At 73.3% G+C, this 224,500-nt stretch carries 194 protein-coding genes and 1 pseudogene (1 of these 195 cut by a window edge); 101 read left to right on the forward strand and 94 right to left on the reverse strand.

Annotation, left to right across the window (positions count from 1 at the left end):
• Positions 1-484 precede the first annotated feature (484 nt).
• On the forward strand, positions 485-973 hold the full coding sequence (locus ACFYVL_RS29780) for a hypothetical protein (RefSeq protein WP_389250230.1): 489 nt from the start codon (positions 485-487) through the stop codon (positions 971-973).
• A 22-nt stretch (positions 974-995) separates the two neighbouring features.
• Here ACFYVL_RS29780 and ACFYVL_RS29785 read toward each other — a convergent pair whose 3' ends face one another.
• On the reverse strand, positions 996-1,940 hold the full coding sequence (locus ACFYVL_RS29785; protein ID WP_389250232.1) for a TIGR01777 family oxidoreductase: 945 nt from the start codon (positions 1,938-1,940) through the stop codon (positions 996-998).
• Positions 1,941-2,053: 113 nt separating this feature from the next.
• Positions 2,054-3,277 (reverse strand): cytochrome P450, encoded by a 1,224-nt coding sequence (locus ACFYVL_RS29790; protein WP_389250234.1) that lies wholly within the window; start codon positions 3,275-3,277, stop codon positions 2,054-2,056.
• A gap of 216 nt (positions 3,278-3,493) precedes the next feature.
• On the opposite strand from ACFYVL_RS29790, the gene ACFYVL_RS29795 reads away from it, so the two are divergent.
• Both ACFYVL_RS29795 and ACFYVL_RS29800 read left to right on the forward strand, forming a co-directional pair.
• A complete protein-coding gene (locus ACFYVL_RS29795) occupies positions 3,494-5,554 on the forward strand; it encodes a phosphocholine-specific phospholipase C (protein ID WP_389250236.1) in 2,061 nt (686 codons plus the stop codon).
• 150 nt (positions 5,555-5,704) lie between these two features.
• Positions 5,705-6,844 (forward strand): epoxide hydrolase family protein, encoded by a 1,140-nt coding sequence (locus tag ACFYVL_RS29800; protein WP_389250238.1) that lies wholly within the window; start codon positions 5,705-5,707, stop codon positions 6,842-6,844.
• 73 nt (positions 6,845-6,917) lie between these two features.
• Here the strand turns inward: ACFYVL_RS29800 and ACFYVL_RS29805 are convergent, their stop codons facing one another.
• On the reverse strand, positions 6,918-7,694 hold the full coding sequence (locus ACFYVL_RS29805) for a GNAT family N-acetyltransferase (RefSeq protein WP_389250240.1): 777 nt from the start codon (positions 7,692-7,694) through the stop codon (positions 6,918-6,920).
• A gap of 162 nt (positions 7,695-7,856) precedes the next feature.
• On the opposite strand from ACFYVL_RS29805, the gene ACFYVL_RS29810 reads away from it, so the two are divergent.
• From ACFYVL_RS29810 to ACFYVL_RS29820, 3 genes are all read left to right on the forward strand, one after another.
• A complete protein-coding gene (locus tag ACFYVL_RS29810) occupies positions 7,857-9,479 on the forward strand; it encodes a metallophosphoesterase (protein WP_389250242.1) in 1,623 nt (540 codons plus the stop codon).
• 243 nt (positions 9,480-9,722) lie between these two features.
• A complete protein-coding gene (locus tag ACFYVL_RS29815) occupies positions 9,723-10,100 on the forward strand; it encodes a hypothetical protein (RefSeq protein ID WP_389250671.1) in 378 nt (125 codons plus the stop codon).
• 111 nt (positions 10,101-10,211) lie between these two features.
• Positions 10,212-11,150: a YihY/virulence factor BrkB family protein gene (locus ACFYVL_RS29820; protein WP_389250244.1), complete on the forward strand. Its 939-nt coding sequence runs from the start codon at positions 10,212-10,214 to the stop codon at positions 11,148-11,150.
• Positions 11,151-11,172: 22 nt separating this feature from the next.
• Here ACFYVL_RS29820 and ACFYVL_RS29825 read toward each other — a convergent pair whose 3' ends face one another.
• Positions 11,173-11,838 (reverse strand): alpha/beta hydrolase, encoded by a 666-nt coding sequence (locus ACFYVL_RS29825; protein WP_389250246.1) that lies wholly within the window; start codon positions 11,836-11,838, stop codon positions 11,173-11,175.
• 252 nt (positions 11,839-12,090) lie between these two features.
• On the opposite strand from ACFYVL_RS29825, the gene ACFYVL_RS29830 reads away from it, so the two are divergent.
• A complete protein-coding gene (locus ACFYVL_RS29830) occupies positions 12,091-13,002 on the forward strand; it encodes a helix-turn-helix domain-containing protein (RefSeq protein ID WP_389250248.1) in 912 nt (303 codons plus the stop codon).
• Between the two features lie 86 nt (positions 13,003-13,088).
• Entirely contained in the window at positions 13,089-13,934 is an 846-nt protein-coding gene (locus tag ACFYVL_RS29835) for a carbohydrate-binding protein (protein WP_389250250.1), read from the forward strand.
• 22 nt (positions 13,935-13,956) lie between these two features.
• On the opposite strand, the gene ACFYVL_RS29840 is transcribed toward ACFYVL_RS29835, so the two are convergent.
• Positions 13,957-15,531, reverse strand: a complete 1,575-nt coding sequence (locus tag ACFYVL_RS29840; protein ID WP_389250252.1) for a PTS ascorbate transporter subunit IIC — start codon at positions 15,529-15,531, stop codon at positions 13,957-13,959.
• Positions 15,532-15,565: 34 nt separating this feature from the next.
• Positions 15,566-16,351, reverse strand: a complete 786-nt coding sequence (locus ACFYVL_RS29845) for a PTS sugar transporter subunit IIA (protein ID WP_389250254.1) — start codon at positions 16,349-16,351, stop codon at positions 15,566-15,568.
• A gap of 123 nt (positions 16,352-16,474) precedes the next feature.
• Here ACFYVL_RS29845 and ACFYVL_RS29850 point away from each other — a divergent pair, with 123 nt between their 5' ends.
• Positions 16,475-17,548: a glutamate--cysteine ligase gene (locus ACFYVL_RS29850; RefSeq protein ID WP_389250256.1), complete on the forward strand. Its 1,074-nt coding sequence runs from the start codon at positions 16,475-16,477 to the stop codon at positions 17,546-17,548.
• 127 nt (positions 17,549-17,675) lie between these two features.
• Here the strand turns inward: ACFYVL_RS29850 and ACFYVL_RS29855 are convergent, their stop codons facing one another.
• A complete protein-coding gene (locus tag ACFYVL_RS29855; protein WP_389250258.1) occupies positions 17,676-17,843 on the reverse strand; it encodes a hypothetical protein in 168 nt (55 codons plus the stop codon).
• Between the two features lie 123 nt (positions 17,844-17,966).
• Between ACFYVL_RS29855 and ACFYVL_RS29860 the strand changes: the two genes are divergently transcribed.
• A complete protein-coding gene (locus ACFYVL_RS29860) occupies positions 17,967-19,280 on the forward strand; it encodes a glycosyltransferase 87 family protein (RefSeq protein WP_389250260.1) in 1,314 nt (437 codons plus the stop codon).
• Positions 19,281-19,463: 183 nt separating this feature from the next.
• Complete coding sequence (locus ACFYVL_RS29865) at positions 19,464-20,885, forward strand: PP2C family protein-serine/threonine phosphatase (protein ID WP_389250262.1); 1,422 nt, start codon at positions 19,464-19,466, stop codon at positions 20,883-20,885.
• A gap of 1 nt (position 20,886) precedes the next feature.
• On the opposite strand, the gene ACFYVL_RS29870 is transcribed toward ACFYVL_RS29865, so the two are convergent.
• Entirely contained in the window at positions 20,887-22,383 is a 1,497-nt protein-coding gene (locus ACFYVL_RS29870; RefSeq protein WP_389250264.1) for a hypothetical protein, read from the reverse strand.
• A 234-nt stretch (positions 22,384-22,617) separates the two neighbouring features.
• On the opposite strand from ACFYVL_RS29870, the gene ACFYVL_RS29875 reads away from it, so the two are divergent.
• From ACFYVL_RS29875 to ACFYVL_RS29885, 3 genes are all read left to right on the forward strand, one after another.
• The gene (locus ACFYVL_RS29875) at positions 22,618-23,742 is read left to right on the forward strand and encodes an aminoglycoside phosphotransferase family protein (RefSeq protein WP_389250266.1); all 1,125 of its coding nucleotides are present in this window, start codon (positions 22,618-22,620) and stop codon (positions 23,740-23,742) included.
• A gap of 319 nt (positions 23,743-24,061) precedes the next feature.
• Complete coding sequence (locus ACFYVL_RS29880; protein WP_389250268.1) at positions 24,062-24,325, forward strand: GlsB/YeaQ/YmgE family stress response membrane protein; 264 nt, start codon at positions 24,062-24,064, stop codon at positions 24,323-24,325.
• 293 nt (positions 24,326-24,618) lie between these two features.
• A complete protein-coding gene (locus tag ACFYVL_RS29885) occupies positions 24,619-26,553 on the forward strand; it encodes an N-acetylmuramoyl-L-alanine amidase (RefSeq protein WP_389250270.1) in 1,935 nt (644 codons plus the stop codon).
• Positions 26,554-26,608: 55 nt separating this feature from the next.
• Here the strand turns inward: ACFYVL_RS29885 and ACFYVL_RS29890 are convergent, their stop codons facing one another.
• The 5 genes from ACFYVL_RS29890 to ACFYVL_RS29910 form a co-directional block, all read right to left on the reverse strand.
• Entirely contained in the window at positions 26,609-27,106 is a 498-nt protein-coding gene (locus ACFYVL_RS29890; RefSeq protein WP_389250271.1) for a hypothetical protein, read from the reverse strand.
• A gap of 71 nt (positions 27,107-27,177) precedes the next feature.
• Positions 27,178-27,996 carry an alpha/beta fold hydrolase gene (locus ACFYVL_RS29895; protein WP_389250273.1) on the reverse strand — a complete coding sequence of 273 codons (819 nt, stop codon included), beginning with the start codon at positions 27,994-27,996 and terminating at the stop codon, positions 27,178-27,180.
• Positions 27,997-28,258: 262 nt separating this feature from the next.
• Entirely contained in the window at positions 28,259-31,150 is a 2,892-nt protein-coding gene (locus ACFYVL_RS29900) for an ATP-binding protein (RefSeq protein ID WP_389250275.1), read from the reverse strand.
• A gap of 137 nt (positions 31,151-31,287) precedes the next feature.
• Positions 31,288-31,800: a DUF664 domain-containing protein gene (locus ACFYVL_RS29905; protein WP_389250278.1), complete on the reverse strand. Its 513-nt coding sequence runs from the start codon at positions 31,798-31,800 to the stop codon at positions 31,288-31,290.
• Between the two features lie 52 nt (positions 31,801-31,852).
• Positions 31,853-32,089, reverse strand: a complete 237-nt coding sequence (locus ACFYVL_RS29910; protein ID WP_389250280.1) for a DUF397 domain-containing protein — start codon at positions 32,087-32,089, stop codon at positions 31,853-31,855.
• A gap of 176 nt (positions 32,090-32,265) precedes the next feature.
• Between ACFYVL_RS29910 and ACFYVL_RS29915 the strand changes: the two genes are divergently transcribed.
• Positions 32,266-32,823 carry a hypothetical protein gene (locus ACFYVL_RS29915; protein ID WP_389250673.1) on the forward strand — a complete coding sequence of 186 codons (558 nt, stop codon included), beginning with the start codon at positions 32,266-32,268 and terminating at the stop codon, positions 32,821-32,823.
• Between the two features lie 35 nt (positions 32,824-32,858).
• On the opposite strand, the gene ACFYVL_RS29920 is transcribed toward ACFYVL_RS29915, so the two are convergent.
• The 4 genes from ACFYVL_RS29920 to ACFYVL_RS29935 all read right to left on the reverse strand — a co-directional run bounded on the left by ACFYVL_RS29920 (position 32,859) and on the right by ACFYVL_RS29935 (position 37,028).
• Positions 32,859-34,064: a thiolase domain-containing protein gene (locus ACFYVL_RS29920; RefSeq protein ID WP_389250282.1), complete on the reverse strand. Its 1,206-nt coding sequence runs from the start codon at positions 34,062-34,064 to the stop codon at positions 32,859-32,861.
• A complete protein-coding gene (locus ACFYVL_RS29925) occupies positions 34,057-35,160 on the reverse strand; it encodes a thiolase domain-containing protein (protein ID WP_389250284.1) in 1,104 nt (367 codons plus the stop codon). Before ACFYVL_RS29925 ends, ACFYVL_RS29920 begins: the two co-directional genes overlap by 8 nt.
• A gap of 1 nt (position 35,161) precedes the next feature.
• Positions 35,162-36,136 carry a Zn-ribbon domain-containing OB-fold protein gene (locus ACFYVL_RS29930; RefSeq protein WP_389250286.1) on the reverse strand — a complete coding sequence of 325 codons (975 nt, stop codon included), beginning with the start codon at positions 36,134-36,136 and terminating at the stop codon, positions 35,162-35,164.
• 82 nt (positions 36,137-36,218) lie between these two features.
• Complete coding sequence (locus tag ACFYVL_RS29935; protein WP_389250288.1) at positions 36,219-37,028, reverse strand: crotonase/enoyl-CoA hydratase family protein; 810 nt, start codon at positions 37,026-37,028, stop codon at positions 36,219-36,221.
• Between the two features lie 199 nt (positions 37,029-37,227).
• On the opposite strand from ACFYVL_RS29935, the gene ACFYVL_RS29940 reads away from it, so the two are divergent.
• Positions 37,228-38,856, forward strand: a complete 1,629-nt coding sequence (locus ACFYVL_RS29940) for an acyl-CoA synthetase (protein ID WP_389250290.1) — start codon at positions 37,228-37,230, stop codon at positions 38,854-38,856.
• A 98-nt stretch (positions 38,857-38,954) separates the two neighbouring features.
• Here the strand turns inward: ACFYVL_RS29940 and ACFYVL_RS29945 are convergent, their stop codons facing one another.
• The gene (locus tag ACFYVL_RS29945; protein WP_389250292.1) at positions 38,955-39,383 is read right to left on the reverse strand and encodes an SRPBCC family protein; all 429 of its coding nucleotides are present in this window, start codon (positions 39,381-39,383) and stop codon (positions 38,955-38,957) included.
• Positions 39,384-39,515: 132 nt separating this feature from the next.
• On the opposite strand from ACFYVL_RS29945, the gene ACFYVL_RS29950 reads away from it, so the two are divergent.
• Together ACFYVL_RS29950 and ACFYVL_RS29955 are read left to right on the forward strand one after the other, a co-directional pair.
• Positions 39,516-41,045: an ATP-dependent DNA ligase gene (locus ACFYVL_RS29950; RefSeq protein WP_389250294.1), complete on the forward strand. Its 1,530-nt coding sequence runs from the start codon at positions 39,516-39,518 to the stop codon at positions 41,043-41,045.
• Between the two features lie 4 nt (positions 41,046-41,049).
• The gene (locus tag ACFYVL_RS29955) at positions 41,050-41,565 is read left to right on the forward strand and encodes a DUF4232 domain-containing protein (protein WP_389250296.1); all 516 of its coding nucleotides are present in this window, start codon (positions 41,050-41,052) and stop codon (positions 41,563-41,565) included.
• Between the two features lie 49 nt (positions 41,566-41,614).
• Here ACFYVL_RS29955 and ACFYVL_RS29960 read toward each other — a convergent pair whose 3' ends face one another.
• The 3 genes from ACFYVL_RS29960 to ACFYVL_RS29970 form a co-directional block, all read right to left on the reverse strand.
• The gene (locus ACFYVL_RS29960) at positions 41,615-41,989 is read right to left on the reverse strand and encodes a hypothetical protein (RefSeq protein ID WP_389250298.1); all 375 of its coding nucleotides are present in this window, start codon (positions 41,987-41,989) and stop codon (positions 41,615-41,617) included.
• 75 nt (positions 41,990-42,064) lie between these two features.
• Positions 42,065-43,366: an alpha/beta fold hydrolase gene (locus ACFYVL_RS29965; RefSeq protein ID WP_389250300.1), complete on the reverse strand. Its 1,302-nt coding sequence runs from the start codon at positions 43,364-43,366 to the stop codon at positions 42,065-42,067.
• Positions 43,367-43,416: 50 nt separating this feature from the next.
• On the reverse strand, positions 43,417-43,908 hold the full coding sequence (locus ACFYVL_RS29970) for a hypothetical protein (protein WP_389250302.1): 492 nt from the start codon (positions 43,906-43,908) through the stop codon (positions 43,417-43,419).
• Between the two features lie 247 nt (positions 43,909-44,155).
• Between ACFYVL_RS29970 and paaK the strand changes: the two genes are divergently transcribed.
• The gene (paaK, locus tag ACFYVL_RS29975; RefSeq protein WP_389250304.1) at positions 44,156-45,442 is read left to right on the forward strand and encodes a phenylacetate--CoA ligase PaaK; all 1,287 of its coding nucleotides are present in this window, start codon (positions 44,156-44,158) and stop codon (positions 45,440-45,442) included.
• Between the two features lie 3 nt (positions 45,443-45,445).
• Here the strand turns inward: paaK and ACFYVL_RS29980 are convergent, their stop codons facing one another.
• Complete coding sequence (locus tag ACFYVL_RS29980) at positions 45,446-47,083, reverse strand: fatty acyl-CoA synthetase (protein WP_389250306.1); 1,638 nt, start codon at positions 47,081-47,083, stop codon at positions 45,446-45,448.
• 163 nt (positions 47,084-47,246) lie between these two features.
• Here ACFYVL_RS29980 and ACFYVL_RS29985 point away from each other — a divergent pair, with 163 nt between their 5' ends.
• From ACFYVL_RS29985 to ACFYVL_RS29995, 3 genes are all read left to right on the forward strand, one after another.
• Positions 47,247-49,637, forward strand: coding sequence for a penicillin acylase family protein (locus ACFYVL_RS29985; RefSeq protein WP_389250308.1), 2,391 nt, complete (start codon positions 47,247-47,249; stop codon positions 49,635-49,637).
• 223 nt (positions 49,638-49,860) lie between these two features.
• Positions 49,861-52,170, forward strand: coding sequence for a germacradienol/geosmin synthase (locus ACFYVL_RS29990; RefSeq protein ID WP_389250310.1), 2,310 nt, complete (start codon positions 49,861-49,863; stop codon positions 52,168-52,170).
• A gap of 125 nt (positions 52,171-52,295) precedes the next feature.
• The gene (locus tag ACFYVL_RS29995; RefSeq protein WP_389250312.1) at positions 52,296-52,469 is read left to right on the forward strand and encodes a CsbD family protein; all 174 of its coding nucleotides are present in this window, start codon (positions 52,296-52,298) and stop codon (positions 52,467-52,469) included.
• A 150-nt stretch (positions 52,470-52,619) separates the two neighbouring features.
• Here the strand turns inward: ACFYVL_RS29995 and ACFYVL_RS30000 are convergent, their stop codons facing one another.
• Both ACFYVL_RS30000 and ACFYVL_RS30005 read right to left on the reverse strand, forming a co-directional pair.
• On the reverse strand, positions 52,620-54,188 hold the full coding sequence (locus ACFYVL_RS30000) for an acyl-CoA synthetase (protein ID WP_389250314.1): 1,569 nt from the start codon (positions 54,186-54,188) through the stop codon (positions 52,620-52,622).
• Positions 54,185-55,303 carry a nitronate monooxygenase gene (locus tag ACFYVL_RS30005; RefSeq protein ID WP_389250316.1) on the reverse strand — a complete coding sequence of 373 codons (1,119 nt, stop codon included), beginning with the start codon at positions 55,301-55,303 and terminating at the stop codon, positions 54,185-54,187. The genes ACFYVL_RS30000 and ACFYVL_RS30005 overlap by 4 nt, the downstream gene beginning before the upstream one ends.
• Before the next feature lie 151 nt (positions 55,304-55,454).
• On the opposite strand from ACFYVL_RS30005, the gene ACFYVL_RS30010 reads away from it, so the two are divergent.
• Complete coding sequence (locus ACFYVL_RS30010; protein WP_389250318.1) at positions 55,455-57,311, forward strand: serine hydrolase; 1,857 nt, start codon at positions 55,455-55,457, stop codon at positions 57,309-57,311.
• Between the two features lie 30 nt (positions 57,312-57,341).
• Here ACFYVL_RS30010 and ACFYVL_RS30015 read toward each other — a convergent pair whose 3' ends face one another.
• A complete protein-coding gene (locus ACFYVL_RS30015) occupies positions 57,342-57,734 on the reverse strand; it encodes a hypothetical protein (RefSeq protein ID WP_389250320.1) in 393 nt (130 codons plus the stop codon).
• Positions 57,735-57,820: 86 nt separating this feature from the next.
• Positions 57,821-59,413, reverse strand: coding sequence for a phytoene desaturase family protein (locus ACFYVL_RS30020; RefSeq protein ID WP_389250675.1), 1,593 nt, complete (start codon positions 59,411-59,413; stop codon positions 57,821-57,823).
• Between the two features lie 186 nt (positions 59,414-59,599).
• On the opposite strand from ACFYVL_RS30020, the gene ACFYVL_RS30025 reads away from it, so the two are divergent.
• On the forward strand, positions 59,600-60,901 hold the full coding sequence (locus tag ACFYVL_RS30025) for a CopD family protein (RefSeq protein ID WP_389250322.1): 1,302 nt from the start codon (positions 59,600-59,602) through the stop codon (positions 60,899-60,901).
• Between the two features lie 137 nt (positions 60,902-61,038).
• On the opposite strand, the gene ACFYVL_RS30030 is transcribed toward ACFYVL_RS30025, so the two are convergent.
• From ACFYVL_RS30030 to ACFYVL_RS30055, 6 genes are all read right to left on the reverse strand, one after another.
• Positions 61,039-63,321: a tetratricopeptide repeat protein gene (locus tag ACFYVL_RS30030; RefSeq protein ID WP_389250324.1), complete on the reverse strand. Its 2,283-nt coding sequence runs from the start codon at positions 63,319-63,321 to the stop codon at positions 61,039-61,041.
• The gene (locus ACFYVL_RS30035; RefSeq protein WP_389250326.1) at positions 63,303-64,211 is read right to left on the reverse strand and encodes an oxygenase MpaB family protein; all 909 of its coding nucleotides are present in this window, start codon (positions 64,209-64,211) and stop codon (positions 63,303-63,305) included. Before ACFYVL_RS30035 ends, ACFYVL_RS30030 begins: the two co-directional genes overlap by 19 nt.
• Positions 64,212-64,299: 88 nt before the next feature.
• Positions 64,300-65,760 (reverse strand): diacylglycerol kinase family protein, encoded by a 1,461-nt coding sequence (locus ACFYVL_RS30040; protein WP_389250327.1) that lies wholly within the window; start codon positions 65,758-65,760, stop codon positions 64,300-64,302.
• A gap of 129 nt (positions 65,761-65,889) precedes the next feature.
• Positions 65,890-67,068, reverse strand: a complete 1,179-nt coding sequence (locus tag ACFYVL_RS30045) for an acyl-CoA dehydrogenase family protein (protein ID WP_389250329.1) — start codon at positions 67,066-67,068, stop codon at positions 65,890-65,892.
• A 104-nt stretch (positions 67,069-67,172) separates the two neighbouring features.
• The gene (locus tag ACFYVL_RS30050) at positions 67,173-68,036 is read right to left on the reverse strand and encodes a DUF72 domain-containing protein (RefSeq protein WP_389250331.1); all 864 of its coding nucleotides are present in this window, start codon (positions 68,034-68,036) and stop codon (positions 67,173-67,175) included.
• 346 nt (positions 68,037-68,382) lie between these two features.
• Entirely contained in the window at positions 68,383-69,759 is a 1,377-nt protein-coding gene (locus ACFYVL_RS30055) for a MerR family transcriptional regulator (protein WP_389250333.1), read from the reverse strand.
• Positions 69,760-70,361: 602 nt separating this feature from the next.
• Between ACFYVL_RS30055 and ACFYVL_RS30060 the strand changes: the two genes are divergently transcribed.
• Complete coding sequence (locus ACFYVL_RS30060) at positions 70,362-70,781, forward strand: CBS domain-containing protein (protein ID WP_389250335.1); 420 nt, start codon at positions 70,362-70,364, stop codon at positions 70,779-70,781.
• Between the two features lie 104 nt (positions 70,782-70,885).
• On the opposite strand, the gene ACFYVL_RS30065 is transcribed toward ACFYVL_RS30060, so the two are convergent.
• The gene (locus tag ACFYVL_RS30065) at positions 70,886-71,077 is read right to left on the reverse strand and encodes a hypothetical protein (RefSeq protein ID WP_389250337.1); all 192 of its coding nucleotides are present in this window, start codon (positions 71,075-71,077) and stop codon (positions 70,886-70,888) included.
• A 130-nt stretch (positions 71,078-71,207) separates the two neighbouring features.
• On the opposite strand from ACFYVL_RS30065, the gene ACFYVL_RS30070 reads away from it, so the two are divergent.
• The 5 genes from ACFYVL_RS30070 to ACFYVL_RS30090 all read left to right on the forward strand — a co-directional run bounded on the left by ACFYVL_RS30070 (position 71,208) and on the right by ACFYVL_RS30090 (position 78,265).
• Positions 71,208-71,504 carry a hypothetical protein gene (locus tag ACFYVL_RS30070; RefSeq protein ID WP_389250339.1) on the forward strand — a complete coding sequence of 99 codons (297 nt, stop codon included), beginning with the start codon at positions 71,208-71,210 and terminating at the stop codon, positions 71,502-71,504.
• Positions 71,505-71,660: 156 nt separating this feature from the next.
• Positions 71,661-76,178: a helix-turn-helix domain-containing protein gene (locus tag ACFYVL_RS30075; protein ID WP_389250341.1), complete on the forward strand. Its 4,518-nt coding sequence runs from the start codon at positions 71,661-71,663 to the stop codon at positions 76,176-76,178.
• Positions 76,179-76,443: 265 nt separating this feature from the next.
• Positions 76,444-77,328, forward strand: a complete 885-nt coding sequence (locus ACFYVL_RS30080) for a C40 family peptidase (protein ID WP_389250343.1) — start codon at positions 76,444-76,446, stop codon at positions 77,326-77,328.
• Positions 77,329-77,592: 264 nt separating this feature from the next.
• On the forward strand, positions 77,593-77,955 hold the full coding sequence (locus ACFYVL_RS30085; RefSeq protein ID WP_389250345.1) for a hypothetical protein: 363 nt from the start codon (positions 77,593-77,595) through the stop codon (positions 77,953-77,955).
• Positions 77,956-78,052: 97 nt separating this feature from the next.
• Positions 78,053-78,265, forward strand: a complete 213-nt coding sequence (locus tag ACFYVL_RS30090; protein ID WP_389250347.1) for a hypothetical protein — start codon at positions 78,053-78,055, stop codon at positions 78,263-78,265.
• 159 nt (positions 78,266-78,424) lie between these two features.
• On the opposite strand, the gene ACFYVL_RS30095 is transcribed toward ACFYVL_RS30090, so the two are convergent.
• Positions 78,425-78,913, reverse strand: a complete 489-nt coding sequence (locus ACFYVL_RS30095) for a GNAT family N-acetyltransferase (RefSeq protein WP_389250349.1) — start codon at positions 78,911-78,913, stop codon at positions 78,425-78,427.
• A 136-nt stretch (positions 78,914-79,049) separates the two neighbouring features.
• Here ACFYVL_RS30095 and ACFYVL_RS30100 point away from each other — a divergent pair, with 136 nt between their 5' ends.
• The 3 genes from ACFYVL_RS30100 to ACFYVL_RS30110 all read left to right on the forward strand — a co-directional run bounded on the left by ACFYVL_RS30100 (position 79,050) and on the right by ACFYVL_RS30110 (position 82,328).
• Positions 79,050-80,609, forward strand: coding sequence for an MFS transporter (locus ACFYVL_RS30100; RefSeq protein ID WP_389250351.1), 1,560 nt, complete (start codon positions 79,050-79,052; stop codon positions 80,607-80,609).
• A 232-nt stretch (positions 80,610-80,841) separates the two neighbouring features.
• Positions 80,842-81,192: a hypothetical protein gene (locus tag ACFYVL_RS30105; protein ID WP_389250353.1), complete on the forward strand. Its 351-nt coding sequence runs from the start codon at positions 80,842-80,844 to the stop codon at positions 81,190-81,192.
• 2 nt (positions 81,193-81,194) lie between these two features.
• Complete coding sequence (locus tag ACFYVL_RS30110; RefSeq protein ID WP_389250355.1) at positions 81,195-82,328, forward strand: enoyl-CoA hydratase/isomerase family protein; 1,134 nt, start codon at positions 81,195-81,197, stop codon at positions 82,326-82,328.
• Here ACFYVL_RS30110 and ACFYVL_RS30115 read toward each other — a convergent pair.
• Positions 82,317-83,216 (reverse strand): annotated as a pseudogene (locus ACFYVL_RS30115) (LysR family transcriptional regulator); the annotation flags it as partial. The gene ACFYVL_RS30110 and the pseudogene ACFYVL_RS30115 overlap by 12 nt on opposite strands.
• Before the next feature lie 71 nt (positions 83,217-83,287).
• On the opposite strand from ACFYVL_RS30115, the gene ACFYVL_RS30120 reads away from it, so the two are divergent.
• Positions 83,288-83,971 carry a maleylpyruvate isomerase family mycothiol-dependent enzyme gene (locus tag ACFYVL_RS30120; protein WP_389250357.1) on the forward strand — a complete coding sequence of 228 codons (684 nt, stop codon included), beginning with the start codon at positions 83,288-83,290 and terminating at the stop codon, positions 83,969-83,971.
• 110 nt (positions 83,972-84,081) lie between these two features.
• Positions 84,082-84,507: a VOC family protein gene (locus tag ACFYVL_RS30125; protein ID WP_389250359.1), complete on the forward strand. Its 426-nt coding sequence runs from the start codon at positions 84,082-84,084 to the stop codon at positions 84,505-84,507.
• A gap of 86 nt (positions 84,508-84,593) precedes the next feature.
• Here the strand turns inward: ACFYVL_RS30125 and ACFYVL_RS30130 are convergent, their stop codons facing one another.
• Positions 84,594-85,196, reverse strand: a complete 603-nt coding sequence (locus tag ACFYVL_RS30130) for a hypothetical protein (RefSeq protein WP_389250361.1) — start codon at positions 85,194-85,196, stop codon at positions 84,594-84,596.
• A gap of 201 nt (positions 85,197-85,397) precedes the next feature.
• Here ACFYVL_RS30130 and ACFYVL_RS30135 point away from each other — a divergent pair, with 201 nt between their 5' ends.
• The 3 genes from ACFYVL_RS30135 to meaB all read left to right on the forward strand — a co-directional run bounded on the left by ACFYVL_RS30135 (position 85,398) and on the right by meaB (position 91,081).
• The gene (locus ACFYVL_RS30135) at positions 85,398-87,320 is read left to right on the forward strand and encodes a methylmalonyl-CoA mutase family protein (RefSeq protein WP_389250363.1); all 1,923 of its coding nucleotides are present in this window, start codon (positions 85,398-85,400) and stop codon (positions 87,318-87,320) included.
• Entirely contained in the window at positions 87,320-89,539 is a 2,220-nt protein-coding gene (gene scpA, locus ACFYVL_RS30140) for a methylmalonyl-CoA mutase (protein WP_389250365.1), read from the forward strand. Before ACFYVL_RS30135 ends, scpA begins: the two co-directional genes overlap by 1 nt.
• A gap of 558 nt (positions 89,540-90,097) precedes the next feature.
• Entirely contained in the window at positions 90,098-91,081 is a 984-nt protein-coding gene (meaB, locus tag ACFYVL_RS30145) for a methylmalonyl Co-A mutase-associated GTPase MeaB (protein ID WP_389250367.1), read from the forward strand.
• Between the two features lie 149 nt (positions 91,082-91,230).
• Here the strand turns inward: meaB and ACFYVL_RS30150 are convergent, their stop codons facing one another.
• Positions 91,231-91,785, reverse strand: a complete 555-nt coding sequence (locus ACFYVL_RS30150; RefSeq protein ID WP_389250369.1) for a hypothetical protein — start codon at positions 91,783-91,785, stop codon at positions 91,231-91,233.
• 105 nt (positions 91,786-91,890) lie between these two features.
• On the opposite strand from ACFYVL_RS30150, the gene ACFYVL_RS30155 reads away from it, so the two are divergent.
• From ACFYVL_RS30155 to ACFYVL_RS30170, 4 genes are all read left to right on the forward strand, one after another.
• A complete protein-coding gene (locus ACFYVL_RS30155; RefSeq protein ID WP_389250371.1) occupies positions 91,891-92,412 on the forward strand; it encodes a MarR family transcriptional regulator in 522 nt (173 codons plus the stop codon).
• A 71-nt stretch (positions 92,413-92,483) separates the two neighbouring features.
• Positions 92,484-93,476 (forward strand): dihydroxyacetone kinase subunit DhaK, encoded by a 993-nt coding sequence (gene dhaK, locus ACFYVL_RS30160; protein ID WP_389250373.1) that lies wholly within the window; start codon positions 92,484-92,486, stop codon positions 93,474-93,476.
• Positions 93,477-93,564: 88 nt separating this feature from the next.
• Positions 93,565-94,194, forward strand: a complete 630-nt coding sequence (dhaL, locus tag ACFYVL_RS30165; protein WP_389250677.1) for a dihydroxyacetone kinase subunit DhaL — start codon at positions 93,565-93,567, stop codon at positions 94,192-94,194.
• A complete protein-coding gene (locus ACFYVL_RS30170) occupies positions 94,191-94,688 on the forward strand; it encodes a PTS-dependent dihydroxyacetone kinase phosphotransferase subunit DhaM (RefSeq protein WP_389250375.1) in 498 nt (165 codons plus the stop codon). Before dhaL ends, ACFYVL_RS30170 begins: the two co-directional genes overlap by 4 nt.
• A gap of 133 nt (positions 94,689-94,821) precedes the next feature.
• Here ACFYVL_RS30170 and ACFYVL_RS30175 read toward each other — a convergent pair whose 3' ends face one another.
• Positions 94,822-95,343: an NUDIX domain-containing protein gene (locus ACFYVL_RS30175; protein ID WP_389250377.1), complete on the reverse strand. Its 522-nt coding sequence runs from the start codon at positions 95,341-95,343 to the stop codon at positions 94,822-94,824.
• Positions 95,344-95,352: 9 nt separating this feature from the next.
• Complete coding sequence (gene lnt, locus ACFYVL_RS30180; RefSeq protein WP_389250379.1) at positions 95,353-96,975, reverse strand: apolipoprotein N-acyltransferase; 1,623 nt, start codon at positions 96,973-96,975, stop codon at positions 95,353-95,355.
• A gap of 308 nt (positions 96,976-97,283) precedes the next feature.
• Here lnt and ACFYVL_RS30185 point away from each other — a divergent pair, with 308 nt between their 5' ends.
• Complete coding sequence (locus tag ACFYVL_RS30185; protein ID WP_389250678.1) at positions 97,284-98,342, forward strand: O-antigen ligase family protein; 1,059 nt, start codon at positions 97,284-97,286, stop codon at positions 98,340-98,342.
• A gap of 54 nt (positions 98,343-98,396) precedes the next feature.
• On the opposite strand, the gene ACFYVL_RS30190 is transcribed toward ACFYVL_RS30185, so the two are convergent.
• Both ACFYVL_RS30190 and ACFYVL_RS30195 read right to left on the reverse strand, forming a co-directional pair.
• A complete protein-coding gene (locus tag ACFYVL_RS30190) occupies positions 98,397-98,939 on the reverse strand; it encodes a hypothetical protein (protein WP_389250381.1) in 543 nt (180 codons plus the stop codon).
• Entirely contained in the window at positions 98,917-99,744 is an 828-nt protein-coding gene (locus tag ACFYVL_RS30195) for a glutamate racemase (protein WP_389250383.1), read from the reverse strand. Before ACFYVL_RS30195 ends, ACFYVL_RS30190 begins: the two co-directional genes overlap by 23 nt.
• A gap of 90 nt (positions 99,745-99,834) precedes the next feature.
• Here ACFYVL_RS30195 and ACFYVL_RS30200 point away from each other — a divergent pair, with 90 nt between their 5' ends.
• Entirely contained in the window at positions 99,835-101,013 is a 1,179-nt protein-coding gene (locus ACFYVL_RS30200; protein WP_389250385.1) for a glycosyltransferase, read from the forward strand.
• Positions 101,014-101,043: 30 nt separating this feature from the next.
• Here the strand turns inward: ACFYVL_RS30200 and ACFYVL_RS30205 are convergent, their stop codons facing one another.
• Positions 101,044-102,474: a TerD family protein gene (locus tag ACFYVL_RS30205; protein ID WP_389250680.1), complete on the reverse strand. Its 1,431-nt coding sequence runs from the start codon at positions 102,472-102,474 to the stop codon at positions 101,044-101,046.
• 179 nt (positions 102,475-102,653) lie between these two features.
• On the opposite strand from ACFYVL_RS30205, the gene ACFYVL_RS30210 reads away from it, so the two are divergent.
• From ACFYVL_RS30210 to ACFYVL_RS30225, 4 genes are all read left to right on the forward strand, one after another.
• A complete protein-coding gene (locus ACFYVL_RS30210; protein ID WP_389250387.1) occupies positions 102,654-103,214 on the forward strand; it encodes a DUF6643 family protein in 561 nt (186 codons plus the stop codon).
• A gap of 100 nt (positions 103,215-103,314) precedes the next feature.
• Positions 103,315-104,151, forward strand: coding sequence for an MOSC domain-containing protein (locus tag ACFYVL_RS30215; RefSeq protein WP_389250389.1), 837 nt, complete (start codon positions 103,315-103,317; stop codon positions 104,149-104,151).
• Positions 104,152-104,318: 167 nt separating this feature from the next.
• Entirely contained in the window at positions 104,319-104,975 is a 657-nt protein-coding gene (locus ACFYVL_RS30220; RefSeq protein ID WP_389250391.1) for a hypothetical protein, read from the forward strand.
• Positions 104,976-105,113: 138 nt separating this feature from the next.
• On the forward strand, positions 105,114-107,531 hold the full coding sequence (locus ACFYVL_RS30225) for a right-handed parallel beta-helix repeat-containing protein (RefSeq protein WP_389250393.1): 2,418 nt from the start codon (positions 105,114-105,116) through the stop codon (positions 107,529-107,531).
• Here the strand turns inward: ACFYVL_RS30225 and ACFYVL_RS30230 are convergent.
• Positions 107,501-109,873 carry a hypothetical protein gene (locus tag ACFYVL_RS30230; RefSeq protein WP_389250395.1) on the reverse strand — a complete coding sequence of 791 codons (2,373 nt, stop codon included), beginning with the start codon at positions 109,871-109,873 and terminating at the stop codon, positions 107,501-107,503. The genes ACFYVL_RS30225 and ACFYVL_RS30230 overlap by 31 nt on opposite strands.
• A gap of 343 nt (positions 109,874-110,216) precedes the next feature.
• Between ACFYVL_RS30230 and ACFYVL_RS30235 the strand changes: the two genes are divergently transcribed.
• Positions 110,217-111,056, forward strand: a complete 840-nt coding sequence (locus tag ACFYVL_RS30235) for a DeoR/GlpR family DNA-binding transcription regulator (protein WP_389250397.1) — start codon at positions 110,217-110,219, stop codon at positions 111,054-111,056.
• A 118-nt stretch (positions 111,057-111,174) separates the two neighbouring features.
• On the forward strand, positions 111,175-111,651 hold the full coding sequence (locus ACFYVL_RS30240; RefSeq protein ID WP_389250399.1) for an SRPBCC family protein: 477 nt from the start codon (positions 111,175-111,177) through the stop codon (positions 111,649-111,651).
• A 129-nt stretch (positions 111,652-111,780) separates the two neighbouring features.
• Here ACFYVL_RS30240 and ACFYVL_RS30245 read toward each other — a convergent pair whose 3' ends face one another.
• The gene (locus ACFYVL_RS30245) at positions 111,781-112,935 is read right to left on the reverse strand and encodes a PLP-dependent cysteine synthase family protein (RefSeq protein ID WP_389250401.1); all 1,155 of its coding nucleotides are present in this window, start codon (positions 112,933-112,935) and stop codon (positions 111,781-111,783) included.
• Between the two features lie 335 nt (positions 112,936-113,270).
• Here ACFYVL_RS30245 and ACFYVL_RS30250 point away from each other — a divergent pair, with 335 nt between their 5' ends.
• Together ACFYVL_RS30250 and ACFYVL_RS30255 are read left to right on the forward strand one after the other, a co-directional pair.
• Positions 113,271-113,555, forward strand: a complete 285-nt coding sequence (locus ACFYVL_RS30250; RefSeq protein WP_389250403.1) for a hypothetical protein — start codon at positions 113,271-113,273, stop codon at positions 113,553-113,555.
• 162 nt (positions 113,556-113,717) lie between these two features.
• Positions 113,718-114,200 (forward strand): ATP-binding protein, encoded by a 483-nt coding sequence (locus tag ACFYVL_RS30255; RefSeq protein ID WP_389250404.1) that lies wholly within the window; start codon positions 113,718-113,720, stop codon positions 114,198-114,200.
• A 25-nt stretch (positions 114,201-114,225) separates the two neighbouring features.
• Here the strand turns inward: ACFYVL_RS30255 and ACFYVL_RS30260 are convergent, their stop codons facing one another.
• The 3 genes from ACFYVL_RS30260 to ACFYVL_RS30270 form a co-directional block, all read right to left on the reverse strand.
• The gene (locus tag ACFYVL_RS30260; protein WP_389250406.1) at positions 114,226-114,555 is read right to left on the reverse strand and encodes an SHOCT domain-containing protein; all 330 of its coding nucleotides are present in this window, start codon (positions 114,553-114,555) and stop codon (positions 114,226-114,228) included.
• 183 nt (positions 114,556-114,738) lie between these two features.
• The gene (locus ACFYVL_RS30265; protein WP_389250408.1) at positions 114,739-115,359 is read right to left on the reverse strand and encodes a hypothetical protein; all 621 of its coding nucleotides are present in this window, start codon (positions 115,357-115,359) and stop codon (positions 114,739-114,741) included.
• A 43-nt stretch (positions 115,360-115,402) separates the two neighbouring features.
• Entirely contained in the window at positions 115,403-116,638 is a 1,236-nt protein-coding gene (locus tag ACFYVL_RS30270) for an ROK family protein (protein ID WP_389250410.1), read from the reverse strand.
• 67 nt (positions 116,639-116,705) lie between these two features.
• Between ACFYVL_RS30270 and ACFYVL_RS30275 the strand changes: the two genes are divergently transcribed.
• From ACFYVL_RS30275 to ACFYVL_RS30285, 3 genes are all read left to right on the forward strand, one after another.
• The gene (locus ACFYVL_RS30275) at positions 116,706-117,977 is read left to right on the forward strand and encodes an MFS transporter (protein ID WP_389250412.1); all 1,272 of its coding nucleotides are present in this window, start codon (positions 116,706-116,708) and stop codon (positions 117,975-117,977) included.
• 95 nt (positions 117,978-118,072) lie between these two features.
• Complete coding sequence (locus ACFYVL_RS30280) at positions 118,073-118,429, forward strand: SCO4225 family membrane protein (protein ID WP_389250414.1); 357 nt, start codon at positions 118,073-118,075, stop codon at positions 118,427-118,429.
• Complete coding sequence (locus ACFYVL_RS30285) at positions 118,426-119,211, forward strand: maleylpyruvate isomerase family mycothiol-dependent enzyme (RefSeq protein WP_389250416.1); 786 nt, start codon at positions 118,426-118,428, stop codon at positions 119,209-119,211. Before ACFYVL_RS30280 ends, ACFYVL_RS30285 begins: the two co-directional genes overlap by 4 nt.
• 119 nt (positions 119,212-119,330) lie before the next feature.
• On the opposite strand, the gene ACFYVL_RS30290 is transcribed toward ACFYVL_RS30285, so the two are convergent.
• Positions 119,331-119,768, reverse strand: a complete 438-nt coding sequence (locus ACFYVL_RS30290; protein ID WP_389250418.1) for a MarR family winged helix-turn-helix transcriptional regulator — start codon at positions 119,766-119,768, stop codon at positions 119,331-119,333.
• A gap of 88 nt (positions 119,769-119,856) precedes the next feature.
• On the opposite strand from ACFYVL_RS30290, the gene ACFYVL_RS30295 reads away from it, so the two are divergent.
• Together ACFYVL_RS30295 and ACFYVL_RS30300 are read left to right on the forward strand one after the other, a co-directional pair.
• Positions 119,857-121,392: an MFS transporter gene (locus ACFYVL_RS30295; protein ID WP_389250420.1), complete on the forward strand. Its 1,536-nt coding sequence runs from the start codon at positions 119,857-119,859 to the stop codon at positions 121,390-121,392.
• A gap of 107 nt (positions 121,393-121,499) precedes the next feature.
• Positions 121,500-121,769 carry a DUF6332 family protein gene (locus ACFYVL_RS30300; RefSeq protein WP_389250422.1) on the forward strand — a complete coding sequence of 90 codons (270 nt, stop codon included), beginning with the start codon at positions 121,500-121,502 and terminating at the stop codon, positions 121,767-121,769.
• A gap of 107 nt (positions 121,770-121,876) precedes the next feature.
• Here the strand turns inward: ACFYVL_RS30300 and ACFYVL_RS30305 are convergent, their stop codons facing one another.
• The 3 genes from ACFYVL_RS30305 to ACFYVL_RS30315 all read right to left on the reverse strand — a co-directional run bounded on the left by ACFYVL_RS30305 (position 121,877) and on the right by ACFYVL_RS30315 (position 125,175).
• Positions 121,877-122,542 carry a response regulator gene (locus ACFYVL_RS30305; protein WP_389250424.1) on the reverse strand — a complete coding sequence of 222 codons (666 nt, stop codon included), beginning with the start codon at positions 122,540-122,542 and terminating at the stop codon, positions 121,877-121,879.
• Entirely contained in the window at positions 122,539-123,861 is a 1,323-nt protein-coding gene (locus tag ACFYVL_RS30310; protein ID WP_389250427.1) for a sensor histidine kinase, read from the reverse strand. Before ACFYVL_RS30310 ends, ACFYVL_RS30305 begins: the two co-directional genes overlap by 4 nt.
• A gap of 615 nt (positions 123,862-124,476) precedes the next feature.
• Entirely contained in the window at positions 124,477-125,175 is a 699-nt protein-coding gene (locus ACFYVL_RS30315; protein ID WP_389250429.1) for a TetR/AcrR family transcriptional regulator, read from the reverse strand.
• Between the two features lie 280 nt (positions 125,176-125,455).
• Between ACFYVL_RS30315 and ACFYVL_RS30320 the strand changes: the two genes are divergently transcribed.
• Complete coding sequence (locus ACFYVL_RS30320) at positions 125,456-125,908, forward strand: nitroreductase family deazaflavin-dependent oxidoreductase (RefSeq protein WP_389250431.1); 453 nt, start codon at positions 125,456-125,458, stop codon at positions 125,906-125,908.
• Positions 125,909-126,074: 166 nt separating this feature from the next.
• On the opposite strand, the gene ACFYVL_RS30325 is transcribed toward ACFYVL_RS30320, so the two are convergent.
• Positions 126,075-127,319, reverse strand: a complete 1,245-nt coding sequence (locus ACFYVL_RS30325) for a geranylgeranyl reductase family protein (protein ID WP_389250433.1) — start codon at positions 127,317-127,319, stop codon at positions 126,075-126,077.
• Positions 127,320-127,520: 201 nt separating this feature from the next.
• On the opposite strand from ACFYVL_RS30325, the gene ACFYVL_RS30330 reads away from it, so the two are divergent.
• Together ACFYVL_RS30330 and ACFYVL_RS30335 are read left to right on the forward strand one after the other, a co-directional pair.
• Positions 127,521-128,888, forward strand: a complete 1,368-nt coding sequence (locus tag ACFYVL_RS30330) for a dipeptidase (RefSeq protein WP_389250435.1) — start codon at positions 127,521-127,523, stop codon at positions 128,886-128,888.
• A 108-nt stretch (positions 128,889-128,996) separates the two neighbouring features.
• Positions 128,997-129,695: an MBL fold metallo-hydrolase gene (locus tag ACFYVL_RS30335; RefSeq protein ID WP_389250437.1), complete on the forward strand. Its 699-nt coding sequence runs from the start codon at positions 128,997-128,999 to the stop codon at positions 129,693-129,695.
• 292 nt (positions 129,696-129,987) lie between these two features.
• On the opposite strand, the gene ACFYVL_RS30340 is transcribed toward ACFYVL_RS30335, so the two are convergent.
• Complete coding sequence (locus ACFYVL_RS30340; RefSeq protein ID WP_389250439.1) at positions 129,988-131,028, reverse strand: NUDIX domain-containing protein; 1,041 nt, start codon at positions 131,026-131,028, stop codon at positions 129,988-129,990.
• Between the two features lie 262 nt (positions 131,029-131,290).
• Here ACFYVL_RS30340 and ACFYVL_RS30345 point away from each other — a divergent pair, with 262 nt between their 5' ends.
• On the forward strand, positions 131,291-131,473 hold the full coding sequence (locus ACFYVL_RS30345) for a hypothetical protein (protein WP_389250441.1): 183 nt from the start codon (positions 131,291-131,293) through the stop codon (positions 131,471-131,473).
• A 65-nt stretch (positions 131,474-131,538) separates the two neighbouring features.
• Here ACFYVL_RS30345 and ACFYVL_RS30350 read toward each other — a convergent pair whose 3' ends face one another.
• The 5 genes from ACFYVL_RS30350 to ACFYVL_RS30370 all read right to left on the reverse strand — a co-directional run bounded on the left by ACFYVL_RS30350 (position 131,539) and on the right by ACFYVL_RS30370 (position 136,191).
• Positions 131,539-132,312 (reverse strand): SDR family NAD(P)-dependent oxidoreductase, encoded by a 774-nt coding sequence (locus ACFYVL_RS30350; RefSeq protein WP_389250443.1) that lies wholly within the window; start codon positions 132,310-132,312, stop codon positions 131,539-131,541.
• Positions 132,305-132,844, reverse strand: coding sequence for a cupin domain-containing protein (locus ACFYVL_RS30355; protein ID WP_389250445.1), 540 nt, complete (start codon positions 132,842-132,844; stop codon positions 132,305-132,307). Before ACFYVL_RS30355 ends, ACFYVL_RS30350 begins: the two co-directional genes overlap by 8 nt.
• A 54-nt stretch (positions 132,845-132,898) precedes the next feature.
• The gene (locus ACFYVL_RS30360; RefSeq protein ID WP_389250447.1) at positions 132,899-133,831 is read right to left on the reverse strand and encodes a carbohydrate ABC transporter permease; all 933 of its coding nucleotides are present in this window, start codon (positions 133,829-133,831) and stop codon (positions 132,899-132,901) included.
• Positions 133,828-134,745 carry a carbohydrate ABC transporter permease gene (locus tag ACFYVL_RS30365; protein ID WP_389250682.1) on the reverse strand — a complete coding sequence of 306 codons (918 nt, stop codon included), beginning with the start codon at positions 134,743-134,745 and terminating at the stop codon, positions 133,828-133,830. Before ACFYVL_RS30365 ends, ACFYVL_RS30360 begins: the two co-directional genes overlap by 4 nt.
• 153 nt (positions 134,746-134,898) lie before the next feature.
• Complete coding sequence (locus tag ACFYVL_RS30370; RefSeq protein WP_389250684.1) at positions 134,899-136,191, reverse strand: ABC transporter substrate-binding protein; 1,293 nt, start codon at positions 136,189-136,191, stop codon at positions 134,899-134,901.
• Positions 136,192-136,466: 275 nt separating this feature from the next.
• Between ACFYVL_RS30370 and ACFYVL_RS30375 the strand changes: the two genes are divergently transcribed.
• Positions 136,467-138,557: an NPCBM/NEW2 domain-containing protein gene (locus tag ACFYVL_RS30375; protein WP_389250449.1), complete on the forward strand. Its 2,091-nt coding sequence runs from the start codon at positions 136,467-136,469 to the stop codon at positions 138,555-138,557.
• 31 nt (positions 138,558-138,588) lie between these two features.
• On the opposite strand, the gene ACFYVL_RS30380 is transcribed toward ACFYVL_RS30375, so the two are convergent.
• The gene (locus ACFYVL_RS30380) at positions 138,589-139,563 is read right to left on the reverse strand and encodes an ROK family protein (protein ID WP_389250451.1); all 975 of its coding nucleotides are present in this window, start codon (positions 139,561-139,563) and stop codon (positions 138,589-138,591) included.
• Between the two features lie 383 nt (positions 139,564-139,946).
• Between ACFYVL_RS30380 and ACFYVL_RS30385 the strand changes: the two genes are divergently transcribed.
• Positions 139,947-140,933, forward strand: coding sequence for a LacI family DNA-binding transcriptional regulator (locus tag ACFYVL_RS30385; protein WP_389250686.1), 987 nt, complete (start codon positions 139,947-139,949; stop codon positions 140,931-140,933).
• Positions 140,934-141,018: 85 nt separating this feature from the next.
• Here the strand turns inward: ACFYVL_RS30385 and ACFYVL_RS30390 are convergent, their stop codons facing one another.
• From ACFYVL_RS30390 to ACFYVL_RS30415, 6 genes are all read right to left on the reverse strand, one after another.
• Complete coding sequence (locus ACFYVL_RS30390; RefSeq protein WP_389250689.1) at positions 141,019-142,911, reverse strand: serine/threonine-protein kinase; 1,893 nt, start codon at positions 142,909-142,911, stop codon at positions 141,019-141,021.
• Positions 142,912-142,987: 76 nt separating this feature from the next.
• Positions 142,988-144,286 carry a DUF6986 family protein gene (locus tag ACFYVL_RS30395; RefSeq protein WP_389250453.1) on the reverse strand — a complete coding sequence of 433 codons (1,299 nt, stop codon included), beginning with the start codon at positions 144,284-144,286 and terminating at the stop codon, positions 142,988-142,990.
• A 162-nt stretch (positions 144,287-144,448) separates the two neighbouring features.
• Positions 144,449-145,411, reverse strand: a complete 963-nt coding sequence (locus ACFYVL_RS30400) for an electron transfer flavoprotein subunit alpha/FixB family protein (protein ID WP_389250455.1) — start codon at positions 145,409-145,411, stop codon at positions 144,449-144,451.
• A gap of 58 nt (positions 145,412-145,469) precedes the next feature.
• Positions 145,470-146,255: an electron transfer flavoprotein subunit beta/FixA family protein gene (locus ACFYVL_RS30405; protein ID WP_389250457.1), complete on the reverse strand. Its 786-nt coding sequence runs from the start codon at positions 146,253-146,255 to the stop codon at positions 145,470-145,472.
• A 211-nt stretch (positions 146,256-146,466) separates the two neighbouring features.
• Positions 146,467-146,991, reverse strand: a complete 525-nt coding sequence (locus tag ACFYVL_RS30410; protein WP_389250459.1) for a flavin reductase family protein — start codon at positions 146,989-146,991, stop codon at positions 146,467-146,469.
• 315 nt (positions 146,992-147,306) lie between these two features.
• Positions 147,307-147,636, reverse strand: coding sequence for a TlpA family protein disulfide reductase (locus tag ACFYVL_RS30415; protein WP_389250461.1), 330 nt, complete (start codon positions 147,634-147,636; stop codon positions 147,307-147,309).
• Positions 147,637-147,905: 269 nt separating this feature from the next.
• Between ACFYVL_RS30415 and ACFYVL_RS30420 the strand changes: the two genes are divergently transcribed.
• Positions 147,906-148,628 (forward strand): lysophospholipid acyltransferase family protein, encoded by a 723-nt coding sequence (locus tag ACFYVL_RS30420; protein ID WP_389250463.1) that lies wholly within the window; start codon positions 147,906-147,908, stop codon positions 148,626-148,628.
• Positions 148,629-148,644: 16 nt separating this feature from the next.
• Here the strand turns inward: ACFYVL_RS30420 and ACFYVL_RS30425 are convergent, their stop codons facing one another.
• From ACFYVL_RS30425 to ACFYVL_RS30445, 5 genes are all read right to left on the reverse strand, one after another.
• Positions 148,645-149,238, reverse strand: coding sequence for a transglutaminase family protein (locus ACFYVL_RS30425; protein ID WP_389250465.1), 594 nt, complete (start codon positions 149,236-149,238; stop codon positions 148,645-148,647).
• Positions 149,239-149,322: 84 nt separating this feature from the next.
• Complete coding sequence (locus ACFYVL_RS30430) at positions 149,323-150,417, reverse strand: threonine aldolase family protein (protein WP_389250691.1); 1,095 nt, start codon at positions 150,415-150,417, stop codon at positions 149,323-149,325.
• A 38-nt stretch (positions 150,418-150,455) separates the two neighbouring features.
• Positions 150,456-151,217, reverse strand: coding sequence for an SDR family NAD(P)-dependent oxidoreductase (locus ACFYVL_RS30435; protein ID WP_389250467.1), 762 nt, complete (start codon positions 151,215-151,217; stop codon positions 150,456-150,458).
• 26 nt (positions 151,218-151,243) lie between these two features.
• Entirely contained in the window at positions 151,244-152,641 is a 1,398-nt protein-coding gene (locus ACFYVL_RS30440) for a DUF6421 family protein (protein ID WP_389250469.1), read from the reverse strand.
• Between the two features lie 383 nt (positions 152,642-153,024).
• Positions 153,025-154,146 carry an LLM class flavin-dependent oxidoreductase gene (locus ACFYVL_RS30445; RefSeq protein WP_389250471.1) on the reverse strand — a complete coding sequence of 374 codons (1,122 nt, stop codon included), beginning with the start codon at positions 154,144-154,146 and terminating at the stop codon, positions 153,025-153,027.
• A 52-nt stretch (positions 154,147-154,198) separates the two neighbouring features.
• Here ACFYVL_RS30445 and ACFYVL_RS30450 point away from each other — a divergent pair, with 52 nt between their 5' ends.
• Complete coding sequence (locus tag ACFYVL_RS30450; RefSeq protein ID WP_389250473.1) at positions 154,199-154,927, forward strand: PadR family transcriptional regulator; 729 nt, start codon at positions 154,199-154,201, stop codon at positions 154,925-154,927.
• 288 nt (positions 154,928-155,215) lie between these two features.
• Positions 155,216-155,899: a glycerophosphodiester phosphodiesterase gene (locus ACFYVL_RS30455; protein WP_389250474.1), complete on the forward strand. Its 684-nt coding sequence runs from the start codon at positions 155,216-155,218 to the stop codon at positions 155,897-155,899.
• A gap of 33 nt (positions 155,900-155,932) precedes the next feature.
• Here ACFYVL_RS30455 and ACFYVL_RS30460 read toward each other — a convergent pair whose 3' ends face one another.
• Positions 155,933-156,481 carry a GNAT family N-acetyltransferase gene (locus ACFYVL_RS30460; RefSeq protein WP_389250476.1) on the reverse strand — a complete coding sequence of 183 codons (549 nt, stop codon included), beginning with the start codon at positions 156,479-156,481 and terminating at the stop codon, positions 155,933-155,935.
• A gap of 210 nt (positions 156,482-156,691) precedes the next feature.
• On the opposite strand from ACFYVL_RS30460, the gene ACFYVL_RS30465 reads away from it, so the two are divergent.
• The 5 genes from ACFYVL_RS30465 (at position 156,692) to ACFYVL_RS30485 (ending at position 160,613) form a co-directional block, all read left to right on the forward strand.
• Positions 156,692-157,273 (forward strand): DUF5134 domain-containing protein, encoded by a 582-nt coding sequence (locus ACFYVL_RS30465; protein WP_389250478.1) that lies wholly within the window; start codon positions 156,692-156,694, stop codon positions 157,271-157,273.
• A gap of 155 nt (positions 157,274-157,428) precedes the next feature.
• Entirely contained in the window at positions 157,429-158,364 is a 936-nt protein-coding gene (locus ACFYVL_RS30470) for a M56 family metallopeptidase (RefSeq protein WP_389250480.1), read from the forward strand.
• Positions 158,365-158,397: 33 nt separating this feature from the next.
• Positions 158,398-159,063, forward strand: coding sequence for a phosphatase PAP2 family protein (locus tag ACFYVL_RS30475; protein WP_389250482.1), 666 nt, complete (start codon positions 158,398-158,400; stop codon positions 159,061-159,063).
• An 8-nt stretch (positions 159,064-159,071) separates the two neighbouring features.
• Positions 159,072-159,773 (forward strand): HAD family hydrolase, encoded by a 702-nt coding sequence (locus tag ACFYVL_RS30480; RefSeq protein ID WP_389250484.1) that lies wholly within the window; start codon positions 159,072-159,074, stop codon positions 159,771-159,773.
• Between the two features lie 198 nt (positions 159,774-159,971).
• Positions 159,972-160,613 carry a TetR/AcrR family transcriptional regulator gene (locus tag ACFYVL_RS30485; protein WP_389250486.1) on the forward strand — a complete coding sequence of 214 codons (642 nt, stop codon included), beginning with the start codon at positions 159,972-159,974 and terminating at the stop codon, positions 160,611-160,613.
• 51 nt (positions 160,614-160,664) lie between these two features.
• On the opposite strand, the gene ACFYVL_RS30490 is transcribed toward ACFYVL_RS30485, so the two are convergent.
• The gene (locus tag ACFYVL_RS30490) at positions 160,665-162,155 is read right to left on the reverse strand and encodes an LVIVD repeat-containing protein (RefSeq protein ID WP_389250488.1); all 1,491 of its coding nucleotides are present in this window, start codon (positions 162,153-162,155) and stop codon (positions 160,665-160,667) included.
• A gap of 176 nt (positions 162,156-162,331) precedes the next feature.
• On the opposite strand from ACFYVL_RS30490, the gene ACFYVL_RS30495 reads away from it, so the two are divergent.
• Together ACFYVL_RS30495 and ACFYVL_RS30500 are read left to right on the forward strand one after the other, a co-directional pair.
• Positions 162,332-163,024, forward strand: a complete 693-nt coding sequence (locus ACFYVL_RS30495) for a DUF305 domain-containing protein (protein ID WP_389250490.1) — start codon at positions 162,332-162,334, stop codon at positions 163,022-163,024.
• Between the two features lie 80 nt (positions 163,025-163,104).
• Complete coding sequence (locus tag ACFYVL_RS30500; protein ID WP_389250492.1) at positions 163,105-164,454, forward strand: FAD-dependent oxidoreductase; 1,350 nt, start codon at positions 163,105-163,107, stop codon at positions 164,452-164,454.
• Between the two features lie 40 nt (positions 164,455-164,494).
• Here ACFYVL_RS30500 and ACFYVL_RS30505 read toward each other — a convergent pair whose 3' ends face one another.
• Positions 164,495-164,839: an ArsR/SmtB family transcription factor gene (locus ACFYVL_RS30505; protein WP_389250495.1), complete on the reverse strand. Its 345-nt coding sequence runs from the start codon at positions 164,837-164,839 to the stop codon at positions 164,495-164,497.
• Between the two features lie 138 nt (positions 164,840-164,977).
• On the opposite strand from ACFYVL_RS30505, the gene ACFYVL_RS30510 reads away from it, so the two are divergent.
• Positions 164,978-166,060 carry an NADH:flavin oxidoreductase/NADH oxidase gene (locus ACFYVL_RS30510; RefSeq protein WP_389250498.1) on the forward strand — a complete coding sequence of 361 codons (1,083 nt, stop codon included), beginning with the start codon at positions 164,978-164,980 and terminating at the stop codon, positions 166,058-166,060.
• 96 nt (positions 166,061-166,156) lie between these two features.
• Here the strand turns inward: ACFYVL_RS30510 and ACFYVL_RS30515 are convergent, their stop codons facing one another.
• From ACFYVL_RS30515 to ACFYVL_RS30525, 3 genes are all read right to left on the reverse strand, one after another.
• Complete coding sequence (locus ACFYVL_RS30515; RefSeq protein ID WP_389250500.1) at positions 166,157-168,118, reverse strand: neutral/alkaline non-lysosomal ceramidase N-terminal domain-containing protein; 1,962 nt, start codon at positions 168,116-168,118, stop codon at positions 166,157-166,159.
• The gene (locus tag ACFYVL_RS30520) at positions 168,115-169,011 is read right to left on the reverse strand and encodes a bile acid:sodium symporter family protein (protein ID WP_389250503.1); all 897 of its coding nucleotides are present in this window, start codon (positions 169,009-169,011) and stop codon (positions 168,115-168,117) included. Before ACFYVL_RS30520 ends, ACFYVL_RS30515 begins: the two co-directional genes overlap by 4 nt.
• A gap of 123 nt (positions 169,012-169,134) precedes the next feature.
• Positions 169,135-169,899: a class II aldolase/adducin family protein gene (locus ACFYVL_RS30525; protein WP_389250693.1), complete on the reverse strand. Its 765-nt coding sequence runs from the start codon at positions 169,897-169,899 to the stop codon at positions 169,135-169,137.
• A gap of 300 nt (positions 169,900-170,199) precedes the next feature.
• Between ACFYVL_RS30525 and ACFYVL_RS30530 the strand changes: the two genes are divergently transcribed.
• The 4 genes from ACFYVL_RS30530 to ACFYVL_RS30545 all read left to right on the forward strand — a co-directional run bounded on the left by ACFYVL_RS30530 (position 170,200) and on the right by ACFYVL_RS30545 (position 174,096).
• Positions 170,200-171,288 carry a WD40/YVTN/BNR-like repeat-containing protein gene (locus ACFYVL_RS30530; RefSeq protein ID WP_389250505.1) on the forward strand — a complete coding sequence of 363 codons (1,089 nt, stop codon included), beginning with the start codon at positions 170,200-170,202 and terminating at the stop codon, positions 171,286-171,288.
• A gap of 90 nt (positions 171,289-171,378) precedes the next feature.
• On the forward strand, positions 171,379-172,056 hold the full coding sequence (locus ACFYVL_RS30535) for a uracil-DNA glycosylase (protein WP_389250507.1): 678 nt from the start codon (positions 171,379-171,381) through the stop codon (positions 172,054-172,056).
• Between the two features lie 3 nt (positions 172,057-172,059).
• Entirely contained in the window at positions 172,060-173,064 is a 1,005-nt protein-coding gene (locus tag ACFYVL_RS30540; RefSeq protein ID WP_389250510.1) for an N-acetylglucosamine kinase, read from the forward strand.
• Positions 173,065-173,169: 105 nt separating this feature from the next.
• Entirely contained in the window at positions 173,170-174,096 is a 927-nt protein-coding gene (locus ACFYVL_RS30545) for a sirohydrochlorin chelatase (protein ID WP_389250511.1), read from the forward strand.
• Between the two features lie 118 nt (positions 174,097-174,214).
• Here ACFYVL_RS30545 and ACFYVL_RS30550 read toward each other — a convergent pair whose 3' ends face one another.
• The 3 genes from ACFYVL_RS30550 to ACFYVL_RS30560 all read right to left on the reverse strand — a co-directional run bounded on the left by ACFYVL_RS30550 (position 174,215) and on the right by ACFYVL_RS30560 (position 178,558).
• On the reverse strand, positions 174,215-175,228 hold the full coding sequence (locus tag ACFYVL_RS30550) for a lactonase family protein (protein ID WP_389250695.1): 1,014 nt from the start codon (positions 175,226-175,228) through the stop codon (positions 174,215-174,217).
• A 195-nt stretch (positions 175,229-175,423) separates the two neighbouring features.
• Positions 175,424-176,851, reverse strand: a complete 1,428-nt coding sequence (locus ACFYVL_RS30555) for a nitric oxide synthase oxygenase (RefSeq protein WP_389250513.1) — start codon at positions 176,849-176,851, stop codon at positions 175,424-175,426.
• Positions 176,852-177,061: 210 nt separating this feature from the next.
• The gene (locus ACFYVL_RS30560) at positions 177,062-178,558 is read right to left on the reverse strand and encodes an FUSC family protein (RefSeq protein ID WP_389250515.1); all 1,497 of its coding nucleotides are present in this window, start codon (positions 178,556-178,558) and stop codon (positions 177,062-177,064) included.
• 288 nt (positions 178,559-178,846) lie between these two features.
• Between ACFYVL_RS30560 and ACFYVL_RS30565 the strand changes: the two genes are divergently transcribed.
• From ACFYVL_RS30565 to ACFYVL_RS30585, 5 genes are all read left to right on the forward strand, one after another.
• Entirely contained in the window at positions 178,847-179,320 is a 474-nt protein-coding gene (locus ACFYVL_RS30565) for an Lrp/AsnC family transcriptional regulator (protein WP_389250517.1), read from the forward strand.
• Positions 179,321-179,402: 82 nt separating this feature from the next.
• Positions 179,403-180,098 carry an HAD family hydrolase gene (locus ACFYVL_RS30570; RefSeq protein ID WP_389250519.1) on the forward strand — a complete coding sequence of 232 codons (696 nt, stop codon included), beginning with the start codon at positions 179,403-179,405 and terminating at the stop codon, positions 180,096-180,098.
• Between the two features lie 342 nt (positions 180,099-180,440).
• The gene (locus ACFYVL_RS30575; RefSeq protein WP_389250521.1) at positions 180,441-183,953 is read left to right on the forward strand and encodes a M28 family peptidase; all 3,513 of its coding nucleotides are present in this window, start codon (positions 180,441-180,443) and stop codon (positions 183,951-183,953) included.
• A 234-nt stretch (positions 183,954-184,187) separates the two neighbouring features.
• The gene (locus tag ACFYVL_RS30580) at positions 184,188-185,246 is read left to right on the forward strand and encodes a YncE family protein (RefSeq protein WP_389250523.1); all 1,059 of its coding nucleotides are present in this window, start codon (positions 184,188-184,190) and stop codon (positions 185,244-185,246) included.
• A 106-nt stretch (positions 185,247-185,352) separates the two neighbouring features.
• Positions 185,353-185,760, forward strand: coding sequence for a molybdopterin-binding protein (locus ACFYVL_RS30585; RefSeq protein ID WP_389250525.1), 408 nt, complete (start codon positions 185,353-185,355; stop codon positions 185,758-185,760).
• Between the two features lie 28 nt (positions 185,761-185,788).
• Here ACFYVL_RS30585 and ACFYVL_RS30590 read toward each other — a convergent pair whose 3' ends face one another.
• Positions 185,789-187,153: a PucR family transcriptional regulator gene (locus tag ACFYVL_RS30590; protein ID WP_389250527.1), complete on the reverse strand. Its 1,365-nt coding sequence runs from the start codon at positions 187,151-187,153 to the stop codon at positions 185,789-185,791.
• Between the two features lie 295 nt (positions 187,154-187,448).
• Here ACFYVL_RS30590 and ACFYVL_RS30595 point away from each other — a divergent pair, with 295 nt between their 5' ends.
• Complete coding sequence (locus ACFYVL_RS30595; protein ID WP_389250529.1) at positions 187,449-187,931, forward strand: molybdopterin-dependent oxidoreductase; 483 nt, start codon at positions 187,449-187,451, stop codon at positions 187,929-187,931.
• 24 nt (positions 187,932-187,955) lie between these two features.
• On the opposite strand, the gene ACFYVL_RS30600 is transcribed toward ACFYVL_RS30595, so the two are convergent.
• Together ACFYVL_RS30600 and ACFYVL_RS30605 are read right to left on the reverse strand one after the other, a co-directional pair.
• A complete protein-coding gene (locus ACFYVL_RS30600; RefSeq protein ID WP_389250531.1) occupies positions 187,956-188,438 on the reverse strand; it encodes a DedA family protein in 483 nt (160 codons plus the stop codon).
• A gap of 208 nt (positions 188,439-188,646) precedes the next feature.
• Positions 188,647-189,069 (reverse strand): secondary thiamine-phosphate synthase enzyme YjbQ, encoded by a 423-nt coding sequence (locus ACFYVL_RS30605; protein WP_389250533.1) that lies wholly within the window; start codon positions 189,067-189,069, stop codon positions 188,647-188,649.
• A 110-nt stretch (positions 189,070-189,179) separates the two neighbouring features.
• Here ACFYVL_RS30605 and ACFYVL_RS30610 point away from each other — a divergent pair, with 110 nt between their 5' ends.
• From ACFYVL_RS30610 to ACFYVL_RS30635, 6 genes are all read left to right on the forward strand, one after another.
• Positions 189,180-189,272, forward strand: coding sequence for a putative leader peptide (locus ACFYVL_RS30610; RefSeq protein ID WP_389250535.1), 93 nt, complete (start codon positions 189,180-189,182; stop codon positions 189,270-189,272).
• A gap of 253 nt (positions 189,273-189,525) precedes the next feature.
• The gene (locus ACFYVL_RS30615; protein ID WP_389250537.1) at positions 189,526-190,410 is read left to right on the forward strand and encodes an ABC transporter permease; all 885 of its coding nucleotides are present in this window, start codon (positions 189,526-189,528) and stop codon (positions 190,408-190,410) included.
• Positions 190,383-191,150, forward strand: coding sequence for an ABC transporter ATP-binding protein (locus ACFYVL_RS30620; protein WP_389250539.1), 768 nt, complete (start codon positions 190,383-190,385; stop codon positions 191,148-191,150). The genes ACFYVL_RS30615 and ACFYVL_RS30620 overlap by 28 nt, the downstream gene beginning before the upstream one ends.
• Positions 191,151-191,238: 88 nt before the next feature.
• The gene (locus ACFYVL_RS30625) at positions 191,239-192,276 is read left to right on the forward strand and encodes an ABC transporter substrate-binding protein (protein ID WP_389250541.1); all 1,038 of its coding nucleotides are present in this window, start codon (positions 191,239-191,241) and stop codon (positions 192,274-192,276) included.
• Positions 192,273-193,394 (forward strand): LLM class flavin-dependent oxidoreductase, encoded by a 1,122-nt coding sequence (locus tag ACFYVL_RS30630; RefSeq protein WP_389250543.1) that lies wholly within the window; start codon positions 192,273-192,275, stop codon positions 193,392-193,394. Before ACFYVL_RS30625 ends, ACFYVL_RS30630 begins: the two co-directional genes overlap by 4 nt.
• Positions 193,395-193,444: 50 nt before the next feature.
• Positions 193,445-194,653, forward strand: a complete 1,209-nt coding sequence (locus ACFYVL_RS30635) for an NAD(P)-binding domain-containing protein (protein WP_389250545.1) — start codon at positions 193,445-193,447, stop codon at positions 194,651-194,653.
• A 38-nt stretch (positions 194,654-194,691) separates the two neighbouring features.
• Here ACFYVL_RS30635 and mltG read toward each other — a convergent pair whose 3' ends face one another.
• Positions 194,692-195,465, reverse strand: coding sequence for an endolytic transglycosylase MltG (mltG, locus tag ACFYVL_RS30640; RefSeq protein ID WP_389250547.1), 774 nt, complete (start codon positions 195,463-195,465; stop codon positions 194,692-194,694).
• 409 nt (positions 195,466-195,874) lie between these two features.
• A complete protein-coding gene (locus tag ACFYVL_RS30645) occupies positions 195,875-197,686 on the reverse strand; it encodes an ABC transporter ATP-binding protein (protein ID WP_389250549.1) in 1,812 nt (603 codons plus the stop codon).
• 97 nt (positions 197,687-197,783) lie between these two features.
• On the opposite strand from ACFYVL_RS30645, the gene ACFYVL_RS30650 reads away from it, so the two are divergent.
• The 3 genes from ACFYVL_RS30650 to ACFYVL_RS30660 all read left to right on the forward strand — a co-directional run bounded on the left by ACFYVL_RS30650 (position 197,784) and on the right by ACFYVL_RS30660 (position 202,871).
• Positions 197,784-198,266 (forward strand): MarR family winged helix-turn-helix transcriptional regulator, encoded by a 483-nt coding sequence (locus tag ACFYVL_RS30650; RefSeq protein ID WP_389250551.1) that lies wholly within the window; start codon positions 197,784-197,786, stop codon positions 198,264-198,266.
• 46 nt (positions 198,267-198,312) lie between these two features.
• The gene (locus tag ACFYVL_RS30655) at positions 198,313-201,267 is read left to right on the forward strand and encodes an FAD-binding and (Fe-S)-binding domain-containing protein (protein ID WP_389250553.1); all 2,955 of its coding nucleotides are present in this window, start codon (positions 198,313-198,315) and stop codon (positions 201,265-201,267) included.
• Between the two features lie 140 nt (positions 201,268-201,407).
• Positions 201,408-202,871: a Gfo/Idh/MocA family protein gene (locus ACFYVL_RS30660; protein ID WP_389250555.1), complete on the forward strand. Its 1,464-nt coding sequence runs from the start codon at positions 201,408-201,410 to the stop codon at positions 202,869-202,871.
• 88 nt (positions 202,872-202,959) lie between these two features.
• Here the strand turns inward: ACFYVL_RS30660 and ACFYVL_RS30665 are convergent, their stop codons facing one another.
• The 3 genes from ACFYVL_RS30665 to ACFYVL_RS30675 form a co-directional block, all read right to left on the reverse strand.
• The gene (locus ACFYVL_RS30665) at positions 202,960-203,733 is read right to left on the reverse strand and encodes a L,D-transpeptidase family protein (protein ID WP_389250557.1); all 774 of its coding nucleotides are present in this window, start codon (positions 203,731-203,733) and stop codon (positions 202,960-202,962) included.
• A 16-nt stretch (positions 203,734-203,749) separates the two neighbouring features.
• Positions 203,750-204,274 (reverse strand): RICIN domain-containing protein, encoded by a 525-nt coding sequence (locus ACFYVL_RS30670; protein ID WP_389250559.1) that lies wholly within the window; start codon positions 204,272-204,274, stop codon positions 203,750-203,752.
• Positions 204,275-204,504: 230 nt separating this feature from the next.
• Positions 204,505-206,142, reverse strand: a complete 1,638-nt coding sequence (locus ACFYVL_RS30675; RefSeq protein WP_389250560.1) for a peptide-N4-asparagine amidase — start codon at positions 206,140-206,142, stop codon at positions 204,505-204,507.
• Between the two features lie 214 nt (positions 206,143-206,356).
• On the opposite strand from ACFYVL_RS30675, the gene ACFYVL_RS30680 reads away from it, so the two are divergent.
• Positions 206,357-208,195, forward strand: a complete 1,839-nt coding sequence (locus ACFYVL_RS30680; protein WP_389250562.1) for an ABC transporter transmembrane domain-containing protein — start codon at positions 206,357-206,359, stop codon at positions 208,193-208,195.
• Positions 208,192-210,006 carry an ABC transporter ATP-binding protein gene (locus tag ACFYVL_RS30685; protein WP_389250564.1) on the forward strand — a complete coding sequence of 605 codons (1,815 nt, stop codon included), beginning with the start codon at positions 208,192-208,194 and terminating at the stop codon, positions 210,004-210,006. The genes ACFYVL_RS30680 and ACFYVL_RS30685 overlap by 4 nt, the downstream gene beginning before the upstream one ends.
• Before the next feature lie 431 nt (positions 210,007-210,437).
• Here the strand turns inward: ACFYVL_RS30685 and pip are convergent, their stop codons facing one another.
• The 3 genes from pip to ACFYVL_RS30700 form a co-directional block, all read right to left on the reverse strand.
• On the reverse strand, positions 210,438-211,394 hold the full coding sequence (pip, locus tag ACFYVL_RS30690) for a prolyl aminopeptidase (RefSeq protein WP_389250566.1): 957 nt from the start codon (positions 211,392-211,394) through the stop codon (positions 210,438-210,440).
• Positions 211,395-211,531: 137 nt separating this feature from the next.
• Positions 211,532-213,094 (reverse strand): carboxylesterase/lipase family protein, encoded by a 1,563-nt coding sequence (locus tag ACFYVL_RS30695; RefSeq protein ID WP_389250568.1) that lies wholly within the window; start codon positions 213,092-213,094, stop codon positions 211,532-211,534.
• A gap of 115 nt (positions 213,095-213,209) precedes the next feature.
• Complete coding sequence (locus tag ACFYVL_RS30700) at positions 213,210-214,001, reverse strand: metal-dependent hydrolase (protein ID WP_389250570.1); 792 nt, start codon at positions 213,999-214,001, stop codon at positions 213,210-213,212.
• 216 nt (positions 214,002-214,217) lie between these two features.
• Between ACFYVL_RS30700 and ACFYVL_RS30705 the strand changes: the two genes are divergently transcribed.
• The 3 genes from ACFYVL_RS30705 to ACFYVL_RS30715 all read left to right on the forward strand — a co-directional run bounded on the left by ACFYVL_RS30705 (position 214,218) and on the right by ACFYVL_RS30715 (position 218,128).
• Positions 214,218-216,731 (forward strand): DEAD/DEAH box helicase, encoded by a 2,514-nt coding sequence (locus ACFYVL_RS30705; RefSeq protein ID WP_389250572.1) that lies wholly within the window; start codon positions 214,218-214,220, stop codon positions 216,729-216,731.
• A gap of 90 nt (positions 216,732-216,821) precedes the next feature.
• The gene (locus tag ACFYVL_RS30710; protein ID WP_389250574.1) at positions 216,822-217,694 is read left to right on the forward strand and encodes an acyl-CoA thioesterase; all 873 of its coding nucleotides are present in this window, start codon (positions 216,822-216,824) and stop codon (positions 217,692-217,694) included.
• 14 nt (positions 217,695-217,708) lie between these two features.
• Positions 217,709-218,128, forward strand: a complete 420-nt coding sequence (locus ACFYVL_RS30715; RefSeq protein WP_389250697.1) for a DUF2809 domain-containing protein — start codon at positions 217,709-217,711, stop codon at positions 218,126-218,128.
• Between the two features lie 104 nt (positions 218,129-218,232).
• On the opposite strand, the gene ACFYVL_RS30720 is transcribed toward ACFYVL_RS30715, so the two are convergent.
• Together ACFYVL_RS30720 and asnB are read right to left on the reverse strand one after the other, a co-directional pair.
• On the reverse strand, positions 218,233-218,754 hold the full coding sequence (locus ACFYVL_RS30720; RefSeq protein WP_389250576.1) for a MarR family winged helix-turn-helix transcriptional regulator: 522 nt from the start codon (positions 218,752-218,754) through the stop codon (positions 218,233-218,235).
• 29 nt (positions 218,755-218,783) lie between these two features.
• Positions 218,784-220,628: an asparagine synthase (glutamine-hydrolyzing) gene (gene asnB / locus ACFYVL_RS30725; RefSeq protein WP_389250578.1), complete on the reverse strand. Its 1,845-nt coding sequence runs from the start codon at positions 220,626-220,628 to the stop codon at positions 218,784-218,786.
• A 230-nt stretch (positions 220,629-220,858) separates the two neighbouring features.
• On the opposite strand from asnB, the gene ACFYVL_RS30730 reads away from it, so the two are divergent.
• The 3 genes from ACFYVL_RS30730 to ACFYVL_RS30740 all read left to right on the forward strand — a co-directional run bounded on the left by ACFYVL_RS30730 (position 220,859) and on the right by ACFYVL_RS30740 (position 222,882).
• Complete coding sequence (locus ACFYVL_RS30730; protein ID WP_389250580.1) at positions 220,859-221,311, forward strand: VOC family protein; 453 nt, start codon at positions 220,859-220,861, stop codon at positions 221,309-221,311.
• Between the two features lie 107 nt (positions 221,312-221,418).
• A complete protein-coding gene (locus ACFYVL_RS30735) occupies positions 221,419-221,622 on the forward strand; it encodes a hypothetical protein (protein WP_389250582.1) in 204 nt (67 codons plus the stop codon).
• A gap of 147 nt (positions 221,623-221,769) precedes the next feature.
• Positions 221,770-222,882, forward strand: a complete 1,113-nt coding sequence (locus ACFYVL_RS30740; protein ID WP_389250584.1) for a substrate-binding domain-containing protein — start codon at positions 221,770-221,772, stop codon at positions 222,880-222,882.
• Positions 222,883-222,945: 63 nt separating this feature from the next.
• Here ACFYVL_RS30740 and ACFYVL_RS30745 read toward each other — a convergent pair whose 3' ends face one another.
• Complete coding sequence (locus ACFYVL_RS30745; RefSeq protein ID WP_389250586.1) at positions 222,946-224,076, reverse strand: hypothetical protein; 1,131 nt, start codon at positions 224,074-224,076, stop codon at positions 222,946-222,948.
• Between the two features lie 39 nt (positions 224,077-224,115).
• On the reverse strand, positions 224,116-224,500 hold the 3' end of the coding sequence (locus ACFYVL_RS30750) for a hydroxyacid dehydrogenase (protein ID WP_389250588.1). Its footprint extends 596 nt past the window's final position; the window shows 385 of its 981 coding nt (coding positions 597-981); its start codon lies beyond the right edge, outside the window; the stop codon is at positions 224,116-224,118.

Raw genomic sequence — 224,500 nt, forward strand, 5'->3', positions numbered from 1 at the left:
GTCGCCTGCGGCGGGCGTGAAGTGGTCGGGCTTGGGGGTGGGTTGGGGGTTGGGGGTGGGGTCTGCGGGTGGCATGGGGCAAGTTTCCCTTGGGCGGGGGCGGGGCGGGGGGGGGCTGGTGGCGAGGGGGGGGTGCTGGTGGCGGGCTGGGCCGGAGGTGGGGGTGGGCCGGGGCCGGGCGGGGCCGTAGGGGTTCGGCTCCGCCGGGGGCCGCCCCCTTGCCCGCCCGTTCCGCCCCCGGGGGGCGGCCCCGCCGCCCAAGGGGGCGGGGGGTGAGGCGGGCGGCCCCGCCGCCCAAGGGGACGGGGCGGGGCGGGGGCGAGGAGCGGGGGTGGGTCGCGGGGCGGGGGCGCCGTGTGAGGGGGTTTGGGTGGGGTGGGGGGAGAGACTGGTGGGGTTGGTTGGGTTGGGTGGGGAGAGGGTGTTGGGGTTGTTGGTGACGGTTACGGGTGGGGCCGGGGCGGGGAAGAGCACGCTGGCCCAGGTGCTTGGCGAGGTGGGGCCCGCGGGGCCGGTGCCCGTTCTGCACGGGGACGACTACTACTTCCAGGATCGCGACCATGGGGTGTGGACCCCCGACGAGGCGGGGGTCCCGCGGTTGGACGTCGGGGATCCGCGGTCCGTGGACCTGGCGCGGCTCGGCCGGGACGCCGAGGCCGCGCTCGGGCGTGCGGGGGCGGTCGTCGTAGAGGGGCTCTTCGCCCGGCAGGTCGCCGTACCGGCTTCCGTCCCGCGCTTCGACGTGTTCGTCGACCTCGCCGCCGATCTGCGGCTGGCCCGGAAGATCCGCCGCAAGTGTCTGCGCGACGGCTTCCCCCTCGACGTACTGCTGCGGAACTACCTGCTGTACCGGCGCGACGCGCACGACAAGCACGTGGAGCCGGTGCGGCACGACTGCGATTTGGTCGTGTCGGGCGACGGCGACCCGCACGAGGTGGCCCGGCAGGTCTGGGCGGCAGCACTGGGGCGGTGATCCCGGCGGTGGGGGTGTGGGGTCAGCGTTCTGTGCGGGATCTGTGGACGAGGTCGGTGGCTGCCTCGCGCCAGTGCGGGTGTTCGAAGGCGAAGCCCTCGTCGAGGAGGCGGCCGGGGACGACCCGGCGGCTCTTGAGGAGGAGTTCGGTGTCCGTGCGCAGGACGAACGCGCCCACCGACGCCATCCACCTCGTCGCCGGCAGCCCCACCGGCATTCCCACCGCACCGCGCAGTTCCCGCATGAAGGCCCGGTGCGGCAGCGGCTGCGGGGCGGCCAGGTTGACCGGGCCCGCGATGTCGTCGCGGGAGATCAGGAACTCCACGGCGCGTACGACGTCCCGGTCGTGGATCCAGGAGAGGTACTGCGCGCCGCCCGCGACCGGTCCGCCCAGCCCCAGGCGGGTCATGCGCCGCAGCACGTCGAAGACGCCGCCGCGGTCGGGACTCATCACCATGGCGGCCCGCAGGGCGACCTTGCGGGTGTGCGGGGTGGTGGCGGCTTCCTGCGCGCGCTCCCAGTTCCTGGCGATGCGGACGCTGTACTCCCAGTAGTCCGGGACGTCGGGTTCGGTCCCGCCGATGATGCCGGTGGCCTCGTCGTGGGGTGCGTCGTAGCGGTGCGCGTAGATGGTGGCGGTGCTCATCTGGAGCCAGAGCGCGGGCGGTTTCGCGGCGGCGGCGACCGCCTCGCCGACGATCTCGGCGGAGTGCACGCGGGAGTCCATCATGGCCCGCAGGTTGGCGTCGGTGTAGCGGCAGCTGACACTGCGGCCCGCCAGGTTGATGACGACGTCGCTGCCGTCGACCGCATCCGTCCACGGGCCCGCCGTCCTCCCGTCCCACCGGATCTCGCCGGGGCGCGAGGGGTTGCGGGTGAGGACGACGACCTCGTGGCCGGCCTTGGTGAACGCGCGGTTCAGAATCGCGCCGACCTGCCCGGTCCCGCCGGGAATCACTATCCTCATCGCTCTCCCCCCTCCGAGGTGCCCCCTCGGATTCCTGGCCCGAGACTAAACCGCCGCTGGTCAGGGGCGGTGCGCCGGGGTGGGGGTCGCGCCCCGGCGCACCGCGCGGCGGGTCACCGTACGGGCGTGAAGACCACCGGTAGCGATCGGGGGCCCCGGGTGAAGACCCCGTGTTCCGTCACCGTCGCGCCCTCGGCCAGCCGTACGTCGGGCATCGCGTCCAGCAGTTGGTTCACCCCGATGCGTACCTCGGCCCTGGCGAGCAGCGCGCCGACGCAGAAGTGCCTGCCGAGGGCGAAGGCGAGGTGGTCGGCGGCGGCGGAGAAGGCGTGGGTGGTGGCGAGGTCGTCGCGGAAGAGGTTGAAGGTGTCCGGGTCGGCGTAACGCGCGCCGTCGCGGTTGGCGGAGCCGATCAGGCAGGTGACGGTGGCGCCCGCCGGTATGGTGCCGCCGCTGACCGTGACGTCGACGGCCGCCTGCCGCATGATCATGTGGACGGGCGGGGTGAGCCGCAGGGTCTCGGCGAAGGCCCGGTCGATGAGCGTCCGGTCCTCGCGGACCGCTGCCAGCTGCTCGGGGTGCGCCAGGAGGTTGGCGAAGAGGGCGGCGACGGCCTTGTCCGTCGTCTCGCCGCCGGCGGCGAGCAGCAGGCTGCAGAACGCCTTGATGTCCTCGTCGCTCATCCGCACGCCGTCGACCTCGGCCGCGCACAGGGTGGAGAGCAGGTCGTCGCCGGGGGCGTTCCGGCGTTCCCGGATGACCGGGATCATGTACTCGGCGAACTCGGTGCGGGTGCGCTCGCCGGCCGCCGCGACGTCCGGGTCGCCCGCCAGGTTGCCGAGGAAGGCGATGACGCTGGTGTACCAGCCGTGGAACCTGGCGTGGTCGGCCTTGTCGAGGCCGAGCATGTCGGCGATGACGTTGACCGGGAAGCGGGTCGCGAAGGCGTCGACGAGGTCGGCCTCGCCCTTGTCGCGGAAGGCGTCGATGAGCTCGCGGGCGTTGCGTTCGATGACCGGGACGAAGGTCTCCTCCAGTTCCCTGCCGCGGAAGGCGGGGGCCACCAGGGCCCGGCGCACGGCGTGCTCGCGTCCGCCGAGCTGGAGGATGGTCCGGCCGTGGACGGGTTCGATCTGCCAGTCGTAGTTCTCGGTGGTGAATTCGGACGCCTTGTCCTTGAAGACGCGCTCGACGTCCTCGTACCGGGAGACGATCCAGCTGCGGGTGGGCTCGTGGTGGACGAGGGGTGCGTGTGCGCGCATCAGCCGGTAGGCGGTGTACGGGTCGGCTGCGAACTCGGGCGAGAGGATGTCGGGGACCTGGGGCGACGTGGTCATGGTGACGCTCCTTCGGCTTCGTCGATGGGGTGGGGGGATCTCCCGGCGGTCCGAGGGTGGGGGAACTGTCGGTAAAGCCGGGGTTATTGATCATCCAACAGTCGGTACGAAGTGGGCCCGCCGCCCCCTCCGGGCTCTCCTGCCCCTTCCCTGCCAGGGCACTTCTTGGAACACTCCACGTGCTTCCGTCCCCCCACGACAAGGGTCCCCACACTCATGCCTGATCTCAATCGCCGTCGTTTCCTTCAGATATCGGGCGCGACGGCAGGTTTCGCCGCGCTGTCGGGCAGCATCGGCCGGGCGGCGGCGATTCCCGCCGACCGGCGCACCGGCAGCTTGCAGGACATCGACCACATCGTGGTGCTGATGCAGGAGAACCGGTCGTTCGACCACTATTTCGGCACGATGAAGGGTGTACGGGGCTTCGGCGACCCTCGTCCGGTGGTGCCCTACGGGCTGAAGTCGGTGTTCCACCAGCGGGACGGCGCCAAGGAGGTGCTGCCGTACCACCCGGACGCCGCCGACCTGGGCATGCAGTTCATCGCGGGTCTCAACCACGACTGGGCGGGCGGTCACCGGGCGGTCAACGAGGGGAAGTACGACCAGTGGATCCCCGCGAAGTCGGCGGGGACGATGGCGCACCTGACGCGTGGGGACATCCCGTTCCACTACGCGCTGGCCGACGCGTTCACCGTGTGCGACGCGTACCACTGCTCGCTCATCGGGGCCACCGATCCCAACCGCTACTACATGTTCAGCGGTCACACGGGCAACGACGGCAAGGGCGGCGGCCCGGTCCTCGGCAACGAGGAGGCGGGGTACGGCTGGACGACGTACCCGGAACGGCTGGAGAAGGCCGGGGTGTCGTGGAAGGTGTACCAGGACATCGGCGACGGTCTCGACGCGAACGGCAAGTGGGGGTGGATCGAGGACGCCTACCGGGGGAACTACGGCGACAACTCGCTGCTCTACTTCAACGCGTACCGCAACGCGAAGCCCGGCGATCCGCTGTACGAGAAGGCGCGCACCGGCACCAACGCCAAGAAGGGCGACGGGTTCTTCGACATCCTCACCGCCGATGTGAAGGCGGGGAAGCTGCCGCAGGTGTCCTGGATCGCCGCCCCCGAGGCGTTCAGCGAGCACCCCAACTGGCCGGCGAACTACGGCGCCTGGTACGTGTCCAAGGTGCTGGACGCGCTGACGTCGAACCCCGCGGTATGGGCGCGGACGGCGCTGTTCATCACGTACGACGAGAACGACGGCTACTTCGACCACGTCGTGCCGCCCCGTCCGCCGGCCTCCGCCGCGCAGGGGAAGTCCACCGTGGACTCCTCCCTGGACCACTTCGGCGGCAACGCCACGTACGGGGCCGGTGCGTACGGGCTCGGCCAGCGGGTGCCGATGCTGGTGGTCTCCCCGTGGAGCACGGGCGGTTACGTCTGCTCCGAGACCCTGGACCACACTTCGATCATCCGGTTCATGGAGGCCAGGTTCGGGGTGGCCGAGCCGAACATCTCGCCCTGGCGGCGGGCCGTCTGCGGTGATCTCACCTCCGCGTTCGACTTCTCGCTCGCGGTTCCGGGGCCGGCGAAGCTGCCGGACACCGGTGCGTACGCGCCGCCGGACAAGGAGCGGCACGACAGTTACGTTCCGAAGCCGCCCGCGGCGGGTGCGCTGCCCAAGCAGGAGCGCGGGTCCAGGCCGTCGCGTCCGCTGCGGTACGCCCCGTACGCGGACGGCGCGGCGACCCCGTCGACGGGGAGGTTCACGCTCACCCTCAGCGGCGGCAGGGCGGCGGGGGCGGGCTTCCACGTGACCTCGGCGAACCGCACCGACGGCCCGTGGACGTACACCGCCGAGGCGGGCAAGGAGGTTGCGGACACCTGGAACTCCGCCTATTCGAAGGGGAGTTACGACCTGTCGGTGTTCGGTCCGAACGGCTTCCTGTGTACGTTCCGCGGGACGGCGGCGACCGTCGGGCCCGAGGTGACGGTCCGGCACGACACCGGCAACGGAGGCCAGTTGGTGCTGACGGCGACGAACGCGGCGAGCGCCGCGTGCCGGCTCACGGTCGTCGACGCGTACGGCGGGCGGCCCGTCTCGTTCACCGTTCCGGCGGGCGGCAAGGTGGTGCGGCAGGTGGACGTCCGGGGCGGGAAGCACTGGTACGACCTGACGGTGACGTCCGCGACGGACGCGGCGTTCCTGCGCAGGTTCGCGGGGCACGTGGAGACCGGGAAGGCGGGGGTGAGCGACCCGGCGATCGTCACCGGCTGACCGGCCGGCTGCGGACGGGCGGGGCGGACCGAGCGCTCCCGCCCCGGGCCGGACTCCGCTCGCCCGACGGAGGGCGGCATATGGGACACGCCCTGTCCCACATGCCGCCTAACGTCCGGAGGGCCAGTCCGGAGCACCCCGAGGAGCAGCATGAACGCCACGCCCGCCGAGATCCGCCCCTTCCGCATCGACGTTCCGCAGGCCGACCTGGACGATCTCCGCGACCGCCTCGCCCGCACCCGCTGGGCTCCACAGCTGCCCGGCGAGGGCTGGGAGCGCGGTGTTCCGGTGGACTACCTCCAGGGCATGGCGGCGTACTGGAGGGACGGTTACGACTGGCGCGGCCACGAGGCGCGGCTGAACGGGTTCCCGCAGTTCATGACGGAGATCGACGGCCAGGACATCCACTTCCTGCACGTCCGCTCCGCCGAGCCGGACGCGCTGCCGCTGCTGCTGGCCCACGGCTGGCCGAACTCCTTCGTGGAGTTCACCGAGCTGATCGGGCCGCTCACCGACCCGGTGGCGCACGGGGGTTCGGCGGCGCAGGCCTTCCACGTGGTGATTCCCTCGGTGCCCGGTTTCGGGTTCTCCTCGGCGCCGGTCGGCACCGGGTGGAACGTCCGCCGGGTGGCCGGGCTCTTCGCCCGGCTGATGGAGCGTCTCGGGTACGAGCGGTACGGCACCCAGGGCGGTGACCTCGGTGCCTATCTCGCGCCGGCCGTGGCCGCCGTGGATCCCGGGCACGTGGTCGGTGTCTACGTGGAGGGCGGGCTCGGTTTCCCCAACCCGGAGGACCTGCCGTCGCTGACGCCGTCGGAGCGCGAGGCGTTCGCGGCGATGCAGCAGTGGATGGGCGGCGGGGTCGACCACCACGCGCTGCTGCGGGCGGCGCCGCAGACCTTCAGCCATGGGTGGAACGACTCCCCCGTGGGCCAGCTCGGCTGGCTGCTGCAGAAGTTCAAGGAGTTCTGCTACACCGCCGAGCGGCCCGACGAGGTGATCGACCGGGAGCTGCTGCTGACGAACGCGACGCTGTACTGGCTGACGCAGACCTCGGGCAGCTCGTCGTGGTTCATGTACGAGAGCAGCGAGTTCCGCTGGCCGGACGGGCAGACGGCGGTGCCGAGCGGGGTCTACGGCGGGTACTCGCCGCTGCGGAGCCTGGCCGAGCGGACCAACAGGATCGTGCACTGGCCCGAGGACAACCCGCAGGGCAGTCACTTCCTCGCGATGGGACTGCCCGGTGCGCTGGCGGCGGACGTGCGGACCTTCTTCGGCAAGCTCCGCTGAGCGGGGCCGGCCGGGCGGGGCCCGCCGGGCCACGGTCCGCCGTGCGCCGCCACCCCGTACGGCAACCGGCCTGCTAGGGCTGGTAGTTGTACGGGGTGGTGGTGCTGAGGCGGGCGAAGCCGAGGCGTTCCAGGATCGGCCGGCTGGTGTCCATGGCGTCCACCTGGAGGTAGGGGTAGCCGCGTTCGGCGGCGAGGCGGGCGCGGTGGGCGACCAGTGCGCGGTAGATGCCCTTGCCGCGCCATTCGGCGCTGGTGCCGCCGCCCCACAGGCCGGCGAACCGGGCGCCGGGCGGGAACTCGACGCGGGCTCCGCTGACCGGTTCGTCGCCCGCCATGGCCACGACCGCGCCGAGCCTGTCGGGGGCTTCCTCCAACTGGGCCAGGAGCCGGGCCCCGAGGCGCTTTCCGTCCTCGCCGAAGGCGCTCTCGTGGGCGCGTACCAGGAGGTCGATGCCCGCGGCGTCGGTGACGGGGAGCAGGCGGATGCCGTCGGGCAGTGCGGGTCCGGCCGGGAGTTCCGCGACCTCGGCGACCATGAGGGCTTCCGGTTCCTCGGGCACGAGGCCCGCGGCGCGGAGCCGTTCGCCGAGGTCGTGGGGCTCGTCGTGGGAGTAGAGCTTCCACTCGAAGGACAGTCCGCGGGCGCCGTAGTGGCGTATCTGCTCGGCGATCACCGCGTCCGCGTTCTCCTCGGTGAGCCCGGACCACAGGATGCCGTTCCAGTCGTCGGCGTCGCCGGTCTGCCGGACCACGCCTCCCGCGCGTTCCAGCTCCACTCCGGGGCGGTCCTTGGGTGCCTCGCGGCGCATGTCGGTGTCGAAGTACTCACGTACCAGTGCCAGATCCATCCGGTCACTGCACCATGCGGCCCGACCGTGCGCCACCGGGTTTTTCCCTGCACCGGGGTATTCATGCACGGGCCATGTATGCGTTGCCCAGTGCGCCCCGGCGGCTGGGTCCTGACGTCTAACGTCGCCGCTGTTCGACCGGACGACAGACTAGGGAAACCGATGAGATTCGCCCCGCTCGTGATCGCCGCCGCCTCCGCGGCGCTGCTGGCCCCCACCGCGGCCCCCGCGCCCGCCGCCCCCTCCCCCGCCGCCGCGGAGGCGCCGGCGCCGCCGTCCGTGAGCAGGCCCGGCGGCCGGTACGAGCGGAGCGTGTCGATCGCCCTGCGGGCGGAGCGCGGCGCGGTCGTGCGGTACACCCTGGACGGCACGACGCCCACCCGTACGAGCAGGCTGTACATACCCGGGCTGCCGCTGCGCCTCACCAAGGACACCAACGTCACGGCCGTGGCCTTCCGGGGGCGGCGGGCCAGCATCCCCGTCTCGTACGGCTATCTGGTCAAGAGCGGCGAGAAGCCGCTGGCCCGGCTGGTGGTGATGTCCGACGTGCACATCGGCAACCACAAGGACAACGACAAGAAGTACGAGAGCTTCTTCGACACCATCGGGTCGATCTTCCCCGAGCCGGACGCGATCCTGTCCAACGGCGACATGATCAACGACAACGGGGACGGCAAGGGTCCCGACCACCGCATCGTCTCGGAGATCTTCGGCGCGAACCTGAAGCGCAAGCGGATGACCGGGACCCAGGTGCTGATCTCCAACGGCAACCACGACGCCTCCCTGGCCGACATCCGCGCGAACTACCCGCGCGCCTGGTTCCCCGACTCCGGCGGCGGCTACTACGAGTCGCAGGTGAAGGGCCTGCACGTCTTCACGCTCAACACGGAGACGTACAACTCCGACGCGGGGCAGCAGGCCTGGCTGAAGCGGCGGCTCGCGGCGCTGACCGCGGCGGCCCCGAACACGCCCGTCCTGGTGCAGGGCCACCGGCCGGCCACCGACACGGTGATGGACGGCCAGCAGACCTCCAACCCCCGGCTCACCGCGGACCTGAGCGCCTTCCCGCAGGCGGTGTTCTTCTCCGGCCACTCGCACCTCAACCTCAACGACGACCGGTCGGTCCACCAGCGGGACTTCACCGCGGTGAACGACGGTTCCATGTCGTACGTGGAGATGGACCACGGCTACCAGGCGATCACCGAGAACGGTCTGGCGAACCGCTTCGAGTCGCCGACGGCGCAGGCCCTGTTCGTCGAGGTGTACCAGGACCGCACCGAGATCGCCCGGGTGAACATGGCCGCCGACAAGCACGACATCTACACCGGCGGGAAGTGGTCGGCCGCCTGGCAGCCGCCGTACGCGAGCGCCGGCACGCTCAGCGGCCGGACCTGGACCGTGCGGCTGAAGGGCCGGACCCCGCAGGAGATCAAGGACGGCTTCACGTACACGTCGGCCCACCGCAACAAGGTCGCGCCGGTCTTCACCGACCGCCGCCCGCTGTCGGCCGTGCGGGACGCGAAGGGCGCCCTCGCGCTGCGGATCGCGCAGGGCCGGGACGACCAGATGGTGCACCACTACCGCGTCGAGGTCGCGGACGCGGCGACCGGGGCCAAGGCGGTCTCCTCGAAGGTGCTCTCCGAGTACTACTTCGCGCCACGGCCCGATGTCCTGGACGTCCCGGTTCCTGACGCTCCCCGGGGCACCCGGTACGTGGCGAAGGTGACCGCCGTGGACGCCTACGGCAACGCGTCACCGGAAGTTTCGCTGAAGTTCCGCCGCTAGCAGGCGGGTTGGGCGGGGGCGGCCGGTCTTCCAGGGGCGGCCCCCGCTTTCGAACGCGGTGTACCCACAAGGTAGTTATGGTGGCTGATCCCTTGCGTTCCGCGGCCGCTCCGGCGGGCCGCCCGTGACGCGCCTCCGAGCGGCGCGCCCCGACGCATCCGACGTACCCGTAGACGAATCCGTAGGCGAAGGACCCCTGTGAAGACCTCTGTGCGGCTGCCCCGTTCCCCCTCCGGCTGGACCATGGCGGTCTTCGGACTGCTCGCCACGTCGCTCGGGGTGGTGGGGCTGGTGGCGCCGGACGCCCAGCTCGCACTGATGGGGCTGGCTCCCGCGCCGGGCACCGTACGGGCCGGGAACGACCAGACCCTGACGTTCCTGACCGCGTCCTCGATGGCGGCGGTGAACATGGGCGTGTACTACGTGCTGGCGTCGCTGGCCGACTGGAAGGCGTTCTTCCGCTGGACCGTGCCGTTCCGGCTGCTCACCTTCACCGTTTTCACACTCGCCGTCGTCACCGGCCGTGCTCCCGCCGGGTTCCTCGGGGTAGGCATATGGGAGGGGATCGGCGCGGTGGCCACCGCTGTCGCCCTGCGGGTGGAAGCGCGCCGGGAGCGCTGAGCGGGCCGGCGCCGATGCGGAACGCGGCGAACCACATGGGGAGAAGTACTGCAGCGGGGTGAGAAGGTGGGGCAAAGCGAATGCCCGACCGATTTCACGGAAGAACGCAGCATGCCGAGTGAGCCCACCGCACCGCCTGCCGACCGGGGCGGCCCTCCCCGCGCTCCCGGCGCCCTCCGGCGTTTCCGCACGGCGCTGCGCCGCACCCCCGTCTCGGTGTGGAACGACGACGTCTCCGACTGGGCGGCGGCGCTCACCTACTACGCCATCCTGGCCCTGGTGCCCGCCCTGCTGGTCACGGTCACGCTGATCGGGCTGGCGAACCCGGACGCCACCCAGTCCCTCATCCAGGACATCTCCTCGATCGCCCCCGCCGAGTCGGGGGCGGCCCTGCGGGAGACCCTGGAGCACGCGGTGCAGGGCACCTCGGCGCTGTGGATCCTGCTGGTGACCGGCACCGTCAGCTCCCTGTGGTCGGCATCCAGCTACCTGGCGGTGTTCCGGCGGGCGATGCACGCCATGCACCACGTCAAGGACTCCCGGCCCGCGCTGCGCAAGGCGCACATCAACGTGGTGACCGCGATCTGTCTGCTGCTCCTGCTGCTGACGAGCGCGGTGGCGCTGGTGCTCACCGGGCCGATGGCCCGGGGGCTCGCCGACTGGCTGGGCATGGGCTCGGTGGGCGAGGCGCTGTGGGCGGCGCTGAAGTGGCCGCTGCTGCTGTGCCTGGTGACCATGCTGATCATGATCCTGTTCCACACCGGGCCGGCCTCCGCACGAGGGGTGCGGCGGTCGATGCCCGGCGGGGCGCTGGCCGCTTTCCTGTGGCTGACCGCGTCTGCGGGCTTCGCCTTCTACGCCACGAACATCGCCAGCTACAGCAGGCTGTACGGCTCGCTGGCCGGGGTCGTCGTCTTCCTCGTCTGGGTGTGGTTCGCGAACCTGTCGCTGCTGACGGGGGCCCAGTTCAACGTGGAGCTGCGCAGGCTGGAGGGCCGCGGCCCGGCCCAGCGGCACCCCAGGGTGGCGCGACGGTCGCTGCCGGACTGAGGCGGCCCCCTCGGCGGGCGCCCTAGACCTGGATCTCCGTCCCCTGCGGCACGCTCAGGGCCGAGGCGACGGAGGGCGGCAGCGGGGCGAGGCCGAGCAGCCCGAGGGTGACGGACGTGGTCAGCGTGTGCCAGGTGCGGGCCCGGCGCAGCATGGCGTGGTCGCCGCCGTCGACGGTGACGACACAGGCGCGGGCCCCGGCCGTGCGGGCGCGGGCCGCCAGTTCGCGGGTGCGGCGCGGGCTGGTCGTACGGTCGCGGTCGCCGTGCAGGAGTACCAGGTCCCGGCCGTCGAGCTGGGCGACGGGCTCGCCGGGCGGGCACCAGGGGGCCAGTGCGACGACGGCGCGCACCTGGGGGTGTCCGGCGATCCGCAGGGCGGTGCGGCCTCCCATCGAGTGGCCGACCAGCACCACCGGTACGGGGCCGAGGTCGGCGGTCAGCCGCTCCAGGGCGGGCAGCGCGTCGTGGACCGGGTCGGCGCGCTCGCCGTTCCAGCCGCGGTGGCGGTAGGTGACGGTGCGCACCGCGAGGCGGTCGCGCCCGGCGGCCCGGGTGAGTGCGCGGCCGAAGGGGATCATGCGGCGGCCGGGCAGGTTCAGCGCCGTGGGCGCCTCCAGGCCGTGCTCGCGTCCGCCGTGCAGCAGCAGAACAGCGGCCTGGGGTGTGCTGGTGGGTCGGGGTGTCATCCTGCCTCCGGGTCCGTCGACTGCCGAGTCTGCCCTGTCCTGCCCATTGCCCGCGCGGAGGATTCGGAGCGGGTGGCCGGGCGGATGGGCGCGGAACCGATCCGGCTGCCGTCCCGTTCGCTGAGCGGACTGCCCCGTTCCCTGAGCCGCCCCGGCGTGGCATCGTGCATTGGTCCGGACCACTTTCCGCCCACCGCCGGGCGGGACGTCGGCCACCCCGCCGAGTGCGCGAAGTGAAGGAGTGCGGTCGCGATGGAGACCGTGGAGAGAGCCGTGCCGCTGCACCGGCTCCAGGTACCGGCCCCCCAGCAGTTCCCCTTCGCGATGGGGTCCTTCGACGCGGTCGGCCCGCTGTCGCGGGCCTCGTTCCCGCACCGGCACACCTTCTACGAGATCGTCTTCGTGACGAGCGGGCGCGGCGGCCACGTCATCGACCTCTCCCGCTGGGAGCTGCGTCCGCCGCACCTGTGCTTCGTGGTCCCCGGGCAGGTGCACTACTGGGAGAACGCCACCGAGCTGCACGGCCGGGTCATCCTCTTCACCGACGACTTCCTGATCGACCACCCCGGCGACCGCGAGCTGCTGCGGGGGCTCGGCGAGCGCCCGTGGTTCAGTCCGGTCGGCGACGACGCCACCGCCTTCGCGCGGCTGATCGCCGACATGGAGCGCGAGTACCGCGCGGGCCAGGCCGGTTTCGCCTCCGTGCTGCGGGCCTATCTGCACGTCCTGGTGGTACGGGCGTCCCGGCTCGCGGAGCCGGCGCCCCGGCCGGCCGATCCGGCGGGGCGCCCCGCGCTGGTCACCCAGGAGTTCGTCCGGCTGCTGGCGCTGCCGGGGCCCGAGGTCTGGTCGGTACGGTCCTGCGCGGCGGGCATCGGGGTGAGCGTGGGGTACCTCAACGAGGCGGTCAAGCAGACCACCGGCCGCACCCCGGGGCAGCTGGTGCGCCAGGTCCGGGTCCACGAGGCCAAGCGGCTGCTGGCCCGCACGGACCTGACGGTACGACAGGTGGCGGCCGGGGTCGGCTTCGCGGACGCCGCGTACTTCTGCCGGTTCTTCCGCCGGGAGACCGGGCTCAGTCCGGGGGCCTTCCGGCGCGGCAGCGGTGCAATGCACCACGACTACCGCGTCCCGTCCCTCGAACACGGGGAGCCGTCGGCCTAGGTTCTGGGGGAAGCGGGCGTACTCCCCAGCACGCCCGTCACCGCTCAACTCCCCAGTTCCTGAACCGACTTGGAGTCGTCCCCACCATGGACAAGTTCGACCCCACGGAACCCGTACCCACCTCCCCCACACGGTCCGGCCCGACCCGCAAGACCGTGCTGAGAGCCGCGGTCGCGGCGGGTGTCGCGATCCCGGCCGCCATGATCGGCGTCCCCGCGCTGGCCAGGACCTCACGCGACAGCGGCATGGCGCCCGCACTGACGCCCGAGTGCGACGACGGCGACGACCCGACGCCCGCGCAGACCGAGGGCCCGTACTTCAAGCCGAACTCGCCGCTGCGCACCTCGCTCCTCGACGGCAATCCGCCGGGAACCCGGCTGACGGTCACCGGGTACGTCTTCGGGCGGGCCTGCCGGCCGATCCCCAACGCGCTGCTGGACTTCTGGCAGGCGGACGTCAACGGCGCGTACGACAACACCGGCTTCCGCTTCCGCGGCCACCAGTTCACCAACGCGCAGGGCGCGTTCACCCTGACCACGATCGTGCCGGGCCTCTACCCGGGCCGCACCCGGCACATCCATGTGAAGGTGCAGGCGCCGAACCGGCCGGTGCTGACCACCCAGCTGTACTTCCCGAACGAGCCGCGCAACAACACCGACACCATCTTCGACGCGCGTCTGCTGATGACGATGCGCGACAACGGGCCTACCCGGGAGGGGAGTTACGACTTCGTCCTGAACGTCCCGCAGGACCCCGGGCCCACCGTCCCGCCGACCACCCCGCCGCCGTCCGGCACCTGGAAGGCGGGCACCACCTACAAGGCGGGCGACCGGGTGACGTACGGCGGGCTCTCCTACACCTGTCTGCAGGCGCACACCGCGGGCGCGGGCTGGGAACCGCCGAACGTGCCCGCGCTCTGGCGCGCGGTGTAGCGGGGCGGCGGCCTTCTCCCGCTCACTTCGCGTCGGGCCTCGGCGGCGGTGCCGGGGCTCCGGCGGGCGGGGCGATGCGGGCGTACGTGACGGACCCGGTGGACGCGGCGGCGTCCGCCGGGTCCGCGGTCGTCACCCGCGCGTGCACCCCGAGCGCGGCGTCCCGCTTGGCACCCGGGTCCCAGCCGGTCTCCACGACCCGCTTCTGCATCAGGATGGCGCCGCCCAGCACGACCGCGCCGACCAGCAGCATCAGGACGATCGCCCCGGTGCCGCCGACCTTGGCGACATTGCCGATGACGGAGCCGAACCAGCCGAAGTCGGCGTCGCCGAAGGTGGTGTTCTCCTCGCCGAAGGCGCCGAGCACCTTGAGCAGCAGGGCGGGCAGGAAGGTGATCAGCACGCCGTTGAGGAAGGCGCCGACGACGGCTCCGCGCCGGCCGCCGGTGGCGTTGCCGTAGACGCCCGCCGCGCCGCCGGTGAAGAAGTGCGGGACCAGTCCGGGCAGGACCAGGGCGAGCCCGAAGGCCGGGTTGAAGATCCAGGTGAGCAGGCCGAGGCTGATCAGGCCGCCGACGAAGCTGGAGATGAAGCCGATGAGCACGGCGTTCTGGGCGTACGGGAAGACGATCGGCGCGTCCAGCGAGGGTACGGCGCCGGGGACGAGCTTGCCCGCGATGCCCTGGAAGGCGGGGACCAGTTCGCCGAGGATGGTGCGGACGCCGAAGAGGATGACGGCGACGGCGATGCCGAACTGGAGGCCCTGCATCACGGACTTCATCAGGTAGTTGCCGACGTCGCTGGCGGCTGCCGCGTCGACGCCGAACGCCTTGAACGCGGTCTCCTGGCCGACCTTGGCGAGGAAGACGACGGACATGATGAGGTAGATGAGGACCATGGACAGGGCGGTGGCGACCATCGAGTCGCGCAGGAAGCGCAGCCCCTCGGGGAGGTTCATCTCCTCGGTGCTGCGGCTGCGCTTGCCGACGAGCTGACCGGCGGCGCCGGCCGTGATGTATCCGGCGGTGCCGAAGTGGCCGATGGCGACGCTGTTGTTGCCGGTGACGCGTTTGGTCCAGGGGTGGGCGAAGGCGGGCAGGGCGACCAGCAGGATGCCCAGGAGGATGCCGCCCACGACGACGACGGCCACCGAGCCCTGTCCAGCGGTGGCCAGCACCATGGTCAGCAGGGTGGCCATGAAGAGCATGTGGTGGCCGGTCAGGAAGACGTACCGCAGGGGGGTGAAGCGGGCCAGCAGGAGGCTGACCGCGAAACCGACGATCATCAGCCAGGCCACCCGGGCGCCGTACTGGGCCTGGGCGATGCCGACGATGGCCTCGTTGGTCGGGATGACCCCGTGCGCGCCGGTCGAGCCCTGGATCATCTCGCCGAGCGGGGCGAGCGAGCCGACGACCAGCGAGGCGCCGGCCCCGATCAGCAGGAAGCCCAGCGTCGCCTTGATGGCGCCGCCGACGACCTGGCCCGCGGACTTGCGCAGGGCGATCAGTCCGACGGCGGTGATGATGCCGATGAGGTAGGCGGGTTGGCTGAGGACCTCGTTGACGAGGAACTTCGCGAACGATACGAGCCAGTCCATGTGCGTGCGGCCTCCGTGCGGTGGGTCCGTGGTCTCAGACGTCGTAGGTGTCCCTGAGGACGCCGTCGACCTCCGCGGTGCTGGTGAAGTCCTCCACCACCTTCACCGGCACTCCCACGTCGCCCAGTGTCCTGGCGATCTCGCGGGAGGTGAGGATGGCGACCGCCTCGGACGCCTTGCCCTTGGCGGAGATGGTGTCGGTCGCCTCGACGTTCACGTACTTCGACCAGTTCCAGCGGTCCAGGACCTGTTCCAGGGTGTTCTTGAGGAAGAGGCTGGTGCCGACTCCGTTGCCGCAGACGGTGAGGATCTTGTGGACGGCGGGCCCGGCGGATGCCCCGGGTGCGGCCCGCCCGGGAGTACGCACCTCCTGCTGTCCGGCGAGTACGGCGTGCAGTGCCTCTGGCGTAGGTGCTTCGTGCAGGGCGCGCGAGGTTTCCGGGTCGCCGAGCAGCCGGGCCAGGGAGGCCATCGCGGCGGTGTGCTCGGCGGCGTCCCGCGCGGCGAGGGCCACCACCAGGTCCACCGGGTCGTTGGTCTCGTGCCCGAAGTCCACCGGCCGTGCGAGGCGCAGCCAGGACATTCCGGTTCTGAGCACGGCGGGCGACGGACGGGCATGTGCGAAGGCGAAACCGGGTGCGACGACGATGTACGGACCGTTCTCCTCCACGTTCCGGATCATCTCGGCGGTGTAGTCCGCGGTGGTGACCCCGGTCGCGACGAGGACCTCGCCCGCGTCCCGGACCGCTTCCTTCCAGTCCGCCACGAGGACGTCGAGTCGTACCGCTTCCGACGGAAGTAGATCACTCAGTGCCGACATGAAACCGATATTTGCACAGTCGTGAACATGCGGCGCGGCCAGAACACCTGGGTAGAGAAAGAGGGCACTCGCACCGCCACCGCCGAATTCGCCCCGTATCCATCTGTCGAGAAGGGCTACCGCATGCGAAGTGTGGGAGTGGAAGAGGAGCTTCTGCTGGTCGACGGCACCGGGCAGCCGCGGGCCGTTTCGGGGGTCGTCCTGGCCGCGCTGCCGGACGGCTCGACGCTGGAGAAGGAACTGCACCGGGAGCAGCTGGAGATAGCGACCCGCCCCCGGCACACCATCGAGGGGCTGGCCGCCGAGGTGCGCAGGTGGCGGGGCGAGGCGTCCGCCGGGGCGCGCCGGGCGGGCGCCGAACTGGCGGCCCTGGCGACCTCCCCGCTCCCGGTGGACCCCTCGATCAATTCGGGCGACCGCTACCGGAGGCTGGAGGAGGAGTTCGGACTGACCGCCCTGGAGCAGCTGACCTGCGGCTGCCATGTGCACGTCTCGGTGGAGTCCGACGAGGAGGGAGTGGCGGTGCTCGACCGGATACAGCCGTGGCTGCCGCCGCTGGTGGCGCTGAGCGCCAATTCCCCGTTCTGGCAGGGCAGGGACACCCGGTACAGCAGCTACCGGAGCCGGGTGTGGGGGCGGTGGCCCTCGACCGGGGCGACCGAGCACTTCGGCACCGCCCAGAACTACCACCGCCAGGTGCAGGGCATGCTCGCCACCGGCACGCTGCTCGACGAGGGGATGATCTACTTCGACGCCCGGCTGTCGCGCCACTACCCCACCGTCGAGGTGCGGGTGCCGGACGTGTGCCTGGAGGCGGACGACACGGTGCTGATCGCCGCGCTGGTCCGGGCCCTGGTCGAGACGGCGGCGCGCGAGTGGGCCGAGGGCGGGCCGCCGGACAACACCGGGGTGGGGCTGCTGCGCCTGGCCTCCTGGCGGGCGGCCCGCTCGGGGCTGTGCGGCGAGCTCGTCGACCCGCGCACCCTGACGCCCGCCCCCGCCGAAACCGTCGTACGGGCCCTGCTCAGCCATGTCTCGGAGGCCCTGCGCGACAGCGGCGACACCGACCTGGTCAAGCAGCACCTGGACGCGCTGCTGGCCCGAGGCAACGGCGCACACGTGCAGCGGGCCCTGCTGCGCCGGACGGGAGACCTGCGCGCGGTGGTCGAGGAGTGCGCGCGCAGGACGACGGCATGAGGGGCGCGGGGCGCGGAGCGGGCGGGGCGAGAACCGCGGCGGGGCCGCGGGGTCCTTCCCCGCGACGCCGGTCCGCGGGGTCCTGGTCCTCGCGCCGCCGGTTCGCCGGCTTCCCCGGCCCGCGGCGCTAGTCCGCGGGTTCCTCCACGGACGTGTCGTCGGGGCTCGCGTCCTCCAGCCCCGGCCCCTCCGCATCGCGCTCCCCGTCGTTCGCCGGGGAGTACTGCTGGTCGGGCAGATCGCGGGGGATCCCGGGAGGCTGCTCCTCGGGTCCGTCCTGGCGGCGGTCGGTCATCACGGTCTCCTTCGGTCGATCGGGAGGGCGGGTGAGCGCCAGGTACCCGACCCGTGGGGGGACATGCACCGGCCCGCCCGACCTGGCGTTATGCGCTCCTCGTCGGCCTCGTAGAGTTCAGGGATGCCCAGCCCCCACTCCCGTCCCGCCCCCACCGACGGCGCTCCGCGCCCCGCGAGCGGTCCGCTCGCCGAGGACGCCGTCGCCGGCCGCCGGTGGCCGGTCCTCGGCCGCCTCGCCCGTACCCCGTGGACCCTGGTGGTCGTCTGGGTGCTGACCCGGCTGTGGCTGGTGCCCGCCGCGCTCAAGCTGCCCCCGCTGGACGGCGACGGCACGCTCGACCCGTCGGTGGACCGGGTGTACCGGGGCTGGTTCGAGGTGCTGTCCTCGGGGACCTTCCCCGCGCACGACGTGAGCTGGCAGTACCCGCCGGGCGCGGCCCTGCCGATCCTCGCGCCGGGGCTGCTGCCGTCGCTGGACTACGGGACCGCGTTCATCGTGACCGCCGCGCTCGCCGACGCGCTGGTGGTGGCGGGGCTGCTGTGGCTGGCGGTGCGGCGCGGGCGTTCGATGGCCGGGGCGTGGCTGTGGACGGTGGCGACGGCCGTGCTCTCGACGATGCCGTGGAACCGGTTCGACCTCCAGGTGACGGCGGTGGCGATGGCCGCCCTGGTGGTGGCGGGCTCCTCGCGCCGCTGGGCGGACAAGGCGTTCGGGGCGCTGGTCGCGCTCGGTGCGCTGGTCAAGGTGTGGCCCGCGCTGCTGCTGGTGGGCACCGAGCGGGGTCGCCGCACCCGGGTGTCCTGGCTGTCGGCGCTGGTCTCCGGGGCCGTGCTGCTGGCCGTGTTCGCGCTGGCGATGCCGCACGCGCTGTCCTTCCTCACCGCCCAGAAGTCGCGCGGCATCCAGATCGAGTCGGTGGGGGCGCTGCCGTTCCACGTGGCCCGGCACTTCGGGTGGAGCGGGACCTGGAAGGCGAAGGACGGCTCGCACGAGTTCGTCGGCCCGTACGTGGAGAGCGTGTCACTGGTGATGCAGTGCCTGACGGTGCTCGCCCTCGGCTGGCTGCTGTACTGGCGGCTGCGCTCGACCCGCCGCGCGCCGTGGCTGCTGCCGGACGCGGCACTGACCGCCGTACTGCTGTTCGTGGTGACCAGCCGGGTGATCAGTCCGCAGTATCTGGTGTGGCTGGTCGGTCTGGCCGCCGTGTGTCTGCTGCGGCGGGAGAGCTCGCAGCGGCCGGTGGCCTGGCTGATCCTGGCGGCCTGTCTCTTCACCACACTCGGATTCCCTTTGCTGTACCGGGAGTTGAGGGACGACGCCGACTGGCTGGCGATCGCGAACCTCTTCGTGCGGAACCTGCTGCTCCTCGCGGCGGCGGGCCTGTCCGCCGTACGGCTGTGGCGTGCGGGGCGCGAGGGGCAGAAGGTGCGTTAGCCCCCGACGGCCTTTGGCATATGCCAGCTGCACCACCGGATCGAGTGTTGCCAAACGCCTTACGGGCCCCTGCCCCCTGTGCCAGAGTCTTAACGGTCGACTTCCTCCCGCCCGCGCTCGCGTCCGCACGAAGAACGAAGACCCGACAGCCCGCCCCGGCCGCGCCTGCCCTCGGAGTACGCCATGCCGTCCCCACTGTTCGCGGACCGTTCCGCGCCGCAGCCTCCCGAGCGGGGCATGGTCGACGCACTGATCACGCAGACCCGCCGGCTGCGCGGCGACATGGACGCGGTCCGCCGGGACGCCCCGGTGGACGAGGACGACGCCGAAATGCGCTGGCAGCGCGCCCTGTGCGACCTCGCGGTCCACCAACTCGACGACCTGGGCGCCCACTTGGGCCAGCTGAAGGACGGCCTGCCCGCCGTCCCCGCCGAGTCGCCGGTCACCGTCCCGCTCCCCGCGCCCGCACCGGCCTCGCTGCTCACCCGGGTCGGCAGCGCCGAGTGGAACCTCCTCACCGACCAGGTCAGCTGGTCCGACGAGCTGTACGAGATCTTCGGCCGCGCCCCCGCCGGCGGCCCGCTCTCGCTGGACGAGCTGCCGTCGATGCTGCTGCCCGAGGACCAGTGCCTGCTGACCGGAATGGTCACCGACTGCCTGGTCGACGGGAAACCGCTGGACGGGGAGTTCCGGATCGTCCGGGCCGACGACGGCGAGATCCGCACCCTGCACATGATGGGCGAGCCGGTCCTCGACGCCGACGGCGGTACGGCCTCGATGTGGGCGGTGCTGCGCGACGTCAGCACCCTGCGCCTGGCCCAGCGCGCCGTCCGGGAGAACCAGGACTCCTTCCAGCAGGCCCGCAGGCTCGCCCAGGCCGAGCGGAAGGTGGCCGTCCAGCTCCAGGAGGCGGTCCTGCCGCCCTGGCGCGGGGCCGCGCCCCTCCCGGCGGGCGGGGCGCTCGACCTCGCCGCCTACTACCTCCCCTCGGCCAGCGGCGATCTGGTCGGCGGCGACTGGTACGACGCGATGGAACTGTCCGACGGCTCCTCCCTGCTGACGGTCGGCGGACTCACCGGGCACGGCGTGACCGCCACCTCCTCCATGGCCATGCTGCTGGGCGCACTGCGCGGCATGGCCCTGGCGGGCGTGCGTCCGGGCGCGCTGATGGGACACCTCAACCAGTTGCTCGAATCCTCCTCCGTCCACCCTTCGCTGGGCAGCGCCGTGTGCTGTCAGTACGAGCCGGAGAGCAGGCTGCTCACCTGGGCGCAGGCCGGACACCCCGCCCCGCTGCTGTTCCGCGACGGCGAGGGCCGCCCGCTGAACCCGCCGCGCGGCATGCTGCTCGGTGCGACGCCGGGAGCGGCGTACGAGCAGGCCGAAGTGACCCTGCGCCGGGGCGACCTGCTGCTCCTGCACACCGACGGACTGTCGCGGCGCAGCAGCACGGACGACGAGAGCCGGAACAGGCTGCTGTCCCTCGCCCCACGGCTGGCCGAAGCCCACGGCGCACGCGACTGCGTACGGCTGGTGCTGGAGGAGTTCGGCGAGACGGAGCGCGAAGAAGACGCCTGCGTGCTGATCGCCAGGATCGGCGAGTAGGTCAGACCGCCTTCGCCCCCCTGGCCTGCCCGGCCGCCTTGCGCGGGATCACCCGCTCCAGTTCCCGGCGCAGGTCGTCGATCATCGGGTAGTCCGCGTACTGCGCGGTGAGCCGGTACATGCTGCGCAGCCGGTCCCACGTGCGGTGCGAGGAGGTCTCCCCCATGGAACTCAGGGCGAGCCGGGCGTACCGGTCGGCCTGGTCGGGGTCGTTGCCGATGAAGCAGGCCGAGGCCATCGAGATGTGGTCGAAGAGCTTGGAGCGCTGACGGCCGTCGGGACGCAGCTCCAGGGCGAGCCTGGCGTGCCGCTGGGCGGTGACCGCGGCCGACGGCTCGTGCTCGGCGAGCGTACGGAACGCGAGGGCCTGCATGCCGTGCAGGTCCGCCTCGTCGAACATCTGCATCCAGCTGGGCGGGTCCACGTCGCCCTTGTCGGAGACGAACAGCTCCTCGGCCTCGCCGAGGGTGCGCCGCATCGCCTGCCCCTGCCCCATCGACGCCTGCGCCCAGGCCTCGATGGTGTGCAGCATCGCCCGGGTGCGCGGCAGGGTCTGTTCGCCGGAGCCGGACTGGGCGAGCTTCATCAGGTCCAGTGCGTCGTCGGGCTTGCCGAGGTGCACCATCTGACGTGCCGCCCGGGACAGTGCCTCGCCGGCCCGCGGCCGGTCGCCGCCCTCGCGCGCCGCGTGCGCGGCGATGACGAAGTACTTCTGGGCGGTGGGTTCCAGGCCGACGTCGTGCGACATCCAGCCCGCCAGGACCGCCAGGTTGGCGGCGACGCCCCACAACCGGCGCTGAAGGTGGGCGGGTTGGCGGTAGGCGAGCATGCCGCCCACCTCGTTGAGCTGGCCGACGACGGCCTTGCGCTGGAGTCCGCCGCCGCGTGAGGCGTCCCAGGCGCGGAAGACGTCGACCGAACGCTCCAGGGCGTCGATCTCCTGCGACCCGACGGGGGCCGCTTCGTACAGGTCGTACCCGGCGCGTTCCACGTGCAGGGGGTCGTTGATCCGCGGCGCGTCGGCCGCGAGCGTGGGGTCGGAGTGCAGCCAGTCGTGCATGGCGCTGGTCAGTGCGGAGCCGGCGGCGAGCGCGGCGCCCGCGCCCACCAGGCCGCGTCGGTTGAGCATGAGGTCCATTCCCGTGAATTCGGAGAGGATCTCGGCCAGTTGCTCGGACGTCCACGGCATTCCGTCGGGGTTCTCGGGCTTGCCCGTGATTCGGCGGCGTCCCGTGCGGCCAGTGCGAGTGAACCCGAGGTCCTCGATGGTCACGACACGGCCGAGCCGCTCGGTGAACAGAGCTTCCAGCACCCTTGGCACCGGATCGCGGGGGGACTCCCCCATGTCGATCCAGCGTCGTACCCGCGAAGTGTCGGTGGCCAGTTGCGGATGGCCCATGGCCGCCGCCTTCCGGTTCACCATTCTGGCGAGTTCGCCCTTGGACCAGCCGGTAAGACCGAACAGGTCGTTCAGGCGGGTGTTGGGTTCTCCGGTCACGTCAAGCCCCCAGGTTCTCGGCTGACTTGACATTAACGCGCCGCGATATGCGTGGCGACTATTCGCCAGGGTTCGCCAGGGTGCGCCACATGGTGTACCACCCGCGGCCGGTGGTCAGGTAGGAATGCGCCACCCCGACCCGGCAACCGGCTCGTACTCCCCAGGGTGCGGACCGTGTGCCGGGGCGGGGAGCGCAACGCAATTCGTCGGCGCACGAAGGGACCTGTACCGCTCATGTACACAGCATCGTCCTCCGTGACCGCCCCGCCCCGGCCGCACCGTCCCCTGGTGGCGGGCAGCGGCCCGTATCTCGATCCCAACCATGCCGCGGCTGCGGTGGGCACCGGTCGGGGGCGGCGTACGGCGGGCCCCGGATCCCAACCGCTCAGCGGGAGAATCGACTTGTCCGGCCCCCAGGGCGCGCAACTTCGGACGGCGCTCCAGTCGGTACACCGGATCTGCCCGGAGTTCCAGCCGGTACAGGTACTGCGACGCAGCGGACGCTCCGTACTGCTCGTCGGGCAGACCGGACGCACGACCGCGGTCGCGAAGTGTTTACTCGACCGCTCCGAACAGTGGACCGAGCGGTTCAGGCACGAGATAGCTGCGTACCGCGCCTTCGTGCGGCACCGCCCGCCGGTACGGGTGCCGCGGCTGATCGCCGCGGACCCCGACAACTGCACGCTGGTGATCGAGCGGATGCCGGGCCGGGCCGCGGCCCTGACGCGGCACCCGGCCGAGGCTCCCCCGCGGGCCGACGTACGGGCCGCCCTCGGCGCGATCGGCAAGCTGAACCACTGGCGTCCGCCGGGCGAGATGTTCGGCCAGCCCCTCAACTACGGAAAACGGCTCACGGACTTCCACGCCCTGGGCCTGCTCACCGACCGGGACCTGGGTGACCTGCAGAAGCTGCTGCACGGCATCGGCCGGTCCTCGCTCCCCTGGCAGTTCTGCCACGGCGATGCCCTGCTCCCCAACATTCTCCTGTCGCCGGCCGGTCCAGTGCTGGTCGACTGGGAACACGCGGGCTGGTATCTGCCGGGGTACGACCTGGCGACCCTCTGGATGGTCCTCGGTGACGCCTCCCCGGTCGCCCGCCGTCAGATCAGCCAGCTGGCGCAGGCCGCCGGCACCGCGGCCAGGGACGCCTTCCTGGTAAACCTGATGCTCGTCACGACCCGCGAGGTCCGGTCGTACGAGGCGAAGGTGCAGCGCACCATGCGCGAAGCACCGCCGGTGTCCGCGCTGACCCCGGCGGGCATCTCCCCCGGCGAGGAGCAGCGGCTCCTGCTGCGGCGGCTGCACGACGACTGCGCGCTGGCCCGCAGGGCGGTGCGCGCGGCGGTGGGCACCCGCTGACCGGAATGTCCCTCCGCGGGGCGCCGCCGGCGGGACGGGACGGGGGAAGTACGGAGGGCAGTGCCTGGGCGCGGGTACTGCCCTCCGTGCTGCCCGGGGAGGACCGGCCTGCGGTGCCGGGAGGACCGGTCGGCGACACCCGGAGTACGGGCCGGGCCCGCGGGCCGGGACCAAGGGCCCGTACGGGCCGGGACCTTCGTCCCCGCTTGACCCGGTCGGCTCACTTTTCCCCCGGGGCACGGTTTCGACGGCGTGTTCGGGGAAAGCCGGAGAGAGCCCCGGCCACCGCCGGGGTGCTTTTCGCACGGAGGTTGAAACAGTGGGCATCATCGCTTGGATCCTGATCGGACTGCTGGCCGGAGCCATCGCGAAGGCTCTGATGCCGGGCAAGGACCCGGGTGGGTGTCTGATCACCATGCTGATCGGCATCGTGGGCGGTCTGCTGGGCGGGTGGCTCGGCAAGGTGATCTTCGGGGTCCAGTCCATCAACGGCTTCTTCTCGCTGTCGACGTGGATCGCCGCGATCGTGGGTTCGATCATCGTGCTGACCCTCTACCGGCTGGTCAGCGGGCGCAGGGGCTGAGCGCACCGGAAGGGCCCGGTTCCGCACCCCTCGAAGGGGTGCGGAACCGGGCCCTTCGCCATGCGGGCACAGCTGCCGGGGGTGCGGAGCTGTCACCCGTTCAGGTGGCGCGGCACGGTGTTCCGTACGCCCAGGCGGGCCGTCAACTCTCCCTCTTATCGGATCACTTGGCGTGGCCCGGCGGGTTTCCGCGCCGCCGCCACGCGTGCGGGCCGCGCCCCGCCTGCACGGTGCGGAGCGGTCGGATGGGCATGATGTGCGATTCCGGTTGCCCGACCGTCCGGGAGGACGCCTTGCACCTTTCCGCCACCAGGACGGGGGGCGTCGCGGCGTCCGCCGCCCTCCTGCTGCTCCTCGCCCCGCTCTCGTACGCCACTGCCGCGCAGGAACCGCCGCCGGAGGGTGCGCCCCAGAGCGGTCTGCAGAAGGAGTTCGCCGCTGCCGCCGCCGAGTACCGGGTGCCGCCGAGCGTGCTGCTGGGGGTGTCCTACCTCCAGTCGCGCTGGGACACGCACGCCGGTGTGCCGAGCGTGAGCGGCGGGTACGGACCGATGCACCTGACCGACGCGCGCACCAGGTCCCCCCGGCTCGCCCCGGGCGACGGGCTGGTCGGACAGGCGGCCACACTGACCGGGCTTTCGGTCGAACGGCTGCGCACCGACCCGGCGGCCAATGTGCGCGGCGGGGCGGCGCTGCTGGCCGCCGCCCAGCGGAAGCTGGGCCGGGAGCCGAGCGCGGACCCGGCCGACTGGTACGGGGCGGTCGCCGGGTTCTCCGACACCGACGACCCGGCGGCGGCCAAGGCGTACGCGGACGAGGTGTACTCGGTGATCCGCACGGGCGAGCGGCGCACCACCGACAGCGGCGACGCCCTCGTCCTGCCCGCCGCCCCTTCGGTCGTCCCGCCCGCGGCCGGTCCGCCCGCCGCCCCCGGCGCCCAGGCCGCGCCGGCCGCCGCCCGCACCGCGCCGCCCGGGACGAAGGACCCGGAGAACCCGGTCCCGCGTCCGGCCGAGTGTCCCCTCTCGCTGTCCTGCTCCTGGGTTCCGGCCCCGTACCAGAAGATCGCGGGCAGCAAGGACGACGACTACGGCAACCACGACCTCGCGAACCGCCCCGACGACTCGGACATCGACTACATCGTGGTGCACGACACCGAGGGGTACTGGGATCCCGCGCTGGACGCGGTGCAGGACCCCACGGGCGTGTCCTGGCACTACACGCTGCGCCCGTCGGACGGGGCGGTCGCCCAGCACGTACCGCTGAAGGACGTCGCCTGGCACGCCGGGAACTGGTACACCAACGCGAAGTCGATCGGCCTGGAGCACCAGGGCTTCCTGACCGCGCCGGACGCCTGGTACACGGAGGCGGTGTACCGGTCCTCGGCCCGGCTGGTGCGGTATCTCGCCGCGAAGTACGACATCCCGCTGGACCGGCAGCACATCATCGGCCACGACAACGTGCCCGGCGCGATCCCCGACGCGGTGCGCGGCATGCACACCGACCCCGGCCCGTACTGGGACTGGGCGCACTACTTCGAACTGCTGGGCCGCCCCTTCACCGCGACGGCGGGCCCCGACGCCACGGCGGTCACCATCCGCCCGGACTACCCGGAGCACCGGCCGGCGTACACCGGCTGCAAGAAGAAGCCCGCGACCGACCCGTGCCCCGAGCACGGTTCCGGTGCGGTCCGGCTGCACACCGCGCCGGATCCGGCCGCACCGCTGGTCAAGGACATCGGTCTGCGTCCCGGCGGCCAGGACTCGACGACCGGGGTGAACGACCTGGGTGCGCGGGCCTCGACCGGCCAGAGCTTCGCGGTGGCGCAGCGGCGGGGCGACTGGACGGCGATCTGGTACCTCGGGCAGCAGGCCTGGTTCCACGACCCGGCGGACCGGCACACGGCCGTCGGCACCCAGGCCGCGCTGGCCACTCCGCGCGAGGGGCTCGGCGACATCCCGGTGTACGGCAGGGCGTACCCGGAGGCGTCCGCGTACCCGGCGGGCGTGCCCGTCCAGCCGGTGGTGCCGCTGAAGTACCGGATCCCGGCCGGGCAGTCGTACGTCGTCGGGGAGCGCACGCCCGGTGAGTACTTCTACGCGGCGGAGTACGGGAAGCCGGGACGGGTGGTGCGCGGCAAGGAGATCTACTACGAGATCCAGTACGGGCACCGCATCGGCTATGTGAAGGCGTCCGACGTGCGGGTGTCCGGGGGGCCGGTGGACTGACCGGCGCCCCGGCGGACCGGCCGGTACGGGGACCGGCCGGTGGGGGTGGCGGGGCCTAGCCCTGGAACATCTCCGCGGGCAGCGGCTTCAGGAGCGCGTACAGGTCGTCGGTGATCGGCCGGTCCCAACTGGCGATGGTCACCAGGACGTTGTCGCTGCGGTCGAACTGCACGCAGGAGATCCGGCTCTCGGAGAGCTTGAGGCGGCGCACGATCAGCAGGTTGTCGCCCTGCATGACGGGCACGTCCTCGGTGGAGACGACCTCGACCTCCTCCTCGTTCTCCAGTGCCAGGAGGAGCTGGGCGACCTCGAAGGGGACCTGGCCGTCGGCGAGGTCGCGGGCCGGGGATCCCTCGGGCAGGTTCCCGATGATCATCGCGGGGCCGCGCCCGCCGAACAGGTCGTACCGGAGGAACACGCCCTGGCAGCTGCCGTCGGGGGCGGGCAGCAGACCGGCCCCGAGGTTGCCCGGCCAGTCGCCCGGGTCCATGGCGAGGACGTCGAATTCCGGGCCCGCAGGCGTGGCGGAGGGGCGGCGGCGGAGGAAGGACATGCCGACATGGTACGTGGCCGGGGCGGGCCGCGGAAAAGCGGAGGGCCCTTCCCGCCCGCCCCTCCCACGCCTCAGGTGCGCGTGGGTCCCGGGGTGATCCGATGCCCCTCCCCCGCGGCGGCGCGGACGAGGAGGACGGCGAGCTCGTCGGGGCCGGAGAGCATCGGGTAGTGGCCGCTCGCGAGCTCGAAGAAGGCGGTGTCCGGGTCGGCCAGTTCCTGGAAGCGGGGGTCGCCGGAGGCGACGAGGGCCTCGATCGCGGCGATCGACACGCGGCCCTGCCGGGTGCAGAGGATGCCGGTGAGCGGCGGTAGGGCGGGGGGCGTGGTGGGGTCGCCGGTGTCCCCCGCGGTCCAGTGCGCGGGCTGGGCGAGGGTGGCGAGCGGCTGGGGGGCGGCGAACTGTTCCAGGCGCTTGAGGGCTTCGTCGCCGACGCCGTCGAACGAGCCCCAGAGCAGGGTGTCGGTGAGGTCGGGCACCGGAAGCCGCCAGCCGTCGTGGTCGGCGGCCCGCCGCAGGATGCGTTCGCGCCAGGCGGGGTCCGGGATCTGGTCGAGCACGGATTCGCCCTCCGTGGGCACGGGGGCGTCCAGGAGGACGAGCCGGGAGACGCGGCCGGGGCGGCGGAGGGCGGCACCGAAGGCGGGGTGGGCGCCGTAGCTGTGGCCGACGAGGACGCAGTCGGGGCTGTCCAGGTGGTCGATGACCTGGACGACGTCCTCGGTGTGGGTGCTCAGGTTCGTTGCCGGGGTGGCGAGGTGGCGGCGGTCGCCGAGGCCGGTGAGGGTGAGGGCGTCGGCGTCGTGGCCGTGGCGGCGGAGGGCGCGGAGGGTGTCGCGCCAGATCCAGCTGCCGGTGTAGCCGCCGTGGACGAGGAGGAAGTGGGTCATCGGGGCTCCTTTGGGCGGGAGTCGGGGGGGGAGGCGGGGGGGTGGGCGCGGCGGGGGTACGGGGTGGGGGCGTCCGGGGTGGGGTGGGCGGGTCCGCCGGGGTGGGCGGGGGTGGGGGTTCGGCTCCGCCGGGGGCCGCCCCCTTGCCCGCCCGTTCCGCCCCCGGGGGGCGGCACCGCCGCCCAAGGGGGCGGGGGCGAGAGGGGCGGGGCCGGCGCCCGAGGGGGTGGCGGGGGCTGGCGTTCGAGGGGGTTGGGAGGGGTCAGGGGGTGAGGGAGGTGGGGAGGCCGGTGGGGCCGGTGCCGAGTTTTCGGTAGACGGAGGACAGCAGGCGGGTCACCTCGTTCTCGTCGGTGCCGAGGGCCGCGGCGACGGCCGCCGTCGCCTCGCCGCGTACCGTCAGCTCGGCCGCCGTGCGCTCCCGCCCGGTCAGCGTCTCGCTGTCCGCGTCGGCGTCTCTGAGCCGTCGCGGTCGCAGTCCCGCCGCCGCGAGTTCCTCCCGCGCCTGGGCCGCCAGGCCGTCGGCCCCGCACTGGAGCGCTCCTTCCAGGCCCCGGTACAGCAGGGCGGCGGCCTCCTTGGCCCGGTCGGTGCGCCGCAGTTCCCGCCCCAGCGCCACCCACGACACGGCCAGTTCGTGGGCGGCCGGTGACGCCTCCAGGCAGGTCACCGACTCCTCCAGCAGCTTCACCCGCTCGGCCGTCCCCGGCGTGACCTCGGCCGCCACCCGCAGCGCCTGGCCGATCGCGGCGGGGGTGCCCGTCCGGCGGGCCCTGGCGACGGCCTCGTACGCCGTCGCCACGGCCGTTGCGGGTGCGTCGTGGTGCTGGGCGCGCGCGAGGTGCAGCTGCCAGGGGCACCACCACGGGTTGCGGATGCCCTTGGCCTCCATCCGGCTTCCCACAGCGGTGAGTTCGGCCCTGGCCTCGCGGTGCCGGCCCTGGGCGAGGAGCAGCTCCCCGTACACGGTCTGCGAGTCGGGGAAGGTGACGGCGGCGGGGAAGGGCTCGTGGAAGCCGTAGTCCCGGACGACGTCCGCGGCCTCGTCGACGCGTCCGCGCGCCAGCAGCACTTCCACCAGGGCACCGGCGCCGTACCACTGGACGGGGGTGCGTTCCCCAGTGCGTTCGGCGAGCCGTACTCCGGCGCGGACGAAGTCCTCGGCCTCGGCGAGTCTGCCGCGCCGCAGTCTGATGCAGCCGAGGAGGGTGTACGCGAAGGAGAGGTGCGCGCCGCGCCAGCCCTGCCGCTCGAACTCGGCGATGCCGGGGGCGAAGAGTTCCTCGGCGCGGCCGGGCCGGTCGGCGTACAGGAAGACGAGTGCGGACAGGACCGGCACTTCGAAGCCGCGGGTGTCGTCGGCCCAGCTCAGGCCGCCCGCGAGGGCGCGTTCGGCGTGCCGGACCGCGACCTCGGCGTCCTCGCCGCGCAGGGTGGCGTCCCAGGCGCGCAGCCCGATGACGTACCGCTCGGTGACGTCGCGGCCGGTGAGGCGGTCCGCGAGGCGGGCGAGCCGGCGGGAGCGGGCGGGCGGGTCGGGCTCGTCGACCCGGAAGGCGTCCCACATGAACTTCTCCGCGCGCATCCGCAGCCGGGTCCGGGCGTCGGTGGCGGTGCGTGCCTCGTGGGCGAGGGTGTCGCAGGCCTCGGCGAGGCGGTCGCTGTGGGCGAGTACCTGGGAGAGGCGGTAGACGATGCCCTGGCGGAGCTCGGGGTCGGCGATGGGCTCCGCGAGGGCGGCCCGCAGGTGGTTCACGGTGGTGGCGGGTTCGGTGAGGAGCGAGGCGCAGCCCAACTCGTAGAGCACGGCGGCCCGTTCGTCCGGCGGCGGGGGTTCGCGCAGGGCGCGGGCGAGGGAGCGCCGGGCGGCCTCGGGGGCTCCGGCGCGCAGGGTCTCCCGGGCGGCGGCGCGCAGCTGGCGGACGGTCCACGGGTCGGCGTCGGGGTGGGTCTCCTCAAGGTGGCGGGCGGCGGCCACCGGGCCGAGTCCGGCGTTGACCACGCACCAGGCGGCCTGCCCGTGCAGGGCGACGCGGAAGGCGTCGGGGATGGCCCGGTAGACGGCGGTGGCGATGAGCGGGTGGACGAACTCCAGTGTTCCGCCGGGGACTTCGGGTCCGGTGAGGATGCGGGCCTCGCGGAGCCGGTCGGTCGCGTCGGCGGCGGCCTCGGTGCCGAGTCCCGCGAGGTCGGCGGCGAGTTCGGGGACTATCTCGGTACCGAGGACGGCACAGGCCCAGGCGTGGCGGACGGTAGCGGCGCCGAGCCGCTCCAGCCGGGCGACGAGACCGCTGCCCTTGACGGCGGCGGCGATGTCGCGGACCAGGTGGACACCGTCGGCGGTGGGCCGCAGTCCGCGCTCCCGGCACTTCGCGGCCAGCTCGACCGTCTCGAAGGGGTTGCCGCCGGTGACGGACCAGCAGGCGCGGCAGAACGCGTCGTCGGCATTGGGGCCGAGCCATTCGCGGACGACGCGTGCGGTGGCGGCCGGGGTGAGGGGTTCGAGCCCGAGGGGCCGGTGCCCGGCACGTCCGGGCAGGGACCTCAACTGGGCCGCCTGTTCGGGGAGTTCCTCGGGCCGGTAGGCGACCACGAGGAGCATCGGGAGGTCCTCGACGCGCGGGGCGAACGCGGCGAGCCAGCTCAGCGACTCGGGGTCGGCCCAGTGGGCGTCGTCGACGACGACCACGAGCGGGGCGCGCCGCAGGGCGAGGTGGGTGAGCACCCAGTCGAGTCCGTCGCGCAGCCCCTGCGGGTCGGGGGGCGCGCCGGGGGCGGAGGTGCACAGGCCGAGGGCGGGGCCCACGATGTCGTACCAACTGCCGAGCCGGGTGCGGAGTTCGGTGGCGGACTCGCGGGCCAGCCGGGGCTGGAGGAGCTGGCGGGCGACGTGGAAGGCGACGGCCCGCTCCTGGTTTCCGCCGCGCCCCGACAGTACGGTGCAGCCCTGCGCGGCGGCCCGTCGGCGGACCTCCGCGAGGAGTGTCGTCTTGCCGAGTCCGGCGTGTCCGGCCACGGCGAGGAGTCCGCCGCGCGGTGGTCCGTCCGGTGCCCCGCCGGTTTTGGTGAGTGCGGTCAACGCGGCTTCGACCGTGGCGAGTTGGTCCTCGCGCTCGAACATCCGGCGTCCGGTCGTACCGGATCTGCGCGCCATGGTGCCACCCCCTGGCTCCGGGTGATGAGCCCGGCGCGAGGTGCGTCGGCACGGTCACGACCGGAGGCGTTCCAGCATATGCCCGGGGGTCGCGGGGCGGAACGCGAACGCTCCCCGGGGGGTCGGGTTACGGCCGTTCAGCCGTCGGCGCGCAGCAGCCCTCGTACGTAGGCGGCCTGACCGGCGTGCTGGAGGTCGTCGGACAGGACGCTGACCAGTCGCACGCCCAGGGTCACCGGCGGGTTCCAGCCCTTGTCCACGACCCGGTCGAGGTCGTCGTCGCCGACCGTGGCCACGAAGGCGAGGGTGCGCTCCCGCACGGCGTCGTGGTAGCCGATCAGTTCGGCCGCGCCCGGTACCCGTACGGACGCCATCTGTGCGGCGGTGTGCCCGTAGCCGGTGTCGGCGGTCTCCAGTGGCAGGCCGAAGCGGTCGGCCCAGCCGTCCTCGGTCCACGCCTGTTCGCGTCCGGCGACCTCGCTGACGTGGTCGTCCTGGACGCGGGTGAGGTGCCAGACCAGCCAGCCGACGGTGTTGGCCCCGGTCCGGGACTGCCACGACAGGTCTTCGGCGGTCAGCCCGTCGACGGTTTCGCGGACCACCTCCCCGATCCGCCCGAAGCCCTCGGTGAGCAGGTCGTGGGTACGCATCGCAGCCTCCGTCGGTCCGGTGGGGACGGCCGGGGCCGGCCGCCCTCACCCCTCAGGTTAGATCGAAGGCACCATTGCGGGCATTGAGGACGAATGCCCGCCACTCGGCCGGGTTGAAGATCAGGGAGGGCCCGCCGGGGCTTCCCGCGTGGCGCATCGCGATGAACCCCTCCACGAAGGCGACCTGCGCACCGCCGGTCCCCCGGCCGCTGGACTGCCAGTCCGCGTTGCTGAGATCGAGTTCCGGCTTGGCCCAGCCGACCGGCCCGTGCTGCGTGCTCGTCGCCACGTCGCGCTCCTCCCGTTGCGTCGTCGTTCCCGAGCCACAGTAGCGAGCGCGCCCGGTGACCGACAGGCCGCGGCGGGGGTCGCCGGCGGCCGGGGCGGCCCGGTGGCGGGGCGCCCCGCGGCGTAGGGTGACGCGGGGCTCCGTCGTCGGGGCCCGCCGGGGAGCGGGGGCACGTGATGGGCATGGACGCGGCGGCGAGGGCCGGTTGGTGGGACGGTCTGCCCGCCGGCATTCGCGAGCAGATCGACGGCTACGTCCTCCAGGACTCCTTCATGGTCGCGGTGAAGGCCGTCCTGGACATCGGCCGCGTTCCGCACGGCATCGGGATCGACACCGCCCAGCTGATCGTCAACGACCGGTTCGAGCGGCACGCGGACCGGATCGCCCGCAGCCCGCGGAGCCCGCTCGACCTGGCGTCACTGGCCCGTCGCGCGGCGGGGGCCGCGGGCCGTGTGGTGGCGGTCGAGGCGGTCTGGGACGGTGACACCGTGCACGACTGGTTCGTGGAACTGCTGGCCGTCACCGCCGGCCCGGACGGCCGGACGCACCTGGCGACGGTCCACCACGCGACGGCCCGCGCGTTCCTCGGCGCCGACGCCCGCGACACGGCCCGACGGCCCTCGGCGGTGGCCGCCGAACGGGCCGGACGCGCGCTGGCCGCCCACCTCGCGGTGCCCTTCCACTTCGCGAGCCCGGACGTCCCGGACGACAACGCCCCGCGCCGGCGCCCCTGACCGGAGCGCCGCGGCGGGCACCGCGCGCGTCCGCCTCAGCGCGTCGGCTGCTGCGAGCCCACCACCCACATCGCGAAGAACTGGGAGCCGCCGCCGTAGGCGTGGCCCAGGGCCGTGCGGGCTCCGGGCACCTGGTGCTCGCCCGCGCGCCCGCGGACCTGGAGGGCGGCCTCGGCGAAGCGGATCATGCCGGAGGCGCCGATGGGGTTGGTGGAGAGCACGCCTCCCGAGGGGTTGACGGGGAGGTCGCCGTCGAGTTCGGTGACGCCCGCCTCGGTGAGCTTCCAGCCCTCGCCCTCGCCCGCGAAGCCGAGGTTCTCCAGCCACATCGGCTCGTACCAGGAGAACGGGACGTACATCTCGACCGCGTCGACCTGCCGTCGCGGGTCGGTGATGCCGGCCTGGCGGTAGACGTCGGCGGCGCAGTCCTTGCCGGCCTGTGGGGAGACGGAGTCCTTGCCCGCGAAGAGGGTGGGTTCGCTGCGCATGGCGCCGCCGTGCACCCAGGCCGGCGGGTGCGGGGAGCGGGCCGCGCCGGCCCGGTCGGTGAGGACCATGGCGCAGGCGCCGTCCGAGGAGGGGCAGGTCTCGGAGTAGCGGATGGGGTCCCAGAGCATGGGGGCCGACTGGACCTTCTCCAGGGTGAGGGTGGGGTCCTGGAGGTGGGCGTAGGGGTTCTTCAGCGCGTTGCGGCGGTCCTTGTACGCGACGAGGGAACCGATGGTGTCGGGGGCTCCGGTGCGGCGCATGTACGCGCGGACGTGCGGGGCGAAGAAGCCGCCCGCCCCGGCGAGCAGCGGCTGCTGGAAGGGGACCGGCAGCGAGAGGCCCCACATGGCGTTGGACTCGGACTGCTTCTCGAAGGCGAGGGTGAGCACGGTGCCGTGGACGCGGGCCGCGACGAGGTTCGCGGCGACCAGGGCGGTGGAGCCGCCGACGGATCCGGCGGTGTGGACGCGCAGCATGGGTTTGCCGACGGCGCCGAGCGCGTCGGCGAGGTAGAGCTCCGGCATCATGACGCCCTCGAAGAAGTCGGGGGCCTTGCCGATCACGACCGCGTCGATGTCCGCCCAGGTCAGTTCGGCGTCCGCGAGGGCGCGGGCGGCGGCCTCGCGGACCAGTCCCGCGATGGACACGTCGTGGCGGGCGGCGACGTGCTTGGTCTGGCCGATGCCGACGACCGCGACCGGTTCCTTGCCGCTCCCCCGGCCGATCCCGGCACCGCTCGGCTGCTCACTCATCGCGCTCTCCCTCCAGGACGGCTACGAGGTTCTGCTGAAGGCACGGGCCGGACGTCGCGTGTGCCAGGGCCCGGTGGGACTCGCCGCGGTGGATGCGGGCGGCGGCCTCGCCGATCCGGATCAGCCCGGCGGCCATGACGGGGTTGGCGGCGAGCGCGCCCCCGGACGGGTTGACCCGCACGTCCGCGCCGAGGTGCAGGGCCTTGCGCAGCACGACCTCCTGCGAGCTGAACGGGGCGTGCAGTTCGGCGGTGTCGACGGGGCTCTCGAAGGCTCCCGCCCGCTCCGCGGCCAGCCTCGTGGACGGCGAGTCGGTGAGGTCGCGCACGCCGAGGCTGTGCGCCTCGATGCGGTGGTCCATGCCGCGGATCCAGGCGGGCCGCTCGCACAGTTCGCGGGCCCGGTCCCCGGCGGCGAGGATCACGGCCGCGGCGCCGTCGCCGATCGGCGGGCAGTCGCCGGTGCGCAGGGGGCGGACCAGGTAGTCACCGGAGGGCACGTCGCCGCGCAGCTGGGCGTGCGGGTTCCCGGCGGCGTCGGTGCGGCTGCGGGCCGCGACCCCGGCGAGCGCGGGTTCGTCCGTGTCGCCCGCGTCGATGAGCGCCTGGGCCTGGAGCGCGGCCAGCGACACGGAGTCCGGCCAGAGCGGGGCGAGGTAGTACGGGTCGAGCTGGCGGGTCAGGACGTCGCGGACCTCGCCGGGCGAGGACTTGCCGTACGCGTAGACGAGCGCGGTGTCCGCCTCCCCGGTGAGGATCTTCACCCAGGCCTCGTACAGCGCCCAGGCGCCGTCCGTCTCCACGTGGGACTCGGAGATCGGCGGCCAGGCGCCGACCCCGTCCAGGGCCATGGTGAAGGAGAAGGCACGGCCCGCGAGGTAGTCGCTGGAGCCGGAGCAGGTGAAGCCGATGTCGCTGGTGCGCAGGCCGGTGTCGGCGAGGACCTTGTGCAGGACGGGCATCAGCATCTCGACCTCGGAGAGGTCGTCGCTGCGGCGGCGGTGGTCGGTCTGGGCGAACGCGACGACGGCCACGTCGCGTGCCGGGCGCAGGGGGCGCGCGCCGGACGCCGGGGCCGCTTCGGGCTGCTGTCCCATCTCAGATCAGCTCCTTGTACGCGTCGTAGTCGGCGTCCGGTTCGCCGGTGGGGCGGTAGTGGTCGGGGTAGCGGCCGTCCCCGGCCCAGACGGGTGTCACGCGCAGTCCCATCCGGACCTGGTCGTAGGGGATGCCGGCGATGCGTCCGTGCAGGGCGAGGTCGGCGCCGTCCAGGGCGATGTGCGCGTAGACGTACGGCACTTCGATGTCGAGGTTGCGGGCCTTGATGTTGACGATGCAGAAGGTGGTGACGGTGCCGTGCGGGCCGACCTCGACCTGTTCGTCGGTGGCGACGCCGCAGGTGGGGCAGGCGCCGCGCGGCGGGACGTAGACCTTGCGGCAGGAGGGGCAGCGTTCGCCGACGGTGCGGTGGTCGGCCAGTGCGGTGAGGTAGTCGGTGGGGGCGCGGCCGGGGCTGTAGGTGTAGTCGAGGCGGGCGGGGACGGTGAGGAGGGTGACCATGTCCGCGAACCGGCCGGGGTGGGGGGCGGGCACGTGGTCCTGGGCGCTCCCGTCGCCGTCGGGGTCCTCGTACGGCTCGAAGCAGGCGATGTCGGTGATCGCTCCGGTGCGTTCCTCGGCCCACCGGATCCGGACCCGCATACCGGTCCTGACCTGTTCGGGGCCGTCCGCGTCGAGTGCGTGCAGCAGCGCGGTGCCGGCCCCGTCGAGCTTGACGAGCACCCAGGCGAAGGGGGTGTCCAGGGGCTGGAAGCGGCGGGGGGCGGGGTTCCACGCCCAGGTGGTGACCGTGCCGGTGGGGGCGACTTCGACGAGGTCGCGGACCTCCTCGGCGGTGCGGGGGTCGTACTCGGTGGGCGGCACCAGCACCTGTCCGTCGGCCGCGCGTACGCCGAGGACGGTGCGGTGGCGCAGTCCGGTGAGGAAGGCGGACTGGACGGGGCCCAGCGAGCGGGTGAAGGGGAATTCGACGGTGAGGGGGGCCCGCAGGGGTGCGGAGGGGGCGGTGGCCATGGGCGGAACTCCGATTCCGGGTGGCGGGGGCGGGATGGGGTGAGGAGGTGCGGCCGGGGGCCGTCCGTGGTCGGGCGGGCCGTCAGCGGCGGCGGTAGACCGGGTCCCGTTTCTCCGCGAACGCCTTCGCCCCCTCCTTGGCGTCGTCCGTGTCGAAGACGGGCCAGCCCCGCTTCAGCTCGGCGGCCAGGCCCTCCGTCTCGCCGGTCTCCGCCGCCTCGTAGACCGAAGCCTTGACCGCCTCGACGGCCAACGGGCCGCAGGCGTTGATGAGTTCGGCGATTTCGAGGGCCTTGTCCAGGGCCGTTCCGTCCGGGACCACATGGCCGATCAGTCCGATCCGGGCCGCCTCCCGCGCGTCGTACGGGCGTCCCGTCAGCAGCATCTCCAGTGCGTGCGTCCGGGCGATCTGGCGGGGCAGGCGGACCGTGGAGCCGCCGATGGGGAACAGGCCCCGGCGCACCTCGAAGAGGCCGAAGGTCGCCGACTCGCCCGCGACGCGGATGTCCGTGCCCTGGAGGATCTCGGTGCCGCCCGCCACGCAGTGGCCCTCGACCGCCGCGATCACCGGTTTCCTGGGCCGGTGGTGCCGCAGCATGGCCTTCCAGTGCAGGTCGGGGTCGGCCTTGAGCCGTGCGCGGTACGTGTCGTCGTCGCCCATGGTCCGGCTGCCGGCCAGTGCCTTGAGGTCCATCCCGGCACAGAAACTGCCGCCCGCCCCGGTGAGCACGATCGACCGGACGGAGTCGTCCTCGTCCGCCGCCACCCAGCCGTCGTACAGCCCGACCAGCATCGGCAGCGAGAGAGCGTTCTTCGCCTCCGGCCTGTTCAGGGTGAGCACCAGTGTGGCGCCCTCGCGCCGCACGCCGAGATGTTCCGTACCAGCGGACATGACCGTCCTCCCGTCGTGGGACCTGCCGTCGGACCTGGAACAGGTTGCAGGAGAGCCGTCACCACTTCAAGAGTTTTCTGACAGTCAGTCAGATTTCTTCGGCGCACACCCTTCCCACTTGAAGCCGCCTTTGCTGTGATGTCCGGCACGCCCGCGGCACAGCAACCGGGCGGCAGCCAACCGGGGTTCAGGAGGAACGGTGGAGTACAACCTTGCCGACCTGTTCGAGTCGGTCGTCGACGTGGTCCCGGACCGCGAGGCACTCGTGTACATCGACCACCCCGGCACCGGCGCGGAGCGGCGCCTCACCTACGCCGAACTCGACGCCGCCGCGAACCGGATCGCCCACCACCTCGCCGACGCGGGCATCCGGCCCGGCGAGCACCTGGGCCTGCACCTCTACAACGGCATCGAGTACCTGCAGACCGTGCTCGGCTGCCTCAAGGCACGCGTCGTCCCGGTGAACGTCAACTACCGCTATGTCGAAGAGGAGTTGGTGTACCTCTACCGAGACGCGGACCTGGCCGCGCTGATCTTCGACGCCGAGTTCACCGAGCGGGTCGCGGCGGCCGTGCCGCAGACGGAGAAGCTGCGGCACCTGGTCCGGGTCGGCACCCCGCCGGCCGGCGCGCCGCCGCTGGAGTGCGTCGCCTTCACGGACGCCGAGGCCGCGGCGTCGCCGGAGCGGGGCTTCGCGCCCCGCTCGCCCGACGACCTGTTCATCATCTACACGGGCGGCACCACCGGGATGCCCAAGGGGGTGATGTGGCGTCAGGAGGACCTGTTCTTCGCCGGGCTGTTCGGCGGCGAGCCGACCGGCGAACCGGTGAAGCGTCCCGAGGAACTGGCCGAGCGGGTCGCCGCGGGCGGTGCGGGGCTGACCTTCTTCCCCACTCCCCCGCTGATGCACGGCACCTCCACGCTCACCTCGTTCATCGCCTTCAACTACGGGCAGCGCGTGGTGATCCACCGCAAGTACGTGCCCGAGGAGGTGCTCCGCACGATCGAGAAGGAGAAGGTCTCCAGCGTCTCCCTGGTGGGCGACGCGATGCTGCGCCCGCTGGTCGACGCGCTGCACGGACCGCTGCGGGGCACCGACCTCTCGTCGCTGTTCAGCGTCTCCTCGTCCGGCGCGATCATGTCGGACACGGTCCGGGCGCAGTTCCAGGAACTGGTGCCCAACGTCATGCTGCTGAACAACTTCGGCTCCTCGGAGTCGGGTTCCAACGGAAAGGCCACCGACGACTCCGGCCCGGAGAAGGGCTTCCGGCTGGAGGTCAACGAGCGGACCCTGGTGGTCGACCCGGCCACCCACGAGCAGGTCCCGGTCGGCGAGGTGGGGCGGCTCGCCCAGCGCGGCCACGTGCCGCTCGGCTACTACAACGACCCGCGGAAGACCGCCGAGACCTTCTTCACCCGCGACGGCCAGCGCTGGGTGCTGCTGGGCGACATGGCGACCGTGGACGCCGACGGGATCGTGACCGTCCTCGGCCGCGGTTCGCAGTGCATCAACACCGGGGGCGAGAAGGTCTACCCCGAAGAGGTCGAGCAGGCGCTGAAATCGCACCCCGACGTGTACGACGCGCTGGTCGCCGGGGTCCCGGACGCCAGATGGGGCAACCGGGTGGCCGCCGTGGTGCAGCTGCGCGACGGGGCGGGCGAACCAGACCTGACGGCCATTCAGGAGCACTGCCGCACCCGGCTCGCCGGGTACAAGATCCCCCGGAAGCTGGTGATCACGGACCGGATACGGCGCTCCCCGAGCGGCAAGGCGGACTACCGCTGGGCGAAGGCCGCCGCCGCGCAGGGCGAGCAGCAGGGCGAATAGCGGCCGGCCGGGCGCGCGGCGGCCGTCCGTGGCACGGGGCGGGACGGGACGTGCCACGGGGACGGGGCGCGCCACGGGGGCTGGGCGCGCCACGGAAATCACCCCCGCAGCAGCACCCGCATCGCCCTGCCGAACACCACCCGCCCCGCCCTCGCCAGCAGCGGGTCGCACGCCCGGGGCAGCCCCCGCACCCGCAGGTCCTCCGTCCACACCACCCGCGCCCCGCTCCCGCCGTCCGGCTCCTCCCGCACGTCGATCTCCGCCCAGCCCGTCACCACCCCGCCGTGCTTCTCCAGCCGGCAGTGGTACGGGGGCTCCCAGACGACCACCTCCATCGGGTCGTCGAAGCCGAGCCGCCCGATGCCGGTGCGGGCCACGAAGCGGGTGCCCCGGTGGGTCGGGGGCTCGGTGGTGACGGTGATACGGGTGAAGGGCACCTGGGCGGCGTGCCGTTCCCAGGCGGTGAGCCTGCGCCAGGCTTCGGCGGGGGCGAGGTGCGTACGGGCTGCGATACGGAAGAGGGCCACGGGACGACTGTACGAAGACGTCGGCGGGTCCGGGCGCGGGAAATGCCGGGCCGGGGCGGACGGCTGCGCAGGCCCCGCCGGATTCCCGTGCAGGAAATGCCGCACCGGGGCAGGCGTTGCAGGATGGAACGCATGCTCCTTGAGACCCTCGCCCGCGTCTCGCGGGACGTCGCCGCCACCTCCGCGCGCTCGAAGAAGACGGCGCTGCTCGCGGAGCTGTTCCGGGCCGCCGCGCCCGAGGACGTCCCGGTCGTCGTCCCCTATCTCTCCGGCAGGCTCCCGCAGGGCCGGATCGGTATCGGCTGGAACCTGCTGCGCGATGCGGTGCCGCCGGCCGGGACCGCGACGCTCACCGTTGCCGGGGTCGACGAGGCACTCACCCGGTTCGCGGCCGTCTCCGGGCCCGGCTCCCGGGCCGAGCGGGCCCGGCTGGTGCGGGAGCTGATGGCGGCGGCGACCGAGGAGGAGCAGCACTTCCTGGTGGGCCTGCTCACCGGCGAGGTCCGCCAGGGGGCGCTGGACGCGCTGGCCGCGGAGGGGCTCGCCGCGGCGGCGGGAGCGGCTCCCGCGGACGTGCGGCGGGCGGTGATGCTCGGCGGTTCGCTGACCGCGGTGGGCCGGGCGCTGCTGGCCGAGGGGCCCGGCGCGCTCGACGGGTTCGCGCTGCGGGTGGGGCGGGCGGTGCCGCCGATGCTGGCGAGTCCGGGCAGGACCCTCGACGAGGCGCTGGCGAAGCTGGGGCCGTGCGCGGTGGAGGAGAAGCTGGACGGCATCCGGGTGCAGGTGCACCGGGACGGCCCCGAGGTGCGGGTGTTCACCCGGACCCTGGAGGAGGTCACCGACCGCATCCCCGAACTGGTCGAGCTGGCAAGGGAGTTGCCCGGTGACGGGTTCGTGCTGGACGGCGAGGTGATCGCCTTCGGGGCGGACGGCCGGCCGCTCCCCTTCCAGGACGTGGCGGGCCGGGTGGGTTCCCGGGTGGACGTCGCGGCGGCCCGGGAGGCGCTGCCGCTGTCCCCGGTGTTCTTCGACGTGCTGGCCGTCGGCGGCGCGTCCGTGCTGGACCTTCCCTACCGGGAGCGGCGGCTGCGACTGGAGGAGCTGGTCCCGCGGACGCTGCGCGTGCGGCGCGCCGGTGAGGGGGCGACGGCGGCGCGCGACTTCCTGGCGCGGACCCTGGAGCGGGGACACGAGGGAGTGGTGCTGAAGGCGCTGGACGCCCCGTACCAGGCGGGCCGGCGCGGCGCCTCGTGGCTGAAGGTGAAGCCGGTGCACACCCTGGACCTGGTGGTGCTGGCAGCCGAGTGGGGGCACGGGCGGCGGACCGGGAAGCTGTCCAACCTGCATCTGGGGGCGCTGCGGCCGGACGGCTCGTTCGCCATGCTCGGCAAGACGTTCAAGGGGCTGACCGACGCGATGCTGGAGTGGCAGACCGAACGGCTGCGGGAGCTGGCGGTGTCCGAGGACGGTTACACGGTGCACGTGCGGCCGGAACTGGTGGTGGAGATCGCCTTCGACGGGATCCAGCGCTCGACCCGTTACCCGGAGGGCGTGACGCTGCGGTTCGCGCGGGTGGTGCGTCACCGGGAGGACAAGCGCGCCGCGGACGCCAACACGGTCGCCGACGTACTCGCGTCCGGGCCGTTGCGGGCGGACGATTGATCCCATGCACACGCACCAGCGTCTCTCCGCAGCGGCAGCCCTCGGCGCCGCGCTCCTGCTCGCCTCCTCGACCGCCGCCCTCGCCCACACCCCGTCCCCCCGGGCAGGGGCCCCGCTGCCGCGCTGCGCGGAGCGCGACCTGTCCGTGCACGTGGCCGCCGCGCCCACCCCGGACGTGCTGAAAATCCGGTTCACCAACAACGGTCCGCGCGCCTGCACGGTGGACCGCATCCCCACCGTCACGTTCGGCGACCTGGACGGGGCGGCCCGCCCGGAGCCCCCGGTCGGCAGCGCCCCGTACACGGTGAGGTCGGGGGCCTCGGCGTACGCCACGGTCCGTACGGTGCTCGCGCCGCCCACCCCCGCCGACGTGCGGACCGTGCGCGACATCGTGGTGGCGGCGGACCCCGCGCACCACGGAAAGCGGGTCACCGCGGCTCAGCTGGGACTGCCGAAGGGGGTCAGGGTCTACGACCCGGTGACCTCGCTGTGGGGGCCGGCGGCACCCAGCGCGCGCTGACCCGGGGGGTCCGGGCGCCCGCCGGGCGCCGCCGGTGGCCGACGCCGGGTCAGCGCCCGGCGTCCCGCCCCACCTTGGCCGCCCACAGCACCAGGGGCACCTGGAGCGGGATGCGCGCATAGGCGCCCGCTTTCAGGGCTGTGGGCCTGTCGCGCCAGTCGTGCGCCATCTTGAAGTGCGCGGGGAGGATGCCCGCGAAGTACCCGGCCGTCGCCAGCGCGCCCACCCTCCTGGTCTGCGGGACGGCCACGGCGGCGGCCAGCAGCATTTCGGCGACGCCGCTGGCGTGCGTCCAGGTGCGCTGCCGGCCCGGCAGGAACTCCGGGACCATCCGGTCGAACAGCCGGGGCGCCACCACGTGGGCGGCGCCCGCTCCGGCGAGCAGGCCGGCGAGCAGGCGGGCGGGTCGGTCGTTGGCGGTCAACGCGGGCCTCCGGTGGGACGGGTGGTGGTCACGGCGCAGCAGGATCACTGCTGGACAAGTTGTCAGCAAGCGGTGTCAGTAAATACCGAAGGCCTTGAGTTCCGCCAGGAATCCTTCGGGATCGCCGCGGTGGATGAGGTGTCCCACCGGGATCGTCACCGCGCGGGCGCCCGGGATCAGCTCCGCCGTCCGCCGCACGTCGGCCTCGGCCAGGAAGCTCTCGGGGCCGCCGGAGAGCACCAGGGTCGGTGCGGTGATCCTCGCCAGGTCCGCGGCCCAGGCGGGGTCGGGGTGGTTGGCACCCTCGTCGGTGTCCGGGATCAGCTCCCAGTCGAAGGCGAGCGCCCGGATCTCCTCGGGCGCCGGCCGCGGCTCCGGCGGGCGCGGCGGGTCCACCGGGAACGGCGGCAGCGGGTCCTCCAGCACCATCCGGCCCACCCGCCCCGGCAGCGTCTGGGCCACCTGGTAGGCGACGGCGGCGCCCATCGAGTGGCCGACCAGGTCCACCCGGTCGAGGCCGAGCACGTCGAGCAGGGTGCGCACCTCCTCGGCGAGTTCCCCGTAGGTGTAGCCGCCTGGCCGGTCGCTGAGGCCGTGTCCCCTGAGGTCCGGCGCGTACACCCGGCGGGTGGCGGCCAGCGCTTCGGCGACGTCCGTCCAGTCGGCGCCCGTCATGGTCCGTCCGTGCAGCAGGAGAACGGGCGGCGCCGCGGGGTCCCCCCAGGTGCGGCAGGCGAGCCGGTACCCGGCGGGCATCCGCACATTGCGCACAGCGGGGTCGAGGAAGGCGGCGACGGTACGGACGAAGCCGCCCGGGTCGTCGAGCCAGGGGACGTGCCCGGCGCCCGGCAGGACGGCCGTCTCGCCGCGGGGGAAGAGCGCGGCGATCCGCGCGGCCGTCGCCGGGTCCGGCGCCTCGTCGAGTTCTCCGGCCAGGACGAGCACCGGGACGTCCGGACCGGCCGCCGCCGGCCGGTCCCCCGCTCCGGCGACGACGCCCGCCTCCTGGGCGCGAGGGGCGATCAGGGCGAGCCCGCGGACGCGCCGCGGGTGGGCGGCGGCGTGGCGGAGGGCGAGGCCGGCGCCCGCCGAGTGGGCGAGGACGTCGACGGCGTCGAGCCCGAGGTGCTCGCGCAGCGCCTCCACGTCCGCGACCTGCTCGCCGCGGCGGTCCGTGGCGGGGTCGGCCGGGACCTCCGGGTCGCCGGTGCCCCGCGGGTCCAGCAGGACGAGCTGCCGGTGGGCGCCGAGCCCGCCCAGTTCGCCGAGGTGGTCCGAGGCGCGCAGGGCGCCGCCCGGCAGACAGATCAGCGGCTCCCCCTCGCCGACCAGGCGGTAGGCGAGGCGGGTTCCGTCGGGGGCGGTGAAGATCGGCATGCGGTCATCCAAACAGGTGAACGACCCGCGCGGCCACCCCGTTCACGCCGCTACATCTCCTCGCCGCTCTCGTTGGCCGCCTCCACCGCGGCCACTCCCTCCTGCGTCCAGCTGCCGTCCGGGGCGATGTAGCCGTGGCTCAGCCACCGGTCGAACTGCTGGAGCGTGGTGACCGGGTCGTCCGAGTACTCGATCTTGTTCGGGTTCCACCAGCCGGTCCTCTTCAGCCGGGCGAGCTCCTTGGTCGCGGCGGCGTCGTCGCCGGTCAGTTCGACGGTGGGCCGGCCGGTGGCGCGCTGCTGGGCCTGCGGAGTGCCGGTGCCCGAGGGCGGCGGGGAGCTGGGGCCGACCGGGGGCGGCGTGGCCGGGTCGGGCGCCGGTACGACCGGGGGCGCGGTCACGGTGACGGTCGGGCCGGGGGCGGTCACGGTCGTGGTGACGGCGGGGGCGGCCCGGTGGTCACCGCCGCACGCGGACAGCACCACGGATCCGGCCGCGGTCAGCACCACGGCCCCTGCGATCCTGCGGATTCGACGCTGCATCTCTGACGTCCTCGCCTTCGATCCGGAACATCCTTGATCAACCGATACCCCATGGTTCGCGGTAGTTCGCCCCGGCAGGGGTGTACGGACACCCGAAAGGAGTCCGCCCCACCCCGTACAACCCCTTGTCAGAAGCCCCGCGCCCTGAATTACTGACCCCTGGCGGACCTCTACCGAATGATCGGTAGTCCGCTTTGGGCTGCACGGGTGTGCGGTCCGACGGGTGCGAGGAACGGGACGGTGAACCATGAAGGCTCTGCTCGACGCGGCTGAGCGGCTCAGCCGCGAGGAGCTCCGGACGCTGCAACTGGAGCGGTTGCAGAGCAGCCTGCGGCACGCCTACGCGAACGTGCCGCACTACCGGGCGGCCTTCGACGGGGCGGGCCTGAAGCCCGAGGACTGCCGCTCGCTGGCCGATCTCGCCCGGTTCCCGTTCACCACCAAGGCCGACCTGCGGGAGAACTACCCGTTCGGCATGTTCGCCGTGCCGCAGGACGAGATCCGCCGTGTGCACGCCTCCAGCGGCACCACCGGACGCCCGACCGTCGTCGGGTACACCGAGAACGACCTGTCGATGTGGGCCGACGTGGTGGCCCGCTCCATTCGCGCGGCGGGCGGCCGTCCCGGCCACAAGATCCATGTGGCGTACGGGTACGGGCTGTTCACCGGCGGGCTCGGCGCGCACTACGGTGCCGAGCGGCTCGGCTGCACGGTCGTCCCGGCGTCCGGCGGGATGACCGTGCGCCAGGTCCAGCTGATCCAGGACTTCCGGCCCGAGATCATCATGGTGACGCCCACGTACATGCTGACCCTGCTCGACGAGTTCGAGCGCCGCGGCATCGACCCGCGCTCCACCTCGCTCAAGGTGGGCATCTTCGGGGCGGAGCCGTGGACGCAGGAGATGCGCGCGGAGATCGAGGAGCGGTTCGCGATCGACGCCGTGGACATATACGGGCTGTCGGAGGTGATCGGCCCCGGGGTGGCGCAGGAGTGCGTGGAGACCAAGGACGGGCTGCACATCTGGGAGGACCACTTCTACCCGGAGGTCGTGGACCCGTTGACCGGTGAGGTGCTGCCGGACGGCGAGGAGGGCGAGCTGGTCTTCACCTCGCTCACCAAGGAGGCCATGCCGGTGGTCCGCTACCGCACCCGGGACCTGACCCGGCTGCTGCCCGGCACGGCGCGCAACTTCCGCCGGATGGAGCGCGTCACCGGGCGCAGCGACGACCTGATCATCCTGCGCGGGGTGAACCTGTTCCCCACCCAGATCGAGGAGATCGTGCTGCGTACGCCCGCGCTGTCGCCGCACTTCCAGCTGCTGCTGACCCGCGAGGGGCGGATGGACCGGCTGACGGTGCGCGTGGAGGCGCGTGCCGGGGCGGACGCCGGACAGCGGGAGGCCGCCGCCGCGGCGGTCGCCGCGGGTGTCAAGGACGGTGTCGGGGTGACGGTGGACGTGGCGGTGGTGGACCCGGAGACGCTGGAGCGGTCGGTGGGCAAGTTCAAGCGCATCCTGGACCGGCGCGACGGCTGAGCGTTACGCGCCGGGCGGCTCCGCCTCTCCGGCCGGCCGCTCCGCCGCCGCGGCCGTCTCCGTCCCGAAGCGGTCCCGCAGTTCCCGCTTGAGGATCTTCCCGCTGGCGTTGCGCGGCAGTGCGGCCACGAACAGGATCCGCTTGGGCGCCTGGAAGTTCGCGAGCCTCTCGCGCGCGTGCGCCATCAGCTCCGCCTCGGTGACCTCCCCCGCGCGGGGTACGACGACCGCAGTGACCGCCTCGATCCAGCGCGGGTCGGGGAGTCCGACGACGGCCGCCTCCGCGACCCCCGGGTGGGTGTAGAGGGCGTCCTCGACCTTGCGGGAGGCGACCAGGACTCCCCCGGAGTTGATGACGTCCTTCACCCGGTCGACGACGGTGAAGTACCCCTCGCCGTCGCGCACCGCCATGTCGCCGGAGCGGAACCAGCCGTCCCGGAAGCCCTCCTCCGGGTCCTTGCCCCAGTAGCCCTCGCACAGCTGCGGCGACCGGTAGACGATCTCGCCCGCGGTGCCGTCCGGGACGTCGTGCCCGTCCTCGTCGACGACCCGCGCCTCGACGTGCCGCACCGGTCTGCCGCACGAGTCCATCCGCCCCTCGTGCTCCTCGGGGCGCAGCACGGTGGCGAGCGGCCCGATCTCGCTCTGGCCGAAGCAGTTGTAGAAGGCCAGTTCCGGCAGGTGGGCGCGGAGCCGCCGCAGTACGGGCACGGGCATGATCGAGGCGCCGTAGTACGCCTTGCGCAGCCCGCCCAGGGCGCGCTTCTCGAACCCGGGGTGGTTGGCGAGCGCGATCCACACGGTCGGCGGGGCGAAGAAGCCGTCCGCGCGGCCCTCCTCCACCAGGTCGAGGACGGTTCCGGGGTCGGGTGCGTCGAGCAGGGTGTTGGGCGCGCCGACGGCGAGGTAGGGCAGCAGGAAGACGTGCATCTGCGCGGAGTGGTAGAGCGGCAGCGCGTGCACGGGCCGGTCGCTCTCGGCGAGGTCCAGGGCCTCCACGGCGCTGGCGTACTCGTGCACCAGGGCGCGGTGCGTCATGATCGCGCCCTTGGGATCGGCGGTGGTGCCGGAGGTGTACAGGAGCTGGACGGGCTCGCGGGGGTCGCGGGCGCCGCCCTCGTACGGCACGGGATCGGCCAGGGCCTCCAGCAGGGAGCCGGGTGCGTCGCGCAGGGCGAGGGTCGTCAGGTCCGCCGGGACGCGGTCGGCGAGGTCGGGGTCGGTCAGCACCAGGGACGCGCCGCACTCGCCGAGGATGTACGCCAGGTCGCCGCCGGTGAGGTTCTGGTTGACCGGGACGTGGATCAGTCCGGCGCGGGCACAGGCGAGGTAGGCGATCAGGTAGGCGTCGGAGTTGTGGCCGAAGGCGGCGACCCGGTCGCCTTCGGCCAGGCCCCGGCCGCCGCGCAGCAGGGCGGCGGCGGTGTCGACCGCGGCGTCCAGTTCCGCGTAGGTCCAGGTGCGGTCGCGGTAGTGCAGGGCGGTGCGGTCCGGCACCCTGCGGGCGGTGCGGCGCAGGAGTCCGTCGACCGTGCTGTCGAGGGCCACGGCGCGCGCCGCCGCGGTGGGCGGGGTCGCGTCCCGTCCCGCCGCGTCCGCTTCCGTGGCCGCCGGTGTCCCTGCTGTCCCTGGTGTGGTCATGGCGCGATCCTGCGCGGGGTGACGAATCAGGTCAAGAGTGGTGCGGGGGAATCGCATACCGCGCGGCATGTTGACAGGTACCGGTCGGTAATGACTGAGTGGCACGCGACACCACCCGGACCCTTCACAACTGCTGTGTTGTGACGCCCTGTTGGGAGGCACGTTGTCCCTCCGGACCCGTACGAGATCCTTCGCCGTCGCCGGACTCGCCCTGCTCACCGCGGCGGGCACGCTCGCTCCCACCGCCGCCGCGGACCCCCGCGGGCAGGAGAAACGCCCTTCGCACGGCGGCCTGTCGGCCGTCGTCAGGTACACCGAGTACGGCATCCCGCACATCCTCGCCAAGGACTACGCCAATCTGGGCTTCGGCAACGGCTGGGCCCAGACGGGCGATCAGGTGTGCACGCTGGCCGAGGGCTTCGCGACCGTGCGCGGCGAGCGGTCGCGGTACTTCGGGGCGGACGGCAGGCCGGACGGTTCGCTGTCCTCCGCCTCGACCAATCTGGCGAGCGACCTCTACTTCCGGGGCGTGCGCGACAGCGGCACCGTCGCCCGGCTGGTCGCCAGACCGGCCCCGGCAGGCCCGAGCCGTCAGGTCCAGGAGCTGATGCGGGGGTTCGTCGCCGGGTACAACGCCTGGCTGAAGCAGAACCGGGTGAGCGACCCGGCCTGCAAGGGCGCGCCGTGGGTGCGCCCCGCCGCGGTGGAGGACATCCACGCCCTGAGCTACGCGTTCGCGGTGCTCGGCGGACAGGGACGCGGGGTGGACGGCATCACCGCCGCCCGGCCGCCCGGTTCGCCGACGGTGCGCGGCGCGGCGCCGCGCGCGGCGGACGGCGGCGTCGGGCCGGGCGAGGCGGCCCGGAGGTTCTTCGACACCTCGGACGCCGCGATGGGCTCGAACGCCGTCGCCTTCAACGGCGCGACGACCGGGAACGGGCGCGGTCTGCTGCTGGGCAACCCGCACTACCCGTGGTCGGGCGGGCGCCGCTTCTGGCAGTCGCAGCAGACCATTCCCGGCGAGCTGAACGTGACGGGCGGCTCGCTGCTGGGCGCCGCGACCGTGTCCATCGGACACACCGCGCGGGTCGCCTGGTCCCACACGGTCGCCACCGGTGTGCCGATGAACCTGCACCAGCTCACCCTCGACGCGGCCGATCCGACGGTGTACGTGGTGGACGGCAGGCCGGAGCGGATGACGCGGCGGACGGTGACCGTCCCCGTGAAGGACGGCGCCCCGGTGACCCGGACCCAGTGGTGGACCCGGTACGGGCCGGTGGTCACCGGGCTCGGCGCCCAGCTGCCGCTGCCCTGGACGACCACGACCGCGTACGCGCTGAACGACCCGAACGCGACGAACCTGCGGGCCGGTGACACCGCGCTCGGCTTCAGCAGGGCGCGGGACGTGGCGGGGATCCAGCGGGCGCTGCGCACCCAGGGCCTGCCGTGGGTGAACACCATCGCCGCGGACTCCCGGGGCGGTTCGCTCTTCACCCAGTCGCAGGTGCTGCCGCGCCTCACGGACGAGCTGGTGGGACGCTGCTCGACCCCGATGGGCAAGGTCACCTATCCGGCGGCGGGGATGGCCGTGCTGGACGGCGCGCGCGGCGACTGCGCGCTCGGCCGGGACGCGGACGCGGTGGAGCCCGGCATCTTCGGCCCGTCGCGGATGCCCGCGCTGCGGGACGCCCCCTATGCCGAGAACTCCAACGACAGCGCCTGGCTGGCCAACGCCGACCGCCCGCTGACCGGGTACGAGCGGGTCTTCGGCACCCTCGGCACGCCCCGCACGATGCGCACCCGCGGTGCCGTCGAGGACGTGGCGGCGATGGCCGGCAAGGGCCGGCTGACGGTCGGCGACCTCCAGAAGCAGCAGTTCGCGAACCGGGTCCCGGCCGCCGATCTGGCGCTGCCGGAGCTGCTGAAGTCCTGCACCACCGGTGAACTCGCCGAGGCCTGCGCCGTGTTGGCGAAGTGGGACCGCAGGACGGACACCGGGAGCCGGGGCGCCCTGCTCTTCGACCGGTTCTGGCGCAGGCTGAGCGCCGCGGTGCCGGCCGAGCGGCTGTGGAAGGTGCCGTTCAGCGCGGCCGACCCGGTGCGCACCCCGAACACCCTCAACACGGCGGAGCCCGGGGTCGCTTCGGCACTGGCCGCCGCGGTGGCCGAGCTGCGGGCTGCGGGCATCGCGCTCGACGCGCCGCTCGGCGCGCACCAGTTCGTGGTGCGAAACGGGAAGCGGCTGCCGGTGCCCGGCGGCACCGAGTCGCTCGGCGTCTGGAACAAGGTGGAGCCCGTGTGGAACCCGGCGGGCGGCGGCTACACCGAGGTGACGACCGGCTCCAGCTACATCCAGGCGGTCGGCTGGGACGGCGGGCCCTGCCCGGTGGCCAGGACCCTGCTGACGTACGGCCAGTCCTCGAACCCCGACTCGCCGCACTACCGCGACCAGACCGAGCTGTTCTCCGGCGAGAAGTGGGTGACCTCGCGGTTCTGCGAGCGGGACATCCTCACCTCGCCGAAGCTGAGGGTGGTGTGGGCGCGGGAGCGCTGAGCGGCCCCCGGTCCGGGCCGACTCCGTCCACCGGGGACGGCCTGACCCACGCACAAGATCGTTAACCGGCTCCGGGCGTGAATTCACCACTTCGGTGATGATCGTCCGGGGCCGGAGCCGTGTCCGGGGACCGCCGCCTAGCGTGAGGACGATTCCGGCGCGGATCCCCGTCGCGGGTCCGTGCCGCCGAGGCTGTCGAGCAGGGAAGGCGAATTCCGCAACCATGCCCCAACCGTTCACGCTGCCCGAGTTCTACATGCCGTACCCGGCCCGGCTCAGTCCGCATCTGGAGCATGCGCGGGAGCACTCCAAGGCGTGGGCGCGCGAGATGGTCATGATCGAGGGCTCGGAGATCTGGGACGAGCACGACTTCGACAGCCACGACTACGCGCTGCTGTGCGCCTACACCCATCCGGACTGCACGGCCGAGCAGTTGGCGCTGGTCACCGACTGGTACGTGTGGGTGTTCTTCTTCGACGACCACTTCCTGGAACAGTTCAAGCGCAGCCCCGACCTGAAGGGCGCCAAGGCGTACCTGGACCGGCTGCCCGCGTTCATGCCGGTGGAGGCGGGGGCGCTGCCTCCGGAGCCGACGAACGCGGTGGAGGCGGGGCTCGCCGACCTGTGGGCGCGCACCTGCCCGTCGATGTCCGAGGCGTGGCGGCGGCGGTTCGCGGTGGCGACCGAGCACCTGCTGGAGGAGTCGATGTGGGAGCTGATGAACATCAGCGAGGGGCGCATCGCCAACCCCGTCGAGTACATCGAGATGCGCCGCAAGGTGGGCGGCGCCCCCTGGTCGGCAGGTCTCGTGGAGTACGCGGCGGGGGCCGAGGTCCCGGCGGCCATCGCCGCCTCGCGCCCGATGCGCGTGCTGCGTGACACCTTCTCCGACGGGGTGCACCTGCGCAACGACCTGTTCAGCTACGAGCGCGAGATCCTCGACGAGGGCGAACTCTCCAACGGCGTCCTGGTGATGGAGCACTTCCTGGACTGCTCCACGCAGCAGGCGGCGGAGACCGTCAACGACCTGCTCACCTCGCGGCTCCAGCAGTTCGAGACCACCGTGTTCACCGAACTGGACCCGCTGTTCACCGAGTTCGCGATCGGACCGCAGGAGCGGCTCGACGTGCTGGCCTATGTGAAGGGGCTCCAGGACTGGCAGTCCGGCGGGCACGAGTGGCACATGCGCTCCAGCCGGTACATGAACGGGGCGGGCGAAGGCGCGCACGACCCCGCCCCGTCCGCGCTCGGCGGCCCCACCGGCATGGGCACCTTCGCCTCGCAGCTGCTGTCCTCCCTGGCCGTCGGCGTCCCGGCCCGGGAGCGGAACGTGGCGGTGCACCGCTTCGCGAAGGTCGGGCACCTCGAAGTCCCCGACCTGGAACTGCCCTTCACCACCACGCCGAGCCCGCACCTGGAGGCCGCCCGGGAGAACGTGGTCCGCTGGGCGCACGCGATGGGGTTCCTGGAGGGCGTCCCCGGACTCCCCGGCTCGGACGTCTGGGACGAGGGGAAGCTGCGGGACTACGACCTGCCGCTGTGCGCGGCCGGCATCCACCCGGACGCCAGGCTGCCGGAGCTGGACGTCAGTACGGGCTGGCTGACCTGGGGAACGTACGGCGACGACCTCTTCCCCGCGCTCTACGGGCGCACGCTCGACCTGGCCGGGGCGAAGGCGGCCAACGACCGGCTGTCGCTGTTCATGCCGGTGGAGGACGAGCCGATGCCGCCGGCCATGACCCCGCTGGAGCGGGGGCTCGCCGATCTGTGGGTGCGGACCGCGGTGCCGATGACGGTGGAGGCGCGGCGGACGTTCCGCGGGTCGGTCGAGGACATGACGGCGAGCTGGCTGTGGGAGCTGGCGAACCAGGCCCAGAACAGGGTGCCCGACCCGGTCGACTACATCGAGATGCGGCGGCACACCTTCGGGTCCGACATGACGGCCGCGCTGTCGCGGCTCGCGCACGGCGACACCCTGTCACCGGAGATCCTCGGCAGCCGCCCGTTCCTGTCGATGGTGCGCTCCGCGATGGACTACGGGGCGCTGATGAACGACCTGTACTCGTACCAGAAGGAGGTCGAGTTCGAGGGCGAGGTGCACAACGGGGTGCTGGTGGTGCAGCACTTCCTGGGGTGCACCGTGGAGCAGGCGCGGGACGTGGTGGTCGACCTGATGCGGGCGCGGCTGGCCGAGTTCCAGCACGTGGTGCAGAGCGAACTGCCCGATCTGTGCGCGGAGTTCGGCCTGGACGCGGAGGCCAGGGAGGCGGTGGCGGAGTACGCGCGGGGGCTGCGGAACTGGCTGGCGGGCGTCCACGACTGGCACCGGGGCTGCGTGCGGTACCAGGAGTCGGCGCTGCTGCGGCACCACGGCACCCCGTCGTCGGAGCCGGAGCCGCCGGCCCCCGCGCCGTCGGTGCCGGACGGCCCGCGGGTGCCGGCGTACGGGCCCACCGGGCTCGGTACCTCGGCGGCGCGGGTCGCGGAGCTGTGGTCGTCCCCCGGACCGGGGGCGACGGCTCTCGTGGGGTAGGGCGGGAGCCGTCGCGGGGCTTTCGGCGGCAGGAGTTTTCCGGGGCGGGGGTTTTCGCTCCGAGTGCGGGGGCAGGCGATCTTCTGTCAAGGAAACGCCTCAACAGGCAAGGGAGTGCGAAACCCATGACCGCGCAGAAGAAGACGAAGGCCAAGTCGGACCAGGCGGTGGGTGCCGCCAAGGAGACCGTGGGCCGCATGGTGGGCAACGAGCGGCTGACCGCGGAGGGCCGCGCCCAGCGCGCCAAGGGTGACGGCCGGCAGTCCGTGGAGAAGGCCAAGGACGCCTTCAGGCGCTGACACAGCAGCATCACGGAAGCCGCGCAAGGCGCAGCGCGGCGGCACGGCACCGCGGCCCGGTGGGTTGGACCCCTTCCCCCACCGGGCCGCGGTGCTGTTCCGTGCCACCCCGGGTGGTGCCGTGCGGCGGACTTCGCCGGTTCACCCGGTTCACAGGGGTCTGTCGTGGCCCTCCCAGTACGGCTCGCGCAGCCGTCGCTTGTAGAGCTTGCCGTTGGGGTCGCGGGGCATCGCGGCGATGAAGTCGAGGGTCCTGGGCCGTTTGTAGCCCGCCAGCCGGTGCTCGCAGTGGGCGAGGATGTCGGCGGCCAGGGACTCCGAGGGCGCCCGGCCCTCCACCGGTTCCACGACGGCCTTGACCTCCTCGCCCCGGTCGGCGTGCGGAATCCCGAAGGCCGCCGCGTCGGCGACGTCCGGGTGGGTGAGCAGGGCGGCCTCGATCTCGGCCGGGTAGATGTTCACGCCACCGGAAATGATCATGTCGATCTTGCGGTCGCGGAGGAAGAGGTAGCCGTCCTCGTCGAGGATGCCCAGGTCGCCGACGGTGAAGAAGTCGCCGATGCGGTTCTTCCGGGTCTTGGCCTCGTCCTTGTGGTAGCTGAATCCGCCGGTGTTCATCTTCAGGTAGACGGTGCCGAGTTCGCCGGGCGGCAGCCGGTTGCCGTCGTCGTCGAAGACGGCGAGTTCACTGATCGGCCAGGCCTTGCCGACGGTGCCGGGCTTCTTGAGCCAGTCCTCGGCGGTGGCGAAGGCGCCGCCGCCCTCGCTCGCCGCATAGTACTCCTCGACGCAGTTCCCCCACCAGTCGATCATGGCCCGTTTGACGTGCTCGGGGCAGGGCGCGGCCCCGTGGATCGCGTGCCGCATGGACGTCACGTCGTAGCTCCGCCGGGTCTCCTCGGGCAGGGCGAGGAGGCGGTGGAACTGGGTGGGGACCATGTGCGTGTGGGTGCAGCGGTGGGTGTCGATGAGCCGGAGCATCTCCTCGGGTGTCCACTTGTCCATCAGGACGAGCGGGTGCCCGATGTGCAGGGCGGCTCCCGCGAACTGGAGCACGGCGGTGTGGTAGAGCGGTGAGCAGACCAGGTGGACGTTGTCGTCGAAGGGCCTGATGCCGAAGATGCCGAGGAAGCCGCCGAGGTGGGACTCCTCGGGGAGTCTGCCGGAGAGCGGGCGCCTGATGCCGCGGGGGCGTCCGGTCGTGCCGGAGGTGTAGTTCATGACCCAGCCGAGTGCGCGGTCGTCGGGGGCCGAATCCGGCTGTCCGTCGAGGAGTTGGGTGTACGGGGCGAAGCCGGGCACGGTACCGACGGCGTGCCGGTGGGAGGCGGGCAGGCCCGCTTCGTCGGCGGCGGCGGTGGCCGCTGCGGCGAAGCGTTCGTGTGCGATCAGGACCTTGGCGGCGGAGTCGGAGACGATCCAGGCGATCTCCGGCCCGGTGAGGTGGTGGTTGACGGGGACGAGGTAGAGGCCGGCCTGGACGGCGGCGAGGTAGGCGGTGAAGAACTCGACGCCGTTGGGCAGGACCACGGCGAAGGAGTCGCCCTGCTCCAGCCCGGCGGCCCGCAGTCCGTGCACCAGCCGGTTGGCCGCCGCGTGGAGCCGGCCCGCGGACCACTGCTCACCGTCCGGTGCGACCAGGACGGTGCGGTCGGGGTCGGCGGCTGCCTGGGCCCAGAATCCGTTGGGGGGCGTCTCGCTCGTGGGGTGTCCGCTCATGGGGTGTGTCCCTGGTCCCTTCCCGCGATGCGGTTGATGCGGCTCACGGCGCGCTCGAAGTCGCGGGTGAGGTCGTCGAAGACTGCCTGGACGCTGCGCCGGGAGTTCATCCGGCCGACGATCTGGCCGACCGGGGTGCCCAGCAGGGGTTCCACTTCGTACTTCTGGATACGGGAGTTGGCCTCGGCGACCAGCAGTCCCTGGAGGGGCATCGGGAGGGTGCCGGGGCCGCTGGGGTCGTCCCAGGCGTCGGTCCACTCGGTGCGCAGCTGGCGGGCCGGTTTGCCGGTGAGGGCGCGGGAGCGGACGGTGTCGCCGGAGCCCGCGGCGAGGAGTTTGGCGGTGAGGGCGGCGGAGTGGAGTTCGGCCTCCTCGGTGGTGAGCCAGAGGGAGCCGAGCCAGGCGCCCTGCGCGCCGAGGGCGAACGCGGCGGCGACCTGCTCGCCGCCGCCGATGCCGCCGGCGGCCAGCACCGGCAGTTCCCCCACCGCGTCCACCACCTCGGGCACCAGGACCATCGAGGCGATCTCCCCGGTGTGGCCGCCCGCCTCGTACCCCTGGGCGACGACGATGTCGATGCCCGCCTCGGCGTGCCGGCGGGCGTGCTTGGCGCTGCCGGCGAGGGCGGCCACCAGCACGCCGTGGTCGTGGGCGCGGGCGACGACGTCGGCCGGTGGTGAGCCGAGCGCGTTGGCCAGCAGCTTGATCGGGTAGTCGAAGGCGACGTCGAGCTGACTGCGGGCGACCTGTTCCATCCAGCCGGTGATGCGCCAGCCGGACGCCTCGCCCTCGGCGAGTTCGGGCACGTGGTGCTTGGCGAGGATCTCCCGGACGTACTCGCGGTGGCCGGCCGGGATCATGGCCTCCACCTCGGCCTCGGTCACGCCCTCGACCTTCTTGGCGGGCATGACGACGTCCAGGCCGTACGGTTTCCCCCCGGTGTGCTCCTGCATCCAGTCGAGGTCGCGGGCGAGGGCGTCGGGGGCGTTGTAGCGGACCGCCCCGAGGACGCCGAACCCGCCCGCCCTGGTGAGTGCGGCGGCCACCGCGGGGAACGGCGTGAAGCCGAAGATGGCGTGCTCGATCCCCAGTTTCTGGCTCAGCTCCGTCTTCATGGGCGGCAGGATGCCGCAGGGCGGCTGCGAGGGGAAGAGCATTTCTGATGCTGCGTCAGATTCTTTGCCGCCCGCGCCCCCGTGGCGGCCGGTACCGCCGTGGCCGTCGGGGCTGTTGACACCGGGGGTTCGCTTTGGCCTGCTGGTGCCCATGACTGAGGATGGTGCGCACAGAGAACACAGTGACCGGGCCCTGCCCGGCCGGGACGTCAGCCGAAGGCAGTTCGCGGGCGGGGCCTTGGCGCTGGGAGGTGCGTTGATGCTGGGACCGATCCCCGCCGCCGGGGCCACGCAGCCGCGGGAGGCGGAAGGCGGCGGCGCCGGTGGTCCGGGCGGCCGGCCGACGCTCCGGTACGGTTCCGCCGCGCGGGCCGGGCTGCTCCCCGCCCACCTGGACCAGTTGGTCGCGGACGCGGAGAAGTTCCTCGGCCCCTCCCCCAAGTACCCGTGGTACGCGGGCGCGGTGCTGCTCGCCGGGCGCGGTGGCACGGTCGCGCTGCACGAGCCGATCGGGATGGCCGTGCGCTACTCGGCGTACGACGAGAAGACAGACACGGCGGTGGAGTTCCCGCCGGAGCAGCGCATCGCCACCGCCCGGGACACGGTCTTCGACCTGGCGTCGGTGTCGAAGCTGTTCACCTCGATGCTGGCGGTGCAGCAGATCGAGCGGGGCGCGCTGGAGCTGGAGGCGAAGGTCGCCTCGTACCTCCCGGAGTTCGGGGCCGCGGGCAAGGCGGACATCACGGTGCGTCAGCTGCTGACGCACACCTCGGGCTTCCGGGCCTGGATTCCGCTGTACTCGCAGCCGACCCGGGAGGGGAAGCTGAAGATGCTGTGGAACGAGGCACCGGCCAGCCCGCCCGGCTCGGTGTACCTGTACTCGGACCTGAATCTGATCTCGCTGCAACTCGTCCTGGAGAAGATCACCGCTCGCCCGCTGGATGCACTGCTCCGGGACGAGATCACCGCTCCGCTCGGGATGCACCGCACCCGCTTCAACCCGCCCGCCTCCTGGAAGCCGAAGATCGCCGCCACCGAGGACGCCCGCAAGCCCTGGTCGGGGATCGACCGCGGGCTGGTCTGGGGCGAGGTGCACGACGAGAACGCGTACGGCTTCGGCGGGGTCGCCGGGCACGCGGGCGTCTTCTCCACCGCGTGGGACCTCGCGATCCTGGCCCGCACCCTGCTCAACGGCGGGGTGTACGGCCGGGCCAGGATCCTGCGCCCGGAGTCGGTGGAGCTGATGTTCACCGACTTCAACACCGCGTTCCCGGGCGACGAGCACGGGCTCGGCTTCGAGCTCTACCAGCACTGGTACATGGGCGCGATGGCCACCCCGCGCACCGCGGGCCACACCGGCTTCACCGGTACCAGTCTGGTCATCGACCCGAGCACCGACTCCTTCCTGATCGTGCTGGGCAACTCCGTGCACCCGGTGCGCAACTGGCGCTCCGGTTCGGCGCCACGGGTGGCGACGGCCAACGACATGGCCCGCGCGGTCGCGGTGCGGCCCGCGCACGGCCGCACCGCCTGGTACGCGGGGATGGCCTCCGCCGCGACGGCCACGCTCGCGCTGCCCGCGCTGCCGGTCGGCTCGGACCGTACGGTCCTCCACTGCGACCTGTGGTGGGACATCGAGCCGAACGCCGACACCCTGACGCTGGAGGCGTCCACCGACGCGGGCGCGACCTGGGCACCGGTGCCGTTCACGACGGCACGCAGAGCCGGCGGCGGGAGTGGCGGCGGCGACCCGCAGCCGCATCCCGGCGGTGCGGTGAGCGGGTGGTCCGGGCGCGTCTGGCACCGGGCGGGCGCGGATCTCGCCCCGTACCGCGGCAAGGACGTCGTCCTGCGCTGGCGGTACACCACGGACGCGCGGTACGTCGGGCGCGGGGTGTACGTCGACGGGCTGCGGGTGACGGACCGGGGCCGGACCCTGTTCGACGAGTCCCGGCCCCGGGACGCGGCCCGTCTGCGGGCGACGGGCTGGACGGCCTCCGCCGACTGAACCGCCGTGCGGCGGGGGCGGGGCGGCGCCTCAGCGGTGGCGGCGCAGGAGCAGTACGACCGCTCCCGCCGCCACCGCCGTCGCCGCGCAGGCCCCCGCCCCGGCCGGTCCCGAGCCGCCGACCGCCTTGATGCCGCGGCTGGACCTGAGGGAGAAGGTGGACCACTGGGACTGGACGGACATGAAGGAGCCCGTGCTCATCCAGGAGGCGAACGAGAAGCGCGACAGCGCCGAACCGATCGACCCGACCGACAGCGCGCTGCCCACCGAGCCCACGGACAGGACGGACCCGACGGAGCCGATGGACAGCACGGAGCCCACGGAGCCGATCGAGAGGATCGAGTCCTGCGAGTACAGCGAGAAGGGCGAGTTGACGGGCCGTGTGACCGACTGCGCCGTGGAGCACTTCCGGGATTTCGACATGCGGCCCATCCTGCCCCGGAACCGCCGCGTCCGTCCGGTCGCCGCCGCCGTCCCGCCCGGCCCGCCGTCCCGCCCGCCCCTCCCCGCTAGCGTCCCAGCACCGCCATGGCCGCGTTGTGTCCGGGAACACCGCTGACCCCGCCGCCCCGGACGGCCCCGGCCCCGCACAGCAGGACATTGGGCCTGGCGGTGGCCACACCCCACCGCACGGCGGCCGTCGAGGCCTGCCCCGCCGGACCGCCGCTCCCGTCGGCGCCCTCCGCCGGGCCGTCCTCCGCCAGGTGGGGGAAGGACAGGTCGCCGTGGAAGATGTGCCCGCCGGGCAGCCGCAGTTCGCGCTCCAGGTCCAGCGGGGTCTTGGCCTCGATGCAGGGGCGGCCCTCGGCGTCGAGGGCCAGACAGTCGGCGAGCGGTTCGGCGAGCCGGGCGTCGAGCTGTTCGAGGGTGGTGCGCAGCAGTTCGGCGCGGGCGGCCTCGTTGTCGGCGGCGAAGAGCCGGGCGGGGGTGTGCAGCCCGAACAGCGTGAGGGTCTGGTAGCCCTGCTCCACCAGGTCCGGCCCGAGGATGGTGGGGTCGGTCAGCGAGTGGCAGTAGATCTCCGAGGGCGGCGCCCCGGGCAGCCGGCCGACCGCCGCGTCCCGGTGGGCGGCGGCGAGTTCGGCGTACCCCTCCGCCACGTGGAAGGTCCCGGCGAACGCGTCGCGCGGATCGACGGAGCGGTCGCGCAGCCTCGGCAGGCGGCGCAGCAGCATGTTGACCTTGAGCTGGGCTCCCTCGGGGGCGGGCGCGGGCGGCTCGTCGCCGAGCAGCCCGGCCAGGTGGTGGGGCGAGGCGTTGACCAGGACGTGGCCGCCGGCGACGACGGCCTCGCGGGCCCGGGTGCGGTACGAGACCTCGGCGCGCGCTCCGTCGGTCTCGATGCGGGTGGCCTCGCAGCCGGTGACGATCTCGGCGCCCGCCGCGCGGGCGGCGGCGGCGAGGGCGTCGGTGAGGGCGCCCATGCCGCCGACGGGGACGTCCCAGTCGCCTGTTCCGCCGCCGATGACGTGGTAGAGGAAGCACCGGTTCTGCGGCAGTGACGGGTCGTGGGCGTCGGCGAAGGTGCCGATCAGGGCGTCCGTGAGGACCACGCCGCGCACCAGGTCGTGGTCGAAGGTCTCCTCGATCGCGACCCCGATCGGCTCCTCGAAGAGCATCCGCCAGGCGGTGTCGTCGTCGATGCGGCGGCGCAGCTCCCGGCGGGCGGGCAGGGGTTCGGTGAGCGTCGGGAAGACGCGTGCGGCGACCTGTCGCAGCCGCCCGTAGAACTCCTCCCAGGCCCGGTACTCCTTGTCCCCTCCGGTGAGCGCCGCGAAGGAATCCCGCGTTCCGGAACCACCGACCAGCAGACCGCCGTCCCCCTTAGGGGTGTACGAGGAAATTGTCCGCTTCCGTACGGCGAAGGAGAGTCCGAGGTCCCGCACAATAGTGCGGGGGAGCAGTGACACGAGATACGAGTAGCGCGAGAGCCTGGCGTCGGTGCCGGCGAAGGGGCGGGTGGACACCGCCGCTCCCCCGGTGCCGTCGAGCCGCTCCAGCAGGAGCACCGAGCGGCCGGCCCTGGCGAGGTAGGCGGCGGCGACCAGTCCGTTGTGGCCACCGCCGACGATGACGACGTCGTACGAGGAACGCTTCGGCACGGCCGAGGCAGCAGGTGCGGGCATGGCGGGACCCTACGCGCTGCACCGCGGGTCCGACAGGGGGGAAGACGGGGCATGGCGACCGAGTGGAGAAGCGCGGGCCGGCAGCGGGGGGACGAGGGCGGGGAGCACCCCCGGCAGGGGGGTCGCTTTGTGCCCTCTCGTCCGCATAGGGAAAATCAGGAGGTGACCTACCCGGAGCCTTCCACCCGCCCGGCCCCCGCCGAAGGGCCGCCCGACCCTCCGCGTGCCGCGCCGTGGCACCCGGAGGGCCCGCACACCGCACCGCCGCACGGCGACCGGCCGTACCCCGCGCAGCCGTACGCCGACCGGCCCTCCCCCGCGCGGCCCCGCTCCGACGGGCCGCCCCCCGCGCAGCCGTACGCGGACGTGCCGACCACGCAGCTCGGGCCGCTCCCGGTCGGCCCGCCCACTGCCGGCCCGCCCCCGGCCGGACCGCACGCGTTCGGTCCGCAGCCGGAGCAGGAACCTTCCGCCGCCGGCCCGGAGGACGGCTGGCGGGGGCGCGCCAGGTCCTACACCACTCCGGCGGCGGCCGTGGCCGTGCTGGTCGTGGTCGCCCTGCTCGGCATGGGCATCGTCTCCCGCGACACGGGCGAGCTCGACATACCCGGGGCCGGGACCACCACGCTGCTGCGTTCGGTGTTCCTGGCCGCGCTCTTCCTGCACCTCGGCGAGGTCGTCGGACACCGCCTCGCCCGGACGGTGCCCGGTGCCCCCGAGGTCCGGCCACCCGTGTGGGGGATCGCGCTGTCGCTGGCCGGGGCGGCGGCCTCGTTCGGCCAGATCGTCCAGCTGGCCGAGCTGGGCAACATGACGTTCACCGAGACCTATGCGACGGACCCCGGGGGCATGCTGCTCCTCCAGGCCAACGCGTTCCTCGCGGCCGCGGCCTGCACCTGGCTGAAGCGGCCGTCGTGGGCGGTGCTGCCGCTCGCGGTGGTGATCTTCTCGGAGGCGGTGCGGGCGCATCCGGAGCTGGACACCCCGGAGATCGGCATCGTGCTGACGACGATTCACCTGACCGCGTCGGCGCTGTGGACGGGCGGTCTGGTGTACGCGCTGCGGGCGATGCACCTGTGGCGGGGCCGGGAGGTCCCGGACCCGTCCGCCGGTGCCGCACCGGGGCGGACGCTGCTCGCCAGGTACGCGCGGATGGCCGCGTTCCTGTACGTGGCGCTGGCCGTCACGGGGACCTTCAGCACGCTGCGCAGGCTGCCGCTGGACGACATCCTCACCACCGCGTACGGCCGGACGCTGCTGGTGAAGCTGGCGCTGTTCGCGGTGGTGAGCGTGCTGGCGCTGGTGGCGCGGGCACGGCTGCGGCGGTCGATGCGCAAGCAGTCGGGGCGCGGCCGGACCAACCCGGACGGAGCCGCGCGGGCCGCCAGGGCGGAGGTCGTGATGCTGGTGGGCGTGGTCGCGGTGTCGGCCCTGCTGACGGTCGTACCGACCCCCAGCTGGTAGCGGCCCCTCCGGTGGAGGCCGTCGGCCCGGCGGCCTCCCCACCGCAGGGCCGGGGAACGCCGGGCCGGGGAACGCCGGGCCGTGGGACCTGGCGCCCCGGAACACCCGGCCGTGCGACCGGCCCCCGTCCCGCCGCGCTAGCCCCGTCGTCCGCGCCGCAGCGCCGCCACCCGGCGGTAGATCTCCGCCGCCTCGCCGCCCCTGCCGAGCTGTTCCAGGCACTGTGCCTCGTCGTTGCGGCTGGCCAGGGCGTCCGGGTGGTCGACCCCGAGCACCCGCTCCCGCTCCTGCGCCACCTGCCGGTACACGGCCAGCGCGTCCGCCCAGCGGCCGAGCCAGCCCAGGCCCACCGCCACCTCGCGGCGGGAGACCAGGGTGTCGGGGTGGCCGGGGCCCAGCACCCGTTCGCGGATCGCGCACACGTCGCGGGCCTCCGCCAGGGCCTCCTCCCAACGGGCCATCCGGCCCAGGTTGACGCCGAGTCCGTGCCGCGCCCTGAGCGTCTCCGCGTCGGCCGGGCCGCCGGTGCGCGTGCGGTCCTCGACCAGGTCGCGGTACAGCTCCAGCGCCTCCGCGCTACGCCCCAGCCGCCCCAGGCAGATGCCCACCTCGTAGCGCGCGGACAGGGTGTCGGGGTGGTCGGCCCCCAATGACCTGGCGCGGGATCTGGCGACCTCCCGGTACGTCTGGAGCGCCTCGTTCCACCGGCCCAGCTGGCCGAGCGCGTACGCCACCTCGTACTGGGTGACCAGGGTGTCCGGGTGTCCGGCGCCCAGCACTCTGGACCGGGCCGCCGCGACGTCCCTGGCCATCCGGTAGGAGTCCTCCAGCCGGCCCAGCCTGCTCAGGTTGAAGGCGAGGTTGTGGCGGCAGCGCAGGGTGTCCACGTGCTCGGCGCCCATCGTCCGCTCGCGGGCGGCGAGCACCGTCGAGTACACCTGGTGCGCCTCGAAGTGCCGCCCCAGCTGACCCAGTACGTACGCCGTCTCCTGCCGGGCAGCGAGGGTCTCGGGGTGCTCGGCGCCCATGGTGCGCGCCCGGCCCTCGGCGACCCGGGTGAACTCGCGCAGCGCGTCGGCCGCCCGGCCCGTACGGCTGAGGGTGAAGCCGACCTCGTAGTGGCTGGCGAGGGTGTCGGGGTGGTCGGGGCCCAGCGCGTGCTCGCGTTCGGCGGCGACCGCGCGGTGCACCTCGCCGGCCTCCTCCCAGCGGCCGAGCCTGCCCAGGCTGAGGCCCGCGTTGTGCCGGCTGTCGAGGACGTCGAGGACCTCGGGCGGGGGCGTCGGCCGCTCCTTGCGCGCCGGGACCGGGCCGCCCGGCGGACGCAGCCCGGCGCCGCTGGTCCACTCGCCGGTCAGCCCGGCGGCCGGGTCGCCCTGTGCGGAGTCGAGCGTTCCGGTGCCGCCCGCCTTGTGGCCCGTGGTCATGCCGCGCGTCCAGGACGGCAGCCGGGGCACCCGGGTCGGCGGCTGCACGGGCCGGCCGGTGAGCGGCAGCGGCCCGGGGGCGACGGCCAGCACGGTCGCGGGATGTCCCGGCACGCCCGGCAGCAGCCTGCCGGACGCGGGGGTGAGGCGTCCGTCGGTGAGCCGGCGTCCGAGGTCCTTGGCGTCGGTGGGCCGCCCGTCGGGGGTCTTGGCCAGCAGGTCGAGCACTATCCGGTCGAAGAACTCGGGGAGTTCGGCCCGGTGGCTGCGCGGCGGCTGGGGGGCGGTGTCGCGGTGCCCGACGAGGACCGCCCAGGCGTCCTCCAGGTCGAACGGCGGCACGCCGGTGGCGATCTCGTACAGCACGCAGCCCAGCGAGTAGAGGTCGCTGCGGTGGTCGACGTTGACGCCGCTGATCTGCTCGGGCGACATGTAGTGCGGGGTGCCCATGGCGATGCCGGTGCCGGTGAGGCGGGAGGTGAAGCCGATGTCGTGGCCCAGCCGTGCGATGCCGAAGTCGCAGATCTTCACCGTGCCGTCGGTGAGCCGCATGATGTTGGCGGGCTTCAGGTCGCGGTGGACGATGCCCTGTTCGTGAGTGTAGGCGAGGGCCCAGGCGACCTGTTCGGCGATGTCGACGACGTCGTGGACGGGCAGCGGGTGCTGTTTGTTGTCCTCCAGGAGCTGGCTGAGGTTGCGGCCCTCCAGGAGTTCCATCACCAGGTAGAGCACGCCCTCGTACTCGCCGAAGTCGTGCACGACGGTGACGCCCCGGTGCTGGAGCGCCGCGGCCACCCGTGCCTCGCGGCGGAAGCGCTCGCGCAGCACTCCCGAGATCGACTGGTCGTGCTGCGTCCCCATCGGCTTGAGGCACTTCACGGCGACCTGCCTGCCGAGCGACTCGTCACGGGCCCGCCACACCTCGCCCATGCCGCCGCGCCCGATCAGGTCGAGCAGCCGGTACCGGCCTTGGATCAGCCTGGTGTCCGCCATCTCGTACGATCGCCCCCGTCGCTCCGCTGCGCCCTCCCCGGCCCGTCCAGTATGGCCGCCCCCCGGTCGAGTTTGTACGGTGCCGGGCGGCTGCCGGGGCCGAGCCGGGCAACCGCCTTCAAGATGTGACCCGGTGGCAGCTGCCAGCGGAGCCGGGAGGGAATGCAGCGCAGCGTGGTGCCGGTGGCGGCGAGCCTGCGGTCCACGGTCCGGCGGGCGGGCGCGGGCCTGCCGTAGAGATCGTGGGCGTAGGACGGCAGCGAGGCGTAGGCGAGGTGCGCCACCCGCCGCCACACGATCTCGCGCGCCGGTACGAGTGCGGGTGCCACCGGTGGCCTGCGCAGGAAGGCGTCCACGGTCCGGGCGTCCTCCCCGGCCGCCAGCTCGGGGCGCACCGCCGCGAAGTACTCCGCCAGCTCCCGGGTGCCGGCCGGCACCCGGGCGGGGTCGAGGCCCACCAGGCGTGCGGCGACCCGGTTCTCGTCGACGTACCGGTCGGCCTGGGCGTCGCTCATCCGCAGTCCGGAGCGGCGGGCGACGCCCAGGTAGGAGTCGATCTCCGCGCAGTGCACCCACAGCAGCAGTTCCGGATCGTCGACCCGGAGCCTGCGGTGGATGCCGCGCACCCGGGCCCCGGCCCTCTCGGCGGCCTCGGTGGTGCCGTAGGTGAGGGTGCCGACGAAGTCGGCGGTACGCATCAGCCGGCCCCAGGCGTCCTCCAGGAAGGTGCTGTTGATCAGGACGCCGCGCACCGCGCGGGGGTGCAGCGCCTGGAGGTAGAGGGCGCGCACTCCCGCGATCCACATCATCGGGTCGCCGTGCACCTGCCAGGTGACGGAGGCCGGTCCGAAGAGGCCGGGGTCGGCGCCCGTGCGCGGGGGAACGGTCATGCTCCTCTTGGTACACCATCGCCGCGGCGGCCGACCATGCCCCAGGACGCCCGGCCGCCCCGCCGTCCCCGGGGCCGTCGGCCCGGGGTCATCGCGGAACGTCCGGCTCCGGGCGGCCGAGCGCCAGCCGGGCCACCCGCCGCCAGTCCACCCGCGGCGGCGGGTCGACCACCCCGGAACGGTCGCGCGGCACGAGCACCCGCAGCGCACCCGGGCGCAGGGTGCACACCACCGGGGTCGGCATCCGCAGCGCCTCCCCGTCGACCGCGACGGCGATCTCCGGGTCGGCGGCGGTCACCTCGACGCGGTGCGCGCTCAGCGCGGTCAGTGCCGGTGACTGGGTGCCCCGTACGGCGAGGTCGGCGGCCTGTGCCGCGTCCTCCACCCGGATTCCGAGCACGCCGAGTTCACCGTCGTCGAGGCGGGGCCTGCGTCCGCCGGCGATCAGCTCGTCCGGCGAGACGTACGGGTTGTTGCTGACCAGAAGGGCCTGCTGGGAAGCGAGTTTCGTGCCGTCGATGGACGCGTCGATCCGGCGCACCTGGTCGCCGAGCAGGTCCGGCATGAGGCTGAGCGCGGTGCCCGCCTTGGCGTCGCGGTACTCGGGCCGCTGCACCACGTCCGCGTACACCCCGAAGGACACGGTGTTGACGAAGGCGCGGCCGGACACGTCACCGAGGTCGATCCGGAGTTCCTCCCCGTCGCGCAGCGCGTCGAGGCAGCGCGACGGGTCGCCGCGGTCGAGCCCGAGGTCCATGGCGAAGTGGTTGCGGGTACCGGCGGCGATCACCAGGAACGGCAGGCGGTGCTCGGCGGCGACCGCCGCGACCAGCGCCTGGGTGCCGTCGCCGCCCGCGACTCCGAGCAGGTCGGCGCCCCGTGCCACGGCCTGCCGGGCCAGTTCGGCGACGTCGGCCGGGGCGGACGGATCGAGCAGGATCACCCGCGCCCCGAGCTCCTCGGCCTGCTCGACCAGGCGGAAGCGGCCGACCTTCCCGCCGCCGGACTTCGGGTTCATGATCAGGACGGGGTTCCGGGGCCGGGCCGCGGAGACCGCGCGCACGGGGCGCTCCGGGCGCGACCTGCGCAGCGCGGACCGTGCGCAGGCCAGGGTGACGGCCCAGCACAGGACCATCACGAGTGCCGTCAGCCAGAGCCCGTCGTACGCGAAGAACACCAGGACGCCGACGGGGGCCGCGACCGCGAGGACCCCTCCGAACAGCCGGAGCGCGCCGCGGTGCGCCACGAACCACCACACCCCCGCCGCGCAGAGCACGAGCCCCAGGAGCCCGGCCCCGACGATCACGAAGCCGCCCGCGCCCAGGGCCAGGACGAGCACCACCAGCGAACCCGCCGCGGCGAGCACGGCGAGCCGGGCGTAGAACCGCGCGGCCCCGCTGCCGCCCCGGCCCGCGGAGCTCCCGCCGGAGCCCGCCGCGACCTCGGTGGAGCCGCTCCCGCCGGGGCCCGCCGTGTTCTCTGTGGAGCGGTTCCCGCCGGGAGGCCCCTGCCCGCCCGCGCCGGGGCCCGTTCCGTTCTTCCCGCCCATGGCTTCCCTCTCCGTGCCTCTCGACCAGGAGCCCGGTCCGGCCGGATGCCCGGTCCGCGGGTCCAGCCTGCCCAATCGCACGCCGCAGGGCACCTGGGCGGGGCCACGAGGATGAGGGGGGCGGGTGCGTCAGCGGCGCACCCTGGGCATTCCGAGGCCGATCCAGGAGATGATCTCGCGCTGGATCTCGTTGTTGCCGCCGCCGAAGGTGAAGATGACGGCGGAGCGGTAGCCGCGTTCCAGTTCGCCGTGCAGCACGGCGCCCGCCGAGCCCTCCTTGAGGGGGCCCGCGGCGCCGACGACCTCCATCAGCCAGCCGTACGCGTCCCGGCGCGCCTCGGAGCCGTAGACCTTGACGGCGGAGGCGTCCTGCGGGGTGAGGGTGCCGTTCTGGACGGCGTTCACCATCTGCCAGTTGAGCAGCTTCATCGCGTCGAGCCGGGTGTGCGTGCGGGCGAGCCGGCCGCGCACCCAGCCCAGGTCGATCACCCGGCGCCCGTCGGCGAGCTTGGTGTCCATGGCCCAGCGCTGCACGTCGTGCAGGGCGCGCACCGCCATGGTGCCGTGGGCGGCGAGGGTGACGCGTTCGTGGTTGAGCTGGTTGGTGATGAGCCGCCAGCCCTTGTTCTCCTCGCCGACGCGGCGGGAGACGGGGACGCGGATGTTCTCGTAGTAGCTGGCGGTGGTGTCGTGCGAGGCGAGGGTGTTGATGAGGGTACAGGAGTAGCCGGGGTCGCTGGTGGGGACCAGGAGCATGGTGATGCCCTTGTGCGGCGGGGCGTCGGGGTCGGTGCGCACCGCGAGCCAGACCCAGTCGGCGGTGTCGCCGTTGGTGGTCCAGATCTTCTGGCCGTTGACGACGTACTCGTCCCCCTCGCGCACGGCGCGCGTCCGCAGGGCCGCGAGGTCGGTGCCCGCGTCGGGTTCGCTGTAGCCGATGGCGAAGTCGAGTTCGCCGGAGAGGATCCCCGGCAGGAAGTACGCCTTCTGCTCCTCGGTGCCGTACTGCATGATCGTCGGCCCGACGGTGTTGAGCGCCATCAGCGGCAGCGGCACGTTGGCCTGCGCCGCCTCGTCGAAGAAGACGTACTGCTCCATGGGCGTCAGTCCGCGCCCGCCGTACTCCTTCGGCCAGCCCACGCCGAGCCAGCCGTCGGCGCCCAGGCGGCGGATCGTCTCCCGGTAGAAGCGCTTCTGGGCGGCCGGTTCGGCGTACCTGGCGGAGGCGTCGTCGGGCACGAGGCCGGCGAAGTAGGCGCGCAGTTCGGTGCGCAACTGCTGCTGCTCGGGCGTGTATTCGAGGTGCACGGGCCCTCCAGGCATCTTCGGCTCGTCGCTGCGGCGGCGCACACAGTAGAACGTGTTGCAGGAATGAGGAAGGGGTGCGGGCGGGCGGAGACGTCCGGCCGGGTTCACACGCCGTCGCGGAGCAGCCGGTCCATGGTCCGCGCGGCACGCACCGAGGCGTCCGCGCAGCAGTTGTTGAACAGGACGTGGACCTGTGCGGACCGCTCGGCCAGCGCCCGGATGCGGGGCACCCACGGGCGCAGCTCGGCCTCCGTGTAGCGGTGCCGGTAGCTCTCCTCCTTGCCGCCGGTCCCCCACTGCGGGCTGCGCCCGTGGAGGCGTACGACCGCCAGGTCGGGCGAGGTGGACTCGGCGACCGGGGGCAGCGACGCGGGCAGTCCCTGCGGGGTGTCGACGGCGACCAGCGGGACCCGGAGGCCGCGCAGCAGGTCGAGGGTGGCCGGGAGGCGCTCGGGGGCCAGCCAGCCGGGGTGCCGGAACTCCACGCTGATCGGCACTTCGGCGCGTTCCCGGCACTCCGCGATGTAGTCCGCCGCCCGTGGCTCGGGCCGGAACCACGGCGAGAACTGGAACAGCACGCTGCCCAGCCGCCCGGTGTCGCGGAGCGGGGCGATGCCCTCGTGGAAGAGCCGCCACAGTTCGGCGACCATACCCGGCGACAGGTCGCGCTTGCGGGCCCGGCTCCTGCCCTCGGCCGCCGGGCGCAGCTGTGGCGGAAGCGCGGCGGTGCGGGCACTGTGGCCGGTGAGCAGGGCGAACGCCTTGACGTCGAAGACGAAGCCGTCCGGGGTGCGCTGGGCCCACAGCTTGGCGACGCGTTCGGAGGGCAGCGTGTAGAAGGTGCTGTCGGCCTCGACGAGGGAGAAGCGGCCCGAGTAGTGCCTCAGCCGTCCCTCGGCGCCCCGGGTGCCCGGCGGGTACCAGCCGCTGGAGACCAGGGCGGGGTCCGTCCAGGAGCAGGTGCCCACCCGGACCGCGGGGCGGGCGGAGTCCTCCGCCGGTGCGCCGGGGCGCTCCTCCCCCGGTGCGGTGCGGTCCTCCCCCGGTGCGGTGCGGTCCTCCCCCGGTGCGGTGCGCTCCTCGGGCGCTCCGGGGTGGTCCTCGCGGTCGCCGCGGGCGTGGGAGCGGGCGGAGTCGGCGGCGTCGTAGTGGTCGCTGATGGCGGCTTCCTCACGGTGGCGGGCCTGTGCGACGCGGGTACCTCGTGCCCGTGGGGGCGAAACTCCCCCCGGGGCGGGCGAGTCGGAACGGACCGCGTGTGCCCTGCTCCCGGTGCGCCCGTCGCGGGCGTGCGGGGCGGGGCCGCGGGTCCGCTCAGAGGTGCGGGGCGTCCTCGATGATGCGGAGTGCCGAGGCGAGGTCGCGCGGGCGGTGCACGCCCTCGCTCGGACCGGTGCGGTCCCAGCCGGGCCCGGCGGCCAGCACCACCGGCTGGGTGCGGGCGCCGCGGATGCCCCGGGCGGTGGCGCGGACCCGGCCGACGACGGAGCGGTCGGCCGTGGGCCGGGTCTGCGACCAGAGCACGACGGCACGCGGACCGGTGCGGCGGACCGCCTCGGACAGTGCGCCCAGCGGTACGGCGGCGCCGAACATCCTTGTGGGCAGGCCCCGTTCGGCCAGGGCGGCATCCAGCGCCTCCAGGGCGAGGGTGTGCAGCTCGCCGGGGAGGCAGGCCAGCAGTACCGGCTGGTCGTCGTCGACCTCCTTGGCGGGGGTGTTGCGCCGCAGGGCCGTCGAGACGTGCCAGGACAGCAGGTGCTCGGCCTCGACGTACCGTTCGCCCGCCGCGTCGCCCGAGTTGGCCCAGGTGCGGCCGATGGCGCGCAGCGCCGGGGACATGGCCTCCTGCCAGCAGTCGACCAGGCCGTGCGTGCGGACCGTGTCGTTGAGCAGCTCGTCGAGGGTCGGCGAGTCGAGCCGTACGGCGGCGTTGCGCAGGCCCCGTACCGTGCGGGCCGGCACTCCGACGTCCGGCAGGCGCGGAGCGGGGATCGACAGTTCCGCCAAAGCGCCTGTGGGGGACCATAACTGACGGTCCGTCGGCTTGGGCCGGACGATGTGCTCCCCGGCGTCGGGCCGGTCCGGTTCCGGCCGCCCCGACCGCGCCGGGTCGTCCGGCTTCTCCTGGCGGCCCAACCGGCCCCGGTGGTCGGCCTGTTCGGGTTCGTCCGTCCGAGCGGGCGGCTCCGTCCGTTCCTCCGGACCCGGTGCGGCGGAGGTGCGGGCCAGGCGCGCCGCCTCCGCAGGGGGAATGCCGCGTGCGGTCAGCGCGCACATCCGCTCCAGGAGTGCCACGTCGGCGGCGGTCCAGCGGCGGTGTCTGCCGTCGCCGCGGACGGCGGGGCCGATGCCGTAACGGCGGTCCCAGGACCGCAGGGTGGTCGGTGCGACGCCCAGCCGGCGGGCGACCGCCCCGGTGCTCAGCCCCACAGGGCCGACGGGACCGGCGATCCCGCCGGGGGCCGTGCGGGGGGTGGTGTCCGGCCGGTCGTCCTGCTCGTCCCGGCCGTCGGCCGTGCGGTCCGGTGCGCCTTTCGGCCGTCCGTGGTCCGCCGCGTGAACCCTCTCGTGGTCCTCCGCCTGCTCCGCCTCGCGGTCCGCCGCGTGTTCCGCTCCGCGGCCCGGCCCGCCGTCGGTTCCGTGCTCTTCGGTCGTACCCGTGCCCCGGAAGCTCTCCGGATTCCCGTTCATGGGGCGACGATACGACGCACTACCGACGCGGGTTGCCGGATTTGCCCAACTCCCCCGATCGTGGGCCGCGCAGGGAAGTGCGGCAGCGGTCGCGGGTGCAGGTCTCCTCCATGGTCGACGTGGAGGAGGTCGAACGGCGCGACAGGGAAACGGGCCGTCGCGTCGGCCCGCACCAGGCCGCACAGGCGTCACGGACGGATGATCGGCCGTCCGTGGCGCCGCGCGGAACCGGTCGTCCGGGCCACTCTTCGGCTCCTGTGGAACCGGCGGTCTCCGGACCCTTGCGGCCGGCCGCGCTCACCGCACTTCTGCTGCCCGCGCAGTGACAGCCCAGACCCTGCCGTCACTGGGCGAGCGGGGCGGAGTGAAAGGGTGGCGTCTCGGTTGCCGCCCCTTCGCCCGCCCCCCTCCCGCTCAGGTCCTTTCGTCCTTGCCGCCCGCGCCCGGCGCCGAACCCCGCCCTCCGTCCCGGCCCGCGTCGCGCCACACCTCCGCGGCGCGGGCCCGGTGTTCCCTCACCCGTACGACCCCGTGCGTTCGCCGCCGCGCCCGCCTGCGCCCAGCATGACGGTGGCCGCATCCGTCGATACCGGAGGACCCCCATGACCACCGTCCGTGACCTGATGACCCCCGAAGTCCGCTGCATCCCGGCGTCCGAGACCCTCGACCGGGCCGCCCAGCTGATGCGCGAGCACCACATCGGCGCGCTGCCGGTGAAGAGCAGCGACGACGAGCTGACCGGCATCGTCACCGACCGCGACATCGTCGTGAAGTGCGTCGCCGCCGGTCACGACCCGGCGAAGCGGACCGCCGGCGATCTGGCCGAGGGCAAGCCGGTGTCGGTCGACGTGTCCGCCGACGCCGACGAGGCGGTACGGGTGATGAGCGACGCCCGCATCCGCCGGCTGCTGGTGCTGGACAACGGGGTGCCGGTCGGCATGGTCACCGAGGCGGACCTGGCGCGGGCGCTGCCCGCCGACCAGCTGGTGACGTTCGTCAGCGCGGTGTACGCGGGCCGCTGACCGCCGCGTACGTCCCGAACCCACAGGTGCCCCGCCCGGTCGTCGATCCGGGCGGGGCACCTGTGTTCCGCGGGCCGTCCCCCACGGGGGGGGCGTACGGATGCTCAGGGCAGCTCGGACTCGATGGCCGCGCGCCCTTCCTTCTCCAGCCGCCTGCGCGCCCATTCCAGGTTCTCCGGCGTCACGTCGCGGCCCGAGGCCAGTACCAGGTCCTCGGGGGTCGCCTCGTCGCTGCCTCCGCTGTGCAGTTCGCTGTCCGGGGTCACTGCGGACGGGTCCGGTCCCTGGTCGCTCATGCCGCCTCCTCGGTTCGTCCCGGTATTTCCGGCTCGTCTCGCATTCTTGTGCCGACCCGGGCGGACCGCACCTTTGCCCCGTGCCGGGTCCCGGGATGCGTACGCGGCCCGGATGCGGCAGCGTGTGGTCATGAGTGACACCTATGACGACGCCGGCGGGCCGCCCGAGGACGACGGGGTCCTGGACGCCGAGGACACCCTGGTCACGGACGATCTCAGCTACGACCCGCTGGACAACGGCATCGCCCCGCCGGACCACTGGTCGCCCGCCGAGTCCTTCGGCACCACCGCCGAGGAGGCCAGGCGCGGCGAGTCCCTGGACCAGCTGCTCGCCGAGGAGGAACCGGAGCGTCCGCAGCCCGCCGGGGACGAGACCGGCGAGGAGTTCGCGGACGAACTCGACCTGGACCCGACGGACGACCTCTGATCGCCGGCCGACGAGCGCCCTCCCCGCAGGGCCGCCCGGAGCCGCGGGCCGCCCGCAGCGGCCTCGCCCCGGGGCCGGTCGGGGCCGTTCGCGAGTTCAGGTGAAAGCATCCGGTGCCTGCTGAAATGTCCATGTCCCCGCTGTACCGTGCCGGGCATGAACGGGGTACGGGACGTACGGCCCGACGGCGAATCCGGCACATTCGGCTCAGAGTTGAGACGGCTGCGGTGCGAGCGCGGGATGTCGCTCACCGCGCTGGCCCGGTCGATCCACTACAGCAAGGGCTACCTCAGCAAGATCGAGAACGGCGGGAAGCCGCCCACTCCCGATGTGGCCGCGCGCTGCGACGAGGTCCTGGAGGCGGGCGGGGCGCTGCGCCGCCTGGTGCCGGAGGTGCCCGCCGCGCGCAGACCCGCCACCGCGGGTCCCGGCCACTCGCCGGCCGCCGGTGAGCAGGAGTGCCCGTACCGGGGGCTGGCGCCCTTCGGGCCTGCGGACGCCCGCTGGTTCTTCGGCCGGGAGCAGGCCACGAAGGAGTTGCTGCGCAGGCTCGCGGAACGCGCGGGCACCGGGCCACTGGTCGTGGTGGCCTCGTCGGGTGCCGGGAAGTCGTCCCTGCTCAGAGCCGGCCTGCTGCCCGCGCTGCGGGCGGGCGGGGACCCCTCGCCCGGCTCGCCGGAGTGGCCGGTGGCGCTGTGCACGCCGACGGCGCACCCGCTCGCCGAACTGCTGCGCCGGCTGACCGACACGCTGGGCAGGGATGCGGGGATCACCCCGGAGAACCTGCTGACGGCCCCTCAGTCGCTGGCTGCGGCGGTACGTCACCTGCTCGCCGAAACCCCCGCCACCCCGCCCCGGGACCCGGCCCGCGCCCACGCCCCCGCCCCGGGCCCGCCCCCGGCCCGGGAACCCACCGCCGAGCCCGGGACCGGGCCGGACCGGGGTCCACTTGCCGCGTCCGGGACCGGGCCGGACCCCAGTTCACTCGCCGCGCCCCGGCCCGAGCCCGGCCAAGGTCCCCTCAACCCACCCGGGACCAGGACGGACCAGACCCCACTCGCCGCGCCCGGAACCGGGCCGGATCACGGTTCACCCGCCACGCCCCGGCCCGAGCCCCACCGGGATCCCCTCACCGCGCCCGGGACCGGGCCGGACTCCGGTCCACTCGCCGCGCCCCGGCCCGAGCCCGGCCGGGATCGCCTCAGCCCGCCCGGGACCAAGACGGACCAGAGCCCACTCGCCGCACCCCGGCCCGAACCCGACCAAGGTCCCCTCACCGCGCCCGGGACCGGGCCGGACCCCGGTCCACTCGCCCCACCCCGGCCCGAGCCCCACCGGGATCCCCTCACCGCGACGGGGGCCGGGCCGGACCGCAGTTCACTCGCCGCGCCCCGGCCCGAGCCCGGCCGGGATCGCCTCACCCCACCCAAAACCGACCCGGGCCAAATGCCCCTCGCCCCGTCCGCGGCCGGGCCCGGCCGGGATCCTCTCAGCGCGCCCGGGGCCGAGCCGGACCGGAAGCTCCTCGCAGTACGCGCGGCCGGGCCCGGCGGGGCCGGGCCGGACACCCGTTCCGCCGTCGGGGTCGGAACGGGTCGCGGCTCCGGGCCCGGTGCCGGCCTGGGGCCCCGGCGGGTCGTCGTGGTGGTGGACCAGTTCGAGGAGTCGTTCACCCTCTGCGCGGACAGTGCCGAGCGGCGTGCCTACGTGGCCGCGCTGTGCGCGCTCGCCGCACCCGGCGGGCCGGGCGTCGTCGTCCTGGGGCTGCGGGCGGACTTCACCGGGCGGTGCCTCGAACTGCCGCCGCTGGCCGAGGTGTTCACCCACGGGCTGTTCGCGCTCGGGCCGATGACCGAGCCCGAGCTGCGCGAGGCGGTCACCCGGCCGGCGGACCGCTCGGGGCTGACCCTGGAGCCGGGCCTCACCGAACTCCTGCTGCGCGACCTCGGATCGGCCACCTCCGCCGACGACGCCCCCGGCACCCTGCCGCTCCTGGCGCACGCGCTGCGCGTCACCTGGCAGCAGCGCACCGGCCGCACCCTCACGGTCGCCGGGTACGAGCGGACCGGCGGCATCCACGGGGCGGTCGCCCGCACCGCCGAGGACGTCTTCACCCGGCTGCGGCCCGCCGAACGCGACATGGCCCGGCGGATACTGGTGCGCCTGGTCCACATCGGCGACGACAGCACCGAGTCCCGTCACCGGGCCGGCCGCGAGGAGATGCTCGGCCGGCTCGCGGACCGGGGCGCGGCGACCGCGGCGCTGGACGCGTTCGTCGCGGCCCGGCTGCTGACCGTGGACCGGGACGCGGTGGAGATCACCCACGAGGCGCTGCTGCGGGCCTGGCCCCGGCTGCGCGAGTGGATCGACGCCGACCGGGCCGGGCTGCTGGTGAGGCAGCGGCTCGCCGCGTCGGCCGCCGAGTGGGTGCGGGCGGACCGGGACCCGGCGCTGCTGCACCGGGGGTCCCGGCTGCACGCGGTGACGCGGTGGGCCGAGCAGCGGGACGGCCGGATCGAACTCGGCCCGGACGAGGCCGCGTTCCTGGCGGCGGCCCGCGCCGAGGAACAGGCCGGGGTGCGCGCCGAGCGGCGCCGGGTGCGCACCAGGCGCATCCTGCTGGCCACGCTCGCCGGGCTGCTGGTGCTCGCCGTCGGCGCGGGCACCCTCGCCTTCCAGCAGCGCTCCCGGGCGTACCAGGAGCGGCGCACGGCACAGTCGCAGGCGATGGCGGTGCGGGCGGGGGCCCTGGCGGCGGGCCGCCCGGAGGCCGCGATGCGGCTCGCGCTGCGGGCGTACCGCACGGCGCCCACCGTGGAGGCGCGCGGTGCGCTGCTCAGCACGCAGGCCCAGTACTACGCGGGGCGGCTCACCGGGCACACCGGCCCGGTGAACGCGGTGGCGTTCGCCCCGGGCGGGCACGTCCTGGCGTCGGCGGGCAACGACGGCACGGTGCGGCTGTGGGGCGGTGCGGGCCACCGGCGGGTCCTGGCCGCACTGTCGGGGCACGGCGGCCAGGTGCTCGGGCTCGCGTTCCGCCCGGACGGGCGGCTGCTCGCCTCGGCGGGCGCGGACGGCACCGTACGGCTGTGGGACGTCCGGGCCGGGCACGCGGCGGGGATGCTGCTGGGGCACGGCGGCGCGGTCAGGTCGGTGGCGTTCGCACCGGACGGGCGGAGCGTGGTGACGGGCGGCGCCGACCGCACGGTGCGGGTGTGGGACGTGGCGCGGCGGACACCGCGTACCACCCTGGAGGGGCACGGGGACGCGGTGATGGGTGTGGCGTACTCCCCCGACGGGCGGCGGGTGGTGTCCGCGGGGATGGACCGGACGGTCCGGCTGTGGGACCCGGCGGGGCGGGAGGCGCCGGTGGTGCTGCGCGGGCACGCCGACGGGGTGCTCGCGGTCGCCTGGTCGCCGGACGGCCGGCAGCTGGCGTCGGGCGGGATGGACCGTACGGTGCGGCTGTGGGACGCCCGGGAGCACCGGCAGCTGGCCGCGCTCGCCGGGCACAGCGACGACGTCAACGCGGTGGCCTACCTGCGGGACGGCACGACGGTGGTGAGCACCGGGGGCGACGGGACGGCCCGGCTGTGGGACGTGGCGAGCAGACGGACCGTCACCGTCCTCGCCGGGCACACGGACTACGTGCTCGGGGTCGCCGTCGGCGGCGGTCCGGACGGCGACGTGCTCGCGACGGCGGGCTTCGACCGGACGGTGGTGCGCTGGGACCTGGGGCGCTCGGCGCTCACGGCGCGTCCGTTCACCGAGTCGTGGCAGCCCGCCTTCTCGCCGGACGGGCGGTGGCTGGCGTCGGCGAGCACGGACCGCACGGTGCGGCTGTGGGACGCGCGGGCGCACCGGGCGGCAGGGGTGCTGCGCGGGCACCGCGGTGCGGTGTTCGCGGTCGTCTGGTCGCCGGACGGCCGGCGGCTGGCCTCGGCGGGCGCGGACCGCACGGTCCGGGTGTGGGACGCCGTGACGCACCGGCTCGTCAGGGAGCTGGTGGGGCACACCGGTTCGGTGCTGGGGCTGGCCTGGTCGCCGGACGGCGGACTGATCGCCTCGGCGAGCGCGGACCGTACGGTACGCCTCTGGGACACCCGCGACGGAAGCACCCGCGCCACGCTCTCCGGGCACCAGGACTTCGCCAACGCGGTCGCCTTCAGCCCGGACGGGACGACGGTCGCCTGCGGCGGCGACGATCTGACGGTACGTCTGTGGGCGGTACGGGACGGGCGGCAGCTGGGCGTGCTGCGCGGGCACCACGGGTCGGTGCGGGCGGTGGCCTTCACCGCCGACGGCCGGACCCTGGCGAGCGGCGGCAACGACGGGCTGGTCCGCCTCTGGAACCCGGCGGCCCTCTCCCCGGCGGGAACCCTGGTGGGCCACAGCGGCGCGGTCCGCGCGGTCGCCTTCGCCCCGGGCGGCGGGAACGTCCTGGCCAGCAGCGGCAGCGACGGGACGGTACGGCTGTGGGACGCGGCGGCCCGGCGGCCGACGGCCACCCTCGGCGGGCACGGCGGCGCGGTGTGGGGCATCGCCTTCGACCCCCGCACGGGGACGCTCGCCAGCAGCAGCAACGACGGCACGGTACGGCTGTGGGACACGGACGTGACCAGGCGCGAGAGGGCGGTGTGCGCGCTGGTCGGGTGCCCTGCGGACGGTTCCTGAGAGGTTGTCGGGCGAAGGCGTGCGGGGGCGGGTTTCCCGGGTGTTTCCCGTTTCCCGACACACCGGGAGACGGCGAAGTCCTCGACAGCCGCCGCAAGTCCGTCCACTGTCGATGGGGCCGGACGCACCTTGGGCGGACTCACGTCCGGCGGACCACCGCCGTCACGGGGACACGCACCTCCACCACGTACACGGCACCGCCACGCACGCACCACCACCCACGACTCTTCCTTCCGACCCACACGACCGAACGGGGACTCCTGCCATGCGCCACCGCATCCGCTTCCGCCTCGGCGGCACCACCGCCGCGCTCGCCACCGCCGGGATCCTGACCCTGTCCGCGGGGCCGCTGGCCCAGGCCACGGCAGCCACCGCTGCCGCTCCGGCCGCTCCCGCCGCCGAGGCCGCCTGCGACGTACTCGCCCCCGGCGCCTCCGAGGCCGCCGAGAAGGCGGTCCGTGCGGCCTGCACTCAGCTGGGCGTCTGGTACTCGTGGGGCGGCGGCCACGGCCCGCAGCCGGGGCCGACGTACGGCCAGGTCGACCCGACCGACCCGGACAGCAGCCAGGACCCCTACCGCAAGGGCTTCGACTGCTCGGGCTTCGTACGGTGGGCGTACGCGCAGGCCACCGGGGCGGACATCCTCAACGGCAACGCGCACAGCCAGTACAACTCCGGCCGGGTGAGCGAACGCTTCAGCGCGGCCCAGGGGCTCGACCCGCTGCGGCCGGGCGACCTCGTCGTCTACGGCAGCGCGCGCAAGGTCCACCACATCGCGATCTACCTGGGCGCCGGGAAGATGGTCGAGGCCCGGGAGTCCGGCACCAAGATCATGGTCAGCGACGTCCGGCTGGGCGGCGACTACTTCGGGGCGGTCCGCATCAACGCCGCGCCGGGGCAGGGCGGGAACCACAGCACCTGGGGCACCGACGTCTGGACGCACTCCGAGCCGTCGACGACGAGCGCCCGGGTGCACAAGTTCGCCGGACCGACCTCGGTGCGCATCGAGTGCCAGAAGCACGCCCAGGTGGTGACGGCCGAGGGCATCACCAACGACGCGTGGTCCTACCTGCCTGACCACAAGTCCTGGATCACCAACATCTACATCAAGGGCGCGGCCTGGCTGGAGGGGGTCCCGACCTGCAAGTAGCCGCCCGACGGCCCCGCCCCGCACGGCGGGGTCCGGGCACGGGGGCGCAGGTGCGGACCGCACACCGCACACGACCACTGCCCCGCCCCCACACCGTGGGCCGCCCCTCCTGCCGGGGGGCGGCCCACGGTTCGTTCCCCCGCCTGCGCGGACCGGGCGGGTGCGGCGCACCGGGCGGCGAGGGGGCCGAATGGGTTACCACGGTGGAGGGAAATGCGGGGGCGGGCCGTTGGGTCCCGGGCCGGACCGGGGCAGCTGTGCCCCATGCCCGCCGCCGCCCGTGCCCGCCCCGCAGGACTCAGCCGTGCCCTGGCCGTGCTCCTCGCGGTCTTCGCGGCGTTCGTGCTGATGTCGGCGGGCGCGCACGCGAGCGGCTCCGCAGGGCCGGAGTCACGTTCCGGCGCCCTGTCCGGCGAGGCCGAGGGCAGCGTCGACAGTGGTTCCACGGACACCGGGCCTCGGCTCCAGCCGGCCCCCGCGCGCCGCGCCACGGAACCGGCGCCGCGCCGCGCGAGCACTCCCGCGGCGCGGCCGGACCGCACCGGGCCCGTCGTCGTTCCCGCCCGCACCGCGCCCGCCCGGGGCCCCGCCCCGGACACGGTGCGCTGTGCGGTGCTGCGCTGCTGAGAGGCCCCGCACCGGTCGCCCGCCGGTGCCGCGCGCCCGTTCCCTGCCCGCCATGGTGCGCGCAGGGCCTCTCCGTACCGCAAAGGACGTCACAGCCATGCCCATCGACCCCTTCAGTGCCCTGAACGCGATGATCCGCGCCGAGGTCGCCCGCTCCGCCGAGCCGGGGACGGAGTCCACCGTCCGGCGCGAGGCGCCGGGCGGCGCGCGGCGGAACCCGGCGCCGGTCCACGGCCGCGGTGCCGACCGGGCCGCCGACCCCGGCCCGGCCCGCGAGCACGGCGGCGAGCACCGCCGCGATCTGGGCTGAGCCCGGCGGCGTGGCCCGGGGCGCCCCGATCCACGGGCGCCCCGGGCCCGCGGGCCACGCTCGACGGGCTCGACGGGCTCTGCGGGCCCGGACGACTCAGCGGGCCCGGCTCGCCCGGAGTGCTCGGCTCGCCCGGAGTGCCCAGCTCGCCCGGCGTGCTCAGAGCGGGCGGTGCATGACGTGCAGGCCCACGTATCCCTGTTCGGGGTGGTGGAAGCCCTCCGGGATCGTGCCGATGACGGTGAACCCGAGGCGCTCGTAGAGGCGCACGGCGTGCAGGTTGGACGCCGCGACCGCGTTGAACTGCATCGAGCGGAAGCCCTCCGCGCGCGCCCAGTCGAGGGTGTACTCGACGAGCGCGCGGCCCACGCCCCTGCCGCCGTGGGCGGGGTCGACCATGTAGCTGGCGCTGGCGACGTGGGCGCCGTTGCCGTTCTGGTTGTTGTTCATCTTGGCCGTGCCCAGGACGGTGCCGTCGTCGGCGACGGCGACCACGGTGCGGTTCGGGGCGGAGTACATCCACCAGTCGCGGCCGGTCTTCTCGTCGAGGTCGAGCGGGAAGGTGAAGGTGTCGCCCGCGGCGGTGATCCGGTGGAAGAAGGGCCAGATGGCGGCCCAGTCGTCCGCGGTGGCTTCTCTGATCAGCATCCGGACAGGGTGCGGCCTCGGCCCGCGCGGCCACCACCCCTTTTCGCTGACGACGAATTCCGTAGTGGGACATACGTCATCCGTGTGAGACACTGGTGTCTCAATTGAGTCGCACTAGTCTCGGAATGAGTCCCTCATGTCCTCCCCCGCCGCTACCCGGCCCGACGCCGGAACGGTTGCCCAGGCCCTCGACCCCCGGCGCTGGATCGTGCTGGCGATCCTGTCGGGCAGCCTGCTGCTGATCGCGATGGACACCACGATCCTGAACGTGGCGTTCCCCTCCCTGGTCTCCGACCTCCGGCCGGGCTCCGTCGAACAGCTGTGGATCATCGACATCTACGCGCTCGCCCTGTCCGGCCTGCTGGTCACGGCCGGTGCGCTGGGCGACCGGATCGGCCGCAAGCGGATGCTGCTGACCGGTTTCGCGGTGTTCGCGCTGGCCTCCCTGCTCGCGGTGCTCGCCACCGAGGCGTGGCACCTGATCGCGGCCCGCGCGCTGCTCGGCATCGGCGGTGCGGCGATCATGCCGTCCACGCTGTCGATCCTCCGGCACGTCTTCACCGACGCCCGGGAACGGGCCTTCGCGTACGCCGTGTGGGCCGCGGTGTTCGGCGCCGGCATGGCCCTCGGCCCGGTGATCGGCGGACTCCTGGTGGAGGACTTCGGCTGGCACTCGGCGTTCCTGCTGAACCTTCCGGTGGCCGCCCTGGTGATCGCGCTCGGCGCGTGGCTGCTGCCCGAGTCGTTCTCGCCGCGCAGTGGCCGCTGGGACTGGTGGGGCGTGGGTCAGTCGGTCGTCGGCATGCTCGCCCTCGCGGGCGGCATCAAGCAGCTCGGCAAGAGCGGCTTCGCCGACCCGCTGCCGTGGGCGCTGCTCGTACTGGCGGCGGTGGCGCTGACGGTGTTCGTACGCCGCCAGCTCAGGGTGGAGAGCCCGCTGCTCCAGGTCCGGCTGTTCGCCAACCGGTCCTTCTCCATCGCGGCCGTGTCGATCTTCCTCGGCATGGTGGGCATGGGTGCGGTGCTGTTCCTGGTGACCCAGTGGTTCCAGTACGGGCAGGGCTACAGCCCGCTGGAGGCGGGCGTGAAGCTGCTGCCGGCGTCGCTGGGTCTGGTCGTCACCTCGATGGTCACGCCGTCGCTGATGCAGCGCTTCCCGATCCGGCACGTCCTCGGGTTCGGTCTGGTGGTCATGACGGTGGGGCTGGCCCTGCCGTGGACCGTGCAGCAGTTCGCGGTGATCGGCTACCCGGCGGTCGCGGTCGCGCTGGCCGTACTCGGCATGGGCGTCGGCGTGGCGACCACGGTCGCTTCGGTGACGCTGATGGCGGCGACCCCGGCCCACGAGGTCGGCGGCGCGGCGGCCGTGGAGGAGACCTGCTACGAGCTGGGTGCGGCGCTGGGCGTCGCCATCCTGGGCAGCCTGGCGACCGCGCTGTACCGGGCGAACCTGCCCGCCCTCGACCTGGACGGAGCGGCGGTGGACACGGTGCGCAGCTCGGTCGGCGAGGCGGCCCACCTCGCCCAGGGCCTCGGCGGCGAGGCGGGCCTGGCCCTGCTGGACACGGTCTCGACGGCGTACACGACGGCCATCACCCCGGCCTTCCTGATCGGCGCGGTCCTGACCCTGGGCGCCGCCGCGGTGGCCTGGGCGTGGATCCCCCGCGACCTGCGCCCCACCGAGAACGCCCACTGACGCAGCCGCCCCTGGACACCACGGTCCCCGGCCCCGCGTCTCCCCCGATCCCCGTGTTGCCCGGACGTGCGTCCGGGCAACACGGGGATCCGCGCACGCGCTGCCGACGGCGAGAGGGGCGGCGGTGCGCGGGAAGTCGGCCCGCGGGCCGAAGGGGCCGAGGAAGCACATGTGGGGTGCGGCGGCGGTCCCGCGGCGAGGGGTGCGGGCCGCTCCGCCTACCCTGGCGATCATGTGGATCGACCGGGTCACCGACATCCTCCGCGAGGCCGCCGCCGAGGCGATCCTGCCGCGTCACCGTCGCCTCGCCCGTGGTGAGGTGGCCGAGAAGACCCCGGGCGAGCCGGTCACCGTCGCGGACCGGCACGCGGAGGCCCTGATCACCCGGCGGCGACGCGGCGTGCGCGACGTGCCCGTCGCCACCGAGGCGGGCTGCGCCGTAGGGCGGCCGGACCCGGACGGCACGCCCTGCCGGCCGTCCGACGACCGCAGCGGGCTCCTCGCCGCGGCCGGTCCGCACTGCCGGCCAACCGCGCGAGACCACCTCCTCCCCACCGCTTCGACCCCGCACACGAAGGGCTGACCATGCACCCCCAGCACGCCGACGACCCGGTACGGGTACGCACCGAGGGCCGCGCCGGACACCTCGTCCTCAACCGTCCCCGGGCCCTCAACTCCCTCACCCACCCCATGGTCCGCACCCTGGACGCCACGCTGGCCGCCTGGGAGTCCGATCCGTCCGTGGACACCGTGGTGCTCTTTGGGGCGGGCGAGCGCGGGCTGTGCGCGGGCGGCGACATCCGGGCCATCCACGACGACGCCCGCGACGGCGACGGGCGGGCGACGGAGGCGTTCTGGTGGGACGAGTACCGGCTGAACGCGAGGATCGCCCGCTACCCGAAGCCGTACGTCGCCCTGATGGACGGCATCGTGATGGGCGGCGGCGTCGGGGTGAGCGCGCACGGCGGCGTCCGGCTCGTCACCGAGCGCTCCCGGGTCGCCATGCCGGAGACGGGCATCGGGTTCGTACCGGACGTCGGCGGCACGCACCTGCTCGGCCGGGCACCCGGTGAGCTGGGCACCTACCTCGCGCTGACCGGTGTCGCGGTGGGCGCGGCGGACGCCCTGCTGTGCGGGCTGGCCGACCGCTTCGTCCCCTCGGACCGGCTGCCCGCGCTCGTCGCGGACCTCGCCGAACTGCCCGCCGGAGAGGCGGTACTGCGGTACGCGGCCGAACCGGACCGGGGCGAACTGACGGACGCGCGCGCCTGGATCGACCCGTGCTTCTCGGCGGACACGGCGGAGGAGATCGTCGACCGGCTGCTGGCCACCGGGGTGCCCGCGGCCAAGGAGGCCGCCGAGACGCTCCTCGCGAAGTCGCCGACCGCCGTGAAGGTGACCCTGGAGGCGGTGCGCCGGGCACGGGCGCTCGGGTCGCTGGAGCCGGTGCTGGTGCAGGAGTTCCGGGTGTCGTGCGCGGCGCTGCGCGGCCCCGACCTGGTGGAGGGCGTACGCGCGCAGATCGTCGACAAGGACCGTCGGCCGCGGTGGTCACCGGCGACGCTCGCCGAGGTGTCCGCCCCGGCCGTGGCCGGCTTCTTCGCGGCCCGCGACGGCGGCGACCTCTCCTTCGCCGACGGCGCCGACGCCGCGAGCGGCGCCCTGTGGCACGGCACCGGCGCCCCCGCCGGCGAGGGCGTGCAGGGGCGCCTTCCGTAGGACGTCGAGGAAGGCACGGGCGGCGGGGCCCGCGGGCCCCGCGGTCGGCCAGACCAGCGCGATCCGGCCCCGGGCGCGCGGCTCGGTGATCTCCAGGGCGCGCAGCCCGTACGCGTCCAGCAGGCTGTCCGGGACCTCCGGCAGCACGGCCGCGCCGAGGCCGCGCGCGGCCAGTTGGACGAGGAGCTGCGGGGCAGCCGCCTCGAACGCCACCCGGGGCCGGAACCCGGCCTCCGCGCAGATGCGTTCGAGGACACCCCGTACGCCGGTGCCGCGCGGCAGGCAGATCAGCGGCAGCTCACGCAGTTCGGCCAGGGCGACGGTGCTCCGGCCCGCGCCGTCGGGGGCCGCCGCCAGCGGGTGACCCCCGGTGACCACGGCGACCAGCGGTTCGTCGACCACCACCTGGACGGAGATCCCCGGCGGGTCGTCCTGCGCCAGACCCACCAGGGCGACGTCCAGTTCGCCCTGGCGCAGGGCGGCCAGCATCCGGTCGGAGCTGTCCTCGGTGAGGGCTATCTCGACCGCCGGGTGGGCGTCGTGGAAGTCGGCCAGGACGGACGCCACGTCGAACTCGTCCTGCGGCGCGCCGGAGACCGTGCCGAGCCTGACCCGGCCCCGGAGCAGCCCGGTGAACTCGTCCGCGGTGTGCCGGACCGCCTCGGCGGCGGCGAGCGCGGCCCTGGCGTAGGGCAGGACGGCCTCGCCCGCCTCGGTGGGGGTGACCCGGCGTCCCGTGCGGTCCAGCAGACGCTGGCCCAGTTCCCGTTCGAGCTGCCGGATCTGGGCGCTCACCCCGGGCTGCGCCAGGTGCAGCCGGGCCGCGGCCCGGGTGAAGTTGGCTTCTTCCACGACCGTGACGAAGTACTGAAGCTGCCGGAGTTCCATAACCGATCATGCTAGGGGCGAGAAGAACTGGCTCTTGGACTTGTGGTCCGGCGGCCAACACCCTGGTGACCATGGGGAACACGAGCGGTTCGACGGGTACGGGGACGGGTGCGGCGGGCGGTGCCGGGGCGGACACCGCCGCGGTCAGGGCCGCCGTCGCGGCGGAGCGGCGCGAGCTGGCCGATCTGCTGGACGCGCTGCCCGCCGAGCGGTGGGAGGAGCCGACGCTGTGCGCGGGCTGGCGGGTGCGGGAGGTGGCGGCGCACATGTCGTTCGGGTTCCGCTACCCGCTGCCCCGGATGCTGAAGGAGCTGGTGCGGGCGCGCGGCGGACTGGACCGGATGACCGACCGGGTCGCCCGCCGGGAGGCAGAGCTGCTGTCGCGGCGGGAGCTGGCCGATGCCCTGCGGGAGAACGCGCACCATCCGTGGAAGCCGCCGGTCGGCGGGTACCCGGCGGCACTCGGCCACGACGTGGTGCACGGACTGGACATCGCGATCCCGCTGGGCCTGGAGCGCCGGGTGCCCGAGGACCGGCTGCGCATCGTGCTGGGCACGGCGAGCCCCCGGGGCACCCGGTTCTTCGGGGCGCGGCTGGAGGGCGTGGAACTGCGGGCGGACGACCTGGACTGGTCGTACGGCTCGGGCAGCGTGGTCAGCGGCCCGGCACAGGACCTGGTGGTGCTGCTGTTCGGGCGGAAGGTGCCGCCGGGGCGGCTGAGCGGCGAGGCGGCCGGCCGGTTCGTACGGGACTGAGGAACGGCCTTCCCGGGACGTCCGCGCGGAGTGGCTTCGCGCCCTGCGGGTACCCGCGGGGCAGGCACCGTTCGACGACGCGCACGACAGTGGCGCAGGGGGACAGAGGCATGACGGTGGAGAAGCGGAGCGTACTCGTACTGGACTGCGCGGAGGCCGAGGAACTGGCGGACTTCTACGCCACGCTGTTCGCGGCGCAGGCGCACCGCGGCGAGGACCCGGACTTCGTGGAGATTGTCGGCCACCAGGGGGTTCATCTCGCGATCCGCCGCGATCACGGGTACGCCCCGCCGAGCTGGCCACGCCCCGACGACTCCCAGCAGGCCCATCTGCGGATCCTGGTCGCGCCGCAGGACATGGACGAGGCCGAACGCGAGGTGATCAGCCTCGGCGCCCGGCCGCTGGAGACCCAGAACAACTCCGTCGGCACCCGGGACGTCCGCCGCTACTCCGACCCGGCGGGCCATCCCTTCTCCCTGGTGGCCACCCCGGACCACGAGGACGGGAAGTCGCGCGACGAACTCCGGCTGACCTGAGTGCGGTTCGACGCCGCCCGTCGCCGGGCGCACGTCCCCGTGGGGCCGTGCGCGGCCCGCGCGCGGCTCCGCGAGGGGGGAACCGCTCAGTAGAAGAAGCCGACGACGCCCGCGCCCTCCTTGGCCGCCGCCCGCTCCAGCCAGTCCACGATCGACTCGACGGCCTCCAGCACCTCGGGGTCCAGCTCCGCCCGCTGCTCCGGGGTGCTCGCCCGCCACTGGGTGAGCGCGGTGGCGCACTGCTCGGCGCTCCACTCGCCGTAGTTGGGCACGAAGTCCGGCCGGGGCAGCGGCGAGGGCACCGACCCGTAGTTGAACTCGGTGATCTCCACTGCCGTGATGCCCAGCCGGGCGAGGCCCTTGTCGACCTCCTCCAGCCAGGCGCCGCGGAACGGCGAGAAGGAGTTGTTGTTGAGGTGGCGGCCGAAGAACCGGCAGACCATCTCGTACGCGTACCCGTACTGCCAGGCGTGCTCCTCCTCGAACGGGCCGCCCGCGATGACCGCGCACAGCGCGTCGTACCGCTTGGGCGCGCCCCGCTCGATCTCGGAGTCGAAGTAGTCGTCGTCGCGCGGGAATTCGGACTTGTAGGCGCCGCCCATCATCCGGCGCAGCTTGTCGTCGCCGGAACCGATGACCGCGCGGACCTTCGCCGGGTCGACCAGGTAGAGACTCAGTGAATAGCTCATGCCCCGAGGTTAGGCGGCAGCACTGACAACCCCGTCCGGATCCCGGCCCGCAGGTCCGGCGGCCGGCCCCCGGCGGTCCGCGCACCGTAGGTTACGCGCCAGTAGGGCATCCGGGTGAAGGGATCAAGGCAGGTCAGGAGAGGTTAAGGTCACAGCGTTTACCCCTGCTGCACCTTTGGCGCACTGCCCTAGCATCTGAGCATGACGGTCCTGCCTGACGACGGGCTCCCCCTGGCCGCCGAGTTCCCTGATGCGACCCATGAGCAGTGGCAGCGCCTGGTGGAAGGCGTGCTGCGCAAATCGGGTAAAGACGTCACGGGGGCTGCGGCCGAGGACGCCCTCTCCACTTCCCTCGACGACGGGCTGACGACGCGCCCGCTGTACACCGCCGACCACGCCGACTCCCCCTCCGGCACGTCCGGGCTGCCCGGTTTCGCCCCGTACACCCGGGGGTCGTCCCCGGCGGGTACGACGGCGGCGGGCGGCTGGGACGTGCGGCAGCGGCACGAGCGGCCCGATCCCGCGCTCGCCAACGAGGCAGTCCTGGCCGACCTGGAGAACGGCGTTTCCTCGCTGTGGCTGGCGGTCGGCGGCGCGGGCGTGCCCGTGTCCGGTCTGGAGCGGGCCCTGGACGGGGTCTATCTCGACCTGGCCCCGGTGGCGCTGGACGCGGGGGCCGACGTCGACGGGGCCGCCCGTGAACTGCTGCGGCTGTACGAGGCCCGGGGCGTGGCCCCCGAGGACGCCCGGGGCAACCTGGGCGCCGACCCGCTGGGACACGCGGCCCGGACCGGCACCCACGATCCCGCGCTCGACGCGTCCGCCGCCGCGCTCGCCGCACTGACCTCCCGTCAGTACCCGCACCTGCGCGCCCTGGTGGTGGACGCGCTGCCGTACCACGAGGCGGGCGGCTCGGCCGCGCAGGAGCTCGGCTGCTCGCTGGCGACGGGCGTCGCCTACCTCCGCGCCCTCACGGCTGCCGGCACCGGCCCGGGGGCGGACTCCGCTTCCGGCCCCGGCCTGGACATCGGGGCGGCGCTGCGGCAGCTCGAATTCCGCTACGCCGCCACCGCCGACCAGTTCCTCACCATCGCCAAGCTGCGCGCGGCCCGCAGGCTGTGGGCCAGGGTCGCCGAGGCGTGCGGTGCGGCCGGATCGGGGGCGCAGCGGCAGCACGCGGTGACGTCGTCGGTGATGATGACGCGCCGCGACCCGTGGGTGAACATGCTGCGCACGACCATCGCGTGCATGGCGGCCGGGGTGGGCGGCGCGGACGCGGTGACGGTGCTGCCGTTCGACGAGGCGATCGGCCTCCCCGACGCCTTCGCGCGACGTATCGCCCGCAACACCTCCACCATCCTGATCGAGGAGTCCCACCTGTCCCGGGTCGTCGACCCGGCGGGCGGCTCCTGGTACGTGGAGCGGCTGACCGACGAGCTGGCGGCGGCGGCCTGGGAGTGGTTCCAGGAGATCGAGAAGGCGGGCGGACAGGCGGACGCGCTGCGGTCCGGTCTGGTCGCCGAGCGGCTGGCCGCCACCTGGGAGCGCCGCCGCACGTCGCTGGCCAGGCGCCGCGAACCCATCACCGGTGTCAGTGAGTTCCCGCTGCTCGCCGAGCGCGCCGTGGACCGCGACCCGGCCCCGGCGCGGCCCGCCGGGGGGCTTCCCCGGGTGCGCCGCGACGAGGCGTACGAGGCGCTGCGCGCCCGCTCGGACGCGCACCTGGCGGCGACCGGCACCCGTCCGCGGGTGTTCCTGGCCGCGCTCGGCCCGGCCGCCGCGCACACCGGGCGCGTCACCTTCGCCGCGAACCTCTTCCAGGCGGGCGGCATCGAGCCGGTGCACGACCCGGTGACGGTGGACCCGGACACGGTGGCCGACGCGTTCCGTGCGAGCGGCGCCCCGGTCGCCTGCGTCTGCTCCAGCGACGCGCTCTACGCCGAGCAGGCGGCCGGGGTCGCCGCGGCGCTCAAGGAGGCGGGCGCGCGGACGGTGTTCCTGGCGGGCCGCCCCGGGGAAGCCGAAGAGACGTACCGCAGTGCCGGCGTGGACGAGTTCGTCTTCGCGGGCTCGGACGCGGTGGCCACCCTCACCTCCGTCCTCGACCGTATGGAAGTGAAGTAATGGGCAGCATTCCCGACTTCTCGCAGATCGAGCTGGGCACCCCGGCCGCGGACGGGTCCGAGGAGCAGTGGCGGGCGGCCGTCAAGGAGTCGACCGGCCGCGGCGTCGAGGACCTGGTCTGGGAGACCCCCGAGGGCATCGGGGTGAAGCCGCTGTACACCCGCCGGGACACCGAGGGCCTGGACTTCCTCGGCACGTACCCGGGCGTGGCCCCGTACCTGCGCGGCCCGTACCCGACGATGTACGTCAACCAGCCGTGGACGATCCGGCAGTACGCGGGCTTCTCGACGGCGGAGGAGTCCAACGCCTTCTACCGGCGCAACCTCGCGGCCGGCCAGAAGGGCCTCTCCGTCGCCTTCGACCTGCCCACCCACCGCGGGTACGACAGCGACCACCCGCGGGTGACCGGTGACGTCGGCATGGCGGGCGTGGCGATCGACTCGATCTACGACATGCGGCAGCTCTTCGACGGCATCCCGCTGGACCGGATGTCGGTGTCGATGACGATGAACGGCGCGGTGCTGCCCGTGCTGGCGCTGTACATCGTGGCGGCCGAGGAGCAGGGCGTGCCGCCGGAGAAGCTGGCGGGGACCATCCAGAACGACATCCTCAAGGAGTTCATGGTCCGCAACACCTACATCTATCCGCCGAAGCCCTCGATGCGGATCATCTCCGACATCTTCGCGTACACCTCGCAGAAGATGCCCCGCTACAACTCCATCTCGATCTCCGGGTACCACATCCAGGAGGCCGGTGCGACGGCCGACCTGGAGCTGGCGTACACCCTCGCGGACGGAGTCGAGTACCTGCGGGCGGGTCTGGAGGTCGGCCTGGACGTCGACGCGTTCGCCCCCCGGCTGTCCTTCTTCTGGGCGATCGGGATGAACTTCTTCATGGAGGTCGCCAAGCTGCGGGCGGCCCGGCTGCTGTGGGCGAAGCTGGTCAAGCAGTTCGACCCGAAGAACCCCAAGTCCCTCTCGCTGCGCACCCATTCGCAGACCTCGGGCTGGTCGCTGACCGCGCAGGACGTCTTCAACAACGTCTCGCGCACCTGCATCGAGGCGATGGCCGCGACCCAGGGCCACACCCAGTCGCTGCACACCAACGCCCTCGACGAGGCGCTCGCGCTGCCGACCGACTTCTCGGCGCGCATCGCCCGCAACACGCAGCTCCTCCTCCAGCAGGAGTCGGGCACCGGCCGGGTCATCGACCCGTGGGGCGGCTCGGCGTACGTCGAGAAGCTGACGTACGACCTGGCGCGCCGGGCGTGGCAGCACATCGAGGAGGTGGAGGCGGCCGGCGGCATGGCGAAGGCGATCGACGCGGGCATCCCCAAGCTCCGCATCGAGGAGGCCGCGGCCCGCACCCAGGCGCGGATCGACTCGGGGCGGCAGCCGGTGATCGGCGTCAACAAGTACCGGGTGGAGACAGACGAGGAGATCGACGTCCTCAAGGTCGACAACTCGTCGGTGCGCGCGCAGCAGATCGCCAAGCTGGAGCGGCTGCGGGCGGAGCGGGACGAGGCGGCCTGCCAGGACGCGCTGCGCGCCCTGACGGCCTCCGCCGAGCGCGGTTCCTCCACCGGCCTCGACGACAACCTCCTCGCGCTCGCGGTGAACGCGGCGCGCGCGAAGGCCACCGTCGGTGAGATCTCGGACGCGCTGGAGAAGGTGTACGGGCGGCACGCGGGCCAGATCCGTACGATCGCCGGTGTGTACCGCAACGAGGCAGGAGAGTCCCCTTCGGTGGAGCGCACCCGCGCGCTGGTCGACGCCTTCGAGGAGGCGGAGGGCCGCCGTCCGCGCATCCTGGTGGCCAAGATGGGCCAGGACGGCCACGACCGGGGCCAGAAGGTGATCGCGACCGCGTTCGCCGACCTGGGCTTCGACGTGGACGTCGGCCCGCTGTTCCAGACGCCGGCGGAGGTGGCGCGGCAGGCCGTCGAGGCGGACGTGCACATCGTCGGCGTGTCCTCCCTCGCGGCCGGGCACCTGACCCTCGTGCCCGCGCTCCGCGAGGAGCTGGCGGCGGAGGGCCGGGAGGACGTGATGATCGTCGTCGGCGGCGTGATCCCGCCGCAGGACGTGCCCGCGCTGCACGAGGCGGGCGCGACGGCGGTGTTCCCACCGGGAACGGTGATCCCGGACGCGGCGTTCGACCTGGTACGGCGACTGGCCGGGGAACTCGGCCACGAGCTGGCGGTCCCGGACGGCGCGTGAGACGTGGGGTGCTGGGGGCGCACGGCGCGTGGGGCGTACGGGGCGTGTGACACGTGCGGGGCGCCGGACGCGCGGCGCGTCGGACGTACGGGGCGTGACACGCACGGTGCGCCGCTCGTGCGAGGCGTCGCACGTGCAGGGCGTGACACACACGGGGCGCCGCACGCGCGGGGCATCGGACGTACGGTCCGTCGCACGCGCGAGGCGTCGCACGCACGGTGGCAGCGACCGCTGTTGCCACCCCGCACGGAAACCGCCCCACGGACGCCCGTCCCTGTGCGGGGACCCACCGGCACCGCCCGGGGCGCCCCGCACAGGGACCCGCCCGCAGGTGCCGCCCCCGCACGGAAACCGCCCCACGGATGCCCGTCCAGCGCAGGAACCCACCAGCACCGCCCGGGACGCCCCGCACGGAGACCCGCCCGCAGGTGCCGTCCCCACCCGGAGACGCACCCACGCGTGCCGTCCCCACCCGGAGACGCGCCCACGCGTGCCACCCTCGCCTGAGACCCACCCGCACGCCCCTGAAGCCGGACCCGGACGGAGACTGAGAACCGTATGCCCCCGAAGATCGACGTCGAGGCGTACGCCAAGGGCGTGCTCGACGGGAAGCGGGCCTTCGTGGCCCGCGCCATCACCCTCGTCGAGTCGTCCCGCCCCGACCACCGCGCACTCGCCCAGCGCCTGCTGACCGAGCTGCTGCCGCACTCGGGCTCGGCGCGCCGCATCGGCATCAGCGGGGTGCCGGGTGTCGGCAAGTCGACGTTCATCGACGCGTTCGGCACGATGCTGACCGGGCTCGGGCACCGGGTGGCCGTCCTCGCCGTGGACCCGTCCTCCAGCCGTACGGGCGGTTCCATCCTGGGCGACAAGACGCGGATGGAACGCCTGGCCGTCGACCCGGCCGCCTACGTCCGCCCCTCCCCCTCGGCGGGCACGCTGGGCGGGGTGGCGCGGGCGACCCGCGAGGCGATGGTGATCGTGGAGGCCGCCGGGTACGACGTGGTGCTGGTGGAGACGGTCGGGGTGGGCCAGTCGGAGACGGCGGTCGCCCAGATGGTCGACTCCTTCCTGCTGCTCACCCTCGCCCGTACCGGCGACCAGCTCCAGGGCATCAAGAAGGGCGTCCTGGAACTGGCGGACGTCGTCGTGGTCAACAAGGCGGACGGCCCGCACGAGCGCGACGCCCGCGCGGCGGCACGCGAACTGTCGGGCGCCCTGCGCCTGATGCACCCCGCCGACGCCAACTGGACTCCCCCGGTACTCAGTTGCAGCGCCCGGGAGTCGGCCGGACTGGACACGGTGTGGGACCGCCTGGAGCAGCACCGCACGCTCCTCGACTCGTCCGGCCGGCTGACGGCCAAGCGGGCCGGTCAGCAGGTGGACTGGGCGTGGTCGATGGTCCGGGACGAGCTGCTGGGCCGCCTGACCTCCCGCCCGGCGGTACGCGACGTGGCACCCGGCATCGAACAGGCCCTGCGGGACGGGGAGTTGACCGCGACCATGGCGGCGGAACGGATCCTGAAGGCGTTCGACTCATAGTCCTCCCCAGCCCCCTCCGCATTCGCGCGAGCGGGACTGCCCAAATGCGTTCCCGTACGCCTGGGTTGAGCAGCGGCGGCGCCCGGAGCGGGACGAGGGCGAGGGTGGCGATGTACGGCGGCGTGAGCCGTAGGCCCTGACCGGCGGGATCACCGGACCGGTGTCAACTCCTTCACTGGCAGGAGGAGTTGGCGGCGGGCTATGCCGGTCATCCAGATCAGGGTGAAGGGGATCACGGTGAGGTTCTTCACCGCCAGCAGGCAGGCGAAGTAGAGCTCGTGGCCCGTCGTCCCCTCGGCGGGAGCCAGCAGCCGCTCGGGCACGAAGTCGAAGACGAACATCGCCGCGAGCAGCAGCACACCCTGCCCGGCGAGGTACGGAAGGAAGGCCCGCCACTGCGACGAGTGACGCATCGGGGAGCCTCCCCCGCGCCCCCAGAGCACCTCCGGGTCCTTACGGAGGGCCAGTTGGACGACGTAGCAGACGAGTACCACGCGCGAGGCGAGGGTGAGGGCCTCCAGCGGGAGGGCGGGCAGGTCGTCGACGAGGCGAGAGAAGAAGCGCTCGGTTCCGGCGACGAGACCCAGCGCCGTGATCGGCAGGAGGTGGCGGCGGTGGAATCCCAGGGCCCAACGGGGTGTGGCGAGGACGGAGTCGAGGTAACCGGGCGAGGCGGACGCGGTGGTGTTTCCTGGTCGGCTCATATCTCTTAGCTTAGTAAGATACTTACCTCACTGAAGTATGAGGGACCCTGAGAAAACCCTGAATCATGGGGTGTCAGGCCGTCCGTCACCGACGAGGAGCACCCCGTGTCCGACTCACCGCCCACCCGCCCGGGTTCCGCCGAAGGGAACCTGCTCGGCGCCGAGTTGAGCACCGCCGTGGTGCTCTACCACGAGGCCGTCGGCCGACGGCTCGGGCTGAGCGCGGCCGATCAGCGCGCGCTGAGCCTGATCGGCCGGGAGGGGCCGCTCACGGCCGGGGCGCTCGCCCAGCGGATCGGTGTCACCTCCGGCGCGGCCACCGGTCTGATCGACCGCCTGGAGAAGGCGGGTCACGTCCGGCGCGACCCCGACCCGGCCGATCGCCGCCGCATCCTCGTCACCGCGCTGCCCGGCCGCCGCACCGCCTGGGCCGTGCGCGACCTGTCCCGAGCCATGGCGGAGGTCATGTCTCGTTACAGCGAACAGGAGTTGGCGGTGATCGAGGACTACGTCCGGCGGACCGTCGCCGTGCTGGAGGAGCAGACCCGGCGGCTCGGTCCGGAGGGGAACGCCGGCGGCGACACGCCCGGACCCGCGACACCTCGGGGCGGCGCGCCTGTGGCGTAGTGACCAACCGGGTCACGGCGGTTAACTTGGGGCCGCCGGGGCACCCCGGCGCGATTCTGCCGGAGGTAGCCATGAGGATGCTCATCAACGTCCCCGAGACCGTCGTCGCGGACGCGCTGCGCGGGATGGCCGCCGCGCATCCCGAGTTGACCGTCGACGTGGAGAACCGGCTCGTCGTACGGCGTGACGCACCCGTCGCGGGGAAGGTCGGGATCGTCTCGGGCGGTGGCAGCGGGCACGAGCCGCTGCACGCCGGATTCGTGGGGCCGGGGATGCTGTCCGCGGCCTGTCCCGGGGAGGTGTTCACCTCGCCGGTGCCCGATCAGATGGTGCGGGCCGCCGCGGCCGTCGACTCCGGCGAGGGCGTGCTGTTCGTCGTGAAGAACTACACGGGGGACGTGCTCAACTTCGACATGGCCGCCGAACTCGCCGAGGAGGAGGGGATCAGGATCGAGAAGGTCCTGGTCAACGACGACGTGGCGGTGACGGACAGTCTCTTCACGGCGGGCCGGCGGGGCACCGGGGCGACCCTGTTCGTGGAGAAGATCGCCGGGGCCGCGGCCGAGGCGGGCGTTCCGTTGGAGCGGGTGGCCGAGATCGCCCGGCAGGTGAACGGGGCCTCGCGCAGCTTCGGGGTGGCCCTGAGCGCCTGCTCGACCCCGGCGAAGGGCAGCCCCACCTTCGAACTCCCGCCGGGCGAACTGGAGTTGGGCATCGGCATCCACGGGGAGCCGGGGCGCGAGCGGCGGGCCATGATGACCTCGCGGGAGATCGCGGACTACGCCGTGGACGTCGTCCTGGAGGACCTGCGGCCCAGCGGTCCGGTGCTGGCTCTGGTGAACGGCATGGGCGCCACTCCCCTGCTGGAGCTGTACGGGTTCAACGCCGAGGTCCAGCGGGTCCTTTCCGAGCGCGGGGTGCCGGTGGCCCGTACCCTCGTCGGCAACTACGTCACGTCGCTCGACATGGCGGGCTGCTCGGTGACGCTGTGTCAGGTCGACGAGGAGCTGCTGCGGTGGTGGGACGCGCCGGTGGAGACCGCCGCATTGCGCCGCGGGCGCTGAGGTGACGGACGGAGCGGGCCCGCGGGAGGGCGACGGGGGCCACGGAAGTAGGACGGACGACCAGGGTACGGAGAGGGCATTGGCACTGGTGCTGGATTCCGCGTTCTTTCAGCGGTGGATGAGCGGTACGGCCGCCGCGGTGGACGCCGAGGCCGACCGGTTGACGGAGCTGGACTCCGCGATCGGGGACGCCGACCACGGGAGCAATCTGCGCCGCGGCTTCGCGGCGGTCGCCGAGGCGCTGGAGAAGGAGCCGCCGGGGACCCCGGCCGGTGTGCTCGCGCTGGCGGGGCGGAAGCTGATCTCGACCGTGGGCGGCGCCTCGGGGCCGCTGTACGGTTCCCTGCTGCGCGGTACGGGCAAGGCGCTCGGGGACGGGGCCGAGGTGACGGCGGCGCAGTTCGCGCAGGCGCTGTGGGCGGGGGTGGACTCCGTGGCGAAGCTGGGCGGGGCCGCCGCCGGCGACAAGACGATGCTGGACGCGCTGCTGCCCGCGGTGGACGCCCTGACGGACGCCCTGGGAGCCGAGGGCGGCGAGGTGGCGGCGGCCTTCGGCGCGGCGCGCGACGCCGCCGAGAGCGGTGCTCTCGCCACGGTGCCGATGCAGGCCCGCAAGGGGCGGGCCAGCTATCTCGGCGAACGCAGCATCGGGCACCAGGACCCCGGGGCCACGTCCGCCGCGCTGATCCTGCGCACGCTCGCCGAGGCGGCGGCATGAGCGCGGCGGGCCCCTTCGAGGAGAACTCCCGGGAGGACTCAGGGGAGTTCGCCCGGGAGGACTCCGGGGAGAAGCTCGTGGGGATCGTCCTCGTCTCGCACAGCGCGGCGGTGGCCTCCGCCGTGGTGGAACTTGCACGGGGGCTGGCGGGCGGCGGTCCGGCCGCGCCCGTAGCCGCCGCGGGCGGGGACGCGGACGGCGGCCTCGGCACCAGCGCCGAGCTGATCGTCCGGGCCGCCCGCGCGGTGGACCGGGGTGCGGGCGTGGCGGTGCTGGCCGACCTCGGCAGCGCCGTACTGACGGTGAAGGCGCTCCTGGAGGACGCCGAGGAGGCCGGCGACGGGGACGAGGACGTGCTGCCCCGCAATACCCGGCTGCTGGACGCCCCGTTCGTCGAGGGTGCGGTCGCGGCCGTCGTCACCGCGTCGGCGGCGGCCCCGCTCGACGCCGTGGAGGCGGCGGCGGCCGAGGCGTACACCTACCGCAAGGTCTGACGCGGGGCCGGCGGTACGCGCCTTCGCCGGGGCGCGGCACAGGTGCGTACCGTCGGCGCCCGGGGCCCGGGGCAGGTGCGTACCGCCGGCGCCCGGGGCGGACGCGTTCCGTCGGCGCCCCGGGGCCGGAGGGTCAGTGCCCGTCCGGGGTGACTCCCACGCCCGCCACGCCCGGCACGGAGTCCTCGGCGGGGGCGAACCAGGTCGGCTCGTCGGCGAGGGCCTGCTTGATCCGGAAGGTGGCGAACTCCCGCATCGGGGGCAGCGCGTCCACCGGGAACCAGGCCACCTCCAGGGACTCCTCGTCGTTCACCCGGGCCTCGCCGCCGGTCGCCCGGCAGGCGACGGTGACGTCCATGAACTGGCAGATGTCGCCGTTGTCGTACTGCACGGGGCGCAGCGTCTGCACCAGGACCACCCGCTCGACCTCGACCTCGACCGCCGTCTCCTCGAAGACCTCGCGCACCGCCGCCTGCGCGGGCTGCTCGCCGGGCTCGGGGATGCCGCCGATGACCGACCACTCGCCGTTGTCGGAGCGCCGGCCGAGCAGCACCCGGCCCTGGTCGTCGAAGACGACGGCCGTCACGCCGGGCAGGTAGAGCAGCTGGTGACCTGCGGTGGAGCGGAGGTTCTTGATGAAGTCGGGAGTAGCCATGACTCGACCCTAAAGGACGTCGGAGGTGCTCCCGGCGGCACGGCGGGCGCGGATGCCGCGGGCGGACGCCCAGCCGAGCGCGGCCACGCCGAGCAGTCCGAGCGCGATCTCCGGGGCGATGCCGGCCCGGGTCGCCGGGGTCAGCGAGGAGCGCAGCGGGACCTTCGCGACGAGGGCGGCGGGGACGAACATGCCGGTCTGCTGGACGACCGTGCCGTCCGGCCGGATGACGGCGCTGACCCCGCTGGTGACCGGCACCAGGACGGCCCGGCCGTGCTCGGCGGCCCGCACCCGGCTCATGGCGAGCTGCTGGTAGGTCATCTCGCTGCGGCCGAAGGTGGCGTTGTTGCTGGGTACGGCGATGACCTGGCCGCCGTGCACCACGGTGTCGCGCACCGCGTCGTCGAAGGCCGCCTCGTAGCAGGTGACCAGGCCGACCTTGGTGCCCGCCATGTCGAAGACGCCGACCTTCGTGCCGGGGCCGAAGTCGCGGCGCACGCGGTCGACGTCCTTGCTGAAGATCCGGGCGATGTCGCGCATCGGCATGTACTCGCCGAACGGCTGGATGTGCCGCTTGTCGTAGGTGTCGACCGGGCCGCGCTCGGGGTCCCACTGGATGAGGGTGTTGCGCAGCGGCCCCTTCTCCGGGGCGAGGACGGCGCCGATGGCGACGGGGACGCCGATCCTGCGGACCGCGTGGTCGATGACGTCCCTGGCGTCGTAGTTCTGGTAGGGGTCGAGGTCGGAGGAGTTCTCCGGCCAGATGACGAAGTCGGGCTTGGGCTCCTTGCCCGCCTTGACGTCGGCCGCGAGCTGTTCGGTGCGGTTGGCGTGGTTCTTCAGTACGGCGGCGCGCTGGGCGTTGAAGTCCAGGCCCAGGCGCGGCACGTTGCCCTGGATCAGGGCGGCGGTGGCGGTGCCGTCCTCGGCCGAGTCGTCCAGCAGCGGGCGGGCGGCCAGCGACGCGACCAGCGGGACGAGCACGGCGACGGCCGCCGCCGCGATACCCGCGCGGGGCACGGTCCCGGTGGCGCGGTACGAACGGACCTGGCGGACGGCCTCGTAGAGCCCGAACCCGCACAGGGCGACGGCGAAGCCGAGCGCGGGCGTCCCGCCGAGCGCGGCCAGCGGCAGGAACACGCCGTCCGCCTGGCCGAACGCGATCTTGCCCCAGGAGAAGCCCTCGAACGGGAAGCGGGCCCGCAGCCCCTCCCCCACGACCCACAGCCCGGCGGCCCACACCGGCCACAGCGGCAGCCGGGACACCGCGGCGACGCCCATGCCGACGAAGCCGAGGAACAGCGCCTCCAGCACGGTGAGCGCGAGCCACGGGACCGGGCCGACCTCCTCGCCCGTCCAGGACAGCAGCGGCAGCAGGAAGCCGAGTCCCGACAGCAGTCCGAGCCCGAATCCGGCGCGCAGCCGCCGCCCGTGCAGGCACCAGCCGAGCAGGGCGAATCCGGGCAGCACCAGCCACCACAGGGGCCGGGGCGGGAAGCTGGCGTACATCAGCAGTCCGGAGACGGCGGCAGCGGCGGGCCGCACCAGCCGCAGAAGCAGTCGCGGAAGCCTCTTGCGGGAGGGTTCCGGGGCTGATTCCGGCTGGTCTATGGGGGTGATGGTGGTGCTCACCCGGCGGAGTCTACGGTGGCCGGACCGCCGGGGGCAGAGCGGTACCGGCATGCGTCCCTGCCGCCCCGCCACGGCTCCGGGCCTGGTGCGCACAGCCCTTGCTGCGGTGCGGAAGCATCGTTCCTGCACGATCTTGTGCGATACGTCCACAAACAGCCTTCGCTGCCGTTACGGTGACGGCCAGTGCCTGCTCGGTGGCCAGATCCGGCCGCTGCGGGCGGGGCCCGTCAAAGTTCGGGGGGCGACGGGGAGTGGACACGGTGAGCGAGGGATCCGCGGCGGGGACCGGCGGTGCGCGGCACCCCGGTGTGCCGGACGCACCGGAGGCGCGGGAGCGCCGCGGGCTGACCGAGGTGGCCGGGGTGCTGGTGCTCGGCGGCTGCGCGGTGTGGTCGCTGGTGAGCGCGGCCGGGCGGGAGGCCAGACCCGAGGGCGTGCTGCTCGCGGTGCTCGCGGTCGCCGCCGGGTACGCCTGCGGCCGGATCTTCGGCACGCTGCTCCCGGTGCTGACCGCCACCGGCCTCTCGCTCGGTGCGCTGGGTCTGGCGCTGGTCTCCCGGGAGGACATGCCGGGGGCGATCGCGTTCCCGGCGCCGGGGCACACGGGGGCGGCGGCGGCGCTGCTGGTGCTGGCCGCGGGGGCGGCGTGCTGTGCGGCGGGGGCGGCCCGAACGCCGGTGGCCCGGGTGCTGCTGAGGCTGGTGGCGCCGGTCGTGGCGGGAGTGGCGCTCGCGCTGGACTCGGTGGCCGGGTGCGCGGCGGCGCTCGGGATCCTGCTGTGCTCGCTGGCGGCGGCCCGGATGCGGCGGCGGCTGCTCGCTCTGGTGGGGCTCGCCATGGCGACGGCCCTGGTGACCGGGGGGTCCTGGGCCGTCGCCGAGGACGTGCTGCCGGAGGGTCTGGCGGTGTCCCTGGAGGGCCAGCTCACCCAGAACCGGGTGGAGCTGTGGCAGGAGGCGCTCGGCATGGCGAAGGAGAACCCGGTGCTCGGGGTCGGGCCGGAACGATTCGGCACGGTCAGCGCGACCACCCGCCGGTCGGTCGGCTCGGACGGCAAACCACACTCGGCGCCCCTTCAGCAGGCGGCCGAACAGGGGGTGCCGGGGGTGCTGCTCCTCGCGGCGGCCTTCGGCTGGCTGCTGTACGGGCTGTGGCGCTCCCCCAGAGCCACCCCCGTCGTGCTCACCGCGGGTGCCACGCTCACCGCGCTGGCCGCGCTGGCGAGCGTCGGCAACGCGCTGAGCTTCACCCCGGTGACGGCCGGGGCCGCACTGCTCGCAGGCCTGGCGACGGCGCGGCTGCAGCCCGGTGAGGCGGTGCCGCGGGAGGCGGACGTACGGCCCTGGAAGCCGGGCCCGCCGCGGTAGCCGTCCCGAGCGCCGTGCGGCGGCCCGGTCCGGGGCCTGTACCCGGGCCGGGCTTCAGGCCGTCGGGAGGTGGAGCCGGTCGCGCACGGCCCGTACCGCGCCCGCGGCGTCGTCGACGGTCACCGTGAAGGTGCGGCCGTCGCCCAGGCGCAGCACCACGCCCTCACCGCGCCGGACCACCACGGCGGTGCCCTGCTCGGGCCGCCAGCGGTAGCCCCAGCCGCCCCACTGGCGCGGGGTGACGCGGGGCGCGAACTCCACCGCGGTCACGTGCGAGAGCGGGATGCGGCGGCGCGGCAGGCCCATGTGCCCGCAGCGCACCTCCAGCGCGTCGTCGTCGACCTTGACCGCGACGTGCACGAAGGCGAGCGTCCCGAAGATCACCATCATGCCGACGAGGACGCAGCCGACGACGGACATCAGGAGCGGGATGATGCCGGACACCCACGAGGAGTCCACGGCCAGCTCGATGCCGAGCGCCAGGAAGGCCGCACCGGCGGCGGAGAGCAGCCACTGCGCGCGGTTGGTCGCGCGACCGGTCCAGGTTGCGGGGGCGGGCTCGTTCGGCAGGCCGTCAGCCCGGGGGAAGTCCCTCATGCGTAGCAGCGTACTCACGATCCGCCCGTACGGCAGCCAGCAGACGGCCCTCGGCGTAGGCCAGGGCGGGCTCGGTGAGCGTGCGCGACTCCCGGCCGCTGAGGAGAACCGTGAGGCGGGAGGTGGGTTCGGCGGCGGGGGCGGGCCGGGCCCCGGCCCTGCGCAGCGCCTGTGCGGCGACCGCCTCCGCCGAGCCCAGCAGCACCAGGGGCTGCGGGGCGCCGGGCTGCTGGAGGGCGGCACGGATGCGCTCGGCGACGAGCTCGTAATGGGTGCAGCCCAGGACGACGGTCCTCACGTCGGGCGGGGTGAGGGCCGCCGCCGCGGCCACCGCCCGGTCGATGGCCGCCTCGTCGGCGACCTCCAGGGCGTCCGCGAGCCCCGGGCAGGGCACCTCGGTGACCTCGACGCCGGCCGCGAAGTCGCGGATCAGCCCGCGCTGGTAGGGGCTGCCGGTGGTGGCCGGGGTCGCCCAGATCGCGAAGGGGCCGCCGCCGGCCGCCGCGGGCTTGATCGCGGGGACGGTGCCGATGACGGGGATCCGCGGTTCCAGTTCGGCACGGATCGCGTCCAGGGCGTGCACCGTGGCGGTGTTGCAGCCGATGATCAGGGCGTCGGGCCCGTGTGCGGCGGCGGCTCGGGCGACGGCGAGCGCGTGCTCGCGGATGTCCTCGGGCGTCCGGGGTCCCCAGGGCATGCCGTCCGGGTCGGAGGCGACGACCAGGTCCGCGTCGGGCCGCAGCCGGTGCACCGCGGCCGCCGCCGCGAGCAGGCCGATTCCGGAGTCCATGAGCGCGATCTTCACCCGGTCACCTTAGTCGAATGGGTCGAACACTCCGGGCGCCGCCCGCCGCCTCCTCCCGCTCGGGCACTCTCCTGCGGCAGACTGCGACGGGTGAGCGTCGTCGCGTGGATCGCTGTGGGATCGCTGGCCGTCTGGCTGTGGCTGCTGCTCGGCCAGGGCTTCTTCTGGCGCACCGATCAGCGGCTGCCGCCGCGCACCGAGCCGGCCGAGGGGCAGTGGCCGTACGTGGTGGTGGTCGTGCCGGCCCGGGACGAGGCGGCCGTCCTGCCGCGCAGTCTGCCCTCGCTGCTGGCGCAGGACTATCCGGGCGGGGCCGAGGTGATCCTGGTGGACGACGGGAGCAGCGACGGCACCGGCAAGCTGGCGCGCGCGCTGTCCTACCAGTACGCGGGGCTGCCGCTGACGGTGGTCTCCCCCGGCGACCCGGGGCCCGGCTGGACGGGGAAGCTGTGGGCGGTGCGCCAGGGGATCGAGCTGGCGCGCGCCTGCGACCCCGAGTACCTGCTGCTGACGGACGCCGACATCGCCCACGAGCCGGACAGTCTGCGGGAGTTGGTGGCCGCGGCGCACGGCGGCGGCTTCGACCTGGTGTCGCTGATGGCGCGGCTGCGGGTGAGCAGCGAGTGGGAGCGGCTGCTGGTGCCGGCCTTCGTGTACTTCTTCGCGCAGCTGTACCCGTTCCGGTGGGTGAACCGGGCCGGTTCCCGGACGGCCGCCGCCGCGGGCGGCTGTGTGCTGCTGCGCACGGACGCGGCGGTGCGGGCGCGGGTGCCCGAGTCGATCCGGGGCGCGGTGATCGACGACGTGTCGCTGGCGAAGGCGGTACAACGCTCCGGGGGGCGGATCTGGCTGGGGCTCGCCGAGCGGGTGGACAGTGTGCGGCCCTACCCCCGGCTGGCGGATCTGTGGCGGATGGTGTCGCGCAGCGCGTACGCCCAGCTGCGGCACAGTCCGCTGCTGCTGCTCGGCACCGTGCTGGGGCTCGCGCTGGTGTATCTGGTGCCGCCGTACGCGGTGGGCACCGGGCTGCTGACCGGGGACGCGACGGCGGGCTGGACGGGGTTCGCCGCGTGGGCGGTGATGGCGGGCAGCTACGTGCCGATGCTGCGCTACTACCGGCAGACGGTGGCGCTGGCGCCGCTGCTGCCGCTCACCGCGCTGCTGTACACGCTGATGACGGTGGACTCCGCCGTGCAGCTCCACCGGGGCCGGGGCGCGGCCTGGAAGGGGCGTACCTACTCCCGTCCCGAGGCCGCGCCGGACCGCTGAGCCCGGCCGTCGTGCCGGGCGCGGCGGGGGCTACTTCCGCCCGGGGGTCCAGTTCATGCCCCAGCCGTAGGCCTGGTCGACGGTGCGCTGCGGGCTGACGCCGCGCTGCGGCACCAGGTACTGGGCCTCCCGGCGGACCGTCAGGTCGCCGTTCTCGTAGCTGATCATCGCGAGGGCGGCGACGGTGGAGGGCACGGTGCACTCGTCGAGGGAGAAGTCGATGGGGGCACCGTTCTGCGGGGTGAGGGTGACCGTGGCGTGCAGGTCGGCGAAGGAGCGGGCGCCCTCGTAGATCGTCACGAAGATGAGCACGCGGCGCAGTTGGGCCTTGTGGTCGAGGTTGACGGTGAGGTTCTCGCCGGTGGAGACCGCGCCGGTGCGGTCGTCGCCGTCGAGGAGGATGTACGGCGGCTGGTGGAGCGAGCCGAACGCGTTGCCCAGCGCCTGCACCACGCCCTTGCGGCCGTCGGTGAGTTCGTACAGGGCGCACAGGTCGAGGTCGAGGTCGGAGTGGACGGCCATGGCGCGGCCGAGCTTGCTGCCCCAGCCCTTGAACTGCTTGCGCGACTCCCAGTTGAGGTTGACGCGCATGGCACCGCCGGTGCCGCCCTGCTTGGCCAGGGAGACGGTCGGGGACGCCTTGGTGAGCGTGACCTTGCTCAGCCGTACGGGCGCCGGGGCGGCGGGGGCAGGTGCGGCGGGCGGCGGGGTGGCGTGCGACGGCACCGGGGCCGACGGCCAGACAGGAGCCGCCGGGGGCGGCTCGGTCGCGGAGCCGACGGGCGGGGCCGCCGGGGTGGGGGCCGGGGGCGGGGCGAGGGGCGCCGGGTAGGGCTGGGTGTCCTGCTGCGAGGGCGGCACGGGCTGCGGGGCCTGCGGCGGACGCGGCTGCTGCGGCTGCGGGGCCTGCGGCGGCGCGGCGGGCTGCGGCGCGTGCTGCGGTTCGTCGACCGTGATGCCGAAGTCGGTGGCGAGCCCTTCGAGTCCGCTGCTGTAGCCCTGGCCCACCGCCCGGAACTTCCAGGCGCCCTGGCGCCGGTAGAGCTCGCCGAGCACGAACGCGGTCTCGACGGTGGCGTCCCGGCTGTCGAAGCGGGCGATCTCCGCTCCGTTGGCGGTGTCCAGGACGCGTACGTACAGGCCGGGCACCTGGCCGAAGTTGCCGCCGTCGGCGGAGGCGGCGAGCACGACGGTCTCCACGGCGCTCTCCACGCGCGCGAGGTCGACGGCCAGGGTCTCGGTGACCACCCCGCCCGTGCCGGACTGCTTGCCCTCGTGGCGGACGGCGCCCGAGGCGTGGGCGGGCTGGTTGTAGAAGACGAAGTCGGCGTCGGAGCGCACCCGGCCGCCGGTCAGCAGCAGTGCGGAGGCGTCCACCTCCGGCACTCCGGGGCCGGACACGCGCCCGACCTCGACCCGTACGGACTGCGCCGGCACCGGCACATTGGTTCCTTTAAGCATGGACATGCTCGCCCCCAACACGAGTCGAAATGGACCGTTCCTTACACGATCCGAACGCTACAAGACGACCGATTTTCCCAAGTTCGCTCTGATTAGTGACCCAGGGCCACTCACACCACGCAAAACAACCCTCTTATCGGGCTCCCCTTCCAGAACATCTTGGGCTTAACTTATGTGCCATGACCTCCCCCCGCGCCACATATGGCGGCGGCTACTACTCCGCCACGTCCTTCCCGGACACCCCGATCTACGACTCCCTGGTCGCCGAGCGGGGCACGCCCCAGATCGCCCCGATCCGGGTGCCCGCCATGTACGACACCGGCAACAGCTACCTGCCGGCCCTCCCTTCGGCCCTTCCCGCGCTGCCCGCCGCACCGTCCCACCCGCAGCCCGGGTACGGCTACCCGCAGCCCGCCGCGCAACAGCCCGCGCCGATGCAGCAGTACCAGCAGGCGCCGCACCTCCAGCAGGCTCCCGTGCCGCAGCTCCAGCAGGCACCGGTGCCCTACATCCCGCAGCAGGGGACGCCGCCCCGCGGCTACCCGGCCGCCCAGCAGATGCAGCCGCAGCGCCCGCAGCCCCAGCGGCCGGTGGCCCCCACGGGCCAGCAGCCGCAGCGCCCGGTCGCCCCGGGCGGGTACGAGGCGATGCGCCCCGTGGCCCCGCGCCCCGCACAGGCCGGCGCGCCGTACGAGGATCCGTACAACCGCCAGTACCAACAGGGCGGCGGGGGCTACTGACACTCGACGGGCGGGACGCGCTACGACGCGCACAGGGGGCATGAGCGGGCTCGGGCAAATGTTCGGGCCCGCTGTCGGTCGTGCTGGCAAAATGGATCACATGGCCAACTCTGTTCACGCGTCGGTGCACGCGCTGCATGTCTATCCGGTCAAGGCGCTGGGGGGCTTCGCGCCGCCGGAGACCGCGATCGAGCCCTGGGGTCCCGCCGGGGACCGCCGCTGGCTGGTCACCGACGCGGAGGGCAGGGCGCTCACCCAACGCGAGCAGCCGCGGCTCGCGTTGGCCCGCGCACGGGCGCTGCCGGGCGGCGCGGTCCGGCTGTCCGCGCCCGGCCTGGACCCGCTGGACGTGGCCGTTCCGGAGCCGGTGGGCACGGATCCGGTCCACCTCTTCGGCAGCAAGTACGAGGCGGTGCCCGCGGGTCCGGCGGCGGACGCCTGGCTGAGCGGCTATCTGGGCACCGGGGCCCGGCTGCTGCACATGGACGACCCGGCGCACCGCCGCCCCGTCGACCCGGACTTCGCACACGCCGGTGAGACGGTCAGCTTCGCCGACGGGTTCCCGCTGCTGGTCACCACACTGGCCTCGCTGGACGCCCTCAACTCGCTGATCGCCCAGGGCGGTCCGCCGCAGGAGGGCCCTCTCCCGATGAACCGGTTCCGGCCGAATCTGGTGCTGGCCGGCACCGAGGCGTGGGCGGAGGACGACTGGCGGCGCATCGTCGTCGGCGAGGTGTCCTTCCGGGTGGCCAAACCGAGCGGGCGCTGCATCGTGACCACCACCGACCAGGCCACCGCGGAGCGCGGCAAGGAGCCGCTGCGCACGCTGGCCAGGCACCGCAGGTTCGGCAAGCGGCTGGTCTTCGGGCAGAACGTGGTGCCGGAGAACACCGGCGTGCTGCGGATCGGCGACCCGGTGACGGTGCACACCTCCTAGCTGCCCCGCGCCACGCCGCGCCCGCGTTCCGCCGGAGGTCCCCACGTCGCGTACCCGCCACCCGGCAGGTCCGTTCCCGGCCGGGCCGAATGAGTCCCGCTCCGGGTGGGAACTCGTCGTTGCGCGGGCCGCTCCTGGGGCGGCGGACGCGGAAGGGGCGCGGAGCTGTGCGAGGAGCGGAGAGGCCGGTACGGGACGGCAGGGGCCACGGGGCCGGGCGGGGCACGGCCTCGGGGGTCTGGCGCTGGCGCGGGAGTCCGCTGTGCCGCCCGACCGACCGGGCGGAGGCCTGGGTGGCGCTGGTCGCCGTGCTGGTGATCGTGCTCGTCGCCCCGCTCGCCGGACTGTTCGTCGGGCTGCGCGCGGACGCCCGGCTCCAGCACGAGGTGCGCGTCCAGCACCGGGAACGGCACGCGACGACCGGGGTGGTGCTGCGTGCCGTGCGCGAGCGGACCGCGGACGGCGGGGTCGCGGTGAGCACCGGGTACCCCGGCCCGGTGTCGGTGCTGGCCCGCTGGACGGGGCACGACGGCCGGGAGCACACCGGGCGGGCCACCACGCTGCGCAGGGCGGCCGAGGCGGGCGACACCGTACCGCTGTGGACCGACGACCGCGGCAGGCTGGTGAACCGACCCGTGGACAGCGGCACGGCCGCCGCCCAGGCCGCGCTGATCGGACTGGGCGCCGCCGTGGTTCCGGCCGCACTGGCGCACGGCGCCAGGCGGCTGGTCGTACGTCGGCTCGCCCGGCGGCGGTACGCGCGGCTGGACCGGGAGTGGGCGGAGGTCGGTCCCGAATGGGGGCGCACGGGCACCGGCGGCTGAGCGGGCGCGCGACGCCACGACCCCACCGGCCGCCGAGGCTGTGCGGACCGGTCAACTCCCGCTCCCCCCGCGCGCTACGGTGGTGCAGCGAGATCGAAGCGATTCGCGGGACGTACGAGGTGGGGGCACGGCAACGCCATGGCACAGGGCACGGTCCAGGTGACGCACGCGGGAACTTCCAGGTGGCGGCGCCGCACAGGTGAGTACGACTCCCTCGCCGCTGCCCTGGAGGCCGCGGGGGACGGCGACGTCCTCACGATCGCCCCCGGCACCTACCGGGAGAACCTCGTCGTCCGGCGCGCGGTGACGCTGCGCGCCCCGGAGGGCGCCCCCGGTTCGGTGCGGATCGCGCCGGCCGACGGCGTCGCGCTGACGGTGCGCGCCTCCGCCGTCGTCCAGGAACTGTGCCTGGAGGGGCAGGACTCGGCGGCGCCGGCGCTGCTCGTCGAGGACGGCACCCCCGAGCTGACCGGGCTGCGCATCGTGACCCGGTCCGCGGTGGGCATCGAGGTGCGGGGCGCGGCCAGACCGACGGTGCGGCGCTGCACCATCGACAACCCGGGCGGTGTCGGCATCGGCGTGCTGGAAGGCGCGGGCGGCCTCTTCGAGGAGTGCGAGGTGCTCGCCGCGGGGCAGGCCGGGGTGTCGGTCGGCGGCGGGGCGCACCCCCGGCTGGAGCGCTGCCGGATCCACCACACGTCGGGCTCCGGGCTCGCGGTGACCGGCGAGGGCAGCGCCGTCGAGGCGATCGGCTGCGAGGTGTACGAGATCAAGGGCACCGGCGTGCAGGTAACCGCGCGCGCCGCCGGGCACCTCACCGACTGCTCCGTGCACCGGACGTCCGCGGACGGGGTGACCCTGGACACGGACGCGGTGCTCACGCTGGCCGACTGCGACATCCACGACATTCCGGAGAACGCCCTCGATCTGCGCGGCCGTGCGGTGCTGACGCTGTCGCGCTCCACCGTGCGCCGCTTCGGCCGCAACGGGCTCTCGGTGTGGGACCCGGGGACCCGGGTGGACGCCAACGGGTGCGAGATCCACGACAGCACGGGCGACTACCCGGCGGTCTGGGTCAGCGACGGCGCCACCGTCGTCCTGGACTCCTGCCGGGTGCACGACGTACCGGACGCCATCTTCGTGCTGGACCGGGGCTCGCGCGCGGACGTGGTGGACAGCGATCTCACCCAGGTCCGCAACACGGCCGTCTCGGTGAGCGACGGGGCCGTCGCCCAGCTCGACGACTGCCGCATCAAGGATGCGTCCACCGGCGCCTGGTTCCGCGACCACGGCAGCGGCGGCACCCTGGCGGGCTGCGCCATCGACGACGTGCAGACGGGCGTCATCGTCACCAAGGGCGCCGACCCCCGGATAGAACGGTGCACCGTCACCTCCCCAGCCGAGTCCGGCTTCTACGTGTCCGCCGAGGGGCGCGGCACCTTCCACAACTGCCGGGTGACCGGCAGCAGCGGCTACGGCTTCCACGTCATGGACGGCTGCCGCACGACCCTGACCCGGTGCCGCACGGAGCGCTGCGCGCGCGGCGGTTACGAGTTCCCCGAGGACGGGCCCGTCGCCGAGGACTGCACCAGCGACGAGAGCGGGGTGCGGGCGGCGACGGCCGCCGCCGAGCCGCCGCCGGTGACCATGACCGCCACCCAGTCCCCCGGGCTGCTCTCCCGGATCCCCGTGCAGCCGCCCACCACCACGGCGACGGCGGCGCCGGTGGACGACGGCGGGCCCGCGCGCGAGTCGCAGGCCGTGCTCGGCGAACTCGACGCGCTGGTGGGCCTGGACAGCGTGAAGAAGGAGGTGCGCGCCCTCACCGACATGATCGAGGTCGGGCGCCGCCGCCAGGAGGCCGGCCTCAAGGCGGCCTCGGTCCGCCGCCACCTGGTCTTCACCGGCTCCCCCGGCACCGGCAAGACGACGGTGGCCCGGCTGTACGGCGAGATCCTGGCCTCCCTCGGGGTGCTGGAGCGCGGGCACCTGGTGGAGGTGTCCCGGGTCGACCTGGTCGGCGAGCACATCGGGTCCACCGCGATCCGCACCCAGGAGGCGTTCGAGAGGGCGCGCGGCGGGGTGCTGTTCATCGACGAGGCGTACGCGCTCTCGCCGGAGGACTCGGGGCGGGACTTCGGCAAGGAGGCCATCGACACGCTGGTGAAGCTGATGGAGGACCACCGCGACGCCGTCGTGGTGATCGTCGCGGGCTACACGGCGGAGATGGAGCGCTTCTTGACCGTCAACCCCGGTGTCGCGTCCCGTTTCTCACGGACCATCACCTTCTCCGACTACGAGCCGGACGAACTGCTGCGGATCGTGGAGCAGCAGGCCGACGACCACGAGTACCGGCTGGGCACGGGCACCCCGGAGGCGCTGCTGAAGTACTTCACGGCGCTGCCCAAGGGGCCCGCGTTCGGCAACGGGCGCACCGCCCGGCAGACCTTCGAGTCGATGGTGGAGCGGCACGCCGGCCGGGTCGCCCAGTTCACCGAGGTGTCCACGGACGACCTGACCCTGCTCTACCCGGACGACCTGCCCGAACTGCCCTGACGGGGCTCGCCGTCGGGCGCCGGACCGGTGTTCTGCCGGGGCAGATCCGGTTCCGGCAGCCGGGCCAGCAGCTTGTCCCGCTCGATGGCGAACTCGGGGTCGGCCTGGTACTCGGAGTGGCCGAGTATCGGGGCGGGCAGCGGCTGTTCACGGGTGCGGCCGTAGGCGAGCGGGTCGAGCAGCGGGGCGTGGTCGACCGGATGACAGCCCTCGTCGGGGACGACCTGCACGGGACCTCCGATCGGGTCGGTGTGCCGCCAGAGGTTGCGCCAGCAGTCGACCTCGTCGTGCAGGCCGCGCAGGCTGGAGGGGCCGAAGTAGGCGGGGAACCAGCGCCCGTACAGCCGCTCCAGCGGGGCTCCGTAGGTGAGCAGGGCGACCCGGTGGCGGGTGCGCGGCGGGAGCTGCCAGACGGCGGCGGCGGAGAGCACACTGCCCTGGGAGTGGCCGGAGATGACGAGCCGGCCGCCGGTGCGCTCGGTCCAGGTGGCCATCCGCCAGGTGAGGTCGGGGACGGCGCGTTCCGCGTAGCAGGGCGGGGCGAAGGGGTGCGCGGCGCGCGGCCAGAACGTGCCGACGTCCCACAGGATCCCTATGGTGCGGCGCGCCTTGGGGTCGCGGTAGGCGCGCCTGCCCCAGGTGACGAACAGCAGGAACCCGAAGCCGATCAGCCAGGAGCCGAGGGACTGCGAGGTGTGGGTGAGCGCCTCGACGGGGGCCGGCATGTCCCGGGCGGCCCGGCCGGGGACCTCGTCGTAGAGGTAGGCGCCGAGCAGGGCGACGGCGCCCAGCAGCAGCGCGGCGCCGGACAGGACGGCGATCATGCGCGGGGCGAAGTCGGTGAGCGCGGCGGCGGCGCGGGCCAGCGCGATGCGGCGGGTGCGCACCGGATCGGGGACCGCGTCCGGGTAGTCGGCCTCGACGACGGGGGCCAGCGCGTTGCGGGTGCGCCAGGTGCGGAAGCCGTAGCGGAGGGCCAGCAGGAGCAGCACCAGCAGGGTCGGCGGGATGACGGAGGCCTGCCAGGTCAGCAGGACCGGCGGACCCGTGACCGTGTCGGCGGGGCCGGTGGCCATGCCGGGGGTGCCCGGTCCGTCGAGCCAGTCGGCCACCCGCTGGGCGACGCCGCCCGACATCACGCCGCCGAGCGAGCAGGCCAGCATGGCGACGGCGGGCCCGCCGAGGCCGCGCACCGCGGTGCGGGCGACGGGGGCCTGGCGGTGCAGGAACAGCGCGACGGCGGCGAGGATCAGCACGAGGACCAGCTGGGCCAGCGCCAGGATCCCGAACCCCCTGGGCCCGCCCGCGAGTTGGCCGGAGGACTGCCAGTCGGGCCGGGACCAGCCCGCGTACAGCGCGGCCAGCACGAGCGCGCCGAGCGCCAGTGCGGGGAACAGGGTGGTCAGGGCCCGGTCCAGGGACAGGTCGAAGCGGCTCTCGCTGCGCCCGCGCCGGCAGATCGACCAGACGACGACGACCCCGCCGGCGGCGAGCACCACCTGGAGCGCCCAGCCGAAGGCGTCCAGCAGGGCGTTGCCGGCCGAGCGGTCGTATGCGGCGGTGCCCACGGTGAGCGCGGCGGCGACGGTGAGGAATCCGGCGGCGGTGTGCGCGCCGCGCAGCCGGGCGACCAGCCTGCGCCCGTACCAGAAGCCGGGGCGGCCGAGGGCGGGGCCGCCCGCGGACTCGGTGTCGTCGGCGCTGAAGGGCAGCGGCTGCTGGGACTCGTAGGCGCTCCAGGTGCGGTGCGAGAGGTACCAGAGCAGGCCGGTGAGGGCGGCGGGCACCACGGCGGCGAGGGCGATCCGGCGGCCGGGCTGGCTCCACCAGCCGCCGTGCGCTGCGGACAGGAAGCCCAGCCAGGACTTCTTGCCCGAGCAGGACGCGGAGCCGCCGCACTGCCAGGCGGTCAGGTCGAGGGCGACCTCGCAGGCGGCGCCGACCAGCAGGAAGGTGAGGCTGACGGCCACGAGGCGGACCAGTACGCCGTAGAGCCTTATGGTGCGCGGGTGCCCGTCGGTGGTGGGGCGCATCCAGTGGGCGAGGTTGACCACCATGAAGGGGAGCAGCAGGAGCCACAGGGCCCGGATGCCGTTGCCCGAGGTGAGGTTGGACCAGACGTACGCCTCGGGGATCGGCTTGTCGCGGTAGTCGGCGGGCCGGTTCTCGGCGTCCACGTCCTCGGTGCGGCGGAACAGGGCGGCGGTGCGGTCCCCGCTGACCTGGACGGTGCGGGGGTCGCCGAGCATCTCCTCGGGGGTGGCGCCGCCCACGCCGTGGACGAGCAGTTCGAGTGCGGGCGCGGGGCCGTCGGGGGCGGCCGGGGAGGGGGATGGGGACACTTCGGGCTCGCTTCTCGCGGACGTACGGCGGCGTGCGCGGCCGGACCCCCGCGGCGGGCCGCGGAGGGGCTTGCACGAGGGGACGGCGCCGGGCCGGTGCGACGGGGCGCGGCGGGCTTGCACGACACGGTTGCCATGGGGCTTGCACGACGGGGTTTCAGGATCCCGGACGCGGGCCCTCCTGCCCAGTCCGTCGTACATTCTTCGCAAGTCGCCTCCACCGCACACACACCGTCCGCCCCACCGGTGGCCGTCCGTACCACCCGTGGAGACACGCCGCGCCCCATGGGAGGATGAGCAGCCCTTGCCGCCTCTCACGACCAGAAGAAGGACCGGGCCCGCAGTGACCGAGAATCAGAACCTGCTCGCGGAACAACGGCGCGCCCTCATCCTCGACGAGGTGCGGCGGCGCGGCGGGGTGCGGGTCAACGAACTGACCCGGCGGCTGAACGTGTCCGACATGACGGTCCGCCGCGATCTCGACGCACTGGCCCGGCAGGGCGTGATCGAGAAGGTGCACGGCGGGGCGGTGCCGGTCACCGAGGCGAGCACCCACGAGCCGGGGTTCGAGGCGAAGTCGGCGCTGGAGCTGTCCGCCAAGGAGGACATCGCGCGGGCCGCCGCGGCGATGGCCGTGCCGGGCAGCGCGGTGGCGCTGTCGGGGGGCACCACGACGTACGCCCTGGCCCGGCATCTGCTGGAGGTGCCGGACCTGACGGTGGTGACCAACTCGGTGCGGGTGGCCGATGTGTTCCACACCGCGCGGCAGGCGGTCGGCGAGGGCGGCGGGGCGGCCACGGTGGTGCTCACCGGCGGGGTGCGGACGCCGTCGGACTCCCTGGTGGGCCCGGTCGCGGACCAGGCGATCGGCTCGCTCCACTTCGACGTGCTGTTCCTCGGGGTGCACGGGATATCGGTGGAGGCGGGTCTCTCCACGCCGAACCTCGCGGAGGCGGAGACCAACCGGCGCCTGGTGGGTTCGGCCCGCCGGGTGGTGGTGGTCGCGGACCACACCAAGTGGGGCACGGTGGGCCTGAGTTCGTTCGCGACGCTGGGCCAGGTGGACACGTTCGTGACGGACCAGGGGCTGCCGGCCGCGGCCCGCGAGGAGATGGCGGAGCATCTTCCGGGTCTGGTGGTGGCCGGGGAAACCGTCGATCCGGCGGACCGCAAGGACAACTGACAGCCAGTCAATTACCTTTGCGCGTACGCATGGTGCCGTGGGTGCCCGGCGCGGGCGCAGCAGGTGCCGGGCACCGGTGCACCGCGCGGCCGTCCGCCGATCCGGAGGTGCACCTCGCATGATCCGCCATCTGAAGGACGTCGGGCTCGACTTCGCCGAGTCCGCTCCCGTCCGCCTGGTCTTCGCCGGTGAGGTCTCCGCACCGCCGGAGGACGTGTACCGGGCGCTGGCCGAGGAGACCGGCGACTGGCCGTGCTGGTTCTCCGCGGTGACGTTCGCCCGGCCCACCGAGCAGGGGCGCGAGGTGCATCTGCGGGGCGGCACCAAGTTCATGGAGACGGTGCTGGCCGCCGAGCCCTCGAAGCGCTACGCGTACCGGATCGACATCTCCAGCGCGCCCGGCGTGCGGGCCATGCTGGAGGACTGGCGGATCTGGCCGACCGGTGCGGCGACGCGGGTGCAGTGGACGATGGCGATCGACGGGCCCGCACCGCTGCGCCTCCTGCTGCGGGCGGCGCGCCCCGGGGTGGGGCGCGCGTTCCGCGACGCGGTGCGGGCGCTGGACGCCCGGCTGGCCGACAGCAGGGGGAAGTAGCCGCGCCGTGGGCGGGGCCGCCCGGCCGGCCGACGGCACGGGCGGCCGGCCGCGGGGGCGGTCCCCAGCGGGGCGGGCTGCCGTACGGACTGCTCACCACCAGGCCGATCGGCGCCGAACGCAGCGGGGTCAGGGCCAGACGCCCGTCTCCAGGAACTGCTCGATGGCCGTCGCGTACGGGGCGATGTCGAGCCCCTGCTCGGCCAGCCACTCGTCCGAGTAGTACTTGTCGAGGTAACGGTCACCCGGGTCGCAGATCAGGGTGACCACACTGCCGGTGCGGCCCTGCTCGACCATCTCCGCGACGATCTTCAGCGCGCTCCACAGGCCGGTGCCGGTGGAGCCGCCCGCCTTGCGGCCGAGCGCCGCGTCCAGGGCCCGGACCGCCGCCACGCTCGCCGCGTCCGGGACCTTCATCATCCGGTCGACGGCGCCGGTCACGAACGACGGCTCCATGCGCGGCCGGCCGATGCCCTCGATGCGTGAGCCGCAGTCGCTGGTGGCGAGCGGGTCGTGGTGCGTCCAGCCGTCGAAGAAGCAGGAGTTCTCCGGGTCGGGGACGCAGATGAAGGTGTCGTACTGCATGTAGTGGACGTAGCGCGCGATGGTGGCGGAGGTGCCGCCGGTGCCCGCCGTCGCGACGATCCAGCTGGGCTCGGGATAGCGCTCCAGTTTCATCTGCTGGTAGATCGACTCGGCGATGTTGTTGTTGCCGCGCCAGTCGGTGGCCCGCTCGGCGTAGGTGAACTGGTCCATGTAGTGGCCGCCGGTCTCCGCCGCGAGGCTGGCCGACTCCTCGTACATCTTGCGCGAGTCGTCCACGAAGTGGCACCGGCCGCCGTGGAACTCGATGAGGCGGATCTTCTCGGCGCTCGTCGTGCGCGGCATCACCGCGATGAACGGCACCCCGATCAGCTTGGCGAAGTACGCCTCGGAGACCGCGGTGGAACCGCTGGACGCCTCGATCACGGGGCGACCCGGCCGGATCCAGCCGTTGCACAGCCCGTACAGGAACAACGAGCGGGCGAGCCGGTGCTTGAGACTGCCTGTCGGATGCGTGGACTCGTCCTTGAGGTACAGGTCGATGCCCCATGCCTCGGGCAAGGGGAAGCGCAGCAGATGGGTGTCGGCCGACCGGTTGGCATCGGCCTGCACCTTCCGGACGGCCTCTTTGAGCCAGGCGCGGTACGCCGGGTCGCTGCGGTCCACGTCGACGGTGGGTACGGCGGTGGGCGGGGCGGCCGTGACACCGCCGCCGTGTCCTGCCGGGTCGATGGTGTTCATCCGCGCCGCTCCTCGTGCTGTTCCGTGGGATTGCGTAGGTCCGTGTGCGGATGCTGTGCCGTTGGCATGAGCAAGCGGCACGGTGATCCCGCACAGGCCATTTTAAGCCTCCCACCTGCACAAACGTTCACTTTGGGTTGCTAAAGGGCTCCCTTGTGTCAACCCTTGGGTGCCTGCGGGGGCGCAACCGTCGACATGCGCCCACCGGTGCACCGTTCCCCCTGGTGCGTGCGCCTTCCCCCATGCACACTGCGCAGCAGAACGGGGTCGGACACGGGGACCGACACGGGGGGCAGGCAACAGCCGGGATCTCACAGGAAGGGGGCGAACAGGCAATGCCGGAGCCCGATTTCAGCGTGCTGGGCGTACGGATAGAAAGGTGGCCGCGCTCACTCACGAGGGCGGGGCAGGTCGTCGTCAGGGACGGCGTACTGGCCCTGCTGAGGAGCGACGGTCAGGTGATCGACAGTGCCCCGCTGGGGTCGGTCACCGCGGCACGGCCCTGGTTCTTCACGGGGGACGGGCGCATGGTCGCCCGGTTGAACGGCATCCGCTACCGGCTGACCATGCCGGAGGCCGACGGCCGCCGCCTCGCCTCGCTGCGCGGCGCACATGGCTGAAGCGACGCAAGTTGCGGAGCGGTACCCGCTGGGCCACCCTGGCGATATCTCACCCAGGGTGCGTGTGCGGTGACGCTGCGATCCAGCCCGCCGCCCGGTTCGTACCCGTCAGAACCGGATCGTCTTCGACAGCCTTCCGACCTCAATCGGGGAGTCGCAGCCGTGACCAGCCAGCCCAGCAGGCACTGCACGGTGGAGCTGCAAGCCCTGCCGTCGCGGATCGGCCAGGTCCGCAGGATCGTTTCGGCGCAATTGCGCTACTGGCATCTGGACGTCTTGATCGACCAGGCCGCGCTCGGTGTCACCGAGCTGCTGACCAACGTCCACCGGCACGCCGAGCCGGACAAGACGTGCACCGTGGAGATCGAGCTGCTCTTCGACCGGCTCACGGTGTCCGTCCACGACCACGACCCCCGGCTGCCCACCGTGCGTGCGGCGGAGCCGTTCGACACGGGCGGTCGCGGTCTGTCCCTCATCGAGGCGGTCAGCGAGAGCTGGGGCGTGCGCCCCAAGGGCGCGGACGGCAAGACCGTCTGGTTCGCCCTGCCCGCGCCCTGCCCCGCACCCGCGCCGGACCCGGTGTCGCACCCGGGGCACGAACGCAAGAAACGTCCGGCGCAGGTCCGGTCCGCCCCCGTGGGCTGACCGGGCCGCGCCGGACCCCGTTCCCTCAGGCCATGCCGTTCTTGCCCTTGAGCGGCCCCTGGGTGGTGCCGAACTGCTCGTCCAGCACGGAGAGCCTGCGCCAGTACTCGTCCTCGTCGATCTCGCCGGTCGCGAAACGCCGGCCGAGCACGGTGATGGGCGACTGCTCGCCATGACCGCGCTGGTGGCCGCCCTGCCACGGCGGTCCGCCCTGCCAGGGGCCACGGCCGCGGCCCCGTCCGCGCCACACGGTGCGGCGCAGCAGGGTGATCACGCCGATGACGGCTGCCGCCCAGAACAGCGGGAAGAGCAGGATCCAGGGGCCGGGCCCGCCCGCGATGGCCAGGGTGTTCATGTCGGTTCAGCTCCTCGGTAGCGGTGGGGTGGTGCTCTGCTGCTACCGAGAGTGGCGCGGGGAGGGTGCCCGGGGCGTCGTGCGGTCGGCTGCTGTCGGCGTACCTCCCGGGGAGTACGGGAGAGGGCGGCGGCTGCTCCGGGCCGCTCGGCGCGGTTGGCCGTACCGGTGCCACCGGGCCGCTCAGCGCGGTTCGCTGTACCAACGCCACTTGCCGCGGCGCTCGTGGCCGGGGAGTTCGCCGCGCCCGGTGGCCCACAGCAGGGTGGGCCACGGCGGGGTGTCCGCGGGGACGTCGGGGAAGAGGCGGTGCAGGACGCGCGCGCACAGGTCGGCGGGCGGCTGCCAGCTGTCTCCGATGCCAAGTCCGCTCGCCAGGTCGTCGGTGTGCACCAGGGTCTCCACCACTCCCATGGCGGCGAAGCCCTCGGGGTCCGCCACGCCGAAGGTGTGGTGCGCCCTGGCCTCGGGGGGCTTGACGGTGGTGACGGCGGTCAGCAGCCCGGCCGACGCCTCCAGGGCGAGCAGCAGCCCCGGCACGCCGGCCTCGCGCTCGGCGCGCACGGCGTTGTGGGGCGAGCCGGGGGTCTCCTGGGTGTAGCGGAACGGAACGTCGATGTCGGTGCGCTCCGAGGCCAGTTGGACCGCGTAGGAGAACAGGTCGTCGATCAGGTGCTCGGCGGTCTCCCAGCAGTCCCAGTCGAGCGGACCGGCCTTGACGCTCCAGTCCGCGTCCCGGGCCCGGTCGAGGGTGGCGATGGCGAGGTCGGCGGCGAGGCGCACATCGGCAGGGGTGATCTTCATGGGGCGGACGGTAGCAAGCAACTTCCCTTTGGCCCTCCGGATTTCAGACGCCGGCCCCCGCCGCGAGGCCGCGCAGCGGGTCGTCCAGCACCGGCTGCCAGGCCAGTTCGGCGGCTCCGACGAGGGAGTTGTGGTCGAGGGTGCAGGGCAGGATGGGCACTCCCCCGCTGCGCCCCCACAGGCTGCGGTCGGCGACCACCGCGCGCAGCCGGTCCGGTTCGGCGGCCAGGAGCGCCTGGTGCAGCCCGCCGAGGACGATCCGGTCCGGGTTGAGGATGTTGACCAGGCCCGCGAGGCCCAGGCCCAGCCGGTCGACGAGTGCCTCCGCCGCCGCCCGTACCGCGAGGTCGGCGTACTCCTCGCGGAGCAGGTCCTTGGACTGCTGGAGCAGTGAGACCTCGGGGCCCGGCGTCCGGCCGGCCGCCACCAGGAAGGCCAGCGGGTCGGTCTCCACGTCGAGGCAGCCGCGGCTGCCGCAGTGGCAGGCCCGGCCCTCCGGGTTCACATTGAGGTGGCCCACTTCCAGGGCGAGGCCCGAACTCCCGCTGTGCAGGCGGCCGTCGAGGACGAGTGCGCCGCCGACGCCGCGGTGTCCGGTGGCGACGCACAGCAGGTGCTTGGCGCCGCGGCCGGCCCCGTGGCGGTGCTCGGCCAGGGCGGCGAGGTTGACGTCGTTGCCGGTGAAGGCGGGGCCCTCGATGCCCGCGGCGGCGATGCGCCGGGCGAAGATCTCGCGGGCCGGGGCGCCGGGGGGCCAGGCGATGTGCAGGGGCTTGAGCGCCAGGCCCTCGGGTTCGGCGACGGCGGAGGGAACGGCGAGACCGGCTCCGACGCAGCGGCGCCCGCTCTCCCGCAGGAGCTGTGCGCCCGCGTCCACGACGGCGCCGATGACCTGGGCCGGGTCCTCGTCGATGACCGCGCAGCCGGGCGCGGTGGCCACGATCCGGCCGCCGATCCCGACCAGGGCGGCCCGGTAGCCGTCGGAGTGCACCTGGGCGGCGAGCACGACGGGGCCCGTGTCGTCCACGGTCAGCCGGTGCGAGGGGCGGCCCTGCGATCCGGCGGCGGCGGGGCGGGAGTCGACCCGGATCAGCCCGAGGGCCTCCAGCTCCGCGGCGACGGCGCCGGCGGTGGCACGGGTGACGCCGAGTTCGGCGGTGAGCACGGCACGGGTGGGCGCGCGGCCGGTGTGGACGAGTTCCAGCGCGGGACCGAGCGCCGCCCTGCCCCTTTCCAACTTCGTTCTCGTGCTGGCCACCGTGGTCCGCTCGCCGTTCATGAGGTGGAGTCTGCCACGACCCGCAACCGTCTTGCCCCGTTCGGAAGGATCACCCTATGCTGCGTTTGTGCCGAACCTAAACAAAGTCGGGACGGCCATACCGGGAGGACCGGACGCCGACCGCGCCGCACCCTCCCTCTCCCGTCTCCGTACCGTGCTGACCCTCTTCTTCGCCCTCGACGGGTTCGTCTTCGCCGGGTGGGTGGTCAGGATCCCGGCCATCAAGGCCCAGACCGAAGCCTCGGCCAGCGCCCTGGGCCTGGCCCTGCTCGGCGTGTCCGCGGGCGCGGTGGTCACCATGACGATGACCGGGCGGCTGTGCAACAGGCTGGGCAGCGCACGGGTCACCGTCTACTGCGGAGCACTGCTCTCGCTGAGCATCGCCCTGCCGCCCCTGACGCACTCGCCGCTCGCGCTCGGCCTCGTCCTGCTGGTCTTCGGCGCCCTGTACGGCGGCATGAGCGTCGCCCTCAACAGTGCGGCCGTCGACCTGGTGACCGCGCTGCGCCGCCCGATCATGCCGAGCTTCCACGCCGCGTTCAGCCTGGGCGGCATGCTCGGCGCGGGGCTCGGCGCACTGGTCGCGAGCAGCCTCTCGCCGCTCGTCCACCTGTCCCTGCTGACCGCGGTGGGCCTGCTGCTCACCGCGACGGCGGGCCCGTCCCTGCTGCGGGAGTCGCGCAAACTGCCGCGAACGGCACCGGACCCCGCGCCCGCACCGGACCCGGCGGACCTCGCGGCAGCCTCAGCCGCCCCCACCCGCACACCGCCGCGCACCTCCCCCGCCACCCGCCGGACCGTCGCCCTGTTCGGCGTCATCGCCCTGTGCACCGCCTACGGCGAGGGCGCGCTGGCCGACTGGGGACCGCTCCACCTCCAGCAGGACCTCGGCGCCCACCCTGGTGTGGCCGCCGCCGGATACTCCCTGTTCGCCCTGGCGATGACCATCGGCAGGCTGACCGGCACCACCCTGCTGGAGCGCCTGGGCCAGACCCGCACCCTGGTGGCGGGCGGTGCGACCGCCGCCGCCGGCATGGTCCTGGGCTCGCTCGCGCCCTCGCTCTGGCTCGCGCTGGCCGGGTTCGCGGTGACCGGTCTCGGGCTGGCGAACATCTTCCCCGTGGCGGTGTCCCGGGCGGGCGAGCTGGCGGGGCCGAACGGGGTCGCCACCGCTTCCACCCTCGGCTACGGCGGAATGCTCCTGGGACCGCCCGCCATCGGCTTCCTCACCGACTGGTTCACCCTGCCGATCGCTCTGACCACGGTGGTGGTGCTGGCCGCGGCGGCCTCCGTTCTCGGGCTGGTGGCCCGGGGCGCCCGGTCGGACGTGGCCGGATAACCCGCCGCCCGGCAGCGGCACCCGGGCGGAATCGGTGCCTCGGGTGGACCATGTCTCCCCAGGGGAAGAACCGCCGATCCGTCTGGGGGGACGAGATGAAGGCACACCTCACGCACGCCCTCGTACAGCGCACCTTCCGCAATCCCGCATCGCTGTGCTACCTGGCCCTGGTCGGCCTGGCCGCGCTGTTCGTCACCGTCGACATGCTCTTCGTGACGCGCGGCGGGGCCTCGCCGGCCGGGGTCTGGCTGTTCCTGCTCGCCGCGCCGGCCGTCTTCGTGTTCCTGATCGGCGGTGACCTGCTCGCGGGCACGGTCGCCGAGTCGGCCGCGTACCTCTACCCGGCGCTCGTGCTGTCCGTACTGATCCAGTCGTACGCGCTCGGATCGTTCAGCGTTCTTCTGCGCGGCGGGCGCTCCGCCGTGCGGGGCGTGTCACGATCGGCCGCATGAGGATCACCGCGCATCTCGACCGCCTCGCACGCGAGGGCGAATCGCTGGCCGCTGCCGCCGGGTCCGCGGGTACGGACGCGACCGTGCCCACCTGCCCCGGCTGGCAGGTCGCCGACCTGCTGCGGCACACGGGCAAGGTGCACCGATGGGCCGCCGACCACGTGGCGCACGGGCGCCGCGAGGCCCGGCCCGACGGCGGGGAGCCGGACCTCGACGGCGCGGAACTGATCTCCTGGTTCCGGGAGGGGCACGCGGACCTGGTGGCGGCGCTGCGCGGGGCGCCGCCGGACCTGGAGTGCTGGACCTTCCTGCCCGCGCCCTCGCCGCTGGCCTTCTGGGCGCGGCGGCAGGCGCACGAGACGGCCGTCCACCGGCTGGACGCGGAGTCCGCGGCGGGCGCCCTGCCGGAGGTCCGGCACCCACTGACCGGTCAACTCGGCTTCTTCACAAGGGAGTTCGCGCTCGACGGGATCGACGAGCTGCTGACCGCGTTCCACGGGCGCAAGCGCAGCCGGGTCAGGACCGCCGCGCCGGGGACGCTCCGGATCCGGGCCACGGACGGACCGGACCCGGACGCCGTGTGGACGGTGCACCTGTCGCCGGACGACGCGCCCCGCGCCGTACCGGACGGCGAAGGACCGGCGGACACCGAGCTGAGCGGACCGGCGGAGGTGCTGTACGCGACGCTGTGGAACCGGCTCCCGACGGCGGCGGTCGAGCTGACGGGCGACCCCGGACTCGCGGCGGCCTGGCGGGAGTTGTCGGGCATCACGTGGTCGTAAGCGCCCGCCGGGCCTGATCGTCCCGCAGTGCGCCGGGCCCGACCGCCGCGCCGCCCGCCGGGCCCGACCGACCCGGCGGACCCGGCCGCCCCGCTCCGCCCGTCAGACCTGATTGCCCGTCAGATCTGCTTGCCCGTCAGCATCCGCTCCAGCACGGCCCGTTGCTCCGGCAGCACCCGGGAGTGGAGGTCGCGGCCCTTCCGGGTCAGCACGACCCGTACGCCCCGCCGGTCCTTCTCGCACATGCCACGTGTCACCAGGCCGTCCCGCTCCAGGCGGCCCACCAGCCGGGACAGCGCGCTCTGACTCAGATGCACCCGGTCGGCGATCTCCTGGACCCGGAACGCGCACTCGCCGCCGTTTGCCGGGGAGCCCTGCCCGGCGGCATCGGCCGCCTCGCCGGCCAGCACGTCCAGCACCTCGAAGTCACTGGCACCCAGCCCGAAGGGATGCAACGCCCTGTCGAGCGCGCACACCGTGCGGGCGTGCAGCGCGAGGACCCCGCGCCACTCCTCCACGAGTTCGCGGTCCTGCATCCCCGGCTTCTTCACTGCCATGGCCGCACGTTAGCAGAGAGTACGCGGATTGTTGCACAAGAATTAAATGCACTTGCATCTCATGCACGTGCATGTACATTTGCTGCCCATGACCACTGCGCTCAACACCCCGGATTCCAAGACCAGTTGGAGTCCCCGCCTGTGGGGCACCCTGCTGGTGCTCTGCGCCGCGATGTTCCTGGATGCCCTCGACGTCTCGATGGTCGGCGTCTCGCTCCCGTCGATCGCCGCCGATCTGCACCTGTCCACCGCTTCCCTCCAGTGGATCGTGAGCGGCTACATCCTCGGCTACGGCGGACTGCTGATGCTGGGCGGCCGGGCGGCCGACCTGCTCGGCAGGCGCCGGGTCTTCCTGATCGCGCTGGCCGTCTTCGCGCTCGCCTCGCTGCTCGGCGGGCTCGTCGACTCCGGGCCGCTGCTCATCGCCAGCCGCTTCGTCAAGGGGCTGAGCGCCGCGTTCACCGCGCCCGCCGGCCTCTCCATCATCACCACGACGTTCCCGGAGGGCCCGCAGCGCAACCGGGCACTGTCCATCTACACGACGTGCGCCGCGACCGGTTTCTCGATGGGCCTGGTCCTGTCGGGGCTGCTCACCCAGTTCAGCTGGCGCTGGACGATGCTGATGCCCGCGCCGATCGCGCTGATCGCCCTGTTCGTCGGTCTGAGGCTGATCCCGAAGAGCGCCCGCGGCGACGCCGGGCACGGCTACGACCTGCCGGGCGCGATCACCGGCACCCTCACCATGCTGCTGCTCGTCTTCACCGTCGTGCAGGCCCCCGAGGCGGGCTGGGGCTCGGCCCGCACGCTGCTGTCCTTCCTGGCGGTCCTGGTCCTGTTCACCCTCTTCGTACGCATCGAGAAGCGCAGCAGCAGTCCGCTGATCAGGCTCGGCGTACTGCGCTCCGGCCCGCAGATCAGGGCCCAGCTCGGCGGCGCGGTGTTCTTCGGGTCGTACGTCGGCTTCCAGTTCATCGTCGTCCAGTACATGCAGTCGCTGCTCGGCTGGTCGGCGCTGCAGACCGCGCTGGCCTTCCTGCCCGCGGGCCTGCTGGTCGCCCTGTCCTCGACGAAGATCGGCGACGTGGTCGACCGCTTCGGCACCCCGCGGATCGTCGCCGCGGGCTTCCTCGCCCTGGTCGTCGGCTACGCGCTGTTCCTGCGGATCGGACTCGACCCGAACTACGCGGGCGTCGTCCTGCCGTCGATGCTGCTGCTCGGCGCGGCCTGCGCCCTGGCCATCCCGTCCCTCAACATCCAGGCGACGAACGGGGTCCACGACGACGAACAGGGCATGGTCTCCGGCCTGTTGAACACCTCCTTCCAGGTCGGCGGCGCGCTCTTCCTCGCCGTGGTCACCGCCGTCATCACGGCGGGCGACACGGCGGGTGCGGGCACCGCGTCCCCGCAGGAGATGCTGGACAGCTTCCGGCCCGGCCTGATCGTGGTCACCGGGATCGCCCTGGCGGGCCTGCTGATCACGGCCACCGGGCTGCGCACCCGACGCCCGTCGCAGTCACTGGTCCTGCTGGGCTCGTCCGCCGACACGGTGTCCGCGACGGCATCGGCCCCGGCCCCGGTGGGGAAGGAAGCCGCGGTCCCCGTCGCGGTACGGGAACGGGCCTGAGCGGACCGCGGCGCACCGCCGCACGGCAGCCACTGCCGCAGGGGGAACACGGCCGGTGGGCGAGCGATGCTTGCCCACCGGCCGTACCGCGAAGGACACTCGGTCCCATGACCGCCCGGACGCAGGCACAGCGCGACGCGATGACGATCGAGATCGGCTACGCCCTGGTGAGCGCCGCCGTGCTGGCGGGAGTGACATTCGCGGCGGTGGCCGCGCCGCCGTACCTGCTGGGCGCTCCGGCGGTCTGGACCCGGGTGGCGACGGTCGTGGGCTGCGTACTGGCCCCGCTGGTCTTCGTCGTACGGGTCGTCCATGTGCTGTGGCGGTACCGCGGCGCCCCGGGCACCCAGCCGAACGGACCGGGCCGGCACGACTGACCGATCCGGCTCGCGGAGGGCGCGCGGGAGCACGAGCCCCAGGGCTTCCGGGGCTTCCGGGGCTTCCGGGGCTTCCGGGGCTTCCGGGGCTTCCGGGGCTTCCGGGGCTAGCCCAGCCAGCCGGGCCGGACGAGGCCCGACTCGTATGCCATGACCACGAGTTGGGCACGGTCGCGGGCGCCGAGCTTGACCATGGTGCGGCTGACGTGGGTCTTCGCGGTGAGCGGGCTGACGACGAGCCGGCGGGCGATCTCCTCGTTCGACAGACCGATGCCCACCAGCGCCATCACCTCCTTCTCCCGGTCGGTGAGTTCGCGCAGCACCCCCGCCTCGGCGGGCTCCTTGGAACGGGCGGCGAACTCCGCGATCAGACGGCGCGTCACCCCGGGCGAGAGCAGCGCGTCGCCGTCCACCACCGCCCGCACCGCGCGCACCAGTTCCTCGGGTTCGGTGTCCTTGACCAGGAACCCGGAAGCACCGGAGCGGATCGCCTCGAAGACGTACTCGTCCAGCTCGAACGTGGTCAGCATGACCACCTTCACTCCGTCGGACGCCGGGTCCCCGGTAATCCGGCGGGTGGCGGCGAGACCGTCCAACAGCGGCATCCGGATGTCCATCAGAACGACGTCCGGGCGCAGTTCGCCCACCAGCCGCACCGCCTCCTCGCCGTCGGCGGCCTCACCGGCGACCTCGATGTCGTTCTGGACGCCGAGCAGCGCCCGGAATCCGGCCCTGACCAGGGCCTGGTCATCGGCGAGCAGTACCCGGATCACGGCGTTCCCTCTTCCTCGCGGCGTTCATGTGCTTCTCGCTCCTGCTCCCGGCGCTCGTTCTCGTGCTCCCGGCGCTCGTTCTCCTGCTCCGGTCGCTCGCGTCCCTGCTGTGGTCGTGGCGCGCCGGTGAGCGGGAGTTCGGCCTCGACCCGGAAGCCGCCGTCGGGGCGCGGGCCCGCCTCGATGGTGCCGCCCAGGGCTGCCGCCCGCTCCCTCATCCCGGCGAGTCCGTTGCCGCTGCCGCCCGCGTCGCCGCCGGTGGCCGGCCCCGCGTCGTCGATACGCAGTCGCAGGCCCTCGGCGGTGTGGGCAACCGTGACGTCGGCGGTACGGGAACCGGAGTGCCGGACCACGTTCGTCAGGGCCTCCTGGACGATGCGGAAGGCGGCCAGATCGGCTCCGGGCGGCAGCCTGCGCACCTTGCCGGTGCTCTCCGTCGTGACCGTGAGTCCCGCGGCGGCGGCCTGCTCGACCAGTTCGGGGAGCCGGTCCAGCCCGGGGGCCGGGGCACGCGGCGCGTCCCCGGGGGTACGCAGCGAGTCGAGCACCTGGCGCACCTCCCCCAACGCCTCCTTGCTGGCCGACTTGATGGTGGTGAGCGCGGTGCGCGCCTGCTCGGGGTCGGAGTCGAGGAGGGCCAGCCCCATGCTGGCCTGCACATTGATGACGGAGATGCTGTGGGCCAGTACGTCGTGCAGTTCCCGGGCCATCCGCAGGCGCTCCTCCTCCGCACGTCGCTCCTGGGCGGCGGCCCGCTCGGCGCGGACGTGCGCCCACTGCTGGCGCTTGGCGCGGAGGAGTTCGGAGGCGGCGAGGACCGCGGTCATCCAGGCGGCCGGGCCGAGGCCTTCGCCCCAGGACGCGGGGCCGTCGCCCGCGGGCGGCAGCCACCGGTACAGCCAGTGGGCGATGAGCAGGTGCCCGGCCCACAGTGCGCCGAGCGCACTCCAGGCGGCGACCCGGTGACCGTGCACCACGGCGGCGAAACAGGCCAGCGCGACGGTGAGGAGGACAGGCCCGTACGGATATCCGGCACCGAGGTAGAGCAGCACCGTCGCGGTGGCCGCACAGACCACGGGCACGGGAAACCGGTGCCGCCACAACAGCACCAGGGAGCCCGCGAGCATCAGCGTCCGGGCGAGCGCGTCGATCTCTACCCGGTCCGGCTGCATCCGTTCGGCCAGCCGGGAACCGACGAGCACGATCACGACGACCACCAGCGTCGACGCCCAGGGCAGCCCGGCGATTCCGGTACGACGCCCGGCAGGACCCGTCTCCCAGTGCCGGACCCAGCGCGGCGGCCCGAACGGCGGCCCCATCCGCCCCGTCCGCCCCTTCGGCCCTGCCGACCCTGTCGCCCCCTCGAACCCCCCGAAGGGGAATCCGGCCGGTCCGCCGGGCCGGGCACCGTGCGTGGCCCCGGGCGGACAGGCCCGCGCCGGTTCCGGCATCCGGTCCGGCCGGTCGTGCCCGCGCCGACTCCGTCCGTACCGTCGTCCCCCGCCGCGGCCCGTGCCGGGGACGCGGCTCCCGCCCCGGCCCCGCCGCCGGAACGGCCGGCCCGTGCCTGCGTCCTCTGGCTCCATGCCGCTCACGCTAGCCGGGCAGACCCGGCCACGGCGTCGCCCGAACGGCGTGATCACCCGTACTCCCGTGGGAGTACGGACACCTGCGGGCGCGCGGGCTGCCGTGGATGTACGGGCTCCGGTGAGCGCGCGGACAGCTGTCGGGGCGCGGGCTACGGTGAACGCGCGGGCCGCCGTAGGCGTGCGGGCTCGCGTACGAGGCGTTGCTCCCGCGGGAGCAGCTGAAGGGGCGCGGCTCCCGGCGGCCCGCCCTGATCTCGGCCCGCCCTGACCCCGGCCCGCCCTGACCCCGGTCCGTCCTGACCCGTCCCCTGACCTCGACTCTCGCCCCTGTCCCGGTCCGGCTCCTCAGGCCTCCGGCAGTACCCCCACCGTCCGCGCCAGTTCACCCGCCGCGTGCGCGAAGAACGCGTCCCGTTCCTCCACCACCCGGTGGAAGTGCCCGAACACCTCGAAAGAGATCAGCCCGAACAGCTGGGCCCACACGGCCACGAACGCCATCGCCGTCTCCGGCGGCAGATCGGGGGCGACCTCCGCCGCCAACCGTTCCGCGTCCGTCCGCAACCCGGCGGGCAACCGCTGCTTGGCCAGCCCCCGGGAACCGTACGCGTCGCGCGCCACCGAGATGAGCACCAGGGCCACCCTGGCGGCCGGCTGTGCGGTGTCCTGCGGGGCGGTGTAACCGGGCACCGGCGAACCGTAGATCAGCCCGTACTCGTGCGGGTGGTCCAACGCCCAGCGCCGCACCGCCACACACACCGCGAGCCATCGCTCCAGGTGGCCCGCCCCGGCAGAGGCCGCCGCGAGGGCCGACTCCGCAGTCTCGCCCACGGCGTCGTACGCGTCGGTAATGAGCGCGGTCAGGAGGTCGTCCCGGCTGGGGAAGTAGCGGTAGAGGGCGGAGGAGGCCATGCCCAGCTCGCGTGCGACGGCGCGCAGCGAGAGCTTGGCGGCACCCTCGGCCGCGAGCTGTTTACGGGCCTCCTCCTTGATGGCCGCCGTGACTTCGGTCCTGGCCCGCTCCCTGGCCCCGCGCATGGTGTTCATGGGGAGCAAGTGTGCCACCCGGCGAGAGCACTGCACAACAATGCGAGCGCTGCACGACAACGCGAGCGATGCACTGCAACGCGAACACCGCACTGAATAGCGAGCGTCGCACGCAATCGAGAGCAGTGCACGCACCCGAGCACGGAGCACCCGAAAGAGACTGCCGCTCAAAAACGAGAGCACTGCTCTTGCTTTGGAGCACCACCCCAGTGCAGACTAGTGCTCACAAACGAGAGCACTGCTCTCGCAGCGCTCCCCACACACCCCGGAGGACTCCGCCATGACCGCCACCACGCACTACATCCGCCCCGGCCGCTTCGACAACCTGCTCAACGGCACCGTCGGCTGGCTCGCCCGCCGAGGCATCAGCCTCATGGGCACCGCCGAACTGTCCGTGGTCGGCCGCAAGAGCGGCGAGTGGCGCCGCGTCCCGGTCAACCCGCTCCCCTACGAGGGCGGCCCCTACCTGGTCTCCGCCCGGGGGCACTCCGAGTGGGTCCGCAACATGCGTGCGGCCGGGGGCGGCAGGCTCCAGGTGGGCCGCAGGACCAAGGAGTTCACCGCCGTGGAGCTCCCGGACGCCGAGAAGGCGGCCGTGCTGCGCACGTACCTCAAGAAGTGGGGCTGGGAGGTGGGCCGGTTCTTCGGGGACATCAACGCCGACTCCACGGACGCCGAACTGCTCGCCGCCGCCCCCAAGCACCCGGTCTTCCGCATCACCATCACCGACTGACCCCGATGCACCACCCGACACGCACGCCCCACCGGGTACGCCGCCCGCTCCACCCCGTACACACGCCCGCGCCCACCCCCGCACCCACGCAACGACCCGCCGGACCCCGGGAAGGGTCCGACGGGTCGGAAGCGGGCGGGCGGCGTGCCGACGAATCGGCAGCAGATCAGCTCTTGTCGGGGCGGTGCGCCGCGTTCAGCGCGCGCTGGGCCATCGGGTGCATCCGGACCAGTTCGGCGAGCGTGGTACGACCGCTGGTGATCCGTGCGAAGGCCCGCCATGCGGGCCTGATCCCGGTGAGCGCGGCGTGCAGCAGCGCGGGGTGGCGTTCGAACTGGGCGAGCATGCGCTTGCCGACGCCCATCTCGACACCGAGCCCGGCCTTGACCGCGAAGGCGTAGTTCAGCGCCTGACGCCGTGCGTCGACGGCGTCCTGCGCCTCGGCGATCCTGACCGCCCACTCCCCCGCGAGCCGCCCCGACCGCAGTGCGAAGGAGATGCCCTCGCGGGTCCACGGTTCCAGCAGGCCGGCGGCGTCGCCGCACACCAGCACCCGGCCGCGCGACAACGGTGATCCGGCGGCCCGGCAGCGGGTCAAGTGGCCGGAGGAAACGGCGGGTTCGAAGCCCGCGAGGCCGAGACGGGCCACGAAGTCCGTCAAGTACTGCTTGGTGGCGGGCCCTTCGCCCTTCGCGGCGATGACGCCGACCGTCAGTGTGTCGCCCTTGGGGAACACCCAGCCGTAACTGCCGGGAATCGGGCCCCAGTCGATGAGCACCCGCCCCGCCCAGTCCTCGGCGACCGTCGGTGGCACCGGGATCTCCATCTCCAGACCGAGGTCGATCTGGTCGAGTTCGACCCCGACGTGGGCACCTATCCGGCTGGCACTGCCGTCCGCGCCGACGACCGCGCGGGCCAGGACGGTCTCCCCGTCGGACAGGACGACCGCGGCCGTGCGCCGGTCGGGGACCGCCGCACCGTGCTGCTCGACACGGGCGACCGTTGCCCCGGTGCGCAGCACCGCGCCCGCCTTGGTGGCGGACTCCACCAGCGCCTGGTCGAACTCGGGCCGGTTGATCAGCCCGAACAGCATCTGCTTGGAGCGCCGGGTGCGGGTCAGCTTCCCGTCGAGCGAGAAGGTCACCGCGTGGACGCGGTCCCGCAGCGGGAGGACGAACCCGGGCGGCAGGCTGTCGCGGGAGGGGCCGATGATGCCGCCGCCGCAGGTCTTGTACCGGGGCAGTTCGGCCTTCTCCAGCAGGAGCACCCGCCGTCCCGCGCCGGCCGCCGCGTACGCCGCGGAGGCCCCGGCCGGTCCGGCACCGACCACCACGACGTCCCACACCAGCTCGCCGTCCTCGCCCGACCCGTGCCCGGTGTCTGCTGCGGCGTCTGCGTTCTCGCTGCTCACGATGTGCTTCTGCTCCTGATCCGAACCGTGGCCATGCTGTCCTGCGGCATCCTACGGCGCGCCGGTGTCCGGGTCCGCTGTGGGAGGATCGGTCGGGTATTCGCCGCACACACAACTGTCCGCGATGCAGCTCTGTGTCCCGCGGCAGCACGGAGCCGCGGGCGCACCCGATCCACCGTCGCACCCACAAGGAGCGTGCCCATGACCGCCGTCCACCCGATTGCCTCGACCGTCGCCTCGCTGATGCCCCGCGCCAAGACGGAGCTGGCCGAGCTGGTGGCCTTCCGGTCGGTGGCGGACCCGGCGCAGTTCCCCAGGAGCGAGTGCGAGGCCGCCGCGAACTGGTGCGCCGACGCGCTGCGCGCCGAGGGCTTCTCGGACGTGGCGCTGCTGGACACCCCCGACGGCACGCAGTCCGTCTACGGTTTCCTGCCCGGTCCGCAGGGCGCGCCGACCGTACTGCTGTACGCGCACTACGACGTACAGCCGCCGCTCGGTGAGGACAAGTGGACGTCGCCGCCGTTCGAGCTGACCGAGCGGGACGGCCGCTGGTACGGGCGCGGCGCCGCCGACTGCAAGGGCGGGTTCATCATGCACCTGCTCGCGCTGCGCGCGCTCCGGGAGAACGGCGGCGTCCCGGTCTCCGTGAAGGTGATCGCGGAGGGTTCCGAGGAGCAGGGCACCGGCGGTCTGGAGCGGTACGCGGAGGCGCACCCGGAGCTGCTGGCGGCCGACACGATCGTCATCGGTGACACCGGAAACTTCCGGGTCGGCCTGCCGACGGTGACCGCGACGCTGCGCGGCATGACGATGCTGCGGGTCACCCTGGACACCCTGGAGGGCAACCTGCACTCGGGCCAGTTCGGCGGCGCCGCTCCGGACGCGCTCGCCGCGCTGATCCAGCTGCTGGCCTCGCTGCGGTCCGAGGACGGTTCGACGACCGTGGACGGCCTGGCGGCGGACGGGACGTGGGACGGGCTGCAGTACCCGGAGGAGGAGTTCCGGGCGGACGCGAAGGTCCTCGACGGTGTCGGGCTGATCGGCACCGGCACGGTCGCCGACCGCATCTGGGCGCGGCCCGCGGTCACCGTCGTCGGCATCGACTGCCCGCCGGTCGTCGGCGCGACCCCCTCGCTGCAGGCGAGTGCGCGGGCGCAGGTCAGCCTGCGGGTGCCGCCGGGCCAGGACGCCGCGGAGGCGACGAAGCTGCTCACCGCGCACCTGCACGCGCACGCCCCGTGGGGTGCGAAGGTCACCGTCGAGCAGGTGGGTCAGGGTCAGCCGTTCAAGGCGGACACCAGCAGCCCCGCGTACACCTCGATGGCCGACGCCATGCGGGTCGCCTACCCCGGCGAGGAGATGCAGACCTCCGGCATGGGCGGCTCCATCCCTCTCTGCAACACGCTGGCCGCCCTGTACCCGCGGGCGGAGATCCTGCTGATCGGTCTGAGCGAGCCGGAGGCGCAGATCCACGCGGTGAACGAGAGCGTCAGCCCCGAGGAGCTGGAGCGCCTGTCGGTGGCCGAGGCCCTGTTCCTGACCAACTACGCCGCGTCGAAGAAGAGCTGACCCGGCGGCCCCGGCGACGGGGCCGCCCGACCAAGATCAGCGCTGGGCGAACTATGCGCTGAGCGTAGAACCACGCGGCGGACGTACGAGGTCTCGTACGTTCGCCGCATGGACCTCGTAGAGCTTCTTCCGCACCTCCACCTGCTGCGATTCCCGATCGGTCAGGCGTATCTCTGGCGCGACGGCGACGAGTTGACCCTGATCGACGCGGGCCACAAGGACGCCGCCGCCGACATCGAGGGTGCGATACGGAGCCTGGGCGCCGATCCGCGCCGGCTGCGCCGCATCGTCCTCACCCACTGCCACCGCGACCACGTGGGCGCCGCCGAGGAGCTGGCGCAGCGGTACGGGGCCGAGGTGCTGGCGCACCGGCTGGACGCCCCGGTGGTGCGCGGCACCCTGCCCACCCCGGAGCCCAAGCTCCTCGACTGGGAACTGCCGTTGTACGAGCACGGGCTGACCGTGCCGCCCGCTCCGCCGACCCGGGTCGACCGCGAGCTGGAGGACGGTGACGTGCTGGACTTCGGCGGCGGTGCCCGCGTCGTGCACGCCCCCGGCCACACGGACGGCTCGATCGGTGTCCATCTCCCGCACCACGGTGTGCTGTTCACCGGTGACAGCATCGCCGCCGTCGGCGAGGTGATGCTCGGCGTGTTCAACGTGGACCGCGAGCAGGCCCTGGCCACCATGCGCCGGCTGGCCTCCCTCGCGCCCTCCGTGGCCTGCTTCGGCCACGGCGACCCGCTGACACAGGACACCGCCACCCTGCTGCTCGCCGCGGCGGAACGGGCCTCGGCAGCGGGCTGAGCGGCGTTCCGGGGACGGCGGCGATGCACGGGGTGACGGGGACGGCACGGGAACACCAAGGCACCGGATGACGGGCCGGCCGCCCGGGAAGGCCCGAAGCGTCGAACCAGGTCCGGATCGATGAGCCAGGCCCGGCCCGCCGCACCGGGCCCCCGCGCACACCCCGCCCACCGGCCGCACCGGGACGCGGCCACACCCGCCCCGCCGGCCGCACCGGGAGCGCCCGCACCTGGCCCACCCGCCGCACCATGCACCCCGCGCACACCCCGCCCCCCGGCCCTCACCCTCACCCTCACCCCACCGGCACCCCCGCCTCCAGGTTGAGCACCGTTCCCCGTTCCCGGGCCCGCAGTGCCCAGCGCAGTCGTTCGTACCGCTCGGGCGGCAGCATGCCCGCCGCAGCCTCTTCGGTGACGAACCGCCACTCCCGCAACTCCGGCCCCGGCAGCAGCACTTGCCGGGCCTCGTCGCCGTTCAGCCGGCCTCCGTCGAACAGCATCCGCAGCCCCCCGAAGGCCGGCGGACGGGGCGGTTCCCAGTCGACGACCAGCAGCCGGGGCACCCGGTCGAGCTGTATCCCTATCTCCTCGGCGACCTCCCGCACCCCGGCCCTGGCGGGCGCCTCACCGCTCTCCACCACACCGCCGGGGAACTCCCAGCCCGGTTTGTACGTCGGGTCGACGAGCAGCACCCGGTCCTGCGCGTCGAAGAGCAGCACCCCGGCGGCCAGGGTCTCGGCGGTCGGCGGCGGGGTCTGCACTATCTCGCAGGGTTCCGCGGCCCCGTTGCGCACCGCGTCCGCGATGGCCTCGGCGGCCTCGTACGGGGTGATCCGGCCGCTGTCGACGGTGTAGGCGTCCGCGGTGATCCACTCCCGTGCGGTGAGGTAGGGCTGGATGTGGTCGTACGCCCACTGCCGCACCCGCACCTCGGCGTCCGCCGCCGACATGCCCGGTACCTCACGGGCAGCGATCCGCTCCCGCAGGATCGTTTCCTCCACATCGAGCAGCACGTGCCGCACGGGAATCCGGCGCGAGGCGAGACCTCCGAAGATCTCGTCGCGGTACTCCTGCCGCAGCAGTGTCATCGGCACCACCAGCACTCCGCCCACCTCCGCGAGCAGCGCGGCGGCGGTGTCCACCACCATCCGCCGCCACATCGGGAGGTCCTGGTAGTCGCTCACTTCGGCGAGCCGTTTGGCGGGCAGTACCTGCCCCAGCCCGGCTCCGATCAGCTCCGGGTCGTAGAAGGTGCTGTTGGGGATCAGGTCGATCAGCTCGCGCGCGGTACTGGTCTTGCCCGCCCCGAAAGCACCATTGATCCATACGAGCACATTTCCCCCTCTGCCGTAGCCCCCTGTGGACTGCCCGCAACACCCTGCCACGAACAGCGGGCCCGGCGGCATGGTGCCTGCGACGGTTCGCGCACACAACCGTGTCCTTCCTGTGGCCCGGCCGGGGCAACGCGCCGCAGGTCGCACGGCGTCGATGCAGATAACGGGGGCGCCCGGCGGACGTCTGCGACCGTGACCCGCCGTCACGGAGTCTCGTTGGGCGCACAGAGGTACAGCAGGAGCACGAAGGAAGGGGTGCGGGATGAACCGCACGATTTTGCAGCGCTTCCCGGCCGGTGGCCCGCGCGGCAGCTGGCCCGCCGAGGAGTACGCGCAGGCGCGCCGGGCGGAGGGCTGCCCGGCGGAGGTGGTGATGGACCTGGACGCGGACGCCTTCCTCGTCGTGGTCGCCCAGCGGATTCCGGCGGAGGCCGTGGGCGTGTGAAGTCCCCCGCTGAACAGGGCGGGTGACGGTGGCCGCCCGCGACGTCGGCGCTCGCGGCGGGGCGGCTACCAGGTGGGCCGTGCGCTGATTCCGCCGTCCACCACCAGGTTCGTCCCGCTGATCCAGGTGGCGGCGTCCGAGGCGAGGAAGACGCAGGCGTCGCCGATGTCCTCGGGACGGCCGAGCCGGGCGAGCGGTACGGACCCGGTCCAGCGGCGCACTCCGTCCGGCCAGTCGTCGGCGAGGCCGGGGCGGTCGATCAGGCCGGGCGAGACGGTGTTGACGCGGATGCCGCGCGGGCCGTGTTCGAGGGCGGCCGAGCGGGCGAACATGATCAGGGCGGCCTTGGAGGCGCAGTAGTGCGCGTGGCCGGGGGTGGCCATGGTGCCCTCGATCGAGGCGATGTGGGTGATGCTGCCGCCGCCGCGTGCCGCGAGGAGGGGTGCGGCGGCGCGGGTGCAGGAGAAGGCGCTGGTGGTGTTGGTGTCGTACACCTCGCGCCAGTCGTCGGCGGTCATCTCGGCGAGGGGCTGCACGGGCTGGATTCCCGCGCAGTTCACGAGGGCGTCGAGTCCGCCGCGCCAGTCGGCGGCCGTCTCGACGAGCCGGTGGCACTCCGAGGTGCGCGTCAGGTCGGCCTGTACGGACAGGGCCCGGCCGCCCGCGTCGACGATCCGGGTGACGAGCGCCTGGGCGGACTTCTCGTCGTGCCGGTAGTGGACGACGACATCGGCGCCGGCGGCGGCGAACCGTCGGGCGATCCCCGCGCCGATCAGGCCGCCGGCGCCGGTGACCAGGGCCGTCCGTCCGGTGAGGTCGGGCAGGTTCGGGTCACTCATCGTCGTCTCCTCGGGCCATCCGCAACGGGACGCCGTCACGGCACAGCTCCCGTACGAGGTCGGCCTGTTCGGGGTACCGGGCGGTGAGGTCCACCGGGTCGGCGCCCTCGTAGTCGGTGGGCAGGAAGCCGGGGGCCATCGTGGTGCCGAACAGCGACCAGGCGCCTCCCCGGGCGACGCGTGCCGCCATCCAGGTGCCCGCCCGCACGACGTACTGCACGGGCCCGTCGTGCGCGGGGTCGCCGAGCGGGACGCGGTGGTGGGTGCCGTCGGGGGCGAACAGCAGGAGTTCCAGGGTGTCGCCCCGGTAGAAGTGCCACACCTCGTCGAGGGGCAGCCGGTGCAGGGCGGAGAAGTCGCCCGGTTCGGCGGTCAGCAGCACCATGATCGCGGTCCCGGCCGGGCGCCCGGTGGCGTCGGCCGGGCCCGCCCAGGTCTGCCGGAACAGGCCGCCCTCGACGGGCAGGGGTTCGAGCCGGTGGTGCTCGGCGAGGCGGTGCGCCTCGGCAAGTGCGCGCGCGTACTCGGTCACCGGGCGAACCTACCGCGCGACGGGCGCCGCGAAACCGGATGCGGCCGGCTCTCGCTAGCCCTTCGTGGAGCCGAGGGTGAGGCCCGCGATGAAGTGGCGTTGCAGGAGGAGGAAGACGACCAGGGTGGGCAGGGCGACGATCACGGATCCGGCGGCCAGCAGGTTGTAGTCCGTGAAGAACTCGCCCCTGAGGTTGTTGAGGGCGGAGGTGATGGGGAGTTTGTCGCCGTCGGAGACGAAGACCAGGGCCCACAGGAAGTCGTTGTACATCCAGGTGAACTGGAGCGTGCCGAGCGCGGCCAGCGCAGGGCGGCTCAGCGGCAGGACGATCCGCCAGTACCGGGTCCAGACCCCCGCGCCGTCGACGATGGCCGACTCCTGGATCTCGTACGGCAGCGCCCGCATGAAGTTGGCCAGCACGAAGACGCAGAAGCCGAGCTGGAACCCCACGTGGACGAGGATCACCGCCCAGTAGGAGTCGAACAGCGTCATCGAGTCGGACATCCAGTAGGGCAGCGGGATCTTGTTGAAGAGGACGTAGAGGGGGGTGACGATGACCTGCTGCGGGAGGAGGTTGCCCGCGGTGAAGAGCATCAGGAGGGGGATGGTGAGGCGCGGCCGCATCCGCAGGCCGGTGGTGGCGAAGGCGACGAACGAGGCGAGGAAGAGCACGACGAGGACGCCGGGGACGGCGATGAGGAGGGTGTTGAGGAAGTACTTGACCATCCCCGACTCGGTGAACGCCTGCCGGTAGTAGTCGAAGGAGAGGGTGTCGGGGAGGGAGAAGTAGCCGCGCTCGGAGGTTTCGTCGTAGGGGCGCAGGGAGGCGTACACGGCGAGCGCCAGCGGGGCGAGGAAGCCGAGGCTGACCGCCATCAGGAAGGCGTGCAGTCCGAGTCGGCGGCCGGTGACCCGGCGGCGCGGCGCCTGCGGGGGCGGTTCCGGGGCCGGCAGCCGCGGGGCCCGGGTGGTGGTCGCGCTGGTCATCGTTTGCTCTCCCCTCGTAGTTCCTGGATCAGGTACGTCGCGACGAAGCCGAGGGAGACCAGGAGGAGGACGACGGCTATGGCGGAGCCGAAGCCGATGCGGCTGGCCTCGCCGATGATGTTGTCGGTGACCAGGACGGACAGCACTTCCAGGCCGTTGCGGCCCTTGTTGATCGCGTAGACGATGTCGAAGGCGCGCAGCGACTCGATGACGGTGATGATCCCGACGATGACGTTGACCGGGCGCAGGGTGGGCAGGACCACGCGGAAGAAGGCCTGGGTCTCGCTCGCGCCGTCGATGGCCGCGGCCTCCTTGAGGGTCTGGTCGACGGCCTTGAGGCCCGCCAGGTAGAGGATCATCACGTAGCCGGTGTGCCGCCAGACGGCGGCGAGCAGCACCATCCAGAGGTTGAGGTCGGGGTCGCCGAGCCAGTCGGTGGGGTGTTCGGTGTTGCCGAGCAGGGCGTTGAGGGCGCCCTGGTCGCGGGAGAAGACCAGCTGGGCGATGAAGCCGACGACGGCGAGGGAGAGCACGACCGGCATGTAGAGCGTCGACTGGTAGAAGCGGCTGAAGCGGACGCCGCGGTCGATGAGGACGGCCAGCAGCAGGCCGAAGGGGGCGGCGACCAGGCCGAGGAAGGCCAGCCAGAGCAGGTTGTGGCGGACGGCGGGCCAGAACGCGGGGTAGTTGGTGAAGAGGTTGGCGTAGTTCTCCGTGCCGACCCAGGAGATGTCGCCGATGCCGTCCCAGCTGGTGAAGGAGAGCACGACGGAGGCCAGCGTCGGCCCCCAGACGACGAGGACGTCGAGCAGCAGCGGCAGTCCCAGCAGCAGCCCGAGGACGAGGAGGTCGCGCCGGGTGAACCGCCGTGCCTTCCTGCTGCCCCGGCCGGCTGCGGGGCGGTCGTCGGTCACGGGGCCGGGGGCACGCGGCGCGGAGGTGGAGGGCACGGTCGTTTGCTCCAATGACGCGGTGCGGATGGGACCGGGGGCAGTGCCGGGGAGGCGTGGGCCGTGCGGGGTCGTCGGGGCGCCGTGGAAGAGGTGCGGCGGCCGGGCGGCCCGCTGTCACTCCGCGGCGAAGACGGTCTTCTTCTGCCGCTCGATCCCGTTGACCAGGCCGTCCACGTCCTTCGGGTTGCTGATGAAGGTCTGGATGGCGGGAATCATCACGGTCGTCGCGAAGTCCGGTCGGGTGTCGCGGTCGAGGAACTGGGAGATCTGCTTGGAGCCGGTGATCAGGGCGACGGCCTTCTTCTGGAGCGGGGAGTACGCCGAGGTGTCCGCCCGGTCGCTGACGGCGACGGCGTTCGGGTCGCTGGTGAGGTAGAGGTCCTCGGCCTTTCCGGTGGCCAGCCAGCGCAGCAGGTCCTTGGCGGACTCCATCGTCTTCCTGTTCTTCAGGTTCTTGGACTTCTTCGCCAGCAGGAAGCCGTCGGTGGGGGCCTCCACGGCGTCCTGGCCGTGCGCCGGGTCGATCTCGGGGAAGGGGAAGAAGTCGAGGTCGGACCGGTCCGCCGCGGGGAACTGCTGCCCGGCGTGCTGGAGCCCGAGGACGACCATGCCGCTCTGCCGCTTCTGGAGGGTGAGGGCGGACTCCTGCCAGGTGCGGCCGTTGGCGCCCTCGTGGCAGTACGGCAGGATGCGGCGCCAGGTGTCGAAGACCTCCCTGACGCGCTTGTCGGTCCAGGCCTCCTTGCCCGCCATCAGGGACTTGTGGAACTCGTAGCCGTTGACGCGCATGTTCAGGTAGTCGAAGGTGCCCATGGCCGGCCAGCCGTCCTTGTCGCTGAACGCGATCGGGACGAGCTTGTCCTTCTGCATCTGCTTGGCGAGCGCGAGGTAGGCGTCGAGGGTCCGGGGCACCTCGTAGCCGTACCGGGCGAAGACGCTCTTCCGGTGGAAGACGGCCCACGGGTAGTAGTAGTACGGCACCAGGTACTGCTTGCCGTCCTCGCCCGTCGACTGGTCCTTGAGCGCCGGGGAGAAGCCCTGGAAGTCGCCCCACAGGTCGCTGATGTCGTACAGCAGGCCCTTCTTGGCGAAGAACTGCATGCGGTAGCCCGCGAACCACATGAAGACGTCGTTGGGGCTGCTCTGGAGGTAGCGGTTGATGTTCTCCTGGAAGGAGTTGTGGTCGACCGTGTTGACCTCGACCTTCCGCCCCTGCTTCGCCTGTCCGGCGTACGCGGCGAAGGCGTCGGCGTACGCCTTCTTCGGGACGGCGTCGGAGGCGTTGGAGCCCACGGTGACGACGTTGCCGTCCCCGCCGGGGCCGCCGCCGCAGGCGGTCAGCAGCGCGGGCAGTGCGACGGCACCCGCCCCCGCGGCGGCGCCCCGCAGAAGGTTCCGGCGGGACATTCCGGTCGCCTGACGGATCGGCATCTGCGGACTTCCTCTCCTCGGGGCCGCCGGACGCACCGCACAACCCAACACAATCGAACGGAAGAGTTGGATCCCACCGCCAACTCCCTTTCACGTCAAGGGTTTTGACCGTTCATCAGCCAACCGTTACCCCCTCTCTTCCAACAGGGTCGAACACGCCCTAACGTAAGCGCGCAGCACCGACCCGTACATGGCGCCATACGCTCGTCCGTGAGTACCGACAAGTCCCCACGAGTACGGAGGAATCGCCCATGCACCGTCCGACCGCTCGCACCCTCCCCCCAGGCCGCCCACGCGGCAGAAGAGCCGCCGGGCTCCTCACCTCCGTGGTGCTGCTGGGAGGGCTCGGACTCACCGGTACGGCCCAGGCGGCATCCGCCCCGTCACCCGTCCGGCCCCCCACCGGCACCGCACCCGCGCCCGCCGCCGAGCCGCGGCTCCCCGACGGCCTCGCCCTCACCCCGCCGATGGGCTTCAACAACTGGAACTCGACCTACTGCCGGGCCGAATTCAACGAGGCCATGGTCAAGGGCATCGCTGACCTCTTCGTGGAGAAGGGGCTGAAGGACGCGGGCTACCAGTACGTCAACCTCGACGACTGCTGGGCCAAGACGGAACGGGACGCGGCGGGCAAGCTGGTGCCCGACCCGGTCCGGTTCCCGAACGGCATCAAGGCGGTGGCCGACTACGTCCACGCCAAGGGGCTGAAGTTCGGCCTCTACAGCAGCGCGGGCACCCGGACCTGCGACCCGGTCGGCATGCCGGGCGGGCTCGGCCACGAGTACAGCGATGCCGAGCAGTTCGCCGAGTGGGGCGTGGACTACCTGAAGTACGACAACTGCAACAACCAGGACGTCGACTTCATGCTCCGGTACACCACCATGCGCGACGCGCTGAAGGCCGCCTCGTCCAAGACCGGCCGCCCCATCCTCTACAGCCTCTGCGAGTGGGGCTCCTACAAGCCGTGGGAGTGGGGCAAGGACGTGGGCCACATGTGGCGCACCACCGGTGACATCCGGGACACCTGGGCCTCGATGCTGGGCATCATGAAGCAGAACCTGCCGCTGGCGAAGTACGCGGGCCCGGGGCACTGGAACGACCCGGACATGCTGGAGGTCGGCAACGGCGGCATGACCGCTACCGAGTACCGCACCCACTTCTCCATGTGGTCGATCATGGCGGCGCCGCTGCTCATCGGCTCCGACCTGCGCAAGGCGACCCCGGAGACCTTCGAGATCCTGTCCAACAGGGAAGTCATCGCCGTCGACCAGGACAGGCTCGGCAAGCAGGGCGTCGTGGTCACCTCCGAGGGCGGCCGCTGGGTGGTCTCCAAGGAGCTGGCGGACGGCAGCCGTGCCGTCGCGCTCTTCAACGAGACCGGCGGCCCGCAGCGCATCGCCACCACCGCGAAGGCGGTCGGACTGCCCGCCGCGGACGGCTACCGGGTGCGCGACCTGTGGCTCAAGACCACCGGGCACAGCGCGGGAACGCTCGCCGCGACGGTGCCCGCGCACGGCACCGTGCTGCTGCGGGTGGCGCCGGACCGCAGGTGGGCGCAGCTGCCGCCGGTGCTCGACACGGGCGCCGGCGAGGCGCCGCTGACCGAGGCGGGCAGGCCGGTGCGGCTCACCTCCACGGTGACCGACCTCGGCCGCACGCCCGCGCGCGACGTCTCGGTGAAGCTCACCGGGCCGGCCGGCTGGCAGGTCCGCGCCACGTCGCCGAGCGGTACGCCCTCGCTGCCGGGCGGCAAGGACTTCCGTACCGGCTGGAGTGCCACCGCGCCCGCGGGCACCGCGCCGGGCAGCTACGGGCTGACGCTGACCACCACCTACCGCGGCGCCTCCGGACAGCGGCTGACGACGACCGCACCGGCCGGGGTGCGGGTCGCCGTGGCGCCGCCCGGCGGCTCCTCGTACGCCAGTGACCTCGGCCCGCTCGCCTCCGCGAACGGGTGGGGCCCGGTGGAGAAGGACCGCAGCAACGGCGAGAGCGCGGCGGGCGACGGCAAGCCGCTGACGGTCGGCGGCCAGGTCTTCGCCAAGGGCCTGGGCACCCACGCGGCGAGCGAGGTCGAGTACTACACGGGCGGGAAGTGCACGGCCTTCACCGCGCGGGTCGGCCTCGACGACGAGAGCGGCACCCGCGGCACGGTCGCCTTCGAGGTGTGGGCCGACGGCAGGAAAGCCGCGAGCACCGGAGTCCTCGACAACTCCGCCGCCGCACAGCGGATTTCGGCCAATGTCGGCGGGGCGCAGACGGTCCGGCTCGTGGTCACCGACGGCGGGGACGGCGTCCAGTACGACCACGCCGACTGGGGCGACGCACAGCTGAGCTGCTGAGCGGCCGAGCGGCCACGGTCCCCGGCAGGGGTCAGACGGCGGTGGGCCGGGGCCGTTCGCGACTGTTGTCGGCCCCTTGCAGGGCTGCCGCCGCCGCGCCCACCAGGCCCGCCTCCGTGCCCATCCGGGCGGGCACCACCTTGATGCCCCGTACGAAGGAGAGCGCGGCATAGTCCGCGAGGGCGCGGCGCAGCGGCTCCAGGAGTACGTCGCCCGCGCCCGCCACTCCCCCGCCGATCACCGCGATGTCCACCTCCACCAGGGTCGCGGTGGCGGCTATCCCGGCGGCCAGGGCCTGGGCGGCACGGGCGAAGGAGGCGAGCGCGACGGGGTCCCCGGCCCGTGCGGCGGCGGCCACGGCGGCGGCCGTGGTGTCGCCGTCCGGGCCCGGCCGCCAGCCCTGTTCGAGGGCGCGGCGGGCGATGTGCGGGCCGCTGGCGATGCGTTCGACGCAGCCGCGCGAGCCGCAGGGGCAGGGGTCGCCGTCCAGGTCGACGCTGATGTGGCCGATGTGGCCGGCGTTCCCGGTCGGGCCGGGGTGCAGCCGCCCGCCGAGGACGAGACCACCGCCGACCCCGGTCGACACGACGAGACACAGGGCGTTGTCGTGCCCCCGGGCCGCACCCTGCCAGTGCTCGGCGGCGGTCATCGCGACACCGTCGCCGACCAGCCGTACCGGCAGACCGCCGACCGTCGTACGCACCCGCGCCACCAGCGGGAAGCCGCGCCAGCCGGGCACGTTGACCGGGCTGACCGTGCCCGCGGAGGCGTCCACGGGGCCCGCGCTGCCGATGCCGACGGCCGTCACCCGGGGCCAGAGCGGTGAGGCGGTCAGCTCGTCGAGCACCGCGTCGACCGCGGCCATCACCCGCTCGCCGTCCTCCTGGGCGGGCGTCGGCCGCTGGGTCTTGAGGTGTATCCGGCCGGTGTCGTCCACCAACGCACCTGCGATCTTGGTGCCGCCTATGTCCAGCGCGGCGACGAGGTCGGTGAACTCGGTGTGCATCGGTGTCGCGTCTCCAGGAGGAAGAAGAGGAAGGGCGGAGGAAGGGAATTCCCCGGACGAAGGGATTTGCTCGGGCGGGAAAGATTTCTTCGGACGGGGTCGCGGTTTCTCGGACGGATTCGGGTCGGGGCGGCGGGGCCCTAGGCCAGTCTCCATTCAGCTGACAACGTTGTCCAGGCATCGGCACCCTATGCTCGGTGCCGCACCGTCTCGCCCAGCCCGCCCGACCCCGCCCAGCCCGCTCGACGCCAAACGCCCCACGCCGACGACCGACAGGACAGCGCACCGTGGCCGACACCGCCCCGCCCCCTCCCTCCGCAGGAAGGTCCGCGCGTGCCGCGGGACCCGTGCCGCCCCCGCAGCGCTACGGCAACCGGCCGACCATGAAGGACGTGGCCGCCCGCGCGGGCGTGGGCCTCAAGACGGTGTCCCGGGTCGTCAACGCGGAGCCCGGCGTCACGCCCGACACCGAACGGCGCGTCAAGGAGGCCATCGACGCGCTGGGTTTCCGGCGCAACGACAGCGCGCGGGTGCTCCGCAAGGGCCGCACCGCCAGCATCGGCCTGGTGCTGGAGGACCTGGCCGACCCGTTCTACGGGCCGCTGAACCGCGCCGTGGAAGAGGTGGCCCGCGCCCACGGCGCGCTGCTCATCAACGGTTCGAGCGCCGAGGACCCGGACCGCGAGCAGGAGTTGGTGCTCGCGCTGTGCGCCCGCCGGGTGGACGGGCTGATCGTGATCCCCGCCGGCGACGACCACCGCTACCTGGAGCAGGAGATGGCGGCGGGGGTCGCCACCGTCTTCGTGGACCGCCCGGCGGGCAGGGTCGACGCGGACACCGTGCTCTCCGACAGCTTCGGCGGGGCACGGGACGGGGTGGCCCACCTGATCGCCCACGGCCACCGGCGGATCGGCTTCATCGGCGACCAGCCGCGCATCCACACCGCGGCGGAACGGCTGCGCGGCTACCACGCGGCGATGGAGGACGCGGGCCTGGCGGTCGACCCGTCGTGGGTGGCGCTCGGCAGTACGGACCCGGGGCGGGTGCGGGAGGCGGCGGGGATCATGCTGGCGGGAGCGGCCCCGGTGACCGCGCTGTTCGCGGGCAACAACCGGGTGACGGTCACGGTGGTGCGCGTCCTGGCGGACCGGCCGCGGCCCACGGCCCTGGTGGGCTTCGACGACTTCGAACTGGCGGACCTGCTGGTGCCGGGGGTGACGGTGGTCGCCCAGGACGCGGCGGCGCTCGGCAGGACGGCGGCGAACCTGCTGTTCAGGAGGCTGGAGGACGCGGGGAGGGAGCCGCAGCGGGTGGTCCTGGGAACACGGCTGATCGCCCGGGGCTCGGGCGAACAACTCCCCCCGTCCTGATCCCCCTCGGGCCCTGCCCCGTCGTCCCGGGCGGTGGGGACGCCCTCGCCACCGGGCACCGGTGGCGCCGCACAGCGGCCCGGGGTCAGCAGGTGGGGAGGCCCGGGAGGGGTTTGTCGTTGTCGCCGCCCTTGAGATAGACCACGCTGACGTACACATTCGTGTTGCCGCTGTCGTCGTCCGTGCGCGCCCACCAGACGTTCGTCCAGTTGCCGTAGGTGACGCGGCGGCCCAGGTTCGTCTGGCAGTAGAAGTAGTTGGTGCCTGCCTTGAGGGTGCCCGCGCGGTCGCCGTTGGCGCGGACGGAGTCCGAGGTGCGCCAGACGTCGCAGTTGTACTTGCCGCCGCCGATGCCGTCGCAGACGGGTGCCGGGGCGGGCGGGGGCTGCTGGTTGCCGCCACCGGCGGCGGCCCCTCCGGCGCCTCCGCCCGCTGCCGCGCCGCCTCCGCCGCCCGCTGCCGCTCCGCCGCCGGAACCGCCCGAGGCGCCCGTGCCGTTGGCGCCGCCCGACGCGCCGGAGCCCTTGCCGCCGGCTGCCGTGCCACCGGTGGTCGCCCTGTCGGTGGCCCGGCCGCCCGCCGAGGGCGTCGGCCGCGGTGTGCCGGTGTTCTTGCCCTTGTCGCCGTTCTTGTCCCCGTTCTTGCCGTCGGGGGCCGGGCCTTCGGTCTTCTTCGCCGCGTCGGTCGGCAGCGCGCCGGGGGCCAGTGGTCCGTCCTCGGTCGGTCCGCCGCCCGCGGTCCCGGAGCCGTGGGCCGCGGGGCTGCCCGCCACCGTCTCGTCCCCGCCGCGGGTGCTGACCACGTAGGTCGCTCCGGCGCCGACCAGCAGCACGGCGGCGACTCCGGCGGCCACCACGGACCTGCGCCGTCCGCCCGACGCCCCGTCACGTCCGCGCGCGTCGAGCGGGGTGGTGGTCACGGGTGCCGGGGCGGGGCCGTGGCCGTAACCCGCCGGGACCGCCGGACCCGGCCCCGTACCGTACCCGGACGGGGTGTGCGGGCCGAAGCCCGGTGAGGGCTGAACGTACGGAGCCGGGGCGGGTGCCGGGGCGGGCGCGTGGCCCGGATGGACCGCCGGGCCGAAGCCCGGCTGCGGCGACGGGCGGTACCCGCCGCCGGCCGGTCCCGAAGGCGCCCCGGACGCCGGTTCGGCCACCGCGCGCAGCAGCCGCGCCGCCTCCTCGGCGTCCGGCCGCGCCGCCGGGTCCTTGGCCATGAGCAGGCTCAGTACGGGGGCCAGCGGCCCGGACCGCACCGGTTCCGGCAGGGGCTCCACGACGATCGCGTTCAGCGTCGACCAGGTCGACGTGCGGCGGAAGGGCGAGCCGCCCTCGACGGCCGCGTACAGCGTGGCGCCCAGCGCCCAGATGTCGGACGCGGGGCCCGGCTCCTGGCCCTGGGCCCGTTCGGGCGCCAGGTAGTCGAGGGATCCGACCAGTTCGCCGCTGCGGGTGAGGTGGGTGGTGGAGCCGTCGCCGGGGTCGTCGATGGCGGCGATGCCGAAGTCGGTGAGGACGGTGCGCCCGCTGACGTCGAGCAGGACGTTGCCCGGCTTCACGTCGCGGTGCAGTACGCCGACCCGGTGCGCGGCGCCCAGCGCGTCCAGCACCCGGGCGCCCATCGCTGCCGCCTCGCGCGGGTCCAGCAGCCCCTTCCGGGTCAGTACGTCGTCCAGGGACGGGCCGTCGACGAGTTCCATCACGATGAGCGGGCGGCCCTCGTGCTCGGCGATGTCGTGGACGGAGATGACTCCGGGGTGCCGGATGCGGGCGGCGGCGCGGGCCTCGCGCTGCATCCGCACCTGGAGGTCGGCCAGTTCCGGCCCGGAGGCGTCGCTGTACGTGCGCAGTTCCTTCACCGCGACCTCGCGGCCCAGCACCTCGTCGACCGCGCGCCAGACGACGCCCATGCCTCCCCGGCCGAGCTGCTCGATCACCCGGTAGCGGCCGGCCAGCCGCTCGTTCTCCCCCGTTGCCACCACTGCCCCGTTCCGTCACGCCCAAATGAGTGGTCGCGAACAGAGTACGGGGCAGCGGTGACGGCCGGGCGGTCGGTCAGGAGGCGGAGGCCGTGAGGTCGCCCCGGCGCGGTGCGGCGAAGCCCTCCAGGTCGGCCTGGGTCAGCCCGCTGAGCCGGGCGACCTCGGCGGCGTCGAGCGCGCCGCACTGGATGCCGCGGAGCAGGTAGGAGGCGAGCGCCTTCGCGGACGCGGGCTCGTCGGCGACGTCGCCGCCGGTGACCTGGTTGGCGTAGGCGGCCAGCCGCGCGGCGGCCTGCTCGAAGCCCTCGCGGTAGTAGGTGAAGACGGCCGCGTAGCGGGTCGGCAGGTGGCCCGGGTGCATGTCCCAGCCCTGGAAGTAGGCGCGGGCCAGGGCGCGGCGGGTGAGGCCGTAGTGCAGCCGCCAGGCGTCGTGCACCTTCTCGGTGGAGCCGACGGGCAGGACGTTGGTGGAGCCGTCCGAGACGCGCACGCCGGTGCCAGCGGCGGCGACCTGCATGACGGCCTTGGCGTGGTCGGCGGCCGGGTGGTCGCTGGCCTGGTAGGCGGCGCTGACGCCGAGGCAGGCGCTGTAGTCGAAGGTGCCGTAGTGCAGCCCGGTGGCGCGGCCCTCGGCGGCGTCGATCATGCGGGCGACGGTGGCGGTGCCGTCGGCGCCGAGGATGGACTGGCTGGTCTCGATCTGGATCTCGAAGCCGATCCGGCCCTGTTCCAGGCCGTGCGCCTTCTCGAACGCCTCGGCCAGGCGCACCATCGCGGTGACCTGCTCGCAGTACGTCACCTTGGGGAGCGTGAGGACGAGGCCGTCGGGGAGGCCGCCGTTCTCCATCAGTCCGGTGAGGAAGACGTCCAGGGTGCGGATGGCCCGCTCGCGCACGGGGGCCTCGAAGCACTTCATGCGGATGCCGGTGTAGGGGGCCGCGGTGCCGTCCCGGTAGGACTCGGCGACCAGGCGGGCCGCGCGGGCGGCGTAGGCGTCCTCCTCGGCCGCGGGGCCGGTGTAGCCGTCCTCGAAGTCGACGCGCAGGTCCTCGACCGGCTCGCGCTCCAGCTTGGCGCGCACGCGGGTGTACACGGCGTCGGCGAGGGACGCGTCGAGGCCCAGGACCTCGGCGAACGCGGCGGCGTCCGGGGCGTGCTCGTCGAGCATCTTCAGCGCCTGGTCGCCCCAGGAACGGATGGTTCCGGCGTCGTAGAGGTTGCCGGGTACGTACACGGTGTGGACGGGCTGCCGGGTTCCGGGGTCTCCGGGGTAGCGGCGCTCAAGCTCTGCGTCCACGGCGACGAGGGATGCGCTGATCTCCTCGCTGACCGCGCCGGCGAGGCTCGTTGCCACCTTCTCCTGCTGACCCATTCCAACCCTCCAAGTTTCCGCTTCACGGAATCAACAATCCGCATAGCGAAGTTAATAGGTGGTGTGATCCGAGTCAATGGGTGCCCGCCACACGTACCCCAACGGCTCGGGGCCGCCCGGCGAAAAACGCCGTGCGGCCCCGAGTCGTACGAAAAGCGCAGGTCAGCCCTTGCGGGACTCGACCTCGTCGGTCAGCTGCGGGACGACCGCGAACAGGTCGCCGACCACGCCGTAGTCGACCAGCTCGAAGATCGGCGCCTCGGCGTCCTTGTTGATGGCGACGATGGTCTTCGAGGTCTGCATACCGGCCCGGTGCTGGATCGCGCCGGAGATGCCGGAGGCGATGTACAGCTGCGGCGAGACCGACTTGCCGGTCTGGCCGACCTGGTTGGAATGCGGGTACCAGCCGGCGTCGACGGCGGCGCGCGAGGCGCCGACGGCGGCACCGAGCGAGTCGGCGAGCTTCTCGATGATCGAGAAGTTCTCGGCACCGTTGACGCCGCGTCCGCCGGAGACCACGATCGCGGCCTCGGTCAGCTCGGGACGGCCGGTGGACTCGCGCGGGGTGCGCGAGACGACCTTGGTGCCGCGGGCGGCGTCGGAGAAGGTGACCGACAGCGCCTCGACCGCGCCGGCGGCCGGAGCGGCCTCGACCGGGGCCGAGTTCGGCTTGACGGTGATGACCGGCACGCCCTGCGAGACGCGGGACTTGGTGGTGAACGACGCGGCGAACACGGCCTGCGTGGCGACCGGGCCCTCGTCGCCGGCCTCCAGGTCGACGGCGTCGGTGATGATGCCGGACTTGATGCGGACCGCGAGGCGGGCCGCGATCTCCTTGCCCTCCGCGGAGGACGGGACGAGCACGGCGGCCGGGGAGACGGCCTCGTACGCGGCCTGGAGCGCGTCCACCTTCGGTACGACGAGGTAGTCGCCGAACTCCGGGGCGTCCGCGGTCAGCACGCGGGTGGCGCCGTGCTCGCCGAGCACGGAGGCGGCGGCGTCGCCGCCGGCGCCGAGGAAGACCGCGACGGGCTCGCCGATGCGGCGGGCGAGCGTCAGCAGCTCCAGGGTGGGCTTGCGGACGGCACCGTCCACGTGGTCGACGTAGACGAGAACTTCAGCCATGGGATTGCTCTCCTGCGAGTGCGAAGAAAGGGGGGAGGTGAGTCAAGTCCGGTCCGGACTAGATGAACTTCTGTCCGGCCAGGAACTCGGCGAGCTGCTTGCCGCCCTCGCCCTCGTCCTTGACGATCGTGCCCGCGGTGCGCTCGGGGCGCTTGTCCGCGGCCTTGACCTCGGTCCAGGAGCCCTCCAGGCCGACCTGCTCGGCGTCCAGGTCCAGGTCGTCCAGGTCCAGGGACTCCACCGGCTTCTTCTTGGCGGCCATGATGCCCTTGAAGGACGGGTAGCGGGCCTCGCCCGACTGGTCCGTCACGGAGACGAGCGCCGGGAGGGAGGCCTCCAGCTGCTCGCTCGCGCTGTCGCCGTCGCGGCGGCCCTTGACGACGCCGTCCTCGACCTTGACCTCGGAGAGCAGGGTGACCTGCGGGACGCCCAGGCGCTCGGCCAGGATCGCCGGGAGGACGCCCATGGTGCCGTCGGTGGACGCCATGCCGGTGATGACCAGGTCGTAGCCGGTCTTCTCGACGGCCTTGGCGAGCACCAGCGAGGTCGCCATGACGTCGCTGCCGTGCAGGTCGTCGTCCTCGACGTGGACGGCCTTGTCCGCGCCCATCGACAGCGCCTTGCGCAGCGCGTCCTTGGCGTCCTCGGGACCGACCGTCAGGACGGTGATCTCCGCGTCGTCGGCCTCGTCCGCGATCTGGAGCGCCTGCTCGACCGCGTACTCGTCGAGCTCCGACAGCAGACCGTCGACATCGTCGCGGTCGACCGTCAGGTCATCGGCGAAGTGCCGGTCGCCGGTGGCGTCGGGCACGTACTTCACACAGACAACGATCCTCAAGCTCACGCCGGCTCTCCTACTGCATCGTCTATTTGTCGGCTGCCTCGTTGCAGGCAGCATAGGCGCCTGAAGGGGCGGTTTCCGGTCGGGGCGGGTTGCGCTCCGACCGGAATATTACTCGTCAGTACACCCAGAGGGTTCCCCGTAAGCAAGCGCTTTGAACTGTGACCTTGCCAACGCTGTGTAATCGTCGGCAAACGATGCCCGCGGGGAACTCTCAGTCGCGCAGGGCGTTGAAGCGCCCCTGGTGGTACAGCAGTGGCCGCCCCTGCCCCGACGGGTCTCCCGCGACGGCCTGGGCGAGCACGATCCGATGGTCCCCGGCGGGCACCCGGGCCACCACCCGGCACACCAGCCAGGCCAGCACGCCGTCGAGGACGGGCACGCCCTCGGGACCCGTGTGCCACCGTGTGGGCGCGCCGAAACGGTCCGCTCCGCTCCGGGCGAACGTCGCGGCAAGTTCCTCCTGGTGCTCCCCCAGCACGTGCACGCCGATGTGCTCGGCGTCCGCGATGACGGGCCAGCTGGAGGAGCCGGTGCCCACGCCGAAGGACACCAACGGCGGCTCCGCGGCGACGGAGTTGAGGGAGGTGGCGGTGAAACCGACGGGGCGGCCGTCACGGCCCGCCGCGGTGATCACGGCGACCCCGGCGGCGTGCCGGCGGAAGACCGAGCGGAGCAGGTCCGGCGTGGCCTGCGCGGGCACGGCGGAATCCGGGGCGAGGGTGGGCTGAAGCGTCATGGAATTGTCCTTCGACGGGAGCGGAAGGTGCGGCTGTGGTGTCCGTGGCTGCTCAGACACCGGGACAGCGCGCACTCGCGTTGCGGGCCAGGTCCACATCGGCCCGCCCGTACAGAAGGAGTTCCGGGGGCATGACGTCACCCTCGCGAGTGGGGGCGTACACCGTCAAGTACGCACCGGGCCGCGGCCACTGGGAGATTGATCACGTTGCGTCACCCGGCGGCGGCGCGGCGCGCCCGGGGAGGCCGCCGGAGGGCGGCTCCGTACGGGCGGGGACACGCGCCCGTACGGGTCGCCCGTCGCCGCGTGCCGGGCTCAGCCGACGGCGTGTCCCAGGGCCGCGATCACGTCCACACGGCGCGGCTGACCGGTCGCCCTGCGGACGATGCGGCCCTCCGCGTCCAGGACGAGCACGGTCGGCGTCCGCTCGATCTCCAGCTCCCGTACGAGGGCGAGGTGGTCCTCCGCGTCCACCTCGACATGAGCGACGCCCTCGATCATCGCGGCCACCTCCGCGAGCGTCCTGCGGGTGGCCCGGCAGGGCTGGCAGAACGCGCTGGAGAACTGGACCAGGGTCGCCCGCCGCCCGAGCCCGGCCCCCAGCTCCGCCGCTCCCAGCCTGCGGACACCTGCTCGTTCCGGCATATTTCACCCTCTCCTTACGCGCTGCCCGTCACAGTGTGCAGCGTGTCCCGCGCCGTGGCGATTCCCGGCCCCGGAGCCGGTGACAGGAGATCCGCAGCAGGTCAGGGCATGGGTGGACATCGCGTGACGTGACGAGAATCTCTCGTATCGGGCACTCGGGGGCTGGCTGTTCGGCCGCACATGGGGCACGATCTGGCAGACGCCGAAAACCTACGGCAGCGTAACTTTCACCGGGAGAACCCTCCCCGGACAGAAAAGGGTCCCCAGTCATGGCAGAACTCGTCTATCGGCCGGTCGTCGGCGCCGCACGCACGCTGTTCAAGGCGCTCGACCTCAAGATCGACACTCAGGGTTCTGAGAACATCCCCCGCAGCGGCGGGGCAGTACTGGTCAGCAACCACATCAGCTACCTGGACTTCGTCTTCAACGGTCTCGCCGCCCTGCCGCAGAAGCGCCTGGTGCGCTTCATGGCCAAGGAGTCGGTGTTCCGGCACAAGGTCTCGGGGCCGCTGATGCGCGGCATGAAGCACATCCCGGTGGACCGCAAGCAGGGCGAGAACGCCTACCAGCACGCGCTGGCGTCGCTGCGCTCCGGCGAGATCATCGGGGTCTTCCCGGAGGCGACGATCTCCGAGTCGTTCACGCTCAAGAGCTTCAAGTCGGGCGCGGCCAGGCTCGCCCAGGAGGCCGGCGTGCCGCTGATCCCGATGGCGGTCTGGGGCACCCAGCGCATCTGGACCAAGGGCAGGCCGCGCAACTTCGGCCGCAACCACTTCCCCATCACCATCCGGGTGGGCAGGCCCGTGGAGACCGGCACGGACGAGTACGCGGGCGCCCTCACCCGGCGGCTGCGCGAGCGCGTGCAGGAGCTCCTGGAGGCCGCCCAGCGCGCCTACCCGGTGCGCCCGAAGGACGACAAGGACACCTGGTGGATCCCGGCCCACCTCGGCGGCACCGCGCCCACTCCGGCGCAGCTGCGCGAGGCGGGCTGAGCTCAAGCCGCCGGGCTCAGAGCGAGTTCGGCAGCGCGTCCCAGAGCTGCCGCCGGTCGGACGCGCCGCGCATCACGGCCAGCACGTCCGGGTGGGGCGCGGCGTACAGGACGGGGTGGTCCGCCTCGCCGCGCTCCGCGTTCGGCACCCAGGCCAGCCGCTCCCCGTCGAGCGAGAACTGCGCGTCCACCCCGGGTTTGTTCCCCCGGCAGTCCTGCCGGTGCCACGCGCCGCGCAGCCGTACGGCGACGAGGCCGTGGACGCAGTGGCCGCTCGGCCCGTCGTACTCCAGCCGCTGGTAGCAGAGCGCCGTCGGGATGTCCTCGGCGCGCAGCAGCGCCGTCAGGGCGTGCGCCTTGGCGTGGCAGATGCCGGTGCGCGCCGCGAGGACGTCGGAGGCGCGCCAGGTGACGCGGAGGTCCCCGGAGTCCGCCGAGTGCGGGACGGTGTCGCGCACGAACTCATAGGCGGCGCGGGCATAGGCATACGAGTCCGCCGACTCCTTGGCGAGGCGGGCGGCCGTCTCCCGTACCTGCGGATGATGGTGGTCGATGACTTCGTCGGCCGCCAAGTAGGCGGACAGGTCCGGGTTTTGCTGGATCGGTTCCATGGGTCCGGAGCATAGGAATGCGACCGACCGCGAGTCAATATCTTTACGGTCGATCGCATACCTATGCAGTTGGTGGGGTGGCGGTCAGCGCGCCATCTCCTCCTTGAGCGCCTGGACGAAGGCGTCCACGTCGTCCTCGGTCGTGTCGAACGCGCACATCCAGCGCACGTCACCGGCCGCCTCGTCCCAGAAGTAGAACCGGAAGCGCTTCTGGAGCCGCTCGCTCACCTCGTGCGGCAGGCGCGCGAACACGGCGTTGGCCTGCACCTCGTAGAGGACCTCGACGCCGTCGACGCCGCGCACGCCCGCCGCGAGCCGCTGGGCCATCGCGTTGGCGTGCCGGGCGTTGCGCAGCCACAGGTCGCGGGCGAGCAGCGCCTCCAGCTGCACGGAGACGAAGCGCATCTTCGAGGCGAGCTGCATCGACGACTTGCGCAGCCGCTTCATCGCCGTCGGCCGCACCGCGTCCGGGTTCAGCACGACGACGGCCTCGCCGAAGAGCATGCCGTTCTTGGTGCCGCCGTACGACAGCATGTCGACGCCGACGGCGTTGGTGAAGGCGCGCATGGGGACGTCGAGGGCGGCCGCGGCGTTGGCGATGCGCGCTCCGTCCAGGTGCACCTTCATGCCGTGCTGGTGGGCGTGGTCGCAGATCGCCCGTATCTCCTCGACCGTGTAGACGGTGCCCAGCTCGGTGTTCTGGGTGATCGAGACGACCTGGGGCATGGCCCGGTGCTCGTCGTCGAAGCCGAAGGCCTGCCGGTCGATCAGCTCGGGGGTGAGCTTGCCGTCCGGGGTGGGCACGGTGAGCAGCTTGAGGCCGCCCATCTTCTCCGGGGCGCCGCCCTCGTCCACGTTGATGTGGGCGCTCTCGGCGGCGATCACCGCACCCCAGCGGTCGGTGAGCGCCTGGAGGGCGACCACGTTCGCGCCGGTGCCGTTGAAGACGGGGAACGCCTCGGCGGTGGGGCCGAAGTGGGAGCGGATCACCTGCTGGAGGTGGGCGGTGTAGTCGTCCTCGCCGTAGGCGACCTGGTGGCCGCCGTTGGCGAGGGCGAGCGCGGCCAGCACCTCGGGGTGCGCGCCCGCGTAGTTGTCGCTGGCGAAGCCCCGCACCGACGGGTCGTGGCGGCGCCGCGCGTCCGTCCCGGGCGGGTCGGCGGGTCCCTCCGTGGTCACTGAGGTGGTGGTCGTGGTCGTCACCGTGGTCGTCGTGGTCACGGCTTGGGGGTCAGCCACAGGCGCTGTCCATTCACTTCGGATGCGGACTTCTCCCAGACCCCGGCGATGGCGTCGGCCAGTTCCGTGACGTCCGTGAAGCCCGCGAACTTCGCATTCGGGCGCTCGGCGCGCATCGCGTCGTGCACCAGTGCCTTGATCACCAGGATGGCAGCAGCGGTGCGCGGCCCGTCCTCGCCCCCGGCCTTGCGGAAGGCGTCGCCGAGGGCCAGCGTCCAGGCCTCGGCGGCGGCCTTGGAGGCGGCGTACGCGGCGTTGCCCGCGGTCGGCTTCGAGGCACCCGCGGCGCTGATCAGCAGGTAACGGCCGCGGTCGCTGCGCTGGAGTCCGCCCTGGAAGGCGAGCGAGGTGTGCTGCACGGTGCGGATCAGCAGCTTCTCCAACAGGTCCCAGTCGGCCAGGTCGGTCTCCGCGAAGGACGCCGAGCCCCGCCAGCCGCCGACGAGGTGGACCATGCCGTCGATCCGGCCGAACTCCTTCTCGGTCTTGTCCGCCCACTCGCGGGTGGCGTCCAGGTCCAGCAGGTCGACGGTGTCGCCGGTGACGGTGGCGCCGCCGTGCGCGTACCGGGCGGCGTCCACGGCCTCGGCGAGGCGGGCGGCGTCCGCGTCGGCACCGACCACGGTGGCCCCGGCCTCGGCGAGCCGCAGCAGGGTGGCCCGGCCGGCCGGTCCGGCCGCTCCCGCGACCGCGACGACCGCTCCGTCGAGGGGTCCCTCGGGAGCGTTGACTGCGTTCATGACGGTCGCCTCCTCGGCGCGGGAGCTCACGCGGCCACCCGCTCGGCGCCCGCCGCGGTGATGCCCTTGGTGGAGGCGATCACGCTCTTGAGCTTCTTGGAAAGCGCCTCATAGAACATGCTCAGCGGAAACTCGTCCGGAAGCACGTCGTCGACCAGTTTCCGCGGCGGCAGCGACAGGTCCAGGGCGTCGGGGCCCTTGGCCCAGCGGGAGCCCGGGTGCGGGGCGAGATACGTCGCGACCAGGTCGTACGCGGCGAACCAGTGCACCAGCTTGGGGCGGTCGATGCCCGCCCGGTACAGGTCCTCGATCTCGCCGCAGAGCTGGTTGGTGACCTGCGGGGCCCGCTCCCAGTCGATCTTGAGCGTGTTGTCGGTCCAGCGCACCACGTCGTGCTTGTGGAGGTACGCGAAGAGCAGCTGGCCGCCGAGGCCGTCGTAGTTGCGGACCCGCTCGCCGGTGACCGGGAAGCGGAACATCCGGTCGAAGAGCACCGCGTACTGCACGTCGCGGCCCTGCTCGACGCCGTCGGCCTCCAGCTTCACGGCCTCCTTGAAGGCGGTGAGGTCGCAGCGCAGCTCTTCGAGCCCGTACATCCAGAACGGCTGGCGCTGCTTGATCATGAAGGGGTCGAAGGGCAGGTCGCCGTGGCTGTGCGTGCGGTCGTGGACCATGTCCCACAGGACGAACGCCTGCTGGCAGCGGTCCTGGTCGGCGACCATCGCACGGATGTCGTCCGGCAGGTCGAGGCCGAGCACGCGCACCGCCTCGTCGGTGACCGCGCGGAAGCGGGCCGCCTCGCGGTCGCAGAAGATGCCGCCCCAGGTGAACCGTTCCGGCGCCTGGCGCACGGCGATGGTCTCCGGGAAGAGCACGGCGGAGTTGGTGTCGTAGCCCGAGGTGAAGTCCTCGAAGGTGATGCCGCAGAACAGCGGGTTGTCGTAGCGCGTGCGCTCCAGTTCGGCCAGCCACTCGGGCCACACCATGCGCAGCACGACCGCTTCGAGGTTGCGGTCCGGGTTGCCGTTCTGGGTGTACATCGGGAAGACGACGAGGTGCTGGAGGCCGTCGGCGCGCGACTGGGCGGGCTGGAAGGCGAGCAGCGAGTCGAGGAAGTCGGGGACCCCGAATCCGGACTCGGACCAGGCGCGCAGGTCTGCCGCGAGCGCCCGGTGGTAGGCCGCGTCGTGCGGCAGCAGCGGGGAGAGGTCGGCGATGGCGGCGATCACCCGGTCGAGCACCGCGTCGACGGCGCTGCGGGCCGGGGCGCCCTCGGCCCCGAGGTCGATGGAGCCGTCGGCGGACTGCCAGGGGCGGATCTCCTCGACGGAGCCCTTCAGGGCCCCCCAGGCCGGGTGGTCGATCACCCGCGAGGCCTCCGCTATGCCTGCACCTGCAACGTCCTGCACCAGATTTTGCGTCATGTCACTTCCTCCACGGGAGAACCTCGCGTCAAGAAACCGTATCCACGCGTGGTTCTCCCGCACAAGAGGTACAGGGATAAATTATCCTGCGCCACCCCCCAGATCACCGGAAGTCTTCCTGTGAGACACCCCGCCAGCGGCGATGGCTCCGGTGACGGAGGCCATGGTGGTGCGGGGGCGCACCCATGTTCCGGTGCGCCCCGAGAACCCGTGGAACATCGCCGGGAAGGGCCGCGCGGCGACCCTGACCCTGCTTCCCGCAAAGCGGAGGCGTATGCCCTCCGACCGGCGCGGGGCGGATCCCGATCCGCGGTACGGATGCTCCGCGGGCCGGCTACCGGAACTCTCCGGTCCGAGACGCCGCGCCCACCGCGCCGGCACGCTCACCCCCGCCGGAAGTGCGGGATGACCTTCTCGCCCCACTGCCGCAGCGTCTCCAGGCACGCCTCCTGCGGGACGGTGCCCATCTGGATCAGGCACATGACCTCGTCGGCGCCCGCCTCCCGCAGCCGCTCCACGTAGGCGATGGCGTCGTCGGCGGTGCCGTAGGCGTGGTCGCCGTGGAAGGTGGCGGTCGCGGTGGGGCGCACCGGGATGCGCTGCTCGTGCAGCCGGGCCACCACCTGCTCGGCGGCCCTGCCCAGTTCGGCCGCCTCGTCGGCGCCCGCCACGACGGCCTCGTCGGGGATGCCCGTGCCGCCGTACCAGTGGCCGATGGCCTGGGCGAAGAAGCGCTGGCCGCGCAGCCCGACGGCGCGGGCCCGCTCGCCGTCGTCCAGGACGAGGGTCGGGCAGAGCACCGAGAAGTGGTCGTTGACCACGGTGGACACGAAGCGCGTGTCGCCGCGGGCCGCGCGCGCCGCGTCGTAGGCCTGCCGCATCCCGGCGATCGCCTCCGGTCCCGCGAAGCCCATCACCAGTGCGCCGACGCCGAGTTCGGCGGCCCGCACGAGGGTCTCGGCGCGGCTGCACGCGAGGAACAGCGGCGGGTGCGGGCGCTGGCGGGGGCGCGGCAGGATCGGGTGCGGGCCGATGTCGAGGAGTTCGCCGTGGTACTCCAGCTCCTCCTGCTGCCAGGCCCTGCCGATGATCCGCAGCGCCTCCTCCACCTCCTGGGTCGTACGGTCGCGGTCGACGCCGCACAGCGAGGTCTCCTGCACGGTGCCGCCGCGCCCGGCGCCGAGGTCGAGCCGGCCCCCGGAGAGCAGGTCGAGCATGGCGGCCCGCTCGGCCACCCGCGCGGGGTGGTTGAAGGCGAACGGCATGCAGACGACGCCGTGGCCGAGCCGGATGGTCGAGGTCCTGGCCGCGACGTAGGAGAGGAACACCTCGGGTGCGGACATGTGGGCGTACCACTTGAGGGAGTGGTGCTCGACGGCCCAGACGCGGTCGAACCCCATCCGTTCGGCGAGCACCGCCTGTTCGACGCTGTCGTGGATGACCTGGTGCTCGCGCTCGGGGGTGGGGTCGGCCAGCTGGGCCTCGAAGACGACTGAGAATTTCACGGCCCCTCCAGGGGGTTGATTTCCGTGCTCCGCCCTTACTTCAATTCGTCATATGACTAGTCGTCAGGTCCCGAAGAGGCAAGACGCACGGCACGACGCGCTTCCCCCGCTCCCGCCGACCGCCTGGGCCGTGCTGGGGCTGCTGTCCTTCCCGGGCGAGCGCACCGGGTACGAGCTGAAGAAGTGGGCGGACTCCTCGCTGCGCTTCTTCTACTGGTCACCGGCGATCAGCCAGATCTACGCGGAACTGCGCCGGCTGGAGACCCTGGCGTACGTCACCTCCCGGCGTTCGAGCCCCGAGGAGCCGCGCGTCAGACGGAGTTACGCGATCACGGGGGCGGGCCGCGCGGCGCTCGCCCGGTGGGCCGACGGCGCCGGCGGCGCCGAGGTGCCCGTGCTGAAGCATCCGCTGCTGCTGCGGGTCTGGCTCGGCCACCTCGCGGACCCCGCCCGGCTGCGCGCCCGCGTCGAGGACCACATCGCGCGCACCGAGGGCGAACTGGCCCAGGTGCGCGAGGCGCGCGAGCGCACGCGGGGGGTGGCGGACTGGGCGCATCCGCGGGTGGCGCTGCGCTGGGCGGAACGGCAGCACCTGGCGGAACTGGAACTGGCCCGGGAGATGCTGGCGGACCTGGCGGACCTGCCCCGGACGGAGGCCGCCCGGGAGACGGCCGAGCGGTCGGATCCGCACGGGGCGGCCGAAGGAGCGGGGCCCGGCGGTCCCCCGGGCGATCCGTGTACCTTCCGTCAACTCCCTTCCCACACGCCCACGGACGGGTGACGGAAGGCCAAGAGGACACCGCGCGGCGGTAGGACGGTCCCACCCTGTCCTACGTACCGCCCCACTCCCCCCCATGTGCCTGGAGCCGTCCCCCGTGAGCATGCGCGCCATCCTTCTCGCCGCCCTCGTCACCGCTCTGATCCTGGGAATCGCGAACGTCCAGAGCGAGGATTCCACTTCCGCACGTCAGCCGGGTTCCGTTGCGGAGGCGGGCCGTTAGGCTTTCCGGAGTCCACGCGCGAAAGTTCCGAGTCGCTTTGAGCCGCCGTCGACGAAAGCGAGATCGCCTTGCCTTTCCTCACCATCGGTCATCGCGGAGTCATGGGTGTCGAGCCCGAGAACACCCTGAGCTCCTTCCTCCACGCCCAGCAGGCGGGCATGGACGTCATCGAACTCGATCTTCATCTGAGCAAGGACGGCGCACTCGTCGTCATGCACGACGCCGAGGTCGACCGCACCACCGACGGGCACGGTGCGATCTCCACGATGACCCTCGCCGAGCTGCGCACCCTCGACGCGGGCGGCGGCCAGCGGATCCCGCTGTTCGAAGAAGTACTGGACGCGGTCTCGGCCCCGCTCCAGGCCGAGATCAAGGACGTGGCCGCGGCCACGGCCCTGGCCGAGGTCATGCGCCGGCGCGACCTGGTCGGGCGCGTGGAGGTGCTGTCGTTCCACGACGAGGCGCTGGCGCGGGTCTCCGCCCTGGTGCCGGAGGCGCGGACCGCGCTGGTCGCCGAGTTCTACGGGCCCGAGGTGGTCGAGCGCGCCCTGGCCGCCGGGGCGGGCGCCCTCGTCCTGGACATCCAGCGGCTCACCCTGGAGACCGTCCGCCGCGCGCACGCCGAGAAGCTGCGGGTGATCGGCTGGGTGGTGAACACCCCGGACGAGCTGCGGGTGGCCCGCGCGCTGGAGCTGGACGGCGTGACCACGGACTCCCCGGAGATCCGCAGGACCGGCCGCTTCATGGCCTGACGCGCCGGCCGCCCCGCAGCCGGTCCCCGCTCCTCAGATGTCCTTGAGCAGCAGCTCGAACCGGAGGTCGTCGCGCTGCGGGAGGCCGAAGCGCTCGTCGCCGTACGGGAAGGGGGTCATCCGTCCCGTACGGCGGTAGCCGCGGCGCTCGTACCAGGCGATGAGGTCGTCGCGTACCGAGATCACCTTCATCTGCATCTCCCGCACCCCCCATTCCTCCTTCGCCCGGCGCTCGGCCTCCGCCAGGACGACCCGGCCCAGGCCGCCGCCCTGGAGGCCGGGGCGCACCGCGAACATGCCGAAGTAGGCGGCCTCGCCGCGGTGTTCGAGCTGGCAGCAGGCGACGAGGGTGCCGTCGCGTTCGACGACGACCAGCACGCTGCCGGGGGCGGTGATGACGGCGCGCACGCCCGCGTGGTCGGTGCGCTGCCCCTCCAGGATGTCCGCCTCGGACGTCCAGCCCGTGCGGCTGCTGTCGCCCCGGTAGGCCGACTCCACGAGGTCGGCCAGGGCCGGCACGTCGGGTTCGGCGGCGTCACGGAAGACGAGTTCCCCGGGGGCCGGGTGCGAAGTGGTGTTCATGAGGGGCGGTTCTCTCCTTGCGGCGACGGGCCGGCCGTGCGGCGCGTCGTGGTGCGGCGGCGGACCGCTCGACCCTAGCGCGGGCCGCGTGCTCCCCCCCGTGTGCCCTTGCGCGTGCGTGTGCCGGGGCCGTCCCGGGCATCAATGACTCGACGTGTCGACAAGTCGTGACGTATCCGATCGGGGAGGGACACCGTGCACGGACCGGCGATGTCCGGCTGGCTACTGGTGGCACTGTGCGGCCTGACGAGTGCGTACTGCCTGCTGCGGGTGCGCAGCGGGCCCGCCGAGCAGCGCGGGGCGGCCCGCGGCGAGGCACTGATGGGTGTGGGGATGGCGGTGATGGCGGTGCCCGCCGCCGTGTTCGCGCCGCCCGCGTGGAGCTGGGCGGTGTACGCGGTGGTGTTCGGCGCGGCGGCGCTGCGGGCGCTGTGGTGGGCGCGGGGCGCTCTGCTGCCGGGGCGCCCGAGCGGCGCGCCGGCCGCGCACGCGCACGGGACGCACCATCTGATCGGCTCGGTGGCGATGGTGTACATGGCGGTGGCCATGGGACCGGGCGCCGGCGGCGGGCACACCGGGCACGGGGCGGCGGGCGGGCTGCCGCTGCTCACCGGGGCACTGCTGGTGTACTACGCGCTCTACGTACTGAGAGTGGGGGCCCGGCTGCTCCCGGTGCCCGCGGCAGCCGCTCCCGGCGGCGGGACGCTGGCCTGGGGCGCCCGCCCGGAGCTGGCACAGGCCTGCCGGCTGTCGATGGCGCTGGGCATGCTCACCATGCTGCTCACGCTCTGACAGCCCGCTTCGCCCCTTTGCGACGGGCTTGCCCCGGGCCGGCCCGCGCCCCTGGCGGCCGGTGTCCGCCGCGCGGACGGGCCCGCGGTGAGTCGTACGTCACTCCCCGCCCGGGGCCGTACCGCGCCGTGGGGCCGCCCTCATAGGCTGGGCCCATGACGGTCTCCCTGGCGCTGCTGGTACTCGGCCTGCTGACCGCCGTCGTCGCTCCGCGGCTGCTGGCGGCGACCTCCTGGCGGGAGCGGGAACCCGTGGTCGCCCTGTGGATGTGGCAGTGCGTGGTGGGCGCCGTCCTGCTGTGCTTCGCGCTCGCGATGACCTTCAGCGCCGCCGCCGCCTGGCAGTTGGTCCGGGGCCACGTCTTCGCCTCCGCCCCGCACGGCGTCGTCGAGGCGTACGCCCTGAGCGCGAGCGGCCCGTGGGCCGCCGTGCTCGCCGTGGTGCTCGCGGGCTGCGGGGTGTGGACGGGCGCGATGCTCACCCGGGAGATCCACCGGGCCCGCACCCGGCGCAGGCAGCACCGTGCCGAGCTGCTCGTCCGCGCCCCCGCGCTGCCCGGCGAGGAGCCCGGCGAGGAGCGCCTGGTGGTACTGGAGGGGGAGCACCCGGACGCCCGGTGGCTGCCCGGCACCGAACCCCGGCTGGTCATCACGACGGCGGCGCTGCGCCGGCTCAAGGGGCGCCAGCTGGACGCGGTCGTCGCCCACGAGCAGGGGCACGCGCGGGCCCGGCACGACTGGCTGCTGCACTGCTCGGGTGCGCTGGCCGAGGGCTTTCCGCGGATTCCGGTGTTCGCCGCGTTCCGCGACGAGATGCACCACCTGGTCGAACTGGCCGCCGACGACATGGCGTCCAAGCGCTACGGGCGGCTGACGACCGCGCTCGCGCTGGTCGAACTGAACGAGCACCGCGGGGTGTTCGGCCCCGCCTCCTCGCCGGACGCCGGGCTTCCGCAGCGGGTGAACCGGCTGCTGTCGCCGGTGCCGCGGCTCAGTCCCGGCCGCCGGCTGCGGCTGACGGCGGCGTGCGCGCTGGTGCCCGTGGTGCCGCTGGTGGTGGCATTCGTGCCCGGACTCAGCGCGCTGGGATAGCTTGATCGGCCGCGGGTCGGCAAGGATCACTCCATGCGCTCCCCCGGTCCCGGCCCTTCCGCCCGTCCCACGCCCCTCCTCGCGGGTGCCGTGTGCACCGCCCTGTTCGCCGTGCTGCTCGTCCTGGTCGCCGCCCGCTGGGGCCCGCTGATCGGCCTGGACGGTGACGTGGCGAACGGGCTGCACCGGCTGGCGGTCGACGATCCCGCGACGACCCGGGCCAACCGGATCCTCTCCGACTGGATCTGGGACCCCTGGACGTTCCGCCTGGTGATGGCGCTGGTCTTCGGGTGGCTGCTGCTGCGTGGCGAGCGGCTGCTCGCGGTGTGGATCGCGGTGGCGACCGTCGCGAGCGCGCTGGTGCAGCAGTTCTTCAAGTGGGCGGTGGGGCGGGAGCGTCCGCAGTGGCCCGACCCGGTGGATTCCGCGCACTACGCGGCCTTCCCCTCCGGTCACGCGATGACCGCCGCGGTCTCCTTCGGTCTGCTGCTGTGGCTGCTGCGGCTGCACGGGGCGGGACGCGCGGCCCGCACCGCGCTGCTGGTGGTGGGTGCGGTGTCGGTGCTGGGCGTCGGCCTGACCCGGCTGTACCTGGGAGTGCACTGGTTCACCGACGTGCTCGGCGGCTGGCTGCTCGGGGCCGCCCTGGTGCTGCTGTCGGCGGCCCTTTACGCGTACCGGACCGCCGCCCGGGAATGATCACCGCCATGACTGTCAAAGCCGTGCTCTTCGACTTCTCCGGCACCCTGCTGCGCATCGAGCCGCCCCGCACCTGGCTGTCCGCGGTGCTGGCGGCCCGTTCGCCCGCCCTGTCGCTGTCCGACGCGGAACTGGAGCGGTACGCGGGCCTGCTGGCGGACGCGGGCGCGCTGCCCGGCGGCAGCGAACCGCGCGTGGTGCCGCCCGCCCTGGCCGAGCTGTGGGCCACCCGCGACGAGAGCACGCGGCGGCACCGGGCCGCGTACACCGGGCTCTCGCGCCGGGTGGAACTGCCGGACGACGCCCTCCACGACGAGCTGTACGCACGCCACATGGCGCCGGCCGCCTGGCAGCCCTACCCCGACACCGCCGAGGTGCTGGCGGCGCTGCACGGGCGCGGGGTGGCGGTCGCGGTGGTCAGCAACATCGGGTGGGACCTGCGTCCGGTGTTCCGCGAGCACGGCCTCGACCGGTACGTCGACGCCTACGTCCTGTCGTACGAGCACGGCGTGCAGAAGCCGGACCCGCGGCTGTTCCGCGCGGCCTGCGAGGCGGTGGGGCAGGATCCGGCGCACGTCCTGATGGTGGGCGACGACCGGCGTGCCGACGGCGGGGCCGCCGCGGTGGGCTGCGCCGTGCACTTCGTGGACCACCTGCCCGTCGAGGAGCGCCCGGACGGGCTGCGGCCGGTGCTCGGGCTGGTCGGCTGAGCCGGTCCGGCCACCGGCCGCGGACGGACGTGGGCCCCGGGAGGAGACCTCCCGGGGCCCACGTGCGTCTGCCGTTTTGGGCGATCCCCCGCGTCGCCCAAAACGGCAGTGCCGGGCGTCCGCCACCGCCTGCGGAAGGGGGAAACGGAGCCGCACTGAGTATATTGGCTCGCAGCCAGTCAACGCAGGAGTTACAGGATGTCCCCGCGCAGCGCCTCGGTCAATGAAGAATTGCGGCGTCGTTCCCGCGAGCGGATCCTGCGGGCCACGGTGGAGCTGGTCGGCGAGCGCGGTTACGAGGCGACCACCCTGGGCGACATCGCGGACCGGGCCGGTTCCGCGCGCGGTCTGGTCTCGTACTACTTCCCCGGCAAGCGGCAGCTGCTGCAGTCCGCGGTGCACCGGCTGATGCATCTGACGATCCGCGCGGCGCTGGAGCGCGAGCCGCAGCCGGCCGAGGGGCCCGAGGTCCTGGCGCGGGCGGTGGACGCGGTGCTGGGTCTCGCGCACGAGCGCCCGGTGCTGATGCGCACGCACATGGCGGGCATCCTCCAGGCCGAGGGCTTCGTGCAGTGCCCCGAGCAGCGGCAGCTGGCGGAGGTGCTGAAGGGGGCGGTGCGGCGGTACGGCGCGGAGGACCCCGAATCCGCTTACCCGTTGCTGCGGGCGCTGCTGATGGGCGCGGTGTTCGCGCTGCTGCTGCCCGGTGCGCCGATGCCGTTGGCCCGGCTGCGGGCGGAGCTGTTCCAGCGGTACGGGCTGGAGTGGGAGATGGGGGTGCCGCCGGACGGGGGTCCGCCCGGCGGCACCGGGACGGCGAGGGCCGCTGCGACGCCGTGACCGGCGGCCGGTCGGCCGCCGGTCGGCAGGGGTGGCGCCGGAGCGGGCCGGTCAGAGGTAGTCGGGCTGGGTCTGCGTGTTGAGCTCGTGCAGCCGCACCCGCTTGGCCGGGTCGGTGCGCCGGTCGTCGATCTTCAGCACGTCGAAGCCCTTGGCCATGTCATTGGCGTAGATGAAGCCGTTGTAGTAGTACGCCGACCAGGCTCCGCCGGTGATGTTCTCGGTCGCGGAGAGCGGGCCGCGCTCGAAGTAGCCGATCTCCCTGGGCTGCGAGGAGTTGGTGAAGTCCCAGATCGAGACGCCGCCCTGGTACCAGGCCTGGACCATGATGTCGCGGCCGGGGACCGGGATCAGCGAGCCGTTGTGGGCGACGCAGTTCTCGGTGGGCGCCTGGTGGCGGTCGATCTTGTAGTAGCTCTTGAAGGAGAGCTTGCGCTTGTCGCCGTGGCCCTTGATCTCGTAGATGCCGTTGGCACCGCGCTTGGGGCCGATCTCCGCGTTGCAGGTGGCGCCGGAGCCGCCGCCGAGCTCGTCGGTGAAGACGACCTTGTCGGCGCGTTCGTTGAAGGTCGCCGAGTGCCAGAACGCGAAGTTGGTGTTGTCCTGGACGCGGTCGATGACCTTGGGCTTCTCCGGGTCCTTGATGGAGAAGAGGATGCCGTCGCCCATGCAGGCGCCCGCCGCGAGGTCCTTCGAGGGCAGCACGGTGATGTCGTGGCAGCCGGTGGTCTCGGAGAGGTTCGGGTTCTCGGTGCCGCCGCCGGGGTTGCCGCCGTCGGGGAAGAGCACGGGGAAGTCGACGACCGCGGCCTTCTGCGGCGCGTTGCGCGGCACCTTGATGATCGAGATGCCGTCGTGCGGGGGCTGGCAGTCCGGGTAGGTCGCGCGCGGCGAGTACGAGGAGACGTAGACGTACACGTTCTTGCGCTCGGGCACCAGGGTGTGGGTGTGCGAGCCGCAGGCGGTCTCGACGGCGGCGACGTACCGCGGGTTGCGGATGTCGCTGATGTCGAAGATCTTCATGCCCTCCCAGGAGGACTTCTCCGTCGCGGGCTGCGTGGTGCTGGAGCAGGAGTTGTCGCTGCGCGAGGAGTCGGTGGAGAGGAAGAGCAGGTTCCCGGAGACGGAGATGTCGTTCTGCGATCCCGGACACAGCACCTGGGCGACGGACCGGGGCTTCTTCGGGTTGGAGATGTCGAAGATGCGGAAGCCGTCGTAGTTGCCGGCGAAGGCGTACTTGCCCTGGAACGCCAGGTCGGAGTTGGTGCCCTTGAGGGCGTCCTTCGGGATGTTGGCGAGGTGTTCGACGTTCTTGCTGTGGACGATCTCGTCCACGCCGGGTATCTCGCCGCTGCGGATCGCCTCGCGGGCCTCGTCCTGCTGGGCGGTGGTGGCCGACCGGCGCTGGGCGGGGGTGTCGCCCGGCTCGGGGGTCGCGGCGGCGGGGCCCGCGGCGAGCAGGGTCGCGAACAGACCGGCCGCTGCGGCCGCGACACCCAGGCGTCTGCGCCGGCGGGCTCGGGGGTGGGTCGACAAGGACACTGCGTACTCCCTTGATTAGGTTCGCAGTTGAACTTCTGAGGGACCCCGTGAGTATCTTCTTTCTCATGTACATCTCAACAGACGGCAACGCAGATGTAATGAAGTTTTTTGATCATCCGCGTGCGGAACCGTGCTAGGACGTACAACAACTGACTCGTGCGTCTCAGGAGGTTGCCGTGCTTTCCCGTCAACAGAGCGGACTTCGCCGCACGTTCGGTGTGACGGTCCCGCTCGTCGCCGCCGCCCTGCTCGCACTGTCCGCCTGCGCCGGGGAGGGCGGGGAGGCACCGGCCCCGAAGGCGAAGCCCGCCGAGGGGTCCGTGGTGGCGCCGGGGAAGCCGGGCGAACCGGCCCGAACCCTCTCCCCCGACGAGGCGCGCAGAGCGGCCCCGGTCGACAGGCCCAACTCCGCGGACTTCGACTACGCGGAGATGATGATCGCCCACCACGCGCAGGCCCTGGTCATGACCGACCTGGCCCCCTCGCGCGCCTCCGCGCGCAACGTGAAGCAGCTGGCCGAGCGGATCGCCGCCGCCCAGCGCCCGGAGATCGACGCCATGAAGGGCTGGCAGTACCGCAACAAGGCGGCGGCGCGGCCGAAGGCGCCGCACGACCACGGGGCGATGGCGGGCATGGCCACCGAGAAGCAGCTGGCCGAGCTGAGGGCGGCCAGGGGCGAGGCGTTCGACGAGCTCTTCCTGAAGCTGATGATCACGCACCACAAGGGGGCGCTGACCATGGCCGGCGACGCGCTCTCCGACGGGAACGACATCACGATCGAGGAGATGGCGACGGACCTGGTCGCCCAGCAGACGACGGAGATCAACCGGATGGCACGGATGCTGCGGGGCGAACAGCCGCCGCGATAGCTCCCCGCCTTCCCTCCGCCCCCTGCCGCTGCCGCCGCGGCGGTGCGATGCTGGAGGGCCCTGCGGGAGGGAGCTTTGCCGTGCTTCGCGTCGCAGTCGTCGGGTCGGGCCCCAGCGGGGTCTACACGGCCCAGGCCCTCGTCCAGCAGACCGCCGTGCCGGACGTCCGGGTGCACGTACTGGACCGGCTGCCGTGTCCGTACGGCCTGGTGCGGTACGGGGTCGCGCCCGACCACGAGAAGATCAAGTCCCTCCAGGGCACGCTGCGCGCCGTCCTGGAGCACGAGCGGATCACCTTCGTGGGCAACGTGGAGGCCGGTACCCCCGAACTGCCCGCCCACCGGCTGCTGGAGCTGTACCACGCGGTGGTCTACTGCGTCGGCGCGGCCACCGACCGCCGGCTCGGCATTCCGGGCGAGGACCTGCCGGGCAGCTTCTCCGCCACCGAGTTCGTCTCCTGGTACAGCGCGCACCCCGACGCGGATCCCGGCGGCTTCGCGCTCGGGGTGCGCTCGGCGGTGGTCGTCGGGGTCGGCAACGTGGCGGTGGACGTGGCGCGGGTTCTGGCGCGCGGCGCCGCCGAACTGCTGCCCACGGACGTGCCGCAGCCCGCCCTGGACCTGCTGTCGGGGTCCACGGTGCGCGAGGTGCACATGGTGGGGCGGCGCGGCCCCTCGCAGGCCAAGTTCACCACCAAGGAGCTGCGCGAACTGGGCGCGCTGCCGCGGGCCTCGGTCTCGGTGGAGCCCGCCGAACTCGCCCTGGACCCCGCGTACGGCGACCCCTCTGCCCTGCCCACTGCACTGCGCCGCAACGTGGAGGTGCTGCGCGGCTGGGCCGACGCGCCGCCGCCGGTCCGGGCGCGGGTGCTGCGGCTGCGCTTCCATCTGCGGCCGGTGGAACTGCTCGCCGAAGCGGGCCGGGTGGCCGCCGTGCGGTTCGAGCGGACGGTGCCGGACGGGGCGGGCCGGGTGCGCGGGACGGGGTCGTACGAGGAGATCGAGGCGCAGCTGGTGCTGCGTTCGGTCGGCTACCAGGGGATGCCGGTGCCGGGGCTGCCGTTCGACCCGGCGCGCGGGACGGTGCCGCACACGGCCGGGCGGGTGCTGCGGGCGGACGCGCCCTCGCCCGGGGAGTACGTCGCCGGGTGGATCAAGCGCGGGCCGACGGGAGTGATCGGGACCAACCGGCCGTGCGCCAAGGAGACCGCGGGCTCGCTGCTCGCCGACGCGGACGAGCTGGCCGCGCGCGAGGTCGCCGACGAACCCCTCGCGGTGCTGCGGGAGTCGGGGCTGCGGCCGGTGGAGTGGCCGGGATGGCTGGCGATCGAGGCGGCGGAGTCCTCGCTCGGGGCCTCGCTGGGGCGGCGCTCGGTGAAGATCGCCGACTGGGCGGGGCTGCTGGCGGCGGCGCGGGGCGTGCGGCCCTGACGGGTCCGGGCAGCCGCCCGCGGCCGGACGGTCCCGCGCTTCAGTCGCGTCCGGCCTGCGCGTCCGCGGCGGCCAGCACCGCGTCCAGCAGTCCCGGGAACAGCTCCTCCAGGTCGTCCCGGCGCAGCCCGCTCATCTTCGCGGTGCCCCGGTAGGCCTGCTCGATGACACCGCTCTCGCGCAGGACGCGGAAGTGGTGGGTGCTGGTCGACTTGGAGACCGGCAGCGCGAAGGCGGAGCAGGCCAGCTCGCACTCGGCGGCGGCCAGGTCGCGGACGATGAGCAGCCGCATGGGGTCGGACAGGGCGTGCAGCACGCCTTCGAGCCGGATGCCGACGCGTTCGGGGTGCGCGAGTTCGCGGCTGCCGGCTGCCGTGGTGGCCATGACGGACTCCCTCTTCCTCGGCGTACGGGTGCCTGGTGTTCCCCAGCATAGTACGAGACTCCTCGTATTTTGACAGATGCCGTACTACGATGGTTACCGTACTAGCGGCAACCGGCATTCCCCCGAACGGAGTTCGCTGTGAGCAACCTCTTCCAGCCCATCACCCTGCGCGAGCTGACCATCCCGAACCGGATCTGGATGGCTCCGATGTGCCAGTACTCGGCCCTGCCGGACGGGCCCCTGGCCGGGGTTCCGCAGGACTGGCACTTCGCGCACTACGCCGCGCGGGCCATCGGCGGCACCGGGCTCGTCCTCACCGAGGCCACCGCGGTCAGCCCCGAGGGCCGGATCAGCCCGTACGACCTGGGCATCTGGAACGACGCCCAGACCGAGGCGTTCCGCCGCATCACCTCCTTCCTGAAGGCCCAGGGCACGGTGCCCGGCATCCAGATCGCGCACGCCGGGCGCAAGGCGTCCACCGAGCGCACCTGGAAGGGCGGCCACCCGGTCGGTCCCGAGGAGCACGGCTGGCAGCCGGTGGCGCCCAGCGCCGTGCCGTTCGCCGAGGGGCACCCCGTCCCCGACGAACTGAGCACGGCCCGGATCGCCGAGGTGGTGGAGCAGTTCGCGGACGCCGCCCGCCGGGCCCTCGACGCGGGCTTCGAGGTCGCCGAGATCCACGGTGCGCACGGCTACCTGATCGGCCAGTTCCTCTCCCCGCACTCCAACCGGCGCACCGACGCCTACGGCGGCTCGTTCGAGAACCGCACCCGCTTCCCGCTGGAGGTGGTGGACGCGGTGCGCGCGGTCTGGCCCGAGGACAAGCCGCTGTTCTTCCGCATCTCGGCCACCGACTGGCTGGAGGGCGAGGCGGGCTGGACCGCCGAGGAGACCGTCCGGTTCGCCGCGGCCCTCCACGCGCACGGTGTCGACCTGCTGGACGTCTCCACCGGCGGCAACGCCTCCGGGGTCCGCATTCCCACCGGCCCCGGGTACCAGGTCCCGTTCGCCACCCGGGTCAAGAAGGAGACCCCGCTGCCGGTCGCCGCCGTCGGCCTCATCACCGAGGCCGCGCAGGCGGAGAAGATCGTCGCCAACGGCGAGGCGGACGCGGTCCTGCTCGGCCGGGAACTGCTGCGCGACCCGTCCTTCGCGCAGCACGCCGCCCGCGAGCTGGGGGCGGAGGTCCACGTCCCCGCGCCGTACCACCGCTCGGTCTGATCCGGCGCGGCACGCGCGCACCGGCCGGGGCCGGCGGGAGGGGTCCCGGCCGGTGGGACCGGACGCAAGGGGGCGGCGGGGCAGGGGCCCGGCCGGTCACGGCACGGCGAAGGGTTCCGTCGCCCCGCTGAACGGTCCGCTCCCGGCGCTGTCCCCGTGGTAGCGGATGCGGTATTCGCCGGGCGTCGGACGCTCGGGAATCGCCCAGGTGAGGGTGGCCGTGGAGGTGGTGCGGCCGGTGCGGGCCCAGCGGAAGGTGGTCGACCAGTCGCCGTCGTCGGCCACCCGGATCCACTCCCCGCCGGACGCGGTGCCCGGTGCCGCGCTCCCGGCCCCCTCCCCCGCGTCCCCCGCTTGCCCGCCGCCCTCGCGGCGTTCCACGGTGAGGTAGGTGCCGCCCCTGCGCAGGACGTTGTTCGGGTGGGCGGCGACGAAGGTGGCGGTGACCCGGTTTCCCATGCGGGCGAAGGACAGCACGTCGCCGTACGCCCGGCCCGGGTGCGGTTCCTCGCGGGCCGGGGTGCGCCGGTCGGGGCGGGCCCGGGGCAGCGGCTCGGGGGTGCCCCGGCGGACCGGGCGGCCGTCGCGCAGGGCGGTGGCCAGCAGCGCAGCCGTCTGGCAGAGGGCAGGCAGCTGCCAGCGGCCGAACAGGGTGCTGCCGCCCTCGTACTCCTGGGCGTCGTACTCCTCGGGAGTGGTGACGTAGTGGAAGTAGCCGTTGCTGTAGCTCGCGACGAGGACGTCGTCGAGGTCGGCGCCGACGATCCCGGCGACCGTACGGCGCAGCCGCAGACCCGCGACGATGGTCACCTCGCCGGGGATGCCGAGGAGGTACAGCCGCCCGACGCGCAGGAGCTGCACCGGTACGCGTTCCTGCACCATCGGCCGCAGCCGGTTGACGGGACCGGCCGGCAGGACCAGGGCCTTGGGGGCGTGGGCGTCGCGCAGGGCGGGCGACAGGGCGTAGATCACCCGCTGGGAGAGGGCGTCCCAGACCGGGTTGCGGCCCTCCCGGAATCCGGCGAACCCCCGGCCGTCGGCCCAGGCGCCCGCGAGGGCCGCCGCACCCCCGACGGGACCGCCGGTGCGGTGGGCGCGGCCGTCGCCGGTGAACTCGGGGCCCACCTCGGTGCGGGAGAGGTCGAGGTGGGTGATCCGGTGGTCGAGCGGGCCGGTGAGCGGGACGGCTTCGGCGAACAGGCCGGTGGCGGACTCCTGTTGGCGGGTGCCGGTGATCCGGGTGTTCTCGTACTCGTCCTCGGTGGGGCCGCTGCCCGGCCGGAGGTTGAGGTTCGGGGACATGTCTCCGGCGTTGGTCTGGGCGAACGCGGTGATCAGGGAGGGGGGTTCGGGGCCGAGGTAGTCGGCGCCGCCCTCCAGCCGCTCCCACTTGTAGGCGGCGTACCCCTTGTTGTCGCTGCTGATGAGGGTGTTGGTGTTGGTCATGCTGGTGTTGTGCACGGGGAACCAGTGCACGGCACCCGCGGGCCGGCCGTCCCTGGTGATGCGCAGCAGGGTGGTGTGCGGGTCGACGGCCTCGGGGAAGCAGGCGCGGTCGTGCCCGGGGTTGCGCTCGAAGGCGCGGCGGGAGCGGTTGGCGCTGGTGCCGTGGAGTTCGCCGTGGGCCAGCGAGAGTTCGGCCGGTGCGAGGTCGTCCAGGGCGGCGAGCGCGGCCTGGGTGATGCCGTCGACGATCGCGGCGAACGTCTTGGGGCGGAAGCCGCCGGTGTTGCTGTTGTAGAGCGCGTGGTGGAAGTAGCCGCCGGGGCCGCAGTGGGTGTGGGTGGCGGTGATCATCACGTTGGACTCGGTCCAGCCCTCGGGCAGCCGCCGCAGGACCTCCTGGACCAGGCCGCCGGAGATCAGCGGCAGTTCGCAGACCACCAGGAGCAGCCCGCGGTCACCGGCGGCCGTGCCCTCGGCGAGGGCGAAGGCCCGCGCGCGCAGGCGCGTGTGGATGCCGGTGGTCTGCTGGCCGGCCTTGCCGTAGCCGAGCATGCCGCACTCGGCGGCCTCCCCGGTGATGTCGGCGATGCCTCGGCCGGCCAGGTGACTCATGGGTGCTCGCTCTCCGGTACGGATGTGACGGGTGCCGCGGTCGCGGTCGGTGCGGTGCGCCTGAGCAGGAGTCCGGCCGCACCGGCCGCGAAGAACATCAATACCCCGTACGTGGCGCCGGGGACGGCCATTTCGCTGCTCCCGAGGATGCCCAGGGCGATGGTGATGGCCAGGGTGGTGTTGTGCAGTCCGATCTCCATGCAGGAGGCGACCGCCTGCCGGCGTTCCACCCCGCACAGCCGGGGCACCCAGTAGCCGACGGACAGGCTGCACACGAGCAGCGCCAGCGACACCGGGCCGAGTTCGCGCAGGTAGCCGCCCAGGCTGTCGCGCTCCTGGAGCGAGGCCCCGACGATGATCAGTACCAGGATCGCCACCGAGGCGATCCGCACCGGCCGGTCGGCGCGCTCGGCCAGGCGCGGGGCACGCGATCTGACGTACATCCCGAGCGCGACGGGGATCAGGACGAGGGCGAACACCTGGAAGGTCTTGCCGAACTGGAGCCCCAGGTCGGTGCCGTCGCCGAGGAAGTGCTGGGCGGAGAGGTTGAGGACGAGGGGCAGGGTGACCACCGAGAGCACGGAGTTCACGGCGGTGAGGGTGATGTTGAGGGCGACGTCGCCGCCGTAGAGATGGCTGAAGAGGTTGGCGGCGGTGCCGCCGGGCGAGGCGGCGACGAGCATCATCCCGGTCGCCAGGACCGGGGACAGGCCGAAGGCCACGACCAGGCCGAAGCAGACCGCCGGGAGCAGCAGCATCTGGCAGACGAGGGCGACGACGGTGGCCCTGGGGTGGGCGAGCACCCGCCGGAAGTCGGCGGGTGCCAGCCCGAGTCCCAGGCCCAGCATGATGACGGCGAGCGCGAACGGCAGAGCTACGGCGGCGAGGCCCATACGACGAGTCCCTGACGGTGGCGGTCCGAGGTGCCTGACGGTGGAACCGCGTGCGGGTGGGGCGGACGGGCCGGGCGCGGCGGCGGTGCGGTGCCGCGCGGCCCGGGTGCGCAGCGGGCGGGGTCAGTGGAACAGGTCCGGCTCCGACGCGGTGATCTGGTCGAACAGCGGCTGCGCCTGGAACCAGCCCGCGAAGGAGCCGCCGAGCTGGCCCCGGGTGATCAGGGCCGTCTCGCGGTCGATCTGCCGGGGTGTGCCCGCGGCCGACGCGAGGAGCTGGGCCTGGCAGGAGCGCTCCATGGTGACGAACCACCAGACGGCCTCGGCGACGCTGCCGCCGACGGTCAGCAGTCCGTGGTTCTGGAGGATGACGGCCTTGTGCGCGCCCAGGGCCCTGCCGATCCGCTCGCCCTCCTCGGCGTCGCTGACCACGCCCCGGTAGTCGCTGTAGAGGCCGTGGTCCTCGAAGAACGCGCAGGCGTCCTGGGTGATCGGGTCCAGGAGTACGCCGAGGCTGGAGAAGGCCTTGCCGTGCAGGGAGTGCGAGTGCGCGGCGGCGATGGCGTCGGGGCGGGCGCGGTGGACGGCGGCGTGGATGACGAAGGCGGCCCGGTTGACGGGGCGGTTGCCGTGCAGCAGGTTGCCGTCGTGGTCGACCAGGATCAGGTCGGAGGCCTTGATCAGGCCGAAGGCCATGCCGAAGGGGTTCACCCAGAAGCGGTCGGGGTGTTCGGGGTCGCGGACGGTGATGTGCCCGGCCACCCCCTCCGAGAAGCCGAACCTGCCGAACAGCCGGAATCCGGCGGCCAGTTGTTCCTTGCGGTACTGCCGCTCCTCCTCGACGGTGTCGAAGACCGGCGGCACGGGGACGGAGGCGCCGGGCGGCATGGGGCCCGCGGCGGCGGCGATGACCTGCTCCATGGTGGGTGACGTCATGACTGAGCTGACTCTCCTCGTCGGCGGGTCCATCTCGGCGTACCGACTGGATGGTTTCCAAGGCTGCGGAGACTGTCAAGGAATTCTGCGCCCAACGGTCGCGGAACTCCGCCCGGCACCGTCGCCGGGCCACCGGAACAATCCCGGCTTACCGCCCTGACCTGGGCGAACGCCGGATCTCAGGGCCATTGTCAGTGGTGGGGTGCAGACTGGCCGATACCTGGAGACAACGACGTCTGGGAGGTGTCGGCCATGTCCGACGTACTGCTCGCTGTAGGTACACGCAAGGGACTCTTCCTCGGCCGCAGGCGCGACGGCGGGGAGTGGAAGTTCGACGGCCCGCATTTCAACGCGCAGGCGGTGTACGCGGTGGGGATCGACCGGAGCGGGCCCTCGCCCCGGCTGCTGGTCGGCGGGGACAGCGCGCACTGGGGCCCGTCGGTGTTCCACTCCGACGACCTCGGCGCGACCTGGACCGAGCCCGACAAACCCTCCGTCAAGTTCCCCAAGGACACCGGCACTTCGCTGGAGCGGGTGTGGCAGCTCCATCCCGCGGGCCCGGCGGCCCCGGGCGTGGTGTACGCGGGGACGGAGCCCGCGGCGCTGTACCGCTCGGAGGACCGCGGGGAGACCTTCGAGCTGGTCCGCCCGCTGTGGGAGCACCCGACGCGCTCCCAGTGGGTGCCGGGCGGCGGTGGCGAGGCGGTGCACACCGTGATCACCGATCCGCGGGACGCCGGCGCGGTGACGGTGGCAGTGTCGACGGCCGGGGTGTTCCGCTCGCGGGACGGCGGGGCGAGCTGGGCGCCGTCCAACAAGGGGGTGTCGGCCGTCTTCCTGCCGGACCCGAACCCGGAGTTCGGCCAGTGCGTGCACAAGATCGCCCAGGACGCCGTCGACCCGGACCGGCTGTATCTGCAGAACCACTGGGGGGTCTTCCGCAGCGACGACGCGGGGGCCGACTGGACGGACATCGGCGAGGGCCTGCCGTCGACGTTCGGCTTCGCGGTGGCGGCGCACCCGCACCGCGGGGACACCGCGTACGTCTTCCCCATCACCGCGGACTCCGACCGGGTTCCCGCGGACCGCAAGTGCCGGGTCTACCGCACCCAGGACGCGGGCAAGAGCTGGGAGCCGCTGACCACGGGCCTGCCGCGCGAGGAGCACTTCGGGACGGTGCTGCGCGACGGCATGTGCACGGACGACAACGACCCGGCCGGGGTCTACTTCGGCAACCGCAACGGGGAGGTGTTCGCGAGCGACGACGACGGCGACAGCTGGCAGCAGCTCGCCTCGCACCTGCCGGACGTGCTGTGTGTGCGGGCGGCGGTGATCGGCTGAGGGGGCGCCGCGCACGGGTACGGCCGCCGGGAAGGGCCCGGCCGCCGGAGGAGCCCCGGCTGTCGGACTAGCCCAGTAGAGTGACGCCCTGTGACAGCAAGACCGTTGAAAGAGAGCGTCGAGCCCGGCTGGGCGGACGCGCTGGAGCCCGTGGCCGGACGGATCGCCGCGATGGGCGATTTCCTCCGGGCCGAAGTGGCCGCCGGGCGCACCTACGTACCGGCGGGGGTGAACATCCTGCGGGCGTTCCAGCAGCCGTTCGACGAGGTAAGGGTCCTGATCGTCGGTCAGGACCCCTACCCGACACCGGGACACGCGGTGGGGCTGAGCTTCTCGGTGGCGCCGGACGTGCGCCCGGTGCCGCCCAGCCTGGACAACATCTTCTGGGAGATGCACACCGACCTCGGCCATCCCCGCCCCTCCAACGGGGACCTCACCCCGTGGACGAAGCAGGGTGTGCTGCTGCTCAACAGGTCGCTCACCACCCAGCCGCGCAAGCCCAACGCCCACCAGGGCAAGGGCTGGGAGCAGGTCACCGAGCAGGCCATCACGGCGCTGGCGGCGCGCGGCAAGCCGCTGGTGGCGGTGTTGTGGGGCAGCAACGCCCGCAGCCTGAAGCGTCTGCTCGGCGGCGTGCCGTGCATCGAGTCGGTGCATCCGTCGCCCCGGTCGGCGGACGGCGGTTTCTTCGGTTCGCGCCCCTTCAGCCGGACCAACGAGCTGCTGGTCCAGCAGGGGGCCGCCCCGATCGACTGGCAGCTGCCGTAGCCGATGGGTACGCACGCGGAGGCCGAGGCGCGGTACGTCCTCGGGGTGGACTCGGGGGGTTCGGGGATCCGGTGCGCGGTGGTGCGCGTCGACGGCGGTGGCGGCGACGGGCCGCCGGTCGGCCCGGTGGTGTCCTCCACGCCGGTGCGCACCGGCCCCGGCGGGATCGACGCCGGGCACCTGAGGGAGCAACTGGTGCCCGCCGCGCGGGAGTTGCTGGCCCGGTCGGGTGGGCGGGGTTTCGCCGCCGTGTGCGTCGGCGCCGCCGGGATGGCCACGCTCGGCGACGATCTGCGGGCCCGGCTGCCGGGAATGCTGGAGGCCGAGTTCGGTGTGCGGCGGGTGGCGCTCGCGGGCGACGCGGTGACCGCGTACGCCGGTGCCCTCGGGGCGCGGCCGGGCGCGGTGGTCGCCGCGGGCACCGGGCTGATCGGCATCGGTACCGATCTCGCGCGGTGGCGGCGGGCGGACGGCTGGGGGCATCTGCTCGGCGACTGCGGCGGTGGCGCGTGGATCGGCAGGGCCGGTCTCGAAGCGGCGATGCGGGCCTTCGACGGGCGGGACGGCGGCTCGGCGGCGCTGCTCGCGCGGCTGGAGGACGTGTTCGGCCCCGCGGCCGGGCTGCCGGGGCAGCTGTATCCGCGCGGCGACCGGCCAGCGGTGCTGGCGTCGTTCGCGCCGGAGGTGGCGGCGTGCGCCGGTACGGACGCGGTGGCTCAGGGCATCCTGCGGGAGGCGGCCGGGCACATCGCCGCGACGGCCGCGGCGGTGTGCCCGGCCGGGGGCGGCGATGTCGCGTTCACCGGAGGGCTGCTGAAGCTGGGCGCTCCGCTGCTGGAGCCGCTGGCGGCGGAGGTCGCCGCGCGGCTGCCCGGGGCCCGGCTCCGGCAGGCGGCGGGGGATCCGCTGGACGGGGCACTGCTGATCGCCTCGATGCTCGCGAAGGGCGGTCCCGCGTTCCCGTGCGATTCGCACATGTTGCACGTATCCGGCCATCAAACCCGTTGAATTGCAGCGCATTCACCGTCATTCACTGGATAAATCGGGACAGATACCCCTCGAATGCACCCTCCCCGAACGGACGCACCCGCAAAGCCAGTAGCATGCGGCGCCATGAGCTCCCCCACTGGGCCCGCCTCCGGCCTGCCTGTACGAATGCCGCGCCCCCGCCAGCCCGGACGCCACCGCCGTCCGGAGCCCGTGGCGGCTCCCGAGGGCGCGCCCGCCCTTGTTCTCGCCGTTCCCGGCGAGCCGACCACCGCCACGCGCAGCCTGGCGGAAGAACTCCTCAGCATCGCCCGTTCCGAGCTGCCGGGCCTCGACGCCCGGATCGGCTACCTCGACGGTGACGCCGAGGGCGAGTACCCGACGCTGGACGCCGTGCTCGCGCACGCCGCCGCCGAGCGCACCGCCCGCTACGAGCAGGCCCTGGCCGCCGGACGCGAGGTGCCGGCGCCCGAGGGTCCCGTCGCCGTCGTGGTGCCCCTGCTGGCCGGTCCCGAGGCCTCCACGATGCGCCGGATACGGCAGGCACTGGTGGACAGCCACGCCGCCGCCGAACTGACCGACGTGCTCGGCCCGCACCCGCTGCTGGCCGAGGCCCTGCACGTGCGCCTCTCCGAGGCCGGTCTCTCGCGCGCCGACCGCGCCCGGCTGTTCACGGTCGCCACGGCGGCCGACGGCATCGTGCTGGCCACCGTCGGCGGCGAGGAGGCCGTCCAGGCGGCCGGCATCACCGGCATGCTGCTGGCCGCCCGCCTCGCCGTTCCGGTGATGGCCGCCGCGCTCGACGAGGAGGGTTCGATCGCCTCCATCGCCGACCAGCTGCGCTCCTCCGGCTCCGGCAACCTGGCGCTCGCCCCGTACCTGATCGGCCCGGAGGTCGCCCCCGACCTGCTGGAGACCGCCGCGAAGGAGGCGGGCTGCGCGTTCGCCGAGCCGCTCGGCGCCTACCCGGCGATCGGCAAGCTGGTGCTGTCGCAGTACGCGACCGCGCTGGGCATCACGCCGCAGCAGCCGCAGGGAGCCCCGGTCCACTGACCACCGCCGTCCGCCCGTGAGGCGGGTACGGACAAGGCACGCGAAGCCCAGGAGGAGGGCCCGCACCGGTTCGCCGGAGTGCGGGCCCTCCTCCGTTTCCCGCGAGCGGGCGGCCCGCTCAGCCGAAGACCACGCAGGACGCCGCCGGGGCCTCCACCGAGCCCGCCCGGTGCGGCATGCCGCTCTGCGGGTCGATGTCGAACCAGGTGACGTCGCCGGAGCGCTCGTTGGCCGCGTACAGCCTGCGGCCCGCCGGGTCGAGGGCGAGGTCGCGCGGCCAGTGGCCGCCGCACCCCACCGTGGTGCGCAGCTCGGCCCGCTCGCCGTCGGCAAAGAGGGCGAACACCGAGATGCTGTCGTGGCCGCGGTTGGCGGCCCACAGGAAGCGCCCGTCACGGGCCACGACGACCTCCGAGGCGAAGCTGGGGCCCTGCGCGTCCGCGGGGAGCAGGGGGGCCTCCGAGAGCGGCGTGAGGGTGCCCGTGGCGGCTTCCCAGCGGCACACGGTGAGGGTGGGCACCAGTTCGTGCACGACGTACGCGAACCTGCCCTCGGGGTGGAAGGCGAGGTGGCGGGGGCCGGTGCCGGGGCGCAGGGCGGTCTCGGAGTGCACGGCGAGGGTGCCGGCGGTCCCGTCCGGCGCGCAGACGCGCACCGAGTCGGTGCCGAGGTCGACGCTCAGCACCCACCGGCCGGTCGGGTCGGGCAGCACCTGGTGGGCGTGCGGCCCCTCCTGGCGGTCCGTGTCGGGGCCGCTGCCCAGGTGGTGCAGGACGCAGGACGGCTTGTCGGGGGTGCCGTCGGCGCGCAGCGGCAGGACGGTGATGCTGCCGGAGCCGTAGTTCGCGACGACCAGGTGGTCGCCGGCCCGTGCGAGGTGGGTGGGCGAGCCGCCGCCGACCGGCACCGGCGGGCCCAGCGGCCGGGGCTGCGCGCCGTCGACGTCGAACGCGGCCACCGCGCCGTCGTCCGTCTCGCTCACCGTGTGCAGCACCCGCCCGCCGGGGGCGAGTGCGAGGTACGAGGGGTTGGCCACGGCGTCGCTCGCGCCGAGCACCGTGAGGGCGCCGGTCAGCGGGTCCACGGCGGCGGCGAGCACGCCGCGGCCGCCCTCCGAGGTGAAGGAGCCGATGAAGGCCCGTTCGCCCCGGCCGGACGTCCGGCCCGCCGGGCCCTGTTCCCGTCCTTCAGGGAGCCCTTCGGAGGATCCCCCGGGCTGTGCCTCCGATGCCGTGCTGCTGCTCACCGTGCAGCCCCTTTCCGCGAGTTCGTGTGTGCCGGGCCGACGGTAGCAGGGCGGTCTAGACCATGATCGGGGTACGGGGCCTCAGACCGCGGCCCCGCCCCGGGCGCGTACCAGCGCGTCGTCGTGGTGCGTGAACAGCGGGCTCAGCTCGGTGTTGTCGTAGGTGCGGTGGAAGACCGCGGTGGCGGCGCCGGACATCGGCGGCACGATCCACGACCAGTCGGCGGCGACGTCCCGCCCTTTCGCCTCCTCGCGGGCGAGGTGGGTGAGGAAACGTTCCGACTCGGTGTGGTGGTCGGCCATGGTGACGCCCGCGCGGTCGAAGGAGTGCAGCATGGCCCGGTTCAGTTCGACGAGCGCGCGGTCCTTCCAGAGCGAACGGTCGGTGGAGGTGTCCAGACCCAGGCGTTCGGCGAGCGGTCGCAGCAGGTTGTAGCGGTCGGCGTCGGCGAGGTTGCGGGCGCCTATCTCGGTGCCCATGTACCAGCCGTTGAAGGGCGCGCAGGGGTAGCAGATGCCGCCGATCTCCAGGCACATGTGGGAGATGGCCGGAACGGCGTGCCAGCGCAGCCCCCACTCCCGGGCCCAGGTGTCCTCGGGGTGCTCGATCGGAACTTCGAGGACGGCGTCGGCGGGCAGCTCGTAGCTCCGCGGTCTGTCGTCGCTGCCCTGCACGATCAGCGGCAGCACGTCGAAGGGGCTGCCGGGACCGCCGCGCCAGCCGAGCCGCAGGGCGAGGTCGGTGAGGCCGGTGTTGCGGGGGTCGCCGACGGTGCGGCCGTCCGCGGTGGTGTATCCGGCGTAGCGGACGAGCTGTTCGTTCCAGATCCGGGGGCCGGGGCGGGCCGGGGTGTCCGGGGCGAAGACCGTGATGAGCGGGCGGATGCGGCCGTCGTTGCCGGCCTCGCGCAGGTGGTCGGCACACTCGCGGGCGACGGTGTCGGCGTCGCTGATGTGGCGGCGGTCGCGGACGCGCAGGGAGTTCCAGTAGAGGCGGCCGATGCAGCGGTTGCTGTTGCGCCAGGCGACGCGGGCGCCGAAGGCGAGTTCGTTCGGGGTGTGGCGGTAGGTGCCGGTGGCGTCGATCTCCGCGTGCACGGCGGCGAGCCGCGGGGCGGGGTCGCCGTGGTCGGGCTGCTCGTGGTGGTGCAGACGGACGAAGTCGTCGGCGAGGTGGTGGAGCTGGGTGAGGCTGAGGGCGTAGGCGCGGTTGTCGGGGTCGGCGGGGTGCGGGCCGGCTCTGTTTCCCGGTGGGGCCCCGCCTTCTCCGCCGCCTCTGCCATGGGCCGCCGCGTCCCCGTGCCCTCTGCCACCGGCCGCCGCGTCCCCGCCGCCCCTGCCACCGGCCGTCGTTCCTCCGCCGCCGCCTCCCCCTCCTCTCCCGCTCTCGGCGCCTGCGTGGCCGAAGGGGCAGAGGGCCGGACGCGTGGGGCCGGGCGCCCGGTCGTGCCGCTCGGGCGGGGCGCCGCCGGGTATGGAGGTGACGGAACGCTGAAGATCGTTGTGCATCCTGCTCGCATCCCCAGGCATCGAAGAATCACGCGGATCGCGGTCCGGAATTCCGCGCCCCGGGCCGTTCCCCCGCATGATGCCGCCGGGTTTACCCCCGATGTACGGCCGTCACCCAGTTGTGCGGGCTCCCACGGGAAGCGTGCGGGAGTACGCAGGGGCGCGAGCGGCTCGGTGAGCGCCCTGCCGGGGACGGTCTCCCCCGGTGGCTCAGCAGTCGCCCACCGGGGCCCGGCGGGGCTGCCCGCCGAGGGGCACGGCCAGCTGCGCCAGCGTGCGTTCGATCGCGTGCAGATGCACGAGGGCGGTCACGTCGGCGATGTGCTCCTCGCCGGGGGCGTGCTGTGCTCCGGTGCCCGCGCCCGCCGGGGAGGTGAGGGCCTCCACCGCCTTCTCCACCCGCCAGCACGCCGCGGTGAGGCGTTCGTCGTGGGAGGCCTCCGCGTCGGCGGCGATGCCGGCCAGGCCGCGCACCTCGCGGGCGCAGTCGTCGAGCAGGGCCACCACCTGGCGGGCCCTGGCCTTGCGGGCGCGCAGCGGGCTGAGCGGGTGCAGCAGCGGGGCGAGGGAGAGCCGGACGCGGCCGAGGAGCAGTTCGAGTTCGGCGGCGTGCGGGGCCGGGTCGGCGTGCTCGTGGCCGGCGAGCCTCGCGGCCGCCTCGGTGGTGCAGTGCCGGACGCTGTGCAGGGCGCGCTGGATCCACGCGTCGGTGGAGGCGTGCGTGGTGACCGGCAGGACCACGGCGACGGCGAGCGCGGCACCGAGCGCGCCGACCGCCGTCTCCTGGACGCGCAGCAGGAGCAGCCCGGGGTGCAGCACGCCGAGCAGCCCGTACAGCAGGCCCGCCATGACGGTGACGAAGAACATCATCCAGCTGTAGCTGGGGCCAGCCGTGTAGAAGATGCCGAAGACGCACACCGCGACCAGGGCCGCGGTGGGGGCGGGCGCGCCGTGCAGCGGGACCGCGATCAGGAGGCCCGCGGCGATGCCCAGGACGGTGCCGAGCACCCGGCGGAAGCCGCGCACCAGGGTCTCGCCGCGCGAGGTGGTGTTGACGAAGACCCACCAGGCGGCGCCGACGGCCCAGTACCAGCGGTCCTGCGAGAGCACCTGTCCGAGGGCCAGCGCGAACGCGCAGGCGGCGGTGACCTGGAGGGCCTGCCGGGTGGTGGGCCGGGAGAGGCCGAGGCCGGTGAGCGGGGCGGGGCCCGCGGCCGGCGGGGTGCGCCGCTCGACGGGCCACAGCACGAAGCGGACGGCGGCGGCCACCGCGACGGCGAGCGCCACCGCCCCGTACAGCTCGGGGAGCTGGCCGGGGACCGCGTGGAGGAACTGCGTGACGAAGAACATCATGAAGGCGAACGTGCCGAGCGCGTGCCCGCGCGGCCCCCACCGCCTGGCGTACGCCCCCACCAGGACCACGGCGAGGAAGCCGAGGTCGCGCGGCAGCGGATGGTCGTGGAGGAGGGTGGCCAGGGCGAGGACGGGGAAGCCCGCGGCGGGCAGCAGGGCCGTGGTGAGGCCCTGGCCGCGGACGGTCGGGTCCTGGACGGTGAAGAGCGCGAGCAGCGCGGCGAGTCCGCCGACGATGGACGCGGTCAGCGACATGCCGCAGAGTTCGGCGACGGCGACCGCGCCGCCGATGCCGATGACGGCGCGGGTGGAGACCCGCAGGCGCAGCAGTCCGGGATCCGGTGCGTGGAACATCCTCTTCACAGCGGCAGCCCCGCCCCCTCTGTGTCGTGCGCGGGCGCCCGCGCACGGGCACCGGGGTGCGCGCGGCGGGGTCCGCTCGGGCATGGAAAAGGCGCCGCGGGCCGGTGGCGGCGTCGTCGCCGCACCGGCCGCTGCGCGGCGCCGTCGAAGTCAGCGATCAAGCAGTCAGTACGCAGAGGAAAGCATTAAGTGGGACAGTGGCTCAACTGGCACTGCGAGGACTGTGCCATTGGCCCAGTCGCACGGCGTGCGGCAGAACCACGAGGAGACCAACGGACCATGGCGGTGGACGCGCTCGACACCCGCATCCTGAAGCTGCTGATCGAGCAGCCGCGCACCAGCGTGCGCGAGTACGCGCGGATCCTGGGCATCGCGCGCGGCACCCTCCAGGCACGGCTCGACCGGCTGGAGCGGGAGGGGGTGATCACCGGTACGGGTCCTTCCCTGTCCCCCGCCGCGCTCGGTCACCCGGTGCTGGCCTTCGTGCACGTCGAGGTGACGCAGGGGCATCTGGTCGAGGTCGGGGACGCGCTCGCCGAGGTGCCGGAGATCGTGGAGGCGTTCTCGATCACGGGCGGCGGGGATCTGCTGACGCGGGTGGTGGCGCGGGACGCGGGGCACCTGGAGGACGTGATCCAGCGGCTCATCCAGCTGCCGGGGGTGGTCAGGACCCGGACCGAGGTGGCCCTGCGGGAACGGGTGGCGCACCGGCTGCTGCCGCTGGTGGAGGCGATCGGGCGGGCGAGGCCCTAGCCGGGCCGGGGTCCCCGGCGGCCCGGCGCGCTCGGCCGGGCGGCCCTTCGGTGATCGGGACCCGATGTCCCAGACTGGCCCCATGAGCACTTCGCACCCCCTTTCGGTCATCTTCGATCTCGACGGCACGCTGGTGGACAGCGAGCCGAACTATTACGAAGCGGGGCGCAGGCTCCTCGCCCGGCACGGCGTGCCGGACTTCGGCTGGGACGAGCACGCCCGGTACATCGGCATCGGCACCAGAGAGACGCTGGAGACGCTGCGCGACAAGTACGGCATCGCCGCCGGCGTGGACGCGCTGCTGGCCGAGAACAACCGGCTCTACCTTGAGCTGGCCGCCACCGCCACCGAGGTGTTCCCCGAGATGCGCAAGCTGGTGGAGCGGCTGCACGCGGACGGGGTGCCGATGGCGGTGGCGTCCGGGTCCTCCCGGGACGCGATCGAGGCGGTGCTCGCGGGGACGGGGCTGGCCGCGCAGCTCGGCGAGGCGGCGGGCGGGGTGCTGGTGTCGGCGGAGGAGGTGGCGCACGGCAAGCCCGCGCCGGACGTCTTCCTGGCCGCCGCCGCCCGCCTCTCGGCGGAGCCCGGCTACTGCGCGGTGTTCGAGGACGCGGCCCCGGGGGTGACGGCGGCGTTCGCGGCCGGGATGCGGTGCGCGGCGATCCCGTACGTGCGCGGCAGCGAGAGCGATCCGGCGTTCACCAACGCGGACCTGCTCTTCCGCGGCGGCCAGGCCGACTTCACGGCCGAGGCGGCGTACGTCTGGCTGGGCGTCTGACGAAGGCCGGGGCCCGCTCCGCCGCACGGTGGGTGCGGCGGAGCGCGTCCCGGCGACCCTGAACAGGCCCCGCACAGGGGCGGATCGGCCGCCGGTCCCGGGCGGACCGCCGCGCGGACCGTGGACCGGCCGCGGACGGCAGCGTGTCCGGTCCCGCTGTCGTGACCAGTGGGCCCGGCGCACCCCATAACCCCCGTCGTATGCCCTTCCGGGATGCCCTCATTAGTCATGTCCACGCTCATACTCGCGTCGTACGTGTGAAGCCCATGTGACGCACGCGTACGCAGGAACACACGGCAACGCACACATCTCTCCCACCCCCACCCACGATCGGAGTGGACGTTGCAGCCCACCAGATGGACGGCCTCCGTGGCAGCGCTGGCGCTGACCGCGGGGCTCGTGAGCACGCTCGCGGGCACCGCCGCCGCCGCGCAGCAGGAACCGAAACCCGCCCCCTCCCCGCAGGCCAAGTCCGCGCAGCGGGCCATCGCCGCGGCCGACGCGGCGGTGCACAGCGGGTTCGACGCGGCGGTCAACGCCCCGTCGGAGACGTACGAAAGACGCCTGGTCACGCCCTGGGTGAAGGACCTGTACTCGGTGGCGTACGAGCGAAGATACCGGGGCCTGCCGGTCGTCGGCGGTGACGCGGTGGTCCTCGCCGACGGCGAGGGCAACGTCCGCTCCCTCCAGTCCGCCTCCTCGGCCCGGATCGACGTGGCGACCACTCCCACGGTCGGCGCAAAGCGCGCCGAGGCGATCTCGCGCACCCAGCAGGCCAGGACCGACAAGGTGACCAGCAGCCGACTGGTCGTCAGGGTCAAGGACGGCAAGCAGGTACTGGCCTGGGAGACGGTGCTGAGCGGCCGTCAGGCCAAGGCGCCCAGCAAGCTGCACGTCTTCGTGGACGCGCGGACAGGCAAGGTGGTCGACCGGTACGACGACGTGGTCGCGGGCACCGGCAACAGCAAGTGGAACGGCCCGAACCCGCTCACCATCGACACCACCAACTCGGGCGGCACCTACTCGCTGCGCGACCCGAACCGCCCCGGCCTGAGCTGCGCGGACTACAGCGGCGGCATCTTCTCGAAGTCGACGGACTCCTGGGGCAACGGCAACCCGACCTCCAAGGAGACCGGCTGCGTCGACCTCATGTTCGGCGCGCAGAAGCAGTGGGACATGCTCGGCCAGTGGCTGGGCCGCAACGGCGTCAACGGCCAGGGCCGCAGCTTCCCCGGCAAGGTCGGCCTCAACGACCTCAACGCGTACTGGGACGGCAGCTCCGTCACCATCGGCCGCAACACCGCCAACGAGTGGATAGCCGGCGCGGACGTCGTCGCCCACGAGTACGGGCACGCCATCGACTCCAACACCCCCGGCGGCACCAGCGGCCAGGAGTCCGGGCTCGGCGAGGCCACCGGTGACATCTTCGGTGCCCTCACCGAGGCGTACATGAACCAGCCCTCGCCGTACGACGTCCCCGACTACACCGTCGGCGAGATGATCAACCTCCAGGGCCGCGGCCCGATCCGCAACATGTACAACCCGCCCGCGGTCAACAACGACCCGGCCTGCTACAGCTCCTCGATCCCCGGCACGGAGACGCACGCCGCCGCGGGTCCGCTCAACCACTGGTTCTACCTGCTCGCCGAGGGCACCAACCCCGGCGGCGGCAAGCCGAACTCCAGCACCTGCAACCAGACCACCCTGACCGGGGTGGGCATCCAGAACGCCGGCAAGATCTTCTACGGGGGGATGCTGCTCAAGACCAGCAGCATGTCGTACAAGAAGTACCGCACGGCGACGCTGAACTCGGCGAAGAACCTCGACCTGGCCACCTGCAACCTGTTCACCAAGACCAAGGCCGCGTGGGACGCGATCAGCGTGCCCGCCCAGGCCGGTGACCCGACCTGCACCCCCAGCGGCCAGAACAACGACTTCTCGATGGCGCTGAACCCGGCGTCCGGCACCGTCCAGCAGGGCGCCTCGGTCAGCACCACCGTCACCACCAACACCACGACCGGCAACGCCCAGTCGGTGACGCTGTCGGCGAGCGGCCTGCCCTCCGGGGTCACCGCTTCCTTCAACCCGGCCACCGTGCAGTCCGGCCAGTCCTCGACGCTGACGCTGTCGGCGACCGCGAACGCGGCCCCGGGCACCTCCACCGTCACGGTCAAGGGCCAGGGCACCACGCTGTCGCACACGGTCGACTACTCGCTGAACGTCGGCAACACCCAGCCCCCGAACGACCCGCCGAACATCAGCGTCGACAACGTCCGCGCGCACCTGACCCAGCTGAACACCATCGCCACCCAGAACGGCGGCAACCGCCGCGCGGGCAGCGCCGGTTACACCCAGTCGCTGGCGTACGTGAAGGGCAAGCTCCAGGCTGCGGGCTACACCGTCACCGAGCAGACCTGCACCAGCTGCACCTACCCGTCGAACAACCTGATCGCCGACTGGCCCGGCGGCCCCGAGGACCAGACGGTCATGTTCGGCGCGCACCTGGACGGCGTCTCGGCGGGTCCCGGCATCAACGACAACGGATCCGGCTCGGCGACCCTGCTGGAGAACGCGCTCGTCCTCGCCCAGAAGAACCCGACGATGACCAAGCACGTCCGGTTCGCCTGGTGGACGGACGAGGAGCAGGGCCTCAACGGCTCGAAGTTCTACGTGAACCGGCTGACCGCGGCGCAGCGCGCGGCCATCAAGGGCTACTACAACTTCGACATGGTCGGCTCGACCAACGCCGGCTACTTCATCAACAACGTCAACTCCACCACCGCCGCCCCGCTCAAGGCCTACTGGACGTCGCTGAACCTCGCCCCCGAGGAGAACGTCGAGGGCCAGGGCCGCAGTGACGACGCCTCCTTCCAGGCGGCCGGCATCCCGACCTCCGGCTACGCGGCGGGCGCCAGCGCCCGCAAGACGGCGGCCCAGGCGCAGAAGTGGGGCGGCACGGCCAACGCCGCCTACGACTCCTGCTACCACAGCGCCTGCGACACCACGAACAACATCAACGCCACCGTCCTCGACCGCAGCGCCGACGGCGTCGCGTACGGCATCTGGAAGACCTCGGTGGGCACCGGCACCCCGACGCAGGACTTCTCGGTCGGCGTGAACCCGGCCGCGGGCAGCGCCAACCCGGGCGGCAGCACCACCGCCACCGTCAGCACCACCACGGTGAGCGGCAACCCGCAGCAGGTCGCCCTGTCCGTCTCCGGCGCCCCCGCCGGGGTCACCGCGACCGTCAGCCCGGCCACCGTCCAGTCCGGCGCCAACGCCACGCTGAACGTCCAGGTCGGCGCGAACACCGCCGCGGGCACCTACACCCTCACCGTCACCGGGGCAGGCACCGTCTCCCACAGCACCACCTACACGCTGACCGTCGGCGGCGGCACCGGCTGCACGCCGCGCCAGCTGGTCGTCAACGGCGGCTTCGAGAGCGGCAGCACCGGCTGGACGGCGACCGAGGGCGTCATCACCACCCAGGCGGGCCAGCAGCCGCACGGCGGCACCTACAAGGCGTGGCTGAACGGCTGGGGCTCCCCGCACACCGACAGCGCCGCCCAGACGCTGACCGTCCCGGCGGGCTGCGCCTCGTACAAGCTCTCGTTCTTCCTGCACATCGACACGGACGAGAACGAGAACGTGGTGTACGACCGCTTCACCGTCCAGGTCGGCAACCAGACCCTCCAGACCTTCTCCAACGTGGACGCCAACACCGGCTACGCGGAGAAGACCTACGACCTCGCGCAGTTCGCGGGGCAGACCGTCACGCTGAAGTTCACGGGCACGGAGGACCAGTCCCTCCAGACCTCGTACGTGGTGGACGACGTCACCCTGCAGGTCGGCTGACCGATCCGCAGCACCACCGCCCCAGGGGCGGCGCCCGTTCCGGCCGTGCGGCCGGGGCGGGCGCCGCCCCGGCGCGCTTCCCGGTCAACTCCGCCGACCCGCACGGGTGTTGCGGTCTCCGTTTGTGACACAGACCACACCGCTTCTCACCCATTACTTAGGTAAGCCTAAGCTAAGTTAGTCCGCGTCGGCCTCCACTCAGGAGGCACTTCTGCCACAGGAGACGTACCCGGTATGTCCACGCTCACTCGTCACATCCGCCGCACCGCCGCCACCGCCGTCGCGCTCGCCGCGGGCAGCACCCTCGCGCTGACCACGGCCACCACCGCGCACGCGGCGAAGCCCGCCGCCGGATCGACCGTGACCTCCGCGCAGTTGACCGCAGGCCTCTACCAGTCGTCGTACTCCGAGCGGAACCACGTGCTGTGGGCGACCGCCGCCGTGGGCCGCCCGCCGGTCACCAACTCCTCACTGCTGAAGGTCGATCCGGCCACCCTCAAGGTGCGGGCCACCTACACCCCGCCGGTCACCGACCCCGCGACCGGGGCCGTCGAGGCCGTCTACGGCGTGGCCGTCGACGACGAGCACAACACCGTCTGGACGACCAACACCCGCAACAACTCGGTGTCCGTCTACAGCCAGCGCGACGGCAAGCACCTGGCGAGCCTGCCGAACGTGGCGCACGCCCGCGAGATCGTGGTCGACGAGCGGCACAACACGGTGTGGGCGAGCGGCTTCGGCGACGGCACCCTGGTCGCCTTCGACTCCCGTACGTACAAGGAGAAGAAGCGCGTCACCGTCACCGGCAGCCAGCCCACCGGGCTCGCGCTGAACGAGCGGACCGGCACCGTCTACGCGGCCGACCTGGGCGGGGACCGGATCGTCGAGGTCTCCCCGTACGCCAAGGAGCCCCGCCTGATCCCCACCGGTGACGGCCCGATCTCCGTCGCGCTGTCCGCCGACGGCCGCACCGCGTACACCGCCGACCAGGCCGCAGGCACCCTCTCGGTGGTCGACCTGCGCAAGGGCGCCGTCACCACGACCGTACCCACGGGCGCCGGCGCGCTGTCCGTCGCCGCCGACCACCGCTCGGGCCGCGTCCTGGTCGCCAACCGCACGGCCGGCAACGTCACCGTCGTCGACCCGCGCAAGGGCGCCGTCGTCGAGACCCTCGCCACCGGCGCCAACCCGAACCACGTCACGGTCGCACGCGGCAACGCGTACGTCGTCGACAAGTCCGCGGTCGGCGCCAACCGCGAGGACCAGGCCCACCGGATCCGCATCGGCCGCTGAGCGGCGCGGTCGATCGACCACCTCGGATCCGGTGGGCGGGCACGGCAGGGGGGACCTCTGCCGTGCCCGTCCCGCGTTCCCGCCGCACACGGCCTAGGGTGGCCGGGTGTCGACCTTCAGCATCGGCCAGGCAGCGCGGCTGCTCGGCGTGAGCCCGGAAACCGTACGGCGGTGGGCGGACGGTGGTCAGTTGCGGATGGAGCGCGACGGTGCGCGCAACCGGCTGATCGACGGAGTGAGCCTGGCCGCGTTCGCGCGCGAGCGGGCCCGGGGGCAGCATCCGGTGAGCGACGAGGTCCGGACCTCGGTGCGCAACTCCTTCACCGGCATCGTCACCGCCGTCCGTCTCGACGACGTGGTCGCCCAGGTGGAGATGCAGTCGGGGCCGCACCGCATGGTCTCCGTGGTCAGCCGTGAGGCGGTCGACGAACTGGGCATCGAGGTCGGCGTCACGGTCACCGCGCGGGTGAAGTCGACGAATGTACACATCGACAGGCCGGGGCAGCGGCCCTGAGCGCTCCGCGGTTCAGCACCCCGGTACTTCACCGGCAGTGCAGCGCCGCGTACAGGTCGAGCCGGTGGTCGAGACGGGCCAGGTCGCGGCCGGTGAGGGCCTGCACGCGCTGGATGCGGTAGTGCACGGTGTTGACGTGCAGGCGCAGGGCCTCGGCGGTCCGGGCCCATGAGCCGCTGTGCGCCAGATAGGTCTCCAGGGTGTGCAGCAGCATGCGCGTCGAACGGTCGCGCCCCGCGGCCAGCGGCCCGAGCACCTTGGCGGCGAACGCGGCCCGCACCTCGGCGGGTACGCCCGCGAGCAGGGTGCTCAGGGTGGTCAGGTCCCGGGGTCCGGTCAGCAGGGAGGCGTACGGAGTGGTGGCGCGCGCGACGGCCAGGGCGTAGCGGGCCTGGGTCAGGCCACCGGCGAGCTGCCCGGCCGTGTGCACGGCGGCACCCAGCCCCGCGTGCAGGGCAACGTCCGGGGTCAGCCCCGCCAACCGGTCCCAGCATGCGGCGAGTTCCGCGTCCTCCCCACTTCCCCGGCCTTCTCCGCTCCCCCGGCCCTCCCCACAGGCCGCGCCACCGTCGCCCCCCGCCCGGTCCCCACCGGCCGCACCGCCGTCGCCGCCCCGCTCGTCCTCGCCGTCCTCCCGCGGCCCCGTCGGCCGGAACACCGCCGCCGCGGTGCCGTCGGGCAGGGTGCCGACCGCGAACCGGGGCCGCCCCGGCAGGTGGTGCAGGGCCTCCGTGAGTGCGCCCACCGCCGGCGCGCCCGTCGCCCCCCGTCCCTCCCCCGCCGCGTCCGCGCCGCGCCCACCGCCGTCCGACCGCTCGCCCGGTGCGGCAACGACGATCTGCCACGGGCCCTCCTCGGGCAGGCCGCAGGCGCTCAGCAGGGTGTGCGGCGCGTCGGCATCCGCTCGCGCGGCGGCCCCGTCGAGGTGCGCGAGGAGCCTTGTGGCCGCCCGCGCCGCCTCGGCCTCCTCGCGGAGGATCCGCTCGTGCTGCCGGGTGAGCACGTCGGCCAGCTCGTGCAGCACCCGGAGCGGAACGGCCCCGGGTTCGTGCGGCAGCAGGTGGCGGGTGTCGTACGGGGTGGCCTCCGTCGCGAGGCGCAGGGCGGAGCCGTCCGCCTTCGCCAACTTCTCCACCACAGCCGCCGGTTGCAGCGCCGGAGCGGACGCGGTCCGGGCGACGGTACGGCCACTGGAGGTCAGCAGGTGGCAGGCGGGGCTGCCGAGGTGGGCAAGCGCCCGGCCCAGGAGCGTGCCGGCGTCCGCGCCGGCCGCCAGCAGGCGGTCCAGTTCGGCGCGCACCGGCGACGGGAGGGCGTGGCCGCCGGAGGGGCGACGGCCCGGACCGGCCTGCGGGTGGAGGGAGTCGAGCTGGAGAAGGTCACAGACGTGCATGCGTGGTGGCTCCTTGGCGTGAGTGCCGGGCTGCGGACACGACAGCTCACATTCACCAGTCGATTACGGGTTCCAGCATCTTAAATGCGAACCGATCGGCCCGGTATCCCTCTTTTTTGATCATCCAGCGACAAGGGTTCGGTGCCGTACTTTCCGCGTACCCGGCGAACCGTCGGTTGCGAGCCGGTCTCTCGCACACACCTCACATCAGCAAGGTTCCCCGGGTGTTTCGGCGGGCATTCTGGAGGAAGGACATCAGGCTGCCAACGGGCACTGCCCGCGGGAGGGGATCCGGATGGACACGACTGCGACGGCCGCCGGGGCCGCGGAGGCACAGGGCCCGGCGAGGACGCCCGTACTCGCCGTCACGGGCGCGGTCGGCCGGCCGCTGCGGCTGACGGTGGCCGAGCTGCGCGACCGCTGGCCCGCCCGGACCACCGTAGCCCGCTTCCACTGCGTCACCAGCGGAACCCGGCTGCACACCTTCCGGGGCCCGCTGCTGCGCGAGGTGCTGACGGCAGCGGCCCCCGAGTTCGGCCCGGCGCGCCGCAAGGACCGCTCCCGCGCTCTGATCGAGGTCCACGGCGAGGACGGCCACGGCACGGTGCTCTCCTGGGCCGAGATCGACGAGGACTTCGGCGACGCGCCGGCCCTGCTCGCCACCGCACTCGACGGACAGCCCCTCGACGCGTGCGGCAGCCAACTGGTGGTGCCGACGGACCGGTGCGGGGCGCGCTACATCAGCGGGATCACCCGGGTGCTGCTCAGCGCCCGCTGATCCCGCCGGACCGTGCGGGCGGGTTCACGACTCCTCGGACGCGTGGTCGCGGGGCGGCGCTGCCGCCCTCCTCCTGCGGTACACCACCGCTCCCGCCAGAGCCAGGAGGAGGACGGCCACCGCGGCCACCCCGAGTTCCGTGCGCTCCGCGAAAAGCTTGGCCAGCACTTCGAGCGCGCCGATGCCCACGGTCGCGTAGAGCAGCGCCCAGGCCGCTCCGCCCACGAACAGTGCGGGCAGATAGCGCGACAGCGGCATGCGCATGGTGCCCGCGAGGAAGTTGGCGGCGGTCTGGAACCCGATGGTCAGGAAGGAGACGGCGACCACCGGCGCCCCCCACCGCTGGATGGCCCCTTCGACGCGCCGGAACCGGGGCGAGGACATCCGCTCGGCGAACCTGCTGCGCCGGGCACCGGCATTGGCCAGGGCGCCGACGGCGAACGTCCCGCCCGCCCGGAGCAGGACGATGGCATACAGACCGACGGCCGTGAGCGCGATCTTATCCACGGCGCCCTGCCCCACGACGGGCGCGAGCCCGGTCTCCGTCTCTCATCTTCGCCTGACCTCTGCCCGTTCCCTGTGTCTCCACCATGGCGGCACGGGGATTCCGAGCCTACCGCTGAGCCACATCCACCCTAACCGAACGCATTTGCGACACATCGGACGGTCGACGGGTGAACCGGGGTGGTGGACGGGACCGCCGGACGGCTCCGGGCTACCCGAGGAACGACAGCCGCACCTGCCGGTCCGGGTTGTCCACGTTGGTGTCCACCAGGCAGACGGACTGCCATGTGCCCAGCTCCAGGCGGCCGTTGAGCACCGGCAGGGTGGCGTGCGGCGGCACCAGGGCGGGGAGTACGTGGTCGCGGCCGTGCCCGGGGGTGCCGTGGCGGTGCTGCCAGCGGTCGTCGGCCGGGAGGAGGGTGTGCAGGGCGGCGAGGAGGTCGTCGTCGCTGCCCGCGCCGGTCTCCAGCACGGCGATGCCGGCCGTGGCGTGCGGGACGAAGATGTTGAGCAGCCCGTCCCGGCCGCCGGCCGCGTCGGCGAGGAAGCTCGCGCAGTCCGACGTGAGGTCGGCGACGGTCTCGGACGAGCCCGTGGTGAGGTGCAGGACGCGGGTGGTGAATGTGTCGGCCATATTTCCATGTTCGCGCACCGGGCCCGGAAATGGCTGCCTGGTGAGATACGGCATCCGGATGGCGAGACTGCTGTTGACCGTGTCCTGACGCTCTCGCTACGTTCTGCGCCATGTTGCGTAGCGCACTCCTCACCACGCGCGGTCACATCGACCTGCTGCGGGTGGCCTCGGCCGCGTGTCGCGCGTGCCGAAGCGGCCGCTGACCGACTGCTGAACGGCCCTCCGCCGACTGGTGGTTGACGCCCTCTCGGCGGGCCGCCGCACCACGGGCTTCCCCGTGCCCGTGCCTCCGCCGGTGCCCCGCCCTCTCCGCTTCCCCCTCTTCTCTTCCCGCGAGCCGTCCCGCCCCTCGCCTTCCCCGGCGTGCGCTCCCTCCTGTCGTGACACGGCCGACCGCCGTCGTACGTACGGGCGGTGAGGCGCGCCCACCGCCCTGCCCTCCTGGAGGTTTCCGCCATGACCGTCAGCCATGCACCACCGGATATTTCGCCTTTGTCCGTACAGAAGGAGCCGGTCGTGCCGCCGGGTCCGGAGCTGGTGCCCGTCGAGCCGGGCGGCACGTCCCGGGGGTGGCTGTCCGGGGTGCCCCGGTGGGCGCGGCGGGCAGTCGGGCCGCTGACGCTGCTGGTGCTGTGGCAGGTGCTGAGCGCCACCGGGGCCCTGCCCGCCGATGTGCTCGCCTCGCCCGGCACGATCGCACGGGCCGGAGGGGAACTGGTCGCGGACGGGACGCTGCCGGACGCGATGCTGACCTCGCTTCAGCGGGTGGCCGTCGGGCTGGTGCTGGGCGTCCTGGTGGGAGTGACGCTCGCCCTGCTGTCCGGGCTCTCGCGGCTCGGGGAGGATCTGGTCGACGCCAGCGTGCAGATGCTGCGGACGGTGCCGTGGGTCGGTCTCATTCCGCTGTTCATCATCTGGCTGGGCATCGGGGAGGCGCCGAAGGTGGCGCTCATCGCGCTGGGCGTGGCCTTCCACCTGTATCTGAACGTGTACGCCGGGATCCGCGGCGTGGACGCCCAACTCGTCGAGGCGGGCGAGGCACTGGGGCTCGGCCGCTGGGGTCTGGTACGGCACGTGGTGCTGCCGGGGGCGCTGCCCGGTGCCATGACCGGACTGCGGTACTCGCTCGCCACCGCGTGGCTGGCCCTGGTGTTCGGCGAGTCGATCAACGCCGACGCCGGGATCGGCTTCCTGATGAACCAGGCCCGGGAGTTCTTCAGGACCGACGTGATCGTGGTCTGCCTGGTCGTGTACGCCTTCCTCGGCCTGATCGCCGACGCCCTCGTCCGTCTCCTCGAAAGGCTGCTGCTGCAATGGCGACCGACCTTCACCGGCCAGTGAACCCGGCTTCCGGCACCTCCCCCGCCGCCGTACGGGTGCAGGGCCTGACCCGCTCCTTCGACGGGCGTCCGGTCATCGACGACCTCGAACTGACGTTGAAACCTGGCGAGTTCACCGCGCTGCTCGGCCGCAGCGGCTGCGGGAAGTCGACCCTGCTGCGGGTGCTCGCGGGGCTCGACCGGGAGATCGAGGGCACCGTCCTGGTGCCGAAGCGGCGGGCCGTCGCCTTCCAGGCGCCCCGGCTGATGCCGTGGAAGCGGGTGTGGCGCAATGTGTTGCTCGGGCTGCCCGGGGACCCGGGGCGGGAGGTGGCCGAGGCGGCTCTCGCGGAGGTCGGGCTGGCCCACCGGTCGTCCGCCTGGCCCAAGACACTGTCCGGCGGCGAGGCCCAACGTGCCTCACTGGCCCGCGCGTTGGTGCGCGAGCCGGATCTGCTGCTGCTCGACGAGCCGTTCGGCGCGCTGGACGCACTCACCCGGATCAAGGCGCAGCGGCTGGTGGCCGAACTGTGGCAGCGGCGCGGCTGCGCGGTGCTGCTGGTCACCCATGACGTGGACGAGGCGCTGCTGCTGGCGGACCGGGCGCTCGTGATGCGCGACGGCGTCATCGCGTACGAGACGAAGGTCGCCCTCGACCGGCCGCGCGCGGTCGACACCCCCGAGTTCGGCGCGCTGCGGTCGCGGCTGCTGACGGAGCTGGGGGTGGACGAGTCCGCTTCTCCCGCCCCGCACGCCGCCTGAACCACGCCCTCTCCCCCGCCCCGTCGTTCCCGCACCCGCTCCCCGCACCCCCGCACCTCTCGCTCCGGCTCACGAGAAGAGACCCGCCGTGAAAAGAACGCTCCTGTCCGCCGCCCTGTTCCTCCCCCTGTCCTCCCTGCTGCTGACCGGTTGCGGTGGTGTCTCGTCCGCCGACACCTCGGGCGGCGTGGACGGGTCCGGCTCGCTCACTCTCAACGTCGGTGACCAGAAGGGGGGTTCGGAGGCGATCCTGCGGGCCGCCGGTGAGCTGAAGGACCTCAGCTACAAGATCAAGTGGTCGACGTTCACCTCCGGCCCGCCCCTGCTGGAAGCGGTCAACGCCAAGGCCGTGGACGTCGGCGGGGTCGGCAACACCCCGCCCGTCTTCGCCGCCGGATCCGGTTCGAAGATCCGTGTCGTGGGTGCCTCGCACGGCTCCTCGGCGGGCGAGGCCGTCGTCGTGCCGAAGGGCTCGCCGCTGCGGAGGCCGGCCGATCTGAAGGGCAGGTCGGTCGCGGTCGCGCAGGGCAGCTCCGCGCACTACCAGCTGATCGCCTCGCTGAAGAAGGCCGGGCTGGGCATAGGCGACGTACAGCTGAAGTTCCTCCAGCCGGCCGACGCGCTGGCCGCGTTCAGCCGGGGCAAGGTGGACGCGTGGGCGGTGTGGGACCCGTACACCGCCCAGGTGCTGCGCACACCGGGCACCCGCGTCCTTGCGACCGGCGAGGGCGTCACCAACGGGCTCTCCTTCCAGGTTGCTTCGCCCGGCGCACTGGACGACACCGCGAAGTCGAAGGCGATCGGCGACTACCTGGCCCGTCTGGAGCGGGCGCAGGCCTGGGTGTTCAAGCACCCCGAGGAGTGGGCGAAGGTCTGGGCGAAGGAGACCGGGCTGCCGTACGAGGTGGCGCTGGACGCGGTGAAGCGGTCGTACGGCACCCGTGTTCCGGTCGCCGTCGACGACGCGGCCGTGGCCTCCGAGCAGCGGATCGCCGACACCTTCGCCGAACTGAAGCTGATTCCGCGGAAGTTCGCCTTCAAGGACTTCGTCGACAAGCGGTTCAACGGGTCGCGTCCCGCGTCGACCACCGCACCCCTGAGCTACGGAAAGGACTCCGCCCGATGAGCGTCCACCTGCACTGGTTCCTGCCCACCGGCGGCGACGGGCGCACCCTCGTCGACCGGCACGCCTACACCGACGGCGGGATCAGCCGCTCGCACATCGCCCCGGTGGGCGGAGTACGGGCGCCCGACATCGACTATCTGATCCAGATCGCCAAGGCGGCCGAACAGCTGGGGTTCGAGGCGGTGCTGACACCGACCGGCACCTGGTGCGAGGACGCGTGGCTGACCACCGTGGCACTCGCCCAGCACACGGAGCGGCTGAAGTTCCTGGTGGCGTTCCGGCCGGGGGTGATCTCGCCGACGCTGGCCGCGCACATGGCGGCGACGTACCAGCGGATCACCCGGGGCCGGCTGCTGCTGAACGTGGTGACCGGCGGCGACTCGGCCGAGCAGCGGCGCTTCGGCGACCATCTCGACCACGACCGCCGCTACGCCAGGACCTCGGAGTTCCTGTCGGTGGTGCGCGGCGCGTGGGGCGGGAAGCCCTACGACTTCGAGGGCGAGCACTACCGGATCGAGGGCGGACTGACCGCCCTGCCGCCCGACCCGCTGCCGGAGATCTTCTTCGGCGGTTCGTCGGCGGCGGCCGGTCCGGTGGCCGCCGACCACGCCGATGTGTACCTGACCTGGGGCGAGCCGCCCGCACAGGTGAAGCAGAAGATCGACTGGATTCGGGAACTGGCGGCCGAGCGGGGCCGGACGGTGCGGTTCGGCATCCGGCTGCACACCATTTCCCGGGACTCGGCGCGCGAGGCGTGGGCGACGGCCGACCGACTGCTCGACGATCTGAGCCCGGCGGCCGTCGCCGCCGCGCAGGACGCGTTGGGCAGGAGCGAGTCGGTGGGTCAGCAGCGGATGCTGGCGCTGCACGGCGGCTCGCGGGACGACCTGGAGATCTCGCCCAACCTCTGGGCGGGGGTCGGCCTGGTCCGGGGCGGGGCGGGAACCGCGCTGGTGGGCAGCCACGCGGACGTGGCGGACCGGATCGAGGAGTACCACGCGCTGGGCATCGAGCACTTCGTCCTGTCCGGCTACCCGCACCTGGAGGAGGCGTACTGGTTCGGGGAGGGCGTACGGCCCGAGCTGGTGCGCAGGGGGCTGGTGGGGACGGTGGCGTAGCCGGGACGCGCGGCGGGAAGATCCACGGCCCGCACCCTGTTGGTAGAAACATGAACAACACCGGGGTGCGGGACGTGGACGTCGTGGTCATCGGAGCGGGGCAGGCCGGGCTCTCCGCCGCGCATCATCTGCGCAGGTCGGGGCTGGTGCCCGAGCAGGACTTCGTGGTGCTCGACCACGCGCCCCGGCCCGGCGGCGCCTGGCAGTACCGCTGGCCCTCGCTGACGTACGGCAAGGTCCACGGGATGCACTCGCTGCCCGGGATGGAGCTGACGGGGGCGGACCCGGCCCGTCCCTCGTCGGAGGTGATCGGCGAGTACTTCACGGCGTACGAGGAGACCTTCGGCCTGCGGGTGCGCCGGCCGGTGAACGTGAGCGCCGTGCGCGAGGGCGAGGGCGGGCGGCTGCTGGTCGAGACCTCGCAGGGGGTGTGGGCGGCGCGGGCGCTGATCAGCGCGACGGGAACCTGGGACCGGCCGTTCTGGCCGCGCTACCCGGGACAGGAGCTCTTCCGCGGACGGCAGCTGCACACCGCGAACTACCCCGGGCCCGCGGAGTTCGCCGGGCAGCGGGTCGTGGTGGTGGGCGGCGGGGCGTCCGGGACCCAGCACCTGATGGAGATAGCCCCGGTCGCGGCGGACACCACCTGGGTGACCCGCCGGCCGCCGGTCTTCCGGGAGGGCGAGTTCACCGAGGAGTGGGGGCGGGCGGCCGTCGCCCGCGTCGAGGAGCGGGTGCGGCTCGGGCTGCCACCGCAGAGCGTGGTGTCGGTGACGGCGCTGCCGGTGAACGAGGCGATCCGGGCGGCCAGGGCGAGCGGTGTGCTGGACCGGCTGCCGATGTTCGACCGGATCACGGAGAACGGTGTGGCCTGGGACGACGGACGGCACGTCGAGGCCGACGTGATCCTTTGGGCCACCGGGTTCCGGGCGGCGGTCGACCACCTGGCACCGCTGCACCTGCGGGAGCCGGGCGGCGGGATCCGGCTGGAGGGCACGCGGGTGGCCAGGGACGAGCGGATCCACCTGGTCGGCTACGGGCCGTCGGCCAGCACGATCGGCGCCAACCGGGCGGGCCGGGCGGCGGTGCGCGAGGTACGCGCATACCTGCGGCGGGCGCTGGAGCTGGGGCGGGCGCTGGTGGCGGAAGGGGCCGCGGCCCCGGAGGCGGCGGACGCGGGGGTGGCGGACGCGGAGGCGGCGGTCGCGGGGCGGGAGCGGGCCGGCGGGGTGCCGGAGCCGGAGCCCGTACGGCGGTGACACCCCCGGGCCCGCCCGGCCGGACCTCCCCGGTGCGCTCAGCCGCGTTCCTTCGCCCGGTTCGCGTTGAACTCGGCGACGTTCCGCTTCTGGACCTCGTAGTCGTCCGTGAACCTGGTGTCGCCCGGCTTCACCGTCACGAAGTACAGCCAGTTCCCGGGGGTCGGGCTGCGCGTCGCCCGCAGGGCGTCCAGACCCGGGTTGCCGATCGGGGTGGGCGGCAGCCCCTTGCGCTCGTACGTGTTGTACGGGCTGTCGATCCGGGTGTCCTCGTGGGTGGTGTCCAACGTGCTGCGGTTCATCGCGTAGTTGAGGGTCGAGTCCATCTGGAGCGGCATCCCGCGCTCCTGCCGGTTCCGGATCACCCGGGCGACCTTGCCCATGTCGGTGGGTGTGTCGGCCTCCGCCTGGACGATGCTCGCGACGATCACGTCCCGGTGGACGTCGGGGCCGGTGCCGAGGCGTTCGTTGGCCGTTTTGACCATGTAGGTGAGCAGGGCGGCGGCCGTGGTGCCGTCCTTCACCGGGTAGGTCGCGGGGAACAGGAAGCCCTCCGGGTTGCCCTTGGCTCCGGCGGGCAGCGGCAGGTTCGCCGTACCGGCCGCCTTCTTCGCGGTGCCGGGCGCGGCGCCCACGGCCTTGTCGACCGCCGCGTACACCTGCGAGGCACGCCACCCCTCCGGAACGGTGAGGGACTTGGCGTGGCCGCCCTCCTCCTTCCGCCACAGCAGCAGGAGCACCACACCCACGGCGAGCAGGGCGAGAACGGTGAGGACGCACACCAGCAGGACTCGCCGGCCGCGTCGGGGCATGCGCCGTGAGGAGGGGCGCGTTGACTCCGGGGACTCGAACTCCATACCGGAACGCTAGCCGCCCGGGGACGCCGCGGCGGGGACCCGGAGATGATGATCACAATCCGGCGAACACGCGAACAGGGGATCGGTTGTTCGCTGGAACGCGTGATCCAGCCGGATTTCGTTGCTCAACTCCCTTGTGACGCAGGATGCTTACGGTGCGCAAGCGACGGGCTGCAGACCGTGTTCGCGCAAGTCCCACACATGCACCTTGCACAAGGAGAACCAAAGATCATGAACCTCATCACCGACCTTCTCGCCGGCGCGTTCCACTTCCTGGGCTGGCTGGTCTGACCGAGGTCCTGCCGACTGCGCCGTCTCTCCCCCGTCCCAGGGGAGGGGCGGCGTTGCCGCGTGCGGCGGTCCGTCAGGAGGCCGCGGGCGCCAGCTGCGCGTCCCGCCGGACCAGGGCGGCGTACCGCTCGTCCCGGGCGAGCAGTTCCTCGTGCGTGCCGCGCTCGGCCGTGCGTCCCGCCTCCAGCACCACTATCTGGTCGGCGTCGCGGACCGTGGACAGCCGGTGGGCGATGGTGATCGTCGTACGTCCCGCCGACAGCGCGTCGATCGCCTGCTGCACCGCGTGCTCCGTGCGCGTGTCCAGCGCGCTGGTCGCCTCGTCCAGGATGAGGACCGGCGGATCCCGCAGGATGGTCCGCGCCAGCGCCAGGCGCTGCTTCTCGCCGCCTGAGAAGCGGTAGCCCCGTTCGCCGACGAGGGTGTCGTAGCCGTCGGGCAGCGAGGCGATGTGGTCGTGGATCTGGGCGGCCTCGGCGGCCGCGCGCAGTTCCTCGTCGGTGGCGTCCGGCTTGGCGAAGCGCAGGTTGTCGGCGACCGAGGCGTGGAAGAGGTAGGTCTCCTGGGAGACCACGCCGACCGTACGGGCGAGGGAGTCGAAGTCCAGGTCGCGGACGTCGACGCCGTCGAGGGTGACCCGGCCGCCGGTGACGTCGTACAGCCGCGGCACCAGATAGCTGAGGGTGCTCTTGCCGGAGCCCGTCGGGCCGACGACGGCGAGGCTGCCGCCCGCGGGGACGGTGAGGTCGATGCCGCTGAGGGTCGGGCCGGACTTCTCGTCGTACGCGAAGTCGACGTTCTCGAAGCGGACCTCGCCCCGGGGCTCGGTGAGGCGGACCGGCTCGTCGGGTTCGGTGATCTCCACCGGCAGGTCGAGGTACTCGAAGATCCGCTGGAACAGGGCGAGCGAGGTCTGCATCTGCACGCCCGTCGACAGCAGGCTGACGGCGGGGCGCAGCAGGCCCTGCTGGAGCGAGACGAAGGCCACGAGGGTGCCCAGGGAGACGACCGGCGCTCCCGCGTTCATGCTCAGGCCCGCGGCCCAGTAGATGATCGCGGGCATGGCGGCCATCACGATGCCGATGGTGGACATCCGCCAGCGGCCGGCCATGTTGGAGCGGATCTCCAGGTCGACGAGGCGCTCGGACTCCTCGGTGAAGTTCCTGGTGAGGGAGTCGGAGCGGCCCATGGTGCGGCCGAGCAGGATGCCGCTGACCGAGAGGGACTCGGTGACCGTGGCCGACATGGCGGCCATCTGCTTCTGCCGCTTGGTGGTGATCTTCTTGCGTTCGTGGCCGACCTTGCGGCTGATCCACACGAAGAGCGGCAGCAGGAGCAGCGAGACCAGGGTGAGCCGCCAGTCGAGCGCGAGCATGGCGACGACGGTGGCGACCACCGCGGTCAGGTTGGAGACCAGGGACGTGGCCGTGGAGGTGACGGTGGCCTGCATGCCGCCGATGTCGTTGGCTATCCGGGACTGGACCTCGCCGGTGCGGGTCCGGGTGAAGAAGGCCAGTGGCATCCGCTGGAGCTGGGTGTAGACGGCGGTGCGCAGGTCGTGCATGACGCGCTGGCCGACCGTGGTCGATATCAGGGTCTGCAGGACGCCGAAGACGCTGGTGACGACGGCCGTGGCGATCATGCCGACGGCGAGCAGCGTCAGCAGTCCGGTGCGGCCCTGCGGGATGGCGACGTCCAGGATCTCGCGCAGCAGGAACGGCGAGGCGACGCCGACCAGCGAGGAGGCGCCGACCAGCAGCACGACGACGGCGAGACGGCCGCGGTAGGGACGGAACAGCCGGAGGATGCGGCGCACCTCGGCGGGCGGCTGCGCGGCACCCGGCTCGCGGGGCGGGGGTGTCCACGACTTCTCTTCGGGGTGCATGGGCTCCTTCGGAGGGTGTGCGGGAAGCAAGGCTTCGAGAGCTTAGTTCATTGTTACCTATACTCACAATGCACAAGGTCCTGTTATTGTTCCCCGTATGAGCAACGCTTCGGAGTCCCGTGCCGACTCCCCCGCCGACACCGACGACGGCATGCTGGCCGAGCAGCTGCTCCGGCTGACCCGCCGGCTGCACCGCAGCCAGAAGCGTCAGATGGAGCCGATCGGCGTCACCCCCGGCCAGGCCCGGCTGCTGCGGGTCCTCTCCCGCTACACGCTGGGCGACGGTCCTGCCCCCCGAATGGCGGATCTGGCGCACGGCCTGGAGGTCGTCCCGCGGGCAGTCACCACGCTGGTCGACGCCCTGGAGGAGCAGGGCCGGGTACGCCGGGTGCCCGATCCGGCGAACCGCCGCGTCGTCCGCATCGAGCTCACCGACTCCGGCCGCACCACCCTGCGCGCGTTGCGCAACGCGCGACGCGACGCCGCAGAGGACATCCTTGCTCCATTGACCGCCGCGGACCGGAAGGTGCTCGGCGGGCTGCTGTCCACCCTGGTCGACGGGGGTACCCGCCCCTGCTGAACCACCGCCGCGGCCGCCGCCGGCCCGCCTGCGAGAGGACCCCGCCATGCCGCTCCTGGAGCCGAAGCCGGGGGCCCTGCGCCCGAGCGCCCCGCAGGACGCGGACGCCGGGCCCGCCCCCGACCGGGTGCCCGCCGCGCTGGCGCAGGGCACGCCCGCCGCGCTGCGCCGCGAGCTGACCGCGCTGCTCGGCGCCGACAAGGTCCTGTGGCACGTCTCGGACCTGGTGCGGTACGCGTCGGACGCCAGCCCGTACCGGTTCGTGCCGCAGGTCGTGGTGGTGGCCGAGGACATCGACGACATCTCCGCGGTCCTCTCGTACGCCCACGGCAAGGGCCGCGAAGTGGTCTTCCGGGCCGCCGGCACCTCGCTGAACGGCCAGGCCCAGGGCGAGGACATCCTGGTGGACGTGCGCCGGCACTGGTCCGGCGTCGAGGTCCTGGACGGCGGCGCCCGCGCCCGCATCCGGCCGGGTACCACCGTCGTCCGCGCCAATGCCTCGCTCGCCCCGTACGGCCGGGTGCTGGGCCCCGATCCGGCGAGCGCCCTCGCGTGCACGCTCGGCGGGGTCGTCGCCAACAACGCCTCGGGCATGGCCGCCGGCACCACCCGCAACAGCTACCGCACCCTTTCCTCCCTCACCTTCGTCCTGCCGACCGGCACCGTCGTGGACACCGCCGACCCCCGGGCCGAGGAGGACCTCCGGCATGCCGAACCGGCGCTCTGCGACGGGCTGCTGGCGCTGAAGCGGGAGATCGAGGCCGACCCGGCGCTGGTGGCCCGGATCCGCGCCAAGTACGAGATCAAGAACACCAACGGCTACCGGCTGGACGCCTTCCTCGACGGCACGGGCCCGGTGGAGATCCTGCGCGGGCTGATGGTGGGCTCCCAGGGCACCTTCGGTTTCATCGCGGAGACCGTCTTCGACGCGCTCCCCCTCGACCGGCTGCTCTCCTCCGCGCTGCTGTTCTTCCCCACACTGTCCGCCGCCGCGGCGGCCGTACCGCTGTTCAACGAGGCGGGCGCGCGCGCCGTGGAGCTGATGGACGGCAACACCCTGCGCGCCTCGGTGAGCGTCGCGGGCGTACCCCGCGACTGGGCGGAGCTGCCCAGGGAGACGACCGCGCTGCTGGTGGAGTTCCGGGCGCCCGACGAGCCGGGCCGCGCGGAACACGAGCGGGCGGCGGCAGCGGTGCTGGACGGACTGGAGCTGGTGTCGCCCGTCGCCTCGGTGACCAACGCGTTCACCCGGGACGCGCGGACCATCGCCGGGTACTGGAAGGCCCGCAAGGCGTTCGTGACCGCCGTGGGCGGCGCCCGCCCGTCGGGCACCACGCTGATCACCGAGGACTTCGCCGTCCCTCCGTCCCGGCTGGCCGAGGCGTGCGAGGCGCTGCTCGCGCTCCAGGAGAAGCACGGCTTCGACGCCGCCGTCGCCGGGCACGCCGCGCACGGCAATCTGCACTTCCTGCTGGCCTTCGACGCCGCCGACCCGGCCGACGTCCGCCGGTACGCCGACTTCATGGACGACTTCTGCCGGATGACGGTCGAGCGCTTCGACGGCTCGCTCAAGGCGGAGCACGCCACCGGCCGCAACATCACCCCCTACCTGGAGCTGGAGTGGGGGCCGGTGGCCACCGACCTGATGTGGCGGACCAAGCAGCTCATCGACCCCGACGGGGTGCTCGCCCCGCGCATCGTCCTCAACCGGGACCCCGAGGCCCATCTGCACGGGCTGAAGACCATCCCGCGGGTGGAGGCGGAGGCGGATCCGTGCATCGAGTGCGGTTTCTGCGAACCCACCTGCCCCAGCGGTGACCTGACCACCACGCCGCGCCAGCGGATCGTGCTGCGCCGCGAGATGATGCGCCAGCCGGCCGGCTCCCTGGTCGGCGAGAACCTGCTGAAGGCCTACGGGTACGACGCCGTCGACACCTGCGCCGGCGACTCCACCTGCAAGCTCGCCTGCCCGGTGGGCATCGACACGGGTGCCCTGATGAAGGACTTCCGCCACCGCAGGCACTCGCCGCGCGAGGAGCGTGTCGCCGAGCTGACGGCCAGGAACTTCCGGGCCGTCGAGGCCTCCGCGCGGCTGGCCGTGGCGGCGGCGGACAAGGCCGGCGACCGGTTGCTGACGGCGGTGACCGGCCTGGCACGGCGGGCGGTGCGCCCCGATCTGGTGCCCGAGTGGCTGCCGCAGATTCCGGGCGCGGCTCCGCGCAGACTGCCGCGCACCCCCCGCAGGGGGGCCTCCGCGGTCTACTACCCGGCGTGCGTCAACCGGATCTTCGGCGCGCCCGACGGATACCGGGGGCCCTCGCTGCCCGAGGCGGTGGTCGCGCTGTCCGCGCGGGCGGGAAAGCCGGTGTGGATCCCGGACGACGTGGCGGGCACCTGCTGCGCGACCATCTGGCACTCCAAGGGGTACGGCGCGGGCAACGTCGTGATGGCCAACCGGATCGTCGAGGCGGCCTGGGGCTGGACCGCGGGCGGCGCGTTCCCGCTGGTGGTGGACGCCTCGTCGTGCACCCTGGGCATCGCGCACGAGGTGGTGCCGTATCTGACCGACGACAACCGGGAGCTGCACCGCGAGCTGCGCGTCGTCGACTCGATCGTCTGGGCGGCCGAGGAGCTGCTGCCGGAGCTGACGGTGCTGCGCAGGGCGGGCTCCGCGGTGCTCCACCCGACCTGTTCCATGCGCCACCTGGGCGACGACGAGCAGCTGCGGGAGGTCGCGGAGGCGTGCGCGGTGGAGGTGGTGGTGCCGGACGACGTGCGCTGCTGCGCGTTCGCGGGCGACCGGGGCATGCTGCACAAGGAGCTGACCGATTCGGCGACCGCGCGCGAGGCCGCCGAGATCGCGGACCGGGAGCGGGCCGCCGGGCGGGAGTTCGACGCGTACCTGTCGGCGAACCGGATGTGCGAGGTGGGCATGGACCGGGCGACGGGCCGCTCCTACGCGTCCGTACTGCTGGAACTGGAGCGTGCGACCCGGCCGTGAGAGGGGCCCGGCCGGGGAGGAAAGTCCAAGAGCCCGCCCCAGGAGTCCAACTGGCCCTCTTGCGCATCAACTGCCCCATCCTTCAGGGTCCTTGACGTGGTCTTGACCATTCACGGACGGCACGCATTCCTGGAGGCTTCATGAACGAGGCAGCACCACAGGGCGACGACAACGTTTCTCCCGGCCAGACCCCCGCGGCGGACTCCACCCGCCGCTCCGTGCTGAAGGCCGCCGGCGTGGCGGGTGCCGGGCTCGGGCTCGGTACGTTCGGCGCGGCGGCCACCGCCCGCGCCGCCGAGGCCGGAACCGCGGCAGCCGCCGGACCGGCCGCGGAGCCCGCCGCTCCGCCGCGTCGCGGCAAAACCATGGCGAACGTGCCCTTCGAGCGCCGCTCCACGGTCCGCGTCGGCATCGTCGGCCTCGGCAACCGCGGCGACTCCATGATCGACCTCTATCTCGCCATACCGAACGTCAAGGTCGTCGCCGTCTGCGACCCGGTGAAGGCCAAGTGCGAGAAGGCCGCCGCCAAGGTCGTCAAGGCCGGTCAGCCGGCCCCGGCGATCTACTCCAAGGACGAGGACGACTACCGCAACCTCTGCAAGCGCGGCGACATCGACTTCGTGTACGTCGCCACCCCGTGGGACTTCCACTACGACATGTGCAAGACGGCCATGCTGAACGGCAAGCACGTCGGCGTGGAGTGTCCGCTCGCCATGCGCATGGAAGAGCTGTGGGACCTGGTCGACACCTCCGAGCGCACCAGGCGCCACTGCATGCAGCTGGAGAACTGCGCCTACGGCAAGAACGAGATGCGCGTGCTGCGAATGGCGCACGCGGGCCTCTTCGGCGACCTTCTGCACGGTGCGGGCGCCTACAACCACGACCTGCGCGGCCTGATGTTCGACCCCGACTACTACGAGGGCCCGTGGCGCCGCCTGTGGCACACCCGGCTGCGCGGCGACCTCTACCCCAACCACGGCTTCGGCCCGGTCGGCAACTACATGGACGTCAACCGGGGCGACCGCGCGGTGAGCGTGGTCAGCGTGGGCTCCCCGGCGCGCGGGCTCGCCGAGTACCGCGCGAAGCACATGCCGCCGGGCGACCCGAGCTGGAAGGAGTCGTACATCGAGAGCGACCGTACGATCAGCCTGATCCAGACCGCCAAGGGCAGGGTCATCCGGCTGGAGCACGACGTCTCGACTCCGCACCCGTACAGCAGGATCAACAGCCTCGGCGGCACCCTCGGTGTCTTCGAGGACTACCCGGCCCGGATCTACCTGGAGCCCACCAACACCAACGACCAGTGGGACGACTTCGGCAAGTACGCCGCGGAGTGGGACCACTGGCTGTGGAAGGAGCACTCCAACCCGCCGGGCGGCCACGGCGGCATGGACTACATCATGATCTTCCGGCTGATGCAGTGCATGCAGCTGGGCCTGGTCCCCGACTTCGACGTGTACGACGCGGCGACCTGGACGGCGCCGGTGCCGCTCAGCCATCTGTCGATCCGCGCCCACGGCGCGCCCCAGCAGATCCCGGACTTCACCCGGGGCGAGTGGAAGAAGGCCCGGCCTGGCGTCGACTCGAAGAAGCCGACGGCCTGACGGACCCCCCGGCAGGTGGGTGAACCGCCCTGCCGGGCATACGCGTGGAGAGGGCCGGGCTCGGCGGATCCCGGCCCTCCCGTGCGGGTCAGCTCCTCAGGTAGGCCCGGTCGCCCATCACCACGACCGGTTTGCGTGCCGGGTCCAGGCTCCGCAGCAACGTCTCCATCGCCGCCTTGGAGACGCTCACGCAGCCGGACGTGCCGCTGCCGTGGTCCATGTGCAGCCAGATCCCGCCGCCCTTCCTCCGGCCCTGCGGGCGGGTGGGGTCGTTGGGCGGGGTCCCCTTGACGCGGTTGTAGTCGATGGCGACGACGTAGTCGAAGTCGTGCCAGTGGGTGCGCGCCCAGTCGCGCGGGGCGGCGAAGGAGGCGGAGCGGGTGTAGGGCAGCCTGGCGCCCGGGTCGGCGAGCACCCCGCCCGCGTCGGACAGCGTGAACACCCCGGCGGGGCTGCGCCGGTCGTCCTCGCGGTGGTCGGGGGTCCACCCCTTGGCGCCGTTGTGCGCGGGCCAGCCGGCCACCCGGTCCCAGGTGCCGCTGCGCCCGGTGTCCTTGCCGCCCGCGGGACCGGTTTCGCGGTCGTAGAGGACGACGGTGGCGTCGGCCGAGTCCTTGGCGGCCCCGTACACGACGACGACCTGCCGGGAGTCGGCCGGGATGCGCGCCCGGATCCGGTCCCCCAGGTCGGGGATGCGGTCCAGGCCGCTGGTCGGGGATGCGGAGGGCTTCTTCGCGGCGCCGTGCGGCCGGGCGCCCGTACCGTCGCCGTCGCCGCTCCCGCCGCCGCAGGAGGTCAGGAGCAGCAGTCCGGCCACCGCACCCGCGACGGCCGGACCACGTCGCATGTTCGATTTCGGCATACGACCCATGCTGCCACTACTGCTTGTGCCACCTGTCGTACAGGTCGGACGGGTCGCAGGATGTCGTCTGCACGAGGGTTCCGTTCCCGACGCTGGGGGTGGACAGGCACAGTCCGCTCGCCACGTTCTGCCAGACGTCGTACCAGCCCGAGGGCGGGCCGTTGGGGTTGTCCGCGAAGAAGACGCGCCACTGCTGGGTGGCCGCGGCGGCGTTGCAGAACTGCACGGTGACCGTGCCCGCGCCGGACGCCGGTGCGGTGATGCACCGGCCGGTGCGCTGGTTGGTGAAGGTGAACAGGCCGGTCTGGGTGTTGAACCCGTCGAGCCACTTCTGCTCCGACGCACCGCTGCACGACCACATCTGGAGCTTCGAGGCGTTCTGCGTGGCGTTGTCGAGGCAGTGCGTGGAGTTCCAGATGTTGATCGGGGTGAAGCCCGCCGCCTGTGCGGGGGCGCCGGTCACCGCGACGGCCAGCACGGTGAACGCCGTTCCGACGAGCCCGTACAGGCAGCGTCGTAGGGACCTGTGTCGTAGGGACATGGGCCTTCTCCGGGATTCTCGCTGTGCTCGGGAGAACTGGGGCATGGCGGCGCCCGGACCGGACGGGGCACGTGCGTTGAGCGGGTCCGGGCGCCAAGAGCTGTGCGGCTGCCCGCCGGAGGGGCCCGAGAGTGCATGGCGCCGCCCCCGGCCGGGTGCCAGGAGTCTGTCACCCGGCCCTCGCGCGCACGGCGATTTGGGGAGCGGCTTACCCACTCATGGGCTGTTCGTCAGCAGTACCTGCGGTCCTCCACGAGCGTGCCCTGCACCGTTTTCAGGCCGCGGTCGTAGCAGGTGCCGTCGGAGCCGTAGAACCGGTAGCGCTCGCCCGTCGTACCGACCGCGTGCCGCTGGTCGCGGGGGACGTTCGTGGTGTACGTCGCGTCGCCCCGGTAGCCGTCGTCCAGCTCCGTGAACGCGGTGCGCCGCCCGCCGGTGCGGTGCTCCGTCCGGGCCCGGTCGCCGAGCGAGAGCACGGTCCGCAGCCGGTCGCCCGCGCCGAGGGTGGTCGTGCCGTCCATGGTGTACGTGCGGTTCGTCTCGGCCGACCGCTCCGGCCCGTGCGCGCCCCGGGTGGTGACGGTCTCGTCGTCCGTCCAGTCGCCCTTGAGCGCGTCGAGGGACTCGCCGTCGGTCCAGCGGTGCACCGAGGTGTGGGTGAGGGCGCGGGAGATCCGGGTCTCGACGCGGCCGTGCGAGGTGTTCAGGTGGCCGGTCACGGACAGCCGGTGGCCGCCGCGGGTGTCCAGCCGGTGCTCCGAACCCGGCGTGTAGCGAGTGGAGTTGACCGGCACGCCCTCGGCGTGCCGGGTCAGGGCGCCGGTGACGACACGGCTGCCGTGGTCCTGCCAGACCAGGACGTTCACCGGGGTGCTCCACCCCGCCGCTTCCGCGGGCACCCCGACGACGCCGACCTCGACGCGGTGCGGGCGGCCGTCGTTGAGGAGCCCGGCGAAGGGGGTCAGGTCGTACTGGAGGGGCTTGATGTCCAGGGCGCGCGGGCCGGGGACCACGTACCAGAGGAAGGGGTTGGACCAGCCGCCGGTCCACACCGTCGGGAACGGCGCGGCGATCCCGGCCAGTCGGCCGTCGACCTTGATCTGCACCTCGCGGTACGGCCCGTCGGGCGCCTTGCACGAGTAGGGCGCCTTCTCGGGCACCGCGAGGTACCAGTACTCCTCGCAGCCGCCGCCGGACCCGGTGGCGTACACCTCGGCGAGGACGCGTTCGGAGTTGCGGGGCGTGGTGAGCGTGTCGCCCTTCTCGCCCTGGAGGGTGAGGACCCGGTCGGGGGTCGCGGCGGGCCGGGTGCGGCCCTCGGCGGCGTAGAACGTCAGGGTCGCTTTCACGTCGATGACGCCGGTGTACGTCTCGTCGACCACGTTGCCGATGAGCATCTCGACGCTCTGCGGGCGGCGGAAGGTGTCGCTGTAGCGGGTGACGTCCTTCTCCACGGACCAGGTGATGCCGTCCGGGGAGGGCTGCGGGGTGGAGGTCCGCAGCACCTCGACGCCGCCGACGTGCAGATAGCCGAGCCGGTCGTACTGGCGGCCCTTGACCTTGCCCTCCAGGCGCAGCACCACCTTGTTCCAGCGGTCGCCGCACTTGTCCGGCGGGGTGTAACTGCCCCGGTACGGCGTGAAGTCGCGGAACCGGGCCTCGCCGAGGGTCACCCGGCAGGACCGGGTGGGCGGTACGGCAAGGGGCGGCGCGGCGGTGAGCGGGTCGTGCCAGTCGTTGCCGAACTCGGCGGGCGGCGCGTCCACGGCAACGGGCCTCGGCGCGGCGGCACTTGGGCCCGCACCGAACAGGGCTCCGGCGGCCAGCACGAAGCCGGTCACCATGGACATGACTCTGCGTTGTCTCATGCGACAGGAGTGAATCGCGGGACGGGCGCCGACGCCAGGGGTTCTTCGTCGGGCGCGCGGCGACGGGGGGCGGATATTGGCGCGTTCCGGGCGGTCACGGGCATAAATCGATTGCCCCGCCGGGGGTCGGGGCGCGAACCTTGCACGGTTTGCGCCATCCGGGCACCCGAGCCGACCGACTCCCCGAATTCCGTACACCGAGCCGTAGGGCCTCATGCACATTCAAGATCTTCCGTATCCCGACCCCGGCGAACCCGACGTCCGCTCCGGGGGCCGTTTCCTGCTGTGGCTGGGCCGCAACCAGCTCGGCGGGCAGCTCAAGTCCATGTCCTGGGGCCTGCTCCACCAGATCGGGGTGGCCGGGCTGCCGCTGGCGGTCGGGCTCGCCGTGCAGGCGGTCGTCGAGGGTTCCGGCGGCCGGCTCGCGCTCGCGGCCGGGCTGCTGGCCCTCATGGGGGTGGCCCTCGCGGTCGGCGACACCATGCTGCACCGCACCGCGGTGACCAACTGGATCACCGCCGCCGCCCGGGTGCAGCAGCTGCTGGCCCGCCGCACCGCGGAGCTGGGCGCCGCCCTGACCCGGCGGGTCGCGGCGGGCGAGGTGGTCGCGGTGTCCACGGGTGACGTCGAGAAGATCGGCTGGTTCGTCGAGGCGCTGTCGCGGTTCGCCGCGGCCGTGCTCGCCCTGGTGATCGTCTGCGTCGGCCTGGTGATCTACCAGCCCGAGCTGGGCTTCGTGGTGGCGCTCGGCGTCCCGGCGCTGGCCCTCGCCGTACTGCCGCTGCTCCCCCGGGCCACCCGGCGGGCGGACGTCCAGCGCGAGAAGGCGGGCCGGGCGACCGAGCTGGCCTCCGACACGGTGGCCGGGCTGCGGGTGCTGCGCGGCATCGGCGGCGAGCAGCTGTTCCTCGGCCGCTACCGCGAGGCGTCCCAGGAAGTGCGCAGGGCCGCCGTCCGCAGCGCCCGGATGTGGGCGCTGATCGCGGCGGTGCAGGTGCTGCTGCCGGGACTGCTGCTGATCGCCGTGGTCTGGTACGGGGCGACGCTCGCCCGCGCGGGCACGGTGACGGTCGGCGAACTGGTCACCGTCTACAGCGCGGTGACGCTGCTGATGTACCCGCTGCGGCACTTCGAGGAGATCGCGATGGCGTACTCCTTCTCCAAGCCGTCGGCGAAGCGTGCGGCCCGGGTGCTCGCGCTGCGCAGGACGGCGCCGGGCGACGGGCTGGGCGCCGCACAGTCGCCGACCGGCGACCTGTACGACCCGGTGACCGGGCTGCTGGCCCCCGGTGGTGTGTTCACCGCCGTGGTGTGCGGCGACCCGGACGTGGCGGGCCGCCTGGCGGAGCGGCTCGGCGGGCATCCGGCGGGCGCGGAGGAGCCCGCGGAGGGCGCCGGGGACGAGGAGCGGGTGCGTTCCGTGCTGCTCGGCGGGGTCGCGCTCGACGAGCTGCCGCTGGACGCCGCGCGCGCCTGTGTCCTCGTGCAGGACAAGGATCCGGTGCTGCTGTCGGGCACGCTGCACGAACTGCTCGACGTACCCGCGTCGGGCCAGGTGTCGGCCGCGGACGCGCTCGCGGCGGCCCAGTGCACGGACGTGCTGGCCGCGCTGGCGCAGGCGTCGGCGCAGGGCGACGGCGACCCGATGGACACCAGGATCACCGAGCGCGGCCGGTCCCTCTCCGGCGGCCAGCGCCAGCGGCTCGCCCTGGCGCGGTCGCTGGTGACCGACCCGGAGGTACTGGTTCTGGACGAGCCGACGTCCGCCGTCGACTCGCACACCGAGGCCCGGGTGGCAGCGGGTGTCAAAAGGCTCAGGGCCGGTCGTACGACCGTGGTCCTGGCCTCCTCCCCGCTGCTGCTCGACCAGGCGGAACGCGTGGTGCTCGTCCACGAGGGCGAGGTCGTGGCGGTCGGCGAGCACCGCGAACTGCTGCACACCGAGCCGCGCTACCGGGCGGTCGTCACCCGGGAGACCGACGACGAGGCCGCCGGGCAGGACGCGGACGTCCGTGAGTGGAAGACCCTGGAAGAGATCGAGGAATCGGCATGAGCAGCGCCACGGCGGCCGGGAAGGCCGCACGCTTCGGGGTGGCGCCCCCCGCGTTCGACCCGGCGGCCCCGGAGTCGGCGACCACGCTGCCCGTCGGCAGCCCGGCGACCGTACGCGCCTACGTGGGCGACCTGACGCGACGCCACCGCACGGCGTTCGTGACGCTGATCGTGCTCAACACCCTCGCGGTGGTGGCGTCGATGGCGGGCCCCTACCTGCTGGGCGAGGTGATCGAGCGGCTGACGGCGGGGGCCGCCGAACTCCACCTGGAGCTGACGGCGGGCCTGTTCGCGGTGGCGCTGGTCGTGCAGGCCGTGTTCGTGGGCCAGACGAGGCTGCGCGGGGCGATGCTGGGCGAGGAGATGCTCGCCGACCTGCGCGAGGACTTCCTCGTACGGTCCGTGGGCCTGCCGCCGGGCGTACTGGAGCGGGCCGGCACGGGCGACCTGCTGTCGCGCATCACCACCGACATCGACCGGCTGGCGAACGCGATGCGCGAGGCGGTGCCGCAGCTGGCGATCGGCGTGGTGTGGGCCGCGCTGCTGATCGCCGGCATCTTGGTGACGGCGCCGCCGCTGGCCCTCGCGGTGGTGGTGGCGCTTCCGGTACTGGTCGTGGGCTGCCGCTGGTACTTCAAGCGGGCTCCTTCGGCGTACCGCTCGGAGGCGGCGGGGTACGCGGCGGTCGCCGCGGTGCTCGCCGAGACGGTCGACGCGGGCCGCACCATCGAGTCGCACCGGCTGGGGGCCCGGCGGGTCACCCTCTCCGAGCGGCGGATCAAGGAGTGGACCTCCTGGGAGCGCTACACGCTGTGGCTGCGCACCGTACTGTTCCCCGTCGTCAGCGCCACCCACGTCACCATCCTGTGCGCGTCGGTCCTCATCGGCGGAGTCTTCGTGCTGCAGGGCTGGATGACGGTCGGTCAGCTCGCCACCGGTTCGCTGCTCGCGCAGATGCTGGTCGATCCGGTCAACCTGATCCTGCGCTGGTACGACGAGCTCCAGGTCGCCCAGGTGTCCCTGGCGCGGCTGGTGGGCGTGCGGGACATCGAGCCCGACACCGGCGACGGGACGGTGACCCCCGACGGGCGGCGGCTGCGCTCGGACGACGTCCACTTCGGGTACCGCGCGGGCGTGGACGTCCTGCACCAGGTGTCGCTGGACGTGGCGCCCGGCACCCGGGTGGCGCTCGTCGGCCCCTCCGGGGCGGGCAAGTCCACGCTGGGACGCCTGATGGCGGGCATCTACGCCCCGCGCACCGGTGAACTGACGCTGGGCGGCGCGGAGCTGGCCGCGATGCCGGCCGAGAAGGTGCGCTCCCACGTGGCCCTGGTCAACCAGGAGCACCACGTCTTCGTGGGCTCGCTGCGGGACAACCTGCGCCTGGCCAGGACCGGCGCCGAGGACGCCGAACTGTGGGCGGCGCTGGGCGCGGTGGACGCGGACGGCTGGGCGCGCGGCCTGGACGAGGGGCTGGACACCGAGGTCGGCTCGGGCGGCTTCGCCCTCACCCCGGCGCAGGCCCAGCAGATCGCGCTGGCCAGGCTGGTCCTGGCGGACCCGCACACGCTGGTCCTGGACGAGGCGACGTCCCTGCTCGACCCGAGGGCGGCCCGGCACCTGGAGCGGTCGCTGGCCCGTGTCCTGGACGGCCGCACGGTCATCGCGATCGCGCACCGGCTGCACACGGCGCACGACGCGGACGTGATCGCGGTCGTGGAGGACGGGCGGATCGCGGAGCTGGGCAGCCATGACGAGTTGGTGGCGGCGGACGGGGCGTACGCCGCCCTCTGGCAATCCTGGCACGGCTGACCTACGCGCCCTTGGCGGGGCGGGGCCGCTTCCGTCCAGCCCCCGCCCCCCTTGGGCGGCGGGGCCGCCCCCCGGGGGCGGGACGGGCGGGCAAGGGGGGCGGCCCCCTGCGGAGCTGTGCCCCTCGCTCCCGGCCACTCCCGGCTCCCTCCCCTCGCGGCGCCGCACCGCCCCGGGCGGGCCCGCGTGGGGCGGAGCTGGAGCGGGGCAGAGTTGGCGCGGGGCGGAGCTGGGCGCGGGGCGCGGAGTGTGCGGCTCCGCCGGGGGCCGCCCCCTTGCCCGCCCGTTCCGCCCCCTTGGGGCGGCCCCGTCGCCCAAGAGGGCTGGCGGCGCACAGCCCAAGGGGGTCGGCGGCGTAGGGCCGCTGAGGGCGGGCGGTGCACAGTCCGCGGGGGACGGCGGCGTAGGGCCCGAGCGCGGGTCGGGCGGTGTCAGGGGGCGAAGCGGTTGAGGGCTTTGGCCAGGACCGCGCGCATCCCCGCACCCCCCATGTGCCCCGAGTCGTCCACGATGTGCAGCTCCACCCCCGGCCACGCCTTCGCCAGCTGCCACGCCGTGTCCGGCGGGCCGCCCAGGTCGTGGCGGCCGTGCACCAGCACCCCGGGGATCCCCGCGAGCCGGTGCGCGTCGCGGATCAGCGCTCCTTCCTCCAGCCACGCCCCGTGCGCGAAGTAGTGCGAGGCGATCCGCACCAGCGAGATCCGTCCGCGTTCCGGCCGGTCCTGGTAGGGCCTGGCCCGGGACGGGGCCGGCTCCAGGCCCAGCACCGCGTCCTCCCACGCGCACCAGTCGGCCACCGCCCGGTCCCGTACCGCCACGTCGGAACTGGACGCCCGCCGCGCGTAGGCGGCCACCGGATCGTCCCGCTCCGCCTCCGGCAGTCCGCCCAGGAAGCGTTCGTGCGCCTCGGGGAAGAACCGCCCCACTCCCCCGTACAGCCATGCCGTCTCCGAGCGGCGCGTCGTGGTGACGCTCGGGATGACGATCTCCGAGACGCGTTCGGGGAAGGCCTGCGCGTACGCCAGGATCAGCGTCGAGCCCCAGGACCCGCCGAAGAGCAACCACTTCTCGATGCCGAGGTGTTGGCGCAGTTTCTCCATGTCGGCGATCAGATGGTGCGTGGTGTTGTGCGCCATGCTCGTCGTGGGGTCGGCGACGTGCGGGGTGCTCCTGCCGCAGCCGCGCTGGTCGAACAGGACGAGCCGGTAGCGCTCGGGGTCGAAGGACTTGCGGTTGCCTGGGTTGCTGCCGGAGCCGGGGCCGCCGTGCACGACGACGGCGGGCTTGCCGTCCGGGTTGCCGGAGACCTCCCAGTGGACGCGGTTGCCGTCGCCCACGTCGAGCAGGCCCTGGTCGTACGGTTCGGGCATCGGGTACGGGAAGGGCATCGGCGGGACCTCCAGAGCGCGTCGCGGTGGGCCGGACCTCGGGCCCGGCCCACCGTAACGTCAGGCCCGCGTCGAGCGCCCCGCGGTTTTCCGGCCCGGCGCCCCGCCACCCGGCCCCAGTCCGGCACCACCCGGCCTCATTCCGGCAGCCCGTCCCAGGCCGTCCGCCGCTCCCCCGTCGGGTCCTCGGCCACCTCGGGCCGCGCCTTGAGGAGCATCACGGAGCGCTTCTCCTCGTCGTACGCGGGCCACCGGGGCCCGGCGGGAAGCTCCGGGCGGCCCCGGTGGACCATGGCGAGAACCGCGTCCTGGAGCGCCGCCGAGGCCGCCCGGTCGTCCTCGCCCATCGGCACGAAGCCGTCGGCGGGGTCGCCGCTGAGCGAGGAGAGGTCGAAGGAGGGCTCCCGGCTCCACAGGCACGGGATGTCCGCCGCGTGCGTGGGGCCCAGGACGTCGTACGGCGCGATCGGCGGCCGGTGGTCGAAGCGGTGCATCCACACCCGGCCGCCCGCCCGGACCTGGGCCTCGGCGAGCCGTACCGCCGGCATCACGAACATCGCGTCGCCCAGCAGCGTCCTGCGCGGGCTGCCGCCTACGGCCGCCCCCTCCGGTTCGAACTCCTCGTACCTGCGCAGGAGTTCGGACCAGGCGGGCCCGCCCGTCCGGTGCTCCAGCGAGCGGGTGATCGGGGTGTCGTCGCCGCCCAGGGCGAAGATGGCCATCTCGTCGCGGCAGTGGGCGACGAGCAGCGGCAGCTCGGCGACCGCGCCGCCCGCGACGGCGTCCAGCGGGACCTCGGGGACGAGGTCGCCGTCCACGACGGGCAGGAACGGGATGCCCTGGGCGCCGTCGTGCCCGCCGGTCGCCGCCAGCCCGGCGGTCGCGTCGCGCAGCGCGGCCACCGGGACGTCGCGCAGCAGGGCCGGTCGCGTCCCGGGGATGCCGAGGCGGGTCAGCAGTTCCTGCGCGGCGGCGGTGCCGGTGGCGGCGTCGTGCTGTTCGGCGGCGCCACCGCTGAGCACGACCGCGGCGTGGAAGAGCCCGCGGGCCCGCGGGACCCCGAGGAGGGTGCCCACGCTCATGCCGCCCGCGGACTCACCGACGAGGGTCACCCGCCCGGGGTCGCCGCCGAAGGCCGCGATGTTGTCCCGCACCCACTCCAGGGCGGCGACCTGGTCGCGGACGCCCGCGTTGGTGTCGGCGACGGACGGGTCAAGCCCGGCCAGGTGCAGGAAGCCCCAGGCGCTGAGCCGGTAGTTGAAGGTCACCACCACGCAGTCGCCGCGTTCGGCGAGGACCGTGCCGTCGTAGTCCTTGCCGGTGCCGAAGACGAAGCCGCCGCCGTGGATCCAGACCAGGACCGGGCGCGGGGCGCGCGGCTCGGCGGCGGGGGCGAAGACGTTCAGGTACAGGCAGTCCTCGCTGTCACCCGCGTACGGCGGTGCCGTCGGGTCGAAGCGCGGCAGCTGGACGGCGGCGGGCCCGAACTGAGCCGCCTCGCGCACCCCGTCCCAGGGCAGCGGCGCCCGGGGCCCCCGCCACCTCAGTTCGCCGACCGGGGGCTGCGCGAACGGCACGCCGAGCCAGACGTGGCTGCGGTGCCGCACGGTGCCGCGCACGGCGCCCGCCGTGGTGTGCACGACGGGGCGGTCGCTGTCCGAGGGGTCCGTGGCGGGGGCGGCCGGTTCTGTTGTTGACACGTGTCACTGCCTTTCGTGAAAGGTGCACCGACCCGAAACTACACCCGCCCCCGGCAGCCGGAAGGGGGCGGACCGCAGTCACGGACCCGCCCCCTTCCCCGCTGCCGGGGCGCCCTCAGATGTAGCCGAGCGCGGCGGCCCCGCCGACGCCCCCGGCCAGCATGAACACCGGCATCAGCACCTTGATCTCCACCCAGCTCCCGGCCCGGAAGCGGATCGCCTTCGGCGGGCCGATCGGATACCAGCGCTTGCGGCCGATCGGGATGGGCCACAGGATCGGGCAGCCCGAGACGGTCAGCGCGTCGCCGATGTCGTGCACCAGCGCGCCCAGCACGATCGGCAGGCCGAGCCACAGGTACTCCTGGCCCGGCGCGTCGAACAGCCAGCCCGCACCGTTGCCCGGCTTGTCGAGCACGCCCGCCAGGATCCAGGCGCTGGTCGCCCCCAGCAGCCACACCAGGACGTCGCTGGAGACCCGGGCGGCCCGCCACAGCAGGCCCTCCACCGCGAGCACCAGGTGGACGAAGAGGATGCCGAGGACCGCCCAGCGCCCGCCGTATATGGCCGCCGCCGAGCAGGCGGCGCCGACGCCGACCGCCCACACCCAGGTGTGGGTGAGGGTGCGGTGACCGCCGTTGCGCCGCGGGTCGCCCTTCATCCGGGTCGCCTTGTAGACGGCGTGCGAAAGTTTGTCGACGATCTCGCACAGGCCCCGGGAGACCGGGCCGAAGGCACGCGAGATCGTCGCGGACTTGTGGTCGAGGTCGGGGGCGAGCGCCGCCCCCGCGCAGATCAGTGCGCCGACGACGAGGACGGGCCAGGGCATGGGGTGCCCCCAGGCCGCCGCCCCCGCTCCCACCCCCAGCCAGGCCGCCGCCCCGGACAGAGAGTGCGCCGGTCCCATCATGGCCGTACCCGCTTCATGCTCGTTCCCGCCTCGTACTCGCGCCCGCCCCATTGCCGTGAAGTCTGCCCCGGGCGGGCGCTGTGCTTCCCATTCCCCGCACCGGACTGCCGAGTTGGCGCCGGGCCTTCGACGGGCTGACCCGCCACCCTATCCAGGATGATCTTGGCCTGGCCCTCCGGTTGCCCGATCCGTGACGACGCCAGGCAAGATGGGTGCGTGACCCTCATCGATCAGCTCCCGCCGAACGCCGACCCCGACACCCTCTTCGAGGCCTTCTCGTCCTGGGCCGAGGGGCAGGGCATCACTCTGTACCCGGCGCAGGAAGAGGCGCTGATGGAGGTGGTCACCGGTGCGAATGTGATCTTGTCCACGCCGACGGGGTCCGGGAAGAGCCTGGTCGCGGCCGGTGCGCACTTCACCGCGCTGGCCCAGGACGGGGTCACCTTCTACACCGCGCCGATCAAGGCGCTGGTGTCGGAGAAGTTCTTCGACCTCTGCAAGCTGTTCGGCACCGAGAACGTCGGCATGCTGACCGGCGACGCCTCGGTGAACGCGGACGCGCCGGTCATCGCCTGCACGGCGGAGGTGCTGGCCTCGATCGCGCTGCGCGACGGCAAGGACGCCGACATCGGCCAGGTCGTGATGGACGAGTTCCACTTCTACGCGGAGGCGGACCGCGGCTGGGCCTGGCAGATCCCGATCCTGGAGCTGCCGCAGGCGCAGTTCGTCCTGATGTCGGCGACGCTCGGCGACGTCTCGATGTTCGAGAAGGACCTCACCCGGCGCACGGGCCGGCCCACCGCGGTCGTCCGCTCGGCGACCCGCCCGGTGCCGCTCAGCTACGAGTACCGGATGACGCCGATCACCGAGACGCTCACCGAGCTGCTGGAGACCAAGCAGTCCCCGGTCTACATCGTGCACTTCACGCAGGCCGCGGCCGTCGAGCGGGCGCAGTCGCTGATGAGCATCAACATGTGCACCAAGGAGGAGAAGGAGAAGATCGCCGACCTGATCGGCAACTTCCGCTTCACCACCAAGTTCGGCCAGAACCTCTCCCGGTACGTCCGCCACGGCATCGGCGTGCACCACGCGGGCATGCTGCCCAAGTACCGCCGCCTGGTGGAGAAGCTGGCCCAGGCCGGTCTGCTGAAGGTCATCTGCGGCACCGACACCCTCGGCGTCGGCGTCAACGTCCCGATCCGCACGGTCCTCTTCACCGCACTGACCAAGTACGACGGCACGCGGGTACGCACCCTGCGCGCCCGGGAGTTCCACCAGATCGCCGGTCGCGCCGGCCGGGCGGGCTTCGACACGGCGGGCTTCGTCGTCGCGCAGGCACCCGAGCACGTCGTGGAGAACGAGAAGGCCCTGGCCAAGGCGGGCGACGACCCGAAGAAGCGCCGCAAGGTGGTCCGTAAGAAGGCCCCGGAGGGCTTCGTCGCCTGGTCGGAGTCCACCTTCGACAAGCTGATCGGCTCCGACCCCGAGCCGCTGACCAGCCGCTTCCGGGTCACCCACACCATGCTGCTGTCGGTCATCGCCCGGCCGGGCAACGCCTTCGAGGCGATGCGCCGCCTCCTGGAGGACAACCACGAGCCGCGCAAGGCGCAGCTGCGGCACATCCGCCGCGCCATCGCCATCTACCGTTCGCTGCTCGACGGCGGTGTGGTGGAGCGGCTGGACACCCCGGACGCCGAGGGCCGCATCGTGCGGCTCACCGTCGACCTCCAGCAGGACTTCGCGCTGAACCAGCCGCTGTCGACGTTCGCGCTGGCCGCCTTCGACCTGCTGGACCCCGAGTCGCCCTCGTACGCGCTCGACATGGTCTCGGTCGTCGAATCCACCCTCGACGACCCGCGGCAGATCCTGGGCGCCCAGCAGAACAAGGCGCGCGGCGAGGCCATCGGCCAGATGAAGGCCGACGGAATGGAGTACGAGGAGCGGATGGAGCGCCTCCAGGAGGTGACCTACCCCAAGCCCCTCGAAGAGCTGCTGTGGCACGCGTACAACGTGTACCGCAAGAGCCACCCGTGGGTGGGCGACCACCCGGTCTCCCCCAAGTCGGTCATCCGTGACATGTACGAACGGGCCATGACCTTCGCCGAGTTCACCTCGCACTACGAGCTGGCGCGCACCGAGGGCATCGTGCTGCGCTACCTGGCGAGCGCGTACAAGGCCCTGGAGCACACCATCCCGGACGACCTGAAGTCGGAGGACCTCGAAGACCTCATCGCGTGGCTCGGCGAGCTGGTGCGCCAGGTCGACTCCTCCCTCCTGGACGAGTGGGAGCAGCTGGCCAACCCCGAGGTGGAGACCGCCGAGCAGGCGCAGGAGAAGGCCGACCAGGTCAAGCCGGTCACGGCGAACGCGCGGGCCTTCCGGGTGCTGGTGCGCAACGCGATGTTCCGCCGCGTCGAGCTGGCCGCGCTGGACAACGTGCACGCGCTGGGCGAGATGGACGCCGACGCCGGCTGGGACGAGGACGCGTGGGGCGAGGCGATGGACGCGTACTGGGACGAGCACGACGACCTCGGTACGGGCCCGGACGCGCGCGGCCCGAAGCTGCTGATGATCGAGGAGGACCCGGCGCACGGTCTGTGGCGGGTCAGGCAGACGTTCGCGGACCCGGCGGGCGACCATGACTGGGGCATCAGCGCCGAGGTCGACCTGGCCGCGTCGGACGAGGAGGCGCGGGCGGTCGTCCGCGTCACGTCCGTCGGTCAGCTCTAGGGCGTTCTCCCGGGGGCCGGGCCGACCCGCCCGGCCCCGGTGCCCGTCCGCAGCACCCCGGTCCCCGCTCACAGAAGAGGAAGCACTCCCATGACGAACCCGGCCGAGAGACTCGTCGATCTGCTCGACCTGGAGCAGATCGAGGTCAACATCTTCCGGGGCCGCAGCCCGCAGGAGCACCTCCAGCGGGTGTTCGGCGGGCAGGTCGCGGGCCAGGCGCTGGTCGCGGCGGGCCGCACCACCGACGGCGACCGCCCGGTCCACTCCCTGCACGCGTACTTCCTGCGCCCGGGGCGCCCCGGGGTGCCGATCGTGTACCAGGTGGAGCGGGTGCGCGACGGCCGCTCCTTCACCACGCGGCGGGTCACCGCGGTCCAGGAGGGCCGCACGATCTTCAACCTGACGGCCTCCTTCCACAAGCCGGAGGAGGGCGGCATCGAGCACCAGCTGCCGCCGCGCCGCGAGGTGCCGGACCCCGAGTCGCTGCCGACGGTCGCCGAGGAGATCCGGGAGCACCTGGGCGCGCTGCCGGAGCAGCTGGAGCGGATGGCCCGCCGTCAGCCCTTCGACATCCGGTACGTGGACGGGCTGCGCTGGAGCCGCGAGGAGATCGAGGGCGCGGAGCCGCGCAGCGCGGTGTGGATGCGGGCGGTGGGCCCGCTGGGCGACGACCAGCTGGTGCACACCTGTGCGCTGGCGTACGCGTCGGACACGACGCTCCTGGACGCGGTGCGGCTGCCGGTGGAGCCGCTGTGGGGCTCGCGCAACTTCGACATCGCGTCCCTGGACCACGCGATGTGGTTCCACCGCCCCTTCCGGGCGGACGAGTGGTTCCTGTACGACCAGGAGTCGCCGATCGCGACGGGTGGCCGGGGGCTGGCGCGCGGCCGGATCTACGACCGCGAGGGCCGGCTGCTGGTGTCGGTCGTCCAGGAGGGCCTGTTCCGGAAGCTGGGCGATTGACCCGGACGCGCTGGATGCTCCCGGTGCGTGCGGGGGCGCTGGGGGCGGCGGTGCTGGTGGTCGCCGTCGCTCTCGCCGTCCGGGCCACCGCTTCGGGCGGCTTCGCCAAGTACACGGGCGACGCGCTGTACACGGTCCTGCTGCACACGCTGGTGGTGGCCGTGGCGCCGCGGGTCCGGCCCCTGGCCGCGGCCTCGCTCGCGCTCGGGGTGAGCTGGGCCGTGGAGTTCGCCCAACTCACGCCCATACCGGCGGAGTTGAGTGCCCGCAGTGGGCTGGCCCGGCTGGTGCTGGGCTCGACGTTCAACGCGCCGGACCTCTTCTGGTACGCCGTCGGGGCGGCGGCCTCGTTCGCGGCGCACCGGGCCGTGGTGCGGCGGCGCGGATCCGACGGGGCGCGGCTGTCGGGCGCGTACCCTGATCGGCCGTTGTGAGGTCCCCCGGCGTGGCGAGTCCGGCCGGGTCCGGCGCCGTGGACTCCGCGATGGAGCTCGCCGATGCGGTGAGGTATGGGTCCCGCACTCCCGCCGGGACCCCGTCAGCCGTCCTCCGCCTCCGCGAGCCTGCGCAGCACCGGCCCCAGGGCGACCACGGCGCGGGCCTGTTCGGGGTCGAGGGCGGCGAGCCGGGCGGTCAGCACCTCGGCCTCGTTGCCGGCCACGTCGGTCAGCGCGGCGACGCCCGCGGCGGTGAGCAGCACCGAGGAGGCCCGGCCGTCGGTGGGGTCGGGCTCCCGGCGCACCAGCCCCCGGGTCTCCAGGGCGGCGACGGCCGCGGTGGCGGTGGGCTGCGAGCAGGGCACCTTGGCGGCGAGTTCCCCGATGCGGGCCGGGCTGCGCTCGTAGAGCAGGGTGAGCACGATGAGCTGGGTGGGCTGGAAGCGCCCGGAGGGGGCGGCGCGGCGCAGGCTGCGCATCAGGCGGTGCAGGGCGATCACCAGGTCCCGTACGTCCGTGTCCGGTACGCCCTTTTCCGGTACGTCCGCCTCGGGCGCCTCCGTGTCCCGTGCCTGCGCACCCGCCGCGTCCGTGCCCGCCGTACCCGCCTCCGGTGCGCCCACGCCCGCCCCACCCCTCAACCAAGATCAGGTCAAGAGAGTGTCAGGGTCGGCTTGTACATGTCCAGCCAGACGGCCAGGTCCAGGGTGAGTTCGAGGCCCCGGCGGGAGGCCATGGTGTGCTGCGGGGACTCCACCTCGGCGGCCTTGCGCAGCCGTTCGGGGTCCACGATCGCGAAGACCCGGTGGGCGGGGTCGGCGAGCAGTTCCTTGGCGTGTGCCTGGAGGGCGAGTGCGTACTTGGGGTCCTGGGTGGAGGGGTAGGGGCTCTTGACCCGGTCGTAGACGGAGCGCGGCAGGACGTCGGCGGTGGCCTCGCGCAGCAGGGTCTTCTCCCGGCCGTCGAAGGACTTGAGGGCCCAGGGGGTGTTGTAGACGTACTCGACGAGGCGGTGGTCGCAGAACGGGACGCGCACCTCCAGTCCGGTGGCCATGCTGGCGCGGTCCTTGCGGTCGAGCAGGACGCGGACGAAGCGGGTCAGGTGCAGGTGGCTCATGCGGCGCATCCGGAACTCGAAGTCGCTGTCGGTGTCCAGGCGCCGGATGCCGGAGACGGCCGTGGCGTAGCTGTCGCCGATGTAGGTGCGGAGGTCGAGGGCGTCGGTGAAGTCGTGCCGCAGGACGGAGTCGTCGTCGGTGCCGAAGTGCCTGCCGGTCTGCCCGAGCCAGGGGAAGGTGCTGCCGTTCCTGGCGTCCTCGTCGAAGAACTGGAGGTAGCCGCCGAAGACCTCGTCCGCGGACTCGCCGGAGAGCGCGACCGTGGAGTGTTCGCGTATCGCCCGGAACAGGAGGTAGAGCGAGGCGTCCATGTCGCCGAAGCCCATGGGCAGGTCGCGGGCGCGGATCACCTTGGCGCGCACCTCGGGGTCGGCCAGCGCGTGCGAGTCCAGGACGATGTCCTGGTGGTCGGTGCCGGAGGCACGGGCCACGTCGTGGACGAACGGGGTGTCGGGGGTGGCGCGCAGTTCGTCCGCGACGAAGTTCTCGGTCTGGCCGACGAAGTCGACGGCGAAGCTGCGCACCCGCTCCCCGGAGACGGCGAGCTGCCGGGCGGCGAGCGCGGTCATCGCGGAGGAGTCGAGTCCGCCGGAGAGCAGGGTGCACAGGGGGACGTCCGCGACGAGCTGGCGGCGGACGATGTCGTCCATGAGGGTCCTGACACGGGCGACGGTGGTGTCGCGGTCGTCGGTGTGCTCGGCGGACTCCAGCTCCCAGTAGACGTGCCGGCGCACCCCGGTGCGGGTGACGGTGACGACGGTGCCGGGCTCGACCTCGCGCATGCCCTCCCAGACGGCGTGGCCGGGCGTCTTGACGAAGGCGAGGATCTCGCGGAACCCGTCGAGCCGGACCTCGCGGCGGGCGAGCGGGTTGGCGAGGATCGCCTTGGGTTCGGAGCCGAAGAGGACTCCGTCGGGGGTCTCGTAGTAGTAGAAGGGCTTGATGCCCATGCGGTCGCGGATCATGACGAGCTTGTGCTCGCGCTCGTCCCAGATCGCGAAGGCGTACATGCCGTTGAGGCGGCGGGCGACGTCCTCGCCCCACTCCAGGTAGCCGTGCAGCACGACCTCGGTGTCGGAGTCGGTGGTGAACGTGTGGCCGCGTGCGCCGAGTTCCGCGCGCAGTTCGGTGAAGTTGTACGTCTCCCCCGAGTAGACGATCGCGACCGTGCCGCGCGGGGTGCCGGCGGTCATCGGCTGCCGGCCGCCGGGCAGGTCGATGATGGCGAGCCGGCGGTGGCCGAGGGCCGCGGGTCCGCCGATCCAGGTGCCGCGGTCGTCCGGGCCGCGGCAGTCCATCGTCTCGGTCATGGCGTCGACGGTCCGCTGCTCGCCGCGCAGATCACGCTCGTACGAGATCCAGCCGCTGATTCCGCACATGGGTCCTCCTCCTGCGTCCGGGCCGGTCCGTGCCCACGGACCAACCAGATGTATCAGGCACCTATGTATTGAGGGTGTGTCAGCGGAGGCGGAACCGTCAACCCGCCGGGCCCCGGCGGCAGCGGCGCACGGCCGGATCTCGGCCGACTTCCGACCTGCGCCGATGGTCGGAGCACCGCCGGGACCGGGGTCGGATCCGGGGCGCCGCAGGGCTCGTGGACAATCGCCGCATGACCGAGACTTGGCCGAAACACCTTGCCGTGGGCGCCGTCCGCTTCGCCCGCCCGACTGCCCGGTACGACGACGTCCTCGCCTTCTACCGCGACGACCTCCAGCTCCCGGTGCTGGCCGCCTGGCGGGGCGACGACGGGCACGCCGGGTACGACGGGGTGGTCCTGGGCCTGCCCGGCACCCCCGTCCACATGGAGATCACCCAGCACGGCAGCCCGCCGCGCATCCCCGAACCGCACCCGGAGAACCAGTTGGTGCTGTACCTGCGCGGCCCGCAGGCGGTCGCCGCCGCGGTCACCCGGCTGCGGGACTGCGGACACGAGCCGGTGGAGGCGGCCAACCCCTACTGGACCGAGCGGGGTTCGGTGCTGTTCGCCGACCCGGACGGCTGGCTGGTCGTGCTGGCGCCGTGGGTGTTCGGCGAGGACCCGGTGCCGGCGCCGGCCGGATGACCGCACGAGCGGGGCCCCGGCGGACACGACTGCCGCCGGGGTCCAGCTCCATGACGGGACGTCATCTCGTCGCTGGTCAGCCGGGGATCAGCTGACAACGCCTGGTGGTGGCCTCGCCCACGCGCCCCCTGGCCGCCTCGGGCGACGTGCGCTGCGGGGCGCCGGCCGTGGTCCCGGTGTCGCCCGCGCCGCGCTCGCGCCGGGTGAATCCGGTGCGGCGCCGCGACCTGCTGCTCTCCCCCGCTGAGCGCGCCTTCATGGCGCTGCCGCGGGAGACCGGCGGGTGGCCGCGCGAACTTCCGCTCGCCTGAGGGGATGGGGGCCGCGGTGGGGGCGGTGGCCGGAACCGGACCGCCGGTGGCCGCGGGCGGGTGGCGGGACGGCCGTGAAGGAGGGTGCGCGGCGAACGTAGTATTCGGGGAGCATTTCGCGAGGACGCGCCGGGACCTGGGGGAACAGTGACCGCCCGAGAATTGAAGTTCCGCAAGCTGACCGCCGATCTGCGGCGCGGCATCCAGGACGGCACCTGGCCGCCCGGCAGCAAACTCCCCACCGAACGGGCCCTCGCCGCCGAGACGGGCCTGTCGGTGACGACGGTCAGACGGGCCTACGAGGACCTGGTGGCGCAGGGCATGGTCGAACGGCGCCAGGGCGCGGGCACCTTCGCCCTCGCCCGGGTGTCCGGGCTGCCGCACCACCGGCGGATGATCGGCGTCCTGGTCCCGGACACCACGTTCTACTACCCGCGTGTCATCCAGGGCATCCAGGAGGTACTCGCGGACGCGGGCGCCCAGTTCGTCCTCGCCTGCTCGCACTACGACCGCCGGGCCGAGGACGCCGCGATCACCGAGCTCCTGCTCTCCGGTGTGCACGGCCTGCTGCTGGTTCCCGGCGCGCACACCGAGGGCGACCCGGCCCGCCGCGCGGAGGAACTGCTGGCGCTGCCGGTGCCCTCGGTGCTCGTCGAGCGCCGGCTCACGGCCGCCGGTCCCGGCGACCCCACCGAGCACGTCTGCACGGACCACGAGGGCGGCGCGTACGACGCGGTCCGCCACCTGCGCACCCTGGGCCACTCCCGGCTGGGTCTGGTGGTGCGTGCCGACGGGGCGACGGCGGCCCCCATCCGCTCCGGATTCGCCCGCGCGGTGCGGGACTTCGGGCTGGAGGAGCCGGTGTACGACGCGGCCCGGCTGCAGGAGTGGAACGCGGCGAGGGCCGACGAGTCGGTGGCCGCGCTGCTGGCCGGGGGCGTCACCGGCGCCCTGTGCTCGGGCGACCGCGAGGCCGCCCTGATCCAGTCGGCCGCCCGCCGCGCGGGCCTGCGCGGGCCCGAGGACCTGGCCCTGGTCGGCTACGACAACGAATTCGCGGACGTCGCGGAGATACCCCTCACGGCCGTCTCGCCGCCCAAGTTCCAGGTGGGCCGGCTGGCCGCGCAGATCCTGCTGCGCCGCCTCGCGGAGGGCGACGCCGCCCCGCTGCACCAGGTGCAGTTGAGGCCGAAGCTGGTGGTCAGGGAGTCGTGCGGGGCACGGCTGGAGCACCTGTGGGATCCCGGGCCGGAGGGCTGAGACCGCCCGGCACCCCGGCACCCCGGCGCCCGCTTCGGCCACCGCCGGGCGTCCGGCCCGTGCTCACCTCCCGGTGAGGGCGGTGGCGATGCGCCGGGCGACCACCCGGTGGGCCACCCGCCCCGCCAGGTCCTCCAGTTCGGCCCTGGCGTCCGCGCCTTCGAGCAGCCCGAGCGCCACGACCGCGGCCTCCGCCACCTCGGGCGCCGTCGGCAGGCCGCTCGGCAGCGGAACGAGCGCGGTGTCGGTGAGCCGGCCGAGCACGGACGCGGACCCGGGGGTGGGCGGCAGCAGCGACAGCAGCCAGGCCAGTCCGCGCAGTGCCTGGGAGTTGTACGGGTCGGGGCGGCGGGCGTGGTCGACGTCGTCGCACCTGTGGCTGCGCAGCGGGAGGGGCCGGGGCTGTCCGACGAGGGACAGCCAGGCGTGGAGGCGGCGGCGGGCCTCCTGGGGGCCGACGGCGGCGAGCAGTTCACGCCCGGTGCGCGCCCATCGCGGCGAGGGGGCACGGGCGGTCCGCGGCGCCCGGTGCTCCATCAGCCGCTGCCACGCGCCGCCCCCGGCGTCCGCGGTCGCGTCCCCCGCCCGGTCCCCGGCGATGTCCGTGAGCGCCCGGTCCGCCCACGGCTCCCCCGGGTTGAGCACGGGGCCGGGCAGCGCGGCCGTCACCTGCCGCATCGCGGGTTCGGCGTGGTGGACGAGGGCGGTGCGGCGGAGCACCGCCAGGACCTCGGGGCCGGGCGTCCGTCCCGCGGCCACCTCGGCGGTGACCAGTTCCCAGTCGCGGTTGCCGGTCGCGATCACGAACTGGCCGCCGAGGGCGCGCAGCCGGGCCTGCCGTTCGGCGGCGAGGAGTCCGGGGTCGAGCCCCCGGACGACGCCGCTCGCCACCACCAGCAGCTCGGCGCGCACGTGGCCGGCGGGGCGCCGGTAGTCCTCGAAGACGTGCGGGCCCTCGTCCCGGAGCGTCGGCAGCAGGTCCGCCCAGATCCGGCCGAGTGCGCGCCGGTCCGGGTCGGGGAGCGCGCGCAGCAGCTCCATGTTCGCCTCGCCGGGGCCCGTCATCGCCCCGTTGCGGCAGGCGGCCCTCAGCACCGCGTCCGCGAGTCCGGGCAGGTCGCGGCGCGCGATCAGGTCCCGGTACCCGGCGGCCTGTTCGGCCAGGACGCCGGGGTCGCTCAGCCATCTGCTCATGGTCACGAGCGTAGGAGGCGGCACTGACAACGGCCCCGGTCAGGCGATCCGGGGCAGGTCCTCGGCCCGTACCTCGCCGAGCAGCGCCTCCCCCGCCACGAACCTCCGCGCCTCCTCGACCGCGAACTCCCCCAGCAGCCGTACCTCGGTGCCCATGGCGCCCGCGATGTGCGGGGTGACCAGGACGTTGGGGAGGGCGAGCAGCGGGTGCCCCGGCGGCAGCGGCTCGGGATCGGTGACGTCGAGGACGGCGTCGATGCGGCCGCTCGCGCAGTGCTCGGTCAGTGCGCGGGTGTCGACGAGTCCGCCGCGTGCGGTGTTGATCAGAACGGCGCCGTCGGGCAGCAGGGCGAGTGTCCGCGCGTCCAGGAGGTGCCGGGTGGCGGGCAGCAGGGGTGCGTGCAGGGTGACGATGTCCGACCGG

The organism is Streptomyces sp. NPDC004111 (assembly GCF_042874215.1).
GTDB lineage: Bacteria > Actinomycetota > Actinomycetes > Streptomycetales > Streptomycetaceae > Streptomyces.

Excerpts from the sequence above, each read along its gene's own strand:
- ACFYVL_RS29785 (WP_389250232.1), bottom strand. The coding sequence starts at position 1,940 with ATGAGGATAGTGATTCCCGGCGGGACCGGGCAGGTCGGCGCGATTCTG.
- ACFYVL_RS29790 (WP_389250234.1), bottom strand. The coding sequence starts at position 3,277 with ATGACCACGTCGCCCCAGGTCCCCGACATCCTCTCGCCCGAGTTCGCA.
- ACFYVL_RS29795 (WP_389250236.1), top strand. The coding sequence starts at position 3,494 with ATGCCTGATCTCAATCGCCGTCGTTTCCTTCAGATATCGGGCGCGACG.
- ACFYVL_RS29800 (WP_389250238.1), top strand. The coding sequence starts at position 5,705 with ATGAACGCCACGCCCGCCGAGATCCGCCCCTTCCGCATCGACGTTCCG.
- ACFYVL_RS29805 (WP_389250240.1), bottom strand. The coding sequence starts at position 7,694 with ATGGATCTGGCACTGGTACGTGAGTACTTCGACACCGACATGCGCCGC.
- ACFYVL_RS29810 (WP_389250242.1), top strand. The coding sequence starts at position 7,857 with ATGAGATTCGCCCCGCTCGTGATCGCCGCCGCCTCCGCGGCGCTGCTG.
- ACFYVL_RS29815 (WP_389250671.1), top strand. The coding sequence starts at position 9,723 with ATGGCGGTCTTCGGACTGCTCGCCACGTCGCTCGGGGTGGTGGGGCTG.
- ACFYVL_RS29820 (WP_389250244.1), top strand. The coding sequence starts at position 10,212 with ATGCCGAGTGAGCCCACCGCACCGCCTGCCGACCGGGGCGGCCCTCCC.
- ACFYVL_RS29825 (WP_389250246.1), bottom strand. The coding sequence starts at position 11,838 with ATGACACCCCGACCCACCAGCACACCCCAGGCCGCTGTTCTGCTGCTG.
- ACFYVL_RS29830 (WP_389250248.1), top strand. The coding sequence starts at position 12,091 with ATGGAGACCGTGGAGAGAGCCGTGCCGCTGCACCGGCTCCAGGTACCG.
- ACFYVL_RS29835 (WP_389250250.1), top strand. The coding sequence starts at position 13,089 with ATGGACAAGTTCGACCCCACGGAACCCGTACCCACCTCCCCCACACGG.
- ACFYVL_RS29840 (WP_389250252.1), bottom strand. The coding sequence starts at position 15,531 with ATGGACTGGCTCGTATCGTTCGCGAAGTTCCTCGTCAACGAGGTCCTC.
- ACFYVL_RS29845 (WP_389250254.1), bottom strand. The coding sequence starts at position 16,351 with ATGTCGGCACTGAGTGATCTACTTCCGTCGGAAGCGGTACGACTCGAC.
- ACFYVL_RS29850 (WP_389250256.1), top strand. The coding sequence starts at position 16,475 with ATGCGAAGTGTGGGAGTGGAAGAGGAGCTTCTGCTGGTCGACGGCACC.
- ACFYVL_RS29855 (WP_389250258.1), bottom strand. The coding sequence starts at position 17,843 with ATGACCGACCGCCGCCAGGACGGACCCGAGGAGCAGCCTCCCGGGATC.
- ACFYVL_RS29860 (WP_389250260.1), top strand. The coding sequence starts at position 17,967 with ATGCCCAGCCCCCACTCCCGTCCCGCCCCCACCGACGGCGCTCCGCGC.
- ACFYVL_RS29865 (WP_389250262.1), top strand. The coding sequence starts at position 19,464 with ATGCCGTCCCCACTGTTCGCGGACCGTTCCGCGCCGCAGCCTCCCGAG.
- ACFYVL_RS29875 (WP_389250266.1), top strand. The coding sequence starts at position 22,618 with ATGTACACAGCATCGTCCTCCGTGACCGCCCCGCCCCGGCCGCACCGT.
- ACFYVL_RS29890 (WP_389250271.1), bottom strand. The coding sequence starts at position 27,106 with ATGTCCTTCCTCCGCCGCCGCCCCTCCGCCACGCCTGCGGGCCCGGAA.
- ACFYVL_RS29895 (WP_389250273.1), bottom strand. The coding sequence starts at position 27,996 with ATGACCCACTTCCTCCTCGTCCACGGCGGCTACACCGGCAGCTGGATC.
- ACFYVL_RS29900 (WP_389250275.1), bottom strand. The coding sequence starts at position 31,150 with ATGGCGCGCAGATCCGGTACGACCGGACGCCGGATGTTCGAGCGCGAG.
- ACFYVL_RS29905 (WP_389250278.1), bottom strand. The coding sequence starts at position 31,800 with ATGCGTACCCACGACCTGCTCACCGAGGGCTTCGGGCGGATCGGGGAG.
- ACFYVL_RS29915 (WP_389250673.1), top strand. The coding sequence starts at position 32,266 with ATGGGCATGGACGCGGCGGCGAGGGCCGGTTGGTGGGACGGTCTGCCC.
- ACFYVL_RS29920 (WP_389250282.1), bottom strand. The coding sequence starts at position 34,064 with ATGAGTGAGCAGCCGAGCGGTGCCGGGATCGGCCGGGGGAGCGGCAAG.
- ACFYVL_RS29925 (WP_389250284.1), bottom strand. The coding sequence starts at position 35,160 with ATGGGACAGCAGCCCGAAGCGGCCCCGGCGTCCGGCGCGCGCCCCCTG.
- ACFYVL_RS29930 (WP_389250286.1), bottom strand. The coding sequence starts at position 36,136 with ATGGCCACCGCCCCCTCCGCACCCCTGCGGGCCCCCCTCACCGTCGAA.
- ACFYVL_RS29935 (WP_389250288.1), bottom strand. The coding sequence starts at position 37,028 with ATGTCCGCTGGTACGGAACATCTCGGCGTGCGGCGCGAGGGCGCCACA.
- ACFYVL_RS29950 (WP_389250294.1), top strand. The coding sequence starts at position 39,516 with ATGCTCCTTGAGACCCTCGCCCGCGTCTCGCGGGACGTCGCCGCCACC.
- ACFYVL_RS29955 (WP_389250296.1), top strand. The coding sequence starts at position 41,050 with ATGCACACGCACCAGCGTCTCTCCGCAGCGGCAGCCCTCGGCGCCGCG.
- ACFYVL_RS29965 (WP_389250300.1), bottom strand. The coding sequence starts at position 43,366 with ATGCCGATCTTCACCGCCCCCGACGGAACCCGCCTCGCCTACCGCCTG.
- ACFYVL_RS29970 (WP_389250302.1), bottom strand. The coding sequence starts at position 43,908 with ATGCAGCGTCGAATCCGCAGGATCGCAGGGGCCGTGGTGCTGACCGCG.
- paaK (WP_389250304.1), top strand. The coding sequence starts at position 44,156 with ATGAAGGCTCTGCTCGACGCGGCTGAGCGGCTCAGCCGCGAGGAGCTC.
- ACFYVL_RS29980 (WP_389250306.1), bottom strand. The coding sequence starts at position 47,083 with ATGACCACACCAGGGACAGCAGGGACACCGGCGGCCACGGAAGCGGAC.
- ACFYVL_RS29990 (WP_389250310.1), top strand. The coding sequence starts at position 49,861 with ATGCCCCAACCGTTCACGCTGCCCGAGTTCTACATGCCGTACCCGGCC.
- ACFYVL_RS29995 (WP_389250312.1), top strand. The coding sequence starts at position 52,296 with ATGACCGCGCAGAAGAAGACGAAGGCCAAGTCGGACCAGGCGGTGGGT.
- ACFYVL_RS30000 (WP_389250314.1), bottom strand. The coding sequence starts at position 54,188 with ATGAGCGGACACCCCACGAGCGAGACGCCCCCCAACGGATTCTGGGCC.
- ACFYVL_RS30005 (WP_389250316.1), bottom strand. The coding sequence starts at position 55,303 with ATGAAGACGGAGCTGAGCCAGAAACTGGGGATCGAGCACGCCATCTTC.
- ACFYVL_RS30010 (WP_389250318.1), top strand. The coding sequence starts at position 55,455 with ATGACTGAGGATGGTGCGCACAGAGAACACAGTGACCGGGCCCTGCCC.
- ACFYVL_RS30015 (WP_389250320.1), bottom strand. The coding sequence starts at position 57,734 with ATGTCGAAATCCCGGAAGTGCTCCACGGCGCAGTCGGTCACACGGCCC.
- ACFYVL_RS30030 (WP_389250324.1), bottom strand. The coding sequence starts at position 63,321 with ATGGCGGACACCAGGCTGATCCAAGGCCGGTACCGGCTGCTCGACCTG.
- ACFYVL_RS30035 (WP_389250326.1), bottom strand. The coding sequence starts at position 64,211 with ATGACCGTTCCCCCGCGCACGGGCGCCGACCCCGGCCTCTTCGGACCG.
- ACFYVL_RS30040 (WP_389250327.1), bottom strand. The coding sequence starts at position 65,760 with ATGGGCGGGAAGAACGGAACGGGCCCCGGCGCGGGCGGGCAGGGGCCT.
- ACFYVL_RS30055 (WP_389250333.1), bottom strand. The coding sequence starts at position 69,759 with ATGAACGGGAATCCGGAGAGCTTCCGGGGCACGGGTACGACCGAAGAG.
- ACFYVL_RS30060 (WP_389250335.1), top strand. The coding sequence starts at position 70,362 with ATGACCACCGTCCGTGACCTGATGACCCCCGAAGTCCGCTGCATCCCG.
- ACFYVL_RS30065 (WP_389250337.1), bottom strand. The coding sequence starts at position 71,077 with ATGAGCGACCAGGGACCGGACCCGTCCGCAGTGACCCCGGACAGCGAA.
- ACFYVL_RS30070 (WP_389250339.1), top strand. The coding sequence starts at position 71,208 with ATGAGTGACACCTATGACGACGCCGGCGGGCCGCCCGAGGACGACGGG.
- ACFYVL_RS30075 (WP_389250341.1), top strand. The coding sequence starts at position 71,661 with ATGAACGGGGTACGGGACGTACGGCCCGACGGCGAATCCGGCACATTC.
- ACFYVL_RS30080 (WP_389250343.1), top strand. The coding sequence starts at position 76,444 with ATGCGCCACCGCATCCGCTTCCGCCTCGGCGGCACCACCGCCGCGCTC.
- ACFYVL_RS30085 (WP_389250345.1), top strand. The coding sequence starts at position 77,593 with ATGCCCGCCGCCGCCCGTGCCCGCCCCGCAGGACTCAGCCGTGCCCTG.
- ACFYVL_RS30090 (WP_389250347.1), top strand. The coding sequence starts at position 78,053 with ATGCCCATCGACCCCTTCAGTGCCCTGAACGCGATGATCCGCGCCGAG.
- ACFYVL_RS30095 (WP_389250349.1), bottom strand. The coding sequence starts at position 78,913 with ATGCTGATCAGAGAAGCCACCGCGGACGACTGGGCCGCCATCTGGCCC.
- ACFYVL_RS30100 (WP_389250351.1), top strand. The coding sequence starts at position 79,050 with ATGTCCTCCCCCGCCGCTACCCGGCCCGACGCCGGAACGGTTGCCCAG.
- ACFYVL_RS30105 (WP_389250353.1), top strand. The coding sequence starts at position 80,842 with ATGTGGATCGACCGGGTCACCGACATCCTCCGCGAGGCCGCCGCCGAG.
- ACFYVL_RS30110 (WP_389250355.1), top strand. The coding sequence starts at position 81,195 with ATGCACCCCCAGCACGCCGACGACCCGGTACGGGTACGCACCGAGGGC.
- ACFYVL_RS30120 (WP_389250357.1), top strand. The coding sequence starts at position 83,288 with ATGGGGAACACGAGCGGTTCGACGGGTACGGGGACGGGTGCGGCGGGC.
- ACFYVL_RS30125 (WP_389250359.1), top strand. The coding sequence starts at position 84,082 with ATGACGGTGGAGAAGCGGAGCGTACTCGTACTGGACTGCGCGGAGGCC.
- ACFYVL_RS30130 (WP_389250361.1), bottom strand. The coding sequence starts at position 85,196 with ATGAGCTATTCACTGAGTCTCTACCTGGTCGACCCGGCGAAGGTCCGC.
- ACFYVL_RS30135 (WP_389250363.1), top strand. The coding sequence starts at position 85,398 with ATGACGGTCCTGCCTGACGACGGGCTCCCCCTGGCCGCCGAGTTCCCT.
- scpA (WP_389250365.1), top strand. The coding sequence starts at position 87,320 with ATGGGCAGCATTCCCGACTTCTCGCAGATCGAGCTGGGCACCCCGGCC.
- meaB (WP_389250367.1), top strand. The coding sequence starts at position 90,098 with ATGCCCCCGAAGATCGACGTCGAGGCGTACGCCAAGGGCGTGCTCGAC.
- ACFYVL_RS30150 (WP_389250369.1), bottom strand. The coding sequence starts at position 91,785 with ATGAGCCGACCAGGAAACACCACCGCGTCCGCCTCGCCCGGTTACCTC.
- dhaK (WP_389250373.1), top strand. The coding sequence starts at position 92,484 with ATGAGGATGCTCATCAACGTCCCCGAGACCGTCGTCGCGGACGCGCTG.
- ACFYVL_RS30170 (WP_389250375.1), top strand. The coding sequence starts at position 94,191 with ATGAGCGCGGCGGGCCCCTTCGAGGAGAACTCCCGGGAGGACTCAGGG.
- ACFYVL_RS30175 (WP_389250377.1), bottom strand. The coding sequence starts at position 95,343 with ATGGCTACTCCCGACTTCATCAAGAACCTCCGCTCCACCGCAGGTCAC.
- ACFYVL_RS30190 (WP_389250381.1), bottom strand. The coding sequence starts at position 98,939 with ATGAGGGACTTCCCCCGGGCTGACGGCCTGCCGAACGAGCCCGCCCCC.
- ACFYVL_RS30205 (WP_389250680.1), bottom strand. The coding sequence starts at position 102,474 with ATGCTTAAAGGAACCAATGTGCCGGTGCCGGCGCAGTCCGTACGGGTC.
- ACFYVL_RS30210 (WP_389250387.1), top strand. The coding sequence starts at position 102,654 with ATGACCTCCCCCCGCGCCACATATGGCGGCGGCTACTACTCCGCCACG.
- ACFYVL_RS30215 (WP_389250389.1), top strand. The coding sequence starts at position 103,315 with ATGGCCAACTCTGTTCACGCGTCGGTGCACGCGCTGCATGTCTATCCG.
- ACFYVL_RS30225 (WP_389250393.1), top strand. The coding sequence starts at position 105,114 with ATGGCACAGGGCACGGTCCAGGTGACGCACGCGGGAACTTCCAGGTGG.
- ACFYVL_RS30240 (WP_389250399.1), top strand. The coding sequence starts at position 111,175 with ATGATCCGCCATCTGAAGGACGTCGGGCTCGACTTCGCCGAGTCCGCT.
- ACFYVL_RS30245 (WP_389250401.1), bottom strand. The coding sequence starts at position 112,935 with ATGAACACCATCGACCCGGCAGGACACGGCGGCGGTGTCACGGCCGCC.
- ACFYVL_RS30250 (WP_389250403.1), top strand. The coding sequence starts at position 113,271 with ATGCCGGAGCCCGATTTCAGCGTGCTGGGCGTACGGATAGAAAGGTGG.
- ACFYVL_RS30260 (WP_389250406.1), bottom strand. The coding sequence starts at position 114,555 with ATGAACACCCTGGCCATCGCGGGCGGGCCCGGCCCCTGGATCCTGCTC.
- ACFYVL_RS30265 (WP_389250408.1), bottom strand. The coding sequence starts at position 115,359 with ATGAAGATCACCCCTGCCGATGTGCGCCTCGCCGCCGACCTCGCCATC.
- ACFYVL_RS30270 (WP_389250410.1), bottom strand. The coding sequence starts at position 116,638 with ATGAACGGCGAGCGGACCACGGTGGCCAGCACGAGAACGAAGTTGGAA.
- ACFYVL_RS30280 (WP_389250414.1), top strand. The coding sequence starts at position 118,073 with ATGAAGGCACACCTCACGCACGCCCTCGTACAGCGCACCTTCCGCAAT.
- ACFYVL_RS30285 (WP_389250416.1), top strand. The coding sequence starts at position 118,426 with ATGAGGATCACCGCGCATCTCGACCGCCTCGCACGCGAGGGCGAATCG.
- ACFYVL_RS30290 (WP_389250418.1), bottom strand. The coding sequence starts at position 119,768 with ATGGCAGTGAAGAAGCCGGGGATGCAGGACCGCGAACTCGTGGAGGAG.
- ACFYVL_RS30295 (WP_389250420.1), top strand. The coding sequence starts at position 119,857 with ATGACCACTGCGCTCAACACCCCGGATTCCAAGACCAGTTGGAGTCCC.
- ACFYVL_RS30300 (WP_389250422.1), top strand. The coding sequence starts at position 121,500 with ATGACCGCCCGGACGCAGGCACAGCGCGACGCGATGACGATCGAGATC.
- ACFYVL_RS30310 (WP_389250427.1), bottom strand. The coding sequence starts at position 123,861 with ATGGGGCCGCCGTTCGGGCCGCCGCGCTGGGTCCGGCACTGGGAGACG.
- ACFYVL_RS30315 (WP_389250429.1), bottom strand. The coding sequence starts at position 125,175 with ATGAACACCATGCGCGGGGCCAGGGAGCGGGCCAGGACCGAAGTCACG.
- ACFYVL_RS30320 (WP_389250431.1), top strand. The coding sequence starts at position 125,456 with ATGACCGCCACCACGCACTACATCCGCCCCGGCCGCTTCGACAACCTG.
- ACFYVL_RS30330 (WP_389250435.1), top strand. The coding sequence starts at position 127,521 with ATGACCGCCGTCCACCCGATTGCCTCGACCGTCGCCTCGCTGATGCCC.
- ACFYVL_RS30335 (WP_389250437.1), top strand. The coding sequence starts at position 128,997 with ATGGACCTCGTAGAGCTTCTTCCGCACCTCCACCTGCTGCGATTCCCG.
- ACFYVL_RS30345 (WP_389250441.1), top strand. The coding sequence starts at position 131,291 with ATGAACCGCACGATTTTGCAGCGCTTCCCGGCCGGTGGCCCGCGCGGC.
- ACFYVL_RS30350 (WP_389250443.1), bottom strand. The coding sequence starts at position 132,312 with ATGAGTGACCCGAACCTGCCCGACCTCACCGGACGGACGGCCCTGGTC.
- ACFYVL_RS30360 (WP_389250447.1), bottom strand. The coding sequence starts at position 133,831 with ATGACCAGCGCGACCACCACCCGGGCCCCGCGGCTGCCGGCCCCGGAA.
- ACFYVL_RS30370 (WP_389250684.1), bottom strand. The coding sequence starts at position 136,191 with ATGTCCCGCCGGAACCTTCTGCGGGGCGCCGCCGCGGGGGCGGGTGCC.
- ACFYVL_RS30375 (WP_389250449.1), top strand. The coding sequence starts at position 136,467 with ATGCACCGTCCGACCGCTCGCACCCTCCCCCCAGGCCGCCCACGCGGC.
- ACFYVL_RS30380 (WP_389250451.1), bottom strand. The coding sequence starts at position 139,563 with ATGCACACCGAGTTCACCGACCTCGTCGCCGCGCTGGACATAGGCGGC.
- ACFYVL_RS30385 (WP_389250686.1), top strand. The coding sequence starts at position 139,947 with ATGAAGGACGTGGCCGCCCGCGCGGGCGTGGGCCTCAAGACGGTGTCC.
- ACFYVL_RS30395 (WP_389250453.1), bottom strand. The coding sequence starts at position 144,286 with ATGGGTCAGCAGGAGAAGGTGGCAACGAGCCTCGCCGGCGCGGTCAGC.
- ACFYVL_RS30400 (WP_389250455.1), bottom strand. The coding sequence starts at position 145,411 with ATGGCTGAAGTTCTCGTCTACGTCGACCACGTGGACGGTGCCGTCCGC.
- ACFYVL_RS30410 (WP_389250459.1), bottom strand. The coding sequence starts at position 146,991 with ATGACGCTTCAGCCCACCCTCGCCCCGGATTCCGCCGTGCCCGCGCAG.
- ACFYVL_RS30415 (WP_389250461.1), bottom strand. The coding sequence starts at position 147,636 with ATGCCGGAACGAGCAGGTGTCCGCAGGCTGGGAGCGGCGGAGCTGGGG.
- ACFYVL_RS30420 (WP_389250463.1), top strand. The coding sequence starts at position 147,906 with ATGGCAGAACTCGTCTATCGGCCGGTCGTCGGCGCCGCACGCACGCTG.
- ACFYVL_RS30425 (WP_389250465.1), bottom strand. The coding sequence starts at position 149,238 with ATGGAACCGATCCAGCAAAACCCGGACCTGTCCGCCTACTTGGCGGCC.
- ACFYVL_RS30435 (WP_389250467.1), bottom strand. The coding sequence starts at position 151,217 with ATGAACGCAGTCAACGCTCCCGAGGGACCCCTCGACGGAGCGGTCGTC.
- ACFYVL_RS30440 (WP_389250469.1), bottom strand. The coding sequence starts at position 152,641 with ATGACGCAAAATCTGGTGCAGGACGTTGCAGGTGCAGGCATAGCGGAG.
- ACFYVL_RS30450 (WP_389250473.1), top strand. The coding sequence starts at position 154,199 with ATGACTAGTCGTCAGGTCCCGAAGAGGCAAGACGCACGGCACGACGCG.
- ACFYVL_RS30460 (WP_389250476.1), bottom strand. The coding sequence starts at position 156,481 with ATGAACACCACTTCGCACCCGGCCCCCGGGGAACTCGTCTTCCGTGAC.
- ACFYVL_RS30465 (WP_389250478.1), top strand. The coding sequence starts at position 156,692 with ATGTCCGGCTGGCTACTGGTGGCACTGTGCGGCCTGACGAGTGCGTAC.
- ACFYVL_RS30470 (WP_389250480.1), top strand. The coding sequence starts at position 157,429 with ATGACGGTCTCCCTGGCGCTGCTGGTACTCGGCCTGCTGACCGCCGTC.
- ACFYVL_RS30475 (WP_389250482.1), top strand. The coding sequence starts at position 158,398 with ATGCGCTCCCCCGGTCCCGGCCCTTCCGCCCGTCCCACGCCCCTCCTC.
- ACFYVL_RS30480 (WP_389250484.1), top strand. The coding sequence starts at position 159,072 with ATGACTGTCAAAGCCGTGCTCTTCGACTTCTCCGGCACCCTGCTGCGC.
- ACFYVL_RS30485 (WP_389250486.1), top strand. The coding sequence starts at position 159,972 with ATGTCCCCGCGCAGCGCCTCGGTCAATGAAGAATTGCGGCGTCGTTCC.
- ACFYVL_RS30505 (WP_389250495.1), bottom strand. The coding sequence starts at position 164,839 with ATGGCCACCACGGCAGCCGGCAGCCGCGAACTCGCGCACCCCGAACGC.
- ACFYVL_RS30515 (WP_389250500.1), bottom strand. The coding sequence starts at position 168,118 with ATGAGTCACCTGGCCGGCCGAGGCATCGCCGACATCACCGGGGAGGCC.
- ACFYVL_RS30520 (WP_389250503.1), bottom strand. The coding sequence starts at position 169,011 with ATGGGCCTCGCCGCCGTAGCTCTGCCGTTCGCGCTCGCCGTCATCATG.
- ACFYVL_RS30525 (WP_389250693.1), bottom strand. The coding sequence starts at position 169,899 with ATGCCGCCCGGCGCCTCCGTCCCCGTGCCGCCGGTCTTCGACACCGTC.
- ACFYVL_RS30530 (WP_389250505.1), top strand. The coding sequence starts at position 170,200 with ATGTCCGACGTACTGCTCGCTGTAGGTACACGCAAGGGACTCTTCCTC.
- ACFYVL_RS30540 (WP_389250510.1), top strand. The coding sequence starts at position 172,060 with ATGGGTACGCACGCGGAGGCCGAGGCGCGGTACGTCCTCGGGGTGGAC.
- ACFYVL_RS30545 (WP_389250511.1), top strand. The coding sequence starts at position 173,170 with ATGAGCTCCCCCACTGGGCCCGCCTCCGGCCTGCCTGTACGAATGCCG.
- ACFYVL_RS30555 (WP_389250513.1), bottom strand. The coding sequence starts at position 176,851 with ATGCACAACGATCTTCAGCGTTCCGTCACCTCCATACCCGGCGGCGCC.
- ACFYVL_RS30560 (WP_389250515.1), bottom strand. The coding sequence starts at position 178,558 with ATGTTCCACGCACCGGATCCCGGACTGCTGCGCCTGCGGGTCTCCACC.
- ACFYVL_RS30565 (WP_389250517.1), top strand. The coding sequence starts at position 178,847 with ATGGCGGTGGACGCGCTCGACACCCGCATCCTGAAGCTGCTGATCGAG.
- ACFYVL_RS30570 (WP_389250519.1), top strand. The coding sequence starts at position 179,403 with ATGAGCACTTCGCACCCCCTTTCGGTCATCTTCGATCTCGACGGCACG.
- ACFYVL_RS30580 (WP_389250523.1), top strand. The coding sequence starts at position 184,188 with ATGTCCACGCTCACTCGTCACATCCGCCGCACCGCCGCCACCGCCGTC.
- ACFYVL_RS30590 (WP_389250527.1), bottom strand. The coding sequence starts at position 187,153 with ATGCACGTCTGTGACCTTCTCCAGCTCGACTCCCTCCACCCGCAGGCC.
- ACFYVL_RS30595 (WP_389250529.1), top strand. The coding sequence starts at position 187,449 with ATGGACACGACTGCGACGGCCGCCGGGGCCGCGGAGGCACAGGGCCCG.
- ACFYVL_RS30605 (WP_389250533.1), bottom strand. The coding sequence starts at position 189,069 with ATGGCCGACACATTCACCACCCGCGTCCTGCACCTCACCACGGGCTCG.
- ACFYVL_RS30610 (WP_389250535.1), top strand. The coding sequence starts at position 189,180 with ATGTTGCGTAGCGCACTCCTCACCACGCGCGGTCACATCGACCTGCTG.
- ACFYVL_RS30615 (WP_389250537.1), top strand. The coding sequence starts at position 189,526 with ATGACCGTCAGCCATGCACCACCGGATATTTCGCCTTTGTCCGTACAG.
- ACFYVL_RS30620 (WP_389250539.1), top strand. The coding sequence starts at position 190,383 with ATGGCGACCGACCTTCACCGGCCAGTGAACCCGGCTTCCGGCACCTCC.
- ACFYVL_RS30630 (WP_389250543.1), top strand. The coding sequence starts at position 192,273 with ATGAGCGTCCACCTGCACTGGTTCCTGCCCACCGGCGGCGACGGGCGC.
- ACFYVL_RS30635 (WP_389250545.1), top strand. The coding sequence starts at position 193,445 with ATGAACAACACCGGGGTGCGGGACGTGGACGTCGTGGTCATCGGAGCG.
- mltG (WP_389250547.1), bottom strand. The coding sequence starts at position 195,465 with ATGCCCCGACGCGGCCGGCGAGTCCTGCTGGTGTGCGTCCTCACCGTT.
- ACFYVL_RS30645 (WP_389250549.1), bottom strand. The coding sequence starts at position 197,686 with ATGCACCCCGAAGAGAAGTCGTGGACACCCCCGCCCCGCGAGCCGGGT.
- ACFYVL_RS30650 (WP_389250551.1), top strand. The coding sequence starts at position 197,784 with ATGAGCAACGCTTCGGAGTCCCGTGCCGACTCCCCCGCCGACACCGAC.
- ACFYVL_RS30655 (WP_389250553.1), top strand. The coding sequence starts at position 198,313 with ATGCCGCTCCTGGAGCCGAAGCCGGGGGCCCTGCGCCCGAGCGCCCCG.
- ACFYVL_RS30660 (WP_389250555.1), top strand. The coding sequence starts at position 201,408 with ATGAACGAGGCAGCACCACAGGGCGACGACAACGTTTCTCCCGGCCAG.
- ACFYVL_RS30665 (WP_389250557.1), bottom strand. The coding sequence starts at position 203,733 with ATGCCGAAATCGAACATGCGACGTGGTCCGGCCGTCGCGGGTGCGGTG.
- ACFYVL_RS30670 (WP_389250559.1), bottom strand. The coding sequence starts at position 204,274 with ATGTCCCTACGACACAGGTCCCTACGACGCTGCCTGTACGGGCTCGTC.
- ACFYVL_RS30675 (WP_389250560.1), bottom strand. The coding sequence starts at position 206,142 with ATGAGACAACGCAGAGTCATGTCCATGGTGACCGGCTTCGTGCTGGCC.
- ACFYVL_RS30680 (WP_389250562.1), top strand. The coding sequence starts at position 206,357 with ATGCACATTCAAGATCTTCCGTATCCCGACCCCGGCGAACCCGACGTC.
- ACFYVL_RS30685 (WP_389250564.1), top strand. The coding sequence starts at position 208,192 with ATGAGCAGCGCCACGGCGGCCGGGAAGGCCGCACGCTTCGGGGTGGCG.
- pip (WP_389250566.1), bottom strand. The coding sequence starts at position 211,394 with ATGCCCTTCCCGTACCCGATGCCCGAACCGTACGACCAGGGCCTGCTC.
- ACFYVL_RS30700 (WP_389250570.1), bottom strand. The coding sequence starts at position 214,001 with ATGATGGGACCGGCGCACTCTCTGTCCGGGGCGGCGGCCTGGCTGGGG.
- ACFYVL_RS30710 (WP_389250574.1), top strand. The coding sequence starts at position 216,822 with ATGACGAACCCGGCCGAGAGACTCGTCGATCTGCTCGACCTGGAGCAG.
- ACFYVL_RS30715 (WP_389250697.1), top strand. The coding sequence starts at position 217,709 with ATGCTCCCGGTGCGTGCGGGGGCGCTGGGGGCGGCGGTGCTGGTGGTC.
- asnB (WP_389250578.1), bottom strand. The coding sequence starts at position 220,628 with ATGTGCGGAATCAGCGGCTGGATCTCGTACGAGCGTGATCTGCGCGGC.
- ACFYVL_RS30730 (WP_389250580.1), top strand. The coding sequence starts at position 220,859 with ATGACCGAGACTTGGCCGAAACACCTTGCCGTGGGCGCCGTCCGCTTC.
- ACFYVL_RS30745 (WP_389250586.1), bottom strand. The coding sequence starts at position 224,076 with ATGAGCAGATGGCTGAGCGACCCCGGCGTCCTGGCCGAACAGGCCGCC.